This is a genomic window from Promicromonospora xylanilytica, assembly GCF_054782895.1.
Genome location: NZ_BAAGRP010000003.1, coordinates 111,994 through 286,864 on the forward strand (window position 1 = coordinate 111,994; position 174,871 = coordinate 286,864).

Sequence of the window (174,871 nt, forward strand, 5' to 3'; positions counted from 1 at the left end):
GCGTCTCGGGGGACGCCGCCAGTGCCGTCCTGCGCGGCATCCCGAGTGACCAGCTCGACCGCATGCGCGCCCAGGCCGGTCGCCTCGGTGTGGCGGAGCTCTCCCGCGCCGCCGATCTCGTGAACGCGGCGCTCACCGAGATGACCGGGGCCACGTCCCCGCGCCTGCATCTCGAGCTGCTCTGCGCCCGGCTGCTCCTGCCAGGGGCCGACGACGGCGCAGCGGGTCTCGCCGCACGCATCGACCGGCTCGAACGGGGCGGTGTGGTGGCCTCCGGGCCGCCGGCGGCGTCGTCCGGCACGGGTGGGGACGCGATGCCTGACCGCACCCAGGCCGGGGAACCGGCGACGGGCGGACTCGCCGGGGCCGCTGCCGCGCGCGCCGTGCTCGACGCGCGCAAGAAGCGAGGGGAGCAGGGCCAGGCGCCGGCCGCCCGGGAACCCGCATCGGCGGCACCCGCTCCGGCGGCACCCGCTCCGGCGGCACCCGCTCCGGCGGCGCCGGAAGCGGCTCGCCCTCCCGCCGAGCCGACCCCGGCTGCTCCCGTCGAGCCGACCCCGGCTGCTCCGGAACAGGCCCCGGCCGCCTCTGGTTCCGCGCCTGCCGTCCCCGAGTCGGCACCTCCTGCTCCGGGCCCGGCGTCAGCCGCCCCCGGCCCAGTCTCGGCGACCCCAGGCCGGGAATCCGCCGCGTCGGAGTCGGAGCCCGTCACGGAACAGGCGCCCACGGCCGCGTCCCAGGGCACCGAACCCGGAGTCACGACGGAGACGGTCCGGCGGCGCTGGCCGGAGGTGCTCGGTGCGCTCGCGGCCGCCCGGGTCACATGGTCGCTGGTGGGGCCGAACGCGCAGGTCGCAGCGCTCGAGGGCAACACGCTGAAGCTGGGCTTCGCCGCTCCCGGCCTGGCCCGCACGTTCTCGAACGCGCGGCACACCAGCGCCGTCGAAGAGGCGGTCTATCAGACGCTCGGTATTCGCGTCCGGGTCGAGGCGACCCTTGACGAGGGGCCTGCCGGTGGCGGCGGGCCCTCCGGCGGCGGTGCCTCGGGTGGTGGCGCCTCCGGTGGCGGTGCTCCTGGTGGCGGTGTCTCAGGTGCAGGACCCTCGGGCGGCGGTGTGGCCCCTGCGTCGGGCGAGCCCCGGCGCGAGACACCGGCGCCGGCGGCCTCCCCGGCATCCGACTGGCCCGACGTGCCTCCGCCGGGCGGGGGTGCGTCGGCGGCGGTGCCGTCCGCTTCCGTCGACCAGACGCCCGGCACGGGCGCGGCAGCGGTGGCCGTGCCGACCGGCAGGCCTACCGCCGCCCCGTCGGCGATGGCGCCGGCGCCGGCGCACGGGAGCGTCGCGGTCGCCGAACGTCCTGAGCCCTCCCGGCCAGAGCCGACCGGCCCGGAGTCGGGCCGCCCGGAACCAGTGCGGCCGTCGGGTGCCCGTCCGCCGTCCGCGGCGAGCGCTGCCGACGAGGCGTGGCTCTCCGGAGCCGCCACAGCCGAGCCTCCTGCCGACTACGACATGCCCGAGCCCGAGCCGGTCTACGAGGATCCGGTTCCGGACCACGCGAGGCCGCCCATGTCGGGGGCCGGTAGCGCACGGGAGGCGCTGCGGCAGGCGAACGAACGCCGGGCGCGTGCGGCGAACGGTCCTGCGGAACCGCGAGGAGGGGCCGCGGCGCCGGTGAGCGCACCCACGACGCCAGGGCCGGGTGACGAGTCCGACTACTACGACGAGCCGTCCGCCGACGACCCGGACATCGCGTCGGCGGGCATGGTCGGCGTGCCGCTCGTGGTGCAGGTGCTGGGTGGAACGGTGATCGAAGAGATCGTGGACCAGGCGTGAGCGCGGACGGCGCGATCACGACGCTCCGCATCGTCGCGGCGGTCGTCGAACGGGCGGACGGGCGGCACCTGCTCGTCCGCAAACGGGGAACGCACGCCTTCATGCAGGTGGGCGGCAAGATCGAGCCCGGTGAAGAGCCGCTGGCGGCACTGCTGCGGGAGTTCGAGGAGGAGGTCGGGGTGCGGCTCGAGCCGGCCGACGTCGAGAGCCTCGGCCGGTTCGGGGCTCCTGCCGCGAACGAGCCCGACCACGTCGTCGACGCCCACGCCTACCGGGTACGCCTGCGGCCGGGCACCGAGGTCGCCGTGCGGGCAGAGCTCGAGGAGCTCGTGTGGATCGATCCTGCCGACCCGATCGCGAGCTGTCCCCTCGCACCGCTGTCGCGGGACCTGCTGACCGCAGCGGGGCACTGACGGCGTTTAGTGCTTCGCCTGCTCGGCCCGGTAGCGGGCCACACGTGCGGCGCGTTCCCGCTCCATCCGGCGCCGGGGATCGGTGTCGTCGGGCTGCTGGGCAGGCCCGACCACGTGCAGAAGCAGCCAGTTCAGCCGCCATCGGACGCGGTACCCCAGGGTCAAGCCGTCATTGTTCGGCATGCCGTTCCTCCGGTTACTTGGTGTACAAATAGTTTGCCTGCAAACTGTTACTCTGGTCAACATCGGAGAGGAGCCACATGACCGTCACATCACGGCCCGACGCCGCAGCGCCGTCCGGCAAGGAGGCCCCCGCCGACGACGTGGCGGCATCCGAGGACCTCCTGGCCCTCGACCGTCAGGTGTGCTTCGCTCTCGCCGTCGCCTCCCGCAGCGTCATCGCGCTGTACCGGCCGCTCCTCGAGCCGATGGGCATCACCCACCCGCAGTACCTGGTCATGCTCGCCCTCTGGGAGGGGTCGCCGCTCTCGGTCAAGCAGCTCAGCGGGCTGCTGCAGCTCGACCCCGGCACGCTGTCGCCCCTGCTCAAGCGGCTCGAGGCGATCGGCTACGTGACGCGAGGCCGAGACCCGCACGACGAGCGGGCGCTCGCGGTCGAGCTCACCGAATCGGGCCGTGCGCTCCGCGAGGAGGCGCTGCGCGTGCCGCCGGCCATCGTGGCGCGTCTGGGCCTTCCCCTCGACGAGCTCAAGCTGCTGCACCGCAGCCTCACCCAGGTCATCGCGGCAGCGTCCGCATGAACCGCGGCCGGCTGCACCACGTCGAGCTGTGGGTCCCGTCGCTCGAACGGGCGGAGCGCTCGTGGGGGTGGCTCCTCACCGCCCTGGGCTACTCCGATCACCAGCGCTGGAACGCGGGCGTGAGCTGGATCTGCGACGGCACCTACGTGGTCGTGGAGCAGAGTCCGGCGCTCGCCGCAGAAGCCCACGACCGCCTCGCGCCCGGACTCAACCACCTGGCGTTCCACGGCGGGGCGCGGCTGGACGTGGACCGCCTCGTCGCCGAGGCTCCGGCCCACGGGTGGGTGCTGCTCTTCCCCGACCGGCATCCACATGCGGGAGGCCCCGACCACTACGCCGCGTACCTGGAGAACGAGGACGGCTACGAGGTCGAGGTCGTCGCGGCCTGAGCGGCTCCGCCGTCGACGGCACCGGCGTCGCCGCAGGTGAGGCAGGCCGTGGTGGAGATGCAGGCAGCTCAGTCAGCGGGAGTCGTCAGGGGCAGTGACCGCATCGCGGGCCCCCGCCGCGCCGCAGGGCGGGGTGCGGAACAATGTCACGTCGCCGAGCGAAAGGACGTGCCGTCGCATGTCTCGGATCCTGCCCCGCTCCACCCCGCTGGCCGAGGGGGTGCGGCCCGCAGCGGTGCGCCGCCTCGTCGACGGCCTCGACCGCCTCGAGGACGTGCACAGCATGCTGCTGGTGCGCCACGGTCGCGTGATCGCCGAGAGCTGGTGGCGCCCGCACACCGCGGAGCGCCCGCACACGATGTTCTCGGTGAGCAAGAGCTTCACGGCGACGGCGGTCGGGACAGCGGTCCACGAAGGCCTCCTGACCGTGGACGACAAGGTCATCGACCTCCTGCCCGACGACGCCCCCGCCGAGCCGAGCGAGCTGCTGCGGGCGATGCGGGTTCGCGACCTCCTGACGATGACGACCGGTCACAGCGCCTCGACCATGGAGGGCATCGACCGCACCATCTCCCTGCCCGGCAGCCGCTGGGCCCGCGCGATCCTGGCGCAGCCCGTCGAGCACGAGCCGGGTACTCACTTCGTGTACAACACGGGCGCCACCTACCTGCTGTCGGCGATCCTGCACCGGCTCACCGGCGAGCGGCTGCTCGACTACCTGACCCCGCGCCTGCTGCGGCCGCTCGGCATCACGCACGCCGCGTGGGAGCAGGACCCCGACGGTATCGACACGGGCGGGTACGGGCTGTCGATCACGACGGAGGAGATGGCGGCGTTCGGGCAGCTCTACCTGCAGGGCGGTGCCTGGGGCGGCGAGCAGCTCGTCCCGGCGGAGTGGGTGGTGGCGGCGACGTCGAAGCAGGTGCCGAACGGTCCCCACGACTGGCCCGAGTGGAACCAGGGGTACGGTTACCAGTTCTGGCAGTGCCGGCACGGCGCGTACCGGGCCGACGGTGCCTTCGGGCAGTACATCGTGGTGTGGCCGGAGAAGGACGTGGTCATCGCCATGACCTCAGGCCTGTCGGACCTGCAGTCGGTGCTCGACGTCGTGTGGGACTCCCTCCTGCCCGACGACGTCTGGGCCGGTCAGCCGGGTGTGGAGCAGCCGGAGCGCTTCGCGGAGGGCACCGTCGACCTGTTCGAGCCTGAGCTGAGCACCCCCGACGGGGCGGCGTCGACCCCGGTCGAGGAGTCGGTGCGGGGCGTCACCTACGAGCTCGAGCCGAACCCGCACGACGTCAATGCCCTCACGCTGGGCCGGGACGCGTACGGCCGCACCGAGGTGGCCTTCACGATCGGCGGGCTGGACCACTTCGTGCGGTTCGGGCACGGGGAGTGGAGCCCGGGTACGTGTTCGCTCCTTGGTGCGCCGACCGACGTCGCCACTGCCGCGGCCTGGACCGACGAGTCGACCCTGCGCGGCCGCATGCTGCTGCTCGGCACCCCGTTCGAATGGCGGCTGGAGCTGCGGTTCTCCGGCGAGGAGGTGGGCGTGACGATCGAGCGGAACGTCGCGTTCGGCGAGCGCGGCGTGCTGGACGTGCGGGGCGCGGCACGCCGGATCTGATCCCGGCGCCGGCTACCCCTCAGGAGTGGAGGGCGTCGTACTCCGCCTCGGCGGCGACGTCGTCCTCCACGTCGAGGCGCACGTGTGCGAGCAGCCCCTGCAGCACGCGCAGCGCTGACGCGGCACGCTCGCCCCACAGCGAGAAGTAGGAGAACTGCCACCACCACAGGGCCTCGAGCTCGTGCCCGCTGTCGAAGTGCTGCAGGCCCTTGGCCAGCGCCTCCGCCACGCACGCGAGGTCACCGGACAGGGACGCCTGGCCCACCTCGTCGCCCAGCACCGGATCCACGACCTCGGTGTAGTCGTCGAACCCGTCGAACATCTTGGACAGGGCCTCGCGCAGCGGGTCGAGGTCGGTGTCCGGGCCCGCGTCCGGCTCGTAGCGTTCCTTGGGCACCACGTCCACGATCGCGGCCAGCCGCGCACCAGCGGCCAGCAGGTCGGACGACGCGAGCACGAGCAGCGAGAGCTCCGCCCCCGGCATCCCTCCTGACGCCACCTGGGTCACTGTCGACAGGAACGTCCGTGCCTGTGCGGACACCTGGTCTGCGACCTCGCTGAGGTCCGACCCGGGGGTTATCTCACTCATCGTGATCCCACCTACTTGTCGTTACCGATGACACGGCGGCCTTCGAAAGCGCGACCGAGCGTCACCTCGTCCGCGTACTCCAAGTCTCCACCCACGGGGAGACCCGAGGCCAGCCGCGAGACAGTGATTCCCATGTGAGCCATCAGTCGGGAAAGATAGGTCGCCGTGGCCTCTCCCTCGACGTTGGGGTCGGTGGCGAGGATGACCTCCTGCACCTTCCCGTCCGCGAGCCGGGCCAGGAGCTCGCTGATGCGCAGGTCGTCCGGACCGACGTTCTCGATGGGGTTGATGGCGCCGCCGAGCACGTGGTAGCGGCCCCGGAACTCTCGGGTGCGCTCGATCGCGACCACGTCCTTCGGCTCCTCCACGACGCAGATCACGTCGTCGCTGCGCCGGGGGTCGAGGCAGACGCGGCAGCGCTCCGCCTCGGCGACGTTGCCGCAGAGCTCGCAGAACTGGACGCGCAGCTTCACCTCGGTGAGTGCGTCGACCAGCCGCTTGACCTCCTGGTTGTCGGTCGCGAGCAGGTGGAACGCGATGCGTTGCGCGCTCTTGGGCCCGACGCCGGGAAGCCGGCCGAGCTCGTCGATCAGGTCTTGGACCGCGCCTTCGTACACAAGAGGTCAGCCTACGGGTCACCACCGACACGCGTGCCGTGGGCTGATACGTTCCCCGCGTGACGGGATCCGAGGCGCTGACCGGCAGGTTCCTCTCGGCGCAGTGGCGCCGCCTGGTGATGCTCAGCTACGAGATCGACCCTGACGTGCTGCGGCCGCTCGTCCCGCGTGGCGTCGAGCTCGACACCTGGTCCGGGAGGCACCTCGTGAGCGTCGTCGGGTTCCAGTTCCTCGACACCCGCCTGCTCGGCGTCCCGGTGCCGTTCCACCGCGACTTCGACGAGATCAACCTGCGGTTCTACGTGCGCCGCCGGGCGGACGACGGCTGGCGGCGTGGCGTCGTCTTCGTCAAGGAGATCGTGCCCCGCTGGGCGCTGGCCACCGTCGCCAGGGCGGTCTACGGCGAGAAGTACGTGGCGCGACCGATGCGGCACCGGATCGACCTGCGCGACGACGAGGTCACGTCCGGCGGCCTGGTCGAGTACGCGTGGCGCGACGGCGGGGAGTGGCACCGCGTCGGAGCCACCGCCCAGGGCCGCCCACGGCCCCTGGTCGAGGGCTCCGAGGAGGAGTTCGTCACCGAGCACTACTGGGGCTACGCCGCCCAGCGCGCCGGCGGCTCGGTCGAGTACCGCGTGGAGCACCCGAGCTGGAACGTGTGGCAGGCCGGTGACCCTGTGCTCGAGTGTGACGTCGGCCACGTGTACGGCCGGCCGTTCGTCGAGAGCCTCGCCGCCGAACCGGTCTCGGCGTTCATCGCCGACGGCTCAGCGGTCACCGTCCGCCGCGGTACGGCGATCTAGGCACAATACGTCCGTGCCCGAACTCGATCTGCTCACCATCGTCCTCCTCCTGCTCGCCGGGTTCGCCGCCGGGTGGGTCGACGCCGTGGTGGGCGGCGGAGGCCTGATCCAGCTGCCCGCCCTGCTGCTCGTCCCGGGGATCAGCCCTGTGCAGGCCCTGGCGACCAACAAGCTCGGCAGCATCATGGGCACCTCCACCAGCGCGATCACCTACTACCGGCGGGTCCAGCCCGACCTGCGCACCGCTGGCCCGATGGCCCTCGCCGCCCTGGCGGGAGCGTTCGGCGGTGCGATCGGTGCGTCCCACATCCCGGAGCACCTCTTCACGCCGATCATCCTCGTGGTGCTCGTCGGTGTGCTGGCCTGGACGCTGCTCAAGCCGAACGTCGGCCAGCACGACAACCTGCGCTGGGTGGGCAACGGGCACAAGCGGATCGCCGCCCTGATCGGCCTGCTCATCGGCGCGTACGACGGGCTGCTCGGCCCCGGTACCGGAACGTTCCTCGTCATCAGCCTGGTCAGCGCCCTCGGGTACTCGTTCCTCCCGGCGTCCGCGATCGCGAAGATCGTCAACTTCGCGACCAACGCGGGCGCCCTGATCTTCTTCGTGCCGAGCGGCGCCGTCATCTGGACCCTCGGCCTCGGGCTCGGTGTGGCCAACCTCGTGGGCGCCTACCTCGGCGCCCGGATGGCGGTCGCGAAGGGCTCGAAGTTCGTCCGTGTCGTGTTCGTCATCGTGGTCGGCGCACTGATCGCCCGCCTGGCCTGGGACGTCTTCGCCTGAGCCCACGACGTGGGACGGACTACCTCCGGGATTGCCAAGCCCGTACCATCGACCCGCAAACGCAACCACCCGGCGGACCGTTGAGACAGACGGAGGCCGGCAACGGAAGGCAGGCGCATGGCACTTGTCGTGCAGAAGTACGGCGGATCCTCGGTCGGGGACGCGCGCAGCGTGAAGCGCGTCGCGAAGCGGATCGCCGAAGCAAAGAGAGCGGGCAACGAGGTAGTCGTGGTGGTCAGCGCCATGGGCGACACCACCGACGAGCTCCTCGACCTCGCCCAGCAGATCACCCCGCTCCCGCCCAAGCGGGAGCTCGACATCCTCCTCACCGCGGGTGAGCGCATCTCCATGTCGCTCCTGGCGATGGCGATCAACAACCTCGGCGTGAAGGCCAAGTCCTACACGGGCCAGCAGGCCGGCCTCATCACCGACGCGGTGCACGGCAGGGCGCGGATCGTCGACGTCGTACCGCACCGCATCCGCGAGACCCTGAACAAGGGGCAGGTGGCGATCGTCGCCGGGTTCCAAGGGGTGACCAAGTCCACGAACGACGTCACGACCCTCGGGCGCGGCGGCTCCGACACCACGGCCGTGGCGCTCGCGGCAGGCCTGGGTGCCGACGTGTGCGAGATCTACACGGACGTGGACGGCGTGTTCACCGCCGACCCGCGCATCGTGCCCAACGCCCGGAAGATCGAGTGGGCCTCCTACGAGGAGATGCTCGAGCTCGCGGCCAGCGGCGCCAAGGTGCTCGCGCTGCGCAGCGTGGAGTACGCGCGCCGGTACAACGTGCCGATGCACGTGCGCAGCTCGTTCAGCGCGCACGACGGCACGCGCGTGAGCGCAGAGGACATGAAGCCCCAGAAGTTGAAGGAGAGCACCATGGAAGCCGCGATCATCTCCGGTGTGGCGCACGACCGTTCCGAGTCCAAGATCACCGTCGTCGACGTCCCGGACGTGCCGGGCTCGGCCTCCCGCATCTTCGAGGTCGTGGCGCGGACGGGCGCGAACATCGACATGATCGTCCAGAACGTGTCGGCGGCGTCCACCGGCCTCACCGACATCTCCTTCACGCTGCCCGGCTCCGACGGCCCGGCCGTGATGGCGGCCCTGACGGCCGTCCAGGCGGAGCTCGGTTTCCACTCGCTGCAGTTCGACGACCAGATCGGCAAGCTCTCGCTGGTCGGTGCAGGGATGAAGTCGCACCCGGGCGTCTCGGCGCAGCTCTTCGCCGCGCTGCGGGACGCCGGGATCAACATCGAGATGATCTCCACCTCGGAGATCCGGATCTCCGTCGTGACCCGCGCGGACTCGCTGGACGACGCCGTGCGCGCCGTGCACACCGCGTTCGGGCTCGACGGTACCGACGGCGAGGCCGTCGTCTACGCGGGAACGGGGCTCTGACATGGCCGAGATCTCTGAGCAGGGTGTGCACGTCGCCGTCGTCGGCGCTACCGGCCAGGTGGGCGCCGTGATGCGCCGCCTGCTGGAGGAGCGGGAGTTCCCCGTCGCGTCGGTGCGGTTCTTCGCGTCCGCGCGCTCGGCCGGCAGCACGCTGCCGTTCGCCGGCGTGGACGTCCCGGTGGAGGACCTCGCCGCGACCGCGACCGACGACCTCGCGGACATCGACATCGCGCTCTTCTCCGCGGGTGGTGGCACGTCGCGTGAGCACGCGCCGCGGTTCGCCGAGGCGGGCGCGATCGTCGTCGACAACTCGTCGGCCTGGCGGCTCGACCCCGAGGTGCCGCTCGTGGTCTCCGAGGTGAACCCCGAGGCCGTCGAAGGGGCGGTCAAGGGCATCGTCGCCAACCCGAACTGCACCACCATGGCCGCGATGCCGGTGCTCTCGCCGCTCGCGAGGGCGGCAGGGCTGGAGCGGCTGCGCGTGGCGACCTACCAGGCGGTGTCCGGTTCCGGGCTGGCCGGGGTGGACGAGCTGGCGGGCCAGGTGCGGTCCGGCGCGGGGCAGGAGCTCGAGGAGCTGGTGCACGACGGCCGGTCCGTCGAGCTGCCGGACCCCAAGGCATACGTGGCGCCCATCGCGTTCAACGTGCTCCCGCTGGCCGGCAACCTGGTCGACGACGGCTCGGGCGAGACCGACGAGGAGCAGAAGCTCCGCAACGAGTCCCGCAAGATTCTTGGCCTGCCCGACCTGGCCGTGGCCGGCACCTGCGTGCGCGTGCCGGTGTTCACCGGTCACTCGCTGTCGATCCACGCGGAGTTCGAGCGGGCGATCTCCCCGGACGAGGCCCGCAAGCTGCTTGTCGACGCGCCGGGGGTGCAGCTGGCCGACGTGCCGACACCGCTCGCGGCGGCCGGCGTCGACCCGTCCCTGGTGGGGCGCATCCGCACGGACCAGTCGGTGCCGGACGGCAAGGGCCTGGTCCTGTTCGTCAGCAACGACAACCTGCGCAAGGGTGCTGCCCTCAACACCATCCAGATCGCCGAGCTGATCGCGGCCGACCTGGCGGAGCTGCAGACGCTCGACGCCGCGGAGGAGCCCGCCGACACGTAGGCCGGTCGTCGGGAACCGCCTCGAAGGGGTGGGGCAGCGTGCGCACGCACGTTGCCCCACCCCTTTCGTCGTACCCGGGACTTGCGCTCCGGCCCGGTCCTATGGTTCATTGGTCAAGTAACGAACCACTGAACGTCAGGACGAGACATGTTCGACGGACCCGAGCCCATCTATGTGCAGATCGCGACGTGGATCCGCGCACAGGTGCTGGCGGGCGAGCTCGGCGAGGAGGAGCAGGTCATGTCCACCACCCAGTTCGCGACCACCTTCCGGATCAACCCGGCGACGGCGGCCAAGGCGTTCTCCGGTCTTGTCGAGGAAGGGATCCTCTACAAGAAGCGTGGTGTGGGCATGTTCGTCGCAGCAGGCGCACGAGAGCGCCTGCTCGAGGACCACCGCAAGCGCTACTTCGAGGACGTCCTCGCGCCGGTCCTGCAGCAGGCCGACGTCCTCGGTATCCCCACGGACGAGATCGTCGCCTACGTGCTCGGCACGGCCGGCAGGCGAACCAGCGACACACCCACCAAGGAGGAGTCATGACGTCGACCGCACCTTTCGGCGCGCGGCTGGACGACGTCGTCGTCCGGTTCGGCGCGAGCCGCAGGATGCTGGCGAACGGCACCCTGGTCAAGGACGAGGCCGGAACGGCGCTCGACGGAGCCTCGGTCGAGATCCGGCCCGGCACCATCACCGGCGTCCTCGGGCGCAACGGCGCGGGCAAGACGACGATGCTCTCGCTGCTGGCGGCGTTCGCGCGGCCGACGAGCGGGACCGTCCTCGTGGGGCCGGAGGGTGCGCAGGAGGACCCGTGGGAGAACTCGTGGATCACCTCCGGCACCCAGCTCGTGCGGGAGAGCGGCGACCTGATGACCGACGAGAAGGTCTCGGCCTCTCTCACCTACTACGCCGACATGCGGCCGGAGTGGAGCGCCGAGACGGCGGAGCGCCTGCTGGACCTGTTCGAGGTCGACGTCCGCAAGAAGCCGTCGGCGCTGTCGCGCGGCAAGCGCTCGGCGATCGGGGCCACCATCGGCCTGGCGGCGCGCGCACCGCTGACGATCTTCGACGAGGTGTACCTCGGCATGGACGCGCCCACGCGGTACGCGTTCTACGACGAGCTCCTGGCCGACTACGCGGCGCACCCGCGCACCATCCTGCTCTCGAGCCACCTGGTCGAGGAGGTCGAGCGGCTGTTCGAGGACGTGCTCGTCATCGACGCGGGACGCGTGCTCCTGGCGGAGCCCGCCGACCAGATGCGGGCGCGTGGCTTCAGCCTCACGGGCAGCAAGGATGCCGTCGAGCGGCTCGTCGCCGGACGCCGGGTGCTGCACCGTCAGCAGCTCGGCGCGACGGTCCAGGTCACGCTCGAGGGTGCGCTCGCCGACGACGAGCTGGCCGCGGCCAGGACGACAGGCGTCGAGGTCGGGGCCGTGCCGGTCCAGGACCTCTTCGTCCGGCTCACCGACCCGCGGAGCGTGGCGTCGTGAGTACCACGACGGCCCGCCCGGCCACCGCGAGCACGAGCAGGGACGCGCTGGTCCGTACGGCCGAGCGGCGTGCCGCCCGCCGGGCGGCCTGGGTCACGATCCGCATCGTGCGCACGGTCGGCGGGCTGTACTGGGCGATCTTCCTGACCGTGGCCGCAGCGATCATCATCGGCACCGTGCGGTTCGGCTCAGGTCTTGACACCGGCATCCTCGACGCCCAGATGGGTGGTCCCTCCCGCTGGTTCATGATGGTGCTTGGCATGATCGTCCCCGCCGCGTACCTACGGCTCCACCTCGCGGCGGGCGGTACCCGTCGGACGCTCGCTACGGGGACCGTCCGCGGTGCCCTCGCCGGTGGCGCGCTGCTCGGCCCGGTGACCGCGGTCTACCTGCTCGGCGAACGCGCGCTGTTCGAGGCGCTCGGCCAGACCTGGTCGCGTACCTACGGGCTGCCGGTGGACGGCTGGGCGGGCATCGTGCTGACACTGGTGACCGAGGCCCTGGTCGTCGCCACCTACTACCTGGTGGGCGCCGCGATCGCGGCCGGCTACTACCGCCTCGGCATGGCGTGGGGGACCGCCTACGTCCTCGTGGCGCTCGTCCCGGCGGCGCTGGTCGACCTGGCGACGCACACCGGCGTGACCGCCCTCGTCGTCGGGCCCCGGTCCCTGCCCGACGGCGGCCCGGGCGTGCTGCTCGGCCTGGCCGGCGGGGCGGCCACGGTCGCGCTGGCTGCCTGGCTGTTCAGCGCCCCGCTGCGCTCCATCCCGCTGCGACCGGCGGTCTGACGGAGATGACGATGACACCACCCGCCATCGAGGAGGCCGTGATGAGCCGCACCGACCACGTCCGAGCCGGCCACCTGCGCGGCGTCGCCGCCGTGGACCGGAGACTCCGCCGGAACGGTGCCCTCGTCGGGATCTGGTTCTGGGGGGTCTACGCGCTGTACGCCGTGGGCATCAGCGTCGGGAACGCCATGGCGGGCAACGACCTGGAGATCAGTGCCCTCGACGCCACGCTGGGCTCGTCCCGCTGGCCGATGATCTGGCTCGGCATCAGCGCATCGGTCGCCGTCCTCGGGATCCATGTGGCCGCGGGAGGTAGCCGCCGGTCCATGGTCGAGGGCGTGATCCGCGGCGCCGTCGTCGTCGGCGCAGGCTTCGGCGTCGTGACCACGCTCGCCCTGCTGGGCGAGCGCCTGCTGAGCACGGCGCTCGGGCTGTCCTGGCGCCGGCTCGGAGCGCTCCCGTTCGACTCGCCCGGTGCGGTGCTCGGCACCGCGGTGGCCGAGTCGCTCGTGGTCACCACCTACATCCTGGTCGGTGCGGCCATCGCGGCCGGCTTCACCCATCTCGGAGCCCGGGGCGGGTTCCTGATCGTCCCGCTCGCGGCGCCCGCGGTGCTCGTCGACCTCGCGACGCGCACCGGCGTCGTCGGAGCGATCGCCAACGTCGAGCTGCGGCCCGACCTCGAGCACGCGGAAGTGCCCGCTTCCGACGGTCTCGCACCCCTGCTGCTCGGCCTCGGCGGGGGAGTGCTCGCCGTCGCCCTGGCAGCAGTCCTGCTCTACGCCGTGCTGCGCACCGTGCCCGTACGCGCCAGCTGACCAGCGTTCTCGAAGGAGCTCACATGACGTCCCCGGTCGTCGAGGTAAGCCACCTCCGCAAGACCTATCCCGGCGCCCGTCGCGGCGCAGCCCCCAAGACCGCCGTCACCGACGTGTCGTTCCAGGTCGCCCGAGGAGAGATCTTCGGCATCCTCGGCCCCAACGGAGCAGGCAAGACCACCACCGTCGAGTGCGTCGCCGGGCTCCGGCACGCCGACGGCGGGTCGGTGCGGGTCCTGGGGCACGACCCCCAGGCGAATCCGGAACCCGTCCGCGAGCACATCGGTGTCCAGCTCCAGGAGGCCGCGCTGCACGACCGGATCACCGTCGGTGAGGCGCTCGACGTCTTCGGCTCGTTCTACCCCCGCCGCGCCGACCCCGCCGAGCTCCTGGACCTGCTCGACCTGACCGCGCACCGCGACCAGCAGTTCGGCAAGCTGTCCGGCGGCCAGAAGCAGCGGTTGTCGATCGCGCTCGCGCTGGTCGGCAAGCCGCAGGTGGCCATCCTCGACGAACTGACCACCGGGCTCGACCCTGCGGCGCGCCGCGCCACCTGGGACCTCGTGGAACGGGTCAGGGACTCCGGGGTCACCGTCCTGCTGGTCACCCACTTCATGGAAGAGGCAGAACGGCTCTGCGACCGGCTCGTCGTGATCGACGGCGGCCGGGTGGTCGCGGAAGGCACACCGTCCGCCCTCATCGAAGGACTCGCCGGCGACCGGGGCGTCCGGCTCCGGTTCGCCGACGCCGACGCCCGCTCGAACGCCATGCACCTGCTCACGGCCCTCGCCGAACGCGACGACGACGTCACCGCCGCCGTCCTCCTCGGCGACGAGATCGAGGTGACGGGCACCCGCAAGGTGCTGTTCGCCGTCGTCCAGGCGCTCGCGGCGGCGGACGTCGTCCCCGACGACGTCCGCACGCTCGAACGCACCCTCGAGGACGTCTTCGTGCAGGTCACCGGTCGCGAGTACCGAGAGAACGAGGAGGTGGCGGCATGACCGCCGTCGAGACGACGCCCGCACGGGCGGGCCGGGGCGGGATGCGCCGGAGCGCCTTCGGGACGCTGTTCGTCACCGAGCTCAGGGTGTGGCTGCGGGAACCGACCGCCGTGTTCTTCGCGCTGATCTTCCCGAGCCTGCTGCTGCTCGGTCTCGGGCTCGCCATCCCCGCCTTCTCGGAACCCATGGTCGACGCGCCGCCGCCCTGGAACGAGGCGCCGGGCGTCACCAGCTACCTGCCCACGATCATCGCCCTCGCCGTGGGGACCATCTCCCTGACGACCATGCCCGTGCAGTTCGCCACCTTCCGCGAGAAGGGGATCCTGAAGCGCCTCTCGACCACCCCCATGCCGCCGCGGAACCTGGTCGGCGTGCACATGGTGATCAACGTGCTCGCCCTGGCCGTGTCGGCCGGTGCGGCGGTGGCCGGCGGGATGGCCGTGCTGGGCGTCCCCTTCGCCGCCGACCCGCTGACGGTCCTGATCGTCCTCGTGCTGTCGACGACCGCGATGTTCTCCCTGGGGATGCTCGTCGCCGCACGAGCCGAGAAAGGTCAGACGGCGTCCGGCCTCGGCATGCTCGTCTACTTCCCGTCCCTGATGTTCTCCGGGGTGTGGGTCCCGCTCGACCTCATGCCCGACTGGATGCGGGAGATCGGCCTGTACCTGCCGCTCGGCGCGTCCGCCCAGGGCCTGACCGCGGGCTGGTTCGGCACCGACGGCTTCCCGCTCGCCCAGGTGCTCGTGCTGGCCGCGTGGACGCTGGTGCTCTTCCCGCTCGGGGTCAAGCTCTTCCGCTGGGAGTGACCACCTGACGGGACCCGGCGCGGGCCTCGGCCCGGCCGGGTCTATCGTGACCCGGCTGTCGTCGAACCTGACACCCGGGAGAGGAAAACATGGGGACGTTGCGCAAGATCGCCGAGCTCGCCGGGCGCTGGTTCGCCGTACTCGTCCTGCTGGGCGGGGTGGCGGGCCTGCTCGCTCCGGCCCAGCTCTCGCCCCTCGCCGGGCACATCCCGCTCTTCCTCGGGATCATCATGTTCGGCATGGGCCTGACCCTGCGGGGGAGCGACTTCGCCCTCGTCGCCAAGCGGCCCTGGGCGGTGCTGATCGGCATCACCGCGCAGTTCGTGATCATGCCGCTGCTCGCCTGGGCCATCGGCGGGCTGTACGGGCTCACCGGGATGGCACTGCTCGGCATGATCCTCGTCGGGTCCGCTCCCGGCGGTACCGCCTCCAACGTGATCGTGTACCTCGGCAAGGGCGACACCGCCCTGTCCGTCACGATGACCGCGATCTCCACGCTGCTCGCGCCGTTCCTGACCCCGCTGCTCATCCTGTGGCTCGCCGACGAGCAGCTCGACGTCGGCTTCATGGACCTGTTCGGCTCGATCGTCCAGGTGGTGCTCGTCCCGGTGCTTGCAGGCCTCGTGGTGCGGGCCGTCGCCGGCAAGTTCGTCGAGCGGCTGCTGCCCTACCTACCCCTGGTCTCCGTCGGCGGCATCGTGCTGGTCGTGATCGGGGTGGTCGCCGCCAACGCGCAGACCGTGCTCGCCACCGGGCTGCTCCTGGCGCTGGCCGTCATCACGCACAACCTGCTCGGGCTACTGCTCGGGTACGGGGCGGCCAAGGCGGCGAGGCTGGACCGGGCGGCTCGCCGGGCGGTGAGCATCGAGGTGGGCATGCAGAACTCCGGCCTGGCCGCCAGCCTCGCGGCCACCCACTTCACACCCGCGGCCGCGCTGCCCGCCGCGCTCTTCTCGGTCTGGCACAACCTGTCCGGGGCGGGTCTGGCGACGTGGTGGGCTCGCCGTTCCGGGACGCGCTGATCTCCCCTACTCTCATGTCATGAAGCCGTTCCTGCTGCTGGCGACGCGCGGTGAGGACATCGCCGCGGACGGTGAGTACGCGGCGTTCTGCCAGTACGGCGGCCTCGCGCCGGAGCAGCTGCGGCGGGTGCGCCTCGAGCGCGAACCCCTGCCGGCGGTGAACCTCGACGACTACTCGGGTGTGCTCGTCGGCGGGGGGCCGTTCAACTCCTCGGACCCCGCGGAGAAGAAGGGCCCGGTGCAGCGTCGCGTCGAGGCGGAGCTCGCGACCCTGCTCGACGAGATCGTGGCACGCGACTTCCCGTTCCTGGGCGCCTGCTACGGCGTCGGCACGCTGGGTGCCCATCAGGGCGCGGTGATCGACGGGACCTACGGCGAGCCGCCGGGGCCGGTCGTCGTGGAGCTCACGCCCGACGCGGAGTCGGACCCCCTCCTCGCGGGGGTGCTGCAGACGTTCCCCGCGTACGTGGGCCACAAGGAGGCGGTGCGCAAGCTGCCTGACCATGCGGTGCTGCTCGCGTCGTCCGCAGGCTGCCCGGTGCAGATGTTCCGGATCAAGCAGAACCTGTACGCCACGCAGTTCCACCCGGAGCTGGACGTCGTGGGCATGCAGCAGCGGATAGTCGTCTACCGGGACTACGGGTACTTTCCGAGCGACGAGGCGGAGCTGGTGCGCGAGCGGGTCGCCGCCGTGACCGTCGCCGAGCCGATGCGCATCCTGCGGGCGTTCGTGGAGCGGTACGCGCGTTAGCCGTGCTGGGCGCCGATGCCGGGGGCTGATCGGCGGCTGATCGGCGGCTGATCGGCGGCGTCGGCCACGCGATCTTCTGCGTTCCACGCCATCATCCGCGGATCGCGCCCGGATCGGTGGAGCATGGCGTGCCGTGTGGAAGATGGCGTGCCGGGTTCGGCAGCTGCCGACCGGGCAGCCAGCCCTCCCGGTGCAGCACGGCACTGATCTCGCCGGGGACGTACCCGGGCTCGTGGAGGTGCGCCGACCGGAAGCGGAGCATGATGTGCCGCCCGCCCTGGACGAGTGCGTTCTGGCGGGTGGCGTCCCGCACCAGCTGGTCGTCCGAGGAGTGGTACTCGTTGCCGTCGATCTCCACCAGGAGCCACCGTCCCTCGCCCAGATACCAGGCCATGTCGGCGCGCGCCCAGACCCGGCCCTGCTTGTCGACGAACTCGCGTTGCAGGTCGTCCGGCGGGATCCCCGCGTCGTGACACTGCCGGCGGGCGTCGGACTCCAGCGGCGACTCCGATCGCCCGTCGACGGGATCGAACCAGGGTCGCCGTGCGGGGTACCCCGGCTGCCGGCGGCCGAGCTCGCGCACCACGTCGAGCTCGGCCGGCGTGATCAGCCTTCGGTTGAGCATGTTGTCGGCGCATCTGATCCACGAGCTGCGGTCCAACGTGACGAGTGCCTGAGCGAGCGCGACCACAGGCTTCGCGACGTGCCTGCCTCTGATGCGTACGGTCTTGCCACGCATGTCGGTCTGGCGAACCACGATGCCGCCCCGTGGCCGCCGTCCGCTGCCTCGGGGCACTGCCACCTCCGGAGTGATCTTCCGTGGCAGCCCGGCGACGCCGTGCATCATGAGCGCGCAGCCGCCGAGCGCCGCGGCCGTCGGGTATGCGCACAGGGCGAGCCATACCGCCTTCCACCGCTCGAGATCGAAGTCGTGCAGGCCGGACTGCGCCTCGTGGGTGTCGTACACGCCCGTGACGAGACGGTCCCAGGTGCCCGTCCTGACCAGGGTCGCGCGACGGCGGTCGGTCATGCCGTGCGCATCGCACTGCCGGGTCGACACGAGGCCGCCCTGGAGGCGCGCCGCGGCGAGCAGGCGGGGAGGGACCAGGGGCTTCCGGGACATGTCCTCATCGCAGCACAGCGCGTCGTCCGGGCCTGAGGGTTATGCACAGACCTAGAGTGGGACGATGCCGTCACCCCGGCTGCACGAGCGCGGCCGGCCTGCCGCAGCCCGGTGCCGTCGGGCTGTGACCGACCGCATCCTGGTACCCGGTGGACAGTCCGCGAGGGTACGGCTACCTTTTTAGCCGTGGACATCCGTTGGTATTGGCGCTTTACGTCGGCTCCTGGTGGAGCTCGGCGGGCGCTCGCCTGACCAACTTTCCACCCGGAGCCAGGGCCTGGGACGCCGATCGCGTCCAGGCCCTTCGTCTTTGCCAGACGGGCCGCTCCGGACCAGGAGTCGGTGGCGGGCCGTCCGGTTCCTCGAACCAGACCCGCCTACCAGGAGCCCCGATCCCGATGAGCATCACCCCTGCGGAACCCAGCACCGAGGCGTCTGACCTCGGTACCCGCACCTCCGACCTGCGCATCCGCGCCCTCGACCCGTTGCCCGCCCCGAACGGCCTGCTGGCCTCGATGCCGCTGGGCACGGCCCGCAGCGACCTGGTCACGACGTCCCGCCGCGAGGTGCGCGACGTCCTGACCGGCGACGACGACCGGCTGCTGACGATCGTCGGACCGTGCTCGGTGCACGACCCGGCGGCCGCGCTCGACTACGCCGCTCGGCTCGCCACGCTCCGGCGCGAGCTGTCCGACGACCTCGTCGTCGTCATGCGGGTGTACTTCGAGAAGCCGCGCACCACGGTCGGGTGGAAGGGCCTCATCAACGACCCGCACCTGGACGGGTCGCACGACGTGCGCCACGGCCTCAGCCTCGCCCGCGAGGTCCTCCTCGGTGTGCTCGACGCCGGCGTGCCCGCCGGGGCCGAGTTCCTCGAGCCGACCAGCCCTCAGTACATCGCCGACGCCGTGACGTGGGGCGCCATCGGTGCCCGCAACGTGGAGTCGCAGGTGCACCGGCAGCTCGCCTCTGGTCTGTCGATGCCTGTCGGGTTCAAGAACGCGACCGACGGAGACGTGCAGATCGCCGTGGACGGCTGCGTCACCGCCGCGAGCGAGCACACCTTCTTCGGGGCCGACGGCGAGGGGCGTGCCGCCGCTGTCGAGACCACCGGCAACCCGGACTGCCACGTGATCCTGCGCGGCGGCCGCTCGGGCCCCAACTACAGCGCTGAGGACGTCGCCGCCGCGCTGAGCGTCGCACGGGGCTCCGGCCTGGGCGGCTCCGTCGAGAACGGCGTGATCGTGGACGCGAGCCACGGAAACTCGGGCAAGGACCACGTGCGGCAGGCCGGGGTGGTGCACGAGATCGCCAACCGCATCGCCGACGGTGAGCGCGGCATCACGGGCCTCATGATGGAGAGCTTCCTCGTGGCCGGCGCGCAGAAGCCCGCCCCGCTGTCCGAGCTCACCTACGGCCAGTCGGTCACCGACAAGTGCATGGACTGGGACACCACGGAGGACCTGCTCCGTGAGCTGGCCAAGGCCGTGCGAGAGCGCCGGGGCTGACTCCCGTCCTGCTCGACCGGGTCCGCTCCTGCCTGACAGGAGCGGACCCGGTGCTTTCCGGCGCGCCGGCCGCGGAGGGCCATAAATCACCCGCCGGCCTCCTCGTGCTGAGCCGCCTGGGGAGGATACGGTCAATTCGCCCTCGGCGGCCATGAGCGGGCGCCAGGCGGACCCGTCCGACGAAGGTCGGTGACGTCGATCCTGGGCGCGCTGAACGAGGTGGGTGGTTCGTCCGTGGCTGACAACTCCTGGATCCGACGACAGTTCGCTGCGGTCATCGCGGCGCTGGCCCTGACGGGAGCGATGTTCACCCCGGCTGCCATCGCCGTGGAACCGGGGGATGCGGACGCAGCGTCGGTAGCCGGCTCCGAGCGGGTCGAGCTGAGCTCCGCCGCCGAGACCTGGACCGCCGTCCGCTCGGGAGCGCCCGACGACGCCGACGGGTTCGCCTTCGAGGGCGAGCGGTTCGTCGGCCAGTGTGTCGGCGAGGGCGGCATCGGCTGCGCCGCCGACGACGTGCAGCGCGTCGCGTTCGACTTCGGCGACCTGGGGTCGGCCGACGCGCTCGCGGATCTGCAGGACGGTGTGATCCGGTCCGCGCACCTCACGCTGGACGTGGTCCAGGACCAGGAGTGCGGCGTGCAGAACGTCGTGGTCCACCCGGCGTCGGCGGTGACCGACGCGTCGACCTGGAACACCACGAGCTTGTACCGGTGGCTCACCGCTGACCTCGCGTCCGCACCCTGCGGTGCTGACCAGGACGTCCGGGTGGATGTCACCAGCCACGTGAAGCTCATGGTCCGGGACGGGCGGCCGGTCGCGTTCGGCCTCAAGGTGGCTGACGAGGACTGCCGCGGATGTGGTCGCGCGTCCTTTGGCCCAGCGGCCGCGCTCGATGTGGTGCTCGACATGACGGACACGGTGTCGGAGCCGTGGACGCACTCGTCGTCGGTCCCGTGCGTGACAGGTGCCGACCGGCCCGCGCTGCGGGTGCTGGAACCGGCGCTGAGTGCCTTGCTCTCGAACGAGCGTGAGCCGTCCCCGAGCTCGATGTCGGCGCTGTTCACGGTCCGCGACCTTGTTACCGGTGAGCAGGTCCGGCAGGTCGAGACACCCGCAAAGGCCTCGGGTACGCGCCATACCGTCACGGTGGGGCCTGACCGGCTGGCACACGGCGGCAGCTACTCCTGGTCGGCGCAGGCGATCCTGCCGAGCGGTGCGCTCAGCGAGGGTGTGACCTGCGAGTTCTCGGTCGACGTCGAGGCGCCCGGCGAGGTGACGATCGCGCCGATCGACGGCTACCCCGCGGCCTACGAGCACGGCGCTGTGGCCGGTGGCCCGTTCGTGCCAGGGGCCTTCTCGCTGAGCGCAGACGGCGACGTCACGTCCTTCCGCTACGAGTTCAGCCCGGGGGAGCGTGGGGAGATCACGCAGGGGGAGATGCTGGAGTTCGTACCCGAGCGTTCGGGCTTCACGAGGCTGAACGTTCGTGCGGTGGACGGTGCCGGTAACGTCTCAGCCGCGGAACCGTACGAGTTCTACGTCGGATTCCCCGACACTGTCGGCCGATGGCTGTTCAACGAGGGGACAGGTAGTACGGCGGCCGGCGAGCTCGACGGACCGTCGCTCGGGCTGTCCGGGGACGACCTGTGGGGGCCCGGCGCCTTTGGCGACTTCGACCCCGCTGATTTCGGCCTGGCCCTAGGCGATTCCGGGGACACCGCGACCTCCGTCGGGCAGCTCGTCGACCCCACCGGGATCGTGACGGTGTCGGCGCTCGTCAAGCCGAGCGACGTCGGGCCTGGGCGGATCGTGGCGCAGGGTACGGATTTCGAGCTCGTGGCCGTCACGGACCCGGAGTGCCCGACGACGTCCGGCACCTGCTGGGCATTCACCGCAGCGACGGGTTCGGGGACGGACCGGACGACCGTCTATGCCGATGCCGAGCCTGTACCGGGAGTATGGAACACGGTCACCGCGATCCGTAACCCGCACGTCGGTGATGTCCGGATGTACTTCTGCCGGTCGGACAGCGCGGACCGGCCGCGACAAGTCGCACAGGCTGCGGTCGAACCGCTCGACGTGGCCTCGGGCGGGCACCTGGTCGTCGGCGGGTCGGACTGGACCGGGACGGTCGACAACCTCCGGGTTCTTGCGGGAGCTCCCGACGAGGGCACGATCGAACAGTGGTGCTTCGGCTCGACGGGTCCGTGACCCGGATCAGCCCACGAACCCCTCCAGCTCCGCCGTGGACGCCTTCCTCCGGGACCTGATCAGTTCCTCCACGCGTTCCATCTGCTCCCACACGTTCACGGCCATGCCGGCCACGACCAGCCCGTCGACGCGCCAGAACGCCACGAACTCGCGCTTGCCGGCGTCGCCGGAGATCACCACGTCGTCGTACCCGGCCCGGACGTCCACCCAGCCGGTGTACTCCATGCCGACGTCGTACTGGTCGCTGTAGAAGTACGGGAGCTTGTCGTACGGGTCGGTGGCTCCGAGCATGGCGCGCCCCGCGTGTGCCCCGGTCTCCTGCGCGACCGCCCAGTGCTCCACCCGGAGCGGGCGCCCGTAGTGCGGGGAGAGGATGCTGGCCACGTCACCGCCGGCGAAGACGTCGGGGGCCGACGTCGCCAGCGTCCCGTCCACGACGATCCCGCCGCCCTGTGCGGCCGGCCGGAGATCCAGGCCGGCGGCCTCTGCCAGGCCGACATTCGGTGTGGCACCCACGCCGATCACGACGACGTCGGCCCCGAGGTGCGTGCCGTCCGCCAGGTCGACGCCGGTGACGCGGCCGTCGGCGCCGCTCATCGCGACGACCGACGCGTTCCGGATCAGACGCACCTCGTGCTCGTCGTGGACGCCGGCGAAGAAGTCGCTCATCTCAATCCCGAGCACGCGGCCGAGAGGGTGCGGGCCGTCGCCGACGATCGTGACGTCCAGCCCGAGCGACCGTGCCGACGCCGCCACCTCCAGCCCGATCCACCCGTCGCCGATCACGACGACCCTGCCGATGCCCTCCAGCGCCGCCTCGAGCAACCTGCTGGAGATGCGATCGGAGTCGTCGATGGTGCGCAGGTAGTGCACGCCGCCGAGGTCGCCACCGGGCAGGTCGAGGGTGCGTGGCGTGGAACCCGGGGCGAGCAGCGCCTTCGCGAAGGTGAGCGTCTCGCCGTCGGACAGCGTGAGGACGTGGCGCGACGGGTCCAGCCCGACGACCGTCTCACCCGTGCGCACCACGACGTCGTGGTCGCGGTACCAGGCCTCGTCCAGCGGGAACACGACGTCGCGCTCCGCCTCGCCGCGCAGGTAGTCCTTGCTCAGCGGCGGGCGCTCGTACGGATGATGGGGCTCGGTGGTGACGACGACCAGGTCGCCGTCATAGCCGCCGGCGCGCAGTGCTTCCGCGGCGCGGGCCGAGGTCAGCCCGCCACCCACGAGGACGTACGGATCCATCAGGTGCCTCCCGTGCTGGGTATCGCACCAGTCTCGCACCCGAGCGAGAGGCGGGCACGAGTGCCTGCGGGTTGGCAGCCGGAGGGCTGGCCGGGCAGCCCTCCGTCGCCCGTTGGGCACCAAAAAGCCCTCTGATCAACATTTCTGCTGGTCAGAGGGCTTTTCCATGGTCGGGGTGACAGGATTTGAACCTGCGACCTCTTCGTCCCGAACGAAGCGCGCTACCAAGCTGCGCCACACCCCGATGGAGTCCACCGCACGTCAGGCACGAAGCCTTTCCGCGGAAGCCTGCTCAGAATAGCCGACGCATGGCCCGGAACGGAAACCGAATCGAAAGTGCGTCCGGTCACGTCCGTTCCGGGCCGCTGCGAACGTGCTACGCCAGCTCGACGACGAGCTCGACCTCGACCGGCGAGTCGAGCGGGAGCACGGCGACGCCGACGGCGGAACGGGCATGGATGCCCGCGTCGCCGAAGATCTCGCCGAGTACCGTGCTGGCGCCGTTGATGACAGCGGGCTGGCCGGTGAACGCAGGGTCGCTCGCGACGAATCCGACGACCTTCACGACCCGGGAGATCGCGTCCAGCGAACCGGTGACCGACCGGACGGCGGCGAGCGCGTTGAGGGCGCAGGTGCGCGCGTAGGCGGCCGCGTCGTCGGCGGGGATCAGGTTCTCGCCGTCGCCGACCTTGCCGGTGGCCGGCAGGACGCCGTCCGTGAACGGCAGCTGGCCGGAGGTGTAGACGTAGCGGCCGGTCTGCACCGCCGGCACGTACGCCGCGACCGGGGCGGCTACCTCGGGAAGCGTGATGCCCAGCTCAGCGAGGCGCTGCTCGTGGCTCATGCGTCACCGCCCGTGGGTCGCTTCAGGTAGGCGACCAGACCGGTGCCGTCGGGCCCGGGGACCACCTGCACGAGCTCCCAGCCGTCCGAGCCCCACTGATCGAGGATCGCCTTGGTGTTGTGAATGAGGAGGGGGATCGTCGCGTACTCCCACTTCGTTGCCATGGCGTCGATGCTAGCCCGCGATCGGCGACGGCGATTCCGCACGAGACCTGCACACCGGCGAATCCGGTTTCGGCGCGCTCTGTCAGCGACACCCCGTAACCTGGGCCCATGGCCAAGGCGAACCCACACGAGCCGCGCCGGATCACTCGGACCATTCCCGCCGCGCAGCTCATCGGACTCCTTCTCGCATTCGTGCTCACCGCCGGTGCCGGTGGCCTGATCACCGCCGGACTGGTGATCCCACTGGCCTCGGGTATTGACACCGCGGTCGACACGGGCGTCGAGGTGTTCGAGGAAGTCCCGGACGAGCTGGTGCCGGGTCCGCTGTCGGAGCAGTCGCAGATCTACGCGAGCGACGGCAAGACGAAGCTGGCCACCTTCTACGCGCAGAACCGCATCGTCGTGCCGCTCGACAAGGTGTCGAAGCACATGAAGAACGCCGTGATCTCCATCGAGGACGAGCGCTTCTACAACCACGGCGGCGTGGACCCCGAGGGCATCTCCCGAGCGGCGGTCAAGAACTTCGGCGGCGGCGCCACCGAGGGTGCCTCGACCCTGACGCAGCAGTACGTGAAGAACGTGCTGATCGAAGAGGCCGACCGGTCGGGCGACACGTTCGGTGTGCTCGAGGCCAGCGAGGGTTCGCTCACCCGGAAGCTCCGCGAGGCGAAGCTCGCGATCGGGATCGAGAAGCAGATGTCCAAGGACGAGATCCTGCAGGGCTACCTCAACATCGCGCAGTTCGGCCGGAGCGTGTACGGCGTCGAGACCGCTTCGCGTCACTACTTCAACAAGTCGGCTTCGGACCTTTCGGTGGTCGAGGCGGCGACGATCGCCGGCATCACCAAGTCCCCGAACGCGTTCGACCCGGTGCAGAACCCCGAGGACGCGTCCGTGCGGCGCGACCTGGTGATCGGCAAGATGTGGCAGCTCGGCTACATCACCACCGAGGAGCGCGACAAGGCGTTCGACACCAAGCTGCAGGACACCCTCGACGTCCAGCCGCTCGAGGTCGGGTGCGACTCCGCCAAGGGCGCCGCGTTCTTCTGTGACTACGTCATCAAGGAGGTCATGGCCAGCCCTGAGTTCGGGAAGACCAGGGCCGACCGGCAGGACCTGCTCTACCGCGGTGGCCTCAAGATCGTCACCACGCTGGACATGAAGATGCAGAAGGCCGCCCAGGAGACGATCGCCGAGGCGGTTCCCGCGGACAACGCCTACGAGCTCGAGGCCGCGGTGACGTCGGTCGAGCCGGGCACGGGGCGCATCAAGGCGATGGCGCAGAACGTCCCGTACGACACGAGGGCAGCATCGGCAGCACGCACCACGGCGCAGAACTACTCGGCCGACTACATGCACGGCAACTCCCGCGGGTTCCAGGTCGGCTCCAACTTCAAGCCGTTCGTGCTGGCCGAGTGGCTGCGGAGCGGGCGGCAGTTGTACGACACGGTCAGCGCCAACTCGTTCGTGGCGAACGAGACCAGCTTCAAGGCCGACGGCTGCGTGCACGCCTTCACGAACCAGAACTGGGACGTGTCGAACGTCGACGGAGCGGCCAGTGGGAATGTCAGTGTGCTCCAGGGCACGTTCCAGTCGCTGAACACTGTCTATGCCCGGATGTCGCAGCAGCTCGACCTCTGCAACGTGCAGAAGACGGCCTGGGACGTCGGTTTCCGCCCGATGACGTCGGGTCTCGACTACAACGGTGTCGGAACTTTCCGCACGATCGACGACCCTCAGCAGCGGGACATCGACGTGTTCGCGTCGATGACCCTCGGTACGCAGGCTTCGACCCCGGTCAACCAGGCGTCGGCGTTCGCGACCTTCGCCTCTGGCGGCACGTACTGCGACCCGGTAGCGATCCTCGAGGTCAAGGACACCGACGGCAAGAAGATGAAGGTGCCGGGCGCGAACTGCAAGCAGACGCTTGAGCCTGAGGTGGCCAACACAGTCGCCTACGCGATGACCCAGGTCTTCAAGACCAGCCCATGGGGCACCGCCTGGGAGCTGAGCCCCGGCCTCTCCGACGGACGGCCGGTAGCGGGCAAGACCGGTACGACCAACATGGCGTACCAGAGCTGGTTCACGGGATACACGCCGAACCTCTCCACCTCGGTCTGGGTGGGCGATGCCGCCGGCGACGTCCCCCACATGAACGTGTTCCTGCCCCCTCAGACGTGGTACTCCGACTCGCCCGAGGCCGGTCCGATGTACGGCGGTACCGTCGCCGCGCCGACCTGGCGTCGCTACATGGACCAGGCCGTCGCCGACCTGCCCGTGAAGTCGTTCCCCGCGCCCGACCCGAACCTGGTCGGCAAGAAGCCCGCCCCGCCGAAGCCGGCCACCAGCGATGACGAGGGGGAGTCGGAGGGCGGCGGTGACTCCGGTGATTCCGGCGGCGACGGCGGCGACGAGGGCGGCTCCGAGGGCGGCGACTCCGGTGGTGGCAACGGCGGTAACGGCAATGGGAACGGCAACGGCAACGGCAACGGCAACGGGAACGACTGATCTGTATGGGCACCCTGGGTAACGTCGGCAAGGCTCTCGGGATCGCCGGGGGCGTCGCCGCCGCCGGGTTGGCGTACGCGCACGTGGAGACCAAGCTCTTCCGTGTACGGCGGGTGACCGTGCCGGTGCTGCCTCCGGGGCAGCGGCCGGTCCGGGTGCTCCACGTCTCCGACCTGCACCTCATGCCGAGCCAGCGCACCAAGCAGGCGTGGGTGCGGTCGCTGGCCGCGCTGGAGCCCGACCTGGTGATCAACACGGGGGACAACTTCGGGCACGCCCAGGCGCTGGCCCCGCTCCTCGACGTGCTGGGGCAGCTGATGGACGTCCCAGGGGCGTTCGTCATGGGGTCGAACGACTACTACGCCCCGACGTTCAAGAACCCGGCCCGGTATCTGCTCCGGGACGCTCGCGTGGACCGCGAGGACAAGGTGGCGCTGCCCACGGAGTCGCTCGCCAAGGCCTTCACCGAGGCCGGCTGGGTGGACCTGGACAACCACAGGGGCCTCGTCGAGCTGCGCGACGGGCGCACCGTGGGGCTGGTCGGCATGGACGACCCGCACCTCGAGCTCGACATGATGCCGGAGCCGGGCCGCGTGCCCGGTGAGGAGGACGCGGTGCTCCGCCTCGGCGTCGTGCACGCGCCGTACCAGCGCGTCCTGAACCAGCTGAAGGCCGACGGCGTCGACGCCATCATCGCGGGCCACACCCACGGCGGGCAGCTCTGCCTGCCGTTCTACGGGGCGCTCGTGACGAACTGCGACCTGGACCGCGTCCGCGCGTCGGGGCTGCACGGCTGGCCCGGCGCACGTCCGGACCGCGAGGGCGGTGCGGACTCGACGTGGCTGCACGTCTCGGCGGGCGCGGGCACGTCGCCCTACGCCCAGGTGCGCTTCGCGTGCCGCCCGGAGGCGACGCTGATGACGCTGACGGCGCGGGTCGCCTGAGAGCGAGCCGCGCACCGCTACCAGGGCACCTGGCTGGCGGCTGGCGCGTGGTCGGTAGAAGGTCAGGTGGTCGGCACCCCGGGGTACCGACCACCTGACCTTCTACCGACCACGCACCGGGATGCCCGGCAGGCTCAGGCTCAGCGGGCCCGGCGCTCCAGGCGGTCCAGGTCCAGCAGCACCACGGCCCGGCCCTCCCGGCGCACCCAGCCGCGGGTCGCGAAGTCGGCCAGAGCCTTGTTCACGGTCTCGCGGGAGGCGCCGACGAGCTGAGCCAGCTCTTCCTGCGTGAGGTCGTGCGCCACGCGGATGCCGTCGTCGTTGGGCTCGCCGAACCGGGTCGACAGGTCCAGCAGGGCCTTGGCCACGCGGCCGGGCACGTCGGAGAACACGAGGTCCGCGAGCGTCTCGTTGGTGCGGCGGAGGCGGCGCGCGAGCGCGCCGAGCAGCTGGGTGGCGACGCCCGGGTGGTCGGCGATCCACCGCACGAGCGAGTCGTGCCGCAGCTCGTAGACCACGGAGTCCGACACGGACGAGGCCGAGGCTGTGCGGGGGCCCGGGTCGAACAGGGAGAGCTCACCGAACATCTCACCGGGGCCCAGGATCGACAGCAGGTTCTCGCGCCCGTCGCTCGACCGGCGACCCAGCTTGATCTTGCCCTGCGCGATGACGTAGAGCCGGTCGCCCGGCTCGCCCTCGCGGAAGAGCACGTCACCCCGGACCAGCTCCACGGGCACCATGGACTCGAAGAGCGCGCGGGTCTCCTCGCCTTCCATGTCCGCGAAGAGGGGGGCAGAGAGTACGACTTCGTCGTCCACCAGTGGTGTCCTCACGTGTCGGGGACTTTCGTCCATCAGTCTTTTCCACCTCTCAGTCTGCCTCAATGTCACGAGATTGCCGGGTTATCGGTGTCTCTCGTGGCGTCCGCGTGGCGTGCAGTCCAACGCGATCGTCCGCCTCAGGGCGGGATGTCGGCTTTGCTTGGTCCGAAGTAGGACGCCCGTCCATGAATCCTAGGGGTGTCACCTGGGAGTCCGGAACGGGCGTCCTGCGTGCCGCTCAGGGCACCTCGCGCTGCTCCGGACCCACGTACTCGCACACCGGCCGGATCAGCGCGTTCGCGGCGCGCTGCTCCATGATGTGCGCGGTCCAGCCCGTGATCCGGGAGGCCACGAACAGCGGGGTGAAGATGTTCGTGTCGAACCCGATCAGGTGATAGGCGGGGCCCGCCGGATAGTCGAGGTTCGGCTTGATGCTCTTGCGGCTGACCATGGCGTTCTCGAGCGTGTCGTACAGGTCGAGCACGTCGGTCCGGCCGTAGTGCTCCGCGAGGTCGCCGAGCACGGCCCGCATGGTCGGCACGCGCGAGTCGCCGTTCTTGTAGACCCGGTGGCCGAACCCCATGATCTTCTTCTTGCTGGTCAGCGCGTCCTCGAGCCAGGCCTCCGCCTTGTCGGCCGAGCCGATCTCCTCGAACGTGGCCTGCACGGCCTCGTTCGCTCCGCCGTGCAGCGCGCCCTTGAGCGCGCCGATGGCGCCCGTCACGGCCGAGTGCAGGTCGGCGAGCGTGGAGGTGATGACGCGCGCGGTGAACGTGGACGCGTTGAACGAGTGCTCCGCGTAGAGCACCATCGACGCCTCGAAGGCCTGCACGACGGCCGGCTCCGCCTCCTCACCGAACGTCATCCACAGGAAGTTCGCCGAGTAGCCGAGGTCCTCGCGCGGGTGCACGAGCTCCTGCCCGCGCCGACGGCGCTGGTCCAGGGCGACGACGGCGGGCAGGACCGCCCACAGCCGCAGCGCCTTGGCGAGCTCCGCCTCGGGCGACGAGTCCTCGGCCTGCGGGTCGTGGGCACCCAGGATCGAGACCGCGGTGCGGCACACGTCCATGGGGTGGCAGTCGGTGGGCAGCTCGAGGATCGCGTCGCGGACGTTGTCCGGCAGCTCGCGGTGCACGCGCTCGATCGCCGTCTGCTCGGTGAGCTGTGCGGAGGTCGGCAGCTCGCCGTGCCAGAGCAGGAAGGCGACCTCCTCGAACGACTTCCTGGCCGCCAGCTCCTGCACGGGATAGCCCCGGTACAGCAGCGAGTTGGTCTCGGGGTTGACCTTCGAGATCGCCGACGTGTCGGCGACGACACCGGCCAGACCCTTTCGGATCTCCGTGGTCTCGCTCATGCGCACTCCTTCGTGTTGACCAGGTCAGGGCTTGTAGGTGAAGACGTTGCTGTCGAAGTGGTTGTAGGCCGCGTAGTCGGTGAGCTCGTAGAGCCGCGCACGGGTCTGCATCTGCGGCACCAGAGCGTCCTGGGTGCCCGACGCCGAGATCTCGTCCAGCGCGCGTTCCGCGGCACCCATCGCGATCCGCAGCAGCGTCACGGGGTAGATCACGAGCCGCGCCCCGGCGTCGTGCAGCTGCTCGGCCGTGAAGAGCTCGGACTTGCCGAACTCGGTCATGTTGGCGAGCACCGGCACGTCCAGGGCCGAGGCGACGGCCTCGAACTCCGAGAGGTCCTTCATCGCCTCGGGGAAGATCGCGTCGGCCCCGGCGTCGGCCAGGGCCTTGGCGCGGTCGATCGCCAGCTCGAGGCCGCGGTCGCCCGGCTCCGTGCCGCGCACGTCGGTGCGCGCCATGATGAGGAAGTCGGGGTCGCGGCGGCCGTCGACGGCCGCCCGGACGCGCCGCACGGCGTCGCCGAGCCCGACGACCTCCTTGCCGTCCAGGTGGCCGCACCGCTTGGGGTTGACCTGGTCCTCGATGTGGATGCCGGCCACGCCGGCGTCCTCCATGGTCTGGACCGTGCGGGCCACGTTCATGGGCTCGCCGAACCCGGTGTCGGCGTCGGCGAGGACGGGCAGGTCCGTGACCCGGGCGATCTGCCCTGCGCGGCCGGCCACCTCGGTGAGGGTGGTCAGCCCGATGTCGGGCAGGCCGAGGTCGGCGGAGAGCACGGCGCCGGAGACATAGACGCCGTCGAACCCCTTGTCCTGGATCAGCTTGGCGCTCAGCGGGTTGAACGCGCCCGGGAGCCGCAGGATCTCCGGCCCGGCGAGGGCCTCGCGGAACGCGCGGCGCTTGGCCGCGGGGGTGAGGTGGGAGTAGAGCATCAGGCCTGCCCCAGCTCGAACAGCCCCGTCGGGGCCGGTGCGGTGTCCAGCACCCCGGGCACCGCGACGATCGTGAGCTCGCGGACCTCGGCGGGCGTGAGCTCGGGCAGGCGCTCGGCCAGGCCGAGGAAGCGCTCGATCTCGGCGTCCTCCAGGATGCCCGAGGCGAGGGTGCGGAACTTCTCCACGTAGTTGGCGCGGGCGAAGGGGCGGGCACCCAGCGGGTGGGCGTCGGCGACGGCGATCTCGCGGGTCACGACCTCGCCCGAGGTGAGCGTGATCTCGACGCGGCCGCCGAACGCCTTCTCCGCCGGGTCGGTCGAGTGGTAGCGGCGCGTCCACTCCGGGTCCTCGGCGGTGGTGATCTTGCGCCACAGCTCGACCGTGTCGGGGCGCTGGGCCCGCTCGGGGGCGTAGGAGTCCACGTGGTGCCAGCCGCCGTCCTGCAGCGCGACCGTGAAGATGTACGGCACCGAGTGGTCGAGCGTCTCGCGGGACGCCGTCGGGTCGTACTTCTGCGGGTCGTTCGCGCCCGAGCCGATCACGTAGTGCGTGTGGTGGCTCGTGTGGAGCACGATCGAGGCGACGTTCGCGGGGTCGCGCAGCTCCGGCCGCTCGGTGCCGAGCGCGCGGGCCATGTCGATGATGGCCTGCGCCTGGTACTCCGCCGAGTGCTCCTTGGTGTACGTGTCGAGGATGCCGGTGCGGGGCTCGCCGATCGCGGGGAGCGTCACGGTGTAGGCGGCGTCGGGGCCGTCGAGCAGCCAGGCGACCACGCCGTCCTCGCCCTCGTAGATGGGCTCGGGGGAGGTCTGGCCGCGCATGGCGCGGTCGACGGCCTCGACGGCCAGCTTGCCCGCGAACGCCGGGGCGTGCGCCTTCCACGTGGAGATCTGGCCCTTGCGGCTCTGCCGGGTGGCCGTGGTGGTGTGCAGCGCCTGGCCGATCGCCTGGAACACCGTCTCGGTGTCCAGGCCGAGCAGCGTGCCGATGCCGGCCGCGGCCGACGGGCCGAGGTGCGCCACGTGGTCGATCTTGTGCTTGTGCAGGCTGATCGTGCGCACCAGGTCCACCTGGATCTCGTAGCCGGTCACGATGCCGCGCACCAGGTCACGGCCGGTGCACCCGGCGTGCTGCGCCACAGCGAGGATCGGCGGGATGTTGTCGCCGGGGTGGGAGTACTCGGCGGCGAGGAACGTGTCGTGGAAGTCGAGCTCACGCACGGCGACGCCGTTCGCCCACGCTGCCCACTCGGGGCTGCTCGTCGCCTCCGGCACCAGACCGAACACGGTCGATCCGGGGGTGTACGGGTGCGCCTGGGCCTGTGACCGTGCGGCGACCGCCGGTCCGCGGGCGAGGCTGGCCGCCGCGACGGCGGCGTTGTCGATCACGCGGTTGATCACCATGTCGGTGACCTCGGCGGTGGGCTCGACCGGGTCCGTCGCGAGCTCCGCGAGCTTCCAGGCGAGCTGGTCGGTCCGCTTCAGCGGCTCGGCGGACGGGTAGACGCGCAGGTGGTGCGTGTACGGCATGGTGATTCTTCCTCGATTCACGTGGACCGTCGTGGGGTCCGGGTGCTGCCCGGACCGTGGGGTGAGGGCATCGGGTGCGACAGCACGGCTTGTGGACGGCGTGTGCGCCCTCGACCTTCTCATACTCCGCGTCCTAGGTACACGGCGCCAAACCGGGCGGCGGAGCTCGACAGCCGAATGTCAGTAGGGATGGCTAGTGTGGCCGATGTGACCACAGTCAGGGAACGCGAACCCGAAAAGGCCGCCACGACCGCCCAGGAGAGCCGGCTCGCGCTCGTACGCCGGGCTCGGCGCGTCAACCGACGGCTCGCGGAGACCTATCCGGACGCCCGTGCCGAGCTGGACTTCACGACGCCGCTGGAGCTGCTGATCGCGACGGTGCTCAGCGCGCAGACCACCGATGTCCGCGTCAACCAGACCACGCCCGAGCTGTTCGTGATGTATCCCGACGCCCAGGCGTACGCGGAGGCGAACCCGGACGAGCTGGAGGAGATCCTGCGGCCGCTCGGCTTCTTCCGGGCCAAGGCGCGAGCCGTGATCGGCCTGGGCCAGGCGCTCGTCGAACGGTTCGACGGCGAGGTGCCAGGGCGCCTGAAGGACCTGGTCACCCTGCCGGGCGTCGGGCGCAAGACGGCGAACGTGGTGCTCGGCAACGCCTTCGGCGTCCCGGGTCTCACCGTCGACACGCACTTCGGCCGCGTGGTGCGCCGCCTGGGTCTCACCACTGAGGAAGACCCGGTCAAGGTCGAGACAGAGGTGGGGGAGCTGTTCCCCAAGAAGGACTGGACCATGCTCAGCCACCACCTCGTGTGGCACGGTCGACGGGTGTGCATCGCGCGCAACCCCGCCTGCGGGGCCTGCAGCATCTCGGACCTCTGCCCGTCCTACGGGACCGGCGAGACCGACCCCGACAAGGCGGCGAAGCTGGTGCGGCCGGCGCCGGACCGTTCGGAGTCGGCGGGCCTGCCTCTCAAGTAGAGCCCTACCTCGTGGGGCTCACCCGGGCGAGCCAGTCCAGCAGGAGCTCGTTGACCTGGTCCGGCGCCTCCTCCGGCAGAAAGTGGCCGGCGTCCTGGATCAGCTCGTAGCGCAGGTCCGGCGCCAGCGACACGGCGTCGAGGTCCGCCCGTTCGGGGCGCACGATGCCGTCCCGGCCTCCCTGCACCTGAAGCGCGGGAACGGTGAGCGGACGGCGCAGCGCGGCACCGAACCGGCGCCCGTCCATCCGCGGCGTGGACCGCACTGCCCAGCGCAAGGCCTCGGCGGCGGAGTGCGCGGCGAACGGGATGCGCATCGCGGTCCGGTACAGCTCGACGACGTCGTCGGGCAGGGGAGCGGCCGCCCCCAGTGCCAGCGTGCGTTCCACCAGGTCGCCGTGGGCGAGCGCCCGCTCGGGCAGGGTGGGGATCTGCAGGTACGCGAGCTCGCGCAGGGCCGCCGACGTGAAGGCGGCCCGGCCGCTCAGGCGCACCCGGGCAGGATGCGGGCTGGCCAGCGCGCCGACCGCAACCGTCGTACCAGGGTGCAGCGCACCCAGGGCCCAGGCGAGAGTGCCGCCCGTGCCGTGCCCCACCATCACCGCACGGTCGCGGCCCAGCGAGCGCACGACACCGGCGACGTCGGCCGCCCGAGCCGGCACCCCGTAGCCCGACGGCGGCTTGTCCGACCCGCCGACCCCGCGCACGTCCATCGCGGCGACGCGGTAGCCGGCGTCGGCCAGGGCCGGGATCTGTGCCCGCCACGCCCACCAGAACTCCGGGTAGCCGTGCAGCAGGAGGACCAGCGGAGCGGAGCGGCCCTCGCTGCCCGCTACCGCCACGTGGAAGCGTGAGCCGCCCGAGGAGACGAACTCGTGCCGCCACGGGCCCTCGACCAGGGCACACGTGTAGTCGCTGGTGGCTGCCGTGCGGACGGCCGGTCGGGCCGAGAGTGCGGTCACGACACGAACCTACGCGCTCGCTGCCGGGTCTGCGCGATGCTTCGGGCAGGGCCGAGGGTGATCTGGCGGAGCCGGTTCTCAGTGGCCTCTCGAGGCCGTGTCCGACGCCGGGGAGCCCGTCGTGTCGACTCCGCCGGCCGGGGTGCCCGGCGAGGAGTCGCCCGGAAGGCCTGCCGCCGCGGGGGGCTCCTCCGCGGGGCGCTGCTCCTTGGGCGGGTCGAACCGGTAGCCGACGTTGCGCACCGTGCCGATGAGCTGCTCGTGCTCGGGGCCGAGCTTGGCGCGCAGCCGCCGCACGTGGACGTCGACGGTCCGTGTGCCCCCGTAGTAGTCGTACCCCCAGACCTCCTGCAGCAGCTGCGCGCGCGTGAACACCCGGCCGGGGTGCTGCACGAGGTACTTGAGGAGCTCGAACTCCTTGTAGGTGAGGTCGATGGGGCGTCCACGCAGCCGGGCGGTGTACCCGCCGGCGTCGATGGCGAGCTCGCCCGCGGAGATCTCCTGCTGCGAGTCCTCGGCCGGGCCGCGTGCCGAGCGTTCGACCACCAGGCGGAGGCGGGCCTCGACCTCAGCCGGCGACGCGGACTCCAGGAGCAGGTCATCGGCCCCCCACTCGTGGGTCACGACCGTGAGGCCGCCCTCGGTGAGGATCAGCACGAGCGGCACCGTCAGCCCGGTGGCGTGCAGCAGCCGGCACGTGGTGCGGGCGGCGACCAGATCGCGCCGGGCGTCCAGCAGGACGACGTCCGCGTCCGGGGCGTCCACGAGCGCCGAGGGTTCCATGGGCAGCACACGCACCCGGTGGGACAGCAGTCCCAGCGCGGGCAGTACCTCGGCAGACCCGCCGGTGGCGGGCGTGAGGATCAACAGCTCTGCCATTGACGCACCTCCTCTCGGAACCGGCGTCTTGCAACCGTCCCTGGCTCGGGTCTCGCTGTAGCGAGACGTCCCGTCGCGTCCAACTGGCTCTGCGGAAGTCTGCCCTGTTGCTTGTTGCGTGCATGTTACACGCCCTTTTCCAAGGGGCCACCATGCTGGTCAGGGCCCGTGACGTGCCCATGACGCGAGTGTCGCGCGTCTCCATCGGAGCCCTCGCGGACGCCCGCGCCGCCGCGATTGAGGCAACGCGGCCAGACTCTGGAAAACTCTGGGTGTGTCCGTCTCCACCCGCGCCGTGACGACCGCTGCGCTCGCAGCCCTCGTCGCCGCAGCGTCCTACGTCCAGCCCCGGCCGTTGCCCCTCGTGGCGGCGGTCGTGGTCCTGGTGGTTCTCGTCGCGCTGGGCTGGCCGTCGCTGCTCCGGCTGCCCGCGTCCGGGAGCACCCGCCTGGTCGTCGCGCTCTGCGGCGTCGGCGGGGCGGCCGTCACCTATCTGACCCAGGGTGAGCCGGTGCTGCGGAACCTGCCGACCGTCCTGGCCGGTGCGATCGTGCTCGCGTTCATCGCGCAGATGCTGCGCCGTGACGGACGGCCTCAGCTCACGGAGTCCGTGTCGGGCACGGTGGCAGGTGTGGTCGCCGCCGTCGCGGCGTCCGGCTGGATCGCCGCCGCGCGGTCCGACGCCGGAGCCGATCTGGTCGTGACGAGCTCGGTGGCGCTGGCCGTCGCGGCGGCCGTGTCCGCCCTGCCGGTGCGTGGCTGGGTGGCGCTCGGGATCTCGGCGGTCGCCGCCGTCGTGGTGGGCGGCGCGGCCGGTACCTTGCTGCTGAACATCGACACCGTGAGCGGCCTCTGGTGCGGGCTGGTCTCGGGAGTCGTGGTGGGGGCGCTGCACCTGCTGCTGGAGAGGCTGCCCGCGCGGGGTGCCCGGCTGGCGGGGCTCGCGGCGAGCGCGCTGCCCGTCGCGGTGTGCGGCATCTTCGTGTTCGTGGTGGGCCGGATGGTCATCCTCTGACGCGACCCGCCCGGCCGGCGCGACCGCTACGCCGTCGGGTGGCTCAGGACTGCCGGATCATCTCGCCGGCGATCTCGATGCGGACCTTCTTGGCGACCAGGACGCCGCCGGCCTCGAGGGCGACGTTCCACAGGAGCCCCCACTCCTCGCGGTCGATGTCGCAGCTGCCGTGGAAGCCGAAGATGTTCTGGCCGTAGGGGTCGTGCCCCACGCCGCCGAACTCGCAGTCGAGCGACACGGGACGCGTGACGCCTCGGACCGTGAGCAGGCCGTCCATGACGAACTTGGTGAAGGAGCCGTCGGGCTGCATCGGGTCGTGCGGACGCCGGCCCGCGGTGCCCGCCTTGAGCCGTGCCCAGGAGAAGATCGGGTCCACCTGGGTCTGCATCCGGAATCCGGTGCTGCGGAACTCGATGGTGGGGTGGTTCTCCGCGTCCAGGAAGTCCGGGCCGGACAGGTGGGTGTCGCGGTCGGGCACGTGCGTGTCGATCGACGCCGTCCGGATGGTGCAGGTGACGCGTGAGGTCAGGGGATCCTCGGCTACGACGACGGACGCCTCGCCCTCGGCGAACTCACCACGTACCGGGCTCACCATCATGTGCATGGCGAGAAAGCCGAGCCGTTTGTGGTTCTGGTCGAGCTGGTACACACCGGCCGCTGGAATGGTAATTCCATTCCAGGTGCGAGTTGGCAAAACTTCCATCTTAGCAATTTCTCCCATATATGCGGATGCATGCACGTTACCATCGGAAGCGGCATCGGTTGGTCGGCATTTCGGCACGAGAAATACTGCCGAGGGCCGGTGTCCAGCCAAGGTAAGCATGTGTCCGACCCCGCGAGAAGGGCCGAACCCTGCAGTGTGACAGGTGTCATTGCAGGTGAGGACTTGTCTGGACGAGCAACTCACGGCATCGTGGGTTAAATGCTGGGACAGGTGATAGCGCTGGTCGTGCTCGTGCTGGGTACTGCTGCGCTCGGAGTGTGGTGGTCAGCACGCCAGGGCGCCGTGCGCGCACCCAGGGAGACGCCCGTCGGGATCGACTGGGCGTCCTCGGGTATCGCACTCGCGGACCGGGTGACCTTCGTGCAGTTCTCGGCGGAGGTGTGTGCCGCGTGCCGGTCCACGTCCCGCGTGCTCGGGGGGCTCACCAGGTCGGACGCCGACGTCGGGCACCGTGAGCTCCTCGTCGACGACCACCTCGACCTCGTGCGCAGCCTGGGTGTGCTCCGCACCCCCACCGTGCTCGTGGTCGACGGCGGCGGGCGCGAGGTCGCGCGCATGAGCGGTGTCGTGTCCGACACCCAGGCGCGCCAGGCACTGAACAGGGTCTCCACTGCGATGGCCGAAGCGGACGGGGAAGGGCAGTCATGAGCGTGAGCAAGGGGATCGACCCGCGCGGGCCGCGGGTGGGGGCGAGCATCACGGCGGTGCTGCTGGCCGCCGTCGTGCTGCTGGGCGCGAGCACTGCCGGCCTATGGCTGCTGACGTTCATCATGCTGAGCTTCCTGCTCGGCACGCTGCGCGGTGCCGAGGGCTCGTGGCAGGGCATGCTGTTCAAGAGGTTCGTGCGCCCGCGCCTCGGGCCGCCCGGTGAGCTGGAGGATCGGCGCCCCCCGCGCTTCGCGCAGGGTGTCGGCCTGTTCGTCACCGCGGTGGGCGTGCTGCTCGGATTCCTCGGCCTGCTTCCGGCGGTGCCGATCGCGGCGGGTGTGGCGTTCGTCGCCGCGGCACTCAACGCCGTCGTCGGGCTCTGCCTCGGCTGCGAGATGTACCTGCTGATGCGCCGGGCGGGCCTGGTCCGCGCCTGAGCACGTGCCGGGACGGGTGCTCAGTAGACCAGCGCCTGGGCCCCGTCCCGCAGGATCTCCTCGGTGAACAGTGCTGAGCCCGCGATCCGGACGCCCGGCAGCACGTCCGTCTCGGTGATGCCCCGGCGCGCCGCGCACTGGGTGCAGAGCGTCACCGTTCCCGCGGCCAGGACGGCCTCCAGGAGGTCGGGCAGCGGTGTCGCGTGCTCGAGGGCGAGGCCGGCGGCGCGGCCCGGCAGAGCGAACCAGGCCGACTCCCCGGTGAGCCAGAGGCTCACCTCGGCCCCGGACGCGACGGCGGCGGCGGCGACGGTGAATGCCTGGTTGGTGGCCTCCGGCCGGTCCAGGCCTGCAGTGGTCTTGATCACGAGCTGGCGCATGCCGCTGACTGTAGGCGCTGGACGGTTAGGATCGACACCATGTCGATCCATGCCCTTGAGCTCATCTTCACCGGCCTCATCGTGGCCGTCGCCGTCGCCGTCACCTGGTTCGCCGGCTACGTCGTCTACAAGCTGTACGCCGGCCAGCGCTGATGGCGTTCGCGTTCCCCGACGGACTCTCGCCCGAGGTGTTCCCGCTGGCCTGGCTGGTGGGCCGCTGGCGCGGCGAAGGCGTGATCGAGTATCCGGGCATCGGCAAGAAGGCGTTCGTGCAGGACCTGGTCTTCGACCACGACGGCGGGCCCTACCTGCGGTTCGAGTCCACGCTGCGGGTGCTGGACGGCGCCGTCCCCGACGAGCTGCCCCGCGACGGCGAGTGGCCTGACCCGGTGCCCGACCCGACCGAGGCCGAGGTGCCGGAGGCCGGCGCGTCCGCCGACGTCGCGACCGCCGGGACGGTCTGGTCCACCGAGACGGGCTACTGGCGCGTCTCGACCGACCGCCCCGAGGGCATGGACGACGACAAGCACGCGCTCGAGGTGCTCGTGGCCGATGCCTCCGGGCGCATCACCGTCTACCTCGGCGCCGCGGGCAACGGGCGGATCGACCTGGCGTCGGACGCGATCGCGCGGACGTCGACGGCGTCCGAGGTGCGGGCCTCGAAGCGGCTGTACGGGCTGGTGGAGAGCCGTCTGCTGTGGGTGGAGGAGCTCGCCGCGTTCGGCGAACCACTGCGCTCGTACGCGTCGGCGGAACTGGACCGGCAGTAGACGTACCGGCGGGGGAATGCCCCGCACGTTCCCGACGCTGCACCTGAGGTGAGCATGGATTACGTGAGCCCCCTGTTGAGCCGCCACGGCGCGGTCGCCGCCGCAGGCCCTGACGCCGGCATCGCCTGGCACTACGGCGACCCGACCGCGGAGCAGCGCGCGCTGTCGCGCGGCGGCGCCGTGGTCGACCAGTCGCACCTGGGGATCGTCCGGGTGGCCGGGCCCGACCGGCTGACCTGGCTGCACTCGATCACCTCGCAGCAGCTGGACGACCTGGCGCCGCGGACGAGCACCGAGCTGCTCGTCCTGTCGCCGCAGGGTCACATCGAGCACGCCGCGGGCGTGGTGGACGACGGCGAGGCCACGTGGCTGATCACCGAGCGCGAGTCGGCGCCCGGCCTGGCCGGCTGGCTCGACCGCATGCGGTTCACGCTCCGTGTCGAGGTCACGGACGCCACCGACCAGTGGGCGGCGATCGGGGAGCCCGTCGCGGCGGACGGCATCGAGGACGAGCCGGTGACGTGGCACGACACCTGGCCCCACGTGGTCGGCGGCGGTACGCGCTACGGTCCGCCCGAGTCCGAGCACCCCGGGGCGCAGCGCCCCTGGCGGCTCGTGCTGGTGCCCCGCGCCGACCTGGAGGCCGAGGTCGCCGCACGCGAGGCGGCCGGCTGGCCGCTCGCCGGCACCTGGGCCACGGAGGCGCTCCGCGTCGAGGCCTGGCGTCCGCGCTACGCGCGCGAGGTCGACGGCCGCACCATCCCGCACGAGCTCGACTGGCTGCGCACCGCCGTACACATCAACAAGGGCTGTTACCGGGGCCAGGAGACGGTCGCGCGCGTGCACAACCTCGGCCGCCCGCCCCGCCGGCTGGTCATGCTGCACCTGGACGGGTCGCAGCACCTGCTGCCCGAGCCCGGCGCGGAGGTGCGCCTCCCGGCGTCGGACGGCGGGGCCGGCAAGGTCGTCGGCACGCTCACGTCGATGGCCCGCCACCACGAGCTGGGGCCCATCGGCCTCGCGGTGCTCAAGCGGAACGTGCCGGAGGACGCCGAGCTCATGGTGTCCGGCGAGATCTCCGGCCAGGTGATCGAGGTGTCCGCGGCCCAGGAGACCGTGGTTCCCGGCGATGGCGTGTCGGTCGACCGTCCCGAGGCGCACGGCCCGCTGACCCGCGGGCTGCGCGGACCGGGCAGCCTGATCTGACCCGTCCCTGACGCGCCGCGGCCCGTGCGGCGCGTCGGGTGCGAGGATGCCTCCGTGACCTCATTGCCCGGGGCGGCGGACGAGATGTGGCAGAAGGCCATGCGCACGCTGGTGCTGCGCACCCGCCTGCGGCAGGGCTGGACGCGCGCGCGGGCCGGCCTGATCCCGATCGGCCAGGCCTCGCTCGCCGCGGGCATCGCGTACGCCGTCGCGCACTACGTGCTGGGGCACGAGATGCCGTTCTTCGCACCCGTGGCCGCCTGGGTGTGCCTCGGCTTCACGGCCTTGCGCGACGTGCGCAGGGTGGCCGAGATGGCCGTGGGTGTCGCCGTCGGCGTGGGCATGGGCGACCTGCTGGTGCACCTGATCGGCTCGGGCTGGTGGCAGCTCACGGTGGTGCTGTTCATCGCGGCCATCGCTGCGCGGTTCATCGACCGCGGCGCCCTGCTGGTGATCCAGGCCGGCGCGCAGGCGATCATCGTGGTGGGCCTCCCGTCGGTGTCGGGCGGACCGCTCGGGCGGTGGACGGACGCCCTGATCGGTGGCGCCATCGCCCTGCTCGTCGCGCTCCTCACACCGGGAGACACCCGGCGCCGCCCCCGCGCGCTCGCCGAGCAGGCCGTGACGGAGCTCGCCGAGACCCTCGAGACCCTCGCGCGCGGCATGCGCTCGCGCGACGTGGACGACGTCGGCGCGGCCCTGGTGCGTGGCCGCGCCTCCGAGCCCGTGCTCGCGGAGTGGCAGGAGGGTGCCCGCGCCGCGCGCGAGCTGGCCCGGATCTCCGTGGGCCGGATGCACCGTGGCGAGCTGGCGCGGCTGGAGGGGCAGGCGGTGCTCGTCGACCGGACGATGCGGTCCGTGCGGGTGCTCGCCCGCAGGGTCATCCCGGTGCTCGAGGCGGACCACGACGTGGAGCCGGTGGCCGGCCTGGTCGAGGGCTTCGCGTCGGGCGTGCGGCAGCTCGCCTCCGACGTCGGCAGCGGGGGCGACGGAGCGCGCGGGCGCGCGGCCCTGACCACCGTCGCCGCCCAGGCCGACCCGCGGACGGTCGGTGAGGGGGACTGGCAGGTGCAGTCGCTGGTGATGCTCCTGCGGTCGCCCATCGTCGACACCCTGGAGGCCGCCGGTGCCTCTCCGGGCGAGGCACGGGACGCGCTGCCGGAGCTGTGAACGGGTGTGTGGGTGTGGGTGTGGGCCCCGGGTGTGGCCGGTCCGGTCAGCCGGGCTGGCGCGCTGTCAGGTCACTGCCCTCCCGCCCGCCGACAGCGGGCCGCCGCCGTCTGCCGCTCACCGCGCTCAGGGGAACGGCCCGGCAGTGCCGTAGGCTCGCGCCGTGGGATTCTTGCAGTGGTTCGTCATGGCCGCGCTCGCGCTCGTGGTCTTCGTCGTGCAGGTGGTCGCGTTCGTCGACGCGGTACGGCGGCCCGACAAGGGCTACCGGGCCGAAGGGCGGGTGCCCAAGGCCGGCTGGCTGGCGATCCTGGCCTTCGCCGCCGCCCTCGGCTTTCTCGGTCTGCCGCAGGGCTGGATGCAGGGCGGGTTCATGTTCGGCTCCTTCCTCAACATCATCGCGGTGGCGCCCGCGATCATCTACTGGGTGAGCGTGCGTCCCCGCCTGCAGCCGTACGGCACGGGCAACAAGCCGCGCGGCCCGCAGGGCGGCTGGTGACGGCGCCCATGGCGGCCGGGCGGCCGGCGTCGGCGATGCCGGTCGGCGGCGCGGCGTCGGGCGGCGTGCTCGACGACGCCGCGCCGCTCGCCGAGGTGATCCGCGGCGACCTCGTGGAGTCGGTGCACCTGGGGCACCTCGTGGTGCTCGACCCGGCCGGCCGGCCGGTGGTGCAGGTGGGCAACCCGACCACACCGATCTGGCCGCGCTCGTCGCTCAAGCCGTTGCAGCTCGTCGCGATGCTGCGTGCCGGCCTGGAGCTGCCGGACCGCCTGCTCGCGCTGGCCGCCGCGAGCCACAACGGTGAGCGGTTCCACCTCGAGGGCGTGCTGCAGATCCTCGGCTCGGTGGGCCTCGGCGCCGGTGCGCTGCAGAACACGCCCGACCTGCCGCTCCACCCGCCGGCCGCGCTCGAGTGGCACATGGCGCCCCTGGCCGGAGGCCCGGGCCCCGCGTCGCTCGCGCAGAACTGCTCCGGCAAGCATGCCGCGATGCTCGCCACCTGCCTCACGCAGGGCTGGGACATCCAGACGTACCTGTCGCCGGAGCACCCGCTGCAGCGGGCGGTGCGCACGACGATCCTCGACCTGACGGGCGACGCGGAGGTGGTCATGCACACCACGGTGGACGGCTGCGGTGCGCCGCTGTTCTCCACGACGCTGCTCGGCCTGGCGCGTGCGTTCTCGGTCCTCGGCGCCGCACCCACGGTCGACGTCCGCTCGCAGGAGGCGCGGGCCAGCCGCGCGATCTCCGCGCACCCCGACATGGTGGGCGGCACGGGCCGCGACGCCACGCTCGCCATGCAGGCGGTGCCGGGCCTGGTCGCGAAGGACGGCGCCGAGGGCATCTACGCGGCGGGCCTGCCCGACGGTTCCGCCATCGCGTTCAAGGTGCTGGACGGTTCCGCGAGGTCCCGCCCGGCCATCCTCGCCGCCGCTCTGCGCGCGGCGGGCGCAGCGGGCCTGCCAGGGGTGTACCCGGGCGGGCTCGACGGGCTGGGCCGGGTGCCGGTGCTCGGCGGCGGTCGGCCGGTCGGAGAGGTGCGGGCGGTCTTCGCCGACGCCTACCCGGAGGGTCGCCGATGAGGGCGGTGCTCCAGCGCGTCACCCGTGCGTCGGTGGTCGTCGACGGCGAGGTGGTGGGCGCCATCGACAAGCCAGGGATCCTGGCGCTGGTGGGCGTGACGCACGACGACGGTCCCGCCCAGGTGGAGACGATCGCCCGCAAGATCGCCGACCTGCGGATCCTGCACGACGAGAAGTCGGTCGCCGATGTCGGGGCGCCGGTGCTCGTCGTCAGCCAGTTCACGCTCTACGGCGATGCCCGCAAGGGGCGCCGCCCGACGTGGATCCAGGCCGCTCCAGGACCTGTCGCCGAGCCTCTCGTGGACGCCGTCGTCGCCGCGCTCCGGGAGCGCGGGCTGACCGTCGAGACCGGGCGGTTCGGCGCCGACATGCAGGTCGAGCTCACGGGCGACGGGCCCGTGACTATCCTGCTCGAGGCCTGAGAGGGCACCTCACCCCCGCAGCGCCAGGACCGCCAGCTCGGTGCGGGAGCGCACCCCGAGCTTGCGGAAGACCCGCCCCAGGTGCACCTCCACGGTCCGGACCGACACGTAGAGGTTCGCGGCGACCTGCCGGTTGGTCCGGCCCTGGACCACGAGCCGCGCGACGTCGAGCTCACGCTCCGTGAGCAGCCCGTCCCACTGCCCGCACGGCTCCTCCTGCCCGGCGTCGGGAGCGGAGTCCTGCGGGCGTCCGGCGAGCTCGCCGGACGCCCGGGGATCGCCGGCAGCCCGCGGGTCGCCCACCGGGCGCGCCGGGCCGAGCGACCGGGCATCGTCGGGCGCGGCCGGCGTGATCCTCCGGAGGGTGTCGCCCGCCGCGGCGCGGCCCGTGCCCGACGGCACGAGCTCCGGTGTCTTGAGCGCCTGCTCGGCGACGTGCTCCCAGGCCTTCGCACCCGACTCCTCGAACAGCTCGTGCGCGCCGAGGAGATGCGCGGCGGCTTCCCCGGGCAGGCCGAGCCGGGCACAGGCCCGGGCGGCGACCAGCTCCGTGAGGCCGCGCTCGAACGTGGAGCCCACGCGGAGCGAGGCCTCGACGGCACGCTCGCGTGCGCGGTTGACGCCGGAGGCGTCGGCGAGCGCGAGCTCGGCGCGGGCCAGGTCGAGGCGCCGCCGTCGTACCGGACCGCCCGCGTAACCGCTCACGGACTCGGACGCGACAGGCGGCAGCACCCGCAACCGCAGGCGCTCGTGGGAGCGCCGGGCGGCCCGGTCCTGCCCGGCGAGCACCAGCAGCTCCACCGGGTCGGGTGTGGGTAGCCAGAGCCGGCGCAGGTCGTCGCCGCCCCGCTCGGCCGCGAGCCCGAGCAGCGTGGCGGCCTCGACCCAGCGCCCGTCGAGCACGGCGGTCTGGGCACGGTCGCCGAGCGTGGCCGCCCGCACCACGGGCGCGACCTGCCCGGGCACCGACGCCTCGAGCGCCGCCGTCGGCCGGCTCAGGTGCCCGTCACGGACCAGGTCGAGGCGCCGTGCGAGCGCGATCCCGAGCCCGCCGAACGCGAGGGCGACGGGGAGACGCTCGACGGCGTCGTCGAGCACGGAGGCGGCTCCGGTGATGTCACCGAGGCGCAGCGCCAGGTACGACTGGGCCACGCGCAGATGCGCCTCGGCGAGCGGGGTCATGGCCTCGTCGGGGCCGTCGAACCACCGGCCCGGCGGGCGTGCGGGGGCCAGCTCGGCGACCTCGGACAGGATGGCCGACGCTTCGCCCGGTGCGCCGTCGAGCAGCCGGATCGTCTTGCGGGCCGCTGCGATCACGGCACGGTCGGCGCCGGTGGCGTCGTCGGGCAGGACGGCGTCCGGCCGGCCCTCCAGGAGTGCGAGCGCGATGCCGAGCGGGCGCGCCGCGTCGGCCGCACCGCCCAGGGCGCTCCCGGCGGCCGCACCGCCGGCGGACGACCCGTTGTCGGCGGCGTGGGTGGCGCGGCGGAGGTGCACCACGGCGTCGTGCACGTGCCCCGCCCACAGCGCGGCCCGTCCGGCGACCGCGAAGGCGCGCGCCCGCACCCGGTCGGTGCCGTGGCTCGCGGCCTCCCTGGCGACCTCGTGCGCGCGGTGCACGTCGCCGCGGGCGAGGTGCTGCTCGGCGAGCTCGACCAGCCCGTCGGCGAGCAGGGGATCGCCGGCGAGCGTGCTCAGGGCGGTGTGCCACATCGCGATGAGCGGTTCGTCGGCCCTGCGGTGCACGTCGGCCAGGGCGACGTGGGCGGCGGTACGTGTGGCCAGGTCGGCGTCGTCGTGCACCACCGACCGGACGCGCGGATGGTGGAACCGGAACCGGCCACCCACGAGATGCAGATGGCGTCCGGCCGGACCGGCCATGAGCGTGCCGATGTCGGTGCCCGACGCGGCGAGGAGGACCTCGGTACGGTCCACCACGGCGACGGCGGCGACGAGCAGCACTCGGCGCGCGTCGTCGTCCAGGCCGAGCGGGCCCACGGCCTGCCGGACCGCCGGCGCGGCGGGCAGCGGGTCCGGGAGCAGCGCGGTCCCGAGGAGATGCTCGTCGTCGAGCATCCGGGCCGTCTGGTCCACACATCCAGATTCGTCACCCACCACTCGGTTGAGCTCGCACGCGACGTGGGGCGCCACGGTGCGGTCACCGAGGGAGAGCGGAAAAACGACTTGCAGCGGCAGCGCGGTCATCGTTGACCCTCCCCGGATTCGTTCGCGGTGCTCGCAAGTATGGCCTCCCAGCGTTTCACCCGCATCAAACTGGGCCGACGACTTTTGCTGCGGGACGCCGATCGACCTGCCATCCTGCCCTGCCAAGCGGTCGATGTACCTGATACCGCACGAGGTTGTTTCGGCAGCCGAGCGGGCCGGCCGAAACAACCTCGTGCGGTATCAGAAGGTTCCACTACGTAGTCCCATCGTGTGGAATTCCCTTATTTCCCATTAACGCAGGTTTCCTTACTTTTAGCGGAGCACCGTTTCTGGAGCAGCGCGACCGGAACAGAGAGGGAAGACGATGGACTCGACGTACCAACCGGCGTCAGGCGCCAGCAGGACCACGAGAAGAATCCTCGCGGGGGTGGCGGCGCTCGCCGTGGCCGCCTCCGCCGCCGTGGCAGGCGTAGGCCTGCACGCGGCGAACGCGGCGGAGGCGGAGCCGGCCACCACGGCAAGCTCCTCCGCCATCAACGGCTTCCGCAGCGTCGGCTACTTCACGCAATGGGGCGTGTACGGGCGCGGCTACCAGGTCAAGCAGCTCGACACGTCCGGCGTGGCCGACGAGCTGACCCACATCAACTACGCCTTCGCGAACATCCACCACCAGAACCTCGAGTGCTTCGAGGCCAACAAGGCGCAGAGCCCCGGACCCAACGGCTCCGACGGGGCCGGCGACGCCTGGGCCGACTACGGCATGGGTTACACGGCCGCGAACTCGGTGTCGGGCGCCGCCGACACGTGGGACCAGCCATTGGCCGGATCGTTCAACCAGCTCAAGCAGCTCAAGGCGAAGCACCCCGACCTCAAGGTCATGATGTCGATGGGCGGGTGGACCTGGTCCAAGAACTTCTCCCTCGCCGCCGCGACGGACGCCTCGCGCGAGAAGCTCGTGTCGAGCTGCATCGACATGTTCATCAAGGGCAACCTGCCGGTGATCGACGGTCGCGGTGGCCCGGGCGCCGCCGCCGGCGTGTTCGACGGGTTCGACATCGACTGGGAGTGGCCCGGCTCGCCGAACGGCGCCGAGGGCAACCACGTGGACCCTGTGAACGACGCACGCAACTTCAAGCTCCTGCTCGCCGAGTTCCGGGAGCAGCTGGACGCGCTCGGTGCGACGACGGGCAAGGACTACGAGCTCTCGGCGTTCCTGCCCGCCAACCCGGCGGACATCGAGGCGGGCGGCTGGAACGACCCCGAGATCTTCAACTACCTCGACTTCGGCAACGTCCAGGGCTATGACCTGCACGGAGCCTGGGACCCGGCGCTGACCGGCCACCAGGGCAACCTCCACCACGACCCCGCGGACCCGCGGGAGCCCGCACGGCAGTTCAGCGTGGACCTCGCGGTGCAGTCGTACACGGATGCCGGCATCGACCCGGCGCAGCTCGGCCTCGGCCTCGCGATGTACGGGCGCGGCTGGACCGGCGCCCCGTCGTCCGACGCGTGGGGCACCGCGACGGGCCCGGCCCCCGGCCAGTGGGAGGCGGGCATCAACGACTACGACGTCATCAAGAACACCGGGACCGGGTACTACGACGCCGAGCTCGGGGCCGCCTGGCGGCACGACGGCAACACCTGGTGGTCGTACGACAACGAGCAGTCCGTGACGGCCAAGGCGGACTACATCCGGGCCCAGGGCCTGGGCGGGGCCATGTGGTGGGACCTGTCGGGTGACCGGTCGGGTGCGCTGACCGGCGCGCTGTGGAACGTGCTCGGCTCCGGTACGCCGGGGCCGGTGGAGGACGGCGGCTCGACCGATCCCACCGACCCGACGGACCCGCCGACGGACCCGCCGGGCGACGTGTGCGCCTCGGCGGCCTGGAGCGCCTCGGAGGTCTACGTGGGCGGCGACACCGTGTCGCACGACGGCCACGAGTGGCGTGCCAAGTGGTGGACGCAGAACGAGACGCCCGGCACCACGGGTGAGTGGGGGGTGTGGGAGGACCAGGGCGCCTGCTGATCGGGGCGACATCGCGTGGTCGGTAGAACGTCAGGTGGTCGGCACCCCCGGGGTGCCGACCACCTGACGTTCTACCGACCACGACGACGCGTACGCGTACGCGTGCAAGCCGGGGCCGGTTCGCGACAGAGTAGGGGCGTGGACGACAGCCCCGGCGCCCCGCAGGACGGGCCGCCGCACAACAGGCCGCCGCATGACGACGCCTGGTTCAGCGCGCTCTTCGACGCGCACTCGCGCGCCCTCTACTCGTACTTCGTCCGCCGGCTGCCCGACGGTGGCCGGGCCTCCGACGCCGAGGACCTCGCCGCGGAGGTGCTCGCCACCGCGTGGCGCCGTCGCGACGACGTGCCGGACGGCGCCGAGCTGCCGTGGCTGTACCGGACCGCCGGCTACGTGCTGGCGAACCACCGGCGCAAGATGCGGGCGCTGCCCGTCGCCGTGGTCCCGGACGAGCCGGACGACGTGGACCCCGCGACCTTCGCGGCGGCCGACGACGCGGTGCGACAGGTCCTGTCCCGGCTGACCCCACGCGACCGCCGCATCCTGCTGCTGGTCGCCTGGGACGGGCTGTCCGGCGACGATCTCGCCCGGGTGCTCGGCGTCTCCCGTGGCGGGGCCGACGCGGCGCTGTCCCGGGCCAGGGCGCGCCTGCGCGACGCGTGGGACGGCCACGAGCAAGCGGTGGACGCATGAGCACATGTAGAGGGTGTGCGCGGTGCGTGGCCGAGCACGGCACGGAGGGACGGCGATGAACGAGCACGAGCGGCTGGGGGACCCGGCGTTCGACCGCCTGGTGGCGGCCGACCCCGCGAGGCGCGCGCCGGATCCGGTCCAGGCCGTGCTCCGGGCCAAGGTCGACGCGCTGATCGCCGAGCAGGCCGAGGGTGAGCCCGCCGCACGCGAGCCAGCAGGACGCGAGCCAGCAGGACGCGAGCCGGTGGACGACCTGGCGGTGCGCAGGCACCGGCGCAGGACGCCGTGGCTGGTCGCGGCCGCCGTGGCGGGAATCGTCGCGGCGGGCGGTGGCGGCTACGTGGCAGGTGAGCAGGGGCTGGGCGTGCCGACCGCGGACACGGCTGTCGAGTCCGAGGCCGGTTCCAGCGGCGAGACGCCGACGCTCCTCGACGCGCCGAGCGGGGTGGCGCCCGAGAGTCAGAGCGAGCCCGAAGCCGTCGAACCCCTCGACGTGACCGGCGACCCGCGCGCGGCCAAGGGCTTCGTGTTCCACCCGGGTGCCGGGCTGTCCGACACGCCGGGCACGGCGCCGGTGCGCGTCGCGGGCACGGACCCCCTGGGATCGAGCCTTGGCGCGTACCCGGTGGTCAGCGAGGAGGAGGCCGTCGAGCGGCTGGGTGACCCGCGGTTCGGGGCCGCGGCCCTCGGCCGGGCCCGGCCGGCAGATCCGTCGGGGGGCGTGGGCCCGACGGCCTCGCCGGAGCCCGGCGGCCCGATCGCCTGGCCCGTCAAGGACGTCACCATCGTCTCGGCGACGCTCACCGAGATGCGTTACACGGCGCCCGACGGCACCGGGCTGCTCGTCCCCGCCTACGAGCTCACGGACGCGGAGGGCAACAGCTGGACCGTCCTGGCCGTGGACGAGGAGCTGCTGGACCTCACGCCGTGACGTGGCCGCTCGCCCGGTAGTGTCGAGAAGGCAGGATTCGTTTGAGATCTCTTCTCGTCAGTCAAGGAGTGCATCATGCCAGCACGTACCGCCCGCACCGCCTGGAACGGCACCTTCAAGGAAGGGTCGGGACAGGTAGAGATGTCGTCGTCGGGCGTCGGCACGTACGACGTGTCGTTCCCTGCCCGCGCCGCCGACGAGGCCAACGGCGTCACCAGCCCCGAGGAGCTGCTCGCGGCGTCGCACTCGTCCTGCTTCACGATGGCGTTCACCAACGAGCTGGGCGCCGCCGGCGGCACGCCCGAGCAGATCGAGGTCACCGCCGAGGTGACCCTCGGGCCGGACCCGGCCGGGGGCCTCTACATCAGCAAGAGCGCACTGACCGTGCGCGGGTTCGCCACCGGCGTCGACGAGGCCGGGTTCAAGGCCGCCGCCGAGGCCGCCAAGGTCGGCTGCCCCATCTCGAAGGCGTTGGCCGGCGTGGGCGAGATCACGCTGGACGTCACCTTCGAGGGCTGACGTCGAGTGCCGCTGGTCGAGCCGTCTCGTGGCTCGGCCAGCGGGCCACGCCTGTGAACGCCTGGCGCGATCTGTCGGCTCGTGGTGCGAGAATCGCGGCGTGCCCTCGAAGACCCATGACGCCCCGTCCCGGAACGGTATGAACGACGACGGTCACGGCAAGCGCGGCTCGGCGGAGCACACTGCCCGCGACGCCGAGGCGGCTCGCGCCGCTCGCGAGAAGGCAGAGGCCCGCGACGCCGCGGAGGCAGAGCGCCGCCGTGCCGAGAGCGAGGAACGGCGCAAGGCCGCGCGCCGGGAGGCCGACCACGCCGCCGAGGCCGCTCGGGAGGCGGTCGCCGGCGCGCTGCGCACCGTCGTGAGCGGTGCGGTCGACATCAGTACCCGCCGCCGTGCCGAGTACTCGACGGATGCGTCCAACTACCGGGTGGTCCCGCAGGGCGTGCTCTTCCCGGAGACCACCGACGACGTCGTCGCGGCGCTCGAGGTGCTGCGCGAGCTGAAGATCCCGATCACTGCGCGTGGCGCGGGCACGTCGGTCGCCGGCAACTCCGTGGGTCCCGGGGTCGTGCTCGACCTGGAACGGCACCTCGGCCGGGTACTGAGCATCGACCCGGAGCAGCGCACGGCGCGGGTCCAGCCCGGCACCGTCATGTCCACCCTCCAGGCGCAGGCAAAGGCACACGGCCTGCGGTTCGGCCCGGACCCCAGCACCCAGAACCGCGCGACGCTCGGCGGCATGATCGGCAACAACGCGTGCGGCCCGCACGCCGTCGCCTACGGGCGCACCGCCGACAACGTGGTGTCGCTCGACGTGGTCGACGGCGCCGGCCGGCGCTTCACGGCAGGCTCCGGCGACCCCGAGTTCGCGGACGTCCCCGGCCTCAAGGAGCTGGTCCGGGACAACCTCGCCCTGATCCGCACGGAGTTCGGCCGGTTCGGCCGGCAGGTGTCCGGCTACTCGCTCGAGCACCTCCTGCCCGAGAACGGGTCCAACCTCGCACGCGCCCTCGTCGGCACGGAGGGCACGCTCGTCACGGTGCTGGAGGCGGAGCTCGACCTGGTGGAGACCCCGAGCGCCCCGACGCTCGTCGTCCTGGCCTACCCGGACATGGCGACGGCCGCCGACGACGTCCCGCGCCTGCTGGACCACAAGCCCCTGGCGATCGAGGGCCTGGACGCCCGTCTGGTCGACGTCGTGCGGCGCGCCAAGGGCGACGCCTCGGTGCCCCCGCTGCCCGGTGCGGGCGCGCAGGGCGTCTCCGGCTGGCTGATGATCGAGGTCGGCGGCTCGTCGCAGGCGGAGGCGCTCGGGCGCGCGGACGCCATCGTCGCGTCCTCGACCGCGCTGGACTCCCTGGTGCTGCCCGCAGGGCCGGACGCCACCAAGATGTGGCAGATCCGGGCCGACGGCGCCGGGCTCGCCGGGCGCACGCCCGCCGGCGAGCAGGCGTGGCCCGGCTGGGAGGACTCGGCGGTGCCGCCCGAGAAGCTGGGGCCGTACCTGCGTGACCTGCAGGCGCTCATGGACCGGTACGGCGTGGACGGCCTGCCCTACGGGCACTTCGGCGACGGCTGTGTCCACCTGCGGATCGACATCCCGCTGGAGACCTCCGGGTCGGTGCTGCGCACCTTCATGATGGAGGCGGCGGAGCTCGTCGCCAGCTACGGCGGCTCGCTGTCCGGCGAGCACGGTGACGGTCGGGCCCGGTCCGAGCTGCTGCCGCTCATCTACTCGCCCGAGGCGATCGCGCTGATGGAGCGGTTCAAGGCCCTGTTCGACCCGAAGGACCTGCTCAACCCGGGCGTCGTGGTGCGGCCGCGGGCCGTGGACGCCGACCTGCGCCGCCCCCAGGCCGCTCCGGTGCGCACCAAGCTGCCCCTGGTGGGCAAGGGCTCCGGCCACGGCGTGCGGCGCAAGTCCGGGTACGAGGGGTTCTCGTTCGCGCACGACCACAACGACCTGTCCACCGCGGTGCACCGTTGTGTGGGCGTGGGCAAGTGTCGCGCCGACACCTCGGCGTCGGGCGGCTTCATGTGCCCCAGCTACCAGGCGACGAAGGACGAGAAGGACGTGACCCGCGGGCGCGCCCGCGTGCTGCAGGAGGCGGTGAACGGCACTCTCGTCGGGGGCCTGGCCGCGCCGGAGGTGCGCGAGTCCCTGGACCTCTGCCTGTCGTGCAAGGCGTGCTCGAGCGACTGCCCGGCGGGCGTCGACATGGCGCAGTACAAGTCGGAGGTGCTGTACCGGACCTACCGCGGCAAGCTGCGTCCGGTGGACCACTACGCCCTGGGCTGGCTGCCGCGCTGGGCGCGCCTCGCGGGCGCCGTCCCCGAGCTGGTCAACGGCCTGCTGGGCGTGAAGTGGATCGGCAAGGCGGTGCTGTGGGCGGGCGGCATGGACACGCGCCGTTCGATGCCGAGGTTCGCCGAGGTGCCGTTCCGGCAGTGGTGGGCGCGCGGTGGCGCGACGCACGGTGTGCCCGGGCTGCCCGTCACGGACGAGGAGGGGCTGGGCGTGCCCGGGCGCGAGGGCGAGACGGCGGCCCGGCTCGCGACCAAGCCGAAGGTGGTGCTCTGGACGGACTCGTTCAGCGACGCGCTCTCGCCGACGGTGCCGCAGGCGGCGCTGAAGGTGCTGACCAAGGCCGGGTTCTCGGTGATCGTGCCCGACGAGCAGGCCTGCTGCGGCCTCACCTGGATCTCGACGGGTCAGCTCGACGGCGCCCGGCGTCGCCTGCTGAAGCTGCTCGAGGTGCTCGGGCCGTACGCGGTGAACGGGATCCCGATCATGGGGCTGGAGCCGTCCTGCACCGCGGTGCTGCGCTCCGACCTGCTCGACCTGTTCCCGGACGACCCGCGTGCGCAGGCTGTCGCCCGCATGACGCGGACGCCCGCGGAGCTGCTCACCTCCGAGGAGGTGCCCGACACGTGGGAGCTGCCCTCGCTGGCGGACGTGTCCGCGGTGGTGCAGCCGCACTGCCACCAGCACTCGGTCATGGGATACGAGGCGGACCAGAACCTGCTCGAGCAGGGCGGCGCGAAGGTCGAGGTCCTCGCGGGCTGCTGCGGGCTGGCCGGCAACTTCGGCATGCAGAAGGGGCACTACGAGACGTCGGTGGCGGTCGCGGAGAACGCCCTGCTGCCCGCGCTGCGCGACGCCGCCCCCGGCACCACCTACCTCGCCGACGGCTTCTCCTGCCGCACGCAGGCGCTGGACCTGATGGGCGTGGAGGGCAAGTCCCTCCTGGAGGTCATCGCGGACCGGCTGTAGACGCGTCCGGGGCTCCGTCGCAGGTGGGAGCCGAATCCGTCCGGCGGGTGATCCCGTGGGCGGTCTCCGTCAGCAGGATGGGAGCACATCCCAGACGAAGGAGACCTCCATGGATCGAACGACTCGCCGCGCGGCCTTCGCCCTGAGCGCCACGCTCGCGCTCGCGGCCCCGCTGGCCGTCGCAGGCTCCGCCCACGCCGCCGACCTGCCGGCCCCGGCGGTCACGGCCGATGCCACCGACGACCTGTCCGTGCTGGTGGCCGACGCCGCCCGCGCGGCCCGGTCCGACGTCGCCAGGAACCGTGCGCTGGCGCAGCGGCCGGCCACACCGGCCGACGCCGCGCTCTCCGCGGCCGTGGACGACCTGGTGGCCGACGGCGCGGTCGCCGTGACGGCCCGCGTCGAGACGGCGTCGGGCAGCTGGAGCGACGCCGCAGGGACCCGCGAGCGCGAGGGCCGCGCACCGGCCAGGGAACGCGACCGGTTCCGGGTGGCGAGCAACACCAAGCCGATGATCGCGACGCTCGTGATGCAGGAGGTCGAGAAGGGGACCTGGACGCTCGACACCCCGGTCGAGGACGTGCTGCCGGGCGTCATGCCGGAGGGTGTGACGATCGAGCAGCTCCTGAGCCACCGCTCGGGTGCGCCGACCGCCACCGACTGGATCCTGACCTCCCGCGTGACCGACCCGGCGTCGTTCGACGAGGTGTTCGCGGTGATGGGGCAGGAGGTCACGGCGGCCGACCACATCGAGGCCCTGCGGTCCGCCCCGTGGGTGCACGAGCCGGGAGAGGGCTTCTCCTACTCCAACGCCGGCTACGTGGTGCTCGGCATGATGCTGGAGGAGGTCACCGGGCGGAGCGTCGACAGCCTGCTGCGGCATCGCGTGTTCGCCCCGGCCGGGATGTGGCAGAGCGCGTACCCGGACGACCCGGGCGCTCGCGGGCCGTTCCTCCACGAGTCGGCCTACACGGGGCCCGAGGGGGCGGGCTGGTACGACCTCGACCACTGGGACCCGAGCCTGTTCGCCGCGGCCGGCGCCGTGACGAGCACGACGGAGGATCTCGCCGACTTCAACGAGGCCCTCGTCACCGGGCGCCTCGTCGGCGCGGAGACCACCGCGGACATGCTGGAGCCCCGCACGACGGGCCAGGCGGCGTTCCCCGACTACGGCCTCGGCGTCTACCGCGTGCCGGACCCGTGCGTCCCCGACGCCTGGCTCTACGGGCACGACGGCGCCTCGTACGGCACGCAGTCCATCAACCTGACGTCGCCCGACGGGGAGCGGCAGCTGTCGATCGGGATCACCGGGCGCGACCTCGCCTACCCGTACTACACCGACGAGCCGCTGTACGACCCGACCGACCTGATGGTGCTGATGATGCAGGAGACCTGCTGACGGCTCACTCGAGCCACTCCGTCTCGAACCGGTCGTTCGCGTGGATGTGCACCGCCTCGTAGAGGTCGGCGCCGAGGGTCCTGAACTTGTGGGGCACCATCGCCTCGACCACGAGGAGCTGGCCACCCACGGCCTCGAACTCCTCGCCGTCCACGGTGAAGAGGGCCCGGCCGGACCGGATCACGAAGGTCTCCGAGTAGGGGTGCCGGTGCAGCCGGGGTCCGGTGCCGTCCTGGGCCACCCGTTCGAAGATGACGGACACCTCCGACCCGTGGAGGTACCCCTCGAAGTTGCCGTGCGGCAGCGTTGCCTGCTCGATCGCCTGGAGAGTCATAACCCTCAGGCTGGCGGGCGTGCCGCCGCACGGCAACGCGATTCGTCGGCGGCCGAACGTCGGTGGCCGGACGTGCACGGGCGGACAATGTGCCCATGGAGTTCCAGGACGTCGTCCGCACACGCCGGATGCACCGCAAGTTCACGGACGAGCCCGTTTCGGCCGAGGCCGTCGACCGCATCACCCGCAACGCCGTGCGCGCCCCGAGCGCCGGGTTCAGCCAGGGATGGGCGTTCGTGGTCCTCGAGTCGCCCGAGGACAGGGACCGCTTCTGGGCGGCCTCGACCCCCCAGGCCGCCGAGCGCTCGGAGCGGGACCTGTCGGCGTGGCTCGCCGGTATGCGCACCGCGCCCGTGATCGTCCTCGCGCTCGCGTCCAAGGCGGCCTACCTGCGGCGGTACGCCGAGAAGGACAAGGGCTGGGCGGACCTCGACGAGGCCCGCTGGCCGGTGCCGTTCTGGCACGTCGACGTCGGCATGGCGTCGCTCCTCATGCTGCAGACGGCCGTCGACGAGGGGCTGGGCGCGTGCTTCTTCGGCGTCCCGCCCGAGCACGTCGGGGCGGTCCGGGCCGAGCTCGGTATCCCGGACGAGTTCGAGATCACGGGCGTCGTCGCCGTCGGGCACCCGGCGGACGGCCAGGCGTTGGGCTCACCCACCCGCCGCACGCGCAAGCCACTCGACGAGGTGGTCCGCCGAGGCGGGTGGTGAGCCACCCGCGCGACGATCACGGCTCCTGGGAGACCAGGTCCGAGATCGTGGTGTGCAGACCCTGCACGTCGCCGCGCTCGTGCGCCAGCAGCCAGCTCGCGATCTGGTCCGACACCTCGACCACCGTGGTCGCACGCGGGACACGGCGCCCGTGGAACTCCGCCCACAGCGTGTCCGTCAGGGCGTCGTGCCTGGTCAGGACATCGCCCAGCACGAGAGCGTCCTCGACGGCCTGTGCGGCGCCCTGCGCGACGGTGGGCGGGCAGGAGTGGGCGGCGTCGCCGATGATCACCGCCCGCCCCCTGTTCCACGGCTCGGCGACGACGTGGCTGGTGAACCACGTGTAGTTGATGTGCTCGACGCCCTCCTCGAGCTGGGCCCGGATGGCGTTCCAGTGGGCGCCGTAGGGGCGCGCCAGCTCGGCCATGATCTTCGAGCCCTCCGCGGCCGTCATGCCCTGCCGGTCCTGCTTGTCCTCGACCAGGTACGCGTACATCGTGTTCTCGCCCGTGGGGCAGAAACCCGCGATGTAGCACGGTCCGCCGAACACCAGCTCCGTGTGGTCGGCCCCGGCGGGCCGCTCGACGAAGGCCCGGAAGATGCCCATCCCGTTCGGCTCCGGCCGGGTCTCGATGCCCATCAGCTCGCGTACGGCGGAGTTGAGCCCGTCCGCGCCGACCACCAGCTCGTGGGTCACGTCCTCCTGGCCCGCGTCCGTCGCGAGGGTGAGCGTGGCGTCGTCGTCGGACTGGGTCAGTGCAGTGACCCGGGCGCCGAAACGCACGGTGGCACCGAGCTCCTGCGCCCTGGCCAGCATGATCTCGGCCAGGTCGGGGCGGAACATGCCGGCGGTCGCGGGGTAGTCGGGCCCACCCATCCTGTTGTCGTGCATCTCGGCGACCAGGGGTGCCTCCGGCCCGGGTGCGCGGATGCCGGTCACGTCGAACGAGAACGACCTGGCCCGCACCTGCTCCCAGATGCCGAGCCGGTCGAAGGCACGCAGGACGTTGCCCTGCAGCGTGATGCCGGACCCCAGGGCCCCGAGGCTCGGTTTCGCCTCGTACACGACCACGTCGGTCCCGGCCTCGGCCAACAGGATGGCCGTCGCCAGCCCTGAGGCTCCCGCACCCACGATTCCGACGTTCTGAACAGCGCTCATGGTGTCTCCCTCGGTCTGCGGCCGGATCCACGAGCCGGCTCGTAGATACCGCGCAAATTACATCAGACCGGGCACCTGATGGCCGACGGCGGCCCGCACCTCGTCCGGGAGCTGCGACCAGTCGTCGGCCGTGTCGAGGTCGACGGCCGTACCGGGCCGGTGCACGACCGTCGCCGACAGGCCCTGAGCCTCCGCCTCCACGAGGTGCGCGGCCAGCGAACCGACGCCGAACCGGAACCGGAAGTCCGCACCGGACGCCGACGGCAGGAGGAGGAGGTTGGTGCCGGAGCGGTTGCGGTCCGTCGCGACCACCACCGGGGCGTCCTCGGCGAGGAGGGCCGCGACGTCCGCGGAGGTCAGCGCGGGCAAGTCGGCGTGGGTCACCAGGAGCGGCGCGGTGGTCCGCGCGGCCAGCACCTCCCGGGCATGTTCCAGGGCACCGTTCAGCCCCGGCCGGCCGGCCGGCTGCTCCAGCACCTCGACCGGCAGCCCGGCCAGGGTCTCCCGCGTGAAGACCGGGTCCGCCGTCACCACCAGCACGTGCGCGATCCCGTCGGTGGCGAGCAGCGTGCCCACCACGTGCCGCGCCAGCACCCGCACCAGCCGGCGCCGCGACGGGGCGTCGAGCACCGCGGCCAACCGCGACTTCCCGGAGACACCGTCACGCAGCGGCACCACCGCCGTCGTGCCCTGCCGCCCGGCGGCGCCGGTCACGCCAGCGCCAGCAGCTCGAGGGCCAGGCGCTCGCGGCCGGGCGGGCCGCCCATGACGGTGTCGGTGACGTGCACGGTCAGGCCCAGGTCAGCGACGGGCCCCGCGAGGTCCGCGTCGCGCTCGTCGATCACCATGACGTCCACGAGGTCCGCGTAGATCCGGGCGACGCCCAGGGCCGACACCTCGTGCCCCAGCGTCTCCAGGATCTGGGCCGCCGGGCCCTTGATGGCCTGCCCGCCCACGATGGGGCTCACCGCCACACGGCGGCCCGGCGTCGAGACGAACGCCTCCCGGACGCCCGGCACCGCGAGCAGCGGCTCGATCGACAGGAACGGGTTCGACGGCGCGAGCACCACCAGGTCGGCGGCCAGGGCGTCGAGCACACCGGGCGCGGGGCGGGCGGCGTCGGCCCCGTCGAAGTGCAGGCCGAGCACGGCGTCCGCGTGCTGCCGCCCCACGAAGTACTCCTGGAACCCGAGCCGCCCCGACGGGGTGTCGACCAGGGTGACGAGACGGTCGTCGGTGACGGGCAGGACCCGCGGCCGCACGTTCATCGCACGTGCGAGGTGCGCGGTGACCGCCGAGAGCGGCTCGCCGCGGTGCAGGCGCTCGGTGCGCACGATGTGGGTGGCGAGGTCGCGGTCGCCCAGGGTGAACCAGGTGTCCTCGCCGAGGTCCCGCAGGGCCGACAGGGTCGCGTGGGACTCGCCGCGCAGGCCCCAGCCCCGCTCCTCGTCGTTCAGCCCGGCGAGGGTGTACACGACGGTGTCGATGTCGGGAGAGATGGACAGGCCGTGGAGCCGGGTGTCGTCGCCGACGTTCACGACGACGGTCAGGGAGGATGCGCCGAGGGCGAGATCGAGGCCGTGCGCGAGCCGCGCACCGCCGACCCCACCCGCGAGAAGGGTGACGTTCACGCGTCGAGCCTACGTGCGCCGCAGATCTGACAGGTGCGCGCGAATCTGACAGGTGGGGGCAGACTGGGGGCATGGCCGTCTTCGCGTTCTCCGTAGCCCCCATGACCGCCGGCGAGTCCGTCGCCGATCAGGTCGCCGAAGCTGTCCGCATCGTCCGGGAATCGGGCTTGCCCAACCGGACCACCTCGATGTTCACCGAGATCGAGGGGTCGTGGGACGAGGTGATGCCGGTCATCCAGCGGGCCACCGACGCCGTGTCGCGCGGCGGGCACCGGGTGTCTCTCGTCATCAAGGCCGACATCCGCCCCGGTGCGGCGGCCGGGCAGATCGAGAGCAAGATCGCCCGGGTCGAGGAGCGTCTCGCGGCGGGCGAGACCGAGACGGGCCACTCCTGACTTACGGGCCGATGACCCACGGGCCAAGCAACACGACACCTTCACCCGCGTGTTTCCGGACTCTTGCTCGGGACCTTTAGGCTAAGGCGGACCGATGCCGCAGGACCCGGGGAGATCACGAGATGCCATTGTTCGAGGTCGACACCCAGCGGCCGCTCCTCGTGACGTCCGCGAAGGGTGGGAGCGGCTCCGAGCCTGGCCTGAAGACCACGGCCAACCAGGTGGTGGACTCCCACATCGACGGGCTCCTCGGTGAAGAGGTGTTCCCCATCGCGCAGGGTTCCGGTCCGGACGAACCACACCTGCTCGCGCTCGACGCATCGGGCTCGCCCGTGGTCGTGGAGCTGGTCGCGGACCTCGACCGGGAGAATCTCGCCAAGGCGCTCGACCACGCCGGCGCCGCGGGCCGGCTGACGCGGGCGGACCTCGCGGCGCGCTACAGCGGCGGAGCGAGCTCGTTCCAGCACGACGTGGCCGCGTTCTACGACAGCGTGCCCATCACGCGGACGCAGGGCAAGAACGGCGGCAGCGGCGCGCGGCTCATCATCATCTGCCAGAACGCGCCGGACGAGATCCTCAACGCCGTCGACTTCCTGCGCCAGCCGACGATGCCGGTCGAGGTCCTGAAGATGGGCGTCGTGAACTCGGACGACGGTCGCAAGTTCCTCGACGTCTCGCCGCTCGTCGTGCACCTCCCACCGGGCCTGCCCGCGCCCAAGTCGGCGCCGATCGGCGGCTCCATCACGGGGTCGGCGGAGGCCTCGGTCAGCAGCTCGATGGGGGGCGTCACCGGCGGGGTCGCCGGTGGCTCCGCCGCGCCCAAGGACGCGTTCGAGGAGGGCGTCAAGGTCGGCTACGCGCTCACGGGCAAGATGCCGGTGGTCGCGCAGGCGGCGAACCGCACCCCGCAGACACCGCCGTCACGTGCCGAGCGCGCGCGCCAGACACCCGTGAGCGCCGAGGCGGCACCGGTCCCGCTCGCCGACAACCCGGCCGCCGGCCCGACCAATGCGGCGACCGGCCTCCGGTCCAGCCTCCGCGGGGGTGCGCCGCGCACCGGAGTGCCCGAGCGCCCGACCGCCGGTACGCCGGAGGGTGCGGGGGCCGGTAACGCACCCGAGCGTCGGGCGGGGACCCGCGCCTCGCGCCGGGCCCAGGCCGCCGCCGCGTCAGCCGACGTCGGTCAGCCCGCCCCCGTGCCGCCCGCTCCGGCCGGCCCCGGCGTGCCGAGCGCCCCGGTCTCGTCGGTGCGACCGGGCGCGGAGTCGCGCCCGACGCCCACCACCCCGCCGCGGCTGGCCGCCAGCCGTTCCTCGCTCGGCGACACCGCCGCCCCGGCACGTACGGAGCCCGCCGCCGAGCCGGCGGCGCCGTCGGTCCGCCGCCGCTCGCGCACCGACCGGTTCGCGGCGTCCGCGCAGCCGGACGAGCTGGCGCCGGCACCCGGGTCGAGCTACTCGTCCCCGCCCCCCGCGCAGCAGCCTGTCGCGGAGGAGAACCTGTGGCAGCCGCCGTCGTACGACGGGCCGCCGACATACTCCGCCGCGGACACGAACGAGCCCGAGGATCTCGACATCACCCAGCCGCGTTACACGTCGGGCTCCGCCTACGGCGACGGGTCGAGCTTCGCGCCCCCCGCTCCGGCGTACGACTACTCGGCCGAGGCAGCCACCGGCTACGGCGACCAGGGCGGCTACGGCTACGGCGAGCAGTCCGGGTACCAACCGTCGCCCTACCTGGACGGCACGGCCCCTGTGGTCACGGAGCAGAACCCCTGGGAGTCCGGCGGCTACCTGGCCGGTCCCGACGACGGCTACGGGCAGCCGGCGTTCGCGGCGGACCCGTACCCGTCGAGCGCTCCCGAGGCGCCGGCTCGTCCCGTGCCGCCGAACGAGAGCATCCGGGCCAGCACGCCGATGCTCTTCGAGGAGGAGGACGACCCGGACCTCGAGGCTCTCGCCCGCAGCGTGGGCACCCCGACGCGCATCGTGTGGTCCCGTCCGCGCCGCAACCAGCACTTCGAGGCCATGCTCCTGCCGGACGGCGCCATCGAGCTGGCCAACGGCGCCCGCTACCGGCACCCGGACTCCGCGGCCACCGCGGCGTCCGGCTCGTACACGGCCGACGGCTGGAACGTCTGGCGGATCGGCGACACCGGTCCCACGCTGGTGGAGGAGTTCTCCCGCCGGTTCGCCTGAGGCGCCTCAGCCCGACGCTCGGTCGTGAGCGGCGGGTAGGCGAGCTGTCGGACGCCGCGTCTGACAGGTGGGCCCTACGGGCGCACGACCACCTTGCCGAACTGGTTGCCCTCGTCGAGGCGCGCCAGGCCGTCGGCGGCCCGCGCGAGCGGAACCTCGGCGTCGATCACCGGGCGGACTCCGGTGCGGGCGCAGAACCGGGCGAGCGCACCGAGGTCGTCCCGCGAGCCCATCGTGACTCCCTGCACGCGGAGCTCCTGGAAGAAGACGCGCGTCAGCTCGGCGGGCGGCGCGTCACCGGACGTCGCGCCGCAGACCAGCACCGTCCCGCCCGGACGCACCGACCGGATGGAGTGGGCCCACGTGGCCTGGCCCACCGACTCCAGCACGGCGTCGACGCGCGCGGGCAGGCGCGCACCGGTCTCGACGGCGCCCGCCGCGCCCAGGGCGATCGCCCGCTCGCGCTTCTCCGCGGAGCGTGAGGTCACCCAGACCTCCAGGCCGGCGGCCGCGCCGAGCGTGACCGCCGCCGTCGCGAGGCCGCCGCCGGCGCCCTGCACCAGCACGCGGTCACCCGGGGTGAGCCCGCCCGCCGTGAAGAGCATGGTGTACGCGGTGAGCCACGCGGTCGGCAGGCACGCTGCCTCCTCGAACGACAGCTCCGCGGGCTTGGGTACGAGGTTCGCCGTCGGCACGGCCACGCGCTCGGCGAGGGTCCCGGGATACCGCTCCGAGAGGAGCGACCGCGATTCCTTCGGCCCGACGCCGTGGCCGTCGGCACCGATGACGCCGTGCAGGATCACCTCGGTGCCGTCCGGAGCGACCCCCGCGGCGTCGGTGCCGAGGATCATGGGCAGCTGCTGCTCCTTCAGGCCCACCCCGCGCAGCGACCAGAGGTCGTGGTGGTTCAGGCTCGCGGCCCGCACGTCCACCGTGGTCCAGTGCTCCACGGCTGCCGGTTCGGGGCGGTCACCCACCTCGAGACCGTCGAGCGGGCTGTCGGGCGAGAAGCTGGTCACATAGGCGGCAAGCATGCGGCGACCCTAACCGACCCCGGACCAGCCGGCAGGGACGGTGCCCAGCCGGACCCGCTGCGGGTGGTCGCCCACCGGCACCGACGTGATCTTCCGCCCTGTCCCGAAGTCGATGGAGGTCACCTGGTCCGCCTCTGACTCGGAGACGACGCAGGCCCTGCCGTCGCCCGTCACCGTGGACCAGTACGGCTTGTCGACGTCGACCAGGGGGCCCTCCTCGAGCGTGGCGCGGTCCACGACCACCGCGTAGTCGTCCATCGTGCCGGCGACGCACAGGTGCTCGCCGCCGGGCTGCACGGTCAGGCCGTGGTGGCGCGAGTCGTTGACCATGTCGGTGCGCGGCCCGTCGAACACGCGCGGGAGCGTCTTGACCCGCGTGATGCGGTCGCTCTCGACGTCGTACTCCAGGAACCCGCCGAAGAACGACACCTGGAAGTACAGCTTCGACTCGTCGGGGCTGAACGCCGCGGGGCGAACGGCGTCGGACAGGTGCTCGAGGCCGGCGTCGTCGAGCCGTTCGCGCATGTCGATCTCGCGCACCACCTCGAACGTCTCGGCGTCGGCCACCGTGATGACGCGGTCGCCCTTGAGGAAGTCGAGCGCCGGGTCGTCGAGGTCGTTGTTGACCTCGCCGATCGACATGTTCCAGATCAGGCCGTCGGACGTGTAGATGTTCTCGTGCGGCTTGTCGCCGGTGGGGAACGAGCCGGCCTCGGTGCCGGTCTCGATGTCCAGCACGTGCACCCGGTTGCCCGTCGACGCGGAGACGGCGACCTGCGTCCCGTCCGGCGACACGGACATGTGGTCGGCCCGCAGGCCCGAGACCGGGAACCGCCACTCGACCTCGCCGGTGTCGAGGCTGATCGAGACGACGTCGGCGAAGCTCGGCCGCGACACCACCAGCGACGAGCCGTCGGGGGTGGTGTACATGTCGTCGGCGAGCTGGTCATGGCCCTCGCCGACGGTCTCACGGATGATGAGGAAGGCGGCCAGCCGGACCGGGTCGCGGTAGATCTCGCGCAGCCGCTGCTCGCGGTCGGGGACCACGTCGACCTCGCCGAGCGGTGCCAGGTCGGGGCCGGACGACAGCACGGAGGCCGTGCCGTCCCAGTTGTTGGCGACGAACAGGACCTCGTGCGGGGGCGGGTCGGCGTGGGCCGGCGCTGCGGCGAACCCGCCGGACGCCACGAGGCCCAGCGAGGCCAGGATGGAGAGAGCACGGCGATGTGTCACTGGACGCTCCTCTTCGTCGAGCTGATCAGCGGCGATCAGCTCGACGAAGGCTACTGGAGAGCAGTTCAGTAGCGGAAGATCACCCGGTCGGTCACTTCGTGGCCACGTCGAACATCCAGGAGATGCCGAAGCGGTCGGTGAGCGCGCCGTAGTAGTCGCCCCACGGGGCGAGCTCGAACGGCTGCCCCGGTGTCCCGCCCTCGGACAGCTTCTCGAAGGCGCCCTTGATGTAGTCGTGGTCGTCCGGGCCGCCCGTGAGGGCGACCGTGACACCGGACGAGGGCGCCACGTACTCCATGAACGACGGCGTGTCCGACGCCATGATCGTGAGACCGCCCGGGGTGTCGAGCTGGCCGTGCATGACGAGGTCCTTGTCCTCGTCGGGGGTGGGCATCCCCTCCATCGGGGCCCCACCGAACGTGCTGACGTCGAGCTCTCCGCCGAGCACTGACCGGTAGAAGTCCAGGGCTTCCTTGGCCTCGGACCTGAAGCTGAGGTACGGATTGAGCTTTGCCATACGGCCACGCTAGTCCTGGGGCCGGCGGCCCGCAGGATGGTTACCCGAGGAACTCACTCACCATCGGGCCGATCTGGTCGGCCTCGACCAGGAACCCGTCGTGGCCCACGTCGCTGGTGACGATCCGCAGGGACTCCGCCCGCGGGATCCACCGGGCGAGGCGGGCCGACTGGGTGGGCGGGAACAGCCGGTCGCTGTCCACCGCCACCACGAGCGTCCGTGCGGTGATCTGGCTGAGCGCCGCCTCGACACCGCCGCGGTCGCGCCCCAGGTCGTGCGACAGCATCGACTCGGTGAGCACCAGGTAGGAGTTGGCGTCGAACCGCCGGGCGAGCTTGTCGCCGTGGTGCTCGAGGTACGACTGCACGGCGAACCGGCCGCCCGCGAACGGGTCCTCGCCGCCCTGGGGGAGCCGGCCGAAGCGCTGGTCCAGCTCGTAGCCCGTGCGGTACGTCGTGTGCGCTATCTGCCGCGCGATGGCCAGGCCGGTGTGCGGGCCGTCGTCGTCGGCCGCCGAGTAGTAGTCGCCGCCGCGAAAGCGGGGGTCGACGCGGATGGCGGCGAGCTGGGGGTGCGCCCACGCGATCTGGTCACCGCCGGTCTGGGCGGTCGTCGCGATGGCGGCGACGTTCCGCACCTCGATGCCTGCCTCGGGTCCGAGCAGTGCCCACTCGAGCACGCGCAGCCCGCCCATCGACGCCCCGACCACGAGCTCCCACGACCGGATCCCGAGCTCGCGGGTCAGCGCGATCTCGACGGCGACCTGGTCGCGGGTGGTGATGTACGGGAACCGCCCGCCCCACGGACGCCCGTCCTGCGCGAAGGACGACGGGCCGGTCGTGCCCTGACAGCCGCCGAGCGCGTTGGGCGCCACCACGAAGTACCGGTCGGTGTCGATGGGCTTGCCCGGGCCGACCGTCTCGGCCCACCAGCCGTCGGTCACGTGACCGGGGCCCGCGACACCGGTCACGTGCGAGTCGCCCGTCAGGGCGTGCAGCACCAGCACGGCGTTGGAGCCGTCGGCGTTCAGGGTGCCCCAGGTCTCGTAGGCCACGCGCACGGCGGGGAGGCGGCCGCCCGCCTCCAGGTCGAACGCGCCGACGTCGGCGAACAGCCGGTGCCCGGGATCGTCGCCCTCGCGCCAGGCGCCGCTCGCCGGGACCGGTGGCTTGCTGCGCGAGCGGGAGGTCTGTACGGGATCGGCGGGACTCGGCGGGGCCCCGCCGTCCCGGCCGCGCGCGGGGACGTGCGCGCCGTCCGGCGCAGGGAAGGGCACGAGCACCGAACGGACCGGTTGGTCCGGGGCGTCGAGCGCGGCCTTCGGGGTGGTGATGGCCATGGTGTCTCCTGCGGCTTGGTGTGGTGAGCTCGGTGTGGTGAGCTCGGGGCCCTGCCCCGGCACGGACGGCGACGTCACGTCGCTGCTACTCGGCCTCTCCGCCCAGCAGGTTCTTGGCCGCGGTGAAGCCCAGCTCCAGGTCGGCCAGGATGTCCTCCACGTTCTCCAGTCCGACGGCCAGGCGCACGAGGCCGGGGGTGACCCCCGACAGTGCCTGCTCCTCGGCCGTGAGCTGCGAGTGGGTCGTGGAGGCGGGGTGGATCACGAGCGACCGGACGTCACCGATGTTCGCCACGTTGGAGTGCAGCTCCAGGGCCGACACGAAGGCCTGCCCGGCCTCGGCGCCGCCGTCGAGCTCGAAGGCGAGCACCGCGCCGGCGCCCTTCGGTGCGTACTTCTGCGCGTTCGAGTGCCACGGCGAGCTCGGCAGGCCCGCGTAGTGGACCGTGCCGACGTCGTCCCGCGCCTCCAGCCACTCGGCGACGTGCTGCGCGTTGGCGACGTGCCGCTCGAGCCGCAGCGACAGCGTCTCGATGCCTTGGGCCAGGAGGAAGGCGTTGAAGGGCGAGATCGCCGCGCCGAGGTCCCGCAGGAGCTGTACCCGGGCCTTGAGGATGAACGCGAGGTTCGCCCCGAGCGCCGAGCCGACACCGAGGTCGCGCGCGAAGACCAGGCCGTTGTAGCTGGGGTCCGGCGTGTTGAAGCCGGGGAAGCGCTCCGGGTCCGCCGCGAAGTCGAACCGGCCGCCGTCGACGATCACGCCGCCGATCGTGGTGCCGTGACCGCCCAGGTACTTGGTGGCCGAGTGCACCACGAAGTCGGCGCCGTGCTCGAAGGGGCGGATCAGGTACGGGGTGGCGACGGTGTTGTCGACGATCAGCGGGACGCCGGCCTCGTGCGCCGCCGTGGCCACGCCCTCGATGTCGAGCACGTCGGAGCGCGGGTTGGGGATGGTCTCGCCGAAGAACGCCTTCGTGTTCGGCCGGACGGCGGCGCGCCAGGCGTCCAGGTCGTGCGGGTCCTCCACGAACGTGGTCTCGACGCCGAACTTGGGCAGCGTGTGGTGCAGCAGGTTGTACGTGCCGCCGTAGAGGCTCGCGGAGGCGACGATGTGGTCGCCCGCCTGGGCGAGGTTGAGCAGCGCGAGCGACCCGGCCGCCTGGCCGGAGGCCACCAGGAGCGCGCCGACGCCGCCCTCCAGGCTCGCGATCCGATCCTCGACCACCTGGGTCGTGGGGTTGCCGATGCGGGTGTAGATGGGGCCCAGGTCCTTCAGGGCGAACCGGTCGGCGGCGACCTCGGCGTCGGGGAAGACGAACGACGTGGTCTGGTAGATCGGCAGCGCGCGAGCTCCCGTCGTGGGGTCCGCCTCCTGGCCGGCGTGGATCTGGCGGGTCTCGAACGACCACTGGGGCTGAGTCATGGCTCTCCTGCTTCCTGTATCTGGTGGCGTGCTTCGGGCGGAACTGGCCGAGATGTGCCGCGGCGTGCCCCATGGGGCCTGCGCATCAGGAGGTGGTCCGCGGCGGGGAGGCGCGCACGCGGGAGTCGGCCGTACGGCCGAGGGCAGGCGAACGTGCGCTGGTTCAGCAACTACACATTCGACGAGTCATGGGTGAGACCGTAGACGGCCGCGGGCGGCACCGAAAGTCGTGTCTTATATCGTGAGATCGAAAAATGAGACGCACTGTGGACGCTCGGGTAGCGCGAATCGGGACCCTGGGTCACATTGGACCGTGACACGGGAGTGATTCACAGGATCTGCGCAAGGCGACACGCCGAACGTCGCGCAGATCGGGAAAGGGGATCATGGGACGGATCCGAGGTCTGGACGAGTCGGGGCGCGAGCACGGGCACGGTGCGGTGCTGGTACTCCGTGCGATCGGGGCCGTGGTGCTCGCGCTCGGTCTGGTGATCCCGTGGGGGCCCACCGCCAAGGCTGATCCGCCCGCCGACCCGCCCACCGCGCAGGAGGCGCAGGCGGCTCGCGACGCGGTCGCGGCGGGCACGCTCGACGTGCAGCAGGCCGAGGCCGCGCTCACCGCGCTCCGCGCGGAGCTCGAGGCGGCTCGGATCCGCGTGCAGGTGGCCGCGGCCGACTACGCGGAGGCGCAGCAGGCCGTCGAACGCGCCGAGGAGGAGGTGGCCGCCGCGCGGCGCGCCGCCGAGAAGGCCGGCAAGGGTGAGGCGGCGGCGCGGGCCGGCCTGGCCCAGGTCTACCGGGTCTCGGCGCGTGACGCCGACCTGGGGTCGCTCGGCATCGCCTTCGAGGCCGACTCCGTCCCCGACATGGTGGGCCGCAGCGCCGCCGAGCGCGCGGTGCAGCGCAAGCTCGGCGGGGCACTGGCCGACTACCAGGAGGCGCGGGCGGCGTCCGAGTCGGCCGACGCCCGGTGGACCGCCGCGAAGAAGCAGCGCGCCGCGGCGGCCGAGCAGGCGGAGACGGCCTTCGAGGCCGCCCAGGCCGCCGCGGCGGATCTCGAGGCGCGCACCCAGGCGGCCGAGGCGCAGCGCGCGGCACTGGTCGAGCGGCTCGCGCAGCTGCGGCAGACCAGCGTGGACATCGAGCGGCAGCGCGAGGAGGCGCGGGCCGCCGCCGCCCAGGCCGCTCGCGAGGCCGCGGCGAAGGCCGACCTCGACCGGCAGCAGCGCGCCCGGGCGGAGGACGGGCCGGAGGCGGCTGGTGAGGCTCCCGGGACTCCCGGCGAGGAGGAGGCCCCTGCGCCTGCGCCCGCTCCGCCTCCCGCTCCGGACCCGGCTCCCGCCCCGGACCCGGCTCCCGCTCCGGACCCTGCGCCCGCCGGCCCGCCGGCGTCGGGGGCGACGGAGAGCCGAGGTGCCGGCGCCGTCGCGTGGGCGCGGACCAAGATCGGCGCGCCGTACCTGCTCGGCGCTGCAGGACCCACCTACTACGACTGCTCGGGCCTGACGATGATGTCCTGGGCGAGCCAGGGGGTGGACATCACCCGGACCTCGCGCTCGCAGTACCTGGCCGTCGGCAAGGTGGACTACGGGTCGCTCCGGACGGGTGACCTGATCTTCTACGGGTCCGACCCGGGCGATCCGTCGTCGATCTATCACGTGGCCATGTACACGGGCGGCGGGATGATGATCGAGGCGACGTTGCCCGGCCACCCCCTGTCGGAGAACCCGGTGCGGTACTCCGGCGCGATGCCCTACGCGGGCCGGCCCTGACCCTTCGACGTGTCAGGCGCCCGGGCCACGGGGTGACCTGGGCGCCTGAGACGTGCTGGGTGCTGCGGGTCAGTGCTTGGCGTAGTACCCGGTGTCCTCGGCGCGCTTGATCGAGCGAACGATCTCGGCCTCGGCGTCGGAGCGGCCCACCCAGTGGGCGCCCTCGACGGACTTGCCCGGCTCGAGGTCCTTGTAGACCTCGAAGAAGTGCTGGATCTCCAGGCGGTGGAAGTCCGAGACGTCGTCGATGTCCTGGCGCCACGCGGCGCGCTGGTCGCCCGTCGGCACGCAGAGCACCTTGTCGTCGCCGCCGGCCTCGTCGCGCATGCGGAACATGCCGAGTGCCCGGCACTTGATCAGGCAGCCGGGGAACGTGGGTTCCTCCAGCAGGACGAGTGCGTCCAGGGGGTCGCCGTCCTCGCCGAGGGTGCCCTCGATGAAGCCGTAGTCGTCGGGGTAGCGCGTCGAGGTGAAGAGCATGCGGTCGAGGCGGATGCGTCCGGTCTCGTGATCCACCTCGTACTTGTTCCGCTGACCCTTGGGGATCTCGATCGTGACGTCGAACTCCACGCCGATGTGCTCCAGTTCTCGAAGATGGTCGCCGAAGTGTCTTACCGCGGCGGCGGCCTTGCGCCCGTCCAGTGTGCCATGTGTCTTGTGTCCCGACCGTTACCTGTGGTCAGCACCACTCTCCGGGTTGGGCATAATTCGCAGCGTGCGCGTCGCGCGCGCGAGCCGGTCTCGCGAGCGGGTGAAATTTCCCGCGAATCGCCGTCGCCGTACCCATCGCATGGTTTGCCGCCACTAGAGTTGCCTATGGCTTTTACGTGACGATCGAGAGGATGCCCATGGAGTGGGGGTTGCGCTCCGGCGCTGCCGTCGCCGCGGTCGTCGCAGTCTTCGGTGGGTACCTTGTCGCCGACGCGTACGACGTCGTTCCCGGCATGCTCACCACCGCCGAGCCGTGGCCGGAGCCCCGGCCGTTCCCGTCGGCCCCCGGGGCCGTCGAGGGGCCGGCTCCCGTCGCGCTCCTCGAGGGGCTGCCCGACGGTGCCCCGGTTCCGGACAGCGTCGAGATGCAGCGCCTCGTGACCGGCCTGGCCAAGGACAAGCGGCTCGGTTCGCGGGTCGGTGTCATGGTGGCCGACGGCAGCACGGGCGAGGTGCTCGGCTCGTCGAGCCCCGACAAGCTCATGACCCCCGCGTCCACCCAGAAGCTGTTCACCGGCGTCGCCGCGCTCTCCTCGGGCGCCGCGGGCTCCACGCTGGACACCAAGGCGGTGCTGGTCGGGGACGACACGGTGGTGCTGGTCGGCGGCGGCGACATGATGCTGTCGGCGGGCCGGGGCAACCCCGACGCCGTCAACGGCCGGGCGGGCCTGGCCGACCTCGCTCAGCAGGTCGCCGCCAAGGTCAAGGTCACCGGCACCACCGAGGTGCGCGTCGCGCTCGACGACACGCTCTTCACCGGTGACGACATCGCGCCGACCGTGGCGAGCCCGGACATCGCGGCCGGCTACGTCGCGCCCGTCTCGTCCGTCGCGATCAACGTGGGCCTCCTGTCCGACGGGTACACCGACAACGGGCCCCGCGCGGGCGACCCGGGCAAGTACGCCGCGGAGGTCTTCGCGGCGGCGCTCGAGGCCGAGGGCCTCCGGACGGCTGACGCGGTGGTCAGCGAGACGGCTCCGGACGACGCCCAGGTGCTGGGCAAGGTCAGCTCCGCACCGCTCGCGGAGGTCGTCGGGTTCGCCATGCAGTACTCCGACAACACGATCACCGAGGTGCTCGGGCGCCTCGTCGCGGTGGACGCGGGCCTGCCCGGCTCGAACGACGGCGCCACCCAGGCGGTGATCGCGAGCGCGAGGGAGCTCGGCGTCGACATGACGGGCGCTCGGCTGCGGGACTGCTCGGGTCTCGGTGACGGCTCGTACCTGAGCCCGCAGCAGGTCGTCGACCTGCTCGGCGTCATGGTCGATCCCGCGCAGGCGGACCTGCGCAGCGAGGCGGTCGGCATGCCGATCGCGGGCCTGTCGGGCACGCTCGACAGCAGCCTCGGGCGGTTCACGGGGACCAACCCGGCCCGGGGTCTGGCACGGGCGAAGACCGGCAGCCTGCCCAAGGTGCGCGCGCTCGCCGGCACGGTGGTCACGGCCGACAGCAGGCTGCTCGTCTTCTCGATCCTCGCCGACTCCATCCCCGCCGACAAGACCGTGGGGGCCACCCAGATCTACGACGGCTTCGTCGGTGACCTCGCGGCCTACTCGAACCAGGGCTGACGCCCCACCCGCCGTGACCGTTACCGTGGTCGGGTGACCCAGGCCTCCACCGCCCCGCAGATCGTCGACTGGTCGGCGGCAGCCCAGATCGCCGGGCGCCTCGCCGCACCGGGGCCGCACGCACCGCGGGACGAGCTCGACTCGCTCGTGAGCGGTCTGCGCAGCGCGGCGGACGAAGCCGTGGGGCACGTGCTGGAGACGACGCGCATGCTGCCGGCGCCTCGGGGCCCCCATGAGGAGGCCGCGGGCGGCGGGTCGACGCTCAGCCCCGTCGCGGTCGTGGACCGGGCGACCTGGGCGCGGGCGAACACGCAGTCGATGGCCGCCATGACCGACGGGATCGGTGCGGTCGTCGCCGAGGTGTCCAAGGGAGCCACCTCGCCGGGCGCCCAGATGGCCGGCGCCGCCGAGATCGGGGCCGTCCTCGCCCTGCTCTCCGGCCGCGTCCTGGGCCAGTTCGACCCGTACTCCGGCCCCGGCAGGCTCCTTCTCGTCGCGCCGAACGTGCTGCAGGCGGAACAGGCCCTGCGCGTGCCGGTGCGCGACTTCCGGCTGTGGGTGTGCCTGCACGAGCAGACGCATGCCCTGCAGTTCGCCGCGGCGCCGTGGCTCTCGACCCATCTCAGCGGCCGTACGCGGCACCTGATCGGCGGTATGGCCAGGACGTCGGCGGAGCTGGCCAGCGCACGGTTCGACAAGAAGGTGGTCGCGGTAGGGCGGAACGTGCTCGCCGCCCTGCGCGGCGAGGGCAGCACGATCATGGACGGCATGCTCACGCACGAGCAGAAGGACGAGCTGGCCGACATCACCGCCGTCATGGCCCTCCTGGAGGGCCATGCGGACGTGATGATGGACGCCGTGGGCCCGCGGGTGGTGCCGTCCGTACGTCGCATCCGCGCGCGGTTCGAGCGGCGCCGCGACGGCGAGGGGCGCAACACGTTCGACGTCGTGGTGCAGAAGCTGCTCGGGATGGAGGCCAAGCTCGCCCAGTACCGCGACGGCGCGGTGTTCGTGCGGGCGGTGGAGCGGGCCGTGGGGCGCGACGGGCTCAACGCGGTCTGGACGGCCCCGGAGAACCTGCCGACCGCACGGGAGATCGCCGACGCCCGTGCCTGGGTGCGCAGGGTGCACGGATGAGCTCGTCGCGCACGGGAGGCTGACGGTGGCACGTGTCGATCCCGCCGTCGCCGCGGCGCGGAACGCGGTCCGTGAGGTGCTGGCCGGGCTAGGCCCTGAAGACCTGGTGCTGGTGGCGTGCTCCGGCGGTGCGGACAGTCTCGCGCTCGCCACGGCGCTGGCGTTCGAGGCGCGGCGGGTGGGGCGCTCGGTCCGGTCGCGGGGCCACGCCGTGCGGGCCGGCGCGGTGATCGTGGACCACGGGTTGCAGGCGGGCTCCACCGAGGTCGCCGAACGGGCAGCCGAGCAGTGCGGTGCCCTGGGCCTCGACCCGGTGGTGGTCCGGCGTGCGAGCTGGACCGCGGCCGGTGCTGCCCTCGACGGCGGCGGGCCGGAGGCGGCCGCCAGGGAGGTCCGGTACGCCGCGCTGGATGCGGTGGCGCACGAGACCGGTGCCGCCCTCGTACTGCTCGGGCACACCCTCGACGACCAGGCGGAGCAGGTGCTGCTCGGGCTCGCCCGGGGCGCCGGGGCGCGCTCGCTGGCCGGGATGCCGCGCGAACGGGGGATCTTTCGCCGGCCGTTCCTGGGGCTGCGCCGCGCGCAGACCGAGGAGGTGTGCGCGGCGTCGGGGCTGGAGTTCTGGACCGACCCGACGAACCTGCTGCCGGTTCCGCCGAGTGATCGGCCCGACGCCGACGTCCCGCCGCGCTCGAACGCCCGGCACGAGACGACGGACCGCCCTCGCGTGGCCGAGTTCACGCCGCTGCGCTCGCAGGTGCGCGGGCGTGTGCTGCCGGTGCTGGAGCAGACGCTGGGCGGCGGGGTCGCAGAGGCGCTCGCGCGTACCGCGGACCAGCTGCGGGACGACGCGGACCTGCTGGACGCCCTCGCCGCGGAGCTGCTGGAGCGGGCGACCGGAGCCCAGGTGCCCCCGGAAGAAGGAGCCCAGGTGCCCCCGGCGGCGTGGGACGCCGTCGAGTACGCCCTCGATATCGGCGTGCTGGAGCTAGCCCATCCGGCGCTCCGGCGTCGTGCACTCCGGCTCGCCGCGCTCGCCGTGGGCTGCCGGCCGACGGACACCACCACGCGGCACGTGGACGCGCTGGACGCGCTGGTCGTGTCATGGAGCGGTCAAGGCTCCGTCCATCTGCCGGGCGGCGCACGTGCCCGTCGCGCGTATGGCAGTCTTTTCCTGCGCGCCGCGCCGACCGGTACCTCGGACGGCGGGACCGGCGTCCAGCCCTCCAGCACAACCCAGGAGTAACTCGTGGACCAGTCCGACGTCGGACCCGACCTCGCGGAGATCCTGCTCTCCGAGGAGCAGCTCACCAAGAAGCTCGACGAGCTGGCAGCTCAGATCGACGCGGACTACGCGGGCAAGGACCTGCTCCTGGTCGGCGTCCTCAAGGGCGCGGTCATGGTGATGGCCGACCTGTCGAGGCGCCTGCACCACAAGGCCCAGATGGACTGGATGGCCGTGTCGTCGTACGGCTCCGGCACCAAGTCCTCCGGCGTGGTCCGCATCCTCAAGGACCTCGACTCGGACCTCACCGGTCGCAACGTCCTCATCGTCGAGGACGTCATCGACTCGGGCCTCACCCTCTCGTGGCTCGTGTCGAACCTGCGCTCGCGCGGGCCCGCCTCCGTCGAGATCGCCTCGATGCTGCGCAAGCCCGACGCCGCGCAGGCCGACGTCGAGGTGAAGTACCTGGGCTTCGACATCCCGAACGAGTTCGTGGTGGGCTACGGGCTCGACTACGCCGAGAACTATCGGAACCTCCCGTTCGTTGCCACGCTGGCACCGCACGTCTACGGCGGCTGATTCGTCAGCACCGCTCGGCGCCGCGGAATGCCCGTCCCGGGCGGTTCGTCACGTCTGGGCGAGGTGTGGCCCAGGCATCACATGCTCTGGGCGAACACTCGGGGCTCCTGTCCGGGGGACCATGTAGTTTCGACGGAAACATACTGCGCGAGCGGAGGGAAACGGGGCTCGGTCCCCGTCGCCGATGAACATCAAGAAGCTTCTGAGTGGGCCTGTCATCTGGATCCTGGTCGCCTTGGTCGTGGTGACGCTGGCCATCTCGGCACTGAACCAGCCCAATGTCTCGCGAATCGAGACGTCACAGGGAATCGAGCTGCTGGACGGCAGCACGGTCGAGCACGCCCTCATGGTCGACGGGGAGCAGCGGGTCGAGCTCAAGCTCTCCGAGGCGTACTCCGTGACCGAGGGTGAGGGCGAGGACGCCGAGGAGGTCGACAAGGGCAAGACGGTCGAGTTCTTCTACACGCTGCCGCAGGGCGACCGCGTCGAGGACGCCATCGTGAAGGCCGACCCGGCGGACGGGTTCGACTCGGAGGTGCCGCAGCCCAGCTTCTGGTCCTCCATGCTGTCGGTGCTGATCCCCTTCCTCCTGATCGGTGTCGTGTTCTGGTTCCTGCTCTCGCGGGCGCAGGGCGGCGGCAACCGGGTCATGGGCTTCGGCAAGTCCAAGGCCAAGCTGGCCAGCAAGGACACCCCGCAGGTCACCTTCGCCGACGTCGCGGGCGCTGACGAGGCCGTGGAGGAGCTCCAGGAGATCAAGGAGTTCCTGCAGGAGCCCGCCAAGTTCCAGGCCGTCGGTGCCAAGATCCCCAAGGGCGTGCTGCTGTACGGCCCCCCTGGTACGGGTAAGACGCTGATCGCGCGCGCCGTCGCGGGCGAGGCGGGCGTGCCGTTCTACTCCATCTCCGGCTCGGACTTCGTCGAGATGTTCGTCGGCGTGGGCGCCAGCCGTGTACGCGACCTGTTCGAGCAGGCCAAGCAGAACTCCCCGGCGATCATCTTCGTGGACGAGATCGACGCCGTCGGCCGGCACCGTGGTGCGGGCATGGGCGGCGGTCACGACGAGCGTGAGCAGACGCTGAACCAGATGCTCGTCGAGATGGACGGCTTCGACGTCAAGACGAACGTCATCCTGATCGCGGCCACGAACCGGCCCGACATCCTCGACCCCGCGCTCCTGCGCCCGGGTCGCTTCGACCGCCAGGTCGCCGTCGAGGCCCCCGACCTCAAGGGCCGGGAGGCGATCCTCAACGTGCACTCGCAGGGCAAGCCGATGGTCCCCGAGGTCGACCTCGAGGCCGTCGCGCGTCGCACGCCCGGCTTCACGGGTGCCGATCTTGCCAACGTGCTCAACGAGGCCGCGCTGCTCACGGCGCGCAGCGGGGCTCAGCTCATCGACGACCGCGCGCTGGACGAGGCCATCGACCGCGTGGTGGCCGGCCCGCAGAAGCGCACCCGCGTCATGAACGTCAAGGAGCAGAAGATCACGGCGTACCACGAGGGCGGGCACGCCCTGGTCGCCGCCGCGATGCGCTACACGGACCCCGTCACCAAGGTGACGATCCTGCCGCGTGGCCGCGCGCTGGGCTACACCATGGTCATGCCGCTCGAGGACAAGTACTCGACCACGCGCAACGAGCTGCTGGACCAGCTCGCGTACGCGATGGGTGGCCGGGTGGCCGAGGAGATCGTGTTCCACGACCCCACGACGGGCGCCTCGAACGACATCGAGAAGGCCTCGGCCATCGCCCGCAAGATGGTCACCGAGTACGGCATGAGTGAGCGGGTGGGCGCCATCAAGCTCGGCACGAGCGGCGGCGAGCCGTTCCTCGGCCGCGACTACGGGCACGAGCGGGACTACTCCGAGTCCGTCGCCGGCACGATCGACGACGAGGTGCGCAAGCTCGTCGAGGCCGCGCACGACGAGGCGTGGGAGGTGCTGACCCAGCACCGCGACGTGCTCGACGAGCTGGTCCTCGGCCTGCTCGACAAGGAGACGCTGAACCAGAAGGAGCTCGCCGAGGTCTTCCGGTCCGTCGAGAAGCGCCCCGCGCGTGACGTCTGGCTGTCCAGCGAGCAGCGCACGGTGCACACCCGTGGCCCCGTCCTCACTCCCAAGGAGCTGGCGGCGCAGAACGGGCACTCCACGGTGCCGCAGGACGAGGCCGTGCTGGACATGGCGCCCCCGGCGGATCCGCCGAGCCAGCAGTGACGAAGGACCGGGCAGTGACGAGGACCGGAGCAGCACGATGACCGACGGGTCAGTCACCCCTGTGTCGACGCCCGTGCGGAGCGCGGCGGACATCCCGCCGTACGACGCCGCACGGGCCGAGGCCGCCGTACGCGAGTTCCTCCTCGCCGTCGGGGAGGACCCGGAGCGCGAGGGCCTGCGGGAGACGCCGGCCCGCGTGGCCCGGGCGTACCGCGAGATCTTCGCCGGTCTGCGGCAGGAGGCCGAGGACGTGCTGACCACCACGTTCGACCTCGGTCACGAGGAGATGGTGCTGGTCAAGGACATCGAGGTGTACTCGACCTGCGAGCACCACCTCGTGCCCTTCCACGGCGTCGCGCACGTCGGGTACATCCCCAACACGGACGGGCGCATCACGGGGCTGAGCAAGCTGGCCCGTCTGGTCGAGGTCTACGCCCGCCGCCCGCAGGTGCAGGAGCGGATGACCACGCAGATCGCCGACTCCCTGGTGGAGATCCTCGAGCCGCGCGGCGTGCTCGTCGTGGTTCAGTGCGAGCACCTGTGCATGTCGATGCGCGGCGTGCGCAAGCCCGGCTCGCGGACCATCACCTCCGCGGTGCGCGGGGTCATGCGGGACGGCGCCACACGAGCCGAGGCGATGAGCCTCATCCTCGGGAAGTGACGGTGGCCTCCACCGCCCCACATCCCGCCCGGGACGCCCGGGTGCTCGGTCTGCCGGAGCTCTCCGGCGTGGGCCGCACCCTGGTGATGGGGGTCGTGAACGTCACCCCGGACTCGTTCTCGGACGGCGGCGAGTGGTTCGAGCCGTCGGCCGCCGTGGCGCACGGCCTCGAGCTGCTCGGTGAGGGCGCCGACGTCCTGGACGTGGGCGGGGAGTCCACCCGCCCGGGGTCCGCGCGGGTCCCGCAGGAGCAGGAGCTGGCCCGCGTGCTGCCCGTGATCGAGCGGCTCGCGGCGCACGGCGCGATCGTGAGCGTGGACACCACGCGAGCGGCCGTCGCCGAGCGCGCGGTGGCCGCGGGCGCGCGCATCGTGAACGATGTCTCGGGTGGCCTCGCCGACCCGGAGATGGGACGCGCCGTCGCGGAGACGGGCGCCGCGTACGTGGCCATGCACTGGCGGGGGCACGCGGACGTGATGGACGACCACCAGGTGTACGGCGACGTCGTGGCGGACGTCCGTGACGAGCTGGCGGCGCGCATGGCCGCGCTGCACGACGACGGCGTGCGGTCCGAGCAGCTGATCCTCGATCCCGGGCTCGGCTTCGCCAAGGCCGGCGTGCTCAACTGGCCGCTCCTCGCGCACCTCGACGTGCTGCACCAGCTGGGCCGTCCGGTCCTCGTGGGGGCGTCCCGCAAGAGGTTCCTCGGCCACCTGCTGGAGGACTCCGCCGGGCACATGGCACCGCCGCGGGCGCGGGACGACGCGACCGCCGCGATCTCGGCGCTCTCGGCGGCCGCGGGCGCCTGGTGCGTGCGGGTGCACAGTGTCCGGGCCAGCGCCGACGCCGTCAGGGTCGCCGCCGCGTGGACCGCCGCGACCGACGAGCCCCGGGTAGGGTCCTCGGGTACCTCTCCCCAATCCGCACCGGAGCCATTGACTTCCACCGTGGCCTTGACCACAGAATCGTGGACGGCCGGGGAACAGGGCATGCCGACCTGGCAGGATTCCGGTGCACGCAATGACGACGGGGGGAGACCACGGTGACCACAGCGTTCGGAACGGGCGTCACAGGCCTGGGCGGCCGGTCGCTGGACCAGATCCAGCTGACAGGCGTGAGCGCGCGGGGGTACCACGGTGTGCTGCCGTCGGAGCGACAGGCGGGCCAGGAGTTCCTGGCCGACGTCGTGCTGTACCTGGACACGCGTCCGGCGGCGGCGGGCGACGACCTGGCGCAGACGGTGAGCTATGCGGAGGTCGCGCAGGACGTCCACGACGTCCTGGCGGGCGAGCCCGCCGACCTCGTCGAGACGGTGGCCGAGCGGATCGCCGCGGTGGTGCTCGCCAGGCCGCAGGTCGAGGCGGTGGACGTCCGCGTGCACAAGCCGCAGGCGCCCATCCCGGTGCCGTTCGCCGACGTCGAGGTGGCGATCCGTCGCGACCGCAGCACCATGCCCGTCGTGGCGGCGCCGACGTCGCAGGCCAGTTCCGGCACTGAGGCAGCGGACTTCGGTCAGACGCCGGAGACGTCCGCCGAGGCCCCCGGCTACGAGCCCAGCCCGCAGGACGTCTTCCCGGTGGACCCCCCGGCGAGCTCCGCCTCGTTCGCCGCGGAGCCCGGGGCGCAGGACTTCGAGCCCGTCGCCGCGCACGACGAGCAGGCCCCGTTCGAGCAGGCCCCGCTCGAGCAGAACCACCAGTTCGGGCAGAACCGGCTCGAGCAGAACGAGTTCGAGCCGGCGCCGTTCGAGCCGGAGCCGTACCAGCCGTACCAGCCGTACCAGCAGGAGCCTGCCGAGCAGGCGCCGCTGCGCGCGGAGGCGTTCGAGCCGGAACCGCTCGTGGACCAGGTCCCCGCGGCGGTCGCGACCGCCAGCGAGCAGGAGCCGGCCCCGGTGCCTGAGCTCATCGCGCCCGAACCCGTCCAGGTGGTTCCTTCCGGCTGGGATCTGGCACCCGACGCGCCCGCGCCTACGGAGCAGCGCGACGGGCGCGCGCAGGAGCCCGTCTTCCGGCCCGACGAGCAGTTCCAGCCGGAGCAGGCCTTCGAGCCCGCCCAGCAGTACGAGTCGGTTCAGGGTCTCGACCAGAGGCACGACCAGCCGAACGGGTTCGAGCAGCAGCAGTACGACCAGCAGCAGTACGACCAGTTCGCGCAGCAGGGGCAGGCCGAGCGGCCGGCCCAGGCCGAGCAGCCACAGCGGTTCGAGCGCGCCCAGCCGGGTTACGAGCAGCCACCGCAGCAGCTCGACCCGCAGCAGTTCAACCAGCAGCAGTACGACCAGCAGCAGTACGACCAGCAGCAGCTCGACCCGCAGCAGAACCAGTACGACCAGCTGTTCGAGCAGCAGGGCGACCTGCGGACCACCCAGGTGGCCGCCGCGGTCCCCGACTCCGCCGTCGGGCAGCCGGACCAGTACGCGCAGGAGCCGCACCAGCCGGAGCAGCACCAGCCCGACCAGTACCCGGCCGAGCAGCCGTACCAGGCGGAGCCGTTCCAGGCCGAGCAGCCGTACCAGGCGGAGCCGCGCGACCGGTTCGACGAGGTGCCCGCAGGATATGTCGACGTGGTCATCGCGATCGGCGCGAACCTCGGCGACCCGCAGGCGACCATGCGTTCGGCGGTCGCCGAGCTGGACCGCATGCCGGGCCTGCAGATCACCGACGTGTCACCCCTGGCCCGCACGGCCGCGGTCGGCGGTCCGGAGGAGCAGCCCGACTACCTCAACGCGGTGCTGCTCGCCCGCACCACGCTTTCGGCGCGCGGGCTGCTCCACCTGTGCCAGGAGGTCGAGAACGTGCACGGCCGCGTCCGCGAGGAGCGCTGGGGTCCCCGCACGCTCGACGTCGACGTGATCACCTACGGCAACCTGACCGATGCCGCCGAGGACCTCGAGGTGCCGCACCCTCGTGCGCACGAGCGGGCGTTCGTCCTGGAGCCGTGGTCGCAGATCGCGCCGGACGCGGTGCTTCCCGGCCTCGGCGGCGGCCCGGTGGCGCAGCTCGCGGCCACGGCGCCCGACCGTGCGGGCATCCGGTGGCTCGCGCTCGACTGGCTGACCGACCCGGAGCCCGAACAGGGCGGCGGGACCACCGCGCAGAACCAGCCCGCGGTGCCCGACGGCGCCGGCAACCCTGGGCAGGAAGCTCACGGTGGCGAGATGCCGCCGGCGCTGCCCCCGTCCCTCCCGCCGAGCGGCCGGCCGCAGGCCTCGCCCGGTGGTCCCGTGGTCGAGGTGCCGGGCGGCGGTCACCCGCAGGGCCAGCACAGCGGTCAGGTCGAGCTCGACCACCCGTCGCAGGGTGGTGTGCCCCCGCAGCAGGAGGCGTACCCGGGCGGCCACCCGCAGGCCTACTCCAGCGGTCCGGTACCGGGGTCCGACGGCTCCGCAGCCCTGCCGACACGGGGTGCCCGGCCCGCCGGGATGCCGGGCAACGGGGCGGCCGTCCCGCCGCCCGAGGAGGCCCTCGTCCCGGCGCCCATCGCGCCCCGGGCGGTACGGGACACGGCGCACGAGGTACCGGCGCACGAGCCGCTGCCCCCGGCGTCGTCACAGCCCAAGCCGGTGTTCGCGCCGGTCAACCCGTCACGCCAGCAGAGCGGTGTGTTCCCGCCCGTGAACGGCGGCGGCCCGCAGGAGCAGGCCGCCCCGGTGTTCGCGCCGGTCAGCACCCCGCCGAACGGCGTGGCCGACCAGGCTCAGAACGGCCAGCCGAACGGTCAGGTCAACGGCCAGCAGGAGGCCTACGACAACGACCACACGGTGATCCGGGTCCCGGGCTTCGTCAACGACCAGCAGCGCACCGCGCCGCCGTCGGACGGCCCGATCGACTCGGTGCCCTCCTGGGTCCCGGTCCGGGACGAACGGGGGCGCGACGCCTGACATGCGCAGGACGCCGATCGGGTCGCTGATCGCAGTTCTCGTGGCCGTCGCGCTCGTCGGCTGGCTCGTGCTGCGCGCCCTGGAGGCGCGCAGCGTGTACCTGCCGGAGGTGCCGTGGCTGGTCGACGTGGCGATCCTCGCGTTGGCCGGCGCCGTGTTCTGGGCGGGGTGGGTCGTGCGGTCGTACCAGAAGGGCGACCGGCCCTCCCTCGACGGTCTCCGCGCCGCGCGCACGCTCGTCCTGGCCAAGGCGGCCGCGCTGACGGGCGCCCTGCTCGGCGGCTGGTACCTGGCGCAGGTCCTGGTGGTGCTGGCCGACCTCGCGATCGAACCGCGGCGTGACCGCGCGATCGCGGCGGGCATCGCGGTCCTCTGCTCGGTGGTGCTCTCCGTCGTAGGTCTGATCGCCGAGAAGTTCTGCGAGCTCCCGCCGGTCGACAAGGACCGTTCCAGCTCGGACGAGGGCGAGTCCCCGGCTCCGGCTTGACGCCGCGCTGTCCATGGCTTGCCCTCTGCGGAACAATGGCCATCATGACCAGCCCCTTCGAACCGCACGACGTGACCTGGAACCGGGTGTCCCCGCGCCTCGTGACGGCCATGTTGGTGCCGGCCGCCATCAGCCTCGGTATCCCGGTGGTCGCCGGCGTCGTGCTCGCCGTGACCGTCAGCCCCTGGTTCTGGTTCCTCGCCGGTGTCCCCGCCGTCCTGCTGCTGTGGTCCATCCTCCTGGTCCCGCGCCAGGTCAGGGCCATCGGGTACGCCGAGCGCGACGACGATCTGCTCATCCGCAAGGGGGTCATGTTCAAGTCGATGGTCGTGGTGCCCTACGGCCGCATGCAGTACGTGGACGTCGAGGCGGGGCCCCTGGACCGCAAGCTGGGCCTGGCGAAGGTCCAGCTCCACACGGCGTCGGTGGGCACCGACGCCCAGATCCCCGGCCTGCCGCCGGACGAGGCTGCGCGGCTGCGCGACCGCCTGGCGTCCCGTGGTGAGGCCCGTCTGGCGGGACTGTGAGCACCCCTGAGCACGATCTCGAGCACGGCGGGCAGCCCGCCCAGCCCCCGCAGCCGGCCCAGCCCGCGCCCTCCGGTCAACCCGCTCAGCCCGGTGCCGAGGAGCTCGACTGGCGGCGGGTGCACCCCGTCACGCCGCTGGTCAGGGGCTGGGCGGTGTTCGGCGCAGCCATCGTGATCCTGGGCCAGCAGAGTCTCGACGGCGGTCCCCGCGGGGGCCTCATCGAGCTGATCACCGGCGAGTACTGGTGGACAGTGCTGGCCGCGCTCGCGGCCGTCGCGCTGGTGGGGTGGGGCTACTCGGTCCTGGCCTGGCGGATGACCACCTTCGCCATCGGCGAGGAGACGGTGCACCTGCGGCGCGGCATCCTGTTCCGTCAGCAGCGGCACGCCCGGCTGGACCGCCTGCAGTCGGTGGACATCAGGCAGCCGCTCGTGGCCCGGTTCTTCGGCCTGTGCGAGCTCACCCTCGAGACCGCCGGCGGTACGGACTCCGGCGTCGCCATCGGATTCCTGAAGGGGTCCGACGCCGACGAGCTGCGCGCCGAGCTCCTCGCGCGCGCCGCGGGCCTCAAGGTGGCGACGGCCGGCTCCGCGGCCATCCGCACGCAGCCGGCGTCGGGCGCCGTGGCGGCTCCTGCCGGCCCGGTACCGGCGGGCGGGCCGCAGGACGCGGAACCGCCGACGGCCGAGACCGCGGGCGTGCCGGGTGGGCAGGCGGCGGTGCCCGGCGCACCGACGTCCCTGGAGGCACCGCAGGTGCCGGTGCTCACCGTGCCGCTGGGCCGGCTGATCGCCTCGGTGCTGCGCTCCGGGGCGATGATCACGCTGGTCCTGTGGGGTCTGGTGGTGCTGGCAGTCGTGATCATCACGGGCGAGTTCGCCGTGATGAGTGCCTCTCTGCCTGCCGTGCTGGGCGCGGGCGGGTACTTGTTCGGCCGCCTCACCGGCGAGTTCGACTTCCGGGTGGCGATCTCGCCCGACGGTGTCCGGCTGCGGCACGGGATGCTGGAGACACGGTCCCAGACCATCCCGCCCGGCCGGGTGCAGGCCGTCCGCCTGGTGCAGAGCGTGCTGTGGCGCGGCCGCGACTGGTGGCGCGTGCAGGTCAACGTCGCCGGGTACGGCGGCGGGGAGGGCGACGAGAAGAACAGCGTGCTCCTGCCCGTCGGCACCCGTGAGGAGGCGCTGACCGTGCTCTCCCTCGTGCTGCCCGATCTCGGTGTCGACGAGCCGCGCCGCGTCCTCGACGCGGGGCTGGACGGCGACTCCCGGACCGAGAGCGGGTACGTCACGGCGCCCCGGCGGACCCGCATACTGGACCCGGTGGCATGGCGCCGCAACGGGTTCACCGTGACCGGTCGTGCCCTGCTGCTGCGCAGAGGCCGCATGGTGAAGATCCTGGACGTGGTGCCGCACGAGCGGACCCAGTCGCTGGGCCTGAGCCAGGGTCCGTGGCAGCGGCGGCTGGGCGTCGCGTCGTTCCAGGTGCACTCCACGGAGGGCCCGGTGGGTCCGGAGGCGCCGCACCTCGACGTCGCCGACGCCGCGCGGCTCATGGCCGAGCAGGCCACGCGCGCCCGCACCGCACGCGCGGCCGCGGGACCCGAACGATGGATGGAGAACCAGGGTGACAGACCGGGTGAGTGACCGGTGAGCGCCCCCGAGGAGCCGGGCCGCCGGCCCGGCCGGCTGGGCGTCGGCGTCGTCGGCGCGGGCCGGGTGGGCGCCGTGCTGGGCAACGCGCTGCGCGCGGCGGGCCACGCCGTCGTCGGCGCGAGCGGAATCTCGGAGGACTCCAGGGAGCGCATCGAGACGCTCCTGCCGGGTGTCCCCAACCTCGAGGTGCCCGAGGTCGTCGAGCGGGCCGAGCTGGTCCTCCTCGCGGTGCCCGACGACGCGCTGGGCCCGCTGGTCGCCGGCCTCGCCGAGACGGGCGCCTGGCAGCCGGGACAGCTCGCCGTCCACACGTCCGGACGCTTCGGGACGGCCGTCCTGGAGCCGGCTCGGGTGGGTGGCGCGATCCCGCTCGCCGTGCACCCCGCGATGACGTTCACCGGCACGTCGCTCGACCTGGCCCGCCTGGAGGGCTGCACCTTCGCCGTGACCGCACCGGCGCCCGTGCAGCCGATCGGGCAGGCGCTCGTGGTCGAGATCGGCGGCGAGCCCGTCATCGTCGACGAGCAGCTTCGCGGCCTCTACCACGCGGCTCTCGCGCACGGCGCCAACCACCTGGTGGTCCTCGTCGCGCAGGCCGCGCAGGGCCTGGAGGCAGCGGGGATCGAGGCGCCCGGTCGGGTGCTCGCCCCTTTGCTCTCGGCGGCGCTGGAGTCGGCGACGCGGTCCGCGGACGCGCGCGACGGCGTCGGGCCGGGGGCGATCTCCGCGCTCACCGGACCGGTCTCGCGGGGCGACGTCGGCACCGTGCGCCGCCATCTGACCGAGCTCAGCGCCCTGGCCACCGCGAGCGGCGCCACCGATGTACCCGACAGCTACACCGAGCTCGCCCGCGGGGCCACGCGCCGTGCGCTGGCGAGCCACCGCATCGACGACCGAGCCGCACAGGCCCTGCTGGACGCGCTGGACGGCGCGACGGGGGAGTCGCGCGCCGGAAGGAAGACACAGTGACCACGGACGCCCACACTCCTGCCGACGCGGCCCCCGGGCAGCGTGCGCCCCTCGTGGTCGGCACCCGCTCCGAGCTGCGTGACGCCCAGATGCGCTGGGCGATCGGCGGCCCCCTCGTCTCGGCGGGCCCCGACGCCGACCCCGGGCGGCGCGCGGTCGTCATGACGATGGGCGCCCTGCACGACGGGCACCTGGAGCTCGTGCGCAGGGCCAGGGCGGAGGCCGGTCCGAACGGTCAGGTGGTCGTCACGATCTTCGTCAACCCGCTGCAGTTCGGCGCGGGGGAGGACCTCGCGACGTACCCGCGGGACCTGGAGGGTGACGTCGCCAAGCTGGCCGGGGCCGGGGCGGACGTGGTGTTCGCGCCCACGCCCGACGTCGTCTACCCGGACGGCGACCCGGTGGTGCGGGTCTCCGCCGGTCACATCGGCGAGGTGCTGGAGGGCGAGCACCGCCCCGGGCACCTGGACGGCGTGCTCACCGTGGTGCTCAAGCTGATGCACCTGGTGCGGCCCGACGTCGCCCTCTTCGGGGAGAAGGACGCCCAGCAGCTGCTGGCCGTGCGCCGCATGGTGCGCGACCTGGAGGTGCCGGTCGAGGTGGTGGGCGTGCCGACGGTACGGGAGGCCGACGGGCTGGCCATGTCCTCCCGCAACGCCTACCTGTCCGCGGACGAGCGGACGCCGGCGCTGGCCCTGTCCCGCGCGCTCCGGGCGGGCGCCGCGGCCGCCGACGCCGGCCCGACGGGTGTGATCAACGCCGCGCGGCAAGTGCTGGACGGGGCAGACGGCGTCGTGGTCGACTACCTCGCGCTCGTCGATCCGGTGACCGTGGACGCGGTCACCGACGACTTCTCCGGCCATGCGCTGCTGCTCGTGGCCGCACGGGTGGGTACTACCCGCCTGATCGACAACCAGGCCATCGAGGTCTCGCCCGAGGTCCAGAGGTAGCACCATGAGCACCACGCCCCACCGCCCGCCCGTCGGCCGCCCCGCATCGCTGCAGCGGCCCATGATGATCGCGAAGATCCACCGCGCCACCGTGACGCAGGCGGACCTGCACTACGTCGGGTCCATCACCGTGGACGCGGACCTGCTCGACGCCGCCGACCTCGTGCCCGGCCAGCAGGTCGACGTCGTCGACGTGACCAACGGCGCGCGGCTGACCACCTACGTGATCCCCGGTGAACCGGGCTCCGGCCAGATCTGCATCAACGGCGCGGCCGCGCACCTGGTCAGGCCGGGCGACGTCGTCATCCTCATCGGCTACGGCATGCTCTCGGACCACGACGCCAGGACGTTCCTGCCCAACGTCGTGTTCGTCGACGAGAAGAACCGGATAGTGGAGATCAACGACGAGCCCGGTCACGTGCCGGACGGGTACGGGCTGGAGGAGAGCGGCCTCGCCATCGAGCCGTTCCAGCACGCCGGCCTGGTGCGCACGGCGTCGGGCCGCGCGTGAGCGGCACGGTCGGACCAGGACCGCGCCTCGCCCGCTCCCTCGCCGCCCCGGCGCCCGGCTGGACCGCCGAGGCCGACGCGATAGTCGTCGGCTCGGGGATCGCGGGGCTGACGGCGGCGCTCGAGCTGCGCACGCACGTACCGCGGGTGCTGCTCGTGACCAAGGGACGGCTCCTGTCCGGCTCGACCGTGTGGGCGCAGGGCGGCATCGCGGCGGCGCTCGACCCGTCCGACTCGCCGGAGGCGCACCTCGCGGACACGCTCGTCGCGGGCGGAGGCCTGTCCGACCCGGCGGCTGTGCAGGTGCTCGTCACCGAGGGCCCCGCGCGGGTGCGCGAGCTCGTGGCGCGCGGCGCGGTCTTCGACAAGGCCGCCGACGGTGACATCGCGCTCACCCGCGAGGGCGGCCACCACGCCGACCGGATAGCGCACGCCGGGGGAGACGCCACCGGCGCGGAGATCTCCAGGGCGCTCGTCGCGCAGATCGAGGCGGTCCGGCACGACCCCGGCATCGAGGTGGTCGAGAACGCCCTGGTGCTGGACGTGCTGACGACCGCCCCCACGGCCGACGGCGGTGAGCGCGCCTGCGGCGTGACCCTGCACGTGCGGGGCACCGGCACGCGGGACGGCGTCGGCGCGGTCCTCGCACCCGCCGTCGTGCTGGCGACCGGCGGGGTCGGGCAGGTGTTCCGGTCGTCGACGAACCCGGCGGGTGCGACGGGTGACGGTATCGCCGCGGCGCTCCGAGCGGGGGCCGTGCTCGGAGACCTGGAGTTCGTGCAGTTCCACCCGACGGTCCTGTGGCTGGGCACCGGCGCCAAGGGTCAGGTGCCGCTCATCTCGGAGGCCGTGCGCGGCGAGGGTGCGCTGCTGCTCGACGTCGACGGGCACCGGTTCATGCCGGCCGTGCACGAGATGGCCGAGCTGGCGCCACGGGACGTCGTCGCCCACGCGATCGTGCGGCAGATGGCGGCCACCGGCGCCGACAACGTGCTGCTCGACGCCCGCCACCTCGGCCGGGAGTTCCTGCGCACCCGGTTCCCCACGATCAACCGGCGGCTGCTGGAGGCCGGGATCGACTGGTCGGAGGAGCCCGTGCCCGTGGCACCCGCCCAGCACTACCACTCGGGCGGCGTGGTGACCGACCTCGACGGACGGTCCTCGGTGGACGGCCTGTACGCGGTCGGCGAGGTGGCCTGCACCGGCGTGCACGGCGCGAACCGGCTCGCGTCGAACTCGCTGCTCGAGGGCCTGGTGTTCGCGTCCCGCGCGGCCCGGGACGTGGCGGCGCGCTTCGACGCGGGCGAGCTCGCGCCGGGACAGCCGGCCGAGCGCGCCGGTGGTTCCGGGCTCGTCGCGGCGGCGGCGCGGTCGCGGATCCAGAAGGTGACGTCGGCCGGGGCCGGCGTCATCCGGTCGGCACGCTCGCTGGCCGACGCCGACGAGCGGCTCGGCGCCGTCCGCGCCGACGCGCACCTGACGACCGACGTGGTGGCCGAACCCCAGGCCGCCGAGTGGGAGACGACCAACGTGCACCAGGTCGCTCGCGCCTTGACCCGGGCGGCCGCGGTGCGGGAGGAGACGCGCGGCGGCCACTACCGCACCGACTTCCCCAAGCCGGACGACGCCTGGCGGCGCCGGGTCCAGGTCTGGCTGGACGGTGACGGGGTGCTGCAGGCGCGGTGAGCGGGCTGGCGACCGACTTCGGTCTCTTGCACGGGGGCCTGCGCTGACTTCGGTCTCTTGCACGGGGGCCTGCGCTGACTTCGGTCGCTTGCCTTGAGATCGGTCATTTGATTGACCGATCTCGAGGCAAAGGACCGAAGTCGTGGAAGACGCCCAGCAACCGACCGAACTCGGCCGCCACGCGGTGGCCGGTCAGCGCGTGACGTAGCCGATCGGGTCGCCCGCCGCGATCTGGGTGCCTTCGTCCGCCGAGTGCTCCAGCACGCCTGCAGCCTCCGCCACGAGCTGCGACTCCATCTTCATCGCCTCGACGACGGCGACGGGCTGACCATCGGTCACCGGTTCGCCGTCGAGGACCAGCCAGCGCACCAGAGTGCCGGGCATCGCGGGGAGCAGCGGTACCCGCGCGTCGTCCGCGCCCGTGCCCGGCCCCGCAGCCACCTCGGAACCGCCCGCGGCCCCGGATCCGCCCGCAGCCCCCGGCCCAGCCCCCACCAAAGACCCACCCGGCGCACGCACCCGGTGCCGCCGCCCGTCGATCTCGACCCACGTGTCCACGACCTCCCGCTCGACGGCCGGCGCGGCGAGCGTCTGCGGGTCCAGGGCGGCGAGCAGCTCGGTCTCTATCCACTGGGTGTGGACGGCGAACGAGTCGCCGGAACCGGTGAACGCCGGGTCGTCGAGCACCGCGCGGTGGAACGGCAGCACGGTCGGCACCCCGTCCACCACGGTCTCGGCGGCGGCTCGCCGCGCCCGGGCCAGCGCGGCCTCCCGCGTCGCCCCCCACACGACGATCTTGGCGAACAGCGAGTCGAACTCGCCGGGAATCAGCGACCCGGACTCGATGCCGGCGTCGACCCGCACCCCCGGTCCCGCGGGCGCGACGAACCGCTCGACGCGCCCGGGCCCGGGCAGGAAACCGCGCGCCGGGTCCTCGGCGTTGAGCCGCAGCTCGATCGCGTGCCCCCGGGGCTCCGGGTCCTCGGTCACGGACAGCGGCAGGCCGCTCGCGACGCGGAGCTGTTCGACCACGAGGTCCAGCCCGGTGGTCTCCTCCGTGACGGGGTGCTCGACCTGGAGGCGGGTGTTGACCTCGAGGAACGAGAGGGTGCCGTCGGTCCCGAGCAGGAACTCGACCGTCCCGGCTCCGCGGTAGCCGGCGGCCGCGCACAGGTCGCGGGCGGACTCGTGGATCCGCTTGCGTACCTCGGGTTCGAGGAAGGGCGCGGGTGCCTCCTCGACCAGCTTCTGGTTGCGGCGCTGCAGCGAGCAGTCCCGGGTGCCTGCGACCACCACGTGCCCGTGGGCGTCGGCGATGATCTGGGCCTCCACGTGCCGGGGCCGGTCCAGGAACCGTTCCACGAAGCACTCGCCCCGCCCGAAGGCCGCTTCCGCCTCACGCCGCGCGGCGTCGAACAGCTCGGGTACCTCGTCCAGGGTCCTGGCCACGCGCATGCCGCGTCCGCCGCCCCCGTGCGCTGCCTTGATCGCCAGCGGCAGGCCGTGCTCCTCGGCGAAGGCGAGCGCGGCGGCGGCGTCGGGCACCGGGCCGTCCGAGCCGGGTACGAGGGGCGCGCCGACGGTCCGCGCCAGGTCGCGCGCGGCGATCTTGTCGCCGAGCAGCTCGATGGTGGCCGGCGGCGGGCCGACCCAGACGAGCCCCGCATCCTCCACGGCGCGTGCCGCGGCCGCGCTCTCGGACAGGAAGCCGTACCCAGGGTGCACGGCGTCGGCACCGGACCGGCGGGCGACGTCGAGCAGCTTGTCCACCGACAGGTAGGTCTCGGCGGCGGTCCGCCCGTCGAGCGCCCAGGACTCGTCGGCGAGGCGGACGTGCGGGGCGTCGACGTCGCCGTCGGCGTACACGGCGACCGAGCGGATCCCCAGGTCGGCGCACGCGCGGACCACGCGGACCGCTATCTCGCCTCGGTTCGCGACGAGCACGGTGCGGATCATGGGGTGCCTCCTGGGTGGTGCTGGATCGTGAAGCGGACGCGCGCGCCGGCGGGCAGCTGCCCCGCCAGGGGTACATGGTCGGCGGTGACGGCCCCGATCACGGGGTAGCCGCCGGTCAGCGGATGGTCGGCCAGGAAGAGGACCGGCAGCCCGTCGGGCGGCACCTGGATCGCGCCGGTGACACAGCCCTCGCTCGGCAGCTCGGCGCCGGCCCGTTCCGGGATCCGGGCGAGGGGGGCTCCGTCCAGGCGCAGACCGATCCGGTTGGAGCGGGGGGTGACCAGCCAGTCCTGGCTGGTGAGGCGGTCGATCGCCGCGGTGTCGAACCAGTCGTCGCGCGGGCCGAGGACGATCGGCAGCACCGTGACCTCGCCGGCTGCCGGCAGGCTGCCCGACGCCGACGCGGCGCCCGGGTGCCCCGGGTCCACGAGGGGTTCCGCGGCGGGGACGCCCCGCTCCGGGACGCCGACGGGTAGGAGGTCGCCGGTCCGGAGCGGGTCGGGTCCCAGCCCGGCCAGCACGTCGGTCGCCCGGCTGCCGAGCACGGGTGGCACGTCGATCCCGCCGCGCACCGCCACGTAGGCACGCACGCCCCGGGCGGCCGGGGCGAGGCGCAGCTCGTCGCCGTCGTCCAGGGCGAACGGCTCGCCCTGCCGCGGACGGCGGTCGGGGCGCGCCGGTTCGGCGGCGTCGCGTTCTGCCTGCTCCGCGGCGGCTGCCGGTCGTACGACGATGTCGCCGACGGCTCCCGTCACCGCGAGCACCTGTGGTCCGTGGGCGCGCAGCCGCAGCCCGCCGACCGACTCGACGGCCGCGGCACCTGACCGGTTGCCCACGGCACGGTTGGCCGCCCGCAGGCTCGGCCGGTCGAGGGCACCGGACGCCGACACCCCGGCCCCCTCGGACCCGGGCCGCCCGAGATCCTGGACCAACGCCTGCACCCCGGCCCCGACCACGACAACCCCTCCGCGGCCGCCCTCGCCGCCCGAGGCCGGACGTTGACCACAGCGGTTGCTGCCGGACGATCCCGGATCCTGGCTGGGACTGCTGTGGTCAACACCGGTGTCCGGCGGGCGGGGCGGCGCGAGCGGCCGGCGCCGGGTCGGTGTGAAGCGGACCTCGTCGCCCGGGAGCAGCAGGGCCGGGCGTTCCCGCGTCACGTCCCAGACGGGCGCGTCCGTGCGGCCCACGAGCTGCCACCCGCCCGGGCTCTCGCGCGGGTAGACACCGCTGTACGGCCCGGCGAGCGCCACCGACCCGGCGGGCACGCGGGTGCGCGGTGTGGACCGGCGGGGGACCACCAGCTCGGGATCGTCGCTGGTCAGGTAGGCGAACCCGGGCGCGAACCCGACGAAGCCGACGGTCCACGCCGCGGCGGTGTGGCGGCGGACCAGCTCGTCGGCGCTCCAGCCGAGCAGCTCGGCCGCCTCGGCGAGGTCGGCGCCGTCGTAGCGCACGGGGATCTCGACCGTGCGCGCGGTGGAGGCGGGGCGGCGCTCCAGGGGCCGTGCCCGAAGCTCGGCGGTCAAGGCCGTCGCCGACACGGCCGAGGGCCGGAACGGCACGAGCAGGGTCCGCGCGCCCGGCACGGGCATACCGACGCCGCGCACGGGGTCGGCGAGAAGGGACTCGTACAGTGCGACCGCCTGGTCCAGGTCGTCGAGCTCGACCAGCAGGGCGTCGTCGCGGGCGGTCAGTACCCGCATCACGCCGCGGAGCCGCTGCCCGCCGCCGGGGCGAACGCCGTCAGGGTGATGCCCCCGGCGTCGAACACCTCGCGGATCCGCCGGGCCATGGCCACGGCGCCGGGGGAGTCGCCGTGCACGCACACGGAGTCGGCGCGCACGGCGACGTCGGAACCGTCCACGGCGGTCACCACACCCTCGGTGACGAGGCGGAGCATGCGGCGGGCGACGTCGTCGGCGTCGTGCAGCACGGAGCCCGGCTCGCGCCGGGAGACCAGGCGGCCTTCCGGCGTGTACGCGCGGTCGGCGAACGCCTCGGTGGCGGTCGCGAGCCCGGCGCCGGCCGCCGCGGCGAGGGCCGCGCTGTCGGGCAGGCCGAGCAGCACGAGGCCCGGGTCGACGGCGGCGACGGCCGCCGCCACCGCCCGGGCCACCCGCTCGTCGACCTGCGCCGTGTTGTACAGCGCGCCGTGCGGCTTCACGTAGGTGACCACGCCACCCTCGGCGTCGGCCAGTCCGCGGAGCGCGCCGATCTGGTAGGCGACGTCGGCCTCCAGCTCGTCGTCGGGCACCTCCATGGCTCGGCGGCCGAAGCCGGCCAGGTCGCGGTACCCGACGTGCGCGCCGATCGTGACGCCGTGCGCCACGGCCGACCGCACGGTGCGCCGGATGGTCGCGGGGTCGCCGGCATGAAAGCCGCAGGCGACGTTGGCGCTGGAGACGATGCCGAGCATCTGCTCGTCGTCGCCGAGGCTCCAGCGGCCGAAGCCCTCGCCGAGGTCGCTGTTCAGGTCGACGGCGCTCATGGTGCGTGTTCCTTTCGATGGGGCGGTGCCGAGCCGGTGGCTCAGGGGGACAGCAGGTCGAAGATCGGGCCCACCGCGTTGACCGCCATGTACCAGGTGACCACGACGGCCAGGGTGCCGACCACCAGGAGCCACCTCGGGTACCGCGTGCCGCCGAGGAGCGAGCCGCGGAACCACCCGATGTACATGAACAGGGTCAGGCCGATGGGCAGGACCAGCCCGTTCACGCCGCCCACGAACACGAGGAGGGTGGCCGGCGCGGTGCCGATCGCCAGGTAGACGGCCAGCGAGACGACGATGAAGCCCACCGTCCACAGGTCGGCCGTGCGGCCGGTGATCCTGGTGGAGAAGACGGGCAGGAACGAGACGGAGGTGTAGGCGGCGCCGATGATGCTCGTGATCGCCGCGATCCAGAAGATGGCGCCGAAGATGCGCAGCCCCGTCTCGCCGGCGGCCGCGCCGAACGCGTCGCCCGCCGGGTTGCCCGCCACGTCGAGCACGACGCCGGAGGCGACGACCCCGAGGATCGCCAGGAACAGGACGTACCGCATGATCCCCGTGACGATGATCCCGCTGACCGCGGCGCGGTTCACCTCGCGGATGTGCTCGGGTCCCGCGGCGCCCGAGTCGAGCAGCTTGTGGGCGCCCGCGTACGTGATGTACCCGCCGACGGTGCCACCCACGATGGTGGTGATCGTGGCGAAGTCGATGGTGTCGGGCAGCACGGTCTGCTTCAGCGCGTCGCCGACGGGCGGGCCGGACATGACCATGACGATCACGGTGAGCACGATCATCGCCAGCCCGGCGACGATCACGACCCGGTCGACGACGACGCCCGCGCGCTTGGCGAGAAAGATGGCGATGGCGATGACGGCGCTGATCGCCCCGCCGAGCCGCGGGTCCAGGCCGAAGAGGGCGTTCAGGCCCAGGCCGGCGCCCGCCGTGTTGCCGATGTTGAAGACGAGGCCGCCGAGGACGATCAGCACGGCCAGGAGGTAGCCGCTGCCGGGCAGGGCGTCGTTGGCGAGCACGCTCGCGCGCTTGCCGGTCAGCGTGATCATGCGCCAGACGTTCATCTGGACGGCCAGGTCCAGGAGGACGGAGACCAGGATGCCGAAGGCGAAGGCAGCGCCCAGCTGCTGCGTGAACGTCGCGGTCTGCGTGATGAAGCCCGGCCCGATGGCGGAGGTCGCCATCAGGAACAGAGCGCCCAGCAGGGATCGGCTGCGCACGGAGGCGAACCGCCTCATCCTCGTCGCCGGGGCGGCCGGTGGTGGCGCCGTCTGCGGGGTGCGGGGCTCGTGGCTCGTGTCGGACATGGCGTCCTCCTCGTCGTTGGGGTGAGCCGGATTGTTCAACAGTCAGCATGGTCCTCGTCGGATGTTTCCGCCGCATTGCAGAACATTGTCGATCATGGCACGGCTCGGTGCGGGAGCGCAGCCCGCGATACGAGATGTTTACCTGCCCCGCTCTGTCGGATTGTTCAACGAACCTCTACGGTCGTTATCACCCACTACCGAGGGGAACAGACCACATGTCGACACCACGTACCGCGGCCGGAGTGCGAGCAGGCGCCGTCGCCCTCGCACTCTGCGCCACCACAGCTCTCGCGGCCCCGGGGGCCGCCCGTACCGGGTCCGGCCCGGACACGGGCTGCCTCGACCCGAGCATCCCGCTGTCGGTCGAGGAGAGCCGCCTGGCCGCCCACCTGCCCGACGCAGCCGACCCCACCGTCCCCGCCGAGAAGACCTACGCCCGCACCGTCATCGAGGGCGGAGGCTTCGGCGGGTACACGGCGGCACTCACGGCGGCGCTGTGCCGCACGCACTCGCTCGACGACGCGACGGCACTGGCCGAGCGCAAGGGCGAGGCCCTGTGGGACGCCGCGGTCCGCCGGGCACAGTCCGACGGCGCCGCCGTCCGCGGCGACCTTCCCGTCAGCGACGACCGCCCGCTGTACTGGACCCGGGTCGAGGCGATGGCCGTGCTGCGGCAGTGGGCGCCGGACGGCGGCCTCACCGACGCCCAGCGCGCCGAGCTGGTCGAGACGTTCGACAAGGCGGCGCGTGGCATGTACGACATCGACCTGCCGCGCGGCGACGACGTGCTGCGCGTGATCGTGAGCGGGTTCGACGTCTACACCCTCGACGGGGGCACCACCTCGCCCGCGCCGGGCACCGTCGGCAACAACATCCGGCACGGCAACCCGTCGGGCGCCGCGGCGCTCGCGCTGGACGGCACCACCTACCGCACCGACGACGGCAAGGTCGCCCACGTCGAGGCGTACACGCTGCCCGTCAGCTACCCGGAGTTCGAGCGCGGCTACCTGGAGGACACCGTCGGCCCGTTCATGGAGCCAGGACCGCGCCAGGTCGACGCGTCCCTCACCGTGAGCCAGGCCGGCGGGTCGCAGTTCAACCTGGAGCAGTGGAACGCGCGCTATCACGGTGCCTACCCCGGCAACGACAACGGCACCCCGTGCCCGGCCGTCGGCGGCGTGCCGCAGCTGGCCGTCGACAACCCGGGCTGCAACATCCAGGTCGTCGACCGCTGGGGCGGCGGGGACGGGCTCACCGACCCGCCGCAGTGGACCGCCGCGAGCCTGCCGGTCGCGGAGATGATCGCGGCGGACACCGGCGCCGACGTGCCGCGCCCGCCGGGCGACACCTGGCCCGACCCGTCGGTGGCCTTCGGCGTGGTCTGGAACACCAGCTACACGCAGTTCCCCGACTGCGCCTCGCCCCGGCGTGAGACGTTCAACAGCCCGCCGCCCGTCACCTACCCGCCGTCCACCCCGCCGGTCCCGCCGGCGGAGGACTCCTGCTCGTACAGCGGAGGCGGCGGCAACTACCTCTCGAACGAGAGCGCCTACCGCAACACCCTGCTGCGCGACCGTGCGGGGCTCGACATCCCGGCCGGGCACATCCACACGCCGGACATGCAGCACTTCGAGACGGACTTCGGCGTGAGCGACGAGACGTTCGACGCGTGGCGCACGTCGATCACGGCCCAGACCCGCAACCTGACCCACGCGGTCCTGGACACGGTCGACTGACACCCCCTGTCAGATCTACAGGTCACCCGAGCGACCTGTAGGTCTGACAGCTCGGGGGCGTCGGGTCCGTAGGATGGGTCGGTGACAGTCGATCGGGCCGAGCGCAGCGCGGACGCCATCCGTGAGCTCATCGTCACCGGCCGGCTGGCTCCCGGGCAGCGGTTGTCCGAGCAGGCGGTCAGCGAGTCGCTCGACGTGTCCCGCAACACGCTCCGCGAGGCCTTCCGCATCCTGGTCCACGAGGGCCTCCTGGTCCGGCGCCCCAACGCGGGCGTCGCCGTGGCTCGGCCCACGCTCGCCGACGTCGTCGACATCTACCGCCTGCGCCGGCTCATCGAGGTGCCCGTGCTCGCGGCGGGCGACCCGGCGCACCCGGGCGCCCGCACCATGCGGGACGCCGTCGACGCGGCCCTCGCCGCCCGGCTCGGCGGGGACTGGCGCGACATCGCCGCGGCGAACATGCGGTTCCACGCCGGGATCGTCGCCCTGGCCGGCAGCCCGCGCCTCGACCGCGTGCACGCGAACCTCTCCGCGGAGCTCCGCCTGGCGTTCGGCCTGCTGGGCGAGAACGGGAGCTTCTTCGACGGCTTCGTCGACCGCAACGCCGGCCTGCTGCGCCGGTTCCTCGCGGGGGACGCCGCCGGCGCGGCGGCCGACCTCAACCGGTATCTCACCGACTCCGAACGGATGCTCCAGGCCAGGGTGGACGACACCGCAGCGCCCGGTGCTGCGGATACGGTGAGCCCGTGAACACTCTCCCACTCCTCGCCACCCCGTCGACGGTCACCCCGGGGCTCGACGCCGCCTGGGTGACCCGCACCGTCGAGGTCGCCCTCGACGAGGACCTGGGTTCCACGCCGGGGCGCGACGTGACCTCGCAGGCCACCATCCCGCCGTCCGGCACGGGGACCGCGGAGCTCGTGGCACGCGACGAGGGCGTCGTGGCGGGGCTCGTGGTGGTGGGCGAGGTCCTTGACCAGGTAGCGGCCCGGCTGGGCCTCCCCGCCCCGAGCGTGACCTTCCATGCGCAGGACGGCGACGCCGTCGCCGCCGGCCAGGTCCTCGCGACGCTGGAGGGCCGCACCCTGGTGCTGCTCGTCGCCGAGCGCACCCTGCTCAACCTGGCGAGCCGTGCCTCCGGCGTCGCCACGGCGACCCGCGCCTTCGTGCGCGAGCTCGAGGGCACCGGTGCGCGGGTGCTCGACACCCGCAAGACGACGCCCGGCCTGCGCGCCCTGCAGAAGTACGCGGTACGGGCCGGCGGCGGGACGAACAAGCGCATGGGTCTGTACGACGTCGCCATGGTCAAGGACAACCACGTGGTCGCGGCCGGGTCGGTCCGCGCGGCGATCCACTCCGTCCGCGCGATGTTCCCCGACGTGCAGGTCCAGGTCGAGGCCGACACCACCGCCCAGGCGCTGGAGGCACTGGACTCGGGCGCCGACTTCCTGCTGCTCGACAACATGGCGCCGGACCGGCTCGCCGAGACGGTGGCCGCCGTCCGCGAGCGGGAGGGGCGTGACGGCGTCCCCGCGCACGTCGAGCTCGAGGCCACCGGCAACCTGACGCTCTCGACGGCGCGCCAGGTCGCGGCCACAGGCGTGGACTACCTCTCGGTGGGCGCCCTGACCCACAGTGCCGGAATCCTCGACCTGGCCCTGGACCTGCGCCCCGCCTCCCAGACCCGCTGAATGCTGGGTATTCGCCCCTCAGGTGTGGCCAACCGGGCGAATATCCCGCACTCAACGGATGGTGCGCACCGATAGAATCGAGCCCGTGACCGAGAACCACGCTGCCGAGAGCGCCCCGACCCCGCCGACCGACGACCTGCCCGAGCAGCTGCGGATCCGGCGCGAGAAGCGTGAGCGCCTCCTGGCGCGCGGCACCGAGGCGTACCCGGTCACCGTGCCGGTCACGCACGGCATCACCGAGGTCCGTTCGGCCTACGGCCACCTCGAGGCGGGCCAGGAGACGGACGACGTCGTGGGCGTCGCGGGCCGCGTGGTCTTCATCCGCATCGGCGGCAAGCTGTGCTTCGTCACGCTGCAGGACGGCGAGGGCAACCGCCTCCAGGGCATGCTGAGCCTCGCCGTGCTCGGCGAGGAGGCGCTCGCGGCCTTCAAGACCGACGTGGACCTGGGGGACCACCTCTTCCTGCACGGCCGCGTCGGCTCGTCGCGCCGGGGCGAGCTGAGCATCTTCGCGGACGAGTGGCAGATGGCGGCGAAGGCGCTGCGACCCCTGCCCGTCCTGCACAAGGACCTGTCCGAGGAGGCCCGGGTGCGCCAGCGCTACGTGGACCTCATCGCCCGCCCGGCGGCCCGTGACATGGTGCGCCTGCGCGCCGGTGTGGTGCGGTCCCTGCGCGAGAACTTCCACCGACGCAGCTTTCTCGAGGTCGAGACGCCCATGCTGCAGACCATTGCGTCCGGCGCGGCGGCGCGGCCTTTCTCGACGCACATGAATGCGTACGACCTGGAGCTCTTCCTGCGCATCGCGCCGGAGATCTTCCTCAAGAAGGCAGTCGTCGGCGGCGTCGAGAAGGTCTTCGAGATCAACCGGAACTTCCGTAACGAGGGCGCCGACTCGTCGCACTCGCCGGAGTTCGCCATGATCGAGGCGTACGAGGCCTACGGGGATTACAACACCATCGGCGCGCTCACCCAGGATCTGGTGCAGACAGCGGCGCAGGACGTTCTCGGTACCACGCTCGTGACGCTTCCCGACGGTTCCGAGTACGAGCTCGGCGGGGAATGGGCAAACCTGCGGATGTACGACTCGCTCTCCGAAAGCCTGGGCGAGGAGATCACCGCGGGCACGTCGGTCGAGGAACTCGAGAAGATCGCCGGCCGCCTTGATGTCGAGGTCGGCAACAAGAAGATCCTCAATCACGGAAAGCTCGTCGAGACGCTCTGGGAGCACCGGGTGGGCGACCACCTGTCCGCCCCGACGTTCGTACGGGACTTTCCCGTGGAGACGTCGCCCCTCACGCGTGACCACCGTACGGAAAAGGGTCAGGTCGAGAAGTGGGACCTGTACATCCGGGGCTTCGAGCTGGCCACCGGCTATTCCGAGCTGGTGGACCCGGTGATCCAGCGGCAGCGCTTCGAGGCGCAGGCCAGGATGGCCGCGGCCGGTGACGACGAGGCGATGCTGCTGGACGAGGACTTTTTGACCGCGATGGAATTCGCGATGCCCCCTTCGGGCGGAATGGGCATGGGCGTCGACCGCCTGCTCATGGCGCTCACCGGCCAGGGCATCCGTGAGACCATCCTTTTTCCGCTCGTGAAGCCGCAGGCCTGAGATTTCAATCGGCGCAGATGAGTTTGTGAGGATCTTGTGATGGATACGACGCTTGCGGTGCTGGCCGGGCTCACGCCCTCGGTGGGGGTCGGCCTGTTGTTCTGGTTTGCGATGCGCAAGATCTTTCGCGCCGACCGCCACGAGCGTGAGGCGCTCGACCGAATGGACCGCGAGGGCATGACGGCGTCCACGGAAAACACGCCGAATTCCATGTCGCACTGATCCGCGCGGCCGAGGTTATCCCTGCCGACCTTCCGGACCAAATCCACGCACTTCACCAAGCACGGGGTGAAGTTTTCGTGATCGGTGTCACATGCCTATTATTGACATGTCAATATTGGGTGCGGCATGCTCACGAACTAACCCCGGAATTAGTGGCGCGGAAGGGAAGTACCCGTATGGTTCAGAAGGTTCAGCTCGTTCTCGAAGATGACATCGATGGCGGTGCCGCCGACGAGACCGTGAACTTCGGCCTCGACGGCGTCTCCTACGAGATCGACCTCAATGCCGAGCACGCGGCCCAGCTGCGTGACGCGCTCGCTTCGTGGGTCGGCCACGCGCGCAAGGTGAAGTCGCCGGTGGCGCGCACCGCCACGACGCGTCGGTCCCGTTCCGGCAGCGACACGGCGGCGGTCCGCGAATGGGCCAAGGCCAACGGCTACACCGTGAGCGACCGTGGCCGCATCGCGGCGGAGGTCCAGGAGGCATACGCGAAGGCCAACGGCTGACGCGTTGCCGGCACGACGGCATATTGCGCCCCGGCGCCCCGCGAACGGGGCGGCCGGGGCGTCGTGCGTCCCGGCGGCCGAGCACTGTCGAAACGTCATTAGGCTGGCTGCATGAGCATCCCTACCGCTGCCCTGTGGATCGGTACCTATCCGACGGCGGGGAGCGCCCCCGGTGCCGGCGAGGGCATCTGGCGCGTCGGCGTCGAGCCGAACGGCCGGTTCGCCGGCGGTGAGCTCGTTGCGCCGGTCCCCGCGCCGTCCTTCCTGGCGCTGGACCCCTCCGGCCGCACACTGCTCGCGGTCACCGAGGCGGACGCCGGCGTGCTCAGCTCCTTCCGGGTGTCCGACGCCGGGACGCTCGCCCCGGCGGGCAGTGTCGCCTCGGGCGGCGCGAGCCCGTGCCACGTGGTGACGACCGGCACCCTCGCCTGGGTGGCGAACTATGGCGACGGCACGGCCGCCGTCGTCGGGCTGGGTCCCGACGGCGTGCTCGGCACGCCGCGCACCTACCCGCACGAGGGGTCCGGACCGGTCGTCGACCGGCAGGAGGGGACGCACGCCCACTTCGCGCACGTGTGGGGCGACCGCGTGCTGGTGTCCGACCTCGGCACCGACGAGCTGCGTGCCTACCCCCTCGAGGGATCGGACGCCCAGGAGCCGTCGGGCGGCGAGGTCGCCGCCGTCCTGCCGCCGGGCACCGGCCCGCGGCACCTGGTCGAGCTGGCCGACGGCACCATCCTGCTCGTGGGCGAGCTGGACTGCCGGCTGCACGTCCTGGTCCCGGCCGGTCCCGGGCGGCTCGAGCACGTCGGCTCCGTGGCGATCACCGGACGGACGATGCCCGACGGCGCGGCCGGGTACCCCTCGCACATCACCGTCGCCGGTGACCTGGTCCACGTGGGCGTACGCGGCCCGGACGTCCTGTCGGTGCTGCGGGTCCGTGCGGCGGAGGCCGGCGCAGAGGGCGCCGTCGGGCACCTGAGCATCGAGAACGTGTCCGACGTCGAGCTGGGCGCCGGCGCCTGGCCGCGCCACCACGCGGTGCTGGCCGACGGCGGCCTCGTGATCGTGGCGGCGCAGAACACCGACGAGCTGATCGCGGTCCGGCTCGACCGCGCGTCGGGCAAGGGCGACATCACCGACCGACTGGAGCTGCCCGTGCCCGCGTGCGTCCTGGAGGCATGATGCGCGACAGCCTGCCGCAGGACCTCGACGAGCCGGACGCGCCCCGTCCGCTCCGGATCGCGATGGTCTCCGTGCACACGTCGCCGCTCGAGCAGCCGGGCACTGGCGACGCGGGCGGCATGAACGTGTACGTGCTGGAGCTGTCCCGGGCGCTCGCCCGGCGGGGCGCGCAGGTGGAGATCTACACGCGGGCGACGTCGTCGGCCCAGCCCAAGGTGACCGACGCCGAGCCCGGGATCCGAGTGGTGCACGTGGCGGCCGGGCCGTACGAAGGGCTGGACAAGAACGACCTCCCCGGGCAGCTGTGCGCGTTCGCGGCGGGGGTGCTGCGCGCCGAGGCGCACCGCCCGGAGGGCTGGTACGACGTGCTGCACACCCACTACTGGCTCTCGGGCCAGGTGGGCTGGCTCGCCGCGGAACGCTGGGACGTCCCGTTGGTCCACACCATGCACACCATGGCGCGGGTCAAGAACGCATCCCTCGCGCCGGGCGACACCCCGGAACCGCACGGGCGGATCATCGGTGAGGAGCAGGTGGTCGCGGAGGCGGACGCCCTGGTGGCGAACACCGACCAGGAGGCCGGCGAGCTGGTGCGCGACTACCGCGCGGACCCCGCCCGGGTGCGCGTGGTGCAGCCGGGGGTGGACCTCGGGGTGTTCTCCCCGTTCCCGGACGACGGCGGTGACCCGGCGGAGCCGGACCGGCGGCAGGCCGAGCTGCGAGAGCGTCTCGGGCTCCCGGCGGACCGCAGGATCGTGCTGTTCGCCGGGCGCGTGCAGCTGCTCAAGGGGCCCGACGTGCTGGTGCGGGCCCTCGGTGAGCGCGTCTGGTCGCAGGGAGGCGGGCAGCCGCCGCTGCTCGTGGTGCTGGGCGGCGCGTCGGGCCGGCCCACAGCGGTCCGGGAGCTCGAGGCGCTCGCCTACCAGGAGGGTGTGGCCGCCCACGTGCGGGTGCGGCCGCCGGTGCCGCAGCGGACGCTCGCCGAGTACTTCCGCGCGGCCGACCTCGTGGCGGTGCCGTCCCACAGCGAGTCGTTCGGCCTGGTCGCCGCGGAGGCGCAGGCCTCGGGCACCCCGGTGGTGGCCGCGGCGGTGGGTGGCCTGCGCACGGTGGTCGAGGACGGCGTCTCGGGTGTGCTCGTGCCCGACCACGAGCCCGAGAGCTGGGCACTGGTGCTCAAGAGCCTCCTGGACGACGACGCGCTCCGCGCCCGCCTCGCGGTCGGCGCCTGCGCGTCGGCGGCCCGGTTCGGCTGGGACCGCGCGGCCGCCGAGATGCTCGACGTCTACGAGGACGCACGGAAGCACCACGCGGAGAACCGGCCCCTCGAGTAAGGCAGTCCAGGGGCTGAGACCGGTACCGGCCTCGTGCTCGTGCCCCCGGAAGAGTGCGGCAAGATGTGAGGCATGAGCTATCAACTTGTGCTGCTTCGCCATGGCGAGAGCCTGTGGAACGCGAAGAACCTGTTCACCGGATGGGTGGACGTCGCCCTCTCCGAGAAGGGCGTCGAGGAGGCCAAGCGCGGTGGCGTGCTCCTGAAGGAGGCCGGCGTCGAGCCGGACGTGCTGCACACCTCCCTGCTGCGTCGCGCGATCATGACGGCCAACCTGGCGCTCGACGTCGCGGACCGGCACTGGATCCCGGTCAAGCGCAGCTGGCGCCTCAACGAGCGCCACTACGGCGCGCTGCAGGGCAAGGACAAGAAGCAGACGCTCGAGGAGTTCGGCGAGGAGCAGTTCATGCTCTGGCGCCGCTCCTACGACGTGCCGCCGCCCGAGATCGAGCTGGGTTCCGAGTTCAGCCAGGACACCGACCCCCGCTACGCCGACGCCCCGGTCGTCCGCACCGAGGCGCTCAAGCTCGTGCTCGAGCGCGCGCTGCCGTACTGGGAGAGCGAGATCGTGCCCGACCTCAAGGCCGGCAGGACCGTGCTCGTCGCGGCCCACGGGAACTCCCTGCGGGCCCTGGTCAAGCATCTCGACGGCGTCTCCGACGAGGCCATCGCCGGGCTGAACATCCCGACGGGCATCCCGCTGCTCTACGAGCTCGACGAGGAGACCCTGGCCCCGGTGAAGCCGGGCGGCACCTACCTCGACCCGGAAGCGGCGAAGGACGCCATCGCGGCGGTCGCCAACCAGGGCCGCTGAGGCCGCGAGACCGCTCGAGAACGACGTGAGGGGCCGGTTCCGTACGGAACCGGCCCCTCACCTCGTTCCCGGACGGGACCAGCCCGTCCGGGTGACCGTCACTCGTCGTGGAAGTCGCCCGTCACCAGGAACGTGACGCGGCGCGCCACCGACACACCGTGGTCGCCGAAGCGCTCGTAGTAACGAGCCACGAGCGTCACGTCCACCGCCTCCTGGACCGTGCCCTGCCACTCGGGCGCCAGGAGCTTGTTGAACGACTCCTGGTGCAGCTCGTCGAGCAGGTCGTCGTCCCGCTCCAGGGCCTCGGCCACCGTGAGGTCACGCGTGGCGAGCAGCTTGGTGGTGCGCTGGGCCACGCGCACCGCGGCGTCGTGCATCTTCTCGAACGTCTCCCGGGCCTCCGGCACGATCGCCTGTGCCGGGTAGCGCCCACGGGCCACCTGCGCCACGTGCCGGGCGAGGTCGCCCATGCGCTCGAGGGACGAGCTCATGCGCAGCGCGCTCACGACGACCCGCAGGTCCGTGGCGACCGGGGCCTGCTGCGCCAGCAGGTGCACGCAGCGGGTGTCGAGGGAGTCCTCGAGGGAGTCGATGGTCTTGTCGGAGGCAATCACCTCCTGAGCAAGCTGGAGATCCGCTTCCAGCAGCGCTGTGCCGGCACGGGTGATGGCGGACTCCACGAGCCTGCTCATCTCGGTCAGGTCGTCTCCGACCTGCTGGAGCTCAGCTTCGAAGATCTGTCGCATCGGTTTCCTCTCGCACTCGGGGCGCACGGACGGATACGCGTCCGCTGTCGCGCCGCCGACGGGCGGGCAGGGGCCGACGCGCGGCCGGGCCGACCGTCCGGACGAGTACCGGAACGGCGCACGGCACAGCTACCGCCCGCACCCGCCAAGGTTCGACGGCGCGATGTACCGGGAGGTTAACGCTCTTCCTCCCTGACATGAACAGTAGGCGACACGATCGCCCGAGCGCCTGCCGACGTCGACCTGCGGTTGAAACGTCGACCTACCCTGGAGCCGTGGACGGAATCATCTCCGGGGTACCGGTGCTGGCCGCCGGGATCCTCGGCGTGATCGTCGGCGTGGTCGCCACCGTGGCGTTCCGCGTCTCCGAGCGTCAGCAGCATGCCCTGCACCAGACCGAACCCGACGAGCTCGACGCGGGTCTCGTCCGCGTGCTCTCGGTGCTGCGCTCGGCCGCCGTCGTCCTCGACGGCGAGGACGAGGTCATCCGGGCGTCGCCGCCCGCCTACGCGCTGGGCGTGGTGCGCAACGACGCCCTGGTGCACCCTGCGATCACCGACCTGGTCGCCCTGGTGCGACGCGACGGCGTGATCAGGGAGCAGGAGCTCGAGCTGCCCCGCGGCCCGGTGGGCCAGGGCACGGTGCTGCTGCAGGTGCGCGTGGCACCGCTCGGCCTCGAACGGCTGCTGGTGCTCGCGGAGGACCGCACCGAGGCGCGCCGCGTCGAGGCGATCCGCCGGGACTTCGTGGTGAACGTCTCCCACGAGCTCAAGACGCCGGTCGGCGCCCTCGCGCTCCTCGCCGAGACCGTGGCCGACGCCGCGGACGACCCGGTCGCCGTGCGCCGGTTCACCGAACGCATGCAGCGCGAGGCGGTCCGCCTCTCCGCGCTCGTGCAGGAGATCATCGAGCTGTCGCGCCTGCAGGGCGCCGGCGCGGTGCCGAAGCTGACCCCGGTCCCGATCCGCGAGGTCGTGGAGGAGGCGGTCGACCGGGCCCGCACCACCGCGCAGTCCAAGAACATCGCGATCACGATGGGCGGCGACCTGGACACCGAGGTCTACGGCGACCACAACCTCCTGGTCACCGCGGTCCGCAACCTGGTGGACAACGCCGTCGCCTACTCCGGACCCGCGAGCCGCGTCGGAGTCGGGGTGAACGAGCGGTCCGGCCTGGTCGAGATCGCCGTGGTCGACCAGGGCGTCGGGATCGCGGAGGACGCGCAGGACCGAGTCTTCGAGCGTTTCTACCGCGTGGATCCCGCACGCTCGCGCGACACTGGGGGCACCGGCCTGGGCCTGAGCATCGTCAAGCACGTCGCGGCCGATCACGGTGGCGACGTGACGATGTGGTCGGAGCCGGGCCGGGGTTCGACCTTCACCCTGCGGATCCCGTCGGCGGACCGTCCGGACACGGCCGGCTCGCCGGCGGCGTCCACGGGGCGCCAGGACCAGCAGGACCAGCACAAGGCCGAGGACACCGAGGCCACGAAGAACGAGGAGGTAGGTGCGTGACGCGCATCCTGGTTGTCGAGGACGAAGAGTCGTACCGGGACCCGCTGACGTACCAGCTGACCCGCGAGGGTTTCGAGGTGGTCGAGGCCGCCGACGGCAACTCGGCGCTCGCTGCGTACGACGCGGAGGGGGCGGACCTGGTGCTGCTCGACCTGATGCTGCCGGGACTGTCGGGCACGGAGGTGTGCAGGGAGCTGCGGGCTCGCGGTGACGTGCCGGTCATCATGCTGACGGCCAAGGACTCCGAGATCGACAAGGTGGTGGGCCTGGAGCTCGGCGCCGACGACTACGTGACGAAGCCGTACTCGTACCGGGAGCTGCTGGCCCGCGTGCGCGCCGTGCTGCGCCGCAGGCAGCCCACCGACCCGACCGACCACGACGAGGACGGCGTGCTCGAGGTCGGGCCGGTCCGCATGGACGTGGAGCGGCACACCGTGGCCGTGTCGGGGGAGAGCGTGGCGCTCCCGCTCAAGGAGTTCGACCTGCTCGAGCTGCTGATGCGGAACGCCGGCCGGGTGCTGACCCGCGGCCAGCTCATCGACCGCGTCTGGGGCGCCGACTATGTGGGTGACACCAAGACGCTCGACGTCCACGTGAAGCGCATCCGTTCGAAGATCGAGCCGGACCCGGGTACCCCGAAGTACCTGCTCACGGTGCGTGGCCTGGGCTACAAGCTGGCCGACGACGAGGGGTGAGGCCCGCGGCGTGCGGCCGGACGTGTCGCACGTCACGGGTGAAGACGATCGAAGGTCACCGTCCGTTCATCTGGTGTTTGCTCGCGAGGCCCCGCCCGTGAGTAGTTTCGCGATCCGTGAGCACCTCCCTGTACACCCGTCTCCTCTCGACCGCCACCGCAGGCGCTCTCGTGCTGCCGCTCGCGGCCTGCAGCGGGGTCGGGCTGCCGGGTCTCGGAGCGGGGGACGAGCCCAGCGCGGACACCGAGCCACTGGTCGTCGGGTCCTTCGTCGGGGCCGGTGCCTCGTCCCAGGAGTCGGCGATGGGGGCCTGGATCAGCGGCTTCCAGGAGCAGCACCCCGAGGCCGTGATCGAGTACGACTCCGTGGGCTCCGGTGACGGGCGCGAGGCCTTCCTCGCGGGCAAGACGGCCTTCGGCGCCACCGACGTCGCGCTCAGCGACGAGGAGATGGCGGCGTCCGGGCCGGCCTGCGACGGCGGGAACGCCATCGACCTGCCCGTCTACATCAGCCCGATCGCCGTCGCCTTCAACCTCGAGGGCATCGACCGGCTGAATCTGTCCTCCGACCTGATCGCGCGGATCTTCACGGGGGAGATCACCCGGTGGGACGACCCGGCGATCGCCGAGGTGAACCCCGAGGTCAAGCTGCCCGCGCTGACGATCACGCCGGTGCACCGTTCCGACGACTCCGGTACCACCGAGAACTTCGCCGACTACCTGCACCAGACCGCGCCGCAGTCGTGGCCCCACGAGCCGGACGGCCTGTGGCCGCTGCCGGAGGGGTTCGCGGCCGACGGCACGGGTGGGGTGACCGAGACCGTCCGGTCGACGCCGGGCGGTATCACCTACGCGGATGCCTCCGCGACAGCGGACCTCGGGCGCGTCGCCCTCAAGGTGGGCGAGGAGTACGTGCCCTACAGCGCCGACGCGGCGGCCGCCGTCGTCGACGTCTCGCCGCGGATCGAGAACCGCTACGAGCACGACCTGGCGTTCGTCCTCGACCGCAAGGTCGACAAGCCCTTCGCCTACCCCATGGTGCTCGTCTCCTACCTCGTCGTGTGCTCGCGGTACGAGGACAAGGCGAAGGGGCGGTTCGTCAAGGAGTTCGTCGAGTACGTCGCCTCCGCGGACGGGCAGGATCGCGCGGCCGCCGCGGCAGGCAGCGCGGTCATCTCGAGCGACCTCCAGGAGTGGATCTCCGAGGCCGCCGATGCCATCTACCTGACCCAGGACCGCCCGGACGACCAGTCGGTCGACCAGGCGGAGGACCAGCCCGACGGGCCGGCCTGACGGGTGGACGACGCCAGGGCGTGCCATGGTGGAGGTGGTGCGGATCACCCGCTCCACGCGGCCTTGTTCACCTTCCGTTTACCTATATCTGGTGAGCAGGTCACTCCACCTGCCTAGCGTCCCGACTGACGCGCCGGCGATCGCCGCGCGTACGACTTGAACAGGATGGAACGACACGTGAAGATCAGCCGATTCCCCCGCGTTGGCTCCGCTGTCATGGTGGGCGCGCTCGCGCTGAGCCTCGCAGCCTGCGGGTCCGACCCGGGTGCCGACCCCAGCGGCGAAGGTTCTGAGTCCGGCATGGGCCTCTCCGGAGAGCTCAGCGGCGGCGGCGCGTCGTCGCAGGAGTCCGCGATGGAGGCCTGGCGTGCCGGCTTCCAGAGCCAGAACCCGGACGTCACCGTGAACTACGACCCGGTCGGTTCCGGTGGCGGCCGCGAGAACTTCGCCTCCGGCGCGTTCCCCTTCGCCGGCTCGGACGCCGCGCTGGACGACGAGGAGCTGGCTGCCGCCGAGGCGCAGTGCGGTGAGGGCGGCGTCATCGAGTACCCGGCCTACATCTCCCCGGTGGCCGTCGCCTTCAACCTCGAGGGCGTCGACACGCTGAACATGTCCGCCGAGACGATCGCCAAGGTCTTCAACGGCGACATCAAGAAGTGGGACGACAAGGCGATCGCCGACGACAACCCGGACGCCGAGCTGCCCAGCACGGACATCACGGTCGTGCACCGCTCGGACGACTCGGGTACCACGGAGAACTTCCAGGAGTACCTGCACACGGTGGTCCCGGACGTGTGGACCTACGAGCCCGAGGGCATCTGGCCCGTCAAGGGCCAGGAGTCCGCGCAGGGCACCTCCGGTGTGGTCAGCGCCACGGCGGCCGGCGAGGGCACCATCACCTACGCCGACGCCTCGCAGATCGCTGACCTGGGTACGGTCGCCGTGGGCGTCGGCGACGAGTTCGTCGAGTACAGCCCCGAGGCCGCTGCCGCCGTGGTCGAGGGCTCGCCGCGCGTCGAGGGCACCAGCGAGCACGTCTTCGCCTACGACCTCAAGCGTGACATCGCGGGCACCTACCCGATCGTCCTGGTCTCGTACCACCTGGCCTGCGCCACCTACGAGGACGCGGCCACCGCGGACCTGGTCAAGGGCCTCTACACCTACATCCTGAGCGAGGACGGCCAGAAGGCCGCTGCCGACTCGGCCGGCTCCGCGCCGCTCCCGACGTCGCTGACCGAGCAGTTCCTCCCGTCGGTCGAGGCCATCACGGCCGGCTGACGCAGGCACGAGAAGTACCGGAAGTACCATTACCCGGCCGGTGGCCGGGCCGTGCGAGGCTCAGGATCTCGTGGCCCGGCCACCGGCACGGCCATGCCAGGCTTGAACTCACACAGACACGACGAGCCGAGGACCATCTGTGACCACCACTGACAGCCCACCCGCTGCACCGGCGCCCGTGCGGTCCCGCCGGTCGAGCGGCGACACCGAGCGGGGCTTCAGCCGGATCTTCCGCTGGATCACCACTGGTGCCGGCGCCCTCATTCTCGCGACCCTGGCTGCGGTCGCCCTCTTCCTGATCGCCCGCGCGTGGCCCGCCATCACCGCGAGCTCCGCGGAGCTCGCCGACGCGGTGCCGCGGTACCCCGACGACACCTCGTTCGTCGCCTACGTCGGTCCGCTGGTCTTCGGCACCCTGCTCGCCGCCGTGCTGGCGCTGCTCATGGCGACGCCGGTGGCGATGGGCATCGCGCTGTTCATCTCGCACTACGCGCCGCGCCGGCTCGCCCAGGCGCTGGGCTACCTGGTGGACCTGCTGGCGGCGATCCCCTCGGTGGTCTACGGCCTGTGGGGCATCGCGGTGCTCGCCCCCGCCGTCGGGCCCCTGTGGACCTGGCTGAACCAGTACCTCGGCTGGATCCCGCTCTTCGCCGGTGAGGCGTCGCCGACGGCGCGCGTGCTGGCGACCGTCGCCGTGGTGCTCGCCGTGATGATCCTGCCGATCATCACAGCGGTCTCCCGAGAGGTCTTCCTGCAGACCCCCAAGCTGCACGAGGAGGCGGCGCTCGCGCTCGGTGCCACCCGGTGGGAGATGATCCGCACCGCCGTGCTGCCGTTCGGGCAGTCCGGTGTGATCTCCGCCGCGATGCTGGGCCTCGGCCGCGCGCTCGGCGAGACCATGGCCGTGCTGATGATCCTCTCGCCCGGCTTCCTCTACTCGTTCAAGATCTTCCAGGCCGCGCAGCAGCAGACCATCGCGGCGTACATCGCCCTGGACTTCCCGGAGGCCAGCGGCCTCGCCGTCAACGCGCTGATCGCCACCGGTCTGACGCTGTTCGTGATCACGCTGGCGGTGAACATGGCCGCCCGGGCCATCGTGGCCCGCCGCAAGGACTTCTCGGGGGCCAACTGATGAGCGCCGACCTGTCGACCGTGGACGCCACCGAGCGTGTACGCGCTCTTCTGACCACCGCCGAACCGCGCCGCCGGCGCGTCGACCGCGCGATGACGGTGCTCATCTGGTCGGCGTTCGTGCTCGCGATGCTGCCGCTGGCCTCGCTGCTGTGGACCGTGCTGTTCAACGGTGCCGGCCGCATCAGTCTCGAGTTCCTCTCGTACTCGATGCGCGGGATCTTCGGCGGCGACCCGAGCGGCGGCATCTACCACGCGGTGATGGGCACGCTGATCATCACCGGGTGGGCCACCGTCATCTCGGTGCCGATCGGCATCCTCGTGGCGATCTACCTGGTCGAGTACGGCCGCGGTCCGCTGGCCCGCTCGGTGACGTTCTTCGTGGACGTCATGACGGGTATCCCGTCGATCGTCGCCGGCCTCTTCGCGGTCTCGCTGTTCACCATCTTCTTCGGCCCGGGGGCGCGGTTCGGGCTCATGGGTGCGGTCGCGCTCTCCCTGCTCATGATCCCCGTGGTGGTGCGGTCCTGCGAGGAGATGCTCAAGCTCGTCCCCAACGAGCTGCGTGAGGCGGCGTACGCGCTGGGTGTGCCCAAGTGGCTCACGATCGTGCGGGTCGTGCTCCGCACCTCCGTGGCCGGTCTGACCACCGGTGTGCTGCTGGCCGTGGCCCGCGTCATCGGTGAGACGGCACCCCTGCTCGTCGCGGTGGGTGTGACCGACTCCATCAACTTCGACGCCACCGACGGACGCATGATGACGCTGCCGGTGTTCATCTATCGGCAGTACAGCCAGGGCCTTGCGACGTGCCGCGAGGACCAGGCAGGCTGCGTGGCGGACATCGCCATGCAGAACGCCTGGGGCGCGGCCCTGACGCTGATCGCGATCGTGATGATCCTCAACATCGCCGGCCGCCTCGTGAACCGCTGGTTCGCACCGAAGACCCGCTGACCCCGACCACAGCTCAGCTCACCCGAAGCCACAGCCCGAAGGAACTTCACGATGGCCCAGCGCATCGACGTCAAGGACGTCAACATCTACTACGGCGACTTCCGTGCTGTCGAGGGCGTCTCCATGACCGTCGACCCCAAGTCCGTGACGGCCTTCATCGGCCCGTCGGGCTGCGGCAAGTCGACCTTCCTCCGCACCCTCAACCGCATGCACGAGGTGATCCCCGGGGCCTACGTCGAGGGCAAGGTCGAGCTCGAGGGCGTCGACCTGTACGGCGACGACGTCGACCCGGTGGCGGTTCGCCGCAACATCGGCATGGTGTTCCAGCGCCCCAACCCGTTCCCCACGATGTCGATCAAGGACAACGTGCTGGCGGGCGTCAAGCTGAACAACCGCAAGATCTCCAAGTCCGACGCCGACGACCTGGTCGAGTCCTCCCTGCGGGGCGCCAACCTCTGGAACGAGGTCAAGGACCGCCTGGACCGGCCGGGCTCCGGCCTGTCGGGCGGCCAGCAGCAGCGCCTGTGCATCGCCCGCGCCATCGCGGTGAAGCCGCAGGTGGTGCTCATGGACGAGCCGTGCTCGGCCCTGGACCCGATCTCCACGCTGGCGATCGAGGACCTCATCCAGGAGCTCAAGAAGGACTACACGATCGTCATCGTCACGCACAACATGCAGCAGGCGGCGCGTGTGAGCGACCGTACGGCGTTCTTCAACATCGCGGGCACCGGCAAGCCCGGCCGTCTCATCGAGATGAACGACACCGCGACGATCTTCTCCTCCCCGGCGGAGAAGGCCACCGAGGACTACGTCTCGGGCCGCTTCGGGTGACCACCGCCTGACCGGACGACGAAGCCGGTGGGTGCGGCGTGGGGGACCACGCCGCACCCACCGGCTTCGTCATGCCGGGAGGGTGCTGATCACTCCGTGGGGCTGGCCGACGGCGAGGCGGACGCCGCGGCGCTGGGCAGGCTGTCCGCGTACTCCGGGAGCGTGCCGTCGAGGATGGGCAGCTTGAACTCCGTGGACCCGCCGGCGGCGGCAAGCGTCGCGTCGACGTAGCTGCCCGGAGGCGCGCTCACCGTGTCGATCTGGACGCTCTCCCCGGTCTCGGTGCCCAGGTAGACGGTGTCGCCGGCGGGAACCTCCACGGTGACGGGCGAGCCGTCCGGGGTCTCCAGCGTGAACGACGCGTCGTCCTGGGTCCCGTTGGTGAGCGCACCGAGGAGGTTGCCCGGCTCGCCCTCGGCGGTTCCCACGACCATCAGGTTGATGCCGCGCAGCGCGTCCGCGCCGGCGACGGTGACGCCGACCCCGTCGGAGGGGTCGTAGTTCAGCGTCGTGGTGCTCGGGGCGCAGCCCGCCAGGAGGAGGGCCCCCGTGGCGGAGACCGCCGCGAGAGCGATGGTGCGGGCGCCTCGGGCGGCGGTGGCGCGACGGGACACGATGAACTCCCTGGTGTTCGATGGTTCGGGTGGGGGTCGGATCCCCGCCACATCCTAATGGTCCCGGGCATGAACCCGCGCATCGCCCTCGGATGGCGAAATGCCCGGTCAGGGGGTGGCAACGGTCACGGCTCCGGAACGATCCGACCGGTGGTGGTGTGGTCGCGAGCACCTCGAACTACCCCGTCGACAGAGCGCTGACCTGCGGAAACGCAATCCCGGCCCCTATCCTGTCAACGCCAAGCCCGCAACTTCTTGAGATCACGCCGTGGTAACCTGGTTTCAGGGAAAGGGGACATCTGCAGATGACGTTCACAGTAGGCGAGACGGTTGTCTACCCGCACCATGGCGCGGCGCTGATCGAAGAGATCAAGACCCGCAAGATTCGCGGCGAAGAAAAGATGTACCTCAAGCTCAAGGTCGCCCAGGGCGACCTCACCATCGAGGTCCCGGCGGAGAACGTCGACCTGGTTGGCGTGCGCGATGTCGTTGGCCAAGAGGGTCTCGACCGCGTGTTCGAGGTGCTGCGTGCGCCGTACACCGAAGAGCCCACCAACTGGTCGCGCCGGTACAAGGCGAACCTCGAGAAGCTTGCGTCCGGCGACGTCATCAAGGTGGCAGAGGTCGTCCGTGACCTGTCCCGCCGGGACGCCGACCGCGGCCTCTCCGCGGGGGAGAAGCGCATGCTGGCCAAGGCCCGCCAGATCCTCGTGTCCGAGCTCGCTCTGGCCGAGCACACCGAAGAGGAGAAGGCGGAAGCGATCCTCGACGAGGTCCTCGCTTCCTGACTTACCCACAGGATCCCTCGCACGTCTGACGTACCAGTCAGGACCCGGTGCTCGCGCCCCACGGGATCCTTCGCTTCAATCATGATCCTGTGGGGACCCGCTACGAGATGACGACCCTTGCAATCCTGACGGCCGCCGGCTCGGGATCCCGACTAGGGCGCGACCTGCCGAAGGCTCTGGTAGAGCTCGAAGGCTTTCCGCTGGTGCTCCACGCCGCACGACGCCTCGCGGCGTCGGGCGTCGTGGACTCCCTCGTGGTCACCGCGCCGGACGGCCTGGTCGAGGTCATGAGCGACCTCCTGGCCGACGATCCACACGTAGGGATTCCCGTCCAGGTGACCGACGGCGGCCCCACCCGCCAGGCGTCGGTCGCCGCGGGGCTGGCGCTCGCGCGTCCGGGTGACGACGTGGTGCTGGTGCACGACGCGGCGCGTCCCCTCGTGCCGCCGGACCTCGTCCGCCGGGTCGTCGCCGCGGTCCGCGGCGGGCACGGCGCCGTCGTGCCGGGGCTGCCCGTCACCGACACGGTCAAGCAGGTGCGGCCCGACGGCGACGCGGAGCTGGTCACGGGCACCCCTGACCGCTCGATGCTGCGCGCCGTCCAGACCCCCCAGGGCTTCGCTCGCGACCTGCTCGTCCGTGCGCACCGCACGGGTGCGGACCGGGCCGTCGCGGAGCACCTGGCGGCGACGGACGATGCCGGCCTCGTCGAGGCCCTCGGCGAGCACGTCCACATGGTCGCCGGGGACGCGGCGGCCTTCAAGATCACCACCGAACGCGACGTGTGGCTCGCGACCCTCGTGCTGCAGGAGACCAACGCATGACCGACCCGTCCAGCGCACCGGACCCCGCACGACCGGCCCAGGTGGCCTATCCGCTGCCCCGCACGGGCATCGGGGTCGACGTGCACGCGTTCGCGCCCGACGGGTCCGGCCGCGAGATGTGGCTCGGCGGCCTGCACTGGCCGGGGGAGCGCGGGCTGGCCGGGCACTCCGACGCCGACGTCGCGGCGCACGCCGCGGCGGACGCGCTGTTCTCGGCGTCGGCCCTCGGTGACCTCGGTTCGCACTTCGGGACCGGTCGTCCCGAGTGGGAGGGGGCCTCGGGGACCACCCTGCTCGCCGAGGCCGCAAGGCGCGTTCGGGCTGCGGGGTACATGATCGGTAACGTGGCAGTTCAGGTGATCGGAAACCATCCGCGGGTCGGAACGCGGCGCGACGAGGCGCAGGCGGCCATGTCCGCCGCCGCCGGCGCGCCCGTCTCGTTGACCGCGACCACCACCGACGCGCTCGGTCTGACGGGGCGCGGTGAGGGCGTCGCGGCCATCGCGACGGCACTCGTCGTACCCGATCCCGGGGGGCAGCGATGAACAAGCGCAAGCCGCTCGACGAGCGGCGGGCCGAGATCGTCGAGGCCGGGCTGAGCGTCGCGATGCGCGAGGGTGTCGAGTCGGTGACCGTGCGCAGGGTCGCGCAGGAGGCCGGGATCTCCCTCGGCACCGTGCACTACTGCTTCGACGACAAGGACGCGATGCTGCGCGCCATGGGGCGCGCCATCGCGATGCGGGCCTCCGAGCCGGTGCTCGCCGCGCTGGACGTCGGGCCGGACCGGGGGGCCCTGGTGCGGGGTACCGTCGAGGCGCTGCTGGTCGGTCTCAAGCAGAACCAGCACATGCGGCTGCTGACCTTCGAGTTCGCCGTCTCGGGCGCCAGGACACCGGTGCTGCGCGAGGTCGCGCAGGCGCACCTCAAGCAGAGCATCGCGATGACCAGGGAGTACCTGCAGCGCCTCGCCGACGTCGCGGGCGTCAAGTACCGCACCGAGGTCGGCACGCTGGCGCGGATGACGGCGCTCCGGATCGACGGTATCGAGCTCGCGTGGATGGTGGACCAGGACGACGAGGCTGCACGCGAGGGCTTCGCCGTGCTGGCTCGCGACGTGTTCGACGAGATGGAGCCCTGACCGGGCTGCCCAGCTCTGTCGGACGCCCGGTTCCGTCGGGTGGCCTCAGCCGAGGACCTGACGCGTGTAGGGGTTGGCGAACACCCCGTCGGGGTCCGCGGCCTCGCGGGTGCGCCGGAAGTCCGGCAGGCGGCGGTACTGGCCGGCGAGGTACTCCGCGTCGCGCGTGTGCATCTTGCCCCAGTGCGGGCGCCCGCCCACGGCCGTGAAGATGCGCTCGGCGGCCTCGAAGTAGCGCGCGTGCGGCAGGCGCCAGTACTGCTGTGCGGCGACGTACGCGGTCTCGCGGCCGTAGGCGGTGGAGAGCCACACGTCGTCGGCGGGCGCGAAGCGCACCTCCAGCGGGAACGGGATGTTCTCGCCGCTGGACCGCCGCCACGCGTCGAGCTCGTTGATCACCTCGACGACGGTGGCCCGCGGGACGGCGTACTCCATCTCGCGGAACCGCACGCGGCGGTTGGTGCAGAACACCTCGTGCGCCGGGGCCGTGTACCGGCGGGCCGCCAGGGCACGGGTCGCGAGCTCGCCGAGCGCCGGCGTCGCGGCGGGGAACGCTGTGGCTATCCGGTTGGACACCTCGAACAGGCCGTTCGACAGCACCTCCTCGTCGACGAAGGTGCGGGCCGCCCCGACGAGCCGCCGGGCCCGGTGGCCGACGCCCGCGCCGGTGTGCCGCCGCTCCGGCTCGACGCGCATGTTGCGCATGGTGAGCGTGCGGCGCGTGGCGGGGAACCAGAAGAACTCGAAGTGGTCGTTGTCCGCGACGAGGTCGTGGATGCCCTCCAGGACGCGGTCCAGCGGCCACGGCTCCTCGACGGCGTACAGGTCGAAGGCGGGCACCGCCTCGATGGTCACGGTGCTCAGCACGCCCGTGGTGCCGAGGCCGAGCCGGGACGCCTCGAACAGGTCGTGGTGCTCGGTGGGCGTGGCGCGGGTGACCCCGCCGTCCGGTCCGACGACCGTCAGGGCGCGGACCTGGGTGGCCAGGCCGCCGTACCGGGCGCCGGTGCCGTGCGTGCCCGTCGAGACGGCGCCCGCGACGGACTGCTGGTCGATGTCCCCGAGGTTCTGCATGGCGAGCCCGCGCTCGGCGAGGAGCCGGTTGAGCTGGCGCAGCCGCATCCCGGCCCCCACGGTGACGAGGGCGTGGCCGGTGGCCGGGTCCCGCTCGACGCGGTGCAGGGCGTTCAGCCGGTCCAGGTTGAGCTGCACGCCCTCGGTGGCGGCGGCCGGGGCGAACGAGTGCCCGCCGCCGACGACGCGGACCTGGTGGCCCTCGCGGACCGCGCGGCGCACGGCGTCGGACAGCTCGTGCTCCGAGGCCGGCTGCTCCTGCCGTACGGGCGTCACGCTGACGGTGCGTGCCCAGTTCGTCCAGATCACCGATGCACTATCCCACGCGCTCGCGGGGCGAACCAGAGCCAAGATGCCCGGTGCGGGCCCTGCCGTCGCGCCTGCCGTGCCCGCGGCCGGGGGAGTAGCGTGCGGTCATGAGCTCCGCAGCAGACACCGTCGCGCGGCTGTCCGCCGCCACGTCCGGACTGCCCGCGCCCCTCGCCGTCGTGGACCTGGACGTGTTCGACGCCAACGCGCTCGACCTCCTCAAGCGTGCCGACGGCGTACCCGTCCGCGTCGCGTCCAAGTCGGTGCGCGTGCGCTCGCTGGTCGAGCGGGCGGCCGGGCACGGGTTCGCCGGCGTCATGGCCTACTCGCTGCGTGAGGCGCTGTGGCTGGTCGGCGAGGGCGTGCACGACGTGCTGGTGGGCTACCCGACGGTCGACCGGGAGGCGCTCGCGACCCTGGCGGCCGACCCGGCGGGCCGCGCGGAGATCACCCTGATGGTCGACGACGTCGCCCACCTCGGCCTGATCGCGGACGCCACGGGCGGCACGGCCGACGCCGGTCCCGTCCGGGTGTGCCTGGACGTCGACTGCTCGCTGCGCGTCGGCGTCGGGCGGCTGACCGCGCACCTCGGGGTGCGCAGGTCGCCCCTGCGCGAGCCCGGCGAGGTGGCGGCGCTCGCGACCGTGGCGCAGGCGCGTGGCCTCGCGGTACGCGGGCTGATGTTCTACGAGGCGCAGGTGGCGGGACTGCCCGACACGAGCCCCGCCGTCCGGCTGGTCAAGCGGCTCTCCATGCGCGAGGTGAACGAGCGCCGGGTGGGGATCCTCGCGGCGGTACGCGACGCCGTCGGGCAGGACGTGGAGCTCGTCAACGCGGGCGGGACCGGGTCGATCGAGGTGAGCGGCGGGGCGCCCGGCGTCACCGAGGTGACCGCCGGCTCAGGTCTGTACGCGCCGGGACTGTTCGACGGCTACCGGTCCTTCCAGGCGCGCCCCGCGGCGTTCTTCGGGCTCGACGTCGTGCGCGAGCCCGCGCCCGGCTGGGTCACCGCGTTCTCCGGCGGCTACGCGGCGTCCGGCAAGGCGGGGCCGGCCCGGCTGCCGCGCCTGTACACGCCCGGCTACACGCTGAGCGGCCCGGAGGGCGCCGGTGAGGTGCAGACCCCGCTGCGTGTGGCCCGCGGGCTCTCGCCCGACGGCAGGCTGCACACCGGCGACCGGGTCTGGCTGCGGCACGCGAAGGCGGGGGAGATGATGGAGCGGTTCGACCGCGTCCACCTCGTCCGCGGCGCCGAGATCGTGGAGACGGTGCCGACGTACCGGGGCGAGGGCAGGAACTTCGGCTAGGCGGTCGTAGCGGGGCATCGGGTAGAACAAGGCCCCTGTCAATGCTGCACCACCGCACCCGGCGGATGACCGGCCGCGACCCGCACGAGCCGTCGCGGACCGCCACCCCGCTGGAGCTGCTGTTCGACCTGGCGTTCGTGGTCGGGTTCGGCGTGGCGGGGGAGCAGGGTGCGCACCTGATCGCTCCTCGTCGGCGGTGCGCTGCTGGGGATCGCCGAGATGGTGGGCCCCTGGCTCGCCGAGCGGGGGCGCGGGGGCGCGTCGCAGAGCACGCCGTGGCACGCGCACCACATCGCCGTCCTGACCCGGTCGTTCGACCGGCTGCACCTGTTCGTGATCCTCGGCACGGTGGCGGTCCTCGCCGGGGCCGTCGTGGCGGCGGCCGCCGGGCTGCCCATGTCGTGGGCGCTCCTGCTGGTCATGCTCGCGCCGGTGGTGTCGGTCGTCGGCTACGAGCTACGGGGCCACCGCCACGTGGCGCACCTGCTCGCCGACGACGTCGCCGCCTGAGGCCCGCGTTCAGGTCGGCGTGCGGTGATGCGGCAGACCCTGGAGCGGGCCAGGGCAATTGTCGAGGCGGGAACCTTAAGCGCCGGTACCCTTGACAGGTGACTATCCGCCTGTTTGACACCGCTGCGCGCGAGGTGCGCGACTTCACCCCCATCACCCCGGGCGAGGTCGGCATCTACCTGTGTGGCGCCACCGTCCAGGCACCCCCGCACGTAGGCCACCTCCGCCCGGTCATCGCCTTCGACGTGCTGCGTCGCTGGCTCACCCGGCGTGGCCTGAAGGTCACCCTGATCCGGAACGTCACCGACATCGACGACAAGGTGCTGGCCAAGTCGGCCGCGGCCGGCCGCGAGTGGTGGGCGCACGCTGCGCTGTACGAGCGCGTGTTCACTCAGGCGTACGACGCGCTCGGCGTCATCCCGCCCACCTACGAGCCGCGCGCCACCGGCAGCGTGCCCGAGATGGTGGGTCTGATGGACCGCCTGGTCGAGAAGGGGCACGCCTACAGCACGGGTGCGGGCAACGTCTGGTTCGACGTGCGCTCCTGGCCCGCCTACGGCGAGCTCACCCGGCAGAAGGTCGACGACCTCAGTCCGGAGGAGGGGGCGGACACCGCGGCGGGGACCGCCGCCGAGGCCAAGCGGAACCCGCACGACTTCGCCCTGTGGAAGGCGCCCAAGCCGGGCGAGCCCGAGTCCGCGTCGTGGGACACCCCCTACGGCCGTGGTCGCCCCGGTTGGCACCTGGAGTGCTCCGCGATGGCCCGGCGCTACCTGGGCGAGACGTTCGACATCCACGGGGGCGGACTGGACCTGCGGTTCCCGCACCACGAGAACGAGCAGGCGCAGTCGCGCGCCGCGGGCTACGGGTTCGCGCAGCGCTGGATGCACGTCGCCTGGGTGACGCAGTCCGGCGTGAAGATGTCGAAGTCCCTCGGCAACGGCCTGCTCGTCAGCGAGCTGCTGAACCAGGCGCCCGCGCCCGTGGTGCGCTACGCGCTCGCCGCCGTGCAGTACCGGTCGATGCTCGAGTGGGCGCCCGACACACTGGACGAGGCGCGCACCACGTGGGAGCGGCTCTCCGGCTTCGTGACCCGCGCGTCGGAGCGGGTCGGTGACGTCCCGGCCGAGGAGATCGCCAAGGCGGAGGTACCCGAGACCTTCGCTGCGGCGATGGACGACGACCTGAACGTGCCGCAGGCGCTCGCCGTGGTGCACGAGCACCTGCGGGCGGGCAACACCGCCCTCACCTCTGGGACCGACGCCGCGGTGCGTGACGAGCTGGTGACGCTGCGTGCGATGCTCGACGTGCTGGGTCTCGACCCGGCGGACCCGCAGTGGGCGACGTCCACCGACGACCGGTACGCGACGGCGCTCGACGGGCTGGTCACGGCCGAGCTCGCGGCGCGTGCCGAGGCACGTGCCGCCAAGGACTGGGCCACCTCCGACGCGATCCGGGACCGTCTCGCGGCCGCCGGGATCGAGGTCCAGGACTCCGCGGACGGCGCCCGCTGGGCGCTCTCCTGAACTTTTCCCCGGTGGTCGAGCTTGTCGAGGCCACCCCTACCGAACCCGCGGTGGTCGCGACAAGCTCGACCACCGGCTGAGAGACGAGACACACCATGGCAGGAAACTCGAAGCGCGCCGGTGCGGTACGCAAGGCAGGCTCCAAGAAGGGCGCCCAGGTAGGCACCGGCGGCCACAGCCGCAAGGCACTGCAGGGCAAGGGACCGACGCCCAAGGCGGAGGACCGCACCTACCACCCCGCGCACCAGCGCAAGGTGGCCGCGGAGAAGCGCGTGGCCTCCGGGCGCCGGCCCGGCGCCCCGGGTGGCCGCGGCGCCGGGCGCAAGGGTGCCGGGGCGACCGAGGTCGTCGCCGGCCGCAACTCGGTGCTGGAGGCCCTGCGCGCCGAGATGCCCGTCGAGGGCATCTACCTGGCGACGCACCTGGATTCGGACGACCGTACCCAGGAGATCCTGGAGATCGCGCACACGCGCAGCCACCCGCTGTTCGAGGCGTCGCGGCTCGACCTGGACAAGATCACGGACGGCGCCGTGCACCAGGGCGTGGCCATGAAGGTGCCGCCGTACGACTACAAGGACGTCGAGGACCTGCTCGACATCGCGGCCGAGGCAGGGGAACCGCCGCTGATCGTCGCGCTCGACAGCGTGACCGACCCGCGCAACCTGGGCGCGGTGCTCCGGTCCGCCGGGGCGTTCGGCGCCCACGGCGTGCTGGTCCCGGAGCGGCGCGCCGCGGGCGTGACGGCCTCGGCGTGGAAGGTCTCGGCGGGTGCCGCGGCCCGCGTGCCCGTGGCGCGGGCGACCAACCTCGCGCGCGAGCTCGCCGAGCTGAAGAAGTCCGGCTGCTTCGTCGTGGGGCTCGACGCGGGCGGTGACATGCCGGTGGGTGAGCTGGCGTACGCCACCGACCCGCTCGTGCTGGTCGTGGGCTCCGAGGGCAAGGGCCTGTCGCGCCTGGTGCGCGAGGCGTGCGACGCGGTGGTGTCCATCCCGATCGCCGCCACCACGGAGTCGCTGAACGCGGCGGTGGCCGCCGGCATCACCCTGTACGAGGTCGCCAAGCAGCGCGGGGCGTCGAGCTAGCCGTCCTCCGGCTCGGCCTCGCCCGGCGCGAGGCCGAGCACGGCGTCCTCGTCGGGGCGGTGACGCAGCACGCGCTCCACGTAGGACTCGGCGGCCTCGGGCAGCGGGATGTCCCGCTGCGCCTGCTGGGAGATGAACCAGCGGTGGTCGAGGATCTCGTGGAAGAGCTGCGCGGGCTCCAGCTTGCGGCGCAGCTCGCGCGGCACGGCGTCGATCGTCGGACGGAACACCTGGCGCACCCAGGCGTGCGCGACGATCTGCTCCTGGTCGTTCTGCCGGTCCGTCGCCGCCTGGTAGCTGTCGAGGTCGTTGAGCATGCGCCGGGCCTGGTTCTCCTGCACGTCCAGCCCGGTGAGCCGGAGCAGCCGGCGGGAGTGGTGCCCCGCGTCGACCACCTTGGGCTGGATGCGCACCTTGGTGCCGTCGATGTCCGTGGTGATCTCGAGCTCGCCCACGTCGAAACCGAGGTCGTTGAGCCGTTCGATGCGGGCCGCGACACGCCAGCGGTCGCCGGAGTCGAAGGCCTCCGACCCGGTCAGCGCGTTCCAGAGCTCCTGGTAGCGCTCCACGAGGGCGTCGCCGATGGACACCTCGTCCACGTCCTCGTCGAGCAGCTCGCCCGCGGCGAGGTCCATGAGCTCGCCGATGATGTTGGTGCGGGCCAGGTCGACGTCGTAGTTGCGCTGGCCGTCGGTCAGCGTGCGGTGCATGTCGCCGGTCTCGGCGTCCACCAGGTAGGCGGCGAAGGTCTCGGCGTCGCGCCGGAACAGGGTGTTCGACAGGGAGACGTCGCCCCAGTAGAAGCCCACGAGGTGCAGGCGCACCAGGAGCACCGCGAGGGCGTCGATGAGGCGGGTCGCCGTGTCCGGGCGCAGGTCCTGGCTGAACAGGGCGCGGTACGGCAGCGAGAACTGCAGGTGCTCGGTGAGGAGCACGGCCTCGAGCCGTTCGCCGTCGGGCGCGCTCCGGCCCGTGATGACGCCCACCGGGACCACCGACGGCACCTCGATGCGGTGCAGCTGGCGCAGGAGCTCGTACTCGCGGTAGGCGACGCTCTCGCCGATCTCCTTGATCGCGAGCACGCGTCCCCCGTGGTTGACGAAGCGGACCACGTGCCGCGAGATGCCCTGGGGCAGCGCGGCGAGGACGTCGTCGGGCCACTCGGCCAGCGGCACGTCCCACGGGAGGTCCAGCAGCGCGGGGTCGGGTGCGACCGCGGTGATCTGAAGGTTCTGCTGGGGCATGGGCACCATTCTGCGCTGACGGACATCGCCGAGGTAGTCGTGTGGCGAGGTAGTCACGCAGCGAAGTAGTACTACTTCGCCAGGTGACTACCTCGCCACACGACTACCTCGGCGAGGGTGGCTGAGGATCAGCCGAGGCGCTCACCCGTGGTCGCGGAGAACACGTGCGAGTGGCCGGCCTGGATCGCGACGGCGATGACGTCGCCCTTGTCGGGCACGTTGCGCGGGTCGATGCGCACGATGAGCTGGTTGGTCTCACCGGCCGTCAGGTTGACGTCGGTGTCGCCCTTCAGCGTGCCGTAGACGAACGCGTCCGAGCCGAGCTCCTCGACGAGGTTGACCTCGACGTCGAACGAGCCGGGGGTGCCGACCGCGACCGAGTCGAGCGCCTCGGGGCGGAAGCCCAGCGTGACCTTGCCGCCGTCGGCGTCGGAGATCTCGCTCGCGATGGAACGCTCGAGCGGCACCTCGGCGGAGCCGACCTGGACGTGGCCGTCCTTGACGTCGAACGTACCGATGTTCATGGCGGGCGAGCCGATGAAGCCGGCGACGAACACGTTGCTCGGGCGGTCGTACATCTCGCGCGGCGTGCCGACCTGCTGGAGCACACCGTGGTTCAGCACGGCGATGCGGTCACCCATGGTGAGCGCCTCGGTCTGGTCGTGGGTGACGTAGACCGTGGTGACGCCCAGGCGGCGCTGGAGCGACGCGATCTGGGTACGGGTCTGGACGCGGAGCTTGGCGTCGAGGTTCGACAGCGGCTCGTCCATGAGGAACACCTGGGGCTGACGCACGATGGCGCGGCCCATGGCGACACGCTGCCGCTGACCACCCGAGAGGGCCTTCGGCTTGCGGTCGAGGTACTCGGTCAGGTCGAGGATCTTCGCTGCTTCCTCGACGCGCTGGCGGATCTCCGCCTTGGGCGTGCCCGCGATCTTCAGGGCGAAGCCCATGTTGTCCGCCACCGACATGTGCGGGTACAGGGCGTAGTTCTGGAAGACCATCGCGATGTCGCGGTCCTTGGGCTGCACGTCGGTGACGTCGCGGTCACCGATGAAGATGTGCCCACCGTTGACGTCCTCCAGGCCGGCGAGCATGCGCAGCGAGGTGGACTTACCGCAGCCGGACGGGCCGACGAGGACGAGGAACTCGCCGTCCTCGATCTCCAGGTTCAGCTGGTCGACAGCCGGGCGCTCCGTGCCCGGGTAGACGCGGGTCGCGTGGTCAAAAGTGACCGTAGCCATGAGAAAACATCCCTCCACCGGCAGGTACGTGCCGGACGATCCGTTGTGGTCGGGTGCCGTTGCTTCCACTCACGTGTCGGCGGTGACACTTGCAGCGCGATCGTACCCCGGTTCGTCAAGGTCGCGGTATCGACGGGGTCACGGTCGGGTCAGATCTCTGGACCGTTCTCCCGCTCAGTCCTCCTCGCGCAGCGTGCGTGCCAGGCCGGCGAGGACGGCGGCGAGGGCGTCCGGGTCGGGGACCCGGTGGGCGGCCAAGGTGTCGCCGGTGCCCACCTTGATCGAGAGGTCGCCGGCCTCGAGCGCACCGAACGCGTTCTCGTCGGTCGTGTCGTCCCCCGAGTACAGGACCCGTACCTTCTCGACGCCCAGCTCGGCGGCCACCGTGCCGCGCAGGCGACGCAGCGCCTCGCCCTTGCTGGTGGTCACCACGGACACCTCGACCACGTCCTTGCCGTGCATCGCGTGGAGCCCGAGGTTGGCGGCCACCTCGTCGGCGGCCACGGTGATCGCGGCGGCGTCGTCCACGCTCGCCAGGCGCGTGTGCACGACGGCGGCGGCGGGCTTGACCTGCACCCAGGCACCCTCGCGGCCGGAGACCGCCGACTCGAACCCCGCGACGAGCGCGTCGAGCTGGCCGGACTGGGTGGTGGTCAGGTGGAACGGCACCCGCTCGACGCCGGTGGTGGTGGCTCGCCCGGCCTCGGCGCCGTGGCTGCCCACGAGGAAGGTGCCCTCCGGTGCCACGGAGCGTTCGGCCAGGTCGGACAGGTCGCGGCCCGACACGAGGGCGAGGCGGACGGGTGCCTCCTGGGCGAGCGCGTGCAGCTGCTCGACGGCGGCGCGCGCCGCCGTCGTCATCGCGGACGACTTGGGGTCGTCGACCAGCGGGGCGAGCGTGCCGTCGAAGTCGGAGGCGATCAGCCAGCCGGTGGTCGGCTTCTTGCGCCGGCCGTTCCCGTTCCCCATCCGGGCGAGCCGGCCCTTGGCCGGGATGCCCTCCGGTGCGGTCGTGAACGCGGTCAGCGCGTCCCGCAGGTTGTGGTGGCGGGGCTCCGCGGCGCGCGGGTCCACGCTGAGCGGCCGGGACGGCACGGAGGTGAGCACCCCGAGGAACGTCTCCGACCACTTGGCGACGTCGTCGGACAGGACCTTGCGGCGCAGCCGCCGCATGCGGCGGCGCTGCTCCCTGGGGTCCATCGTGGCCGCGGCCACGATGATGTCCTTCATGCCGTCGATGTCGTGCGGGTTGACCAGCAGCGGACCGGGGGAGAGCTCGTCGGCGGCCCCCGTGAACTCGCTGAGCACGAGCGCGCCGCGCTCGTCGGAGCGGGCGGCGATGTACTCCTTGGCGACGAGGTTCATCCCGTCGCGCAGCGAGGTCACCAGCAGCACGTCGGCGGCGAGGTAGAGCGCGGCCATCTCCTCGGGCGGGTACGAGTGGTGCAGGTAGTGGATCGCCGAGTGGCCCAGCTCGCCGTACTCGCCGTTGATCCGGCCCACGAGGCCCTCGACGTGCTCGCGCAGCTCCTGGTAGGCGCCCACGTTCTCGCGGCTCGGGCTGGCCACCTGCACGAGCGTGGCGCGCTCGACGTCGAGGCGGCCGTCGTCGAGCAGCTCGCCGTACGCCTTGATGCGGTGCCGGATGCCCTTGGTGTAGTCGAGCCGGTCCACGCCGAGCATCAGGATGTCGGGGTTGCCGAGGTCCGCCTTGATCTCCTTGGCGCGGGCCTGGACCTCCGGCGTGCGGGCGAGGGTGTCGAACCGGCGGGAGTCGATCGAGATGGGGAACGACGACGCGCGCACGTGCCTGCCGGGCCGTCCGTCGGCGTCCGGGATGGTGATGACGGGGCCGCGCGTGGTGTACCCGGTGAGCCGGCGGGCGGACCGCACGAAGTTCGCCGCGTCGCCGTTGCGCTGGAAGCCCACGAGGTCCGCCCCGAGCAGGCCGTCGATGATCTGCCGGCGCCAGGGGAGCTGGGCGAACAGCTCGACCGGCGGGAACGGGATGTGGTCGAAGAACCCGATCCGCAGGTCAGGGCGCAGGTCACGGAGCATGCGCGGGACGAGCTGGAGCTGGTAGTCGTGCACCCAGACGACGGCGCCCTCCGCGGCCTGCTCCGCCGCGGCGTCGGCGAAGCGCTGGTTGACCCTGCGGTACGCGTCCCACCACTGCCGGTGGTACGCGGGCGGTGCGATGACGTCGTGGTAGAGCGGCCAGAGGGTGTCGTTGGAGAAGCCCTCGTAGTAGCGCCGGATCTCCTGCGCGCTGAGCGTGACCGGGACCAGGAGCACGCCGTCGGCGTCGAACGGCTCGTGCGCGAGGTCGGGAGCGCCGGACCAGCCCACCCAGGCGCCGTCGGCGTCCCGCATCACGGGCTCCAGCGCGGTGACCAGACCGCCCGGTGACCTCTGCCAGGTGAGGTCGCCGTCCGGGCCGACCGAGAAATCGACCGGCAGCCGGTTCGCGACGACGACCAGATCGTATCCTTCTTTACCTGGCAATGTACTTCTCCTTAGATGTGTAGAAGTCTCGCTGCGCAGTGTCAAGAGTACCGAGGTTCCCTGCCTGTTCAGAGTAACGAGGTCGTCCGTTACGTGGTGTTGCTCACGCTCCGATGCTGGTCACAGGGGTGAGACTTGGCGGGCGTCGCCCGTCGGCGACGGCTACCGTGTGCCACATGGAGGAGCTGGAAGCCTCGACGGCACCCTCGACCGGTGCCGGCCCTGCTGCCGGCTCGAAGCTCGGCGGTTACACCGTCGTGCGTGAGATCGGGTCCGGAGCCATGGGCGCCGTCTACCGTGCGGAGGACGACGGCGGCCACGCCGTCGCGCTCAAGATGCTCCACCGCCACCTCGACGACCCCTCCGCGCGCGAGCGGCTGCGCCGCGAGGCCACCGCGCTCCAGGGCCTGCGGCACCCCGCGGTGGCCCGGGTGCTGGACGCCGAGCTCGAGGGACCCGACGCGTTCATCGTCACCGAGCTCGTCGAGGGCCCGACGCTCGAGGAGGAGATCGACGAGCGCGGCCCTCTCGACGCCCGCGACCTCTTCGAGCTCGCCGACCAGCTCGCCGACGCCCTCGAGGCCGTGCACGGCACCGGCGTGGTGCACCGGGACCTCACCCCGTCCAACGTGCTCATCTCGCGCACGGGGCCCGTCCTCATCGACTTCGGGCTCGCGCAGGGTCCCGGCGACCCCCGGGCCACCCGGACCGGATTCGTCATGGGCACCCCCGGGTACCTCGCCCCCGAGCTGCTCGACGGCGCCGAGCCCGGCCCGGACACCGACTGGTGGTCCTGGGCCGCCGTGCTCGGGTTCGCCGGGACCGGCCGGGCGCCGTTCGGGGTGCGGCCCACCGAGCTGGTGCTCCGGCGCTCCCGCCAGGGCCAGGCCGACCTCGACGGACTGCCGCCCCGCGCGGCCCGCGCGCTCGGTGCCGCCCTGCGAGCGGTACCGGCGGAGCGCTGGGGGCCCAACGAGGTAGCACGCGCCCTCAAGGGCGAGTCGGAGGCGTTCGTCACCGCCACGACGGGCCCGGACGGCTCGGCGACCACGGTGCTCGGCGCCGCCGACGACCCCGCAGACCCCCGGACCGTGACGACGCCGGCCGACCTCGGCTCGACGCGCGTCATGCCGCAGGGCCTCCTGTCCCGGCCGGTGTCCGCCGCGGCGGGCGGCGCGGGCATCGGCGCGGCGGCCGGAGCCGCGGCCCACGCCAAGGCGTCCCGCCCCGACGTGGGCGGCGTGACGGACCTGGCTGCTGCCCCCGCCCTCGCCAGGGGCCGGTCCGTCACCGGACGGGCGCTCGGCGCGCAGAGCCCCGGCGCGGCGCCCGGGGACGGAGCCTTCGGCCTGCAACCCGCCAACCCCGCCCACGTCGCCGGCTATCGCGGGCTGTTCGCCGTGCTCGTCCTCGCGCTCGTGGCGCTCGCCGCCGTCCGCCCTGGAGTGGCCGCAGCCGTGCTCGTGGCACTGCTGATCGTGGCGCGGCTCGCAGGGATCGCCGTCGACGAGTTCCGCCACCGGCGCGCGCGGCGCGGCCCACGCCGGGTCGACGCGCTCGTGGCGACCCTCCTGTCACCGTGGCACCTCGTGCGTGCCGTGTTCGGCGTGCTGCCCGCCGCGGCCGTCGGCCTCTGCGCCGGAGTGATCGTGGTGCTGCTGGGGCTGATGGTGTTCGCTCCCGGCAACGTGATCATCGCCCCCATCCCGACCGTCGAGGCCCGGTCGGTGGGCGGCATGAACGAGGAGATCGTCGACAGCCTCGTCCTGAGCGTCGCGATGCTGGTGACCGCGGTCATCACCTGGTTCGGGCCCGCGTCGTACGCGACACGGGTCGGAGCAGGCCCGCTGCTGCGCCGGGTAGCCCCCACGAGGACGCGCAAGCTCGTCCTCGCGCTGGTGGTGCTGGCGCTCGCGGTCGTGGCGGCGTGGCCGCTGCTGGACGGTTCCGTGGACGTGCTGTGGTGGCCCCTGGGGGACCGTCCCGACGTCGTGTGGTGACCTCCAGGTTTGGTGTCGAGATCGTACCGAAACGTCCAGCAGTCTCCCAGCGAGCGCTAGTAGGCTTTACCCAAGGCGCATAGCGCCTCGCCCCATTGGCCCGCATCTCGAAGGACCCCGATGTCGACGAACATGACCAAGGCGCAGCGTCGAGACGCCGCCCGTGCCGAGGCCCTTGCACTCCAGAAGAAGCAGCAGGCGCGAGAGAAGCGCAGCCGGGCCATCGTGCTCAGCGCGCTCGGGCTCGGACTCGTCGTCCTGGTCGTTGCGGTCGTCCTGATCTTCCTCGAGGGCCAGAAGTCGCCCATGGAGAAGGTCGACAGCATCCCGGCCGGCGTGGTCGAGGACACCGGCATCCCGGTCGGTGCCGACGGTGCGGCGGGTACCACGAACGAGGGTGCGAAGACCCTCGACGTCTACGTGGACTACATGTGCCCCATCTGCGGCCAGTTCGAGTCGCTGAACGGTGCGAGCATCACCGAGATGCGTGAGGCCGGTGACGTGACGCTCGTGGTGCACCCCGTGACGATCCTGGACCGGGCGTCCCAGGGCACCGACTACTCGACGCGCGCCGCTTCGGCCGCCGCGTGGGTCGCCGACCAGGCTCCCGAGCAGTTCTCGGCCTTCCACGAGGCGATGTTCGTGAGCCAGCCGGAGGAGAACACCGCCGGCCTGTCCGACGAGCAGATCGCGCAGGTCGCCGAGCAGGCCGGTGTGCCGGCCGACGTGGCCGCAGGGATCGCCGACGGCGACGCGCACGACACCTACGAGGAGTGGGTCAAGGCAGCCACGGAGGAAGCGCAGAGCGACGAGTCGCTGCTCAATGCCGAGGGCGGGTTCGGTACCCCGACCGTCGTCGTCGACGGCGAGCGCTTCGAGGGCTGGCAGACCCCGGGTGGGCTGACCCAGGCGGTGACGGGTGAGGCGCCCGCGTCGGGGGAGCCTTCCGCGGAGCCTTCCGAGTAGTTCGACAGCGGTCGACGACCGTTGGCGGCGGGGTCCCGGGCTGTGTTCCGGGGCCCCGCCGCTTCGTTCCGTCCGACTCCTCGTTCTCGACTCGGATTCTCGGGGGAGGAACAGTTAGGCTGTTCCCCGCCCGCCGCCTTAGCTCAGCTGGTAGAGCTCCCGCCTTGTAAGCGGAAGGTCGTCGGTTCGAACCCGACAGGCGGCTCCAGACGTTCCAGCAGGTCAGTGCCATTCCGGTGCTGGCCTGCTGTCGTTCCCGGGTCAGTGGACCGGAGTTGGCCTGACAAAGTGCCTGACTACGCACCCCGACCACCCCGAGCCTCAGCCCTGCACGCGCCCCCGCAGCCCAACGGCCCCGAGCGTGACGAGCGCAGCCCGGAGTATCGCGCTCGGAACGCAGGTATCCCGGTCAAGGTCCCAGCAGCGCGAGCGGGATGACGGCGACACCGTCCCGACGTCGATAGGCGTACTCGCCTGCGTAGACGACTACGGAGTCGATCAGGTTGTCTCCGATCCTGCTGCGGAGCCAATGGAGATGCTTGGCGTCGGTGTCCTCGACCCGGTCCGCCAGCTTGACCTCGATGGCCAGGACGCGACCATCTGGTTGCACCACAACCAGATCAACCTCGTGACTGCCGTTCTGTGTCCGTAGATGGTGGAGACGCGCCTCGGCGGCCTCCGCATAGGTGTGGATGCTGAGCGCAGCCAGGTGCTCGAACAGCGCGCCCAGGATCGTGCCTTCCGTGAGCTGGGTGTTGCCCTGCTCGGCGCGTAGAAGTGCTGGCGCGTCGAGGCCCAGTAGCCGTGCCGCCAGGGCGGGGTCGGCGAGCTGGTGCTTTGGCGACTGGGCCAGTCGGTCGAGATGGTTGTGGCTCGGGATCCAGGGCGGAATGGCGTCGAGCAACCAAAGAGACGAGAGGGCGTCACGGTAGGCGATGGTCGTTTCCTTCGCCGGCTTGTTCGAAAGTCCGGCCGTTGCTGCATCCAGGATCTTCGAGTACGTCGTCGTTGACGACGTCGCAGCAGCGTAGGCGGAGAGCCATGCACGGAGGACCTCCGGCTTGCGCACCTGGTAGCCCTGCTCCGGAAACTCCCGGTGGACCACGTTCTGAAGGTACGCGTCCAGCTCGGCCCGGCGTACTCGTCCCTGGAGCGAACGGATCGCAGGGAACCCTGATGCGACGATCTCTTCGACGTAACCTCCGAGTCGAAAGGCCGTTGTCCCTGCGACGTCCTGGTTGCCGCCGAGAAGCGCGGACAGGCTGACGGTCGGGTTCTCGACGTTCCGTTCCGCGAGGCTCAGGGGTCGCATGCGGATCGGCACGATTCGTCCCGCGCCGGAATGGATCACCGACCCTCTCGGGGCCGAGCTGCCGGCAAGGATGAAATGTCCGGGGCCAGATCCCGCGTCGACTGCCCGTCGGACGTCGTCCCAGACTTCGGGGAGTCGTTGCCACTCGTCGACGAGGACCGGGCCCGGGAGGTTTGTCAGAACCGTCGGGTCAGCGGAGACGACTTCACGTTGACGCGGGAGGCTGAGATCGATGACGGATGTTGCCCGCTGCAGGGCGGTTGCCGTCTTGCCAACACCCTTCGGACCGTGGATTGACAGGGCTCTGAGGTGCGGCTGAAGTTCGTCGAGAGTAGCGTCGATGATCCGCCGCTGGTAGTCGGCCATGGATCTAGTCTACCGATCGCATGGCTTCTAGTCTTCCGATCGCATGCCCCCCTGGTCTACCGATCGCACGGGAATCGGTCACCCTGTCGGGCGCTGGTCCCAGTTCTGCTCAGGCGTCAGGCGCGGCCACCGCCCGCACCAGGTGCTCCGTCACCGCGCGGCGCTGCGTCTCCGGCAGGGCCCGGTAGGCGAGCGACTCGAACATCCACAGGCCGTCGGCGGCGAGCCGGGTGACGAGCCGGGCCGTCGCGGCGGCGTCGTCCACCGCGTCGGCGGGCACGGGTGCCCAGCGCTCCAGCACGGAGCTCCAGGGGGCGGCCCACTCCGGATGGGTGGCGGCCTCGAGCATGAGCTGCAGCTCGGCGCGGGTCGCCGACCGGGCGCTCACGCGCACGTAGGCGGCCAGCCGCTCGTCGTCGGTGAGGTCCTCCGCGGGCCGACCCGCGTCGGCGAGGAGGGAGGCCTCCCACCGGTCGGCGAGATGCTGGTGGATGGCGGCCAGCAGGTCCTCGCGCGACGGGAAGTGGTACATGATCCCGCCACGGGTGAGCTCTGCCTCGGCCGCGACGGAGTCGAAGGTGACGGCGGTGACGCCCTCGCGCTGGATGACGCGCACGGCGGCGTCGAGGATGCGGTCGCGGTTGCTCGGTCGCACGGGTGCCCTTCGGGGATGCGTCGCGGTCGGGGTCGGTCTCAGTGGCCGGAGCCGTAGGCGGAGGACTCCGAACCAGGACCGTAGGCGCGGAGCAGCACGGTCGTGACGATAGCGCCGAGGGCGAGCACACCCGCACAGACGGCCATCACCACGGAGTAGCTGTTGCCGAACGCGCGGAAGGCGGCGTCGAGCACCTCGGGCCCTGTGCCGGGCGTGGAGAGGGCGTCGGTCATGGACCGGCCCGCGTCGGCGGGAGCGCCGTCGGGCAGGCGGACGGTCATCGTGTAGACCGTGGTCAGCAGAGACCCGAGCAGGGCGACGGCGGCCAGGCTGCCGAACTCGTAGGAGACCTCCTCGACGGAGGACGCCATGCCCGCCCGCCGCGCCGGTACGTTGCCGATGATCGCGGTCGAGGCCACGGACATCGCGGCACCCAGCCCGAGACCCGTGACGACCAGGCCGCCGAGCAGCCAGCCCATCCCGTGCTGGACGGCCACCAGCGTCCAGGCCACGCCGACGGCCCCGACACCGAGGCCTCCGCCGATCAGGACCCGCAGGCCCACCACGTGCAGGAACGCCCCGCCCAGGATCGACGACGGCAGCGACCCGACCGCGACGGCGGCCACCAGCAGCCCGGACTCCAGGGGCGAGAAGCCCGTCACGAGCTGGAACCGCTGGGTGGTGGCGAGCTGCAGCCCGCCCATCGCGAACATGGCGAACGCGGCAGCCAGGACCCCGGAGGCGAACGCGGCGTTCCGGAAGATCGTCAGGTCCAGCAGCGGGAACGGGAGGCGCCGCTGACGGCGGACGAAGAGCCACCACCCGACGAAGGTCGCCACCGCCGCACCGAGCACGACGGTGCCGGAGCGGTCGACCTTGACCACCTCCTTGATCAGCACCACCAGGCCGACCAACGTGACCAGGGCCTGCACGGAGGAGACGAGGTCCCACCGGGTGCCGGGGTGCGGCTCGTCCTCCGGGGCGACGGCGACCCCGAGCACCACCGCTATGACGACCACCGGCACGTTGACGAGGAAGATCGACCCCCACGCGAAGTGCTCCAGCAGCGCACCGCCGACGATCGGCCCGAGCGCCCCGCCGACGACCGACAGGCTGCCCCACACGCTGATCGCGACGTTGCGCTCGCGCTCGTTGACGAACGCGACGCGGATCAGCGCCAGGGTGGCGGGCATCATCGCCGCGGCGCCGACGGCCAGGAGACCGCGCGCGGCGATCAGCACCTCAGGGGTGGGTGCGGTGGCCGCAAGGAGCGAGGCGATCCCGAACACGATCAGGCCGGCCAGGAACATGCGCCGGTGGCCGAACCGGTCGCCCAGGGTCCCGGTGCCCAGCAGGAGCCCGGTCATCACCAGCGGATAGGCGTTGATGATCCAGAGGCTCTCCGACCAGCTCGCGTCGAGCTCGCGGGTGAGGGTGGGCAGGGCCGTGTAGAGGATCGAGTTGTCGAGGGTGATCAGCAGCAGGCCGGTGCCCACCGTGACCAGCAGCGTCCAGCGCCGTCGCGGGCCGAGCAGCGGCGTGCGCGCGCTGAGCGGAGGACTGATCGTCATGGGGGAAACTGTACTATCTAGAAGGTTAAGTTTCCTGGCGTGACCAGCACGTCCGGCCTGGGGCGAGGCTTCCCGGCGCGAGCACCGGAGAGCCTCGGGCTCACCCGGGAAAGTTTAGGGCGGGGGCAGCTGTCACGCCCGCGGCCAGGTCTGCGGCGTCGGCCACTTGGGGGAGCGGCCGTCCCCGCTGGAGGTGCCGGTCAGCCGGCGCTTGACCCACGGCCCCACGTGCTGGCGCATCCAGGCCGCGTTGGCGCGTGCCGTGTCGCGGAACGCCGCCGGAGGTGCGGCGTCGAGAGGGTTGTCATAGGCGGCGTCGTCGGGTTCGAGGCCGAGCGCGACCAGGGCGGCGTTCGCCACCCGCTGGTGTCCTTCCGGCGTGAGGTGGATCCGGTCCTCCGACCAGAGGCGCAGGTCGGCCAGCGAACGCATGCCCCACAGGTCGAGCACGCGGGCGCCGTGCCGGTTGGCGATGGACCAGACATTCGCGTTGAAGACGCCCACGCGGCCGTTGGTCCAGCTCAGGGCGGCGCCGGCTTTGAACCCGGTGCCCATCAGCACGTCGGCGCCGGTCGCGCGGAGCGCGACGACGGCGTCCTCCAGCGCTGCCGAGATCGCCTCGACGTCGGCCGAGGCGCGCAGGATGTCGTTGCCGCCTGCGACCAGCGAGACGAGGTCCGGCTGGGCGTCGAGGGCGACGCCGAGCTGTTCGGCGACGACCGGGCGCAGCTTGCGGCCGCGGATCGCGAGGTTCGCGTACTCGAGGGGCGGCTCGCCGGCGGCGATGCGCCGGGCGGAGAGCAGGGCTGCGAGGTTGTCGGCCCAGCCGCGCTGCACGTCCGGTGCGTCGGGGTACGGGTCCCAGAGGCCCTCCGTGAAGGAGTCGCCCATGGCGATGTACCAGGCCCAGCGGGCCGGGGCAGTCGCGGGGCTGTCTGTGGTGTGGCCGTCCGGGTCTGCGGGTGTCGTGGTCACGCGCCCATTCTCTCGTCTGCGGGGCGCGGCTCGCCGGGCCGAGAGTGTGACGGGCGGCACAAACTGGCAGTGTCGGAGGGTGCCGGTAACCTCCTGCACGTGGAGACCACCGTGAACACGACACCCCCAGTCGACACCGACGCCGCCTCGGGTCCGCCCCCGTTGTCGCAGGTCGTCGCGCCGGACTGGGCAGAGGCGCTGGCGGACGTCGAGCCGCGCATCCACGCGATGGGGGACTTCCTGCGGGCGGAGGTCGCGCAGGGGCGCACCTACGTGCCGGCCGGCGAGCACGTGCTCGCGGCGTTCAAGCGGCCGCTCGCCGACGTGCGCGTGCTCATCGTGGGCCAGGACCCGTACCCGACGCCCGGCCACGCGATGGGGCTGTCGTTCTCCGTCCAGCCGGACGTGCGTCCCGTCCCGCGGTCGCTGGTCAACATCTACAAGGAGCTGCAGGAGGACCTCGGGCTCCCGCTCCCGTCGAACGGCGACCTGCGGCCCTGGGCCGACCAGGGGGTCATGCTGCTCAACCGGACGCTGACGTGCCGGCCCGGCTCGTCCGACTCGCACTCGGGCAAGGGCTGGGAAGAGATCACGGAGGCAGCGATCCGCGCGCTCGTGGCGCGGGGTGGCCCGCTCGTGGCCATCCTGTGGGGCGCCAAGGCGCGCAACCTGAAGGCGTGGCTCGGTGACGTCCCCGTCGTCGAGAGCGCGCACCCGTCGCCGCTGTCCGCACGCAACGGCTTCTTCGGCTCCAGGCCCTTCTCGCGGGCCAACGCGCTGCTCGAGCAGCAGGGTGCGCGGCCCGTCGACTGGCGCCTCCCGTAGGCCGGACGGGTTCGGCGGCCTGATGCGGCGCCGACGGCGGGTACCGGCGTGTTGACACTGTGAAAGGCGAGGGTGAATGACAGTCATGGACTCCGGGCATACGGTGACCCGATGAGCGAGATCCTGGTTTCCGGCGCCGACGCCCCGGTCACCGAGCGGGTCGAGGGCAAGCTCTCCGACCGCGATCGGGAGATTCTCGCGTTCGAGCGCAGATGGTGGAAGTACGCGGGCGCCAAAGAGGAAGCGGCGCGAGAACTGTTCGGTCTGACGGCCACGCGTTATTACCAGGTTTTGAACGCGCTGATCGATCTGCCGGCGGCCCTTGAGCACGACCCGATGCTGGTCACGCGCCTGCGCAGACTCCGGTCGACCCGTCAGCGGGCGCGTTCAGCACGCCGCTTGACGGACCGGAACCACTGAGCGGGCACCGATCCGTCACAACGACCCGCTACTCTCTCTGCCGTGACGAAGAGTGGCTACCCCTACCCGCCCGACGAGTTCGACGTCGCTGTCCCCGGGGGCGCACCCGTGGGTGTGCACCGTGCGCCGCGTAGCGGTTGGAGCTCGGCCTGGCCGTTCCTGTTGGTCGCCGTAGTCTGCGCCGCCGTGGCGTGGGGCGGCATCACGCTGCTGTCCGGAGGTGACGACCCTGCAGAGGCGCAGGGTGGTGGCGCGTCGGCTGCCCCGTCGGCGTCCGCTTCGGCCGGTCCCTCGGGAGGGGCGTCGGGTGAGCCCTCCGCCGAGCCGTCGACTGAGCCGTCGGGCGCGGCGAGCGAGCCGGCGACGACGGAGTACCCGGGTGACCCGGCCCTGGCCGACATGGCGGCCGTGATCGGCGTCTACAACGACTCGGGGCAGGGTGGCGTCGCCGCGGCGATCGCCACGAACCTTGCCAGCGCAGGCTTCACCGGCACGATCAATGCGGGTAACGCGGGCGACCCCAATGCTCCGGCCGTTGACGCGTTTGCCGAGAACACCGTGCTGTACGGCCCGGACCGCGGTGACACCGCGTCAGCCGTCGCGGAGGCTCTCGGCATTCCCGCCGAGAATGTCCAGGAGTCGGCCGAGGTGGGTGCGCACCCGACCGAGGCCGTCCAGGTCTTCATGGCGACACCGTCTGCCGGCTGATCGAACCTGATCGTCGCCGGGGGCTCAGAGCCCCCGGCCGCGTGCCTGACCGAGAGCCGACGGCAGTGCCGACGTCGGCTTTCGGTCAACATTCGGGCGGCTGCCGCCCGGGACCCGCCGTGGACGAAATGTCCACCGGTTCCGTACCACCATGCTGATATTCGCCTGCGCCGACCCCCGCACAAGCCTCTGACCTGCACGTTCGCCTTCCGCTGAATGCCTCATAGCGGACATAGAGGCTTCCCTGGTGTGAGCCGGACCACTAGGCTCGAACCACCACGGGTCGACCGAGTGTCCCGTGCAGAGGTACAAGGAGAACTACGCATGGCCCAGGGCACCGTCAAGTGGTTCAACGCCGAGAAGGGGTATGGCTTCATCACCCCCGACGCCGGCGGCCAGGACCTTTTTGTTCACTACAGTGCGATCCAGACCGATGGCTACCGGACTCTCGATGAGGGTCAGCCGGTCGAATACGAGGTGGGGCAGGGACAGAAGGGTCCGCAGGCGGAGCAGGTTCGTCCAGCCTGACATCGATGGGACGACGGGTGGGAAGGGCCCGCCCGTCGCCCGCCCCCCAAGGATGCCGGGACCCAGACCCTGGCGTCCGATCTGGATGGTCGACGACGACCCGCGTCGCAGTGTCGGACGACGATGCCCGACCTCACGAGCAGCCGCCCCGTACCGCGGTTGCTCGGCCCGACTGCTCGCCCCACGTGCTGACCCTGACTGCCGAACGGACCCCCGCCGTATCGGCCGTCCTCTGCCGGACCGTGATTCGATGGGGGAGTGACCCTGCTCGACGCGGTGGTGGTGGGTTCAGGACCCAACGGCCTGGCGGCCGCGGTCACGCTCGCGCGCGCGGGCATGGGGGTCCGGGTCCTGGAGGCCCAGCCGACGATCGGTGGCGGTGCACGCACGGTCACGGTCCCCGAGCTGGCCGACGACATGCTGTTCGATCTCTGCTCCGCCGTGCACCCCATGGCCTGGGCGTCCCCGTTCTTCCGGGCCTTCGACCTGCCGGCCCACGGTGTCGAGCTGATCGCGCCGGACGTGGCCTACGCGCAGCCGCTCGACGGCGGCAGGGCCGGCCTCGCCTACCGCGACCTCGCCCGGACCGCTGAACGCCTGGGGCCCGACGGGGAGGCCTGGCGCGACCTGCTGGGCCCGCTCGCCGCCGACTGGCGCCAGGTGACGGCGCTCGCCATGGGCGACAAGCGGACCGTGCGCGGCATGCTGGACGGGACGGGCTCCGGCGAGCACGCCCTGACGGTCTCGGGCCTCGCCTCCATGATCCGGCCCGGCCTGCGGTTCGGCGCGGCCCTCCTCGAGCAGGGCGGCCCGCGGTGGGACCGGCGCTTTCTCACCGACGAGGCCAAGGCGCTGCTCACCGGGGTCGCTGCGCACAACATCACACCGCTCCCCTCGCTCGCGGGCGCGGGGACGGCCCTGCTCCTGGCTGCACTGGCGCACACCGAGGGCGGGTGGGCGATCCCCCTGGGCGGCTCTCAGGCCATTACCAACGCGATGGTCCGCGACCTGGAGCGGCACGGGGGCACCGTGGAGACCGGTCACCGGGTCGAGAGCTGGTCGGACCTCCCGCCGGCCCGTGCCGTCCTCTTCGACACGACGCCCAGGACGCTGCTCCGCGTCGCGGGGGACCGGATCCGTCCGTCGCGCAGGGCGGCGCTGGCCCGGTTCCGGTACGGGAACGCGGCGGCCAAGGTCGACTTCGTCCTCGACGGCCCGGTCCCGTGGCAGGTGCCCGACGTCGGCAGGGCCTCGACCGTGCATCTCGGCGGCACGCGCGCCGAGATGGTGATCGCCGAGGACGCCGTCGCGCACGGGCGCCACGCCGACCGGCCGGTCGTGCTGGTCAGCGACCCGAGCGTCGCCGACCCGGGCCGGACGCGCGGCTCGCGCCGCCCCCTGTGGGCCTACGCCCACGTCCCGGCGGGCTCGACGCAGGACGTCACCGAGGCCGTCACCCGGCAGATCGAACGCTTCGCGCCGGGATTCCGCGACGTCGTCGTCGGCTCGCGGTGCCTGCCCGCCGCGCGGCTGGAGCACCACAACGAGAACTACCCCGGGGGTGACATCTCGGCCGGGGCCGCCACCATGTGGCAGCTCGTCGCACGTCCCACTCCCGCGCTGAACCCCTATCAGATCGCTGAGGGCGTATACCTCTGCTCGGCGTCGACGCCGCCCGGTCCCGGCGTGCACGGCATGGGCGGCTGGCACGCCGCCCGCCGCGCGCTGCTGCGGGAGTTCGACGTACGGCACGCTCCCGGCCTGGTGCCGGGATAGGCCTCCCGCGGGTTTCGCCCGGAGGATACGCGCCTTGCACTCTCATGGCTCGAGTGCCAATAATGTCTTAGCACTCTCCGTCCGAGAGTGACAGCAGGGTCGAATGGTGAGGCCTCCTGTCGCGGCGAGACATGATCGCCGGGGTGGTAGGCCGTCCGTCGCGGGCACCGGCCGGCCTGGACAAGCCACCAGCGGAGGATTCATCCCCATGGCCAAGATCATCGCTTTCGACGAGGAAGCTCGTCGGAGCATGGAGCGCGGGCTCAACCAGCTCGCCGACACCGTGAAGGTCACGCTCGGCCCCAAGGGCCGCAACGTCGTTCTTGACAAGAAGTGGGGCGCCCCCACGATCACGAACGACGGTGTCTCCATCGCCAAGGAGATCGACCTCGACGACCCGTACGAGCGGATCGGTGCGGAGCTCGTCAAGGAGGTCGCCAAGAAGACGGACGACGTCGCGGGTGACGGCACCACCACCGCCACCGTGCTCGCCCAGGCGCTCGTGAAGGAGGGCCTGCGCGTCGTTGCCGCCGGTGCCAACCCGATCGCCATCAAGCGCGGCATCGAGAAGGCCACCGAGGCGGTCACCGAGCAGCTGCTGAACGCTGCCAAGGAGATCGAGACCAAGGAAGAGATCGCTGCCACGGCCGCCATCTCGGCCGGTGACCCGGCGATCGGCGAGCTCATCGCCGAGGCCCTCGACAAGGTGGGCAAGGAAGGCGTCATCACCGTCGAGGAGTCGAACACGTTCGGCCTCGAGCTCGAGCTCACCGAGGGCATGCGCTTCGACAAGGGCTTCCTCGCCCGTTACTTCGAGACGGACCCCGAGCGCCAGGAGGCCGTGCTCGAGGACCCGTACGTCCTGATCGTCGAGTCGAAGATCTCGAACGTCAAGGACATGCTGCCGCTGCTCGACCAGGTCATGAAGTCGGGCAAGTCGCTCCTCATCATCGCCGAGGACGTCGAGGGCGAGGCCCTGGCGACCCTGGTGCTGAACAAGATCCGTGGCACCTTCAAGTCCGTCGCCGTCAAGGCGCCGGGCTTCGGTGACCGCCGCAAGGCCATGCTGCAGGACATCGCGATCCTCACCGGCGGCCAGGTCATCACCGAGACGGTGGGCCTCAAGCTGGAGAACGCGACGCTCGAGGAGCTCGGCCAGGCGCGCAAGGTCGTCGTCACCAAGGACGAGACCACGATCGTCGAGGGTGCCGGCGACGCCGACCTCATCGCCGGTCGCGTGAACCAGATCCGCAGCGAGATCGACAAGTCCGACTCGGACTACGACCGCGAGAAGCTGCAGGAGCGCCTCGCCAAGCTGGCCGGCGGCGTCGCCGTCATCAAGGCCGGTGCGGCCACCGAGGTGGAGCTCAAGGAGCGCAAGCACCGCATCGAGGACGCCGTTCGCAACGCGAAGGCCGCCGTCGAGGAGGGCATCGTCGCCGGTGGTGGCGTGGCTCTCATCCAGGCCGGTGCCATCGCGTTCGCCAAGCTCGAGCTCGAGGGCGACGAGGCGATCGGTGCGGGCATCGTCCGTGCCGCGATCGACTCCCCGCTCAAGCAGATCGCCCTGAACGCCGGCCTCGAGGGCGGCGTCGTGGCGGAGAAGGTGCGCAACCTCCCCTCCGGTCAGGGCCTGAACGCCGCGACCGGTGTGTACGAGGACCTGCTCGCCGCCGGCGTGAACGACCCGGTCAAGGTGACGCGCTCCGCGCTGCAGAACGCCTCGTCGATCGCCGCGCTGTTCCTCACCACCGAGGCCGTCGTCGCCGACAAGCCGGAGCCCGCGGGCGCCCCGGCCGGCGACCCGTCCGGTGGCATGGGCGGCATGGACTTCTGAGTCCTGCCTGACCCGTCCGACGCCGGTCGGTCACCCTCTTCCGCGGAGGGCGACCGGCCGGCGTCGGCCGTTCCCGGCGGGTCCGGGTGCCGTCGCTCAGGCGAACATGCGGGTAGCCGCCGCCTCCGCCTCCGCGTAGGTGCGGGCAGCGGCCGTCAGGGCGGCCTGGATGCTGTCCAGAGCACCCTCCACCTGAGCCTGCGCACCCCGCCACTGCGTGACCGTGCCGCCGAACGCCGCGGCGGCCGGCCCGTGCCAGGTCGCCTGCAGCGCGTCGAGGTTGCGCATGAGCACCCCGACCTCCGCGCGCACCGTCGCCACCGAGCCCGCCACCGCGGCACCCGCCTGCTCCACCTGGTCGCTGTCGACCTCGAACCGCATGGTCCTCACCTCCCGTGCGCCGGCCCGTCCGGCGTCGTGCACCGACGGTAGGTACGCGCGGCCCGACGGCGGGGCCCGCTCGCGGCGCGCTGTGCACGGACCCGGCCCAGCCGGGGCTGTGGTCGCGCTCGAACCGCGGCGGCGCCGTAGGGAGGGCCGGACTCAGGCGGAGCCGAGCTTCGCCTGCTCCTTGCGCAGCCGGTGCAGCTCCATGTCGAGGTTCTGCCGCGCGGGCTCCTCCCACGCGGCGCCCATCGGGCTCAGGAACAGCGACTTGCGGGCGAGCAGCCGCTCGATGACCCGGATCCGGGCCTGGACGTACACGTCCGTGGGGATGTGCCCGTACTCCGCGCGCACCGCGGACTTGTACTCCTTGTACCGCTGCGGCTCCGCGGCGAGCATCGCCAGGTCGGCGTCGTTCAGCACGGCCGCGTCGAAGTCCGCCGGGTCGGGGGCGTGCCGGACGATGGCGTTGACCAGCGCGGCGACGCGGTCGGCGGCGCGCGCCGAGACGCCGAGGCCGGTCAGCTCGTCGCGGGCGAGGATCGCCGAGGCGGTGGACTGCTCGCCGCCCTGCGACGCCTCGGCCACCTTCTTCTCGGAGCTGAACACAGCACCGTGGTACCAGGCCGCGAGCCGCACGAGGTCGGGCTCGTGGGTCTCCTCCGCCAGCTCGTCCACGCGGTGCAGCACGGCGGCCAGGTGGCGCAGGTTGTGGAAGTGGCGGTGCTCGTCGGACCATCGGGCGAGCAGTGCCTGACCGACCTCCTCGATCGCCTCGGTGTCCGCCGTGGCTCCCGCGCCCACCACACTGCGGACGAAAGACTTGAGGAACCACTGCGGCGCGTCTGACGTCAGCACGCCCATGTGAATTCTGCCTAACGGTTGAGGTCGGTCACTGCACGGCCAGCCTATTACCGAATCGGTCAGCGGCGGCTACCCATGTCTTGGATGGTGGGCACCCCGCACCTCAGAGCGGCAGCGTGACCTGCACCGTGAGGCCGCCTCCCGCGGTGGCCGACACCTCGACGTGGCCGCCGTGCGCGCCGATGATCGCGGCGACGATCGCCATCCCGAGCCCTGAGCCGCCCGACTCGCGGGTGCGCGACGAGTCCGCCCGGTAGAACCGCTCGAAGATCCGGTGACCCTGCTCCTGCTCGATCCCGGGGCCGTGGTCGCGCACCTCGAGCACCGCGACGCCGCTCTCCTCCCGCACGCCGAGCGCGATCTCCGCCGGGGTGCCCGCCGGCGTGTGCCGCGCGACGTTGCCGATGAGATTGGTGAGGACCTGCCGCAGCCGGTCGCCGTCCCCCTCCACGACCAGCGTGTCGGGGGCCTGTCCGGCCGGGTCGTCCAGGGGCACCACCACCACCTCGCGCGTGGGGTCCAGCGCGTGCAGGTCCTGGGCGGAGTCACGGGCGAGGGCCGCCAGGTCGACGTCCTCGCGGGCGATGGGCCGCCCCTCGTCGAGCCGGGCGAGCACCAGCAGGTCGTTGACGAGAGTGCCCATCCGGCGCGCGGCGTCCTCGATGCGGACCATCGTGTCGTCGACCTTGTCGGTGGAGTCGAGCGCGCCCATCCGGTACAGCTCGCCGTAGCCCCGGATGGTCGCGACGGGTGTGCGCAGCTCGTGCGACGCGTCCGAGACGAACTGCCGCATTCGCGCCTCGGACGCCTCCTGCGCCGCGAAGGCACGTTCGATCTGCGCCAGCATCGCGTTCAACGACACCGCGAGGGAGCCCATCTCGGTGCTGGGCGGCGCCTCGGGCACCCGCTGGCTCAGGTCGCCCTGTGCGATCTGCGCCGCCGTGTGCTCGACCGACCGCAGCGACCGCAGCGACCGCTCGACGAGCATCCAGGCCGTGAGCCCGCCCAGCAGCACGATGCCCAGCCCGGACAGGATGAGCGTGTTGGTCAGGATCGAGACCGTGCTGTCCATGCCGACCAGGGGCAGGGCCACGTAGATGACCGCACGCTCGCCCGACGGCTGGAGCGTGCCGACGAGCGCGATGACGCGCCAGCTCTCGCTCCGCGCCGTGTCGGTGGCCGCGGGCACGGTGAACGGCGTCCTGCCGCTGTCCGCGGCCTGCTCGTACGTCAGGTCCGGCAGGTTCGGCTTGCCGAACCGGGCGACGGCCCAGGTGCCCGCCGTCCTGACGGTCCCCTCCACGCCGACGGCCTGGACGTAGTAGTCGCTGGGCAGCCCTTGCGAGGTGCCCTGGAGCACCTCGCTGGGATCGAGGGCGGTGGTGTGCAGCTCGTTGTCGACCTGCTGGACGAGGAAGTTCGAGACGACGGTGGTCGTCGCCACGCCCGCGATGCCCAGCCCCGCCGCGAGCAGCAGGGAGATGATGGCGACGAGCCGGGCACGCAGCGGTATGCCGGACAGGCGCTCCTTGATCCGCTCAAGCACGGGCGGGCTGCGGGGCGCGGAGCAGGTACCCCACGCCGCGCTTGGTGTGGATCAGCGGGGGCAGAAGCTCTCCGTCGACCTCCAGGGTGTCGATCTTGCGCCGCAGGTAGGAGATGTAGGACTCGACGATGTTCGCGTCCCCGCCCCAGTCGTACTGCCACACGTGGTCCAGGATCTGCGCCTTGGACAGGACCCGCCCGGAGTTGAGCATGAGGTAGCGCAACAGCTTGAACTCGGTGGGGGACAGGTCCACCTCGACGCCGGCGCGGCGCACCTCGTGCGAGTCCTCGTCCATCTCCAGGTCGCCCACGTGCAGCACGGCCTCCTCCTCGGGGGTGGGCACGCCCGTGCGGCGCAGCACCGCGCGGATCCTCGCCACCACCTCCTCGAGGCTGAACGGCTTGGTCACGTAGTCGTCGCCACCCACGGTCAGGCCCTGCACCTTGTCCTGCGTGTCGTCCTTCGCGGTGAGGAAGACGACGGGGGTGTGCCGGCCTGTCGCGCGCATGCGGCGCGTCACGGTGAAGCCGTCCATGTCGGGGAGCATCACGTCGAGCACCACGAGGTCGGGCTCGACGTCGCGGACGAGCTGAAGGGCGCCGTTGCCGTCCGCGGCCGCATGTACCTCGAAGCCCGCGAACCGCAGGGAGGTGGACAGGAGCTCACGAATGTTCGGTTCGTCGTCGACCACGACGAGACGCGCCTCAGGAGTAGCCATGTTTCCAGTGTGCGACCGGTTTCTGAACGATGCCTGAGATTCGCCCGGGAAATCGCCAGGACTGCCCGCGCATGATCGTCCGGCCCGCCACCTGCCTCGCCGCTAGGCTGTGTCGCATGTCAGCACCGTTCCCGCAGGATCCAGGGCAGACGCCCCGGCGCACGTATCTCATCGTCGACGGTGAGAACATCGACGCCACTCTCGGCATGAACGTGCTGAACCGCCGTCCCGCACCCGAGGAGCGGCCCCGCTGGGACCGCATCTCCGCGTTCGCGGAGAAGGTGTGGTCCCAGAACGTGGTGCCGCTGTTCTTCCTCAACGCGACGTCGGGCCAGATGCCGATGCCGTTCGTGCAGGCGCTGCTCGCGATGGGCTACAAGCCGATCCCGCTGGCCGCACAGGGTTCGGAGAAGGTCGTCGACGTCGGTATCCAGCGCACCCTGGACGCGCTGATGGACCGCCCCGGCGACGTGCTGCTCGCGAGCCACGACGGCGACTTCCTGCCGCAGATCGAGGCCCTGCTCGCCGACGACGACCGCCGCGTGGGCCTGCTGGGCTTCCGGGAGTTCGTCAACGCCCGGTTCACGGAGCTGGAGCAGCGTGGCCTGGTCATGTACGACCTCGAGGCCGACGCCGACGCCTTCACCACCATGCTGCCGCGCGTCCGGATCATCCCGATCGAGGAGTTCGACCCGCTGCGCTATCTCTAGCCTCGTTCGTTGAGTGCTGGATATTCGTCGTCGTAGGCGTTCCAGAGCGACAAATATCCAGCACTCAACGGGGTTGGATCGTGCCCCTGGCGGCTACGCGGTCGCCCAGCGGCTGGACCGGGCGGGCGTTGCCCGCGTAGGCGCCCTTGAGGACGGCGATCTGGTCGGCCGACAGCTCGACGGGCTCGTCGTAGATGACCCACCGGACGCCCTCGGTGCACGGAGGCGTCGTGAGGCTGCCCGCGTACTCCTCGAACGTCGGATCGGCCGGCAGCATCGCGGCGACGTCGAGCGGCAGGTTCTCGCTGCCCGGCGCGGCCGCTCCGTCGATGAAGGGTTGCCAGGCCTCGTTCGTGCTGTCGCCTTCCTGCGCGAGCACACCGATGACCAGCACCCGGCCGTCCTCGGCGCTGTGGACGAGATGGAACTCGGCGTCCATGGCCGCGCCCTCGACGGTGTGCTCGGAGGGCAGGTGGAAGTGCACCTGGGCGAGGTCGAACTCGACGCCCTGCCACTCGACCTCCGAGCCGTCGCCGTCCGGCACGAGCTGGATGGTGTGACCGGTGTCGACGGACTCGCCGACCGTGGGCGACGACGTGATCCTCGGGTGCTCCGTCGACCTCTCGTCGGCGTGGGCGGGCAGGTCGACGGGCGACTGCGCGTCACCCGCCTCGCACGCCGCGAACTCCTCGGAGAGGTCGCCCCACTCGTCCGGGCCCTCCTCGCCGTCGTACGACCAGTGCACCTCGCCGCCGTCGGCGGGTGGGGCGGTGGACGCGGCATCGTCGGCGGAGGCGCCGCTCACGCAGGACGTGAGCAGCGGGGCAAGGAGGAGGAGAGCGGGCAGCGTGGCCTTCTTCATGTGCGCGCGCTACCGGGTCGCCACGGGCCACCACGCCCGGACCGTGCCCAGCTTGCGTAGCGCCTCGGGCCGCCCGCCGCCGAACCCGCCGCCCCCGAAACCCGCGCCGATGCGCGCCGTGGCGACGCGCTTGCGGGAGCGCACGAGGTTGGGGTCCAGCAGGATGCCGCCGAGCAGCATGCCCCCGGTGACAGGGCCGTTCGCCTCACCGGCAGCGGCTCCGCCACCCTCGGCGTCGGGGTCCGTCGCGAGGGCGGCGGTCACGACCACGTCGGCGTCCTCGCGGGCGAGCCGGGCGGCCTCCTGCACGAACTTGCTCGCGTGCTGCGCCTCGTCGAGCGCGGCAGCGGGGTCGGGCCGCTGGTGCGCGCGGGCCGCGTCGGCCAGCCGGGTCGCCTCCGCGAGCCGGGTCCGTGCCGACGCCCCGATGGCCCCCCGCCGGGTGGCGACGAAGTCGGCGGTCTGCCGGAGCTGTTCGTCGACGCGGCGCAGGGTGTCCCGCGACAGGGCCGAGGCCCGTGCCGCCACTTCCGTGGCGTCCCGCGTGCCGGCGAGGGCGGCGTCGAGCGAAGCCTCGGCCGCAGCGATGCGCTGCAGGCCGGCGAGCGGGTCGCCCCCCTCGCGCGTCATCTCGACGTGCTTGAGCGAGGCCTGGGCTGCGGTGCGGGCCAGGGTGACGCGGAAGTCGCCCTCGACGGCCCGGGCGGCGACCACGTCCTGGGTCAGCGACGCTATGGACTTGTCGAGCCGGCCGGCCGCCTCCTCGAGGTGCAGCGCGATCGCGTCGACGGCGTCGAGCAGCATCACCGCCTGACCCAGCGCGTTCTGCGCACCACGGGCGTGCGCGACGGCGGCGGCCTTGTGCCCCGCGTCGAGCACGGACCGTCCGGCGCCCGCCGCCGCCTTGGCGTTGACGAGCAGCAGCTCTGCCTGCTCCGGGTTGCCGGAGACCATCGCCAGCGTGTCCGCCGGGTACCTCTGGCCGAGCCGTTCCAGCGTGTCCCGCGCGCCGGCCAGGCGGCCGGCGACCTCGGGCTCACGGGCGTCGACGTCGGCCAGCAGCTCGGGCGCGCGCTGCTGCAGGCGGCGCAGGTCGTCGAACGCGCGGGTGCGCGCGTCGAGGGTGTCGGCGGCGCTCTCGCACAGCGCGACCACCCGGGAGAGGCGGGCGCGGCGCGCGGTGTCCCGCGCGTGCGGGTCGGCTGCTGCGTCGTCAGCGCCCTCGTCCGCCTCGTCGTCCAGCTCCTGCCGGATCGCGAAGGCCTGCCGGACGTCGCCGGCGGCGCGCGCGAGGATCAGCTCGAAGTCTCTGGTCGCGTCGGCGCCCAGCTCCGCACGGGCGAGGCCGAGCTCCTGCTCGCAGGTCTTGAGGGCGTCGTCGATACCGACCAGGGCCGCGGCGGCACGGTCGTCGAGCTCGGTGAGGGACAGGCCGGCGAGCTCGTCCGCCGCCGGGCCGCCGGACGCGGGGGAGGTGGCGACCGTGAGGCGGTTCAGCCGCGGCAGCAGCCCCGGCGCCACGAAGCGCCACAGGACGTACCCGAGTGCGGCGAGGAGCAGGAGGCCGCCCACGACGATGCCCGCGACGAGGAGCGGGCTGGTGCCCGTCGCCGTGGACCGTCGGACCGTGTCGGCGGCTTCGATCGCCGCGGGAGCCCACAGCTCGTCCTCGACCGCCGCGGCCACGGCGTCGTCGATCGCGCCGAGCTCCGAGCCGGTGAGCGGGGCGTCGGTGGCCACGGACAGGCCGAACTCCTGGTCGGCGGTCGCGACGGCCAGCAGCAGGTCCTGCGGGCCGAACCCGGACTGGTTGGAGCTCGCGTTGGCCCAGTCCACCGGCTCGGTGCCGTCGAAGCTCTCGATGTACACGACGAACATGCGCAGGTCCGACTCGTCGGCGAGCCGCTCGAGAGCGGCCCGCACGTCCTGCCGGGCGGCGTCGTCGAGCGCGCCGGCGCCGTCGGTGACCGGATCCGTGAGCGTGATCGGCGGCGACGCAGGCAGCACGTCGGACATCAGCTCCGCCTGGGTCGCCGCGGACAGGCGGGGCGACACGGACGGTCGCGGCTCCGCCGGTGCGGTGACCGTCGCGCTGGCGGCCTGGGAGGTGGCCGCCAGGACGATCCCGACCAGGCCTGCGAAGGCTACGACGGCCCATCCCCCGGAGGCCCGGGTGCTGGGCTGGTGCTGATGCTCGCGTCTTGCTCGGGACTCGATCACGTCCCTGATCGTCACCCCGGGTTCAAGACCTCGCAATCGGAGAGGGTGCCGTTGCGCATATGCAACGAATCCCCAGGTAAACACCCAGCGTGAAGCGCATTTTCACAGCAGGCCTGGCACCGAGGTCAGAGGGTCGGCGAGCCGGCCGGCGACTCGTCCAGGTCCTCGGCGTCGACGATGCGGTAGGCGTACCCCTGCTCGGCCAGGAAGCGCTGCCGGTGGGCGGCGAAGTCCTGGTCCACGGTGTCCCGCGCGACCACGGCATAGAAGTGGGCGGTCCGGCCGTCCGCCTTGGGTCGCATGATGCGGCCGAGGCGCTGTGCCTCCTCTTGACGAGACCCGAAGGAACCCGAGACCTGGATCGCCACCGACGCCTCCGGCAGGTCCACCGAGTAGTTGGCGACCTTGCTCACCACCAGGCGAGAGATCTCGCCCTCGCGGAACGCGCCGAACAGCCGCTGCCGCTCCTTGTTGGTGGTCGCCCCCGTGATGATCGGCGCGCCGAGATGCTCGGCCAGCTCCTCGAGCTGGTCGATGTACTGCCCGATCACGAGCACCTGGTCGTCCGGGTGCCGCGCGACGATCTGCTCCACCACCTTCTTCTTGCCCGACGCCGACGCGGCGAGCCGGTACTTGTCCTCCATCTCGGCCGTCGCGTACGTCATGCGCTCGCTCTCCGGGAGCGTGAGGCGCACCTCCACGCAGTCGGCGGGCGCGATGTAGCCCTGCGCCTCGATGTCCTTCCACGGCGCGTCGAACCGCTTGGGGCCGATCAGGCTGAACACCTCGTCCTCGCGGCCGTCCTCGCGCACCAGCGTCGCCGTGAGGCCGAGCCGGCGCCGGGCCTGGAGGTCCGCCGTCATCCGGAAGACCGGGGCGGGGAGCAGGTGCACCTCGTCGTACAGCACGAGGCCCCAGTCGCGGGCGTCGAGCAGCTCGAGGTGCGTGTAGACGCCCTTCCGCTTGGTGGTCAGCACCTGGTAGGTGGCGATCGTGACCGGCTTGATCTCCTTGCGCGCGCCCGAGTACTCACCGATCTCGTCCTCGGTCAGCGTGGTGCGCCGGACCAGCTCGTCGCGCCACTGACGGGCGCTGACGGTGTTGGTCACGAGGATCAGGGTCGTCGTACCCGACTTCGCCATCGCGCCGGCGCCCACGATCGTCTTGCCGGCGCCGCAGGGCAGCACCACGACGCCGGAGCCGCCGTGCCAGAACCCGTCGACGGCCTGCGCCTGGTACGGGCGCATCTCCCACGGGGAGGCCGTCTCGTGCTCGGTCCGCGGCTTCGTGACGGGGCTGAGGTCGATGGCGTGCTTCTCGCCGTCGACGTACCCGGCGAGGTCCTCGGCCGGCCAGCCGAGCTTGACCAGCACCTGCTTGAGGTGGCCACGCTCGGACGGGTGCACCGTCACCGTGGCGTCGTCCAGGCGCTCGCCGACCAGGCCCGCGGTGCGCCGGGACTTCAGCACCTCCGCGAGGACCGCCCGGTCGGTGGAGCGCAGCACCAGGCCGTGCGCGGGGTCCTGCACCAGCTGGAGGCGGCCGTAGCGGGCCATCGTCTCGGCGACGTCGACCAGGAGGGCGTGCGGCACGGGGTAGCGGCTGAACTCGATCAGGGTGCTGACCACCTGCTCCGCGTCGTGCCCTGCCGCGCGCGCGTTCCACAGGCCGAGCGCCGTGAGGCGGTAGGTGTGCACGTGCTCCGGCGCGCGCTCGAGCTCCGCGAACGGCGCGATCGAGCGGCGCGCCCGTTCGGCGTCCGGGTGGTCGACCTCCAGCAGGAGTGTCTTGTCGCTCTGCACGATCAACGGGCCGTCGGGCATGTGGGCTCCCTCAGTCTTGCTCTGGTGGTGCGTTGCTGCGCCTTACGGCGCGGGCGTCGTCGGTAGGACCGACGCGATGCGGTGGACGGCGATGGTCAGCTCGGCCTCTCGGTCCGGGTCGAGAGCACGGAGCCGTCCGCCGTCGAGGTTCAAGGGCTTCAGCTCGCGGCGCTCCAGCCGGCCGGTGTGTCCGGCCACCTCGACGATCACGGTGGAGCCGTCGCGGAGCGCATCGCGCAGCAGTGCCAACCCGTCAGCGGGGTGCTGTGTTCCCGCGTCCTCGTCGAGGGGGTCGGCGCCGATGGCAGGGGTGGGTGTCGTGGCACGGTCGAGGCGGGGCGCGTCCGCGGCCTCCAGCGGCTCCAGAGCACCCGGCCGCGGGGCTCCCGCCGCCGTCTCCCCGCCCGTGGGCACGCTGGGCACCACGCGGTAGCCCCGCAGCGGGATGCCGCCGCCGGCGGTCGTGACCGAGCGGGCCACCTCCGCGGCGTCGGCGCGCGCCCGGGCGCCCGCCCTCGCCGCTTCCTCGACCGCGCGCAGCTCGGCGACCAGGGCCTCCGGGTCGGGCGCGCGTCCCGTGACCTCGGCGGCGGTCCCGGTGCCCGTCCGGATGGCGGCGGCAGAGCGGGGGGCCGGCATGGCCCGGCCCGTGACGCCCTTGCGGGCGACGAGGACCCGCCCGTCCGGCCCTTCGAGAGCCGAGACCAGGCCGCGCTTGCGCAGCGCCTCGTGCAGCACGGAGGCGGGTACGGAGGCCGCGAGCACGGTGGGTGCGAGCCGCACGAGGTCGAGGCCGACGAGGGTCGGGTCGTGCTCCAGGCCGGCGAGCACCGTGGCGTCCGCCGCCCGCAGGTACGACGACGCGGCCCCCACGCGTACCGCGCCGTGCCGCCGTGCGGTGTCCCGGACCAGGTACTCCAGGGGTTGCGGTACCGGCACGGGGGACCGGTGGGCCAGCTCGTCGAGCATGCCGTCGGCGGTCTCGCCCTGGTCGAGCGCGCGGGTGACGGAGGCAGCACTGAACCGGACGGTCGTCGCGGCACCACGCGACTCGACGTCCGTCGCCCGGTCCAGGAGCCGCGCGAGATCGCGCGACGGACGGCCGGGGACGATCCCCGTCAGGTCGCCCTGGAGCAGGATCTCGTCCACCTCGTGGGGGAGGACGGTCCGCAGGGCCTCGGCGACGCCGCCCGCCGCGTCGGGCGGCAGGAGCAGTGAGCGGCCCGGCGTCGACAGCGCGCCCGCACCGGTCACGCCCAGCCACTCCGCCTCGGCGAGCAGCCCCTCGACGGCGCTGGCCGGCGGGACGGAGCGGGGCGTGTGCCAGGTCAGCACCTCGACCACGGCGGAGGGCGTCGGGGCGAGCACGGTGTCACCGGCCGGCCCGGTCGCCAGGACCTCCAGCACGGCGGTGCGCAGCCGGGGCACCCACGGCCGCTGCAGGTCGGGCGACAGGGGCGCCCGGAGCGCCCCCTTGTCGTCGCGCGAGCCCACCAGCCACGGTGCGCGGCGGGAGGCCGTCCAGGCCTCCACGAGCCGGGCCCAGCGGGCGGCGTCGTCCAGGTCGTCCCAGTCGGTCACGGTCGGCACGTACGACGGCGGCGCGTCGCCGTCGTCCCGCACCAGGCCGGCGAGCGCGGCCACCTCGACCACGAACGCGGCGGCGCGCTCGTCGGTCTCCAGCTGGCCGGCGACCCGGCGCAGGTCGCGTACACCCAGGCCGCCCGCCCGCAGGACGGTCGGCGGGTTCTCGTCCCAGGACTGCCGCAGCAGCCGCACGCGCCGCACCAGCTCGAGCGCCGCGCTGGCCGCCTCGGCGTCGGCGGTGGCGGTGTGCACGGAGCGGCCCTGCGGCTCGGGTGGACGGGTGCGTGGCTCGTGGTGGGTGTGCCCGTCGCGGAGCGCGAGCCCGACGAGGCGGGGCAGCACCACGTGCCGTGCGTCCGACCGGACCAGCAGGTGCGCGGTGACCAGCCAGTTCACGGCGTCCCGCTGCCGGGAGCCCGCGGGCGGCACCACGCCGACCGGTGGCCCCCAGGCGAGCGCGTCGAGGACGGCGCGGGCGCCGGCGGGCGCCTCGGCGAGGAGATCGTCGAGCGCCCCGGCCGTCCCGCTCGCGCCGGGGGCGGACCGGAGCGCGTGCCCCACGGCCTCGGTCAGCCCGTCCGGGGCGGGGTCGAGGTGGGGCCCGAGGCCCGCGGGGTTCGGGCCGAGCAGCTCGTCGAGGCCCGGCACGGTGCGCAGGTCGAGAGCCGCGCCGTACTGCCCCTCTGCCTCCCAGAGCAGCGCCTGCGCGATGGCGAGGTCGACGGCGGCGGCGACGCGGGGCCGGTCCTCCGCGGCGCCGCCGAGCGCCCTGGTGACCACGTCGACGCTCAGCGGCCCGGACGGCGGGCGGAGCACCGGTTCCAGGGCGAGCACCGCCTCCAGCACCTGCAGCGTCAGGGCGTCGGCGCGCGCGAGGGCGCGCTCGAGCGAGGTGCGGCTGGAGGCGCGTGCGGCGAGCGACCGGAGCGTCGAGGGAGAGGGCGTGGCGAGATCAGGACGGGCGCGCAGGAGCGCGGCGAGCGCGGTGTCCGAGCGCTGCCGGAGGTCGTCGGCGAAGTGCCGCGTGGCCGCCGCCGGCGCTGCGGGGAGCGAGGAGGCCATCCTGACGATGCTACGCGGGTTTCCTGGGCCGCAGTCCGGCGGTTCCACGCCCCGGCCGACGCCGCGCGGGCGAAGAGTGCCCCATGCATGCGACGCGGCGGGCTTCCGCCCGGTAACCTGGTACCTCCGGCCGGAGGTGGCGCGCACAGCTCGCAGCGACCAGGCCGTCCCGAGCAGTTTCCACGTAGTACTGACAAGCACAGAAGAAGGTCGTAGTGCCCACCGGCAAGGTCAAGTGGTTCGACACCGACAAAGGCTTCGGTTTCATCGCCAACGAGGACGGAGGCGAGGTATTTCTGCACGCCTCCGCCCTGCCCGAGGGCGTTGTGCCCAAGCCGGGCGCCCGGGTGGACTTCGGGGTGGCCGACGGCCGCCGCGGTCCCCAGGCGCTCGCGGTCAAGGTGCTGGACGCCGCCCCGTCGGTCGCCAAGGCGAAGCGGAAGCCCGCCGACGACATGGCTGTGATCGTCGGTGATCTCACGCAGATGCTGGACCGCGTAGCAAACGACCTGCGCAAGGGGCGTTATCCGAAGAACACGGAGACGCTCGCCAAGATGCTGCGCAAGGTCGCAGACGACTTCGACGCCTGAACCCCCACGAGGTCCCGAGGAACATGGTCACGACCATCGCGCCCGCCACCCGAACATCCACCCGGAGGGTCGCCGCACGCTCAAGCCGAGACGCCGTCCTGAACGGTGCGGCCGAGCTCGCTCGCGCCGCCGCACAGGAGGTCGCCGAGCGGCCGGACGACGTCGGGGAGCACCTCGGCACCCTCTTCGAGGACGAACGGGTGGTCTCCCACCGGTTCGCCGCCACCATGCGGGGCTACCGCGGCTGGCACTGGACCGTGACGGTGACGCGCGTGCCGCGCGGCCGCACCGCCACGATCAGCGAGGTCGAGCTGCTGCCCGGCGACGAGGCGATCCTCGCTCCCGCCTGGCTGCCGTGGTCCGAGCGCCTGCGTCCTGGTGACGTCGGCGCCGGCGACGTGCTGCCGTTCCGCGCCGACGACCCGAGGCTCGAGCCGGGCTACACCCCGACGGGTGAACCTGAGGTGGACGAGGTGGCGATCGACGAGCTCGCGCTCGCCCGTACCCGCGTGCTGTCCCCGCAGGGCAGGGACGAGGCGGCGACGCGCTGGTACCGCGGATCGCGCGGCCCCACCTCACCGGGCGCCGTCGCGGCGGCCGCCGAGTGCATGACCTGCGCGTTCCTCATCCCGCTGTCCGGATCGATGGGGCAGCTCTTCGGGGTGTGCGCCAACGAGTGGTCGCCCGACGACGGCAAGGTCGTCTCCCTCGACCACGGATGCGGCGCGCACTCGGAGACCGACGTCGAGGAGCATCCGACCGACTGGCCGGCCCCCGCGCCGCTGATCGACGAGCACGAGGTGGAGACCACCGTGCTGGCCGAGCCCGCCGCTACCAAGGCCGACGAGGACGAACCCTCCGCGTGACGCGCGATCCCCTCGGCACCGCCGCGCTACGGCGCGCGGTGACCGAGGCGTGGCGTGGGTCTCCGACGCGTTTTCGCGAGGACGCGAACTCCGAGGAGGACCACGCGCGCGGCTACTACCGGGACCGGGTGGTGGTCGAGCTCGCGCAGAACGCGGCCGACGCCGCCGCGCGTGCCGGGGTGCCGGGCCGGCTCGTCCTGCGCCTCGAGCGGGACGAGGCGGGCGGCGAGGGCTCGGACGCCGGGCGCGCCGACGGCGCGGGCTGGCGGCTCGTCGCCGCCAACACGGGTGCGCCGCTCGACGCCGACGGCGTCGCGTCGCTCGCGTCCCTGCGCGCCTCGGCGAAGACCGGTGCCGGGCCCTCCATGGGCGCCGGCTCCGGACCCGGGACCGTCGTGGGTCGCTTCGGCGTCGGGTTCGCCGCCGTGCGCTCCGTCTCGGACGAGGTGCTGGTCCGGTCCCGGGCCGGTGGCGTGCGGTTCTCACTCGCCGCGACGCGAGCCGAGCTCGGTCTGGACCCGGACCGACGGCGAGACGCCGAACTCGAGCGCGAGGCCCGGGCCCGAGGTGACGCGCTGCCCGTGCTGCGGCTCCCGTTCCCGGCACCCGGGACCGCACCGGACGAGCCGGACACGGTGGTCGAGCTGCTGCTGCGTGACCCCGGCGCCGTGGCCGCCGTCAGCGCACAGCTCGCAGCCGTCGACGACGCGCTCCTGCTCGCCCTCCCCGCCCTCGACGACGTGGTGATCGAGAACGACTTCGCAGGTCAGCAGGGTCCTGACGCGCAGAACTCACCGACCCGACGCGTCCTGCGGGACGTCGGCTCGCGCTGGCGGGTGCACCGCGCGTCCGGGACTCTCGACCTCGACGAGTCCCTGCCCACCGAGGCGCGCCGCCCGACCTGGTCCGTGCTCTGGGCGCTGCCCACGGACGGAAGCCGCGCGGCACAGGGGTCCGTGCTGCACGCGCCGACCCCCACCGACGTGCCGCTCACGTTCCCGGCCCTGCTCGTCGCGTCGTTCCCGGTGGACCCGGGGCGGCGCGGCGTGCTGCCCGGACCGGCGTCGGACCGCCTGGCCGTCGAGGCGGGGCGGGCCTACGCCGCGTTCCTCGGCGAGCTCGGCGCGGTGCGCGAGGTCCTCGGGCTGGTACCGACCGGACTCCCGGCCGGCGAGGTCGACGCCGCGATCCGCGCGTCCGCCGACAGCGCTCTGCGCGGCGCCCCGATCCTCCGCCTGAGCGGCCCGGAGCCGGCCTTCGGGAACGGCGCCGGCACGACGCAGCGCGTCGCGCCGAGGGACGCGGCGTTCCTCGGCGGGCCGCTCGGTGAGGACGCGACCCTCGCCGGAGCGCTCGCCGCCGGGTCCCCTACGGCGCTCGTCACCGTTCCCGTGCGCCACCAGGCCGTGGCGCGCTCGCTGGGCGCTGACCCCGTCGACCTCGCCGACGCCGTCGAGGTGCTGCCGCCCGATCCGGCGGTGGTGCGCACGGTCCTCGCCGCCCTCGCGCCGCACGCCGGCGAGCCGACGGTGCTCGAGGCCGTGGCCGGGGCCCCGCTCCCGCTCGCCGACGGCCGGGTGGCCAGGGGCGCACGGGGGACCGTGCTGCTGGACGCGCCGCACCTCACGGGGATCGCCAGGGCACTGGGGGTCCGCGTGGTGCACCCCGACGTCGCGCACCCCCTGCTGGAGCGCGCCGGCGCGGTGCCCACCACGCCGCGCGGGCTGCTCGCGGACGTCGCCGTGCGGCACACGGCGCTCGCCGCGGCGCAGGAGGTGCTGGACGACGGCGACGCCGAGCACCTCGGGGCGGTGCTGAACCCGGTGGAGGGAGAGGGGAGCGCGCCGGACGGCCACACGCCCGCAGAGACGGTCCTCGCGGTGCTCGAGCTGGTCCGCCTCGCCGCTGCCGAGCCAGGGGCCGACCTTCCGTTCTGGCTGGGCGAGCTGCCCGTCGTCGCGGACGGCGACGTCGTCCCGCTGCGGGAGGCGGCGCTGCCCGGGACGTGGGCCGCCCGCCACCTCGACCTCGCCGTGGTGCGGGACGACGTGGCCGGGCGCTGGGGCACGGCGTCGCTCGTCGCCGCCGGTGCCCGAGCCGACCTGGGCTGTTATCAGGTCGCCGACGTCGTGACACCGGACGAGGGGGACGACGCCGACCACGGGCCCGACGACCCCGCCGGCTGGCTCTCCGGCTGGGCCCAGTACCTCGAGCACCTCGCGGACGAGCTCGGCCCGGGTGCCTGGGTCGGCGAGATCGAGGCGGTGGCCGACCTCGACGCCCTGCGGGAGGCCACGGACGGCGCACCCGCTGAGCGGAGCCCGCTCGCCGCGGCGCTCGGCCGTATCGCCGCGCAGCCTGAGCTGCGCCGGGCCCTGCTGACCCCCGTGCGGTCGCCGGACGCCCCGGACCGGGCGGTTCCCTCGTACACGGCATGGTTCCTGCGGCGCAGGCTCGGCGGTCCCTTCGCGCTCGGTGACACCCCGCTGCTGCCGCCCGCCCCGCCGGAGACGACCGGGCTCGGCGACGACCTCCTGATCGCTCTCGGCGGGTTGCACGACCTCGCTGACCTGCCCGGACAGGAGTGGCCGGCTGTCCTGGAACGGCTGCCGGACGCACCGGGGCGGCTACCCGCCGACGTCGCGCGCGCCGTCTGGGCCGGACTGGCCGCGCTCGCGCGAGCCGACGACCCGCGTGCGCTCACGCTGCCCCGGCTGCCCGCGCTCGGGCCTGCGGGCCTGACCGTGGAGCGCACCGACGATCTCGCGGTGGCCGCGACGCCCCGCTGGGCGCAGCTCGGCCCGGTGGTTCCCGCGCCGGCCGACGTCGCCGAGCGGCTGGCCGACCTGCTGGACCTGCCGTACGAGGACGTTCCCGGCCTCGCCCCCGACGAACCGGGGGAGCCGGTCGAGCTGGACCCCCGCGTCCGTGCCCTCGTACCGGGCGCGCCGGGGACCTGGCGCCACCACGACGACCTGACGGTGGACGGCGCCCGGGTCGCGTGGTGGGTCTCCGAGGGCGCGGCGGACGGACCCGGCGTGGCCCACGCGACCTCCCCCGAGGCGCTCGCTCGCGCGCTCGCCGAGCTCACGGGTGCGGACGTGCTGCTCCTGGAGGCGGCGCTGCGCGACCCGGCGCGTGCGGAGGAGCTGAGCGCGGAGCGCGCGTGGGACTGACCTCCGGTCCGCGCTCCCGCCAGGGGGCCGGGACGAGGACTATCGGTGCCTGCGCGCCCAGAGCAGGCCGGCCCCACCGAGCAGGATGCCGGTGCCGCAGATGGCGATCGCCTCGATGCTCCCTCGACCGGTGAGGTGGAGGACCACCGCCACGATGAGCCCGATCGCGAACAGCCCCATGCCCGCGCCGAAGACCCGGAAGAGATCGGCGCGCGGTGCGGGCGGGCTGGGCCGGCGCTCCTCGGGGTGCGCCAGCAGGGAGCGAATCGTTGGCACCTCGCCATTGTACGGACAAGCGCTCGTCAAGTCGGGCCGGGCGGGCCGAGTGCCCGGGTGAACCATTCCTGGGCCCGGGAACACCGGTCGCCCGGGTGCGGCGCCGGTGCCGCGGGAATACGATCTACAGCCATTGCCGGGCGTTCAGGTTCTTGAATTTCCTGTGCAGCGAGTCCGAAAGGGGCATGGTGCGTTCAGCGAGCGGCATGGGCCGGGTCGGCGATCCGACGGGACCGGCAGGTGCCGGGTCGTCCGCCCGCGAACGGATCCGCGTGCTGCACGTCCTGCAGGCTCCGAACGGGACCACGCAGTACGTCGACCACATGGTCGGCGCGGCGCCACCCGAGATCGCGGTCCTCACCTTCTCGTGGTTCCGTGCGGTCTTCGGCGCGTACGACGTGCTGCACGTGCACTGGCCGGAGCTCCTCGTCGAGCAGCGCAACCCCGTGGGCCGGCTCGCCAAGGTGGCGCTCGCCTACACGCTCCTGCTCCGGCTCGAGCTGACGGAGACGCCGGTCGTCCGTACCGTCCACGACGCGGCGTCGCGCGAGCCGGCCGTCCGGCTGGCGCGGCCCTTCCTCGACACGCTCGACCGTCGCACGGCGTTCTGGATCAGGTTCGACCCCACGGCGCCGGTGCCGGCCGGCGTGCGGGCCGAGACCATCCCGCACGGCCACTACCGTTCCGTGTTCCCGCCGGACCCCCGGACCAGGGCGGAGCAGGGCCGGCTGGTCCAGCTCGGCCTCGTCCGTCGTCACGAGGGGATGGAACGGCTGCTCGACGTGTTCCGCGCCGTCAACGACCCGGTGATGCGGCTCACCGTCATCGGCACGGCTCCGGACACGGCGCTCGCCCGGCACATCGAGGAGGTCGCCGCCGCGCACGACCGTATCGAGGCCCGGCTCGAGCACGTGTCCGACGACGTGCTCGCCCGTGAGGTCCGTCGTTCGGAGCTCGTGGTGCTACCCGACCGGGGGATGCACAACGCCGGTGCCGCGCTGGTGGCCCTGTCGCTCGACCGGCCCGTCCTGGTCCCGCGGTGCGCCGCCATGGACGGCCTCGCCCGGGAGGTCGGCGACGGCTGGGTGATCATGTTCGACGACGTGCTCCAGCCGGCGGACCTGCTGCGGGCGATGGCCGTCGCGCGGATGACGCGCGAGCGCGGTACCCGGCCCCACCTGGACGAGCGTGACTGGGAACGCGTCGGCCGCCGGCACGCCGACGTGTACCGCAAGGTGGTGCGCACCGTCGTCGGCCGGCGCCGCTGACAACCCGGGGCAGGCCGCCCGGCTACCGGCGGCGCGCCCGGCTCCGGCTGTTCGCCGGACGGTCGGCGGCCCGGATCCTCCGGAGCTCGCGGGTGGGGGCGAGCCCCGAGCCCGACGCGGCACGTCCGGTACCGACCGGTGCCCACACGGGGGTCGGGGGCGGCGGCTCGGCCGGGGCTCTCCGCCGCACGGGGAGCCCGCTCGCCGTCCTGCCCCCGGGCGCGGCGGCGAGCGCGGTCAGCCGGGCGGGTCCGGCGGATGCGCCAGGTCCGGCAGGTGGGGTGGGCCGCACGGGCCGTGTCAAGGCCTCCTGGGCCGGCCGGGCGCGGGTGGCAGGCTCCGCCGTGCGTCCCGCCTTGTGCAGGACGATCCCGAGCAGCCGGGCGTTGACGGCGGACAGGTTCGCCAGCGACTGGCGCAGCTGCTCCCGTCGGATCTGTCCCGCGCCGGCCACCATGAGCACGCCGCTGGTCGTCCTGGCGATCAGCGCGGCGTCGGTCACCCGCAGGAGCGGCGGGGTGTCGATGATGACGTAGTCGAACCGCTCGCTCAGCTGCCCGATCAGCCGGGCCATGGCCTTCGAGCCGACCAGCTCGGCGGGGTTGGGCGGCAGGGTGCCCGACGGGAGGACGAACAGTCCTGCCGTGCCCCAGGGCTGGAGGACCTCCTCGATGGTCGCGCGCTGGATCAGGAGCGTCGTGAGGCCCACGGACTCCTCGATCCCGAGGTGCCCGGCGACCGAGGGCCGACGCAGGTCGGCGTCGATCAGGAGCACCTTCGCGTTCGCGTCAGCGAGCGTGATGGCGAGGTTGATGGCGGAGGTTGTCTTGCCCTCGTCCGGCACCGACGAGGTCACGACCAGTGCCTGCTGGCCGCCGTCCGGGTCGAGGAACCGCAGGTTGGTCCCGAGCCGCCGGAACGCCTCGGACGGCGCACGGTAGGGGCTCGTCCGGCCGACGAGCGGGTTCCGCCTGGCCTCGTCGTCCATGGTGATGGTCCCGATGACCGCCGAGTCGGTGATGAGACGGAGGTCCTGTTCGGACCGGACACGGGTGTCGGCGATCTCGCGCAGTGCGGCGAGGGCCACCCCGAGCACCGTGCCCAGCAGGAGGCCCGTGAGGAGCAGGGCCGGCACGTCGGGAGAGCTCGCCGCGGACGGCACGGCGGCCTCACGGACGAGCTGCACGTCGACGGGTGACGTGCCGGCCTGCGGCGGCGTCTCCAGCTCGTCGACCCGCTCGGCGAGGCTCGCCGCGACGGTGCTCGCGATCAGCGCGGCGCGGGTCGGGTCGGTGTCGGTCGCGGTGATGTCGATGAGCACGGTCCCGGCGACCGGTGCCGCGTGGACCCGCGCACCGAGCTCGCGGGCGTTCGTGGCCAGGCCCAGCCCTTCGACCACCGGGTCGAGGACCCGGGGAGTACGCGCCAGGTCGGCGTACGACGCGAGGCGGCGCTCGACGGTGGTCCCCGTGGCGGGTCCGGCCGTGGTCTCCGCACCGTGGAACGCGACGAAGACCTGCGAGGTGGTGGTGTAGGCGGGCGTGCGCGTGAGCGCGAACAGGCCCGCCAGCACGATCCCGGCCAGTGCGACAGCGATGACGGATATCCGGCGTCGGCGGATGATCCGAAGGCATTCGACAGCGTTCAACGCGTTCCCCTGATGATGCGCGAGCTTTCGGTGGCGGTCTGCCGGGAGAAGGGCGCCGATACGCGTCGTGCAGACGTTTCTTTGCCGCGCCTACCTGCACTTCCGTTGATAATCTAACCGACGTTCGATGGAAGCGCGCCCGCTGGGATATGTACCCATTTAAGGGGCGATCTGGTCATTCTGCGGGAGGTGCGTCGTTGCGAATTCTGCATGTCACGGACCGGTATTCCGGTAGCGTCGGCCGCGCCATCGACCGCATGACCGAGCTGGTCCCCGAGGCCGAGCACCACTTGCTGTCCGCCGGCCTCGAGCGCACCCAGGGACACGGCGTGTACCGGGGCACGGACGGCCTCCCGGACGGGTTCGGCGCGCGGGTGCGAGCGGTCCACCAGGTGGTCGGCGAGGTGGCGCCCGACGTCGTGCACGCGCACTCGGGCTGGGCGGGAACGTACACGCGGATCCGGCGGCTCCCGGTGCCCGTCGTGTACCAACCGCACTGCTACCCCTTCGAGCGGCCGGACCTGTCGTCCCCGGTCCGGCGGGCGGCACGGGGTCTCGAGCGGGTGCTGGCGGCGAACGGCTCGGTGGTCGCGGTGGTGAGCCCGCGCGAGGAGAGTCTCGCCCGGTCGCTCGGCGTGCGGAACATCGTGCGCGTGCCCAACGCCCCGTCCTCCGCGGCGGTACGGCAGGCCGGCGCGCGCTCCGGGGTGGTGGCGACGAACCCGCGCACCGTCACCATGGTCGGCCGCGTCGCGGCGAAGAAGGACCCACGGTTCTTCGCGGAGGCCGCGCGGCTCGCCCGCCGGTTCGGCCTGAACCTGCGCTTCCGCTGGCTCGGTGACGGCGACGAGACCCTTGTGCGCAGGCTGACGGAGACCGGGGTCGAGGTCACCGGCTGGCTCACCGCCGACGACGTCATGCGGCAGATGGCGGCCTCCGACGTCTACCTGCACACCGCGTCGTACGAGGGTTTCCCGATCAGCGTGCTCGACGCCGCCCGCGTCGGCCTGCCGACCATCGTGCGCGAGATCCCCGCCTTCGAGGACACGCGGCTCACCGCCGTCGAGTCCCCGGCCGAGGCGGCCTTCGCCGCGCATGCCGCCGTCGAGGACGCGGAGCGGCGGCTGCAGATGATCGAGGCGGGAGACTGGCTCGTCGGCGCGATGGACGAGTCGGCGCTGCGCGACGGCGTGGTCGAGGCGTACTCGACGGCGACCGGAGGGACTTTCGTGGTGTGACGGCGCTCAGCGCGTGGTGTGCCCAGGGCGCCTGAGCATGCCGGCGACACCCTGCCGGACGGCGTGCGGGACCACCTCGGCGGGCACCATGCGCGCGATCCGCCGGGCGGGGGACGCCGCCACCTTGCGGTGGACGTAGGGGTAGAGCGCCCGGAGCCGGTCGAACTCGGCGCGGGTCCCCGCGTCGTCGTGCTCGGGGAGCACGTCGAGCGCCGCCCACGTGTCGTCGGCGAGCGTGCGCAGGGGTGCAGGGACGGGCACGTCGCGCCAGCTGACGTCGGCACGGGGCGCCGTGGGGTCGATGAACGCGTCCACCCGTTCCACCGCCGCCGCGTTCTCCGGGTCGACCATCGGCAGGCCGAGCGCCGCCGCGGCGCCGAAGACGGGCTCGTCCCAGTCGTGGACCAGGTCGCCGAACCGTACGAAGGCCCGAGGTGCCGAGCGGGTGGCGAGCTCGGTCCCGAGCATGAGGTTGATCCACCCCGCCACGTGGTCGACCGCTCCTCGGCCGTTGTCCTGGGCGGCCATGGCACTCACCACCTCTGCCGGCGGGCGCAGCATGGTGAGGCTCGACGCAGGGGTGCCGGTGCTCCTCGCCGCCTCCAGCCAGAGCTCGAGGAACCAGAGCAGCCGCTGGTCCTTGACGACGACGTCGCCGTGCGCGGCGAGCTGGGCGCCGAGCCACGTCCGGATCAGGCTGAGCGCGTTCCCCTCGGTGCCCGCCCGGTCGACGAGGTGCCAGGCGATGGGGCGCGCGTCGGCGGGCAGCACGGCCGCGGACCGCAGCATGGTGTCGTGGAAGTCCGCCACCCATCTCGACGCGGTCGCGTCGCGCGGGTCGGTGACGGCCGCGGCGACCTCCGGTCCGGGGACGTGCAGTCCGAACGCGCGCAGCACCCCGGCGAGCGTGCTGGTGCCACTGTGGGCCGAGCCGGTGACGTAGACGACGCGGGTCGGCCCGGTCATCGGGCGTCGGCCGTCAGGATCGTCGGTGCGCCGCGCACCACGGGGGCCCACGGGGCCGCGTCGTCCAGTGTGCTCAGGTCGTACCCGTGGGCGCGGATCCGGTCGCCGAGGTGCTCGTTGACCACGTTGCGGTAGCGGGGGAGCAGCGCGGCGTCGGTGACGTCACGGAGGAGGTCCGCCCGAGGCGTGCCCCGGCCGGAACCGAGGTTGCCGACGTGGCTCCGCACGCGCCCCGCGAGCTGCCCGCGCCCGCCGGTCTGCCACAGCTCCGCGTAGCGGTTGCTGCGACCGGCGTCGACGGAACCGACGGCGTCGGCGTCGAGCTCGATGCCGAGGAACCCGGCGACCCGGCCGAGCTCGCGCACCGGGTGGCGCATCAGGTGCTCGTAGCGCAGCACCAGCAGGTTCTCGATGTGCAGCGCGTCCTCCGCGAACACGTCGTGCGCGTGCACCCAGTGCTCGACGAGCCGGGGAAATCCGTAGGTGAACCGCCCGCGGGTGCGTGTCGCCCACTTCCGGACGGCCAGCGCCTGCACCACGGGGTGCCGGGTCACCACGATGAAGCGGGATCCCGGGAAGATCTCCTGGAAGTAGCGCATCTTCGTCAGGTTGGTCGGCGACTTCTCGACGAGCACCGTGCGGTCGAGGTCCCAGTGCGGCGACCAGCTCTGCCAGAGCCGCTCCCCGGCGTCGGGGACGAGCCGAGCGTCCTCTTCGGTGAGGTGTGCCTGCGGATGAAACGACCATTCGGACGTATTGCCCAGACTGCCGGGATAAATGGTCTGAATGTGCTGACCCTCGTTGTTCACGACGCCGGTTCCGGTCAGGCCGGAGGCGTCGCCGCTCGCACTGATGATGCGCGCGACCAGCGCGGATCCGCTGCGTTGCAGGCCGCCGACAAAGGTGATGCGGCGGTCATTCCAGGGCGTGCTGCTCGTGCCGGTTCCGGACATCGGGAAAACCTCAGCTGATCGGCTGGGAAATGGTCGCTGGTGCCCCGCAAAAATATGCGATGAATGTGGCACGTGCGACCCGAGTCGGACAGTTCCGGCCATGGGCCATTCCGCACCGCCGGGATAGCCGGTATTGTCCGGACTTGTGTCCCCAGCGCGCAGCACGACGTCGTCCGCGGTCCGGCCGGGGCGCGCCCTGCGCAGGGGTGTCGCCCGGGTGGTGCTCGGCGTGGCCGTGGCAGCGTGCCTCACGGCGTGCGCGGGGCTCCTCGACCCGGGCGCCGAGCCGATGCCCGCCCCGGGGACGGCCCCGGGAGTGGTGAGTGCGGCGGCTCCCGTGGAGGTGGCGCCCTCTCCGCGCCCCACCTCGGTGGGATCGATCCAGGGCGAGCACACGCAGGAGTCCGCGGCCGTGGACGTGCAGCCGGCGCCCACCGGTTCGGCGTCGCGCAACGCGGAGCGCGAGGGGATCCCCGAGGCGGACGGCGCGGAGCGGAGCGGCGGCTCCGGAGGCGCGGGCGGGGCCGACGGCGGCACCGGCGGGTCCGGTGAGGGCGCCGGCGGGGCCACCGGGGACGACGGCGGGGCCGAGACGGACCTGAGCGACGCCGAGCAGTACGCGGCGGCCCTGGAGGACGCCGTCAACGGGCACCGCACGGCGAACGGCCTGCCGGCCCTCGCCCACGACACCTGCGCGTACGACGTGGCGCTCGCGCGCGCCCAGGCGCTGATCGGGCAGGAGCTGGCGCACGCGCCGCTCGGCCCGATCTTCGACGCCTGCCCCACCAGCGCCGTGGCCGAGAACCTCGCCAGGGGCGCGTGGTCACCGCCGGAGGCGGCGCAGGGCTGGATGGACTCGGAGGGGCACCGTGCCAACATCCTGAACGGCGACCTGACGCGCGGCGCGATCGCCTGCGTGCCGGACGGCGGCGACCCCGCCACGCCGGTCATGATCTGCGCGCACGTCTTCCTGGGCTAGCCCCTCCGGCCCTCCGGTCGTGGACGGCCTTCCGGTTGTGGACGGCGGGGGCGCGGTGTCGAATCGACGTCGTGCGCCGTACCCCTACCGGCATCGCCGTGCTCCTGACCTCAGCCGTGCTGCTCGCTGCCTGCTCGGCGGCACCGGACGCCGGCCCGCGACAGGCCGGGACCACCGGGGCCGTCGACCTCGCCGACCCGGCGCAGTACGGGTCCGCCCTCGAGGCCGCCGTGAACGCGGCCAGAGCACGGCTGGACGTGGCACCGCTGGAGCACGACACCTGCCTCGAAGCCGTCGCCGTCGACCGCGCCGAGGCGCTCATCGGTGCGCCGGAGCTGGTCCACGCACCGCTGCCACCCGTGCAGGAGCGCTGCCCCGGGGACACGATCGCCGCCGAGAACCTCAGCCGCACGGAGCGCCCGCCGCAGGACGTGGTGCAGGCCTGGCTCGACTCGCCGTCCCACCGGGACAACCTCGTGAACGCCGCCCTGCTGCGCGGCGCGATCGGATGCGTACGCGACGGCGGCACGGCGACGGCACCCGTACTGACCTGCTCGCACGTGTTCCTGGGTTGACTCTCCTCACACCCTCCCCCGTACGCGGTCAAGCCGACCCGATGCGCCCGTTATGGTGTGAGCCGCGCACCAGCCCGGAACGACCGCAGGAGAGAAATTGGCGCAGGCGACGACCACCGCCGTCGACCGACCCACCGGACCGTCACCCGAGCCTCGCGGTCCCGGCGCGGACCCGGCGCCCAGCGCCTCGGGCTCGGGACACCCGTTCCGCACCGACATCAACGGGCTGCGTGCCATCGCCGTCCTCGCCGTGGTCGTCTACCACGCGGGGATCGCGATCCCCGGCGGGTTCACGGGCGTCGACGTCTTCTACGTGATCTCCGGCTACCTCATCAGCTCCCTCCTGCTGCGCGAGGTGGACCGCGCCGGATCCGTCGACCTCGTCGAGTTCTGGACGCGCCGCATGCGGCGCCTCGTGCCGGCGCTCGCCCTGGTCGTGACGGTCACGATGCTCGCGAGCGTCCTCGTCCTGTCGCCGCTGGTCTGGGGGCGGCTCGCCTGGCACGGCGCGTCGGCGATGCTGTTCGTGTCCAACCTGCTGTTCCCGTACCAGGGACAGAACTACTTCTCCGACTCCGTCACCCCGAGCCCCTACCTGCACACCTGGTCGCTCGGCATCGAGGAGCAGTTCTACATCTTCTGGCCGCTGCTCATCCTGCTGGCGGTCGTCGTGGCCCGGCGCACCCGCGTGCCCGCCCGCCGCATGCTGCAGGTCCTGTTCGCCGGGACGTTCGTCGTGTCGTTCGCGACGTCCGTCTGGCTGACGGCCACCGCACCGGACTGGGCGTTCTACGTGCTGCCGACCCGCGCCTGGGAGTTCGCGGGAGCCGCGCTGGTCGCGACGGTCCCCTGGGGGCGGATCGCCGAGCGGTCCCCCCTGCGCCCGGCGCTGCTCCGGGCGCTGCTCGGGACCGCAGGGTTCGTGCTGCTGGCGTTCTCGTTCGCGCTCGTGCGCGAGACCGACCCGTTCCCCGGCAGCGTCGCACTGCTGCCCGTCGGAGGGGCCCTGCTGGTGCTCGCGGCCGGCAGCATCCCGACGTCGAGCACCTGGGTGGACCGCGTGCTCGCCTGGCCGGTGCTGCAGCGCGTCGGTGATGTCTCCTACTCCTGGTACCTCTGGCACTGGCCGTTCGTGGTGCTCACCACCGCGGCCGTGCAGAACGACGCGATCTGGATCAAGGTGCTCGCCACGCTCGCGGCGCTCGGCGCCGCCGTCGCCACCTACCGCTGGGTCGAGAACCCGGTCCGGTTCAGCGGCGCCATGAAGTCGTGGCGCCGTACCGCCGCCGTCACCGTGGTGATCGGGCTCACCGTCGGTGCGGTGGCCATCGGCACCCGCGTGGCGACGGGAGCCGTGCTGCAGCGCGAGCCCTACGCCACGGCGGTCGAGGTGGGCGGGGAACCTCAGTCCTACGAGTGCACCGACGTCACCGAGACGACGAGCGGAGCCGAGGTCTGCCTGCTCGGCGACGTCTCCGCCGACACCACCGTGCTGCTCCTCGGCGACTCGCACGCCATGCAGTGGATCCCCGCGTTCGACGCCGCGGCGACCGACGCCGGGCTGCGCCTCGCCGTCCGCTGGCGGCACGGCTGCCCCGCCGCCGAGATCAACGTCTACCAGCCCGCGGAGCGCGGCCCGTGCGCCGAGTTCCAGACCGAGTCGGTGGACGTCGTCGACGACCTGCGGCCCGACGCCGTCGTCGTCAGCCAGGCGCACATCTACGCCGGCCGCATGGAGCACCCCGACGGCAGCGGGATGACCGTGGAGGAGGTGCGCACCACCTGGGCGAACGCGAACGACAAGCTGTTCGAGCACCTCACCGACGTCACCCCTCATGTGGTGGCCGTCGAGGACAACCCCCAGCTCGACGTCGACCCCCTCGAATGCCTCACCCGCCCCCTGGACGGGATCGGGGACTGCAGCATCCCGCGCGCGGACGCCGAGGCCTCCAACGGAGACCTGCCCCGAATCAGTTCTGAGACCTGGACGAAGTACGGTGTCACCACCTGGGACGGTGTCTGGGCACAGACCTGCGACGAGCAGGTCTGCACCATCGGCGACATCGACCACCCCGTCTACCGGGACTACCACCACCTCAGCGCCGGCTACGTGCTGACCCAGGTGCCGGCCGTGAAGCAGATGCTCCAGGCAGCGGTCGGCGGCACGACGTCAGGCAACATCGGGTAACGAAGGGCAACATCGGACCATGGCTCACGACCAGGCCCAGGCGCGTGGCGCCATCGACCGGTTCTTCAAGATCAGCGAACGCGGGTCCACGGTATGGACGGAGGTGCGCGGCGGGCTCGTCACCTTCTTCACGATGAGCTACATCGTCGTGCTCAACCCGCTCATCCTCGGCAACGTCCCCGACGGGACCGGCCAGTTCCTCGGCGGCGACGCCTCGGGTGGCGACCTGGCCGCGATCGCGGCGGCCACCGCCCTGGTGGCGGGCGTCATGTCGATCCTCATGGGCGTCGTCGCGAACTTCCCGATGGCGCTCGCGGCGGGCCTCGGCCTGAACGCCGTCGTGGCCTACTCCGTGGCAGCCCTGCCCGGCATGACCTGGGCCGACGCCATGGGCATCGTGGTGCTCGAGGGTCTCGTCATCCTCATCCTGGTGGTCACCGGGTTCCGCGAGGCGGTCTTCCGGGCGGTCCCGCGCGAGCTGAAGATCGCGATCAGCGTCGGCATCGGCCTGTTCATCGCGTTCATCGGGGTGTTCGACGCGGGCTTCGTGCGCATCCCGGCGTCCCTGGCGACGCCCACCGAGCTCGGTATGGGCGGCTCGGTCGGTACGTGGCCGCTGTTGGTGTTCGCGTTCGGCCTGCTGCTCGCCGCGGTCCTGATGGTGCGCAAGGTGCGCGGCGGCATCCTCATCGCGATCATCGCGTCGACGGTGCTCGCCCTGGTCGTCGAGGCGGTCGGCAACATCGGCTCGCGTGGCGAGGACAACCCGGGCGGCTGGGCGCTGAACGTCCCGGCCCTGCCCGACTCCGTGGTCGCCCTGCCCGACTTCTCGCTGCTCGGCCAGTTCTCGCTGTTCGGGTCGTTCGGCAAGATCGGCGTCGTGGCGGTGATCCTGCTGGTGTTCACGCTCCTCATCGCCGACTTCTTCGACACGATGGGCACGATGGTCGCTATCGGTGGCGAGGCGGGGCTGCTCGACGAGAAGGGGAACCCGCCCCGGACCACCCGCATCCTGGTCGTCGACTCGCTGGCCGCCGTGTCCGGTGGCGCGGGATCGGTGTCGTCGAACACCGCGTACGTCGAGTCCGCGTCCGGTGTGGGCGACGGGGCCCGGACCGGCCTGGCCGCCGTGACCACCGGTGTGGCGTTCCTGCTGGCCACGTTCCTGTCGCCGCTGGTCGAGGTGGTGCCGCACGAGGCCGCGACGCCCGCGCTCGTGGTGGTCGGGTTCCTCATGGTCGTCCAGGTGACGGGCATCAACTGGACGGATCTCGAGGTCGGCATCCCCGCGTTCCTCACGATGGTGCTCATGCCGTTCGCGTACTCGATCACCGTGGGCATCGGTGCCGGTGTGATCTCGTTCGTGCTGCTCAAGATCGCGGTCGGCAAGACCCGCCTCGTGCACCCGCTGCTGTGGGTGGCGGCGGTGCTGTTCGTCGCCTACTTCCTGCTGGGCCCGATCCGGGAGGCGGTAGGCATCTAACTGGGCCTGGGCGGGGGAGGTCCGCTTTGAGAATGCGATCTGGCATGGGTTCGAGGTCAGAACCATGCCAGATCGCATTCTCGAAGCGGACTCTCACACAGCCGTTGCCGACCGACGGCGGGTGGCCTCGTCCAGCTCGACCACCGAGCCCCTGCCCGCGTACTGGCCAGGGCGCCAGGCGTGCTTGGCGAGCACCTTTGCGACCTGCCGCCCGATGCCGCCCGGCTTGTCGTTGTCCTTGGGTTTGAACCGGAGCATGATCACCCGCCCTGAGGCCAGCAGATCGTTCTGGCGTGGAGCGTCCCGGACCAGGGCCTGCGGCGAGCTGTGCGGGCGGACGCCGTCGATCTCGACGACGAGCCAGCGCCCGTCGGGAAGCCGCCAGATGAAGTCGACGCGCGCGAAGATCGTGCCGCCGCTCATGATCCGGACCTGGATGTCGTCGGGCGGAACGCCGTTCTCGATCAAGGAGAGGCGGGTGGACGACTCGGCAGGAGACTCGGCTCGCTGGTCGACGTGCGGAAACAGGTCGTGGACGTGGGCGGCACCCGGCCGGCCGCGCACGAGCTCGTGCACCGCGGCGAGCCGGGCCGGCGTCATCCCGTGGCGCCGGGCGGCGTCGTCGAGGACAGCGAGGACGTTCTCTCGCGGAAGTCCGGGAAGTGCCTGCGCCAGCGCATGGTCGATCCGGGCCACATGGCGGTCGCCGATCTGGAGCGTGGGAAATGACGTGTACTGGCGCACGGTCCCGAAGCGGCTCCTCCGTGCTGACCCGTCCGGCATCGCTACCTCGGGCTCGAAGTTCCGGGGCAGACCCTGAACGTCGTGGAGGACGAGCGCCGCGGCGCCCACGGCGATCGCGCGGCGACCGTTGCACAACAGGGCGAGCCAGGTGCGCCACAGCGCGGCATGGGTGAACCAGTCGTCCCGGACCCGCGCCTCGAGCGGGATGGGGTTCGTGTCGTAGACGCCGCGCACCGGCCGACGCCACCGGTCTTGCTTGACGAGCCGGCAGCGCGTCTGGCGACTGATGCCGAACTCGTCGCACTGGCGACTCGTCAGGAGGCCTTGCTGCCTTCTCAGGGCGCGCTCGGCGTGGGCGGGGACTTGATAGGGCCTTCGCATGTGTCGATCGCAGCACCCGTCGTGGACCCGCGACAGCGGTCGTGCCGCCCGGTGTGGACAGATCGGGTCCCCGGGGACCTGTGGTCGCCGTCTCTCCACGGGGAACTCGTCGTGCGGGTCTCTGGAGCGCCGCTACGATGCGTGCCAGCCGGGCTGTGGCCGTAGGTAGCCGGGCGCCGAAAGTCCGCTACGAGAATGCGATCCGGCATGGCTCCGACGCCGGAACCATGCCGGATCGCATTCTCGAAGCGGACTCTCGGCCCTGCGGCCGGCGTCAGGCCGCCAGGGCCTGCTTCTCCGGCTTCCGATCTACCTCCGGGTACGTCACCTGGAGGTACGGGCGCGGGATGCGGTGCGAGCGGGAGAGCCGGGCGCGGACGCGGACGTGCCACGTCCGGTACGCCCAGACCGTCGCGAGCACGGTCACCAGCAGCGTCGCCACCGCACCAATCAGCACGGCGTAGCGCGGCCCGAACTCCTCGCCGATCCAGCCCACCACCGGGGAGCCGAGGGGCGTGGTGCCGAGCAGCACCATCACGTAGATCGACATGACGCGGCCGCGCAGCTCCGGGGCCACGGACAGCTGGATCGCGGCGTTCGCCGACGTCAGCATGGTCAGGGACGCGAAGCCGACGGGGATGCACATCAGCAGGTACCCGAGGTAGGTCGGCATGACCGCCTGAACGCCCATCGAGATCGCGAACGCGAACGCGGCACCGAGCACGAGCCGCACCCGCGGCCGTTCGCGCCGGGCCGCCAGGAGCGCGCCGGCGAGCGACCCGATGGCCAGCACCGACCCGAGGATGCCGTACTCGCTGGCGCCCCGGCCGAACTCGACGCGCGCCATCATGGCGGACGTCAGCTGGAAGTTCAGCCCGAAGGTCGAGACCACGCCCATGACGACCATGATCACGACGATGTCGCTGCGGCCGCGGATGTAGGCGAGACCCTCACGGATCTGCCCCTTGGCGCGCGAGGCGACGGGCAGGGGGCGGAGGTCGCGCATCCGGGCGAGCGAGATGATGACGGCGCCGAACGCGATGCCGTTGATGATGAACACCCACCCGCTGCCGACGGCGGCGATGAGCAGGCCCGCCACGCCAGGGCCGATGAGCCGAGCGGCGTTGAAGTTCGTCGAGTTGAGCCCGACGGCGTTGGCCAGCCGCGCGGTCGGCACCAGCTGAGCCACGAAGGTCTGGCGTACCGGCCCGTCGATGGCGCTCACCACACCCAGAAGGGTGGCGAACCCGTAGACGTGCCACAGCTCGGCCGCGCCGGACAGCACCAGCACACCGAGCCCGAGGCCCAGCAAGCCCATGCCGCCCTGCGTGAACATCAGGAGCTTGCGACGGTCGAGGCGATCAGCGAGGAGCCCTGCCCAGGCGGACAGGAAGATGTGGGGGATGAACTGGAGGGCGGTGACGATACCCACGGCGACGCCGGAGTTGTTCGTGAGAAGGGTCAGTACGACCCAGTCCTGGGCGACGCGCTGCATCCAGGTGCCGATGTTGGCGACGAGAGCGCTGGCGAACCAGAGGCGATAGTTGCGGTACTTCAGGCTGGCGAAAGTGGCGCTCATCGAGCGGCGATCCGGATCAGGAGCTCGCTGGCTCCTGCAAGGATCTCTCTCTCCTCTCCGGTCAGGGTGGACAGCTGCTTGGTGAGCCAGGCGTCACGGCGACGCCTGGTCTCGGCGACCTCGCGGGCGCCCGCCGCGGTGAGCCGGACGACCACCTGACGGCGGTCGGTCGCGTGCTCGACCTTCTCGACGAGGCCCAGCTCCGTCAGGGTGTTCACGGCCCGGGTCATCGACGGCGGCCGGACGCGTTCGTGCTCAGCGAGGGAACCGGGGGACATCTCGCCGTGCTTGTGCAGCACTGTCAGGATCCCGAACTGGCCCTCGGGGAGGTCGGCCTCGCCGCGCTCGGCGCGCAGGCGGCGGGAGACGCGGGTCAGGGCGACACGCAGGTCGCCCCCGACGGTGGCCGGGCTTCGGCTGGATCTGCGGGAGCTCGACACCATCCCAGTCTAGATCATTAGCCTTGCTAACGGTACGTGGGTGTGGTCACACGAAGGAGCGCCCGCCCCCACGAGAGGGACGGGCGCTCCGGGGCCGCTATGTGATGCGAGTCAGTGCGCGCGGTGCGTCTGCGCGAACTGCGCGGGGCCGGGCCGCGGTTCCTGCGGAGCCTTCTCGAACTGCTGGGCCTGCTCGCTGTGGGCCTTGAGCCGGTTCTCGAACTCGGCCTGCGTGCGCAGCTCGTCCTCGGTGGGCCAGAGGCCGATCCCGAGGATGAGCAGGAACGTCACGACGCTCACCGTCATGACGAGCGGCACGAGCAGCTGCATCGTCGAGGCGCCGGCGGGAACGCTCTCGATCGGGTTGATCACGGAGACCCCGGCCATACCGGTGTAGTGCATGCCGGTCACGGCAAGCCCCATCACCAGGGTGGCCACGATCGTGGCGAGCGTGCCGCGGATGTGCACGGTGCACCACAGTGCGGCCGTGGCCGCGACGATCGCGATGACGATCGAGGCGACGACGTAGACCGGGTTGTAGACGACCTCCGCCGACATCTCCATCGCTTCCATGCCCATGTAGTGCATGGCGGCGACGCCGGCGCCCGCGAGGGCACCACCGACGAGCATCGCGGGCAGCTTGCGCTTGCCCAGCTCCGTGATGAACAGGCCCGCGCCGACCACGACGATGGCGATCGCCGCGCTCAGCAGGGTCTGGGGGACGTCGTACCGGATGGTCACTCCGGAAGCGGAGAAACCCAGCATGGCGACGAAGTGCATCACCCAGATGCCGGTGCCCCCGAGGGCGATGGCGCCGAACACGAGCCACGCCGCGCGCGTGCCGCCCGAAGCTGCTCGGGCTCGGGACGTGCACGCGAGGCCCGTCGCAGCGCCGGTACACGAGATCGCGTACGCCAGCAACGGCGTCACGATCCCGAAAGTGAAGTGGTCGATCACTGGCATGGTGTTTGAACAGCCCCTCGAATGGTTCCCTCTGTTGCGGAAACGTTACAGAGTCCCTGTACCGCGGACAATAGCCAGAACTCGCCGTCGAAGGGGTATTGCGGACGTGATCATGCTGGTCAAACGGTTTCGACCAGGTAGTCGACGCACGCGGTGAGCGCCGCGACGTCGTCGGGGTCGACGGCCGGGTACATCCCGACGCGGAGCTGGTTGCGGCCGAGCTTCCGGTACGCGAACACGTCCTGCACCCCGTTGGCGCGCAGGTCGTCGAGCAGGCGCGTGACGTCGATCTCCGGGGCGATGTCGATGGTGCCGACCACCGGAGAGCGCTCCTCCGGGCGTGCGACGAACGGTGTCGCCCAGTCGCGGGCATCGGCCCAGGAGTAAAGGATCTCGGCCGATGTCGCGCTGCGCTTCACCGACCACTCGAGCCCGCCCTGGGCGAGCAGCCACTCGACCTGGTCGGCCAGCAGGAGCAGCGTCGCGACGGCGGGTGTGTTGAGCGTCTGGTCCTGGCGGGAGTTCGCGACGGCCGTCGTCAGCGAGAGGAACTCGGGCACCCAGCGCCCCGACCCCTCGATCCGCGCGGCACGTTCGACGGCGGCGGGGGAGAGGACCGCCAGCCACAGCCCGCCGTCGGCCGCGAACACCTTCTGCGGCGCGAAGTAGTAGGCATCGGTCTGGTGGAGGTCCACGGGCAGCGCGCCCGCGCCGGAGGTGGCGTCCGTGAGCACGATGGCGCCGCCGCTACCCGTGGGGCGCAGCACCGGGGCCACCGCTCCCGTGGAGGTCTCGTTGTGCGGGGTGGCGTACGTGTCGATGTCGTCGGCGGGCTGGAGGTACGCCACCGAGCCCGGCTCCGCCGAGATCACGTGCGAGGGTTCGAGGAACGGGGCGCGTGACGTGGCGGTGGCGAACTTGCCGCCGAACTCGCCGAAGGCCGCGTGCTGGGCCTTGCGCTCCACGAGGCACAGGGTCGCGACGTCCCAGAAGGCCGTCGCGCCGCCGTTGCCGAGCGCCACCTCGTACCCGTCGGGCGCGCCCAGCAGCTCCGTGACACCCTCACGGATGCGGTGCACCAGGTCCTTCACCGGTGCCCGCCGGTGTGACGTACCGAGCACGTGCGCGTTCGCCACGAGATGATCGACCTGTCCCGGGCGCACCTTGGAGGGGCCGGAGCCGAAACGGCCGTCGGTGGGCAGCAGATGTGTCGGGATAGTCAGTGGCACAGAACTAGACTAGAACCTGGGCCGACGCCCGGGCCGCACGTGTCCAGGGCGACTGGGCGGCTGTGCGCATGACGGGAGCTGACGTGACGGATCTGATCGACACCACCGAGATGTACCTCAAGACGATCTACGAGCTCGACGAGGAGGGCATCACGCCCCTCCGCGCGCGCATCGCGGAACGCCTGGGGCATTCCGGCCCGACGGTGTCGCAGACCGTCGCGCGCATGGAGCGTGACGGGCTGGTGGTCGTGACGGGCGACCGGCATCTCGAGCTCACCGAGCTGGGCCAGGACAAGGCGATGCGCGTGATGCGCAAGCACCGTCTCGCCGAGCGTCTGCTGACGGACGTCATCAAGCTCGACTGGGAGCACGTGCACGTCGAGGCCTGCCGCTGGGAGCACGTCATGAGCGACCTCGTGGAGAAGCGCCTGGTGGGCCTGCTCGACCACCCGCACCACGACCCCTACGGCAACCCGATCCCCGGCCTCGCGGAGCTCGGCGAGGAATACACCGACGTGCCGTTCCTGACCGGCGTGATCTCCCTACCGTCCGCCTTCGAGGCGGCGGCGAAGAAGGGCGTCAAGGGCGAGCCGCTCGCGGCGTCCCTCACCCGCATCGCCGAGCCGCTGCAGACGGACGTCGAGCTGCTGGCCCGCCTGTCCGACGCCGGCCTGGTGCCGGGCTCCCGGATCACCGCCGAACACACCGACGGGACCTACACGGTGACCGTCGACGGCGCGGGCACCGCGCTCGAGCTCGGGGAAGACCTGGCCAAGCACCTCTTCGTCGCGACGGCCTGAGGCGCGGCCGGGCGCGGAGACGGGCCGGACCGCCCGGCCTGGGGACGGGGCCCTCGGGCACCCGAGGGCCGCCCGATTTGTCGGGAACGCGATGCCGCAGGTCCGACACGTCATGGCATTCGTTGCCGGAACGTGACATCGGCGGAGAGGTCCGGTACGTTCAGACCGCTCCCACGGAGTTTATTTCGTGGGGGTCCTCGGACGGACGCCGAACTCTGTCACCGGCCGAGGTCCCAAGACGACCGCATGACAGAGGCGGGGGACCCACCAACGGGCGCCAGGGTGCGTCCTCGGGGTGAAGCCGGGTACTCCTTCGGGAGCACACGGCCGGGTGATTTCTCCCACCCGAACCCGACAGCTGACCTCGAAGGCGTACAAGGAGAGGTAATACGTGACTGCACGTACGACTCGCGCTCGTCATCGGGCTGCGCGACGACCAGTAACCCCCCTCACTGAGTTCGCACAGAACGCCGCAGTCGGTCGCCGTACCGCGGTTGCCGCCGCCGGTGGCGCCCTGCTGGTCTCGACCTTCGGCGGCGCGATGGCCGCACAGGCCGCACCCGTCGAGGCCGGCCACGCGAAGATGAACTCGGTCGACCTCAACGCACTGTCGTCGCAGGCTCGCGAGGCGCTGACCAACGCACCGGTCGTGACCGTCGCCCCCGACGCGGAGCTCAACGTCGAGAAGGCCGCGGTCTCCGTGGTCTCCGCCGCGGAGAACGAGGACTACCAGGCAGAGCTCGCCGCCGCTGAGGCAGCGGAGGCCGCCGAGGCAGCCGCCGCCGAGGCAGCGGAGGCCGCAGAGGCCGCTGCCGCCACCGCCACCGCCAGCTCGGTGGACGTTCCCGCGTCGGCGATCGGCAACTCCGTGATCTCCATCGCGAGCCGTTACATCGGCGTGCCCTACGTCTCCGGCGGCTCCTCGCCGAGCGGCTTCGACTGCTCCGGCTTCACCGCGTACGTCTACGGACAGCTCGGGATCAGCCTCCCGCACTCGTCCTCCGCGCAGCCCGGCTACGGCACGCAGGTGCCGGCGTCCGAGGCTCAGCCGGGCGACCTGATGTGGACCCCCGGGCACGTCTCGATCTACGCCGGTGGCAACACCATGATCGACGCGTCCAAGCCGGGCACCGTGGTCGACTTCCGCACCATCTGGCAGTCGAACCCCACGTTCATCCGCATGGGCTGACCGCAGCCTCGAAGTACCGCACAGCAGAGCGCCTGCCCGGTGACCGGGCAGGCGCTCTGCTTTGCCTTCTTCCTGCAGACTTTTTGCCACCGGTTACCCATAACGCGCGCGCCGCCGGTAGGTTTGTCAGTGCAATGGTGCACTGCCGAAGAAAGGGCTGGCGATGACGCGATCCGAGGTCGTACTGGTCGGTGTGGACGGATCAGCCGCTAGTCTGCACGCGCTGGACTGGGCGACCGCCTACGCGCACCGCGTGGGCTGGTCGCTGCACATCGTGTGCAGTTATTCGCTGCCGTCGTTCACGGCAGCCTCGCTCGACGGCGGCTACGCCGCTCTGGACGACACGACCATCCAGGAGGGCGCCAAATCGGTCCTCGTCGAGGCGGAGGCCCGCGTGGCCGACGCCGGGGTGCGCGCCACCACGGAAGTCGCCACCGGTGACGCAGCGGGCGTGCTCGTGGAGCTGTCCGCGGACTACGGGCTGGCCGTCGTCGGCACGCGCGGCCGAGGCGGTTTCACCGAGCGGCTGCTGGGTACGGTGTCGTCCGCACTGCCCGCCCACGCGCAGTGCCCGGTCGTCGTGGTCCCGCTGCGCGCCGAGGCCAACCGTGGCGTCTCGTGGAGCGTGCCGGGTACGGGATCCGAGGCCGCGCCGACGGCCGTCGCACCCGGGGCCGCCGAGATCCGGGAGGTGCGCCGCATCGTCGTCGGCGTGGACGGGTCACCGCAGGCCGAGCGAGCACTGCAGCACGCGATCGTGCAGGCCAACGCCTGGGGTGCGGAGCTGACGGCCGTCACGGGCGTGCCCGTCGGCAACACCGGCATGCTGGCGTGGCTGCCGTCGAGCATCGACCGTGAGCAGGTGCTGGCCGACATCGGGGCCGGCATGGACGTCCTGGTCGACCGGTACGAGGCGGAGAACCCCGGGCTGCGCATCCGGCGGATCGTGCTGGACGGTACCGGCGCGGAGCTGCTGACCGAGTTCTCCACGGCGTCGGACCTGATCGTGGTGGGCTCGCGGGGTCGCGGAGGGTTCCGCGGGCTGCTGCTCGGCTCCACGAGCCAGGCCGTGCTCCACCACTCGGCGTGCCCGGTCCTGGTGGTCAACAAGCACTGCCAGGACTGACCCGCCACCCCACCCCACCCCACCCCACCCCGCGCGCCGAGGTAGTCGTCTGGCGAGGTAGTCATGCAGCGAGGTAGGGCGGATTCAACTGGTGGTCGCAACACCCCTGATGATCGGGGTGTTCGATGAAGTCTTGGAGCCGTCTTCCCGT

159 protein-coding genes, 2 tRNA genes and 1 riboswitch (1 of these 162 cut by a window edge) are annotated in these 174,871 nt (G+C 72.2%); of the genes, 102 read left to right on the top strand and 59 right to left on the bottom strand.

The window, feature by feature from the left end; translation table 11 throughout:
• Nucleotides 1-1,835: the 3' portion of a DNA polymerase III subunit gamma and tau gene (locus tag ACYVK7_RS04135; protein WP_460886415.1), read on the top strand. Its footprint begins 904 nt before the window's first position; 1,835 of the gene's 2,739 nt are visible here — the last part of the coding sequence; the start codon falls outside the window, past its left edge; the stop codon is at nucleotides 1,833-1,835.
• On the top strand, nucleotides 1,832-2,248 hold the full coding sequence (locus ACYVK7_RS04140; protein WP_460886416.1) for an NUDIX hydrolase: 417 nt from the start codon (nucleotides 1,832-1,834) through the stop codon (nucleotides 2,246-2,248). Before ACYVK7_RS04135 ends, ACYVK7_RS04140 begins: the two co-directional genes overlap by 4 nt.
• Nucleotides 2,249-2,254: 6 nt before the next feature.
• Here ACYVK7_RS04140 and ACYVK7_RS04145 read toward each other — a convergent pair whose 3' ends face one another.
• Complete coding sequence (locus ACYVK7_RS04145) at nucleotides 2,255-2,431, bottom strand: hypothetical protein (RefSeq protein WP_460886417.1); 177 nt, start codon at nucleotides 2,429-2,431, stop codon at nucleotides 2,255-2,257.
• Between the two features lie 77 nt (nucleotides 2,432-2,508).
• On the opposite strand from ACYVK7_RS04145, the gene ACYVK7_RS04150 reads away from it, so the two are divergent.
• The 3 genes from ACYVK7_RS04150 (at nucleotide 2,509) to ACYVK7_RS04160 (ending at nucleotide 5,025) form a co-directional block, all read left to right on the top strand.
• Complete coding sequence (locus ACYVK7_RS04150; protein ID WP_460886418.1) at nucleotides 2,509-3,009, top strand: MarR family winged helix-turn-helix transcriptional regulator; 501 nt, start codon at nucleotides 2,509-2,511, stop codon at nucleotides 3,007-3,009.
• Nucleotides 3,006-3,398, top strand: coding sequence for a VOC family protein (locus tag ACYVK7_RS04155; RefSeq protein ID WP_460886419.1), 393 nt, complete (start codon nucleotides 3,006-3,008; stop codon nucleotides 3,396-3,398). The genes ACYVK7_RS04150 and ACYVK7_RS04155 overlap by 4 nt, the downstream gene beginning before the upstream one ends.
• A 178-nt stretch (nucleotides 3,399-3,576) precedes the next feature.
• Complete coding sequence (locus ACYVK7_RS04160) at nucleotides 3,577-5,025, top strand: serine hydrolase domain-containing protein (protein ID WP_460886420.1); 1,449 nt, start codon at nucleotides 3,577-3,579, stop codon at nucleotides 5,023-5,025.
• Between the two features lie 19 nt (nucleotides 5,026-5,044).
• On the opposite strand, the gene ACYVK7_RS04165 is transcribed toward ACYVK7_RS04160, so the two are convergent.
• Together ACYVK7_RS04165 and recR are read right to left on the bottom strand one after the other, a co-directional pair.
• The gene (locus ACYVK7_RS04165; protein WP_460886421.1) at nucleotides 5,045-5,614 is read right to left on the bottom strand and encodes a DUF5063 domain-containing protein; all 570 of its coding nucleotides are present in this window, start codon (nucleotides 5,612-5,614) and stop codon (nucleotides 5,045-5,047) included.
• 11 nt (nucleotides 5,615-5,625) lie between these two features.
• Nucleotides 5,626-6,231 (bottom strand): recombination mediator RecR, encoded by a 606-nt coding sequence (recR, locus tag ACYVK7_RS04170; protein WP_460886422.1) that lies wholly within the window; start codon nucleotides 6,229-6,231, stop codon nucleotides 5,626-5,628.
• Nucleotides 6,232-6,290: 59 nt separating this feature from the next.
• On the opposite strand from recR, the gene ACYVK7_RS04175 reads away from it, so the two are divergent.
• From ACYVK7_RS04175 to ACYVK7_RS04230, 12 genes are all read left to right on the top strand, one after another.
• Nucleotides 6,291-7,034 carry a YqjF family protein gene (locus ACYVK7_RS04175; protein ID WP_460886423.1) on the top strand — a complete coding sequence of 248 codons (744 nt, stop codon included), beginning with the start codon at nucleotides 6,291-6,293 and terminating at the stop codon, nucleotides 7,032-7,034.
• 13 nt (nucleotides 7,035-7,047) lie between these two features.
• Entirely contained in the window at nucleotides 7,048-7,818 is a 771-nt protein-coding gene (locus tag ACYVK7_RS04180; protein WP_460886424.1) for a sulfite exporter TauE/SafE family protein, read from the top strand.
• 117 nt (nucleotides 7,819-7,935) lie between these two features.
• Nucleotides 7,936-9,222 (top strand): aspartate kinase, encoded by a 1,287-nt coding sequence (locus tag ACYVK7_RS04185; RefSeq protein WP_460886425.1) that lies wholly within the window; start codon nucleotides 7,936-7,938, stop codon nucleotides 9,220-9,222.
• A gap of 1 nt (nucleotide 9,223) precedes the next feature.
• Nucleotides 9,224-10,333: an aspartate-semialdehyde dehydrogenase gene (locus tag ACYVK7_RS04190; protein WP_460886426.1), complete on the top strand. Its 1,110-nt coding sequence runs from the start codon at nucleotides 9,224-9,226 to the stop codon at nucleotides 10,331-10,333.
• Nucleotides 10,334-10,480: 147 nt separating this feature from the next.
• Nucleotides 10,481-10,873: a GntR family transcriptional regulator gene (locus tag ACYVK7_RS04195; protein WP_460886427.1), complete on the top strand. Its 393-nt coding sequence runs from the start codon at nucleotides 10,481-10,483 to the stop codon at nucleotides 10,871-10,873.
• Nucleotides 10,870-11,820: an ATP-binding cassette domain-containing protein gene (locus tag ACYVK7_RS04200; protein ID WP_460886428.1), complete on the top strand. Its 951-nt coding sequence runs from the start codon at nucleotides 10,870-10,872 to the stop codon at nucleotides 11,818-11,820. The genes ACYVK7_RS04195 and ACYVK7_RS04200 overlap by 4 nt, the downstream gene beginning before the upstream one ends.
• Nucleotides 11,817-12,608, top strand: a complete 792-nt coding sequence (locus ACYVK7_RS04205) for a hypothetical protein (protein ID WP_460886429.1) — start codon at nucleotides 11,817-11,819, stop codon at nucleotides 12,606-12,608. The genes ACYVK7_RS04200 and ACYVK7_RS04205 overlap by 4 nt, the downstream gene beginning before the upstream one ends.
• An 11-nt stretch (nucleotides 12,609-12,619) precedes the next feature.
• On the top strand, nucleotides 12,620-13,426 hold the full coding sequence (locus ACYVK7_RS04210; RefSeq protein ID WP_460886430.1) for a hypothetical protein: 807 nt from the start codon (nucleotides 12,620-12,622) through the stop codon (nucleotides 13,424-13,426).
• A 23-nt stretch (nucleotides 13,427-13,449) separates the two neighbouring features.
• On the top strand, nucleotides 13,450-14,427 hold the full coding sequence (locus ACYVK7_RS04215) for an ABC transporter ATP-binding protein (protein ID WP_460886431.1): 978 nt from the start codon (nucleotides 13,450-13,452) through the stop codon (nucleotides 14,425-14,427).
• Nucleotides 14,424-15,233 carry an ABC transporter permease gene (locus ACYVK7_RS04220; RefSeq protein ID WP_460886432.1) on the top strand — a complete coding sequence of 270 codons (810 nt, stop codon included), beginning with the start codon at nucleotides 14,424-14,426 and terminating at the stop codon, nucleotides 15,231-15,233. The genes ACYVK7_RS04215 and ACYVK7_RS04220 overlap by 4 nt, the downstream gene beginning before the upstream one ends.
• Nucleotides 15,234-15,322: 89 nt before the next feature.
• Nucleotides 15,323-16,255 (top strand): bile acid:sodium symporter family protein, encoded by a 933-nt coding sequence (locus ACYVK7_RS04225; RefSeq protein ID WP_460886433.1) that lies wholly within the window; start codon nucleotides 15,323-15,325, stop codon nucleotides 16,253-16,255.
• 19 nt (nucleotides 16,256-16,274) lie between these two features.
• A complete protein-coding gene (locus ACYVK7_RS04230; protein WP_460886434.1) occupies nucleotides 16,275-17,006 on the top strand; it encodes a glutamine amidotransferase in 732 nt (243 codons plus the stop codon).
• Nucleotides 17,007-17,097: 91 nt separating this feature from the next.
• Here ACYVK7_RS04230 and ACYVK7_RS04235 read toward each other — a convergent pair whose 3' ends face one another.
• The gene (locus ACYVK7_RS04235) at nucleotides 17,098-18,129 is read right to left on the bottom strand and encodes a type IV toxin-antitoxin system AbiEi family antitoxin domain-containing protein (RefSeq protein ID WP_460886435.1); all 1,032 of its coding nucleotides are present in this window, start codon (nucleotides 18,127-18,129) and stop codon (nucleotides 17,098-17,100) included.
• A 398-nt stretch (nucleotides 18,130-18,527) separates the two neighbouring features.
• Here ACYVK7_RS04235 and ACYVK7_RS04240 point away from each other — a divergent pair, with 398 nt between their 5' ends.
• Entirely contained in the window at nucleotides 18,528-19,637 is a 1,110-nt protein-coding gene (locus ACYVK7_RS04240) for a 3-deoxy-7-phosphoheptulonate synthase (RefSeq protein WP_460886436.1), read from the top strand.
• A 189-nt stretch (nucleotides 19,638-19,826) separates the two neighbouring features.
• The gene (locus ACYVK7_RS04245; protein ID WP_460886437.1) at nucleotides 19,827-21,851 is read left to right on the top strand and encodes a hypothetical protein; all 2,025 of its coding nucleotides are present in this window, start codon (nucleotides 19,827-19,829) and stop codon (nucleotides 21,849-21,851) included.
• A gap of 6 nt (nucleotides 21,852-21,857) precedes the next feature.
• On the opposite strand, the gene ACYVK7_RS04250 is transcribed toward ACYVK7_RS04245, so the two are convergent.
• From ACYVK7_RS04250 to ACYVK7_RS04265, 4 genes are all read right to left on the bottom strand, one after another.
• Complete coding sequence (locus ACYVK7_RS04250; protein ID WP_460886438.1) at nucleotides 21,858-23,093, bottom strand: NAD(P)/FAD-dependent oxidoreductase; 1,236 nt, start codon at nucleotides 23,091-23,093, stop codon at nucleotides 21,858-21,860.
• Nucleotides 23,094-23,260: 167 nt separating this feature from the next.
• Nucleotides 23,261-23,337, bottom strand: a tRNA-Pro gene (locus ACYVK7_RS04255).
• Between the two features lie 132 nt (nucleotides 23,338-23,469).
• Nucleotides 23,470-23,937 carry a RidA family protein gene (locus tag ACYVK7_RS04260; protein WP_460886439.1) on the bottom strand — a complete coding sequence of 156 codons (468 nt, stop codon included), beginning with the start codon at nucleotides 23,935-23,937 and terminating at the stop codon, nucleotides 23,470-23,472.
• On the bottom strand, nucleotides 23,934-24,101 hold the full coding sequence (locus ACYVK7_RS04265; RefSeq protein ID WP_020017885.1) for a DUF4177 domain-containing protein: 168 nt from the start codon (nucleotides 24,099-24,101) through the stop codon (nucleotides 23,934-23,936). Before ACYVK7_RS04265 ends, ACYVK7_RS04260 begins: the two co-directional genes overlap by 4 nt.
• A gap of 108 nt (nucleotides 24,102-24,209) precedes the next feature.
• Here ACYVK7_RS04265 and ACYVK7_RS04270 point away from each other — a divergent pair, with 108 nt between their 5' ends.
• Nucleotides 24,210-26,609, top strand: coding sequence for a transglycosylase domain-containing protein (locus tag ACYVK7_RS04270; protein ID WP_460886440.1), 2,400 nt, complete (start codon nucleotides 24,210-24,212; stop codon nucleotides 26,607-26,609).
• Nucleotides 26,610-26,614: 5 nt separating this feature from the next.
• Entirely contained in the window at nucleotides 26,615-27,553 is a 939-nt protein-coding gene (locus ACYVK7_RS04275) for a metallophosphoesterase (protein ID WP_460886441.1), read from the top strand.
• A gap of 140 nt (nucleotides 27,554-27,693) precedes the next feature.
• Here ACYVK7_RS04275 and ACYVK7_RS04280 read toward each other — a convergent pair whose 3' ends face one another.
• From ACYVK7_RS04280 to ACYVK7_RS04295, 4 genes are all read right to left on the bottom strand, one after another.
• Complete coding sequence (locus ACYVK7_RS04280) at nucleotides 27,694-28,371, bottom strand: Crp/Fnr family transcriptional regulator (protein ID WP_119141697.1); 678 nt, start codon at nucleotides 28,369-28,371, stop codon at nucleotides 27,694-27,696.
• 241 nt (nucleotides 28,372-28,612) lie between these two features.
• Nucleotides 28,613-29,728, bottom strand: a complete 1,116-nt coding sequence (locus ACYVK7_RS04285; protein WP_460886442.1) for a bifunctional 2-methylcitrate synthase/citrate synthase — start codon at nucleotides 29,726-29,728, stop codon at nucleotides 28,613-28,615.
• A 24-nt stretch (nucleotides 29,729-29,752) separates the two neighbouring features.
• On the bottom strand, nucleotides 29,753-30,658 hold the full coding sequence (gene prpB, locus ACYVK7_RS04290) for a methylisocitrate lyase (RefSeq protein ID WP_460886443.1): 906 nt from the start codon (nucleotides 30,656-30,658) through the stop codon (nucleotides 29,753-29,755).
• The gene (locus ACYVK7_RS04295; RefSeq protein WP_460886444.1) at nucleotides 30,658-32,190 is read right to left on the bottom strand and encodes an MmgE/PrpD family protein; all 1,533 of its coding nucleotides are present in this window, start codon (nucleotides 32,188-32,190) and stop codon (nucleotides 30,658-30,660) included. The genes prpB and ACYVK7_RS04295 overlap by 1 nt, the downstream gene beginning before the upstream one ends.
• Before the next feature lie 189 nt (nucleotides 32,191-32,379).
• Here ACYVK7_RS04295 and nth point away from each other — a divergent pair, with 189 nt between their 5' ends.
• A complete protein-coding gene (nth, locus tag ACYVK7_RS04300; protein WP_460886445.1) occupies nucleotides 32,380-33,168 on the top strand; it encodes an endonuclease III in 789 nt (262 codons plus the stop codon).
• A gap of 4 nt (nucleotides 33,169-33,172) precedes the next feature.
• On the opposite strand, the gene ACYVK7_RS04305 is transcribed toward nth, so the two are convergent.
• Nucleotides 33,173-34,129 (bottom strand): alpha/beta fold hydrolase, encoded by a 957-nt coding sequence (locus tag ACYVK7_RS04305; RefSeq protein ID WP_460886446.1) that lies wholly within the window; start codon nucleotides 34,127-34,129, stop codon nucleotides 33,173-33,175.
• Nucleotides 34,130-34,207: 78 nt separating this feature from the next.
• Nucleotides 34,208-35,008 carry a winged helix-turn-helix transcriptional regulator gene (locus tag ACYVK7_RS04310; RefSeq protein WP_460886447.1) on the bottom strand — a complete coding sequence of 267 codons (801 nt, stop codon included), beginning with the start codon at nucleotides 35,006-35,008 and terminating at the stop codon, nucleotides 34,208-34,210.
• A 274-nt stretch (nucleotides 35,009-35,282) separates the two neighbouring features.
• On the opposite strand from ACYVK7_RS04310, the gene ACYVK7_RS04315 reads away from it, so the two are divergent.
• The gene (locus ACYVK7_RS04315; protein WP_460886448.1) at nucleotides 35,283-36,023 is read left to right on the top strand and encodes a hypothetical protein; all 741 of its coding nucleotides are present in this window, start codon (nucleotides 35,283-35,285) and stop codon (nucleotides 36,021-36,023) included.
• A gap of 43 nt (nucleotides 36,024-36,066) precedes the next feature.
• On the opposite strand, the gene ACYVK7_RS04320 is transcribed toward ACYVK7_RS04315, so the two are convergent.
• On the bottom strand, nucleotides 36,067-36,672 hold the full coding sequence (locus ACYVK7_RS04320; protein WP_460886449.1) for a YceI family protein: 606 nt from the start codon (nucleotides 36,670-36,672) through the stop codon (nucleotides 36,067-36,069).
• Nucleotides 36,673-36,945: 273 nt separating this feature from the next.
• On the opposite strand from ACYVK7_RS04320, the gene ACYVK7_RS04325 reads away from it, so the two are divergent.
• Both ACYVK7_RS04325 and ACYVK7_RS04330 read left to right on the top strand, forming a co-directional pair.
• Nucleotides 36,946-37,395, top strand: a complete 450-nt coding sequence (locus tag ACYVK7_RS04325; RefSeq protein WP_460886450.1) for a TlpA family protein disulfide reductase — start codon at nucleotides 36,946-36,948, stop codon at nucleotides 37,393-37,395.
• The gene (locus ACYVK7_RS04330; protein WP_460886451.1) at nucleotides 37,392-37,832 is read left to right on the top strand and encodes a DUF4395 domain-containing protein; all 441 of its coding nucleotides are present in this window, start codon (nucleotides 37,392-37,394) and stop codon (nucleotides 37,830-37,832) included. The genes ACYVK7_RS04325 and ACYVK7_RS04330 overlap by 4 nt, the downstream gene beginning before the upstream one ends.
• A gap of 20 nt (nucleotides 37,833-37,852) precedes the next feature.
• On the opposite strand, the gene ACYVK7_RS04335 is transcribed toward ACYVK7_RS04330, so the two are convergent.
• Nucleotides 37,853-38,212: a DsrE family protein gene (locus ACYVK7_RS04335; protein WP_460886452.1), complete on the bottom strand. Its 360-nt coding sequence runs from the start codon at nucleotides 38,210-38,212 to the stop codon at nucleotides 37,853-37,855.
• A 152-nt stretch (nucleotides 38,213-38,364) separates the two neighbouring features.
• On the opposite strand from ACYVK7_RS04335, the gene ACYVK7_RS04340 reads away from it, so the two are divergent.
• The 6 genes from ACYVK7_RS04340 to dtd all read left to right on the top strand — a co-directional run bounded on the left by ACYVK7_RS04340 (nucleotide 38,365) and on the right by dtd (nucleotide 43,364).
• Nucleotides 38,365-38,982: a heme-binding beta-barrel domain-containing protein gene (locus ACYVK7_RS04340; RefSeq protein WP_460886453.1), complete on the top strand. Its 618-nt coding sequence runs from the start codon at nucleotides 38,365-38,367 to the stop codon at nucleotides 38,980-38,982.
• 54 nt (nucleotides 38,983-39,036) lie between these two features.
• On the top strand, nucleotides 39,037-40,188 hold the full coding sequence (gene ygfZ, locus ACYVK7_RS04345; RefSeq protein WP_460886454.1) for a CAF17-like 4Fe-4S cluster assembly/insertion protein YgfZ: 1,152 nt from the start codon (nucleotides 39,037-39,039) through the stop codon (nucleotides 40,186-40,188).
• Nucleotides 40,189-40,242: 54 nt separating this feature from the next.
• Complete coding sequence (locus ACYVK7_RS04350) at nucleotides 40,243-41,358, top strand: FUSC family protein (protein WP_460886455.1); 1,116 nt, start codon at nucleotides 40,243-40,245, stop codon at nucleotides 41,356-41,358.
• A gap of 163 nt (nucleotides 41,359-41,521) precedes the next feature.
• Nucleotides 41,522-41,857, top strand: coding sequence for a DUF2516 family protein (locus ACYVK7_RS04355; protein ID WP_460886456.1), 336 nt, complete (start codon nucleotides 41,522-41,524; stop codon nucleotides 41,855-41,857).
• Entirely contained in the window at nucleotides 41,851-42,942 is a 1,092-nt protein-coding gene (locus ACYVK7_RS04360; protein WP_460886566.1) for an asparaginase, read from the top strand. The genes ACYVK7_RS04355 and ACYVK7_RS04360 overlap by 7 nt, the downstream gene beginning before the upstream one ends.
• Nucleotides 42,939-43,364, top strand: a complete 426-nt coding sequence (gene dtd / locus ACYVK7_RS04365) for a D-aminoacyl-tRNA deacylase (protein WP_460886457.1) — start codon at nucleotides 42,939-42,941, stop codon at nucleotides 43,362-43,364. The genes ACYVK7_RS04360 and dtd overlap by 4 nt, the downstream gene beginning before the upstream one ends.
• Nucleotides 43,365-43,373: 9 nt before the next feature.
• On the opposite strand, the gene ACYVK7_RS04370 is transcribed toward dtd, so the two are convergent.
• A complete protein-coding gene (locus ACYVK7_RS04370; protein WP_460886458.1) occupies nucleotides 43,374-45,458 on the bottom strand; it encodes a helix-turn-helix transcriptional regulator in 2,085 nt (694 codons plus the stop codon).
• Between the two features lie 436 nt (nucleotides 45,459-45,894).
• Between ACYVK7_RS04370 and ACYVK7_RS04375 the strand changes: the two genes are divergently transcribed.
• From ACYVK7_RS04375 to ACYVK7_RS04400, 6 genes are all read left to right on the top strand, one after another.
• On the top strand, nucleotides 45,895-47,556 hold the full coding sequence (locus tag ACYVK7_RS04375; RefSeq protein WP_460886459.1) for a glycosyl hydrolase family 18 protein: 1,662 nt from the start codon (nucleotides 45,895-45,897) through the stop codon (nucleotides 47,554-47,556).
• 138 nt (nucleotides 47,557-47,694) lie between these two features.
• Nucleotides 47,695-48,249, top strand: a complete 555-nt coding sequence (locus ACYVK7_RS04380) for an RNA polymerase sigma factor (RefSeq protein WP_460886460.1) — start codon at nucleotides 47,695-47,697, stop codon at nucleotides 48,247-48,249.
• A gap of 55 nt (nucleotides 48,250-48,304) precedes the next feature.
• The gene (locus ACYVK7_RS04385; protein ID WP_460886461.1) at nucleotides 48,305-49,180 is read left to right on the top strand and encodes a hypothetical protein; all 876 of its coding nucleotides are present in this window, start codon (nucleotides 48,305-48,307) and stop codon (nucleotides 49,178-49,180) included.
• 75 nt (nucleotides 49,181-49,255) lie between these two features.
• On the top strand, nucleotides 49,256-49,699 hold the full coding sequence (locus ACYVK7_RS04390; protein ID WP_460886462.1) for an OsmC family peroxiredoxin: 444 nt from the start codon (nucleotides 49,256-49,258) through the stop codon (nucleotides 49,697-49,699).
• Between the two features lie 139 nt (nucleotides 49,700-49,838).
• Complete coding sequence (locus ACYVK7_RS04395) at nucleotides 49,839-52,973, top strand: FAD-binding and (Fe-S)-binding domain-containing protein (RefSeq protein ID WP_460886567.1); 3,135 nt, start codon at nucleotides 49,839-49,841, stop codon at nucleotides 52,971-52,973.
• Between the two features lie 109 nt (nucleotides 52,974-53,082).
• Nucleotides 53,083-54,372, top strand: a complete 1,290-nt coding sequence (locus tag ACYVK7_RS04400) for a serine hydrolase domain-containing protein (RefSeq protein ID WP_460886463.1) — start codon at nucleotides 53,083-53,085, stop codon at nucleotides 54,370-54,372.
• A 4-nt stretch (nucleotides 54,373-54,376) separates the two neighbouring features.
• Here the strand turns inward: ACYVK7_RS04400 and ACYVK7_RS04405 are convergent, their stop codons facing one another.
• Complete coding sequence (locus ACYVK7_RS04405; RefSeq protein WP_460886464.1) at nucleotides 54,377-54,706, bottom strand: cupin domain-containing protein; 330 nt, start codon at nucleotides 54,704-54,706, stop codon at nucleotides 54,377-54,379.
• Nucleotides 54,707-54,801: 95 nt separating this feature from the next.
• On the opposite strand from ACYVK7_RS04405, the gene ACYVK7_RS04410 reads away from it, so the two are divergent.
• Nucleotides 54,802-55,416, top strand: coding sequence for a nitroreductase family protein (locus ACYVK7_RS04410; RefSeq protein ID WP_460886465.1), 615 nt, complete (start codon nucleotides 54,802-54,804; stop codon nucleotides 55,414-55,416).
• A gap of 16 nt (nucleotides 55,417-55,432) precedes the next feature.
• On the opposite strand, the gene ACYVK7_RS04415 is transcribed toward ACYVK7_RS04410, so the two are convergent.
• The 3 genes from ACYVK7_RS04415 to cofD are packed head-to-tail and all read right to left on the bottom strand — an operon-like array spanning nucleotide 55,433 to nucleotide 58,206.
• Nucleotides 55,433-56,575, bottom strand: a complete 1,143-nt coding sequence (locus ACYVK7_RS04415) for an FAD-dependent monooxygenase (protein WP_460886466.1) — start codon at nucleotides 56,573-56,575, stop codon at nucleotides 55,433-55,435.
• A 57-nt stretch (nucleotides 56,576-56,632) separates the two neighbouring features.
• Nucleotides 56,633-57,289, bottom strand: coding sequence for a 2-phospho-L-lactate guanylyltransferase (cofC, locus tag ACYVK7_RS04420; protein WP_460886467.1), 657 nt, complete (start codon nucleotides 57,287-57,289; stop codon nucleotides 56,633-56,635).
• On the bottom strand, nucleotides 57,286-58,206 hold the full coding sequence (cofD, locus tag ACYVK7_RS04425) for a 2-phospho-L-lactate transferase (protein WP_460886468.1): 921 nt from the start codon (nucleotides 58,204-58,206) through the stop codon (nucleotides 57,286-57,288). The genes cofC and cofD overlap by 4 nt, the downstream gene beginning before the upstream one ends.
• Before the next feature lie 71 nt (nucleotides 58,207-58,277).
• On the opposite strand from cofD, the gene ACYVK7_RS04430 reads away from it, so the two are divergent.
• Together ACYVK7_RS04430 and ACYVK7_RS04435 are read left to right on the top strand one after the other, a co-directional pair.
• Entirely contained in the window at nucleotides 58,278-58,601 is a 324-nt protein-coding gene (locus tag ACYVK7_RS04430; protein ID WP_460886469.1) for a thiamine-binding protein, read from the top strand.
• 122 nt (nucleotides 58,602-58,723) lie between these two features.
• Nucleotides 58,724-60,799 (top strand): restriction system modified-DNA reader domain-containing protein, encoded by a 2,076-nt coding sequence (locus ACYVK7_RS04435; protein ID WP_460886470.1) that lies wholly within the window; start codon nucleotides 58,724-58,726, stop codon nucleotides 60,797-60,799.
• A 74-nt stretch (nucleotides 60,800-60,873) separates the two neighbouring features.
• Here the strand turns inward: ACYVK7_RS04435 and ACYVK7_RS04440 are convergent, their stop codons facing one another.
• From ACYVK7_RS04440 to ACYVK7_RS04460, 5 genes are all read right to left on the bottom strand, one after another.
• The gene (locus ACYVK7_RS04440) at nucleotides 60,874-61,833 is read right to left on the bottom strand and encodes a zinc-binding dehydrogenase (protein ID WP_460886471.1); all 960 of its coding nucleotides are present in this window, start codon (nucleotides 61,831-61,833) and stop codon (nucleotides 60,874-60,876) included.
• 9 nt (nucleotides 61,834-61,842) lie between these two features.
• Complete coding sequence (locus ACYVK7_RS04445; protein ID WP_460886472.1) at nucleotides 61,843-63,066, bottom strand: YncE family protein; 1,224 nt, start codon at nucleotides 63,064-63,066, stop codon at nucleotides 61,843-61,845.
• Nucleotides 63,067-63,157: 91 nt separating this feature from the next.
• Nucleotides 63,158-63,583, bottom strand: coding sequence for a VOC family protein (locus tag ACYVK7_RS04450; RefSeq protein ID WP_460886473.1), 426 nt, complete (start codon nucleotides 63,581-63,583; stop codon nucleotides 63,158-63,160).
• Nucleotides 63,584-63,623: 40 nt separating this feature from the next.
• Nucleotides 63,624-64,922 carry a homoserine O-acetyltransferase MetX gene (metX, locus tag ACYVK7_RS04455; RefSeq protein ID WP_460886474.1) on the bottom strand — a complete coding sequence of 433 codons (1,299 nt, stop codon included), beginning with the start codon at nucleotides 64,920-64,922 and terminating at the stop codon, nucleotides 63,624-63,626.
• Nucleotides 64,923-65,007: 85 nt separating this feature from the next.
• Nucleotides 65,008-66,345: a bifunctional o-acetylhomoserine/o-acetylserine sulfhydrylase gene (locus ACYVK7_RS04460; RefSeq protein WP_460886475.1), complete on the bottom strand. Its 1,338-nt coding sequence runs from the start codon at nucleotides 66,343-66,345 to the stop codon at nucleotides 65,008-65,010.
• Between the two features lie 386 nt (nucleotides 66,346-66,731).
• On the opposite strand from ACYVK7_RS04460, the gene ACYVK7_RS04465 reads away from it, so the two are divergent.
• The gene (locus ACYVK7_RS04465; protein ID WP_460886476.1) at nucleotides 66,732-68,117 is read left to right on the top strand and encodes a C40 family peptidase; all 1,386 of its coding nucleotides are present in this window, start codon (nucleotides 66,732-66,734) and stop codon (nucleotides 68,115-68,117) included.
• Between the two features lie 69 nt (nucleotides 68,118-68,186).
• On the opposite strand, the gene ACYVK7_RS04470 is transcribed toward ACYVK7_RS04465, so the two are convergent.
• Nucleotides 68,187-68,687: an inorganic diphosphatase gene (locus ACYVK7_RS04470; protein ID WP_460886477.1), complete on the bottom strand. Its 501-nt coding sequence runs from the start codon at nucleotides 68,685-68,687 to the stop codon at nucleotides 68,187-68,189.
• Nucleotides 68,688-68,944: 257 nt separating this feature from the next.
• On the opposite strand from ACYVK7_RS04470, the gene dacB reads away from it, so the two are divergent.
• The 15 genes from dacB (at nucleotide 68,945) to ACYVK7_RS04545 (ending at nucleotide 86,880) form a co-directional block, all read left to right on the top strand.
• The gene (gene dacB, locus ACYVK7_RS04475) at nucleotides 68,945-70,396 is read left to right on the top strand and encodes a D-alanyl-D-alanine carboxypeptidase/D-alanyl-D-alanine endopeptidase (protein ID WP_460886478.1); all 1,452 of its coding nucleotides are present in this window, start codon (nucleotides 68,945-68,947) and stop codon (nucleotides 70,394-70,396) included.
• Nucleotides 70,397-70,429: 33 nt separating this feature from the next.
• Nucleotides 70,430-71,533: a zinc-dependent metalloprotease gene (locus ACYVK7_RS04480; protein WP_460886479.1), complete on the top strand. Its 1,104-nt coding sequence runs from the start codon at nucleotides 70,430-70,432 to the stop codon at nucleotides 71,531-71,533.
• 25 nt (nucleotides 71,534-71,558) lie between these two features.
• Nucleotides 71,559-72,779, top strand: a complete 1,221-nt coding sequence (tilS, locus tag ACYVK7_RS04485) for a tRNA lysidine(34) synthetase TilS (RefSeq protein ID WP_460886480.1) — start codon at nucleotides 71,559-71,561, stop codon at nucleotides 72,777-72,779.
• Nucleotides 72,780-72,782: 3 nt separating this feature from the next.
• On the top strand, nucleotides 72,783-73,337 hold the full coding sequence (gene hpt / locus ACYVK7_RS04490; protein ID WP_460886481.1) for a hypoxanthine phosphoribosyltransferase: 555 nt from the start codon (nucleotides 72,783-72,785) through the stop codon (nucleotides 73,335-73,337).
• Between the two features lie 184 nt (nucleotides 73,338-73,521).
• Nucleotides 73,522-75,549, top strand: a complete 2,028-nt coding sequence (gene ftsH, locus ACYVK7_RS04495) for an ATP-dependent zinc metalloprotease FtsH (RefSeq protein ID WP_460886482.1) — start codon at nucleotides 73,522-73,524, stop codon at nucleotides 75,547-75,549.
• A gap of 37 nt (nucleotides 75,550-75,586) precedes the next feature.
• Complete coding sequence (gene folE, locus ACYVK7_RS04500; RefSeq protein WP_460886483.1) at nucleotides 75,587-76,210, top strand: GTP cyclohydrolase I FolE; 624 nt, start codon at nucleotides 75,587-75,589, stop codon at nucleotides 76,208-76,210.
• A gap of 2 nt (nucleotides 76,211-76,212) precedes the next feature.
• The gene (gene folP / locus ACYVK7_RS04505; RefSeq protein ID WP_460886484.1) at nucleotides 76,213-77,256 is read left to right on the top strand and encodes a dihydropteroate synthase; all 1,044 of its coding nucleotides are present in this window, start codon (nucleotides 76,213-76,215) and stop codon (nucleotides 77,254-77,256) included.
• Complete coding sequence (folK, locus tag ACYVK7_RS04510) at nucleotides 77,253-80,093, top strand: 2-amino-4-hydroxy-6-hydroxymethyldihydropteridine diphosphokinase (protein ID WP_460886485.1); 2,841 nt, start codon at nucleotides 77,253-77,255, stop codon at nucleotides 80,091-80,093. The genes folP and folK overlap by 4 nt, the downstream gene beginning before the upstream one ends.
• 1 nt (nucleotide 80,094) lies before the next feature.
• A complete protein-coding gene (locus ACYVK7_RS04515) occupies nucleotides 80,095-80,580 on the top strand; it encodes a DUF3180 domain-containing protein (protein ID WP_460886486.1) in 486 nt (161 codons plus the stop codon).
• A gap of 35 nt (nucleotides 80,581-80,615) precedes the next feature.
• On the top strand, nucleotides 80,616-81,107 hold the full coding sequence (locus ACYVK7_RS04520) for a PH domain-containing protein (protein WP_460886487.1): 492 nt from the start codon (nucleotides 80,616-80,618) through the stop codon (nucleotides 81,105-81,107).
• Complete coding sequence (locus tag ACYVK7_RS04525) at nucleotides 81,104-82,756, top strand: PH domain-containing protein (RefSeq protein WP_460886488.1); 1,653 nt, start codon at nucleotides 81,104-81,106, stop codon at nucleotides 82,754-82,756. Before ACYVK7_RS04520 ends, ACYVK7_RS04525 begins: the two co-directional genes overlap by 4 nt.
• 3 nt (nucleotides 82,757-82,759) lie before the next feature.
• A complete protein-coding gene (locus ACYVK7_RS04530) occupies nucleotides 82,760-83,734 on the top strand; it encodes a Rossmann-like and DUF2520 domain-containing protein (protein WP_460886489.1) in 975 nt (324 codons plus the stop codon).
• Nucleotides 83,735-83,823: 89 nt separating this feature from the next.
• A complete protein-coding gene (panC, locus tag ACYVK7_RS04535) occupies nucleotides 83,824-84,684 on the top strand; it encodes a pantoate--beta-alanine ligase (protein ID WP_460886568.1) in 861 nt (286 codons plus the stop codon).
• Between the two features lie 4 nt (nucleotides 84,685-84,688).
• Nucleotides 84,689-85,195 carry an aspartate 1-decarboxylase gene (gene panD / locus ACYVK7_RS04540; RefSeq protein ID WP_460886490.1) on the top strand — a complete coding sequence of 169 codons (507 nt, stop codon included), beginning with the start codon at nucleotides 84,689-84,691 and terminating at the stop codon, nucleotides 85,193-85,195.
• On the top strand, nucleotides 85,192-86,880 hold the full coding sequence (locus tag ACYVK7_RS04545) for an L-aspartate oxidase (protein WP_460886491.1): 1,689 nt from the start codon (nucleotides 85,192-85,194) through the stop codon (nucleotides 86,878-86,880). The genes panD and ACYVK7_RS04545 overlap by 4 nt, the downstream gene beginning before the upstream one ends.
• Before the next feature lie 192 nt (nucleotides 86,881-87,072).
• On the opposite strand, the gene ACYVK7_RS04550 is transcribed toward ACYVK7_RS04545, so the two are convergent.
• From ACYVK7_RS04550 to ACYVK7_RS04565, 4 genes are read right to left on the bottom strand one after another with little or no spacing between them, the layout of a single operon-like run.
• Complete coding sequence (locus ACYVK7_RS04550; RefSeq protein ID WP_460886492.1) at nucleotides 87,073-88,836, bottom strand: acetyl/propionyl/methylcrotonyl-CoA carboxylase subunit alpha; 1,764 nt, start codon at nucleotides 88,834-88,836, stop codon at nucleotides 87,073-87,075.
• The gene (locus ACYVK7_RS04555) at nucleotides 88,833-90,542 is read right to left on the bottom strand and encodes a 5-oxoprolinase subunit B/C family protein (protein ID WP_460886493.1); all 1,710 of its coding nucleotides are present in this window, start codon (nucleotides 90,540-90,542) and stop codon (nucleotides 88,833-88,835) included. The genes ACYVK7_RS04550 and ACYVK7_RS04555 overlap by 4 nt, the downstream gene beginning before the upstream one ends.
• Nucleotides 90,542-91,327, bottom strand: coding sequence for a LamB/YcsF family protein (locus ACYVK7_RS04560; protein ID WP_460886494.1), 786 nt, complete (start codon nucleotides 91,325-91,327; stop codon nucleotides 90,542-90,544). The genes ACYVK7_RS04555 and ACYVK7_RS04560 overlap by 1 nt, the downstream gene beginning before the upstream one ends.
• Before the next feature lie 41 nt (nucleotides 91,328-91,368).
• Nucleotides 91,369-92,646 (bottom strand): NRAMP family divalent metal transporter, encoded by a 1,278-nt coding sequence (locus tag ACYVK7_RS04565; RefSeq protein ID WP_460886495.1) that lies wholly within the window; start codon nucleotides 92,644-92,646, stop codon nucleotides 91,369-91,371.
• 215 nt (nucleotides 92,647-92,861) lie between these two features.
• Between ACYVK7_RS04565 and ACYVK7_RS04570 the strand changes: the two genes are divergently transcribed.
• The 9 genes from ACYVK7_RS04570 (at nucleotide 92,862) to ACYVK7_RS04610 (ending at nucleotide 101,745) form a co-directional block, all read left to right on the top strand.
• Nucleotides 92,862-94,382: a hypothetical protein gene (locus tag ACYVK7_RS04570; RefSeq protein ID WP_460886496.1), complete on the top strand. Its 1,521-nt coding sequence runs from the start codon at nucleotides 92,862-92,864 to the stop codon at nucleotides 94,380-94,382.
• An 81-nt stretch (nucleotides 94,383-94,463) separates the two neighbouring features.
• The gene (locus tag ACYVK7_RS04575; RefSeq protein ID WP_460886497.1) at nucleotides 94,464-95,132 is read left to right on the top strand and encodes a GntR family transcriptional regulator; all 669 of its coding nucleotides are present in this window, start codon (nucleotides 94,464-94,466) and stop codon (nucleotides 95,130-95,132) included.
• Nucleotides 95,129-96,073 carry a carboxylating nicotinate-nucleotide diphosphorylase gene (gene nadC / locus ACYVK7_RS04580; RefSeq protein ID WP_460886498.1) on the top strand — a complete coding sequence of 315 codons (945 nt, stop codon included), beginning with the start codon at nucleotides 95,129-95,131 and terminating at the stop codon, nucleotides 96,071-96,073. Before ACYVK7_RS04575 ends, nadC begins: the two co-directional genes overlap by 4 nt.
• A gap of 58 nt (nucleotides 96,074-96,131) precedes the next feature.
• Nucleotides 96,132-97,685 carry a lysine--tRNA ligase gene (lysS, locus tag ACYVK7_RS04585; RefSeq protein WP_460886499.1) on the top strand — a complete coding sequence of 518 codons (1,554 nt, stop codon included), beginning with the start codon at nucleotides 96,132-96,134 and terminating at the stop codon, nucleotides 97,683-97,685.
• A gap of 39 nt (nucleotides 97,686-97,724) precedes the next feature.
• Nucleotides 97,725-97,907: a hypothetical protein gene (locus ACYVK7_RS04590; RefSeq protein ID WP_460886500.1), complete on the top strand. Its 183-nt coding sequence runs from the start codon at nucleotides 97,725-97,727 to the stop codon at nucleotides 97,905-97,907.
• A gap of 176 nt (nucleotides 97,908-98,083) precedes the next feature.
• Nucleotides 98,084-98,413, top strand: coding sequence for a histone-like nucleoid-structuring protein Lsr2 (locus ACYVK7_RS04595; protein ID WP_454860261.1), 330 nt, complete (start codon nucleotides 98,084-98,086; stop codon nucleotides 98,411-98,413).
• 111 nt (nucleotides 98,414-98,524) lie between these two features.
• A complete protein-coding gene (locus tag ACYVK7_RS04600) occupies nucleotides 98,525-99,598 on the top strand; it encodes a lactonase family protein (protein WP_460886501.1) in 1,074 nt (357 codons plus the stop codon).
• Nucleotides 99,598-100,932 (top strand): D-inositol-3-phosphate glycosyltransferase, encoded by a 1,335-nt coding sequence (gene mshA / locus ACYVK7_RS04605; RefSeq protein ID WP_460886502.1) that lies wholly within the window; start codon nucleotides 99,598-99,600, stop codon nucleotides 100,930-100,932. The genes ACYVK7_RS04600 and mshA overlap by 1 nt, the downstream gene beginning before the upstream one ends.
• 72 nt (nucleotides 100,933-101,004) lie before the next feature.
• Nucleotides 101,005-101,745, top strand: coding sequence for a phosphoglyceromutase (locus ACYVK7_RS04610; protein ID WP_460886503.1), 741 nt, complete (start codon nucleotides 101,005-101,007; stop codon nucleotides 101,743-101,745).
• A 98-nt stretch (nucleotides 101,746-101,843) separates the two neighbouring features.
• On the opposite strand, the gene phoU is transcribed toward ACYVK7_RS04610, so the two are convergent.
• On the bottom strand, nucleotides 101,844-102,491 hold the full coding sequence (phoU, locus tag ACYVK7_RS04615) for a phosphate signaling complex protein PhoU (protein WP_460886504.1): 648 nt from the start codon (nucleotides 102,489-102,491) through the stop codon (nucleotides 101,844-101,846).
• 275 nt (nucleotides 102,492-102,766) lie between these two features.
• Between phoU and ACYVK7_RS04620 the strand changes: the two genes are divergently transcribed.
• From ACYVK7_RS04620 to pstB, 7 genes are all read left to right on the top strand, one after another.
• Nucleotides 102,767-104,005, top strand: a complete 1,239-nt coding sequence (locus tag ACYVK7_RS04620; protein ID WP_460886505.1) for a sensor histidine kinase — start codon at nucleotides 102,767-102,769, stop codon at nucleotides 104,003-104,005.
• Entirely contained in the window at nucleotides 104,002-104,700 is a 699-nt protein-coding gene (locus ACYVK7_RS04625; RefSeq protein ID WP_460886506.1) for a response regulator transcription factor, read from the top strand. The genes ACYVK7_RS04620 and ACYVK7_RS04625 overlap by 4 nt, the downstream gene beginning before the upstream one ends.
• A gap of 116 nt (nucleotides 104,701-104,816) precedes the next feature.
• A complete protein-coding gene (pstS, locus tag ACYVK7_RS04630) occupies nucleotides 104,817-105,992 on the top strand; it encodes a phosphate ABC transporter substrate-binding protein PstS (RefSeq protein WP_460886507.1) in 1,176 nt (391 codons plus the stop codon).
• Between the two features lie 177 nt (nucleotides 105,993-106,169).
• The gene (locus ACYVK7_RS04635; protein WP_460886508.1) at nucleotides 106,170-107,270 is read left to right on the top strand and encodes a phosphate ABC transporter substrate-binding protein PstS; all 1,101 of its coding nucleotides are present in this window, start codon (nucleotides 106,170-106,172) and stop codon (nucleotides 107,268-107,270) included.
• 139 nt (nucleotides 107,271-107,409) lie between these two features.
• A complete protein-coding gene (gene pstC / locus ACYVK7_RS04640) occupies nucleotides 107,410-108,402 on the top strand; it encodes a phosphate ABC transporter permease subunit PstC (RefSeq protein WP_460886509.1) in 993 nt (330 codons plus the stop codon).
• Entirely contained in the window at nucleotides 108,402-109,352 is a 951-nt protein-coding gene (gene pstA / locus ACYVK7_RS04645) for a phosphate ABC transporter permease PstA (RefSeq protein ID WP_460886510.1), read from the top strand. The genes pstC and pstA overlap by 1 nt, the downstream gene beginning before the upstream one ends.
• A gap of 51 nt (nucleotides 109,353-109,403) precedes the next feature.
• On the top strand, nucleotides 109,404-110,183 hold the full coding sequence (gene pstB, locus ACYVK7_RS04650) for a phosphate ABC transporter ATP-binding protein PstB (RefSeq protein WP_460886511.1): 780 nt from the start codon (nucleotides 109,404-109,406) through the stop codon (nucleotides 110,181-110,183).
• 89 nt (nucleotides 110,184-110,272) lie between these two features.
• Here pstB and ACYVK7_RS04655 read toward each other — a convergent pair whose 3' ends face one another.
• Nucleotides 110,273-110,797 carry a hypothetical protein gene (locus tag ACYVK7_RS04655; RefSeq protein WP_460886512.1) on the bottom strand — a complete coding sequence of 175 codons (525 nt, stop codon included), beginning with the start codon at nucleotides 110,795-110,797 and terminating at the stop codon, nucleotides 110,273-110,275.
• Nucleotides 110,798-111,102: 305 nt separating this feature from the next.
• On the opposite strand from ACYVK7_RS04655, the gene ACYVK7_RS04660 reads away from it, so the two are divergent.
• From ACYVK7_RS04660 to ACYVK7_RS04675, 4 genes are all read left to right on the top strand, one after another.
• Nucleotides 111,103-111,585: a CarD family transcriptional regulator gene (locus ACYVK7_RS04660; RefSeq protein WP_020017968.1), complete on the top strand. Its 483-nt coding sequence runs from the start codon at nucleotides 111,103-111,105 to the stop codon at nucleotides 111,583-111,585.
• A 107-nt stretch (nucleotides 111,586-111,692) separates the two neighbouring features.
• Entirely contained in the window at nucleotides 111,693-112,409 is a 717-nt protein-coding gene (gene ispD, locus ACYVK7_RS04665) for a 2-C-methyl-D-erythritol 4-phosphate cytidylyltransferase (protein WP_460886513.1), read from the top strand.
• Nucleotides 112,406-112,954, top strand: a complete 549-nt coding sequence (gene ispF, locus ACYVK7_RS04670; RefSeq protein WP_460886514.1) for a 2-C-methyl-D-erythritol 2,4-cyclodiphosphate synthase — start codon at nucleotides 112,406-112,408, stop codon at nucleotides 112,952-112,954. The genes ispD and ispF overlap by 4 nt, the downstream gene beginning before the upstream one ends.
• On the top strand, nucleotides 112,951-113,547 hold the full coding sequence (locus ACYVK7_RS04675) for a TetR/AcrR family transcriptional regulator (protein WP_460886515.1): 597 nt from the start codon (nucleotides 112,951-112,953) through the stop codon (nucleotides 113,545-113,547). The genes ispF and ACYVK7_RS04675 overlap by 4 nt, the downstream gene beginning before the upstream one ends.
• Before the next feature lie 45 nt (nucleotides 113,548-113,592).
• On the opposite strand, the gene ACYVK7_RS04680 is transcribed toward ACYVK7_RS04675, so the two are convergent.
• On the bottom strand, nucleotides 113,593-114,930 hold the full coding sequence (locus ACYVK7_RS04680) for a D-arabinono-1,4-lactone oxidase (RefSeq protein ID WP_460886516.1): 1,338 nt from the start codon (nucleotides 114,928-114,930) through the stop codon (nucleotides 113,593-113,595).
• Between the two features lie 107 nt (nucleotides 114,931-115,037).
• Here ACYVK7_RS04680 and ACYVK7_RS04685 point away from each other — a divergent pair, with 107 nt between their 5' ends.
• A complete protein-coding gene (locus ACYVK7_RS04685) occupies nucleotides 115,038-116,237 on the top strand; it encodes a type III PLP-dependent enzyme domain-containing protein (protein WP_460886517.1) in 1,200 nt (399 codons plus the stop codon).
• Nucleotides 116,238-116,275: 38 nt separating this feature from the next.
• Here the strand turns inward: ACYVK7_RS04685 and ACYVK7_RS04690 are convergent, their stop codons facing one another.
• Nucleotides 116,276-116,413: a hypothetical protein gene (locus ACYVK7_RS04690; protein WP_460886518.1), complete on the bottom strand. Its 138-nt coding sequence runs from the start codon at nucleotides 116,411-116,413 to the stop codon at nucleotides 116,276-116,278.
• Between the two features lie 43 nt (nucleotides 116,414-116,456).
• On the opposite strand from ACYVK7_RS04690, the gene ACYVK7_RS04695 reads away from it, so the two are divergent.
• From ACYVK7_RS04695 to rlmB, 3 genes are all read left to right on the top strand, one after another.
• The gene (locus ACYVK7_RS04695; RefSeq protein ID WP_460886519.1) at nucleotides 116,457-116,747 is read left to right on the top strand and encodes a hypothetical protein; all 291 of its coding nucleotides are present in this window, start codon (nucleotides 116,457-116,459) and stop codon (nucleotides 116,745-116,747) included.
• Between the two features lie 98 nt (nucleotides 116,748-116,845).
• The gene (cysS, locus tag ACYVK7_RS04700) at nucleotides 116,846-118,273 is read left to right on the top strand and encodes a cysteine--tRNA ligase (RefSeq protein ID WP_460886520.1); all 1,428 of its coding nucleotides are present in this window, start codon (nucleotides 116,846-116,848) and stop codon (nucleotides 118,271-118,273) included.
• A 95-nt stretch (nucleotides 118,274-118,368) separates the two neighbouring features.
• Nucleotides 118,369-119,355, top strand: coding sequence for a 23S rRNA (guanosine(2251)-2'-O)-methyltransferase RlmB (gene rlmB, locus ACYVK7_RS04705; protein ID WP_460886521.1), 987 nt, complete (start codon nucleotides 118,369-118,371; stop codon nucleotides 119,353-119,355).
• Here the strand turns inward: rlmB and ACYVK7_RS04710 are convergent.
• The 3 genes from ACYVK7_RS04710 to otsB all read right to left on the bottom strand — a co-directional run bounded on the left by ACYVK7_RS04710 (nucleotide 119,352) and on the right by otsB (nucleotide 124,348).
• On the bottom strand, nucleotides 119,352-120,599 hold the full coding sequence (locus ACYVK7_RS04710) for a DUF4032 domain-containing protein (protein ID WP_460886522.1): 1,248 nt from the start codon (nucleotides 120,597-120,599) through the stop codon (nucleotides 119,352-119,354). The genes rlmB and ACYVK7_RS04710 overlap by 4 nt on opposite strands.
• 128 nt (nucleotides 120,600-120,727) lie before the next feature.
• A complete protein-coding gene (locus tag ACYVK7_RS04715) occupies nucleotides 120,728-121,843 on the bottom strand; it encodes an ABC transporter ATP-binding protein (protein WP_460886523.1) in 1,116 nt (371 codons plus the stop codon).
• A 174-nt stretch (nucleotides 121,844-122,017) separates the two neighbouring features.
• On the bottom strand, nucleotides 122,018-124,348 hold the full coding sequence (gene otsB / locus ACYVK7_RS04720) for a trehalose-phosphatase (RefSeq protein WP_460886524.1): 2,331 nt from the start codon (nucleotides 124,346-124,348) through the stop codon (nucleotides 122,018-122,020).
• Nucleotides 124,349-124,524: 176 nt separating this feature from the next.
• On the opposite strand from otsB, the gene ACYVK7_RS04725 reads away from it, so the two are divergent.
• From ACYVK7_RS04725 to ACYVK7_RS04735, 3 genes are all read left to right on the top strand, one after another.
• On the top strand, nucleotides 124,525-126,348 hold the full coding sequence (locus ACYVK7_RS04725) for a protein kinase domain-containing protein (protein WP_460886525.1): 1,824 nt from the start codon (nucleotides 124,525-124,527) through the stop codon (nucleotides 126,346-126,348).
• Between the two features lie 120 nt (nucleotides 126,349-126,468).
• Nucleotides 126,469-127,314, top strand: a complete 846-nt coding sequence (locus ACYVK7_RS04730) for a DsbA family protein (protein WP_460886526.1) — start codon at nucleotides 126,469-126,471, stop codon at nucleotides 127,312-127,314.
• Nucleotides 127,315-127,446: 132 nt separating this feature from the next.
• A tRNA-Thr gene (locus ACYVK7_RS04735) sits at nucleotides 127,447-127,522 on the top strand.
• A 201-nt stretch (nucleotides 127,523-127,723) separates the two neighbouring features.
• Here ACYVK7_RS04735 and ACYVK7_RS04740 read toward each other — a convergent pair.
• From ACYVK7_RS04740 to ACYVK7_RS04755, 4 genes are all read right to left on the bottom strand, one after another.
• Nucleotides 127,724-128,992 (bottom strand): ATP-binding protein, encoded by a 1,269-nt coding sequence (locus tag ACYVK7_RS04740; RefSeq protein WP_460886527.1) that lies wholly within the window; start codon nucleotides 128,990-128,992, stop codon nucleotides 127,724-127,726.
• Nucleotides 128,993-129,101: 109 nt separating this feature from the next.
• Nucleotides 129,102-129,647, bottom strand: coding sequence for a TetR/AcrR family transcriptional regulator (locus ACYVK7_RS04745; protein ID WP_460886528.1), 546 nt, complete (start codon nucleotides 129,645-129,647; stop codon nucleotides 129,102-129,104).
• Nucleotides 129,648-129,685: 38 nt separating this feature from the next.
• Nucleotides 129,686-131,218, bottom strand: a complete 1,533-nt coding sequence (locus tag ACYVK7_RS04750) for an MFS transporter (RefSeq protein ID WP_460886529.1) — start codon at nucleotides 131,216-131,218, stop codon at nucleotides 129,686-129,688.
• A 132-nt stretch (nucleotides 131,219-131,350) separates the two neighbouring features.
• On the bottom strand, nucleotides 131,351-132,109 hold the full coding sequence (locus ACYVK7_RS04755; protein ID WP_460886569.1) for an SGNH/GDSL hydrolase family protein: 759 nt from the start codon (nucleotides 132,107-132,109) through the stop codon (nucleotides 131,351-131,353).
• 246 nt (nucleotides 132,110-132,355) lie between these two features.
• Between ACYVK7_RS04755 and ACYVK7_RS04760 the strand changes: the two genes are divergently transcribed.
• From ACYVK7_RS04760 to groL, 6 genes are all read left to right on the top strand, one after another.
• Nucleotides 132,356-133,018: a uracil-DNA glycosylase gene (locus tag ACYVK7_RS04760; protein ID WP_460886570.1), complete on the top strand. Its 663-nt coding sequence runs from the start codon at nucleotides 132,356-132,358 to the stop codon at nucleotides 133,016-133,018.
• A gap of 111 nt (nucleotides 133,019-133,129) precedes the next feature.
• Nucleotides 133,130-133,438 (top strand): DUF3263 domain-containing protein, encoded by a 309-nt coding sequence (locus ACYVK7_RS04765; RefSeq protein ID WP_460886530.1) that lies wholly within the window; start codon nucleotides 133,130-133,132, stop codon nucleotides 133,436-133,438.
• Nucleotides 133,439-133,480: 42 nt separating this feature from the next.
• On the top strand, nucleotides 133,481-134,146 hold the full coding sequence (locus ACYVK7_RS04770; RefSeq protein WP_460886531.1) for a LytR C-terminal domain-containing protein: 666 nt from the start codon (nucleotides 133,481-133,483) through the stop codon (nucleotides 134,144-134,146).
• 324 nt (nucleotides 134,147-134,470) lie between these two features.
• Entirely contained in the window at nucleotides 134,471-134,674 is a 204-nt protein-coding gene (locus ACYVK7_RS04775) for a cold-shock protein (RefSeq protein WP_274995013.1), read from the top strand.
• A 258-nt stretch (nucleotides 134,675-134,932) separates the two neighbouring features.
• On the top strand, nucleotides 134,933-136,450 hold the full coding sequence (locus ACYVK7_RS04780) for a phytoene desaturase family protein (protein WP_460886532.1): 1,518 nt from the start codon (nucleotides 134,933-134,935) through the stop codon (nucleotides 136,448-136,450).
• Nucleotides 136,451-136,658: 208 nt separating this feature from the next.
• A complete protein-coding gene (gene groL, locus ACYVK7_RS04785; protein WP_460886533.1) occupies nucleotides 136,659-138,287 on the top strand; it encodes a chaperonin GroEL in 1,629 nt (542 codons plus the stop codon).
• A 96-nt stretch (nucleotides 138,288-138,383) separates the two neighbouring features.
• Here groL and ACYVK7_RS04790 read toward each other — a convergent pair whose 3' ends face one another.
• The 4 genes from ACYVK7_RS04790 to ACYVK7_RS04805 all read right to left on the bottom strand — a co-directional run bounded on the left by ACYVK7_RS04790 (nucleotide 138,384) and on the right by ACYVK7_RS04805 (nucleotide 141,799).
• Nucleotides 138,384-138,668, bottom strand: a complete 285-nt coding sequence (locus tag ACYVK7_RS04790) for a WXG100 family type VII secretion target (RefSeq protein ID WP_460886534.1) — start codon at nucleotides 138,666-138,668, stop codon at nucleotides 138,384-138,386.
• Between the two features lie 162 nt (nucleotides 138,669-138,830).
• Nucleotides 138,831-139,535: an HD domain-containing protein gene (locus ACYVK7_RS04795; RefSeq protein WP_460886535.1), complete on the bottom strand. Its 705-nt coding sequence runs from the start codon at nucleotides 139,533-139,535 to the stop codon at nucleotides 138,831-138,833.
• Between the two features lie 103 nt (nucleotides 139,536-139,638).
• Nucleotides 139,639-141,081: a sensor histidine kinase gene (locus ACYVK7_RS04800; protein WP_460886536.1), complete on the bottom strand. Its 1,443-nt coding sequence runs from the start codon at nucleotides 141,079-141,081 to the stop codon at nucleotides 139,639-139,641.
• The gene (locus ACYVK7_RS04805) at nucleotides 141,074-141,799 is read right to left on the bottom strand and encodes a response regulator transcription factor (protein WP_357471883.1); all 726 of its coding nucleotides are present in this window, start codon (nucleotides 141,797-141,799) and stop codon (nucleotides 141,074-141,076) included. Before ACYVK7_RS04805 ends, ACYVK7_RS04800 begins: the two co-directional genes overlap by 8 nt.
• A gap of 116 nt (nucleotides 141,800-141,915) precedes the next feature.
• Here ACYVK7_RS04805 and ACYVK7_RS04810 point away from each other — a divergent pair, with 116 nt between their 5' ends.
• The gene (locus tag ACYVK7_RS04810; RefSeq protein ID WP_460886537.1) at nucleotides 141,916-142,509 is read left to right on the top strand and encodes an NYN domain-containing protein; all 594 of its coding nucleotides are present in this window, start codon (nucleotides 141,916-141,918) and stop codon (nucleotides 142,507-142,509) included.
• Nucleotides 142,510-142,573: 64 nt separating this feature from the next.
• On the opposite strand, the gene ACYVK7_RS04815 is transcribed toward ACYVK7_RS04810, so the two are convergent.
• The 4 genes from ACYVK7_RS04815 to ACYVK7_RS04830 all read right to left on the bottom strand — a co-directional run bounded on the left by ACYVK7_RS04815 (nucleotide 142,574) and on the right by ACYVK7_RS04830 (nucleotide 150,063).
• Nucleotides 142,574-143,371, bottom strand: a complete 798-nt coding sequence (locus ACYVK7_RS04815) for a carbonic anhydrase (RefSeq protein WP_460886538.1) — start codon at nucleotides 143,369-143,371, stop codon at nucleotides 142,574-142,576.
• A 9-nt stretch (nucleotides 143,372-143,380) separates the two neighbouring features.
• A complete protein-coding gene (locus tag ACYVK7_RS04820) occupies nucleotides 143,381-145,591 on the bottom strand; it encodes a TPM domain-containing protein (RefSeq protein ID WP_460886539.1) in 2,211 nt (736 codons plus the stop codon).
• Nucleotides 145,592-145,716: 125 nt separating this feature from the next.
• Nucleotides 145,717-147,414: a DNA repair helicase XPB gene (locus ACYVK7_RS04825; RefSeq protein ID WP_460886540.1), complete on the bottom strand. Its 1,698-nt coding sequence runs from the start codon at nucleotides 147,412-147,414 to the stop codon at nucleotides 145,717-145,719.
• A gap of 42 nt (nucleotides 147,415-147,456) precedes the next feature.
• Nucleotides 147,457-150,063 (bottom strand): helicase-associated domain-containing protein, encoded by a 2,607-nt coding sequence (locus ACYVK7_RS04830; protein ID WP_460886541.1) that lies wholly within the window; start codon nucleotides 150,061-150,063, stop codon nucleotides 147,457-147,459.
• Between the two features lie 215 nt (nucleotides 150,064-150,278).
• Here ACYVK7_RS04830 and ACYVK7_RS04835 point away from each other — a divergent pair, with 215 nt between their 5' ends.
• From ACYVK7_RS04835 to ACYVK7_RS04845, 3 genes are read left to right on the top strand one after another with little or no spacing between them, the layout of a single operon-like run.
• Nucleotides 150,279-150,653, top strand: coding sequence for a cold-shock protein (locus tag ACYVK7_RS04835; RefSeq protein ID WP_460886542.1), 375 nt, complete (start codon nucleotides 150,279-150,281; stop codon nucleotides 150,651-150,653).
• 23 nt (nucleotides 150,654-150,676) lie between these two features.
• Nucleotides 150,677-151,519, top strand: a complete 843-nt coding sequence (locus ACYVK7_RS04840; RefSeq protein ID WP_460886543.1) for a DUF3027 domain-containing protein — start codon at nucleotides 150,677-150,679, stop codon at nucleotides 151,517-151,519.
• Entirely contained in the window at nucleotides 151,516-154,695 is a 3,180-nt protein-coding gene (locus ACYVK7_RS04845; protein WP_460886544.1) for a sacsin N-terminal ATP-binding-like domain-containing protein, read from the top strand. The genes ACYVK7_RS04840 and ACYVK7_RS04845 overlap by 4 nt, the downstream gene beginning before the upstream one ends.
• A gap of 39 nt (nucleotides 154,696-154,734) precedes the next feature.
• On the opposite strand, the gene ACYVK7_RS04850 is transcribed toward ACYVK7_RS04845, so the two are convergent.
• Nucleotides 154,735-154,971: a DUF2530 domain-containing protein gene (locus ACYVK7_RS04850; protein WP_460886545.1), complete on the bottom strand. Its 237-nt coding sequence runs from the start codon at nucleotides 154,969-154,971 to the stop codon at nucleotides 154,735-154,737.
• A gap of 188 nt (nucleotides 154,972-155,159) precedes the next feature.
• Here ACYVK7_RS04850 and ACYVK7_RS04855 point away from each other — a divergent pair, with 188 nt between their 5' ends.
• A complete protein-coding gene (locus ACYVK7_RS04855; protein WP_460886546.1) occupies nucleotides 155,160-156,239 on the top strand; it encodes a glycosyltransferase family protein in 1,080 nt (359 codons plus the stop codon).
• Between the two features lie 22 nt (nucleotides 156,240-156,261).
• Here ACYVK7_RS04855 and ACYVK7_RS04860 read toward each other — a convergent pair whose 3' ends face one another.
• On the bottom strand, nucleotides 156,262-157,887 hold the full coding sequence (locus ACYVK7_RS04860; RefSeq protein WP_460886547.1) for a tyrosine-protein kinase domain-containing protein: 1,626 nt from the start codon (nucleotides 157,885-157,887) through the stop codon (nucleotides 156,262-156,264).
• Between the two features lie 257 nt (nucleotides 157,888-158,144).
• On the opposite strand from ACYVK7_RS04860, the gene ACYVK7_RS04865 reads away from it, so the two are divergent.
• Nucleotides 158,145-159,125, top strand: a complete 981-nt coding sequence (locus tag ACYVK7_RS04865; RefSeq protein WP_460886548.1) for a glycosyltransferase — start codon at nucleotides 158,145-158,147, stop codon at nucleotides 159,123-159,125.
• A gap of 6 nt (nucleotides 159,126-159,131) precedes the next feature.
• Here ACYVK7_RS04865 and ACYVK7_RS04870 read toward each other — a convergent pair whose 3' ends face one another.
• Nucleotides 159,132-160,091 (bottom strand): hypothetical protein, encoded by a 960-nt coding sequence (locus ACYVK7_RS04870; protein WP_460886549.1) that lies wholly within the window; start codon nucleotides 160,089-160,091, stop codon nucleotides 159,132-159,134.
• Nucleotides 160,088-161,044: a sulfotransferase family protein gene (locus ACYVK7_RS04875; protein WP_460886550.1), complete on the bottom strand. Its 957-nt coding sequence runs from the start codon at nucleotides 161,042-161,044 to the stop codon at nucleotides 160,088-160,090. Before ACYVK7_RS04875 ends, ACYVK7_RS04870 begins: the two co-directional genes overlap by 4 nt.
• A 145-nt stretch (nucleotides 161,045-161,189) precedes the next feature.
• On the opposite strand from ACYVK7_RS04875, the gene ACYVK7_RS04880 reads away from it, so the two are divergent.
• The 4 genes from ACYVK7_RS04880 to ACYVK7_RS04895 all read left to right on the top strand — a co-directional run bounded on the left by ACYVK7_RS04880 (nucleotide 161,190) and on the right by ACYVK7_RS04895 (nucleotide 166,269).
• On the top strand, nucleotides 161,190-162,023 hold the full coding sequence (locus tag ACYVK7_RS04880; RefSeq protein ID WP_460886551.1) for a CAP domain-containing protein: 834 nt from the start codon (nucleotides 161,190-161,192) through the stop codon (nucleotides 162,021-162,023).
• A gap of 71 nt (nucleotides 162,024-162,094) precedes the next feature.
• Nucleotides 162,095-162,598 carry a CAP domain-containing protein gene (locus tag ACYVK7_RS04885; protein ID WP_460886552.1) on the top strand — a complete coding sequence of 168 codons (504 nt, stop codon included), beginning with the start codon at nucleotides 162,095-162,097 and terminating at the stop codon, nucleotides 162,596-162,598.
• Nucleotides 162,599-162,695: 97 nt separating this feature from the next.
• A complete protein-coding gene (locus ACYVK7_RS04890) occupies nucleotides 162,696-164,786 on the top strand; it encodes an acyltransferase family protein (protein WP_460886553.1) in 2,091 nt (696 codons plus the stop codon).
• A gap of 19 nt (nucleotides 164,787-164,805) precedes the next feature.
• The gene (locus ACYVK7_RS04895) at nucleotides 164,806-166,269 is read left to right on the top strand and encodes an NCS2 family permease (protein ID WP_460886554.1); all 1,464 of its coding nucleotides are present in this window, start codon (nucleotides 164,806-164,808) and stop codon (nucleotides 166,267-166,269) included.
• 93 nt (nucleotides 166,270-166,362) lie between these two features.
• On the opposite strand, the gene ACYVK7_RS04900 is transcribed toward ACYVK7_RS04895, so the two are convergent.
• The 5 genes from ACYVK7_RS04900 to serC form a co-directional block, all read right to left on the bottom strand.
• Complete coding sequence (locus tag ACYVK7_RS04900) at nucleotides 166,363-167,247, bottom strand: type IV toxin-antitoxin system AbiEi family antitoxin domain-containing protein (protein ID WP_460886555.1); 885 nt, start codon at nucleotides 167,245-167,247, stop codon at nucleotides 166,363-166,365.
• 421 nt (nucleotides 167,248-167,668) lie between these two features.
• Nucleotides 167,669-168,973: an MFS transporter gene (locus ACYVK7_RS04905; protein ID WP_460886556.1), complete on the bottom strand. Its 1,305-nt coding sequence runs from the start codon at nucleotides 168,971-168,973 to the stop codon at nucleotides 167,669-167,671.
• On the bottom strand, nucleotides 168,970-169,413 hold the full coding sequence (locus tag ACYVK7_RS04910) for a MarR family winged helix-turn-helix transcriptional regulator (protein ID WP_275005751.1): 444 nt from the start codon (nucleotides 169,411-169,413) through the stop codon (nucleotides 168,970-168,972). Before ACYVK7_RS04910 ends, ACYVK7_RS04905 begins: the two co-directional genes overlap by 4 nt.
• Before the next feature lie 111 nt (nucleotides 169,414-169,524).
• Complete coding sequence (locus ACYVK7_RS04915) at nucleotides 169,525-170,376, bottom strand: MHYT domain-containing protein (protein ID WP_460886557.1); 852 nt, start codon at nucleotides 170,374-170,376, stop codon at nucleotides 169,525-169,527.
• Nucleotides 170,377-170,495: 119 nt separating this feature from the next.
• A complete protein-coding gene (gene serC / locus ACYVK7_RS04920) occupies nucleotides 170,496-171,605 on the bottom strand; it encodes a phosphoserine transaminase (protein WP_460886558.1) in 1,110 nt (369 codons plus the stop codon).
• Nucleotides 171,606-171,688: 83 nt separating this feature from the next.
• On the opposite strand from serC, the gene ACYVK7_RS04925 reads away from it, so the two are divergent.
• From ACYVK7_RS04925 to ACYVK7_RS04935, 3 genes are all read left to right on the top strand, one after another.
• Nucleotides 171,689-172,405 carry a metal-dependent transcriptional regulator gene (locus ACYVK7_RS04925; RefSeq protein ID WP_460886559.1) on the top strand — a complete coding sequence of 239 codons (717 nt, stop codon included), beginning with the start codon at nucleotides 171,689-171,691 and terminating at the stop codon, nucleotides 172,403-172,405.
• 213 nt (nucleotides 172,406-172,618) lie between these two features.
• A riboswitch (cyclic di-AMP (ydaO/yuaA leader) is annotated at nucleotides 172,619-172,794 on the top strand.
• Nucleotides 172,795-172,946: 152 nt separating this feature from the next.
• Nucleotides 172,947-173,594 (top strand): C40 family peptidase, encoded by a 648-nt coding sequence (locus tag ACYVK7_RS04930; RefSeq protein WP_460886560.1) that lies wholly within the window; start codon nucleotides 172,947-172,949, stop codon nucleotides 173,592-173,594.
• A 163-nt stretch (nucleotides 173,595-173,757) separates the two neighbouring features.
• Nucleotides 173,758-174,720 (top strand): universal stress protein, encoded by a 963-nt coding sequence (locus ACYVK7_RS04935; protein WP_460886561.1) that lies wholly within the window; start codon nucleotides 173,758-173,760, stop codon nucleotides 174,718-174,720.
• Nucleotides 174,721-174,871: the final 151 nt, after the last annotated feature.

What these genes read in the sequence shown, in the direction of transcription:
- mshA (WP_460886502.1), top strand. Translation starts at nt 99,598, where the DNA reads ATGCGCGACAGCCTGCCGCAGGACCTCGACGAGCCGGACGCGCCCCGT.
- ACYVK7_RS04340 (WP_460886453.1), top strand. Translation starts at nt 38,365, where the DNA reads ATGGCGTTCGCGTTCCCCGACGGACTCTCGCCCGAGGTGTTCCCGCTG.
- ACYVK7_RS04160 (WP_460886420.1), top strand. Translation starts at nt 3,577, where the DNA reads ATGTCTCGGATCCTGCCCCGCTCCACCCCGCTGGCCGAGGGGGTGCGG.
- ACYVK7_RS04685 (WP_460886517.1), top strand. Translation starts at nt 115,038, where the DNA reads ATGAGCTCCGCAGCAGACACCGTCGCGCGGCTGTCCGCCGCCACGTCC.
- ACYVK7_RS04395 (WP_460886567.1), top strand. Translation starts at nt 49,839, where the DNA reads ATGAACGACGACGGTCACGGCAAGCGCGGCTCGGCGGAGCACACTGCC.
- ACYVK7_RS04895 (WP_460886554.1), top strand. Translation starts at nt 164,806, where the DNA reads ATGGCTCACGACCAGGCCCAGGCGCGTGGCGCCATCGACCGGTTCTTC.
- ACYVK7_RS04830 (WP_460886541.1), bottom strand. Translation starts at nt 150,063, where the DNA reads ATGGCCTCCTCGCTCCCCGCAGCGCCGGCGGCGGCCACGCGGCACTTC.
- ACYVK7_RS04235 (WP_460886435.1), bottom strand. Translation starts at nt 18,129, where the DNA reads ATGTCCCGGAAGCCCCTGGTCCCTCCCCGCCTGCTCGCCGCGGCGCGC.
- ACYVK7_RS04565 (WP_460886495.1), bottom strand. Translation starts at nt 92,646, where the DNA reads ATGTCCGACACGAGCCACGAGCCCCGCACCCCGCAGACGGCGCCACCA.
- ACYVK7_RS04590 (WP_460886500.1), top strand. Translation starts at nt 97,725, where the DNA reads ATGGATACGACGCTTGCGGTGCTGGCCGGGCTCACGCCCTCGGTGGGG.
- ACYVK7_RS04330 (WP_460886451.1), top strand. Translation starts at nt 37,392, where the DNA reads ATGAGCGTGAGCAAGGGGATCGACCCGCGCGGGCCGCGGGTGGGGGCG.
- ACYVK7_RS04805 (WP_357471883.1), bottom strand. Translation starts at nt 141,799, where the DNA reads ATGGCTACTCCTGAGGCGCGTCTCGTCGTGGTCGACGACGAACCGAAC.
- ACYVK7_RS04930 (WP_460886560.1), top strand. Translation starts at nt 172,947, where the DNA reads ATGGCCGCACAGGCCGCACCCGTCGAGGCCGGCCACGCGAAGATGAAC.
- ACYVK7_RS04815 (WP_460886538.1), bottom strand. Translation starts at nt 143,371, where the DNA reads ATGAAGAAGGCCACGCTGCCCGCTCTCCTCCTCCTTGCCCCGCTGCTC.
- ACYVK7_RS04555 (WP_460886493.1), bottom strand. Translation starts at nt 90,542, where the DNA reads ATGCGGGTACTGACCGCCCGCGACGACGCCCTGCTGGTCGAGCTCGAC.
- ACYVK7_RS04210 (WP_460886430.1), top strand. Translation starts at nt 12,620, where the DNA reads ATGACACCACCCGCCATCGAGGAGGCCGTGATGAGCCGCACCGACCAC.
- ACYVK7_RS04230 (WP_460886434.1), top strand. Translation starts at nt 16,275, where the DNA reads ATGAAGCCGTTCCTGCTGCTGGCGACGCGCGGTGAGGACATCGCCGCG.
- ACYVK7_RS04765 (WP_460886530.1), top strand. Translation starts at nt 133,130, where the DNA reads ATGAGCGAGATCCTGGTTTCCGGCGCCGACGCCCCGGTCACCGAGCGG.
- ACYVK7_RS04750 (WP_460886529.1), bottom strand. Translation starts at nt 131,218, where the DNA reads ATGACGATCAGTCCTCCGCTCAGCGCGCGCACGCCGCTGCTCGGCCCG.
- ACYVK7_RS04385 (WP_460886461.1), top strand. Translation starts at nt 48,305, where the DNA reads ATGAACGAGCACGAGCGGCTGGGGGACCCGGCGTTCGACCGCCTGGTG.
- groL (WP_460886533.1), top strand. Translation starts at nt 136,659, where the DNA reads ATGGCCAAGATCATCGCTTTCGACGAGGAAGCTCGTCGGAGCATGGAG.
- pstB (WP_460886511.1), top strand. Translation starts at nt 109,404, where the DNA reads ATGGCCCAGCGCATCGACGTCAAGGACGTCAACATCTACTACGGCGAC.
- ACYVK7_RS04185 (WP_460886425.1), top strand. Translation starts at nt 7,936, where the DNA reads ATGGCACTTGTCGTGCAGAAGTACGGCGGATCCTCGGTCGGGGACGCG.
- ACYVK7_RS04825 (WP_460886540.1), bottom strand. Translation starts at nt 147,414, where the DNA reads ATGCCCGACGGCCCGTTGATCGTGCAGAGCGACAAGACACTCCTGCTG.
- metX (WP_460886474.1), bottom strand. Translation starts at nt 64,922, where the DNA reads ATGGCCATCACCACCCCGAAGGCCGCGCTCGACGCCCCGGACCAACCG.
- ACYVK7_RS04935 (WP_460886561.1), top strand. Translation starts at nt 173,758, where the DNA reads ATGACGCGATCCGAGGTCGTACTGGTCGGTGTGGACGGATCAGCCGCT.
- panD (WP_460886490.1), top strand. Translation starts at nt 84,689, where the DNA reads ATGAGCACCACGCCCCACCGCCCGCCCGTCGGCCGCCCCGCATCGCTG.
- ACYVK7_RS04400 (WP_460886463.1), top strand. Translation starts at nt 53,083, where the DNA reads ATGGATCGAACGACTCGCCGCGCGGCCTTCGCCCTGAGCGCCACGCTC.
- ACYVK7_RS04150 (WP_460886418.1), top strand. Translation starts at nt 2,509, where the DNA reads ATGACCGTCACATCACGGCCCGACGCCGCAGCGCCGTCCGGCAAGGAG.
- ACYVK7_RS04595 (WP_454860261.1), top strand. Translation starts at nt 98,084, where the DNA reads ATGGTTCAGAAGGTTCAGCTCGTTCTCGAAGATGACATCGATGGCGGT.
- pstA (WP_460886510.1), top strand. Translation starts at nt 108,402, where the DNA reads ATGAGCGCCGACCTGTCGACCGTGGACGCCACCGAGCGTGTACGCGCT.
- nth (WP_460886445.1), top strand. Translation starts at nt 32,380, where the DNA reads ATGGCTAGTGTGGCCGATGTGACCACAGTCAGGGAACGCGAACCCGAA.
- ACYVK7_RS04730 (WP_460886526.1), top strand. Translation starts at nt 126,469, where the DNA reads ATGTCGACGAACATGACCAAGGCGCAGCGTCGAGACGCCGCCCGTGCC.
- ACYVK7_RS04165 (WP_460886421.1), bottom strand. Translation starts at nt 5,614, where the DNA reads ATGAGTGAGATAACCCCCGGGTCGGACCTCAGCGAGGTCGCAGACCAG.
- ACYVK7_RS04155 (WP_460886419.1), top strand. Translation starts at nt 3,006, where the DNA reads ATGAACCGCGGCCGGCTGCACCACGTCGAGCTGTGGGTCCCGTCGCTC.
- ACYVK7_RS04775 (WP_274995013.1), top strand. Translation starts at nt 134,471, where the DNA reads ATGGCCCAGGGCACCGTCAAGTGGTTCAACGCCGAGAAGGGGTATGGC.
- ACYVK7_RS04335 (WP_460886452.1), bottom strand. Translation starts at nt 38,212, where the DNA reads ATGCGCCAGCTCGTGATCAAGACCACTGCAGGCCTGGACCGGCCGGAG.
- ACYVK7_RS04325 (WP_460886450.1), top strand. Translation starts at nt 36,946, where the DNA reads ATGCTGGGACAGGTGATAGCGCTGGTCGTGCTCGTGCTGGGTACTGCT.
- ACYVK7_RS04250 (WP_460886438.1), bottom strand. Translation starts at nt 23,093, where the DNA reads ATGGATCCGTACGTCCTCGTGGGTGGCGGGCTGACCTCGGCCCGCGCC.
- rlmB (WP_460886521.1), top strand. Translation starts at nt 118,369, where the DNA reads ATGGCAGGAAACTCGAAGCGCGCCGGTGCGGTACGCAAGGCAGGCTCC.
- lysS (WP_460886499.1), top strand. Translation starts at nt 96,132, where the DNA reads ATGGTGCGCACCGATAGAATCGAGCCCGTGACCGAGAACCACGCTGCC.
- ACYVK7_RS04715 (WP_460886523.1), bottom strand. Translation starts at nt 121,843, where the DNA reads ATGGCTACGGTCACTTTTGACCACGCGACCCGCGTCTACCCGGGCACG.
- ACYVK7_RS04275 (WP_460886441.1), top strand. Translation starts at nt 26,615, where the DNA reads ATGGGCACCCTGGGTAACGTCGGCAAGGCTCTCGGGATCGCCGGGGGC.
- ACYVK7_RS04610 (WP_460886503.1), top strand. Translation starts at nt 101,005, where the DNA reads ATGAGCTATCAACTTGTGCTGCTTCGCCATGGCGAGAGCCTGTGGAAC.
- ACYVK7_RS04295 (WP_460886444.1), bottom strand. Translation starts at nt 32,190, where the DNA reads ATGCCGTACACGCACCACCTGCGCGTCTACCCGTCCGCCGAGCCGCTG.
- ACYVK7_RS04260 (WP_460886439.1), bottom strand. Translation starts at nt 23,937, where the DNA reads ATGAGCCACGAGCAGCGCCTCGCTGAGCTGGGCATCACGCTTCCCGAG.
- ACYVK7_RS04265 (WP_020017885.1), bottom strand. Translation starts at nt 24,101, where the DNA reads ATGGCAACGAAGTGGGAGTACGCGACGATCCCCCTCCTCATTCACAAC.
- ACYVK7_RS04695 (WP_460886519.1), top strand. Translation starts at nt 116,457, where the DNA reads ATGGTGGGCCCCTGGCTCGCCGAGCGGGGGCGCGGGGGCGCGTCGCAG.
- ACYVK7_RS04755 (WP_460886569.1), bottom strand. Translation starts at nt 132,109, where the DNA reads ATGGGCGACTCCTTCACGGAGGGCCTCTGGGACCCGTACCCCGACGCA.
- panC (WP_460886568.1), top strand. Translation starts at nt 83,824, where the DNA reads ATGCGCTGGGCGATCGGCGGCCCCCTCGTCTCGGCGGGCCCCGACGCC.
- ACYVK7_RS04240 (WP_460886436.1), top strand. Translation starts at nt 18,528, where the DNA reads ATGAGCATCACCCCTGCGGAACCCAGCACCGAGGCGTCTGACCTCGGT.
- ygfZ (WP_460886454.1), top strand. Translation starts at nt 39,037, where the DNA reads ATGGATTACGTGAGCCCCCTGTTGAGCCGCCACGGCGCGGTCGCCGCC.
- ACYVK7_RS04570 (WP_460886496.1), top strand. Translation starts at nt 92,862, where the DNA reads ATGTCGACACCACGTACCGCGGCCGGAGTGCGAGCAGGCGCCGTCGCC.
- ACYVK7_RS04865 (WP_460886548.1), top strand. Translation starts at nt 158,145, where the DNA reads ATGACCGAGCTGGTCCCCGAGGCCGAGCACCACTTGCTGTCCGCCGGC.
- ispD (WP_460886513.1), top strand. Translation starts at nt 111,693, where the DNA reads ATGACGACCCTTGCAATCCTGACGGCCGCCGGCTCGGGATCCCGACTA.
- ACYVK7_RS04430 (WP_460886469.1), top strand. Translation starts at nt 58,278, where the DNA reads ATGGCCGTCTTCGCGTTCTCCGTAGCCCCCATGACCGCCGGCGAGTCC.
- ACYVK7_RS04840 (WP_460886543.1), top strand. Translation starts at nt 150,677, where the DNA reads ATGGTCACGACCATCGCGCCCGCCACCCGAACATCCACCCGGAGGGTC.
- ACYVK7_RS04790 (WP_460886534.1), bottom strand. Translation starts at nt 138,668, where the DNA reads ATGCGGTTCGAGGTCGACAGCGACCAGGTGGAGCAGGCGGGTGCCGCG.
- ACYVK7_RS04810 (WP_460886537.1), top strand. Translation starts at nt 141,916, where the DNA reads ATGTCAGCACCGTTCCCGCAGGATCCAGGGCAGACGCCCCGGCGCACG.
- ACYVK7_RS04465 (WP_460886476.1), top strand. Translation starts at nt 66,732, where the DNA reads ATGGGACGGATCCGAGGTCTGGACGAGTCGGGGCGCGAGCACGGGCAC.
- dtd (WP_460886457.1), top strand. Translation starts at nt 42,939, where the DNA reads ATGAGGGCGGTGCTCCAGCGCGTCACCCGTGCGTCGGTGGTCGTCGAC.
- folE (WP_460886483.1), top strand. Translation starts at nt 75,587, where the DNA reads ATGACCGACGGGTCAGTCACCCCTGTGTCGACGCCCGTGCGGAGCGCG.
- ftsH (WP_460886482.1), top strand. Translation starts at nt 73,522, where the DNA reads ATGAACATCAAGAAGCTTCTGAGTGGGCCTGTCATCTGGATCCTGGTC.
- ACYVK7_RS04460 (WP_460886475.1), bottom strand. Translation starts at nt 66,345, where the DNA reads ATGACTCAGCCCCAGTGGTCGTTCGAGACCCGCCAGATCCACGCCGGC.
- ACYVK7_RS04600 (WP_460886501.1), top strand. Translation starts at nt 98,525, where the DNA reads ATGAGCATCCCTACCGCTGCCCTGTGGATCGGTACCTATCCGACGGCG.
- ACYVK7_RS04390 (WP_460886462.1), top strand. Translation starts at nt 49,256, where the DNA reads ATGCCAGCACGTACCGCCCGCACCGCCTGGAACGGCACCTTCAAGGAA.
- ACYVK7_RS04515 (WP_460886486.1), top strand. Translation starts at nt 80,095, where the DNA reads ATGCGCAGGACGCCGATCGGGTCGCTGATCGCAGTTCTCGTGGCCGTC.
- ACYVK7_RS04560 (WP_460886494.1), bottom strand. Translation starts at nt 91,327, where the DNA reads ATGAGCGCCGTCGACCTGAACAGCGACCTCGGCGAGGGCTTCGGCCGC.
- prpB (WP_460886443.1), bottom strand. Translation starts at nt 30,658, where the DNA reads ATGCTCTACTCCCACCTCACCCCCGCGGCCAAGCGCCGCGCGTTCCGC.
- ACYVK7_RS04740 (WP_460886527.1), bottom strand. Translation starts at nt 128,992, where the DNA reads ATGGCCGACTACCAGCGGCGGATCATCGACGCTACTCTCGACGAACTT.
- ACYVK7_RS04225 (WP_460886433.1), top strand. Translation starts at nt 15,323, where the DNA reads ATGGGGACGTTGCGCAAGATCGCCGAGCTCGCCGGGCGCTGGTTCGCC.
- ACYVK7_RS04915 (WP_460886557.1), bottom strand. Translation starts at nt 170,376, where the DNA reads ATGCCAGTGATCGACCACTTCACTTTCGGGATCGTGACGCCGTTGCTG.
- ACYVK7_RS04725 (WP_460886525.1), top strand. Translation starts at nt 124,525, where the DNA reads ATGGAGGAGCTGGAAGCCTCGACGGCACCCTCGACCGGTGCCGGCCCT.
- ACYVK7_RS04200 (WP_460886428.1), top strand. Translation starts at nt 10,870, where the DNA reads ATGACGTCGACCGCACCTTTCGGCGCGCGGCTGGACGACGTCGTCGTC.
- ACYVK7_RS04270 (WP_460886440.1), top strand. Translation starts at nt 24,210, where the DNA reads ATGGCCAAGGCGAACCCACACGAGCCGCGCCGGATCACTCGGACCATT.
- ACYVK7_RS04435 (WP_460886470.1), top strand. Translation starts at nt 58,724, where the DNA reads ATGCCATTGTTCGAGGTCGACACCCAGCGGCCGCTCCTCGTGACGTCC.
- ACYVK7_RS04520 (WP_460886487.1), top strand. Translation starts at nt 80,616, where the DNA reads ATGGCCATCATGACCAGCCCCTTCGAACCGCACGACGTGACCTGGAAC.
- ispF (WP_460886514.1), top strand. Translation starts at nt 112,406, where the DNA reads ATGACCGACCCGTCCAGCGCACCGGACCCCGCACGACCGGCCCAGGTG.
- ACYVK7_RS04440 (WP_460886471.1), bottom strand. Translation starts at nt 61,833, where the DNA reads ATGCTTGCCGCCTATGTGACCAGCTTCTCGCCCGACAGCCCGCTCGAC.
- ACYVK7_RS04405 (WP_460886464.1), bottom strand. Translation starts at nt 54,706, where the DNA reads ATGACTCTCCAGGCGATCGAGCAGGCAACGCTGCCGCACGGCAACTTC.
- ACYVK7_RS04660 (WP_020017968.1), top strand. Translation starts at nt 111,103, where the DNA reads ATGACGTTCACAGTAGGCGAGACGGTTGTCTACCCGCACCATGGCGCG.
- ACYVK7_RS04875 (WP_460886550.1), bottom strand. Translation starts at nt 161,044, where the DNA reads ATGTCCGGAACCGGCACGAGCAGCACGCCCTGGAATGACCGCCGCATC.
- ACYVK7_RS04285 (WP_460886442.1), bottom strand. Translation starts at nt 29,728, where the DNA reads ATGAGCGAGACCACGGAGATCCGAAAGGGTCTGGCCGGTGTCGTCGCC.
- ACYVK7_RS04375 (WP_460886459.1), top strand. Translation starts at nt 45,895, where the DNA reads ATGGACTCGACGTACCAACCGGCGTCAGGCGCCAGCAGGACCACGAGA.
- ACYVK7_RS04905 (WP_460886556.1), bottom strand. Translation starts at nt 168,973, where the DNA reads ATGAGCGCCACTTTCGCCAGCCTGAAGTACCGCAACTATCGCCTCTGG.
- ACYVK7_RS04195 (WP_460886427.1), top strand. Translation starts at nt 10,481, where the DNA reads ATGTTCGACGGACCCGAGCCCATCTATGTGCAGATCGCGACGTGGATC.
- ACYVK7_RS04710 (WP_460886522.1), bottom strand. Translation starts at nt 120,599, where the DNA reads ATGCCCCAGCAGAACCTTCAGATCACCGCGGTCGCACCCGACCCCGCG.
- phoU (WP_460886504.1), bottom strand. Translation starts at nt 102,491, where the DNA reads ATGCGACAGATCTTCGAAGCTGAGCTCCAGCAGGTCGGAGACGACCTG.
- ACYVK7_RS04415 (WP_460886466.1), bottom strand. Translation starts at nt 56,575, where the DNA reads ATGAGCGCTGTTCAGAACGTCGGAATCGTGGGTGCGGGAGCCTCAGGG.
- ACYVK7_RS04450 (WP_460886473.1), bottom strand. Translation starts at nt 63,583, where the DNA reads ATGGCAAAGCTCAATCCGTACCTCAGCTTCAGGTCCGAGGCCAAGGAA.
- ACYVK7_RS04215 (WP_460886431.1), top strand. Translation starts at nt 13,450, where the DNA reads ATGACGTCCCCGGTCGTCGAGGTAAGCCACCTCCGCAAGACCTATCCC.
- ACYVK7_RS04795 (WP_460886535.1), bottom strand. Translation starts at nt 139,535, where the DNA reads ATGGGCGTGCTGACGTCAGACGCGCCGCAGTGGTTCCTCAAGTCTTTC.
- ACYVK7_RS04550 (WP_460886492.1), bottom strand. Translation starts at nt 88,836, where the DNA reads ATGATCCGCACCGTGCTCGTCGCGAACCGAGGCGAGATAGCGGTCCGC.
- ACYVK7_RS04145 (WP_460886417.1), bottom strand. Translation starts at nt 2,431, where the DNA reads ATGCCGAACAATGACGGCTTGACCCTGGGGTACCGCGTCCGATGGCGG.
- ACYVK7_RS04675 (WP_460886515.1), top strand. Translation starts at nt 112,951, where the DNA reads ATGAACAAGCGCAAGCCGCTCGACGAGCGGCGGGCCGAGATCGTCGAG.
- ACYVK7_RS04410 (WP_460886465.1), top strand. Translation starts at nt 54,802, where the DNA reads ATGGAGTTCCAGGACGTCGTCCGCACACGCCGGATGCACCGCAAGTTC.
- ACYVK7_RS04220 (WP_460886432.1), top strand. Translation starts at nt 14,424, where the DNA reads ATGACCGCCGTCGAGACGACGCCCGCACGGGCGGGCCGGGGCGGGATG.
- ACYVK7_RS04870 (WP_460886549.1), bottom strand. Translation starts at nt 160,091, where the DNA reads ATGACCGGGCCGACCCGCGTCGTCTACGTCACCGGCTCGGCCCACAGT.
- ACYVK7_RS04310 (WP_460886447.1), bottom strand. Translation starts at nt 35,008, where the DNA reads ATGGCAGAGCTGTTGATCCTCACGCCCGCCACCGGCGGGTCTGCCGAG.
- ACYVK7_RS04190 (WP_460886426.1), top strand. Translation starts at nt 9,224, where the DNA reads ATGGCCGAGATCTCTGAGCAGGGTGTGCACGTCGCCGTCGTCGGCGCT.